Annotated in this window: 203 protein-coding genes, 1 other RNA gene and 3 pseudogenes (2 of these 207 cut by a window edge); 116 read left to right on the top strand and 91 right to left on the bottom strand. The window is 61.8% G+C overall.

The features are described from left to right. Positions 1–356: the 3' end of a pseudouridine synthase gene (locus tag BM321_RS00790; protein ID WP_092327072.1), read on the top strand. 535 nt of this gene lie to the left of the window's left edge; 356 of the gene's 891 nt are visible here — the last part of the coding sequence; its start codon lies beyond the left edge, outside the window; its stop codon occupies positions 354–356. A 77-nt stretch (positions 357–433) separates the two neighbouring features. On the opposite strand, the gene BM321_RS00795 is transcribed toward BM321_RS00790, so the two are convergent. Further along, entirely contained in the window at positions 434–655 is a 222-nt protein-coding gene (locus BM321_RS00795; RefSeq protein ID WP_003199454.1) for a YgdI/YgdR family lipoprotein, read from the bottom strand. Between the two features lie 74 nt (positions 656–729). Then, positions 730–1,332 carry a molybdenum cofactor guanylyltransferase MobA gene (mobA, locus tag BM321_RS00800; RefSeq protein ID WP_092197590.1) on the bottom strand — a complete coding sequence of 201 codons (603 nt, stop codon included), beginning with the start codon at positions 1,330–1,332 and terminating at the stop codon, positions 730–732. 78 nt (positions 1,333–1,410) lie between these two features. On the opposite strand from mobA, the gene moaB reads away from it, so the two are divergent. Then, positions 1,411–1,950 carry a molybdenum cofactor biosynthesis protein B gene (moaB, locus tag BM321_RS00805; RefSeq protein WP_092441221.1) on the top strand — a complete coding sequence of 180 codons (540 nt, stop codon included), beginning with the start codon at positions 1,411–1,413 and terminating at the stop codon, positions 1,948–1,950. Between the two features lie 22 nt (positions 1,951–1,972). After that, positions 1,973–3,160, top strand: a complete 1,188-nt coding sequence (gene glp / locus BM321_RS00810) for a molybdopterin molybdotransferase MoeA (protein WP_175534887.1) — start codon at positions 1,973–1,975, stop codon at positions 3,158–3,160. Positions 3,161–3,218: 58 nt separating this feature from the next. On the opposite strand, the gene BM321_RS30725 is transcribed toward glp, so the two are convergent. Further along, positions 3,219–3,527 (bottom strand): hypothetical protein, encoded by a 309-nt coding sequence (locus BM321_RS30725; RefSeq protein ID WP_256326538.1) that lies wholly within the window; start codon positions 3,525–3,527, stop codon positions 3,219–3,221. A 316-nt stretch (positions 3,528–3,843) separates the two neighbouring features. On the opposite strand from BM321_RS30725, the gene yegS reads away from it, so the two are divergent. Further along, the gene (gene yegS, locus BM321_RS00820) at positions 3,844–4,761 is read left to right on the top strand and encodes a lipid kinase YegS (protein ID WP_092441223.1); all 918 of its coding nucleotides are present in this window, start codon (positions 3,844–3,846) and stop codon (positions 4,759–4,761) included. On the opposite strand, the gene BM321_RS00825 is transcribed toward yegS, so the two are convergent. The 3 genes from BM321_RS00825 to BM321_RS00835 all read right to left on the bottom strand — a co-directional run bounded on the left by BM321_RS00825 (position 4,745) and on the right by BM321_RS00835 (position 6,985). Then, positions 4,745–5,404, bottom strand: a complete 660-nt coding sequence (locus BM321_RS00825; protein ID WP_092327066.1) for a response regulator — start codon at positions 5,402–5,404, stop codon at positions 4,745–4,747. The two genes, yegS and BM321_RS00825, sit on opposite strands and share 17 nt — an antisense overlap. Then, entirely contained in the window at positions 5,401–6,294 is an 894-nt protein-coding gene (locus tag BM321_RS00830) for a sensor histidine kinase (protein WP_092441224.1), read from the bottom strand. The genes BM321_RS00825 and BM321_RS00830 overlap by 4 nt, the downstream gene beginning before the upstream one ends. Positions 6,295–6,514: 220 nt before the next feature. After that, a complete protein-coding gene (locus BM321_RS00835) occupies positions 6,515–6,985 on the bottom strand; it encodes a hypothetical protein (RefSeq protein WP_092441225.1) in 471 nt (156 codons plus the stop codon). Positions 6,986–7,466: 481 nt separating this feature from the next. Here BM321_RS00835 and BM321_RS00845 point away from each other — a divergent pair, with 481 nt between their 5' ends. Next, positions 7,467–8,390, top strand: a complete 924-nt coding sequence (locus BM321_RS00845) for a chemotaxis protein CheV (RefSeq protein WP_092327061.1) — start codon at positions 7,467–7,469, stop codon at positions 8,388–8,390. 71 nt (positions 8,391–8,461) lie between these two features. Further along, the gene (locus BM321_RS00850; protein ID WP_092441226.1) at positions 8,462–9,271 is read left to right on the top strand and encodes an MOSC domain-containing protein; all 810 of its coding nucleotides are present in this window, start codon (positions 8,462–8,464) and stop codon (positions 9,269–9,271) included. A gap of 59 nt (positions 9,272–9,330) precedes the next feature. Here BM321_RS00850 and BM321_RS00855 read toward each other — a convergent pair whose 3' ends face one another. The 6 genes from BM321_RS00855 to BM321_RS00880 all read right to left on the bottom strand — a co-directional run bounded on the left by BM321_RS00855 (position 9,331) and on the right by BM321_RS00880 (position 17,040). Next, positions 9,331–9,615 (bottom strand): pyrimidine/purine nucleoside phosphorylase, encoded by a 285-nt coding sequence (locus BM321_RS00855; protein ID WP_092327058.1) that lies wholly within the window; start codon positions 9,613–9,615, stop codon positions 9,331–9,333. Between the two features lie 91 nt (positions 9,616–9,706). Next, a complete protein-coding gene (locus tag BM321_RS00860; protein WP_092441227.1) occupies positions 9,707–10,249 on the bottom strand; it encodes a 3'-5' exonuclease in 543 nt (180 codons plus the stop codon). Positions 10,250–10,311: 62 nt separating this feature from the next. Then, positions 10,312–12,282 carry an acetyl/propionyl/methylcrotonyl-CoA carboxylase subunit alpha gene (locus BM321_RS00865; protein ID WP_092441228.1) on the bottom strand — a complete coding sequence of 657 codons (1,971 nt, stop codon included), beginning with the start codon at positions 12,280–12,282 and terminating at the stop codon, positions 10,312–10,314. 124 nt (positions 12,283–12,406) lie between these two features. Beyond that, positions 12,407–13,564 (bottom strand): citronellyl-CoA dehydrogenase, encoded by a 1,158-nt coding sequence (gene atuD / locus BM321_RS00870; RefSeq protein WP_092441229.1) that lies wholly within the window; start codon positions 13,562–13,564, stop codon positions 12,407–12,409. A 32-nt stretch (positions 13,565–13,596) separates the two neighbouring features. Continuing rightward, positions 13,597–15,213, bottom strand: coding sequence for a geranyl-CoA carboxylase subunit beta (gene atuC / locus BM321_RS00875; protein WP_092441230.1), 1,617 nt, complete (start codon positions 15,211–15,213; stop codon positions 13,597–13,599). A gap of 36 nt (positions 15,214–15,249) precedes the next feature. Next, positions 15,250–17,040: an acyclic terpene utilization AtuA family protein gene (locus tag BM321_RS00880; RefSeq protein WP_092441231.1), complete on the bottom strand. Its 1,791-nt coding sequence runs from the start codon at positions 17,038–17,040 to the stop codon at positions 15,250–15,252. Between the two features lie 180 nt (positions 17,041–17,220). Between BM321_RS00880 and BM321_RS00885 the strand changes: the two genes are divergently transcribed. From BM321_RS00885 to BM321_RS00895, 3 genes are all read left to right on the top strand, one after another. After that, entirely contained in the window at positions 17,221–17,847 is a 627-nt protein-coding gene (locus BM321_RS00885) for a TetR/AcrR family transcriptional regulator (RefSeq protein WP_092441232.1), read from the top strand. Between the two features lie 115 nt (positions 17,848–17,962). After that, the gene (locus tag BM321_RS00890) at positions 17,963–18,739 is read left to right on the top strand and encodes a substrate-binding periplasmic protein (protein WP_175534885.1); all 777 of its coding nucleotides are present in this window, start codon (positions 17,963–17,965) and stop codon (positions 18,737–18,739) included. Positions 18,740–18,809: 70 nt separating this feature from the next. Beyond that, entirely contained in the window at positions 18,810–19,823 is a 1,014-nt protein-coding gene (locus BM321_RS00895; RefSeq protein WP_092441233.1) for a GNAT family N-acetyltransferase, read from the top strand. Between the two features lie 109 nt (positions 19,824–19,932). Here the strand turns inward: BM321_RS00895 and BM321_RS00900 are convergent, their stop codons facing one another. Continuing rightward, positions 19,933–20,481, bottom strand: a complete 549-nt coding sequence (locus tag BM321_RS00900; RefSeq protein WP_092327046.1) for an RNA polymerase factor sigma-70 — start codon at positions 20,479–20,481, stop codon at positions 19,933–19,935. Between the two features lie 288 nt (positions 20,482–20,769). On the opposite strand from BM321_RS00900, the gene BM321_RS00905 reads away from it, so the two are divergent. Both BM321_RS00905 and BM321_RS00910 read left to right on the top strand, forming a co-directional pair. Beyond that, a complete protein-coding gene (locus BM321_RS00905) occupies positions 20,770–33,756 on the top strand; it encodes a non-ribosomal peptide synthetase (protein ID WP_092441234.1) in 12,987 nt (4,328 codons plus the stop codon). A gap of 195 nt (positions 33,757–33,951) precedes the next feature. Beyond that, positions 33,952–34,758, top strand: coding sequence for an alpha/beta fold hydrolase (locus tag BM321_RS00910; protein WP_092441235.1), 807 nt, complete (start codon positions 33,952–33,954; stop codon positions 34,756–34,758). 53 nt (positions 34,759–34,811) lie between these two features. On the opposite strand, the gene dsbG is transcribed toward BM321_RS00910, so the two are convergent. From dsbG to dsbD, 3 genes are read right to left on the bottom strand one after another with little or no spacing between them, the layout of a single operon-like run. After that, positions 34,812–35,579: a thiol:disulfide interchange protein DsbG gene (gene dsbG, locus BM321_RS00915; protein WP_092327041.1), complete on the bottom strand. Its 768-nt coding sequence runs from the start codon at positions 35,577–35,579 to the stop codon at positions 34,812–34,814. Further along, positions 35,555–36,424 carry a TlpA family protein disulfide reductase gene (locus BM321_RS00920; protein ID WP_092327040.1) on the bottom strand — a complete coding sequence of 290 codons (870 nt, stop codon included), beginning with the start codon at positions 36,422–36,424 and terminating at the stop codon, positions 35,555–35,557. Before BM321_RS00920 ends, dsbG begins: the two co-directional genes overlap by 25 nt. Next, positions 36,424–38,151: a protein-disulfide reductase DsbD gene (dsbD, locus tag BM321_RS00925; RefSeq protein ID WP_092441236.1), complete on the bottom strand. Its 1,728-nt coding sequence runs from the start codon at positions 38,149–38,151 to the stop codon at positions 36,424–36,426. The genes BM321_RS00920 and dsbD overlap by 1 nt, the downstream gene beginning before the upstream one ends. A gap of 174 nt (positions 38,152–38,325) precedes the next feature. On the opposite strand from dsbD, the gene BM321_RS00930 reads away from it, so the two are divergent. The 5 genes from BM321_RS00930 (at position 38,326) to BM321_RS00950 (ending at position 42,966) form a co-directional block, all read left to right on the top strand. Next, on the top strand, positions 38,326–39,006 hold the full coding sequence (locus BM321_RS00930) for a response regulator (RefSeq protein WP_092197548.1): 681 nt from the start codon (positions 38,326–38,328) through the stop codon (positions 39,004–39,006). Then, entirely contained in the window at positions 39,003–40,334 is a 1,332-nt protein-coding gene (locus BM321_RS00935; protein WP_092441237.1) for an ATP-binding protein, read from the top strand. The genes BM321_RS00930 and BM321_RS00935 overlap by 4 nt, the downstream gene beginning before the upstream one ends. 289 nt (positions 40,335–40,623) lie before the next feature. Further along, on the top strand, positions 40,624–41,145 hold the full coding sequence (locus tag BM321_RS00940; protein WP_092327034.1) for a GNAT family N-acetyltransferase: 522 nt from the start codon (positions 40,624–40,626) through the stop codon (positions 41,143–41,145). A gap of 96 nt (positions 41,146–41,241) precedes the next feature. Continuing rightward, a complete protein-coding gene (locus BM321_RS00945) occupies positions 41,242–42,654 on the top strand; it encodes an aspartate aminotransferase family protein (RefSeq protein ID WP_092441238.1) in 1,413 nt (470 codons plus the stop codon). Between the two features lie 84 nt (positions 42,655–42,738). Then, a complete protein-coding gene (locus BM321_RS00950) occupies positions 42,739–42,966 on the top strand; it encodes an MbtH family protein (RefSeq protein WP_072407945.1) in 228 nt (75 codons plus the stop codon). Between the two features lie 191 nt (positions 42,967–43,157). On the opposite strand, the gene BM321_RS00955 is transcribed toward BM321_RS00950, so the two are convergent. Then, positions 43,158–44,054 (bottom strand): LysR family transcriptional regulator, encoded by an 897-nt coding sequence (locus BM321_RS00955; protein ID WP_092441239.1) that lies wholly within the window; start codon positions 44,052–44,054, stop codon positions 43,158–43,160. A 103-nt stretch (positions 44,055–44,157) separates the two neighbouring features. Here BM321_RS00955 and BM321_RS00960 point away from each other — a divergent pair, with 103 nt between their 5' ends. After that, entirely contained in the window at positions 44,158–45,003 is an 846-nt protein-coding gene (locus BM321_RS00960; RefSeq protein WP_092441240.1) for a type 1 glutamine amidotransferase domain-containing protein, read from the top strand. 132 nt (positions 45,004–45,135) lie between these two features. Here the strand turns inward: BM321_RS00960 and BM321_RS00965 are convergent, their stop codons facing one another. Then, positions 45,136–45,954 (bottom strand): posphoenolpyruvate synthetase regulatory kinase/phosphorylase PpsR, encoded by an 819-nt coding sequence (locus BM321_RS00965; RefSeq protein ID WP_072407939.1) that lies wholly within the window; start codon positions 45,952–45,954, stop codon positions 45,136–45,138. Between the two features lie 184 nt (positions 45,955–46,138). Here BM321_RS00965 and ppsA point away from each other — a divergent pair, with 184 nt between their 5' ends. The 8 genes from ppsA to BM321_RS01010 all read left to right on the top strand — a co-directional run bounded on the left by ppsA (position 46,139) and on the right by BM321_RS01010 (position 54,260). Beyond that, a complete protein-coding gene (gene ppsA / locus BM321_RS00975; RefSeq protein WP_092441338.1) occupies positions 46,139–48,514 on the top strand; it encodes a phosphoenolpyruvate synthase in 2,376 nt (791 codons plus the stop codon). A gap of 157 nt (positions 48,515–48,671) precedes the next feature. Then, positions 48,672–49,661 carry an alpha/beta fold hydrolase gene (locus BM321_RS00980; protein ID WP_092441242.1) on the top strand — a complete coding sequence of 330 codons (990 nt, stop codon included), beginning with the start codon at positions 48,672–48,674 and terminating at the stop codon, positions 49,659–49,661. Positions 49,662–49,786: 125 nt separating this feature from the next. Continuing rightward, complete coding sequence (gene rraA, locus BM321_RS00985; protein WP_047227142.1) at positions 49,787–50,278, top strand: ribonuclease E activity regulator RraA; 492 nt, start codon at positions 49,787–49,789, stop codon at positions 50,276–50,278. 25 nt (positions 50,279–50,303) lie between these two features. Next, the gene (locus tag BM321_RS00990; RefSeq protein WP_092441243.1) at positions 50,304–51,299 is read left to right on the top strand and encodes a zinc transporter ZntB; all 996 of its coding nucleotides are present in this window, start codon (positions 50,304–50,306) and stop codon (positions 51,297–51,299) included. Positions 51,300–51,363: 64 nt separating this feature from the next. Next, entirely contained in the window at positions 51,364–51,609 is a 246-nt protein-coding gene (locus BM321_RS00995; RefSeq protein ID WP_014337331.1) for a hypothetical protein, read from the top strand. Between the two features lie 2 nt (positions 51,610–51,611). Then, positions 51,612–52,436, top strand: coding sequence for a mechanosensitive ion channel family protein (locus tag BM321_RS01000; RefSeq protein WP_003199523.1), 825 nt, complete (start codon positions 51,612–51,614; stop codon positions 52,434–52,436). Positions 52,437–52,527: 91 nt separating this feature from the next. Beyond that, a complete protein-coding gene (gene sigX / locus BM321_RS01005) occupies positions 52,528–53,118 on the top strand; it encodes an RNA polymerase sigma factor SigX (protein ID WP_003183614.1) in 591 nt (196 codons plus the stop codon). 107 nt (positions 53,119–53,225) lie between these two features. Further along, entirely contained in the window at positions 53,226–54,260 is a 1,035-nt protein-coding gene (locus BM321_RS01010) for an OmpA family protein (protein ID WP_092441244.1), read from the top strand. A 215-nt stretch (positions 54,261–54,475) separates the two neighbouring features. Here the strand turns inward: BM321_RS01010 and cobA are convergent, their stop codons facing one another. From cobA to BM321_RS01050, 8 genes are all read right to left on the bottom strand, one after another. After that, positions 54,476–55,231 carry a uroporphyrinogen-III C-methyltransferase gene (gene cobA, locus BM321_RS01015; RefSeq protein WP_092327025.1) on the bottom strand — a complete coding sequence of 252 codons (756 nt, stop codon included), beginning with the start codon at positions 55,229–55,231 and terminating at the stop codon, positions 54,476–54,478. 10 nt (positions 55,232–55,241) lie between these two features. After that, entirely contained in the window at positions 55,242–57,959 is a 2,718-nt protein-coding gene (locus BM321_RS01020; RefSeq protein WP_092441245.1) for a nitrate reductase, read from the bottom strand. Continuing rightward, a complete protein-coding gene (gene nirD, locus BM321_RS01025) occupies positions 57,959–58,276 on the bottom strand; it encodes a nitrite reductase small subunit NirD (RefSeq protein WP_018605256.1) in 318 nt (105 codons plus the stop codon). The genes BM321_RS01020 and nirD overlap by 1 nt, the downstream gene beginning before the upstream one ends. Then, positions 58,273–60,726 carry a nitrite reductase large subunit NirB gene (nirB, locus tag BM321_RS01030; RefSeq protein ID WP_092441246.1) on the bottom strand — a complete coding sequence of 818 codons (2,454 nt, stop codon included), beginning with the start codon at positions 60,724–60,726 and terminating at the stop codon, positions 58,273–58,275. The genes nirD and nirB overlap by 4 nt, the downstream gene beginning before the upstream one ends. A gap of 426 nt (positions 60,727–61,152) precedes the next feature. Beyond that, positions 61,153–62,823, bottom strand: coding sequence for a bifunctional protein-serine/threonine kinase/phosphatase (locus BM321_RS01035; protein WP_092441247.1), 1,671 nt, complete (start codon positions 62,821–62,823; stop codon positions 61,153–61,155). A gap of 9 nt (positions 62,824–62,832) precedes the next feature. After that, the gene (locus BM321_RS01040; RefSeq protein ID WP_092327020.1) at positions 62,833–64,044 is read right to left on the bottom strand and encodes a nitrate/nitrite transporter; all 1,212 of its coding nucleotides are present in this window, start codon (positions 64,042–64,044) and stop codon (positions 62,833–62,835) included. Positions 64,045–64,493: 449 nt separating this feature from the next. Next, positions 64,494–65,069, bottom strand: a complete 576-nt coding sequence (locus tag BM321_RS01045; protein WP_060738484.1) for an ANTAR domain-containing response regulator — start codon at positions 65,067–65,069, stop codon at positions 64,494–64,496. A gap of 14 nt (positions 65,070–65,083) precedes the next feature. Further along, positions 65,084–66,295, bottom strand: coding sequence for a CmpA/NrtA family ABC transporter substrate-binding protein (locus tag BM321_RS01050; RefSeq protein WP_092441248.1), 1,212 nt, complete (start codon positions 66,293–66,295; stop codon positions 65,084–65,086). Positions 66,296–66,540: 245 nt separating this feature from the next. Between BM321_RS01050 and BM321_RS01055 the strand changes: the two genes are divergently transcribed. From BM321_RS01055 to BM321_RS01195, 29 genes are all read left to right on the top strand, one after another. Next, positions 66,541–67,278, top strand: a complete 738-nt coding sequence (locus tag BM321_RS01055) for a helix-turn-helix domain-containing protein (protein WP_092441249.1) — start codon at positions 66,541–66,543, stop codon at positions 67,276–67,278. A gap of 4 nt (positions 67,279–67,282) precedes the next feature. Next, the gene (sctC, locus tag BM321_RS01060) at positions 67,283–68,938 is read left to right on the top strand and encodes a type III secretion system outer membrane ring subunit SctC (protein WP_092441250.1); all 1,656 of its coding nucleotides are present in this window, start codon (positions 67,283–67,285) and stop codon (positions 68,936–68,938) included. Beyond that, on the top strand, positions 68,935–70,041 hold the full coding sequence (gene sctW / locus BM321_RS01065; RefSeq protein WP_092441251.1) for a type III secretion system gatekeeper subunit SctW: 1,107 nt from the start codon (positions 68,935–68,937) through the stop codon (positions 70,039–70,041). Before sctC ends, sctW begins: the two co-directional genes overlap by 4 nt. 23 nt (positions 70,042–70,064) lie before the next feature. Next, positions 70,065–72,116 (top strand): EscV/YscV/HrcV family type III secretion system export apparatus protein, encoded by a 2,052-nt coding sequence (locus tag BM321_RS01070; protein ID WP_092441252.1) that lies wholly within the window; start codon positions 70,065–70,067, stop codon positions 72,114–72,116. A gap of 12 nt (positions 72,117–72,128) precedes the next feature. After that, complete coding sequence (locus BM321_RS01075) at positions 72,129–72,536, top strand: InvB/SpaK family type III secretion system chaperone (RefSeq protein ID WP_092441253.1); 408 nt, start codon at positions 72,129–72,131, stop codon at positions 72,534–72,536. After that, entirely contained in the window at positions 72,533–73,819 is a 1,287-nt protein-coding gene (gene sctN, locus BM321_RS01080; RefSeq protein ID WP_092441254.1) for a type III secretion system ATPase SctN, read from the top strand. The genes BM321_RS01075 and sctN overlap by 4 nt, the downstream gene beginning before the upstream one ends. Next, the gene (locus BM321_RS01085) at positions 73,803–74,258 is read left to right on the top strand and encodes a type III secretion protein (protein ID WP_092441255.1); all 456 of its coding nucleotides are present in this window, start codon (positions 73,803–73,805) and stop codon (positions 74,256–74,258) included. The genes sctN and BM321_RS01085 overlap by 17 nt, the downstream gene beginning before the upstream one ends. After that, entirely contained in the window at positions 74,255–75,124 is an 870-nt protein-coding gene (locus tag BM321_RS01090; protein ID WP_092441256.1) for a SpaN/EivJ family type III secretion system needle length determinant, read from the top strand. The genes BM321_RS01085 and BM321_RS01090 overlap by 4 nt, the downstream gene beginning before the upstream one ends. Continuing rightward, the gene (locus BM321_RS01095; RefSeq protein ID WP_092441257.1) at positions 75,121–76,041 is read left to right on the top strand and encodes a FliM/FliN family flagellar motor switch protein; all 921 of its coding nucleotides are present in this window, start codon (positions 75,121–75,123) and stop codon (positions 76,039–76,041) included. The genes BM321_RS01090 and BM321_RS01095 overlap by 4 nt, the downstream gene beginning before the upstream one ends. Then, on the top strand, positions 76,034–76,693 hold the full coding sequence (locus BM321_RS01100) for an EscR/YscR/HrcR family type III secretion system export apparatus protein (RefSeq protein ID WP_092441258.1): 660 nt from the start codon (positions 76,034–76,036) through the stop codon (positions 76,691–76,693). The genes BM321_RS01095 and BM321_RS01100 overlap by 8 nt, the downstream gene beginning before the upstream one ends. 8 nt (positions 76,694–76,701) lie before the next feature. Continuing rightward, positions 76,702–76,956 (top strand): EscS/YscS/HrcS family type III secretion system export apparatus protein, encoded by a 255-nt coding sequence (locus BM321_RS01105; RefSeq protein ID WP_014337351.1) that lies wholly within the window; start codon positions 76,702–76,704, stop codon positions 76,954–76,956. 3 nt (positions 76,957–76,959) lie between these two features. Beyond that, the gene (sctT, locus tag BM321_RS01110; RefSeq protein WP_092441259.1) at positions 76,960–77,763 is read left to right on the top strand and encodes a type III secretion system export apparatus subunit SctT; all 804 of its coding nucleotides are present in this window, start codon (positions 76,960–76,962) and stop codon (positions 77,761–77,763) included. Continuing rightward, entirely contained in the window at positions 77,738–78,772 is a 1,035-nt protein-coding gene (locus BM321_RS01115) for an EscU/YscU/HrcU family type III secretion system export apparatus switch protein (protein WP_092441260.1), read from the top strand. Before sctT ends, BM321_RS01115 begins: the two co-directional genes overlap by 26 nt. 274 nt (positions 78,773–79,046) lie before the next feature. After that, positions 79,047–79,529, top strand: coding sequence for a type III secretion system translocator chaperone SicA (gene sicA, locus BM321_RS01120; protein WP_092441261.1), 483 nt, complete (start codon positions 79,047–79,049; stop codon positions 79,527–79,529). Positions 79,530–79,531: 2 nt separating this feature from the next. Further along, the gene (gene sctE, locus BM321_RS01125; protein ID WP_092441262.1) at positions 79,532–81,301 is read left to right on the top strand and encodes a type III secretion system translocon subunit SseC family protein; all 1,770 of its coding nucleotides are present in this window, start codon (positions 79,532–79,534) and stop codon (positions 81,299–81,301) included. Between the two features lie 25 nt (positions 81,302–81,326). After that, a complete protein-coding gene (locus BM321_RS30370; RefSeq protein ID WP_175534880.1) occupies positions 81,327–82,694 on the top strand; it encodes a cell invasion protein in 1,368 nt (455 codons plus the stop codon). 14 nt (positions 82,695–82,708) lie between these two features. Continuing rightward, positions 82,709–83,812, top strand: a complete 1,104-nt coding sequence (locus BM321_RS01135; protein ID WP_092441263.1) for an IpaD/SipD/SspD family type III secretion system needle tip protein — start codon at positions 82,709–82,711, stop codon at positions 83,810–83,812. Positions 83,813–83,891: 79 nt separating this feature from the next. Further along, complete coding sequence (locus BM321_RS01140; RefSeq protein WP_092441264.1) at positions 83,892–84,149, top strand: acyl carrier protein; 258 nt, start codon at positions 83,892–83,894, stop codon at positions 84,147–84,149. Positions 84,150–84,409: 260 nt separating this feature from the next. After that, a complete protein-coding gene (locus BM321_RS01145; protein ID WP_092441265.1) occupies positions 84,410–85,669 on the top strand; it encodes a winged helix-turn-helix domain-containing protein in 1,260 nt (419 codons plus the stop codon). Further along, positions 85,666–86,160 (top strand): transglycosylase SLT domain-containing protein, encoded by a 495-nt coding sequence (locus BM321_RS01150; protein ID WP_092441266.1) that lies wholly within the window; start codon positions 85,666–85,668, stop codon positions 86,158–86,160. Before BM321_RS01145 ends, BM321_RS01150 begins: the two co-directional genes overlap by 4 nt. A gap of 250 nt (positions 86,161–86,410) precedes the next feature. Then, the gene (locus tag BM321_RS01155) at positions 86,411–87,586 is read left to right on the top strand and encodes a PrgH/EprH family type III secretion apparatus protein (protein WP_092441267.1); all 1,176 of its coding nucleotides are present in this window, start codon (positions 86,411–86,413) and stop codon (positions 87,584–87,586) included. Positions 87,587–87,593: 7 nt separating this feature from the next. Further along, positions 87,594–87,854 (top strand): type III secretion system needle filament subunit SctF, encoded by a 261-nt coding sequence (gene sctF / locus BM321_RS01160; protein WP_092441268.1) that lies wholly within the window; start codon positions 87,594–87,596, stop codon positions 87,852–87,854. Between the two features lie 60 nt (positions 87,855–87,914). Beyond that, positions 87,915–88,220, top strand: a complete 306-nt coding sequence (sctI, locus tag BM321_RS01165) for a type III secretion system inner rod subunit SctI (RefSeq protein WP_092441269.1) — start codon at positions 87,915–87,917, stop codon at positions 88,218–88,220. Then, positions 88,217–88,939 (top strand): EscJ/YscJ/HrcJ family type III secretion inner membrane ring protein, encoded by a 723-nt coding sequence (locus BM321_RS01170; protein ID WP_092441270.1) that lies wholly within the window; start codon positions 88,217–88,219, stop codon positions 88,937–88,939. Before sctI ends, BM321_RS01170 begins: the two co-directional genes overlap by 4 nt. Next, the gene (locus BM321_RS01175) at positions 88,926–89,492 is read left to right on the top strand and encodes a secretion system protein (RefSeq protein WP_092441271.1); all 567 of its coding nucleotides are present in this window, start codon (positions 88,926–88,928) and stop codon (positions 89,490–89,492) included. Before BM321_RS01170 ends, BM321_RS01175 begins: the two co-directional genes overlap by 14 nt. After that, positions 89,464–90,174 (top strand): oxygen-regulated invasion protein OrgB, encoded by a 711-nt coding sequence (locus BM321_RS01180; RefSeq protein ID WP_092441272.1) that lies wholly within the window; start codon positions 89,464–89,466, stop codon positions 90,172–90,174. Before BM321_RS01175 ends, BM321_RS01180 begins: the two co-directional genes overlap by 29 nt. Beyond that, positions 90,164–90,592 (top strand): hypothetical protein, encoded by a 429-nt coding sequence (locus BM321_RS01185; protein ID WP_175534879.1) that lies wholly within the window; start codon positions 90,164–90,166, stop codon positions 90,590–90,592. Before BM321_RS01180 ends, BM321_RS01185 begins: the two co-directional genes overlap by 11 nt. A gap of 32 nt (positions 90,593–90,624) precedes the next feature. Continuing rightward, positions 90,625–91,941, top strand: a complete 1,317-nt coding sequence (locus BM321_RS01190; RefSeq protein WP_092490776.1) for a hypothetical protein — start codon at positions 90,625–90,627, stop codon at positions 91,939–91,941. 96 nt (positions 91,942–92,037) lie between these two features. Further along, positions 92,038–93,057 (top strand): quinone-dependent dihydroorotate dehydrogenase, encoded by a 1,020-nt coding sequence (locus BM321_RS01195; protein ID WP_092441274.1) that lies wholly within the window; start codon positions 92,038–92,040, stop codon positions 93,055–93,057. Between the two features lie 199 nt (positions 93,058–93,256). Here the strand turns inward: BM321_RS01195 and rmf are convergent, their stop codons facing one another. Continuing rightward, positions 93,257–93,472, bottom strand: a complete 216-nt coding sequence (gene rmf, locus BM321_RS01200) for a ribosome modulation factor (RefSeq protein ID WP_003223300.1) — start codon at positions 93,470–93,472, stop codon at positions 93,257–93,259. A 532-nt stretch (positions 93,473–94,004) separates the two neighbouring features. Between rmf and rlmKL the strand changes: the two genes are divergently transcribed. Both rlmKL and BM321_RS01210 read left to right on the top strand, forming a co-directional pair. Next, the gene (rlmKL, locus tag BM321_RS01205) at positions 94,005–96,275 is read left to right on the top strand and encodes a bifunctional 23S rRNA (guanine(2069)-N(7))-methyltransferase RlmK/23S rRNA (guanine(2445)-N(2))-methyltransferase RlmL (protein WP_092197456.1); all 2,271 of its coding nucleotides are present in this window, start codon (positions 94,005–94,007) and stop codon (positions 96,273–96,275) included. A gap of 143 nt (positions 96,276–96,418) precedes the next feature. Continuing rightward, on the top strand, positions 96,419–98,803 hold the full coding sequence (locus BM321_RS01210; RefSeq protein ID WP_092441275.1) for a sensor domain-containing diguanylate cyclase: 2,385 nt from the start codon (positions 96,419–96,421) through the stop codon (positions 98,801–98,803). Between the two features lie 167 nt (positions 98,804–98,970). Here BM321_RS01210 and dacB read toward each other — a convergent pair whose 3' ends face one another. Further along, complete coding sequence (gene dacB / locus BM321_RS01215) at positions 98,971–100,437, bottom strand: D-alanyl-D-alanine carboxypeptidase/D-alanyl-D-alanine endopeptidase (protein WP_092441276.1); 1,467 nt, start codon at positions 100,435–100,437, stop codon at positions 98,971–98,973. 48 nt (positions 100,438–100,485) lie between these two features. Between dacB and BM321_RS29290 the strand changes: the two genes are divergently transcribed. Together BM321_RS29290 and BM321_RS01220 are read left to right on the top strand one after the other, a co-directional pair. Beyond that, positions 100,486–100,680 (top strand): hypothetical protein, encoded by a 195-nt coding sequence (locus BM321_RS29290; RefSeq protein ID WP_139236193.1) that lies wholly within the window; start codon positions 100,486–100,488, stop codon positions 100,678–100,680. After that, the gene (locus tag BM321_RS01220) at positions 100,670–101,014 is read left to right on the top strand and encodes a YggL family protein (protein ID WP_092326977.1); all 345 of its coding nucleotides are present in this window, start codon (positions 100,670–100,672) and stop codon (positions 101,012–101,014) included. The genes BM321_RS29290 and BM321_RS01220 overlap by 11 nt, the downstream gene beginning before the upstream one ends. Before the next feature lie 169 nt (positions 101,015–101,183). On the opposite strand, the gene BM321_RS01225 is transcribed toward BM321_RS01220, so the two are convergent. Continuing rightward, positions 101,184–102,374: a benzoate/H(+) symporter BenE family transporter gene (locus BM321_RS01225; protein WP_092441277.1), complete on the bottom strand. Its 1,191-nt coding sequence runs from the start codon at positions 102,372–102,374 to the stop codon at positions 101,184–101,186. Between the two features lie 275 nt (positions 102,375–102,649). Here BM321_RS01225 and BM321_RS01230 point away from each other — a divergent pair, with 275 nt between their 5' ends. Further along, on the top strand, positions 102,650–103,414 hold the full coding sequence (locus BM321_RS01230) for a GntR family transcriptional regulator (protein ID WP_003183531.1): 765 nt from the start codon (positions 102,650–102,652) through the stop codon (positions 103,412–103,414). A gap of 140 nt (positions 103,415–103,554) precedes the next feature. Here the strand turns inward: BM321_RS01230 and guaD are convergent, their stop codons facing one another. The 4 genes from guaD to xdhA form a co-directional block, all read right to left on the bottom strand. Then, complete coding sequence (gene guaD, locus BM321_RS01235; RefSeq protein WP_092326974.1) at positions 103,555–104,859, bottom strand: guanine deaminase; 1,305 nt, start codon at positions 104,857–104,859, stop codon at positions 103,555–103,557. Between the two features lie 19 nt (positions 104,860–104,878). After that, positions 104,879–105,721, bottom strand: a complete 843-nt coding sequence (gene xdhC / locus BM321_RS01240) for a xanthine dehydrogenase accessory protein XdhC (RefSeq protein ID WP_092441278.1) — start codon at positions 105,719–105,721, stop codon at positions 104,879–104,881. A 126-nt stretch (positions 105,722–105,847) separates the two neighbouring features. Further along, entirely contained in the window at positions 105,848–108,247 is a 2,400-nt protein-coding gene (xdhB, locus tag BM321_RS01245; RefSeq protein ID WP_092441279.1) for a xanthine dehydrogenase molybdopterin binding subunit, read from the bottom strand. Continuing rightward, positions 108,240–109,694, bottom strand: coding sequence for a xanthine dehydrogenase small subunit (gene xdhA / locus BM321_RS01250; RefSeq protein WP_092441280.1), 1,455 nt, complete (start codon positions 109,692–109,694; stop codon positions 108,240–108,242). The genes xdhB and xdhA overlap by 8 nt, the downstream gene beginning before the upstream one ends. 369 nt (positions 109,695–110,063) lie before the next feature. Between xdhA and BM321_RS01255 the strand changes: the two genes are divergently transcribed. From BM321_RS01255 to ffs, 7 genes are all read left to right on the top strand, one after another. Beyond that, positions 110,064–110,723: a GntR family transcriptional regulator gene (locus tag BM321_RS01255; RefSeq protein ID WP_092252751.1), complete on the top strand. Its 660-nt coding sequence runs from the start codon at positions 110,064–110,066 to the stop codon at positions 110,721–110,723. Position 110,724: 1 nt separating this feature from the next. Beyond that, a complete protein-coding gene (gene smc / locus BM321_RS01260; protein WP_092441281.1) occupies positions 110,725–114,213 on the top strand; it encodes a chromosome segregation protein SMC in 3,489 nt (1,162 codons plus the stop codon). Positions 114,214–114,470: 257 nt separating this feature from the next. Beyond that, positions 114,471–115,316 (top strand): cell division protein ZipA, encoded by an 846-nt coding sequence (zipA, locus tag BM321_RS01265; protein WP_092197434.1) that lies wholly within the window; start codon positions 114,471–114,473, stop codon positions 115,314–115,316. A 135-nt stretch (positions 115,317–115,451) separates the two neighbouring features. After that, positions 115,452–117,815 carry an NAD-dependent DNA ligase LigA gene (gene ligA, locus BM321_RS01270; protein ID WP_092441282.1) on the top strand — a complete coding sequence of 788 codons (2,364 nt, stop codon included), beginning with the start codon at positions 115,452–115,454 and terminating at the stop codon, positions 117,813–117,815. Positions 117,816–117,938: 123 nt separating this feature from the next. Then, the gene (locus BM321_RS01275; protein ID WP_092441283.1) at positions 117,939–119,099 is read left to right on the top strand and encodes a zinc-binding metallopeptidase family protein; all 1,161 of its coding nucleotides are present in this window, start codon (positions 117,939–117,941) and stop codon (positions 119,097–119,099) included. A gap of 136 nt (positions 119,100–119,235) precedes the next feature. After that, a complete protein-coding gene (locus BM321_RS29295) occupies positions 119,236–119,616 on the top strand; it encodes a hypothetical protein (RefSeq protein WP_139236194.1) in 381 nt (126 codons plus the stop codon). Positions 119,617–119,990: 374 nt separating this feature from the next. Next, positions 119,991–120,087: signal recognition particle sRNA small type (ffs, locus tag BM321_RS01280), an RNA gene on the top strand. A gap of 220 nt (positions 120,088–120,307) precedes the next feature. Here ffs and BM321_RS01285 read toward each other — a convergent pair. After that, positions 120,308–120,622: a helix-turn-helix domain-containing protein gene (locus BM321_RS01285; protein WP_053120652.1), complete on the bottom strand. Its 315-nt coding sequence runs from the start codon at positions 120,620–120,622 to the stop codon at positions 120,308–120,310. 337 nt (positions 120,623–120,959) lie between these two features. On the opposite strand from BM321_RS01285, the gene BM321_RS01290 reads away from it, so the two are divergent. Next, positions 120,960–122,708 carry a putative bifunctional diguanylate cyclase/phosphodiesterase gene (locus tag BM321_RS01290; protein ID WP_092441284.1) on the top strand — a complete coding sequence of 583 codons (1,749 nt, stop codon included), beginning with the start codon at positions 120,960–120,962 and terminating at the stop codon, positions 122,706–122,708. On the opposite strand, the gene BM321_RS01295 is transcribed toward BM321_RS01290, so the two are convergent. Further along, complete coding sequence (locus tag BM321_RS01295; RefSeq protein WP_092441285.1) at positions 122,654–123,424, bottom strand: substrate-binding periplasmic protein; 771 nt, start codon at positions 123,422–123,424, stop codon at positions 122,654–122,656. The two genes, BM321_RS01290 and BM321_RS01295, sit on opposite strands and share 55 nt — an antisense overlap. A 143-nt stretch (positions 123,425–123,567) precedes the next feature. Between BM321_RS01295 and dnaX the strand changes: the two genes are divergently transcribed. The 4 genes from dnaX (at position 123,568) to recR (ending at position 128,008) form a co-directional block, all read left to right on the top strand. Next, complete coding sequence (gene dnaX / locus BM321_RS01300; protein WP_092441286.1) at positions 123,568–125,613, top strand: DNA polymerase III subunit gamma/tau; 2,046 nt, start codon at positions 123,568–123,570, stop codon at positions 125,611–125,613. 64 nt (positions 125,614–125,677) lie between these two features. Continuing rightward, complete coding sequence (locus BM321_RS01305) at positions 125,678–126,016, top strand: YbaB/EbfC family nucleoid-associated protein (RefSeq protein ID WP_003183512.1); 339 nt, start codon at positions 125,678–125,680, stop codon at positions 126,014–126,016. A 288-nt stretch (positions 126,017–126,304) separates the two neighbouring features. After that, positions 126,305–127,339, top strand: a complete 1,035-nt coding sequence (locus BM321_RS01310; RefSeq protein ID WP_092441287.1) for an NADP-dependent oxidoreductase — start codon at positions 126,305–126,307, stop codon at positions 127,337–127,339. Positions 127,340–127,405: 66 nt separating this feature from the next. Next, positions 127,406–128,008 carry a recombination mediator RecR gene (recR, locus tag BM321_RS01315; RefSeq protein WP_060743061.1) on the top strand — a complete coding sequence of 201 codons (603 nt, stop codon included), beginning with the start codon at positions 127,406–127,408 and terminating at the stop codon, positions 128,006–128,008. Between the two features lie 125 nt (positions 128,009–128,133). Here the strand turns inward: recR and BM321_RS01320 are convergent, their stop codons facing one another. The 18 genes from BM321_RS01320 to ccoN (BM321_RS01405) all read right to left on the bottom strand — a co-directional run bounded on the left by BM321_RS01320 (position 128,134) and on the right by ccoN (BM321_RS01405) (position 144,589). Beyond that, a complete protein-coding gene (locus BM321_RS01320) occupies positions 128,134–128,682 on the bottom strand; it encodes an adenine phosphoribosyltransferase (RefSeq protein ID WP_003183509.1) in 549 nt (182 codons plus the stop codon). A gap of 76 nt (positions 128,683–128,758) precedes the next feature. After that, a complete protein-coding gene (gene fnr, locus BM321_RS01325; protein ID WP_072407872.1) occupies positions 128,759–129,493 on the bottom strand; it encodes a fumarate/nitrate reduction transcriptional regulator Fnr in 735 nt (244 codons plus the stop codon). Between the two features lie 94 nt (positions 129,494–129,587). Continuing rightward, positions 129,588–130,970 carry an oxygen-independent coproporphyrinogen III oxidase gene (gene hemN / locus BM321_RS01330; RefSeq protein WP_092441288.1) on the bottom strand — a complete coding sequence of 461 codons (1,383 nt, stop codon included), beginning with the start codon at positions 130,968–130,970 and terminating at the stop codon, positions 129,588–129,590. Between the two features lie 182 nt (positions 130,971–131,152). Next, entirely contained in the window at positions 131,153–131,836 is a 684-nt protein-coding gene (locus BM321_RS01335; protein WP_092441289.1) for a sulfite exporter TauE/SafE family protein, read from the bottom strand. Continuing rightward, on the bottom strand, positions 131,829–132,047 hold the full coding sequence (gene ccoS, locus BM321_RS01340; protein ID WP_092326950.1) for a cbb3-type cytochrome oxidase assembly protein CcoS: 219 nt from the start codon (positions 132,045–132,047) through the stop codon (positions 131,829–131,831). Before ccoS ends, BM321_RS01335 begins: the two co-directional genes overlap by 8 nt. 24 nt (positions 132,048–132,071) lie before the next feature. Further along, entirely contained in the window at positions 132,072–134,522 is a 2,451-nt protein-coding gene (locus BM321_RS01345) for a heavy metal translocating P-type ATPase (RefSeq protein ID WP_092441290.1), read from the bottom strand. Between the two features lie 169 nt (positions 134,523–134,691). Beyond that, positions 134,692–135,231 (bottom strand): FixH family protein, encoded by a 540-nt coding sequence (locus tag BM321_RS01350; protein ID WP_092253024.1) that lies wholly within the window; start codon positions 135,229–135,231, stop codon positions 134,692–134,694. Positions 135,232–135,242: 11 nt separating this feature from the next. Further along, entirely contained in the window at positions 135,243–136,658 is a 1,416-nt protein-coding gene (gene ccoG, locus BM321_RS01355; protein ID WP_092252714.1) for a cytochrome c oxidase accessory protein CcoG, read from the bottom strand. A gap of 205 nt (positions 136,659–136,863) precedes the next feature. After that, positions 136,864–137,286: a type II toxin-antitoxin system VapC family toxin gene (locus tag BM321_RS01360; RefSeq protein WP_092441291.1), complete on the bottom strand. Its 423-nt coding sequence runs from the start codon at positions 137,284–137,286 to the stop codon at positions 136,864–136,866. Next, positions 137,286–137,540 carry a type II toxin-antitoxin system Phd/YefM family antitoxin gene (locus BM321_RS01365; protein WP_060738429.1) on the bottom strand — a complete coding sequence of 85 codons (255 nt, stop codon included), beginning with the start codon at positions 137,538–137,540 and terminating at the stop codon, positions 137,286–137,288. Before BM321_RS01365 ends, BM321_RS01360 begins: the two co-directional genes overlap by 1 nt. A 147-nt stretch (positions 137,541–137,687) precedes the next feature. Continuing rightward, positions 137,688–138,671, bottom strand: coding sequence for a cytochrome-c oxidase, cbb3-type subunit III (ccoP, locus tag BM321_RS01370; RefSeq protein WP_092197387.1), 984 nt, complete (start codon positions 138,669–138,671; stop codon positions 137,688–137,690). Further along, positions 138,668–138,853 (bottom strand): CcoQ/FixQ family Cbb3-type cytochrome c oxidase assembly chaperone, encoded by a 186-nt coding sequence (locus BM321_RS01375; protein ID WP_003183474.1) that lies wholly within the window; start codon positions 138,851–138,853, stop codon positions 138,668–138,670. Before BM321_RS01375 ends, ccoP (BM321_RS01370) begins: the two co-directional genes overlap by 4 nt. A 5-nt stretch (positions 138,854–138,858) precedes the next feature. Next, positions 138,859–139,467, bottom strand: coding sequence for a cytochrome-c oxidase, cbb3-type subunit II (gene ccoO, locus BM321_RS01380; RefSeq protein ID WP_092197385.1), 609 nt, complete (start codon positions 139,465–139,467; stop codon positions 138,859–138,861). Further along, a complete protein-coding gene (gene ccoN / locus BM321_RS01385; RefSeq protein WP_092197383.1) occupies positions 139,467–140,909 on the bottom strand; it encodes a cytochrome-c oxidase, cbb3-type subunit I in 1,443 nt (480 codons plus the stop codon). Before ccoN (BM321_RS01385) ends, ccoO (BM321_RS01380) begins: the two co-directional genes overlap by 1 nt. A gap of 480 nt (positions 140,910–141,389) precedes the next feature. Then, positions 141,390–142,343 (bottom strand): cytochrome-c oxidase, cbb3-type subunit III, encoded by a 954-nt coding sequence (gene ccoP, locus BM321_RS01390; RefSeq protein WP_092441292.1) that lies wholly within the window; start codon positions 142,341–142,343, stop codon positions 141,390–141,392. Beyond that, positions 142,340–142,540 (bottom strand): cbb3-type cytochrome oxidase subunit 3, encoded by a 201-nt coding sequence (locus BM321_RS01395; RefSeq protein WP_060743060.1) that lies wholly within the window; start codon positions 142,538–142,540, stop codon positions 142,340–142,342. The genes ccoP (BM321_RS01390) and BM321_RS01395 overlap by 4 nt, the downstream gene beginning before the upstream one ends. Before the next feature lie 5 nt (positions 142,541–142,545). Further along, positions 142,546–143,154, bottom strand: coding sequence for a cytochrome-c oxidase, cbb3-type subunit II (ccoO, locus tag BM321_RS01400; RefSeq protein WP_053120686.1), 609 nt, complete (start codon positions 143,152–143,154; stop codon positions 142,546–142,548). 10 nt (positions 143,155–143,164) lie between these two features. Beyond that, entirely contained in the window at positions 143,165–144,589 is a 1,425-nt protein-coding gene (gene ccoN / locus BM321_RS01405) for a cytochrome-c oxidase, cbb3-type subunit I (protein ID WP_092326940.1), read from the bottom strand. A 96-nt stretch (positions 144,590–144,685) separates the two neighbouring features. Between ccoN (BM321_RS01405) and BM321_RS01410 the strand changes: the two genes are divergently transcribed. After that, entirely contained in the window at positions 144,686–145,378 is a 693-nt protein-coding gene (locus tag BM321_RS01410) for an alpha/beta family hydrolase (protein WP_092441293.1), read from the top strand. A 161-nt stretch (positions 145,379–145,539) separates the two neighbouring features. Here the strand turns inward: BM321_RS01410 and BM321_RS01415 are convergent, their stop codons facing one another. The 3 genes from BM321_RS01415 to acnA all read right to left on the bottom strand — a co-directional run bounded on the left by BM321_RS01415 (position 145,540) and on the right by acnA (position 150,839). After that, positions 145,540–147,105: a methyl-accepting chemotaxis protein gene (locus tag BM321_RS01415; protein WP_092326937.1), complete on the bottom strand. Its 1,566-nt coding sequence runs from the start codon at positions 147,103–147,105 to the stop codon at positions 145,540–145,542. A 78-nt stretch (positions 147,106–147,183) separates the two neighbouring features. After that, positions 147,184–147,972, bottom strand: coding sequence for a CPBP family intramembrane glutamic endopeptidase (locus BM321_RS01420; protein ID WP_092441294.1), 789 nt, complete (start codon positions 147,970–147,972; stop codon positions 147,184–147,186). Positions 147,973–148,097: 125 nt separating this feature from the next. Further along, positions 148,098–150,839: an aconitate hydratase AcnA gene (gene acnA / locus BM321_RS01425; protein WP_092441295.1), complete on the bottom strand. Its 2,742-nt coding sequence runs from the start codon at positions 150,837–150,839 to the stop codon at positions 148,098–148,100. A gap of 173 nt (positions 150,840–151,012) precedes the next feature. On the opposite strand from acnA, the gene rlmM reads away from it, so the two are divergent. Next, entirely contained in the window at positions 151,013–152,086 is a 1,074-nt protein-coding gene (gene rlmM, locus BM321_RS01430; RefSeq protein ID WP_092441296.1) for a 23S rRNA (cytidine(2498)-2'-O)-methyltransferase RlmM, read from the top strand. A 187-nt stretch (positions 152,087–152,273) separates the two neighbouring features. Next, complete coding sequence (gene tusA, locus BM321_RS01435; protein WP_003183455.1) at positions 152,274–152,525, top strand: sulfurtransferase TusA; 252 nt, start codon at positions 152,274–152,276, stop codon at positions 152,523–152,525. On the opposite strand, the gene BM321_RS01440 is transcribed toward tusA, so the two are convergent. Beyond that, complete coding sequence (locus BM321_RS01440) at positions 152,522–153,925, bottom strand: MATE family efflux transporter (RefSeq protein ID WP_092441297.1); 1,404 nt, start codon at positions 153,923–153,925, stop codon at positions 152,522–152,524. The genes tusA and BM321_RS01440 overlap by 4 nt on opposite strands. A gap of 292 nt (positions 153,926–154,217) precedes the next feature. On the opposite strand from BM321_RS01440, the gene pdxB reads away from it, so the two are divergent. Next, positions 154,218–155,372, top strand: coding sequence for a 4-phosphoerythronate dehydrogenase PdxB (pdxB, locus tag BM321_RS01445; protein WP_092441298.1), 1,155 nt, complete (start codon positions 154,218–154,220; stop codon positions 155,370–155,372). 120 nt (positions 155,373–155,492) lie between these two features. Here pdxB and BM321_RS01450 read toward each other — a convergent pair whose 3' ends face one another. Continuing rightward, positions 155,493–155,672 carry a PA1571 family protein gene (locus BM321_RS01450; protein WP_003199629.1) on the bottom strand — a complete coding sequence of 60 codons (180 nt, stop codon included), beginning with the start codon at positions 155,670–155,672 and terminating at the stop codon, positions 155,493–155,495. 258 nt (positions 155,673–155,930) lie between these two features. Between BM321_RS01450 and BM321_RS01455 the strand changes: the two genes are divergently transcribed. Then, positions 155,931–157,703: an ABC transporter transmembrane domain-containing protein gene (locus BM321_RS01455; protein ID WP_092441299.1), complete on the top strand. Its 1,773-nt coding sequence runs from the start codon at positions 155,931–155,933 to the stop codon at positions 157,701–157,703. Positions 157,704–157,927: 224 nt separating this feature from the next. On the opposite strand, the gene BM321_RS01460 is transcribed toward BM321_RS01455, so the two are convergent. Next, on the bottom strand, positions 157,928–159,856 hold the full coding sequence (locus BM321_RS01460) for a transglycosylase SLT domain-containing protein (protein ID WP_092441300.1): 1,929 nt from the start codon (positions 159,854–159,856) through the stop codon (positions 157,928–157,930). A 212-nt stretch (positions 159,857–160,068) separates the two neighbouring features. Between BM321_RS01460 and BM321_RS01465 the strand changes: the two genes are divergently transcribed. Then, entirely contained in the window at positions 160,069–161,985 is a 1,917-nt protein-coding gene (locus BM321_RS01465; RefSeq protein ID WP_092441301.1) for an ATP-binding cassette domain-containing protein, read from the top strand. Positions 161,986–162,108: 123 nt separating this feature from the next. On the opposite strand, the gene BM321_RS01470 is transcribed toward BM321_RS01465, so the two are convergent. Next, complete coding sequence (locus tag BM321_RS01470; protein ID WP_060738415.1) at positions 162,109–162,549, bottom strand: universal stress protein; 441 nt, start codon at positions 162,547–162,549, stop codon at positions 162,109–162,111. 101 nt (positions 162,550–162,650) lie between these two features. On the opposite strand from BM321_RS01470, the gene BM321_RS01475 reads away from it, so the two are divergent. The 7 genes from BM321_RS01475 (at position 162,651) to BM321_RS01505 (ending at position 171,191) form a co-directional block, all read left to right on the top strand. Then, a complete protein-coding gene (locus tag BM321_RS01475; RefSeq protein WP_092441302.1) occupies positions 162,651–163,088 on the top strand; it encodes a hypothetical protein in 438 nt (145 codons plus the stop codon). 582 nt (positions 163,089–163,670) lie between these two features. Then, complete coding sequence (gene fadB / locus BM321_RS01480) at positions 163,671–165,818, top strand: fatty acid oxidation complex subunit alpha FadB (protein ID WP_092441303.1); 2,148 nt, start codon at positions 163,671–163,673, stop codon at positions 165,816–165,818. A gap of 30 nt (positions 165,819–165,848) precedes the next feature. After that, on the top strand, positions 165,849–167,024 hold the full coding sequence (gene fadA, locus BM321_RS01485) for an acetyl-CoA C-acyltransferase FadA (RefSeq protein ID WP_024618393.1): 1,176 nt from the start codon (positions 165,849–165,851) through the stop codon (positions 167,022–167,024). A 108-nt stretch (positions 167,025–167,132) separates the two neighbouring features. Continuing rightward, a complete protein-coding gene (locus BM321_RS01490; RefSeq protein WP_025212748.1) occupies positions 167,133–167,369 on the top strand; it encodes a DUF1653 domain-containing protein in 237 nt (78 codons plus the stop codon). Positions 167,370–167,484: 115 nt separating this feature from the next. Continuing rightward, complete coding sequence (gene topA, locus BM321_RS01495; RefSeq protein ID WP_092441304.1) at positions 167,485–170,097, top strand: type I DNA topoisomerase; 2,613 nt, start codon at positions 167,485–167,487, stop codon at positions 170,095–170,097. A gap of 229 nt (positions 170,098–170,326) precedes the next feature. Then, entirely contained in the window at positions 170,327–170,851 is a 525-nt protein-coding gene (locus BM321_RS01500; RefSeq protein ID WP_092441305.1) for a DUF6586 family protein, read from the top strand. A 106-nt stretch (positions 170,852–170,957) separates the two neighbouring features. Then, complete coding sequence (locus BM321_RS01505; RefSeq protein WP_003183419.1) at positions 170,958–171,191, top strand: hypothetical protein; 234 nt, start codon at positions 170,958–170,960, stop codon at positions 171,189–171,191. A gap of 71 nt (positions 171,192–171,262) precedes the next feature. Here the strand turns inward: BM321_RS01505 and sulA are convergent, their stop codons facing one another. Further along, positions 171,263–171,736: an SOS-induced cell division inhibitor SulA gene (gene sulA, locus BM321_RS01510; protein ID WP_060738408.1), complete on the bottom strand. Its 474-nt coding sequence runs from the start codon at positions 171,734–171,736 to the stop codon at positions 171,263–171,265. 10 nt (positions 171,737–171,746) lie between these two features. Beyond that, a complete protein-coding gene (gene lexA, locus BM321_RS01515) occupies positions 171,747–172,355 on the bottom strand; it encodes a transcriptional repressor LexA (protein WP_003199651.1) in 609 nt (202 codons plus the stop codon). Between the two features lie 241 nt (positions 172,356–172,596). Between lexA and BM321_RS01520 the strand changes: the two genes are divergently transcribed. Continuing rightward, positions 172,597–173,304 (top strand): TetR/AcrR family transcriptional regulator, encoded by a 708-nt coding sequence (locus tag BM321_RS01520; protein WP_013692622.1) that lies wholly within the window; start codon positions 172,597–172,599, stop codon positions 173,302–173,304. A 183-nt stretch (positions 173,305–173,487) separates the two neighbouring features. Further along, a complete protein-coding gene (gene nagZ, locus BM321_RS01525) occupies positions 173,488–174,486 on the top strand; it encodes a beta-N-acetylhexosaminidase (protein ID WP_175534883.1) in 999 nt (332 codons plus the stop codon). 153 nt (positions 174,487–174,639) lie between these two features. On the opposite strand, the gene BM321_RS01535 is transcribed toward nagZ, so the two are convergent. Genes BM321_RS01535 through mfd form a run of 3 tightly spaced genes read right to left on the bottom strand, consistent with a single transcriptional unit; the run spans position 174,640 to position 181,371 of the window. After that, positions 174,640–177,333: a DEAD/DEAH box helicase gene (locus BM321_RS01535; protein ID WP_072407816.1), complete on the bottom strand. Its 2,694-nt coding sequence runs from the start codon at positions 177,331–177,333 to the stop codon at positions 174,640–174,642. Between the two features lie 11 nt (positions 177,334–177,344). After that, complete coding sequence (locus BM321_RS01540) at positions 177,345–177,911, bottom strand: CsiV family protein (protein WP_092441308.1); 567 nt, start codon at positions 177,909–177,911, stop codon at positions 177,345–177,347. Positions 177,912–177,921: 10 nt separating this feature from the next. Beyond that, positions 177,922–181,371 (bottom strand): transcription-repair coupling factor, encoded by a 3,450-nt coding sequence (gene mfd / locus BM321_RS01545; RefSeq protein WP_092441309.1) that lies wholly within the window; start codon positions 181,369–181,371, stop codon positions 177,922–177,924. 168 nt (positions 181,372–181,539) lie between these two features. Between mfd and BM321_RS01550 the strand changes: the two genes are divergently transcribed. After that, positions 181,540–183,003: a glyceraldehyde-3-phosphate dehydrogenase gene (locus BM321_RS01550; protein WP_092326913.1), complete on the top strand. Its 1,464-nt coding sequence runs from the start codon at positions 181,540–181,542 to the stop codon at positions 183,001–183,003. A gap of 168 nt (positions 183,004–183,171) precedes the next feature. Here BM321_RS01550 and BM321_RS01555 read toward each other — a convergent pair whose 3' ends face one another. Further along, positions 183,172–184,470, bottom strand: coding sequence for an MFS transporter (locus tag BM321_RS01555; protein WP_092441310.1), 1,299 nt, complete (start codon positions 184,468–184,470; stop codon positions 183,172–183,174). Positions 184,471–184,731: 261 nt separating this feature from the next. Between BM321_RS01555 and BM321_RS01560 the strand changes: the two genes are divergently transcribed. Then, entirely contained in the window at positions 184,732–185,721 is a 990-nt protein-coding gene (locus BM321_RS01560) for an FAD:protein FMN transferase (RefSeq protein ID WP_092441311.1), read from the top strand. Between the two features lie 211 nt (positions 185,722–185,932). Then, positions 185,933–187,327 (top strand): Si-specific NAD(P)(+) transhydrogenase, encoded by a 1,395-nt coding sequence (sthA, locus tag BM321_RS01565; protein ID WP_092197335.1) that lies wholly within the window; start codon positions 185,933–185,935, stop codon positions 187,325–187,327. A 42-nt stretch (positions 187,328–187,369) separates the two neighbouring features. Here the strand turns inward: sthA and BM321_RS01570 are convergent, their stop codons facing one another. After that, the gene (locus tag BM321_RS01570) at positions 187,370–188,092 is read right to left on the bottom strand and encodes a glycerophosphodiester phosphodiesterase (protein ID WP_092197333.1); all 723 of its coding nucleotides are present in this window, start codon (positions 188,090–188,092) and stop codon (positions 187,370–187,372) included. Next, on the bottom strand, positions 188,089–188,685 hold the full coding sequence (locus BM321_RS01575) for a PilZ domain-containing protein (protein ID WP_092326908.1): 597 nt from the start codon (positions 188,683–188,685) through the stop codon (positions 188,089–188,091). The genes BM321_RS01570 and BM321_RS01575 overlap by 4 nt, the downstream gene beginning before the upstream one ends. Before the next feature lie 94 nt (positions 188,686–188,779). Between BM321_RS01575 and BM321_RS01580 the strand changes: the two genes are divergently transcribed. The 3 genes from BM321_RS01580 (at position 188,780) to BM321_RS01590 (ending at position 192,029) form a co-directional block, all read left to right on the top strand. Further along, positions 188,780–190,030, top strand: a complete 1,251-nt coding sequence (locus BM321_RS01580; RefSeq protein WP_092166585.1) for a lipoprotein-releasing ABC transporter permease subunit — start codon at positions 188,780–188,782, stop codon at positions 190,028–190,030. A 7-nt stretch (positions 190,031–190,037) separates the two neighbouring features. Beyond that, positions 190,038–190,721: a lipoprotein-releasing ABC transporter ATP-binding protein LolD gene (gene lolD / locus BM321_RS01585; protein WP_162843734.1), complete on the top strand. Its 684-nt coding sequence runs from the start codon at positions 190,038–190,040 to the stop codon at positions 190,719–190,721. A 63-nt stretch (positions 190,722–190,784) separates the two neighbouring features. Further along, positions 190,785–192,029, top strand: a complete 1,245-nt coding sequence (locus tag BM321_RS01590; RefSeq protein WP_092326905.1) for a lipoprotein-releasing ABC transporter permease subunit — start codon at positions 190,785–190,787, stop codon at positions 192,027–192,029. A 65-nt stretch (positions 192,030–192,094) separates the two neighbouring features. Here the strand turns inward: BM321_RS01590 and BM321_RS01595 are convergent, their stop codons facing one another. Next, positions 192,095–193,453, bottom strand: coding sequence for a heavy metal sensor histidine kinase (locus tag BM321_RS01595; RefSeq protein ID WP_092441312.1), 1,359 nt, complete (start codon positions 193,451–193,453; stop codon positions 192,095–192,097). Then, entirely contained in the window at positions 193,450–194,130 is a 681-nt protein-coding gene (locus BM321_RS01600; protein WP_092326901.1) for a heavy metal response regulator transcription factor, read from the bottom strand. The genes BM321_RS01595 and BM321_RS01600 overlap by 4 nt, the downstream gene beginning before the upstream one ends. A gap of 374 nt (positions 194,131–194,504) precedes the next feature. Here BM321_RS01600 and queF point away from each other — a divergent pair, with 374 nt between their 5' ends. Beyond that, a complete protein-coding gene (gene queF / locus BM321_RS01610) occupies positions 194,505–195,335 on the top strand; it encodes an NADPH-dependent 7-cyano-7-deazaguanine reductase QueF (RefSeq protein WP_013692631.1) in 831 nt (276 codons plus the stop codon). Between the two features lie 161 nt (positions 195,336–195,496). Here the strand turns inward: queF and BM321_RS01615 are convergent, their stop codons facing one another. Both BM321_RS01615 and BM321_RS01620 read right to left on the bottom strand, forming a co-directional pair. Beyond that, positions 195,497–195,760, bottom strand: a complete 264-nt coding sequence (locus tag BM321_RS01615) for a DUF4404 family protein (protein WP_092326898.1) — start codon at positions 195,758–195,760, stop codon at positions 195,497–195,499. Between the two features lie 109 nt (positions 195,761–195,869). After that, positions 195,870–196,490: an HAD superfamily inactivated hydrolase PcrP gene (locus BM321_RS01620; RefSeq protein WP_092441314.1), complete on the bottom strand. Its 621-nt coding sequence runs from the start codon at positions 196,488–196,490 to the stop codon at positions 195,870–195,872. A 201-nt stretch (positions 196,491–196,691) separates the two neighbouring features. On the opposite strand from BM321_RS01620, the gene BM321_RS01625 reads away from it, so the two are divergent. From BM321_RS01625 to rssC, 3 genes are all read left to right on the top strand, one after another. Further along, entirely contained in the window at positions 196,692–197,381 is a 690-nt protein-coding gene (locus tag BM321_RS01625) for an MlaA family lipoprotein (protein WP_092441315.1), read from the top strand. 345 nt (positions 197,382–197,726) lie between these two features. Further along, positions 197,727–198,908, top strand: coding sequence for a two-component system response regulator RssB (gene rssB / locus BM321_RS01630; protein ID WP_053120765.1), 1,182 nt, complete (start codon positions 197,727–197,729; stop codon positions 198,906–198,908). After that, positions 198,908–199,390, top strand: a complete 483-nt coding sequence (gene rssC, locus BM321_RS01635) for an anti-sigma factor antagonist RssC (protein ID WP_025212773.1) — start codon at positions 198,908–198,910, stop codon at positions 199,388–199,390. The genes rssB and rssC overlap by 1 nt, the downstream gene beginning before the upstream one ends. A gap of 206 nt (positions 199,391–199,596) precedes the next feature. Here the strand turns inward: rssC and tal are convergent, their stop codons facing one another. Further along, positions 199,597–200,523, bottom strand: coding sequence for a transaldolase (gene tal, locus BM321_RS01640; protein WP_072407787.1), 927 nt, complete (start codon positions 200,521–200,523; stop codon positions 199,597–199,599). A gap of 177 nt (positions 200,524–200,700) precedes the next feature. Beyond that, positions 200,701–201,720 carry a tRNA dihydrouridine(20/20a) synthase DusA gene (dusA, locus tag BM321_RS01645; protein ID WP_092441316.1) on the bottom strand — a complete coding sequence of 340 codons (1,020 nt, stop codon included), beginning with the start codon at positions 201,718–201,720 and terminating at the stop codon, positions 200,701–200,703. A gap of 157 nt (positions 201,721–201,877) precedes the next feature. Between dusA and BM321_RS01650 the strand changes: the two are divergent. From BM321_RS01650 to BM321_RS01665, 4 genes and pseudogenes are all read left to right on the top strand, one after another. After that, positions 201,878–202,126 (top strand): annotated as a pseudogene (locus BM321_RS01650) (site-specific integrase); the annotation flags it as partial. Beyond that, positions 202,111–202,363: pseudogene (locus BM321_RS01655) on the top strand (DNA adenine methylase); the annotation flags it as partial. The pseudogenes BM321_RS01650 and BM321_RS01655, both read left to right, overlap by 16 nt. 409 nt (positions 202,364–202,772) lie before the next feature. Further along, positions 202,773–203,225, top strand: coding sequence for a MarR family winged helix-turn-helix transcriptional regulator (locus BM321_RS01660; protein ID WP_092197311.1), 453 nt, complete (start codon positions 202,773–202,775; stop codon positions 203,223–203,225). Continuing rightward, entirely contained in the window at positions 203,222–204,037 is an 816-nt protein-coding gene (locus BM321_RS01665) for an NAD-dependent epimerase/dehydratase family protein (protein WP_092441317.1), read from the top strand. Before BM321_RS01660 ends, BM321_RS01665 begins: the two co-directional genes overlap by 4 nt. A 409-nt stretch (positions 204,038–204,446) precedes the next feature. Here the strand turns inward: BM321_RS01665 and BM321_RS01670 are convergent, their stop codons facing one another. The 5 genes from BM321_RS01670 to BM321_RS01690 all read right to left on the bottom strand — a co-directional run bounded on the left by BM321_RS01670 (position 204,447) and on the right by BM321_RS01690 (position 207,752). Next, the gene (locus tag BM321_RS01670; protein WP_256573349.1) at positions 204,447–205,541 is read right to left on the bottom strand and encodes a hypothetical protein; all 1,095 of its coding nucleotides are present in this window, start codon (positions 205,539–205,541) and stop codon (positions 204,447–204,449) included. A gap of 2 nt (positions 205,542–205,543) precedes the next feature. Beyond that, positions 205,544–205,906, bottom strand: a complete 363-nt coding sequence (locus BM321_RS01675) for a hypothetical protein (protein ID WP_092441318.1) — start codon at positions 205,904–205,906, stop codon at positions 205,544–205,546. Positions 205,907–206,168: 262 nt separating this feature from the next. Then, positions 206,169–206,891: a metallophosphoesterase gene (locus BM321_RS01680; protein WP_092441319.1), complete on the bottom strand. Its 723-nt coding sequence runs from the start codon at positions 206,889–206,891 to the stop codon at positions 206,169–206,171. Positions 206,892–206,982: 91 nt separating this feature from the next. Continuing rightward, a complete protein-coding gene (locus BM321_RS01685) occupies positions 206,983–207,582 on the bottom strand; it encodes a putative adenosine monophosphate-protein transferase Fic (protein WP_092441320.1) in 600 nt (199 codons plus the stop codon). Continuing rightward, entirely contained in the window at positions 207,582–207,752 is a 171-nt protein-coding gene (locus tag BM321_RS01690) for a YhfG family protein (protein ID WP_003199786.1), read from the bottom strand. Before BM321_RS01690 ends, BM321_RS01685 begins: the two co-directional genes overlap by 1 nt. A gap of 165 nt (positions 207,753–207,917) precedes the next feature. Here BM321_RS01690 and BM321_RS01695 point away from each other — a divergent pair, with 165 nt between their 5' ends. Further along, entirely contained in the window at positions 207,918–209,138 is a 1,221-nt protein-coding gene (locus BM321_RS01695) for a putative DNA modification/repair radical SAM protein (RefSeq protein WP_092441321.1), read from the top strand. Next, a complete protein-coding gene (locus BM321_RS01700) occupies positions 209,129–210,007 on the top strand; it encodes a TIGR03915 family putative DNA repair protein (RefSeq protein ID WP_092441322.1) in 879 nt (292 codons plus the stop codon). The genes BM321_RS01695 and BM321_RS01700 overlap by 10 nt, the downstream gene beginning before the upstream one ends. A 15-nt stretch (positions 210,008–210,022) precedes the next feature. Here BM321_RS01700 and BM321_RS01705 read toward each other — a convergent pair whose 3' ends face one another. Then, complete coding sequence (locus BM321_RS01705) at positions 210,023–210,385, bottom strand: DUF6364 family protein (protein WP_060743052.1); 363 nt, start codon at positions 210,383–210,385, stop codon at positions 210,023–210,025. Between the two features lie 4 nt (positions 210,386–210,389). After that, positions 210,390–210,668, bottom strand: coding sequence for a BrnT family toxin (locus tag BM321_RS01710; protein ID WP_072408027.1), 279 nt, complete (start codon positions 210,666–210,668; stop codon positions 210,390–210,392). Positions 210,669–210,916: 248 nt separating this feature from the next. Here BM321_RS01710 and BM321_RS01715 point away from each other — a divergent pair, with 248 nt between their 5' ends. Both BM321_RS01715 and BM321_RS30375 read left to right on the top strand, forming a co-directional pair. After that, positions 210,917–211,159 (top strand): hypothetical protein, encoded by a 243-nt coding sequence (locus BM321_RS01715; RefSeq protein WP_092441323.1) that lies wholly within the window; start codon positions 210,917–210,919, stop codon positions 211,157–211,159. 211 nt (positions 211,160–211,370) lie between these two features. Beyond that, positions 211,371–211,607, top strand: coding sequence for a hypothetical protein (locus BM321_RS30375; RefSeq protein WP_175534878.1), 237 nt, complete (start codon positions 211,371–211,373; stop codon positions 211,605–211,607). Positions 211,608–211,652: 45 nt separating this feature from the next. Here BM321_RS30375 and BM321_RS01725 read toward each other — a convergent pair whose 3' ends face one another. From BM321_RS01725 to BM321_RS01735, 3 genes and pseudogenes are all read right to left on the bottom strand, one after another. Continuing rightward, positions 211,653–212,141, bottom strand: a complete 489-nt coding sequence (locus BM321_RS01725; protein ID WP_092441324.1) for a hypothetical protein — start codon at positions 212,139–212,141, stop codon at positions 211,653–211,655. Between the two features lie 132 nt (positions 212,142–212,273). Next, positions 212,274–212,561 (bottom strand): NadS family protein, encoded by a 288-nt coding sequence (nadS, locus tag BM321_RS01730; protein ID WP_060738344.1) that lies wholly within the window; start codon positions 212,559–212,561, stop codon positions 212,274–212,276. A gap of 2 nt (positions 212,562–212,563) precedes the next feature. After that, a pseudogene (locus tag BM321_RS01735) lies at positions 212,564–212,877 on the bottom strand (type II toxin-antitoxin system RelE/ParE family toxin). Positions 212,878–213,004: 127 nt separating this feature from the next. On the opposite strand from BM321_RS01735, the gene arsN2 reads away from it, so the two are divergent. Further along, positions 213,005–213,436: an arsenic resistance N-acetyltransferase ArsN2 gene (arsN2, locus tag BM321_RS01740; protein ID WP_092326874.1), complete on the top strand. Its 432-nt coding sequence runs from the start codon at positions 213,005–213,007 to the stop codon at positions 213,434–213,436. Here arsN2 and chrA read toward each other — a convergent pair. Further along, complete coding sequence (chrA, locus tag BM321_RS01745) at positions 213,433–214,791, bottom strand: chromate efflux transporter (RefSeq protein WP_092441325.1); 1,359 nt, start codon at positions 214,789–214,791, stop codon at positions 213,433–213,435. The two genes, arsN2 and chrA, sit on opposite strands and share 4 nt — an antisense overlap. 323 nt (positions 214,792–215,114) lie before the next feature. Between chrA and BM321_RS01750 the strand changes: the two genes are divergently transcribed. The 4 genes from BM321_RS01750 to BM321_RS01765 all read left to right on the top strand — a co-directional run bounded on the left by BM321_RS01750 (position 215,115) and on the right by BM321_RS01765 (position 220,154). Next, positions 215,115–216,686 (top strand): sensor domain-containing diguanylate cyclase, encoded by a 1,572-nt coding sequence (locus BM321_RS01750; protein ID WP_092441326.1) that lies wholly within the window; start codon positions 215,115–215,117, stop codon positions 216,684–216,686. A 103-nt stretch (positions 216,687–216,789) separates the two neighbouring features. Beyond that, the gene (xth, locus tag BM321_RS01755; RefSeq protein WP_072405365.1) at positions 216,790–217,584 is read left to right on the top strand and encodes an exodeoxyribonuclease III; all 795 of its coding nucleotides are present in this window, start codon (positions 216,790–216,792) and stop codon (positions 217,582–217,584) included. Positions 217,585–217,686: 102 nt separating this feature from the next. After that, complete coding sequence (locus BM321_RS01760) at positions 217,687–218,511, top strand: arylamine N-acetyltransferase family protein (RefSeq protein ID WP_092441327.1); 825 nt, start codon at positions 217,687–217,689, stop codon at positions 218,509–218,511. A 125-nt stretch (positions 218,512–218,636) separates the two neighbouring features. Then, positions 218,637–220,154 carry a nucleobase:cation symporter-2 family protein gene (locus tag BM321_RS01765; protein WP_092326866.1) on the top strand — a complete coding sequence of 506 codons (1,518 nt, stop codon included), beginning with the start codon at positions 218,637–218,639 and terminating at the stop codon, positions 220,152–220,154. Between the two features lie 80 nt (positions 220,155–220,234). Here BM321_RS01765 and BM321_RS01770 read toward each other — a convergent pair whose 3' ends face one another. After that, on the bottom strand, positions 220,235–220,588 hold the full coding sequence (locus BM321_RS01770; protein WP_092197252.1) for a hypothetical protein: 354 nt from the start codon (positions 220,586–220,588) through the stop codon (positions 220,235–220,237). Between the two features lie 257 nt (positions 220,589–220,845). Between BM321_RS01770 and BM321_RS01775 the strand changes: the two genes are divergently transcribed. Next, positions 220,846–221,667 (top strand): shikimate 5-dehydrogenase, encoded by an 822-nt coding sequence (locus tag BM321_RS01775; RefSeq protein ID WP_092441328.1) that lies wholly within the window; start codon positions 220,846–220,848, stop codon positions 221,665–221,667. Between the two features lie 6 nt (positions 221,668–221,673). Here the strand turns inward: BM321_RS01775 and BM321_RS01780 are convergent, their stop codons facing one another. Then, positions 221,674–222,321 (bottom strand): YceH family protein, encoded by a 648-nt coding sequence (locus BM321_RS01780; RefSeq protein ID WP_092441329.1) that lies wholly within the window; start codon positions 222,319–222,321, stop codon positions 221,674–221,676. Positions 222,322–222,451: 130 nt separating this feature from the next. On the opposite strand from BM321_RS01780, the gene BM321_RS01785 reads away from it, so the two are divergent. After that, entirely contained in the window at positions 222,452–222,961 is a 510-nt protein-coding gene (locus BM321_RS01785; protein ID WP_060738333.1) for a DUF1993 domain-containing protein, read from the top strand. A 209-nt stretch (positions 222,962–223,170) separates the two neighbouring features. Here the strand turns inward: BM321_RS01785 and sstT are convergent, their stop codons facing one another. Beyond that, positions 223,171–224,403: a serine/threonine transporter SstT gene (gene sstT / locus BM321_RS01790; protein ID WP_072405361.1), complete on the bottom strand. Its 1,233-nt coding sequence runs from the start codon at positions 224,401–224,403 to the stop codon at positions 223,171–223,173. 281 nt (positions 224,404–224,684) lie between these two features. On the opposite strand from sstT, the gene BM321_RS01795 reads away from it, so the two are divergent. Then, positions 224,685–225,845 (top strand): MFS transporter, encoded by a 1,161-nt coding sequence (locus BM321_RS01795; RefSeq protein ID WP_092326861.1) that lies wholly within the window; start codon positions 224,685–224,687, stop codon positions 225,843–225,845. On the opposite strand, the gene nhaR is transcribed toward BM321_RS01795, so the two are convergent. After that, on the bottom strand, positions 225,842–226,738 hold the full coding sequence (gene nhaR / locus BM321_RS01800; RefSeq protein ID WP_063322135.1) for a transcriptional activator NhaR: 897 nt from the start codon (positions 226,736–226,738) through the stop codon (positions 225,842–225,844). The two genes, BM321_RS01795 and nhaR, sit on opposite strands and share 4 nt — an antisense overlap. 139 nt (positions 226,739–226,877) lie before the next feature. Between nhaR and BM321_RS01805 the strand changes: the two genes are divergently transcribed. After that, positions 226,878–227,129, top strand: coding sequence for a hypothetical protein (locus tag BM321_RS01805; protein WP_092176397.1), 252 nt, complete (start codon positions 226,878–226,880; stop codon positions 227,127–227,129). Positions 227,130–227,155: 26 nt separating this feature from the next. Beyond that, a complete protein-coding gene (locus BM321_RS01810; protein ID WP_092441330.1) occupies positions 227,156–227,905 on the top strand; it encodes a TerC family protein in 750 nt (249 codons plus the stop codon). Positions 227,906–227,985: 80 nt separating this feature from the next. Here BM321_RS01810 and BM321_RS30380 read toward each other — a convergent pair whose 3' ends face one another. After that, the gene (locus BM321_RS30380; protein ID WP_170842391.1) at positions 227,986–228,150 is read right to left on the bottom strand and encodes a hypothetical protein; all 165 of its coding nucleotides are present in this window, start codon (positions 228,148–228,150) and stop codon (positions 227,986–227,988) included. Positions 228,151–228,374: 224 nt separating this feature from the next. Between BM321_RS30380 and BM321_RS01815 the strand changes: the two genes are divergently transcribed. Both BM321_RS01815 and BM321_RS01820 read left to right on the top strand, forming a co-directional pair. Continuing rightward, positions 228,375–229,052: a hypothetical protein gene (locus BM321_RS01815; RefSeq protein WP_092441331.1), complete on the top strand. Its 678-nt coding sequence runs from the start codon at positions 228,375–228,377 to the stop codon at positions 229,050–229,052. 101 nt (positions 229,053–229,153) lie between these two features. After that, positions 229,154–229,348, top strand: a complete 195-nt coding sequence (locus tag BM321_RS01820) for a DUF6021 family protein (protein WP_092441332.1) — start codon at positions 229,154–229,156, stop codon at positions 229,346–229,348. A gap of 114 nt (positions 229,349–229,462) precedes the next feature. Here the strand turns inward: BM321_RS01820 and pbpG are convergent, their stop codons facing one another. Next, a protein-coding gene (gene pbpG, locus BM321_RS01825) for a D-alanyl-D-alanine endopeptidase (protein ID WP_092326855.1) crosses the window boundary here: on the bottom strand, positions 229,463–229,930 show its final stretch. It continues 471 nt past the right edge of the window; only the last 468 of its 939 coding nucleotides appear in the window; the start codon falls outside the window, past its right edge — the gene reads right to left on this strand; its stop codon occupies positions 229,463–229,465.

A 229,930-nucleotide genomic window follows, 5' to 3' on the forward strand; every position in this document is an offset into this window, starting at 1 on the left:
GGTTGACCTTTCCCCGGGTGCATAGAAGCCGGATGATCGACGGTGAGCCGTTCTTTCGGATGCAGGAGGGGCCGGGTGAGCCCAATACCGAAACGACCATCGAAGTGCTGGAAAGACACGGTGACCTGTGGCGCTACGGGTTGTCTCCGGTCACGGGCAAGAAACACCAGTTGCGGGTGCATATGAATGCCCTGGGAGCGAGCATCTGCAACGATCCGTTTTACCCTGACGTGCTTCGGGATACCGAGGATGACTACGCCAACCCGCTCAAGCTACTGGCACACGGGCTGCGTTTCATCGATCCGGTCACTGGCCAGGAGCGTGTATTCCAGAGCGAGATTACATTGCAGTGGTAGTGCCCATGATTTTCGACCAGGCATAAAAAAGCCCGCAAATGTTGCGGGCTTTTCGTATCTGGCGGTAGCGCTGAAGATTACAGGTCTTTAACGGTACGAACCTGATCCTTGTTCACGCGAGTCTGCTTGCCATCCAGTTGCTCGAATTCGTAGAAGCCGCTTTCTTCATCGTAATGGGGGGTATCGACGGCCTGGATTTCGCGACCGTCATTCAAGGTGATCACTGTTGGCGAAGCGCACCCGGCGAGGGTGGCGAGGCCCAGAGCGAGCATGAACGTGGCGAGGGTCCGTTGTGTCATGGTGTTTCTCCGAATGGATTCTTCAAGTTACTGACCTTCAGACGTATACATTGCGCGCAAGTTCCTGGCTAGTGTCAATCTGACACGCCTTTATGTCGGGCCAGTAACTCCGGGGTGTTCAGATTGGCCAGCCGCGGATCGTCGGCAGGGCATTGCAAGGCAACGGCGTGCAGCGCGCGCATGATTCGGCCGGGGCTGCGTTCGCCTTCGCTCCAGGCTTTTTCGAAGCTCGCTGCCAGGGCCAACGGGATGACACACAGCAGCGGTTCCCAATGCTCGCCGTGCCGCACCATCAATGGCTGATCGGGGTGCTGGCTGGCCGTCCTGCGCATGTTGTCGAGCAGGCTGGCGTCGACCTGGGGCACGTCGCACGGCAGCACCAGTAAATACGGGTGCCTCGCAGCCTTGAGACCTGCCCGGATGCCCGCCAATGGCCCGGGAAAGTCGCCTTCCTCGTCATGCACCAACTGATCGGCATACGCTGCATAACGTTGCGCATTACGGTTGCAGGAAATGATCAGGTCATCGCTCAGGGCGCGGGTCTGGCGATGGATATGGGCAATCAATGGTTCGCCTTGCCACTGCACCAGGCCTTTGTCCTGACCGCCCATGCGTTGCCCGCGGCCACCCGCCAAGAGCAGAATGGAGCAGGATGGCAGCGGCGTAATCGAGGTCATGGCGTGTCTCCGCACGGGCGAAAAAATAAGGCGCTGTGATATAACACCGGGCTGTTTCCTCCACAACTGGACGAGCCTATGAAAGCCAAGGCTGATGTACCTTTCGTGCCGCTCAATATCGCGGTGCTGACAGTCAGTGACACCCGTACCCTGGAAACCGATACGTCCGGGCAGGTCTTCGTCGATCGGCTCACGGCGGCCGGTCACAACCTGGCGGCGCGGGTCCTGCTCAAAGATGATTTGTACAAGATCCGGGCGCAAGTCGCGACCTGGATTGCCGAAGACATGGTGCAAGTGGTGCTGATCACCGGCGGCACCGGTTTCACGGGGCGTGACAGCACGCCGGAAGCCGTCACGTGTCTGCTGGACAAGCAGGTCGATGGGTTTGGCGAGTTGTTCCGCCAGATATCAGTGGCCGACATCGGCACTTCCACCGTGCAGTCCCGCGCGCTGGCGGGCCTGGCCAATGGCACGCTGGTCTGTTGCCTGCCGGGGTCGACCAACGCGGTGCGTACCGGATGGGATGGGATCCTGGCCGAACAATTGGATGTGCGGCATCGTCCGTGCAACTTCGTGGCCCATTTGAAACAGGCAGCCCCTTGTGAATCCCGTGGGTAAACCGGGCAAGGCCGGCGCCTTGATGGCCGTTGAGGTGGCGTTGGAGCGGCTGCTCGAGATGGCGGCGGCCACGCCGATCGTTCAGCGCGAACATTTGCCTTTGGCCGCGGCGTCAGGGCGAGTGCTCGCCGAGGATCTGGTATCGACCCTTGATTTGCCGCCATGGCCCAACAGCGCCATGGATGGCTATGCCTTGCGGCTGGCGGACTGGAACGGCGAGCCATTGGTGGTCAGCCAACGGATTTTCGCCGGCCAGGCTCCGGAGCCGTTGGCCGTTGGTACCTGCGCGCGGATCTTCACGGGAGCGCCAGTCCCTGCTGGAGCCGATTGCGTCGAGATGCAGGAAAACGCCGTGGTGGAAAGCGACCAGCGGGTGCGGTTTACCGAGCCCATGGTCAGTGGGCAGAACATTCGTCCCCAGGGACAGGAGACCACCGTTGGCGAGCAAGTCCTTTCTGCCGGGACTCGCCTGGGGCCGATCGAGCTGGGCTTGGCGGCGTCCTTGGGCTGTGCATCGCTGGATGTGGTGCGCAAGGCCCGCGTCGCCGTCCTGTCCACGGGCGATGAACTGGTCGAGCCCGGTCAGGCGTTGGGGCCTGGCCAGATCTATAACAGCAACCGCGTGCTGCTGTGTGGCTGGCTGCAACGCATGGGCTGCGACGTGGTTGACGCGGGTATCCTGCCCGACGATTTGTCGGCCACCCGTGAGCGCCTGGCACAGTTGTCGGATGTCGACCTGATCCTCTCCACCGGCGGGGTATCGGTGGGAGAGGCGGACTTCCTGGGCATCGCCTTGCGCGAGGACGGGGAGCTGGCGCTGTGGAAACTCGCCATCAAACCGGGTAAGCCGCTGACGTTCGGGCATTACCGTGGCGTGCCGGTCATAGGCCTGCCTGGAAACCCCGCTTCGACCCTCGTGACGTTCGCCCTGCTGGCAAGGCCTTACCTATTGCGACGCCAAGGCGTTCAGTCGGTGGCGCCACTCAAGTTCAAGGTGCCGGCCGGTTTCGCCTGGCCAAAGGCGGGCGGTCGCCGAGAGTACCTGCGAGGCCGTATGGAGAACGGTCGAGCGATCATCTACCGAAACCAGAGCTCGGGTGTCCTGCGCAGCGCGGCCTGGGCCGACGGGTTGGTCGAGGTGCTCGAGGGAAGGACGCTGGTGGAGGGCGACGAAGTGGGCTTCATTCCCTTGAGCGAAGTCCTGGGCTAGCACCTGGCAGCTGTTCTCCGGCCCGAGTTGGACGCCCGGGCCTTTGCGCGCCTCACCTCTATCGCGTGAGCAGCATCACCAACTGATCGAATCGATTGTTGGCGATCCAGCCCAGCAGACCGAGTACCACCGCCGCGGCGCCAGCCGAATAGGCCAGCCTGTGGCGGATCACCTTGACGTCGGTGCGTATTTCATCCATGTCTTTGCGGATGTATTTGAGGTGGGTTTCCAGTTCAACGACGCGCGGTTCCAAATCAATTCCTCCAACGGGATTACTGCAACTTTTGCATTCGTTTCGAGTATCGGCGCGCCCGCTTCCAAAGGACGCGAGCTGCCGGGGCGACAGCTTGTATTCACGGTTATGCATGGGACGGTCCATCCCCTTGGCCATAACTGTTCGAGCGACTGATCCGGCCCCTGCGGGCCGTGACGTATCCATCCATGGGAGAATGCTTCCTTGTGTGATGAGGGTTTAAGCGATCCAGCAAAACATGAAGCCAAGGTGTCTCAATACCGCTAGAGGGTCAATTGAGCTGATTCGCCAGATCTTGTAAGAAAACTCTTCGAATCAGGGCGTGTCGATCGGGCCATCCGTTCTGCTCGTCTAATAAATTGAGACATGCCGGGCTTTTTCGCGCCAATGAGCGGTCCCATGCCTGAACCTTCCAATGACGGAGACTACGATGAGCAAAGGCAAGGCGCTGTTGATTCTGCATGGCAAGCAAGCGCTCAACGAAGAGGTTCGCTCGGCAGTGATGCTCAAGCGCGAACAAGGCTGGGAGCTGGCGGTACGGTTGACCTGGGAAGCCGGTGATGCCCAGCGATGCGTCGATGAAGCCCTGGATGCCGGTTATACGCGACTGATCGCCGGCGGCGGTGATGGAACCTTGCGTGATATCGCCGAAGCGATCACCCAGAAGTCCAGCGATGCCAGCCTGGTATTGCTGCCGCTGGGCACGGCCAATGATTTCGCCCGGGCGGCGGGTGTTCCGTTGGAACCCGCGCAGGCCCTGGATCTATTGGACACTGCGCCGCAGGCCGTTGATGTGGGTGAAGTCGGCGGGCGGATTTTCCTGAACATGGCCACCGGCGGTTTTGGCAGCCAGGTGACGGCGAACACCTCCGAGGATCTCAAGAAGGTCTTGGGCGGCGCCGCCTACCTGTTCACGGGCCTGTCTCGATTCAGTGAACTGAGTACCGTCTATGGTGAGTTACAGGGCCCCGATTTTTACTGGCAGGGCGATTTGCTTGCGCTGGGCATCGGTAATGGCCGGCAGGCGGGGGGAGGCCATGTGCTGTGCCCGCAAGCGTTGGCTGATGATGGGTTGTTGGACATCAGCATCCTGCCGGCGCCCCAGGAAGTGGTCAGTACGTTGAAGGACTTGCTGGCGGGCGGCCTGGGCATCGACAACATGTTTGTCCGTGCGCGCTTGCCATGGGTGGAAATCAAGGTCGCGCAAGGCCTGGACATCAATCTCGATGGTGAGCCGTTGCAGGTCGACACCCTGCGCTTCACTGTCCGCCCGAAGGCGCTGCGGCTGCACCTGCCGTCCGATTCGCCGCTGTTGGGCGGCGCGACGGCGCTCAGTCGTCCAGGCTGATGATTTGCTCACGCACCGCGAACAGCACAAGACCGGCCACGTCATGGATCTGCAAGCGCTTCATGACTTGCGCCCGGTGGGTTTCCACGGTCTTGACGCTCAGGTTCAGCCCATTGGCAATTTCCCGAGTGGATTTGCCGCGCACGATCAACCGCAGAATTTCTAGCTGGCGTGCCGTCAGGTTGTGGGTCTGGGCAGGGTCCGGCTGATGTTTCTGGACGCGGGTCAGCGCCTGGTTGATCACCGTGTGGGCGATGGCCGGGCTCAGGTAGCGTTCGTCATTGCGCAGCGCTTCCAGGGCGTGTCTCAGCTCGGTGGCGGTGGTGTCCTTGAGCAGGTAGCCATGGGCGCCTGATTCCAGCGCCTGCATGATCAGCGCAGGATCCGTATGCATCGACAGGATCAGCACCTTGCTGTGTGGGCGCACCCGTTTGAGCTGTTGCAAGGCATCCAGGCCGCTGGTGTCCTTCATGGAAATGTCCAGCAGCACGATGTCGGGGTTCAGCCGTTCTACCAGCTCCAACAATTGTGTGCCGTCATTGGCTTCGCCGATCACGGCATAGTCCGGGATATCCATGACCAGGGCGCGTACGCCGGCCCTGATCAGGGAGTGGTCATCGACCAGAAGTAAATTACAAATCAAAGGAGAACCTTATTCTTGCTGGCTCGCTCCAGGGCACGCGGTGCCCAGGGAAAGCATGCTTCGATGTGCGTGCCTTTGCCGGCCTCGCTCACGACCTTGAGAGTGCCGCCCAGTTGTTCGACCCGCTCCGACATGCCGGCCATGCCCCGTTGACCTTCGCGAGCGGGGTGGCTGGCCGGGACAAATCCCTGGCCATCGTCGCTGATCATTAGGGTCAGGCCGTCGGGTTGGCGTTGCAGGCGTACCAACAGATTCGTCGCCCGGGCATGGCGCAAGATATTGGTGACCGCTTCCTGGGTGATCCGGAACACCGCGACCGACATCTCCTCCGGGATGCCCGTCATGCGCTGCTGGCAATCGAGGCTCCACTTCACCGGGACGTTGGCCAGGGTCTTGAGCAGGTGCGCCCGCAGGCTGGCCTCAAGCCCGAGGCTGGTCAGTTCCCTGGGGTTGAGGATCGCCGATACGTCGCGGACCTTGTTGAGGGTTTCGTCCAGGGTCTCGCACAGGAGCGCGCACTGACCTTGCAATTCTTCCGGTATCCGCCGCTTGAGCCATTCGCTTTGCAGTTTCGCCGCGGTCAGCAATTGGCCAATGTCGTCGTGCAATTCGCGGCTGAGCCGATGGCGCTCATTTTCCTGGACCTCGAGCAACCGGTCGGCCAACTCCTGGGGCTGGAACTTGATGGACTTGCGCGACAAGCGATGGTGGATCCAGACACAGCTCAAGGCCGCGACATTCAGGGCCAGCAGGCCCAGCGGCACCGTATGGGCGTACAGGTAGGTCAGCAGGCAGCCGAGGGTCGAGCACATGCACAATAATAATGTGAAGCGACGGGCGTTTTCTCGGGAGGGAGGCCAGGTGATGAATGACTTGAGGCTGGCGTGCATAGCGGATGGAGCCAATGAATGTTCGCTGCGGGCAGGCCGGTCAGCTCATCTGACGGGCCGGGTCGGGTAAACGTTTCAGGTCGAAGGCAGCTTCGGTTGGCGGCTATTACGGCGCTGCCTGGAAGTGGCTGACGCGGGAGATAGTACCACTTCGCCTATCGTTGGTCGCGCTCGGCATGGTGCCCGGAAAGCGCTAGGGAGCAGGCGCATTGCCATCGTATCAGGCTTGTTTCTGGGGATAGGACACCAACGCCAGCGGACGTGACGTGGCCAATGCCTGGTCGGGACTCTGGCCGACCTGGAAAGCGAATGCCTCGATCAAGGACGTTTGTTCGCTGTTGTCCAGGCTCAACTGGCCGGTGGTGTGATCGACCAGTTCCAATTGCCAGGCCATCAGGGTGAAGCAATCCTTCAAGGCATCCAGGGCCTGGTCATGCAATTCCATGTGGTTTTGCGCGTGGCTGAGCAAGCCATGGATATGCAGGGAAAACTCCGAAACGGCTTCCAGCGCCAGGGCATTGGCCTTGTTTGCCAGTTTCAGCAAGGTGCTGAGCATGCAATCGATGGCGTCCTTGTCATTGTTGATCAATTGCAGATGGCTCAGGCATTCCTCTGACTTGGCCAGCAGTGTCTCGGCCTCGATCAGAAATTCGGGAAGACGTTGATTCCAGTTCCTACGATCGTTCGGCATGCTTATCTCCACAACATCATGTCAGGCGAAAGGAAACCGCGTATGGCGAACGGCTGGATCTCAAGGTCGACCGCGGACGGACGCGCGACGACACGCCGGTGCCGTTTAGCGAAGGTGAATTCGTAAACGATTACACGGGTGAGATCGGCCGAAAGGCTGCAGGTCCGATGTCCTGTGGTCGCGTACAAAGGCCTGACTCCGTTCAGCAATGAGAATGGCGTCACATTAATGGCTATTGGATAACGGGAATATCAGGTTGGACCTGATTGTGCCTAGGGGAATCCCTTAGACAGGGGAACTTAGTGCGCAAACCGGAGTCGCGCAGCGGGGGTAAATGCCAGATGAAATCGTGAAGCCAGTAAAGCATGATGTTAATGTGATATCAATTCCCTGTGTGTGTATTTTATCCGGGGTCAAGATTCGGCTCGTGCGGCCGATATCGGTTTTATTGGATTCATCCGAACAAGCCCAGGAGTCATCGATGGCCGGCATTCTCGACACAGTAGATCAACGAACCCAACTGGTGGGTGAGAATCGCCTGGAAATTCTCATGTTTCGCCTGGCGGGTCGGCAGTTGTTTGCCATTAACGTGTTCAAGGTCCAGGAAGTCCTGCAACTGCCGAAGTTGACCCTGATGCCGCAACGCCACCGGTTCGTGTGCGGCGTGGTCAATCTGCGGGGCCAGACGCTGCCGGTGATCGACCTGTCCCAAGCCATTGGCATGCGTCCGCTGGTACCGGGCGCCAACAGCACCATTATCGTGACCGAATACAACCGTTCGGTTCAGGCGTTCCTGGTGGGCGGTGTCGACCGTATCGTCAACATGAACTGGGAAGCCATCCTGCCACCGCCGACCAGCGCCGGCCGCGAGCACTACCTGACCGCCATCAGCAAGGTGGACGATCAGTTGGTGGAAATCATCGACGTGGAAAAAGTCCTGGCCGAAATCGTGCCGTACAACGCCAAGGTCTCCCGGGACAAACTCGAAGACCCGGTGCTGGAGCGCGCCCGTGGCCGCGAAGTGCTGCTGGTGGACGACTCCAACGTCGCGCTCTCGCAATTGCGCGACACCCTGGGCCAACTGGGTGTGAAAATGCACATCGCCAGCGACGGCCTGAAGGCCCTGAACATGCTCAAGGCCTGGGCCGATACCGGCGAGGTCATGACCGACAAATTGCTGATGATCTTCACCGATGCGGAAATGCCGGAAATGGACGGCTACCGCTTGACCACCGAAATCCGCAACGACCCGCGTTTGCGTGGGCTCTATGTCGTACTGCACACCTCTTTGTCCGGCAGCTTCAACGATTCGATGGTCAAGAAGGTCGGTTGCGACAACTTCCTCTCCAAATTCCAGCCGGACAAGTTGGTCGATGTGGTGCGCCAGCGCCTGATGCTCGACTGAAACCAATGGTGGTTTGCTTCAATGACCGGCTCGTATAAGGTGGCTTTTTTTTGCCACCGGGGAAGTTGACCATGTTGCGGCTGAGCGCGCTGTATCGGTATCCGTTGAAGTCCGGCAAGGGCCAGCCCCTGCAGCAGATTGGCCTGGACAAGCTAGGGCTGGACGGTGATCGGCGCTGGATGCTGGTGGACGAGGGCACGGGGCGGTTCCTGACCCAGCGCGCCGTGGCGAAGATGAGCCAGCTTTCGGCCTTGTGGAACGAGGCGGGTGGCCTGACGCTCAGCGCGCCGGGCCATGGCGCCATCGACGTGCCGCTGCCACCCACCCAGCAAGAGCGACGGCGCGGCGTGATCATCTGGCGTGACACCTTGCGTGTGCCGGATGCCGGTGATGAGGCTGCGGCCTGGGTCAGCGAATTCATCGGCAACCCCACGCGGTTGGTGCATGTGCCGGTGGAACTGGCGCGCACCACCGCCGCCGGTTATGGCAAGGATGACGACAAGGTCGCCTTTGCCGATGGTTTCCCCCTGCTGCTGATTGGCCAGGCCTCATTGCAGGACCTGTCGAGCCGGGTCGGCCGCTCGCTGGAGATGTTGCGCTTTCGTCCCAACCTGGTGGTGGAGGGCGGCGAGGCGTTTGCCGAGGACGGTTGGAAGCGTATTCGTATCGGCGAGGTGGAGTTCCGGCTGGTCAAGCCCTGCTCGCGTTGCATCATGACCACGGTCGATCCGCACACCGGCGAACGCGATCCTGGTCGCGAACCCTTCGCCACGTTGCAGCAATACCGTTCGACGCCGGACGGTGCGATGTTCGGCCAGAACCTGGTCAACGACAGCAACGGTCGGCTTGAGGTCGGCATGCCGGTTGAAGTGCTCGAATAAACAGAACCGTGAACAAAAATCCCCTCGCCACAGATGAGCGGCGTATCTATGCCACAGAGTCAGCCGCGATATTCACACAGGTAAGCGGTGTCGACGGCCACTTTGAGCTGGAACTTGCTGTTGGCCGGTACATTGAACTGGCTGCCGGCCGCGAAGGTTTCCCAATCGATGCTGTCGGGCAGTTTCACGGTCAGGGCGCCGGAGACGACGTGCATGATTTCCCGTTGGGCCGTGCCGAACTCATATTCGCCCGGTGCCATGACGCCGATGGTCGCGGGGCCTTCGGCAGTGCCAAAAGCGATCGACTTGACGGTGCCATCGAAGTACTCGTTGACTTTAAACATGGCGATTCCTCGAAAAAGGGCTGAAAAAGGCCGGCCAGTATGCACAAGGCTGCAACATTCGTCATCTGCCGCGCCGGGAGGCGAGCGCCGCTCAACCCGGAAGCACCAGGGGCAACAACCGCGCGGTATTGCGGGCATCTTCCAGGGCGCGGTGCTGTTGCCCGCAAAATTGCAGGCCCGCCAGTTGCAGCGCGCCATTGAGCCCCAGCGGTCGTTCCAGCCGGCGGGCCTTGGCGAAGCGTTGCTTGAGGTTCATGTGCGGCACTTGGGCGAGGACACTGTGCAACTGCTGGCGCTTCCATTCCTGAAGCAGTTGCTGGCGGTCGTAGTCGCCCCAACTGACCCAGCTTTCCAGCTTCGGATGATACGGTGCCAGCCAGCGCTCGAACGCCGGCCAGACCTCGGTCAAGGGCGCGGCGCCGTCGATATTGGCCTGGGTGATGTGGGTCAGTTCGCGACAAAAAGGCGTGAGCAGCGGTCGTCTCAGGGGCCGCACGAAGCGCTGGAAATGATCCACTTCGCGGCCGTCACGACTCACCAGCGTGGCGCCGATCTCGATAATTTCCATTTCGGTTACCGGCCAGCCACCTTCATCGGTAGTGGCCTCCAGATCAATCACCAGCCAGTGAGGCATTGCAGTGTTCCCGGTATCGGCGTGCTGATGGGTTTGAGCGTAGTCAAACCCCAGGCATCCGACTAGTGGGCTGTTTCAACGCGCAACAAAACCTGGCGTTTTCTCACCTGATCTCCCCGTGTGACCTGCAATTGCCTGACCACCCCGTCGATGCCTGCCTTGAGTGGGTGCTCCATTTTCATCGCTTCGAGCACCATCAGCAGCTGGCCTTGGCGCACCGGGCTGCCTTCGCTGACCAGTACCTCGACAATGGCACCGTCCATGGGCGCCAGGAGCGTACTGGCACCGGCATTGGCCTTGCTGGCGACGGGGGCCAGGGTCCGGTCTTGCAGGTGCAGGCCGCCGGGGCGGGTGGACAGCCAGAGATCATGGCCTTTGAGGCGCCAGGCATGGCGCTGGCCAATCCCGTCGATGACCAGCGTTGCGCCCTGCGCATCAACGTCGAGCAGCCTCAGTTCGATCAAGCGCCCGGCGCCGCGGATGTTCAGTGTCCCGTCGGTTTCGGTTTCAAGGCTCAGCTCCCAGTCGCGCTCCCCGACACCGATCCGATAATGCAGCGCCGTGCCGATGCTGTTGCGCCATCCGCCCAGGCCGGGAGCATGCCGTGCCTGCGACGCCTGATAAAACGCCGCCGTGGCGATGGCCAGTTGTTCGGCCGATGGCTCAAGGGGCTGAAGCGCCGGATGATTGGCAAAATGCTGGCCGATGAAGCCAGTGTGGAAGTCACCATCGATGAACCGCGGATGCGCCAGCAAGCCGGCGAGCAAGCGCTGGTTGCTCTGGACCCCAAGCAGCACGCAATCCTCCACCGCTCGCAACAGTTTGCGGCGTGCTTCGTCGCGGGTGGCGCCGTGGACGATGAGTTTGCCCAGCATCGAATCGTAGAACGGCGTGATGGCGTGGCCCTGCAGCAGGCCATGGTCGACTCGCACACCGTCGCGGATAGGGGGCTCCCAGCCAACCAAGCGCCCGGTCTGAGGCAGGAAATCCGCCGCTGGGTCCTCGGCGTACAACCGCACTTGCAGGGCATGGCCGCTGAGCGTCACCTGCTCCTGGCGCAGGGGCAGCGGCCTGCCGGCGGCGACGTCCAATTGCCAGGCCACCAGGTCCAGGCCGGTGATCAACTCGGTGACCGGGTGTTCGACCTGCAGGCGCGTGTTCATTTCCAGGAAGTAAAACCGACCGTCGGCCGCGAGCAGGAATTCCACGGTCCCGGCACCGACGTAATTCACTGCGCGCCCGGCCTTGAGTGCCGCCTCGCCCATGGCCCGGCGCAGGTCGGCGGTCATGACCGGGCAGGGCACTTCCTCGATGATTTTCTGGTGGCGCCGCTGGATCGAACAGTCCCGTTCGCCCAGGTGGATCAACTGGCCGTGGTGGTCGCCGAAGATCTGCACTTCCACATGCCGCGGATCGATCAAGGCTTGTTCGAGGATCAACTCGTCGCTGCCGAAGCCGTGCAGGGCTTCCGAGCGTGCGCTGCGCAACTGCTCCAACAGTTCCTCGGCGCGCTGGACCAGGCGCATGCCGCGGCCGCCACCACCGGCGCTGGCCTTGATCATCAGCGGGTAGCCGATGCGCCCGGCTTCGCGCCGCAGCGTGTCGTCGTCCTGGGCGGCGCCCTGGTAACCGGCGATGCAGGGAACACCGGCTTGGATCATGGCGATTTTTGCGCGGCGCTTGCTGCCCATCAACTCGATGGCCTCGGGGCTGGGGCCGATGAAAACCAGGCCGGCCTGCGCGCAGGCATGGGCGAACCCTGCATTTTCCGAAAGGAAGCCGTAGCCGGGGTGGATCGCATCGGCGCCGCTGCGCCGGGCCGCCTCGAGAATGGCCAAGGGGTCGAGGTAAGACTGCTGCACCGGGGCCGGGCCGATCAGTACGGCTTCATCGGCCATGCGCACATGCAGCGCATCGGCGTCGGCCTCGCTGAACACCGCTACCGTGCGATAACCCAGGGCCTGGGCGGTGCGCTGGAGGCGACAGGCGATTTCGCCGCGGTTGGCGATGAGGATTTTGCTGAAGATGGGCATGGGGTATTCCTGGTTTTTTTGTGGTGTCTGTTCGGGCCTCATCGCGAGCGAGCTCGCTCCCACAGTGAACGGTGAAAATGTGGGAGCGAGCTTGCTCGCGATAGCGACCTGTCAGGCAAACCGCTCATTTGTTCTTCCCCGGCAAAATGCCCATGAGCTTGCAGATGATGCCCAGCATGATTTCGTCCGCGCCGGCGCCGATGGACACCAGCCGCACGTCGCGATAGGCCCGGGCCACCGGGTTCTCCCACATGAAGCCCATGCCGCCCCAGTATTGCAGGCAACTGTCGGTGGTTTCCCGGGCCAGGCGTCCGGCCTTGAGCTTGGCCATCGAGGCCAGTCGCGTGACATCCTGGCCGTGGATGTACTGCTCGGTGGCCTGGTAGACCAGCGCCCGCAGGCATTCGATTTCGCTGGCCAGTTCCGCCAGGCGGAAGTGGATCACCTGGTTGTCGATCAGGGCCGTGCCGAAGGTCTTGCGCTCCTTGCAGTACTCGATGGTGCTGTCGATGCAATGCTCCAGGCCCTTGAGCATGTTGGCCGCGCCGAACAGGCGTTCTTCCTGGAATTGCAGCATCTGCATCATGAACCCGGCGCCTTCCTGGCCGATGCGATTGCGTTGTGGCACCCGCACGTCGTCGAAAAACACCTGGGCGGTTTCCGAGCTGCGCATGCCGAGTTTGTCCAGGGGCTGGCCGAGGCTGATGCCGGCGCTGCGCATCGGCACCATGATCAGCGATTTGTTGACGTGGGGCTTGTCGTCCGAGGTATTCGCCAACAGGCAGATGAAGTCAGCGCTCGGCGCATTGGTGATCCACATCTTGCTGCCGTTGATGACGTAGTCGTCGCCGTCCTTGCGCGCCGTGGTCTTGAGGCCGGCGACATCGGAGCCGGCACCGACTTCCGAGACGCCAATGCAGCCCACCTGTTCGCCGCGAATGGCCGGGCGCAGGAACGCTTCACGCAACGCGTCGGAGCCGAAACGGGCCAGGGCCGGGGTGCACATGTCGGTCTGCACGCCGATGGACATCGGCACGCCGCCGCAATGAATCGTGCCGAATTCCTCGGCCGCGACGATCGAATAACTGTAGTCCAGGCCCATGCCGCCGAAGGCCTGCGGCTTGGAAATGCCCAGCAGGCCCAGCTCGCCGGCCTTGCGGAAAATCTCGTGGATGGGGAAACGCCCGGCCCGCTCCCATTCGTCGACGTAGGGATTGATGTCGTGGTCGACAAACTGGCGGACGGTGCGCCGCAGTGCTTCGTGTTCCTGGGTGAAGATCATTTTATTGTTCTCCTGTGAGCCGTGGAGCGTCCTCAGAAACGGGCCACGCCGAAGCTGTTGGCTTGCAAGGGGCGCTGTTCGGCTTCGTGACAGATGTCCAGCAGGTAACCCAGCAGTGTGCGGGTGTCGCGCGGGTCGATGAGCCCGTCGTCCCACAGGCTGGCGCTGCCGTAGAGGGCGGTGGATTGGCTGTCGAGTTTCTGCGCGGTGGTTTGCTCGAGCAGGTCCAGCATCTTCGGGTCGGGGCTCAGGCCGTTCTTGAGTTGCGTGGCCTCGGTGACCATCCGCAGGACCTTGCCGGCCTGGGCGCCGCCCATCACGGCGGTATGGCTGTTGGGCCAGGCGAAGATGAAGCGCGGGTCAAGCCCGCGGCCGCACATGGCGTAGTTGCCGGCACCATAGGAGCCGCCTACCACGACGGTCAGCTTGGGCACCCGGGCATTGGCCACGGCCTGGATCATCTTGGCGCCATGCTTGATCACCCCTTGTCGCTCCGACTCGGTGCCGACCATGAACCCGGTGGTGTTGTGCAAGAACAGCAGCGGCGTGCGGCTCTGATCGCACAACTGGATGAATTGCGCGGCCTTGGCCGCGCCCTGTGGCGTGATGGGGCCGTTGTTGCCGATCAGGCCGCAGGCATGGCCGCGAATGTGCAGGTGGCCGCAAATCGTCTGGGTGTCGAATTCGCTTTTGAAGGCCAGGAAATGCGAGCCGTCGGCGATGCGGGCGATGATTTCCACCACGCCATAGGGTTTCTTCGGGTCGTCGGGCACTAGTCCCAATAATTCCTCGGCGGGGTAGAGCGGCTCCGTCCAGGTCCGTTCGGGCTGGGGCGGCAATTGTGCGTTCCAGGGCAGCAAGTCGAGGATTTCCCGGGCCAGGCGTATGCCATCGGCGTCGTTCTCCGCCAGGTATTCGGCGGTGCCGGCCACTTGCACGTGCATCAGCGCACCGCCCAGTTCTTCCTCGCTGGCCACTTCGCCGGTCGCGGCCTTGAGCAACGGCGGCCCGGCCAGGAACAGCCGCGCTTTGTCGCGCACCACCACCACGTAATCCGACAAACCCGGCTGATAAGCGCCACCGGCCGTGGCCGAGCCATGCACTACGGTGATCTGCGGCAGGCCCATGGCCGACATGCGTGCCTGATTGGCGAAGCAGCGCGCGCCTTCGACGAAAATCTGCGCCGCATAATTGAGATTGGCGCCGCCACTTTCGGCGAGGGTGATGACCGGCAGTTTGTTTTCCATGGCGATCTGTTGCAGGCGCAGGGTCTTGTGCAAACCGCTGGGGGAAATCGTGCCGCCCTTGATCGCGCTGTTGTTGGCCACCACCAGCGCCCGCACCCCGGACACGTAGCCGATCCCGGCGATCAGGCCGCCGCCGGCCTGGCTGCCGTCCTTGTCGTCATGGAGTTTGTAGCCGGCCAGGCTCGCCAGCTCGAGGAACGGTGCGCCGGGGTCCAGCAGCAGGTTCAGGCGCTGGCGTGGCAACAGTTGGCCGCGCTGGTCGAACTTGTCCTGGGCCTGGGCGGCTTTCGCCAGCACGGCCCGTTCGAGTTGGCGCAGTTGCTCGACACTGGCCAGCATCGCCGCGTGGTTGCGTGCGAAGTCAGCGCTGTGGGGATCCAGGTGCGATTCGATGACTGGCATGCAGACTCCTCGTGTTATTTGCCATGGCGACCGCCCTTAGCCGACCTGATCGGCGATGTGTTGCGGCACCGGTATCTGAATCTCCAGCAGTTGCTGGGCGAACGCCTTGCCCTGGGGATCGATGCGCAGGCTGGCGGCACCGCCGCCAGCGAGGGCGTTTTCCAACAGGAAATTCAAACTGTGGGTGCCCGGCAGGTACCAGCGTTCGACCCGGCCCAGCAGCGGGTCGAGCACGTGGCTCATCCAGTCGACCATCACCTCCGGGGTCAGCGCCTCGGCGATCCAGGGCAGGTATTCGGGTTCCCGGGCGATCACGCCAATGTTGCTGTGGTTGCCCTTGTCGCCGGAGCGCGCCACCGCCAGTTTGATCAGCGGCACGCTGGCGTCGGCCCGGCCCTGGGGCTTGGGCGGGGCCGGGGCGACCGGCAGATCGGTGGTGTGCAGCGGTTCGAAAGCGGGCAGGGGGCAAGGGTGGCGCTGGCCGTCGAGTTCGATGGCGAGCCGGCAGGTGGTTTTATCGATCAGGAACGAGAACAGGCGAATCAACGGCGACACCGTCGGCCGGCCACCGACCAGGCCGGTCAGTCCCGGCGCCATGCCAGTGGCGGCCTGGGCGATTTCCCTGGAAAACAGCAGCAGCGGCTGTTTATCCGGGTGCCGTACCGCCAGCTTGATCACCACCTCACGGCTGTCCCGGCGCCGGCCGTGCTGGCCATAGGTGGCTTCGCTGCCCAGCAGTTCGACGTTCACCTCGCTGTAGGGCGCCCAGCCACGTTGGCCCAACAGCTGCGAGGTCTTGGCGACGATCGCCTGGCTGACCCGTTCAGCCTTGGCCACCGCATCGATGCCGGCGATCAGGCAGGTGGCGGTGCAGCGCCAGCCGTCCAGCCAGGTGGCGCAGACCTTGTACCGGTCGCCGGGCGGCAGGCCCCTGGCCCCGTGGACGCGCACGGCATGCTTGCCCTGCGGGATCAACCTGACCTGGCTGAAATCACAGATCACGTCGGGCAGCAGGTAACCTTGCGGGTCGCCGATTTCGTAAAGCAACTGCTCGCCGACCGTCAGCGGCGTGACCAGCCCGCCGCTGCCTTCGGTCTTGGTGACAATGAACTGGCCATCGGCGCTGACGTCGACGATGGGAAAGCCGATGTGCTCGTAATCCGGCACTGCCTGCCAGTCGGTAAAATTACCGCCTGTGCACTGGGCACCGCACTCGATGAGATGCCCGGCGAGCGCGGCCTGGGCCAACTTGTCGTAATCGTCCCAGGCCCAGCCGAACTCATGCACCAGGGCGGCGCTGACCACGGCACTGTCCACCACGCGGCCGGTGATCACCACATCGGCGCCCAGGCGCAGCGCCTCGACGATGCCGGGGGCGCCAAGGTAGGCGTTGATGGACACACACGCGGGAGGCAGGGGTTCGCCGCTGAACATCTCGCCGATGCCTTGGGCGGCGAGCCGTTCGTGTTGCGGTTGCAGGTCATCCCCCAGCAGCACGGCAATCTTCAACGCTACGCCGGCCTGGTCGCAGGCTGCTTGCAAAGCCCTTGCACAGGCCTGGGGATTGACCCCGCCGGCGTTGCTGATGACGCGGATCCCATCGTCGTGCAAACGCTGAAGCAGCGGCGTGAGGACCTCGATGAAGTCCGTGGCATAGCCGCTCGAAGCGTCTTTCAGGCGCGCCCCGGCCATGATCGACATCGTGACTTCGGCCAGATAGTCGAACACCAGGTAATCCAGCGCACCGCCCTCGACCAGCTGCGCCGCCGCCGTGCAGGTATCGCCCCAAAAGGCGCTGGCGCAACCGATTCGGATCGTTTTGGGCATGGCGTTCCCTCCGGCAAAGGCGATTCGAGACTACCAAGCAAGCGCTTGGTTTGTAAGCGACCGCCGGTTCTTCTGGCCGAGCGCTTGCTTGGCTGCTTCGCTCGGCTTAAATTGCCCGCGCCACCGATGGTTTGCTGTGCTGTGGCGGCGCGTTGATTGATCGACTGTAGGAGAGAATGGGTGGATGAGCAAAAAGCCCTGGGCGTGATGCGCGAGCTGGTCGACAACGGGCAACTGACCGACCCGGACAGTGCGCGCGGCAAACTGCTCCAGACCGCCGCCCACCTGTTTCGCAACAAGGGCTTCGAGCGCACCACGGTACGCGACCTGGCCAGTGCCGTGGGCATCCAGTCGGGCAGCATCTTTCACCATTTCAAGAGCAAGGACGACATCCTGCGGGCGGTAATGGAAGAAACCATCCGCTACAACACCGCGTTGATGCGCGCGGCCCTGACCGAGGCCGACAGCGTGCGCGAGCGGGTGCTGGCGCTGATTCGCTGTGAATTGCAGTCGATCATGGGCGGCACTGGCGAGGCCATGGCGGTGCTGGTCTATGAATGGCGTTCGCTCTCGCCGGACGGACAGCGGCACGTGCTGGCCCTGCGTGATACGTATGAAGACTTGTGGCTCGAGGTCCTGGGCCAGGCCAAGGAGGCCGGGTATATTCGCGGGGACGTGCCCATTACTCGGCGGTTCCTCACGGGGGCGTTGTCCTGGACCACCACCTGGTTTCGCGCCGAAGGCAGCCTGAGCCTCGATGAACTGGCCGAGCAGGCCCTGATCCTGGTGCTTGAAGAAAAACAATAATCGAACGGCGCTTTAAATGGCCGCCTGGCTGGCTAAGCGGCTGAAACCGCCTAGCTTGATTGTAGTGATGGGGACTTTTGGGGAGTGGGTTATCTTGACGTTTTCGCCGATGGGGATGACCTCCCGTGTGCTGCTGGCCACTCTGGCCGTTTTCCTGGCGTTGCCGATCGAGGCGGCGCAACTGGTGCGGATCGGCGCGGCACATTTTCCACCCTATACCGTTCGTCCCGAGAACGGTGCCGACACCGGCCTGCTGCCGCAGATGGTGGAGGCCTTGAACCAGTCGCAAAACGACTATCAGTTTGTCCTGGTGCCGACGTCGATCCCGCGCCGGTTCAATGATTTCAAGCAGGGCCGGGTCGACATGGCGATTTTCGAGAACCCCGAATGGGGTTGGCAGGATGTGCCGCACACGTCGGTGGACATGGGCCTGGAAGATGCCGAAGTCTTCGTCGCCCAGCGCCAGCCGGAGCGCCAGCAAAGTTATTTCGCCGACCTCAGGGGCAAGCGCCTGGCGCTGTTCAGCGGTTATCACTACGCCTTTGCCGAATTCAACGCCGACCCCAAGTTTCTCGCCGGTCAATACAACGCCACGCTGACGTATTCCCATGACAGCAATCTGCTGATGGTCTTGCGCGGGCGGGCGGATATCGCCCTGGTGACCCGTTCGTACCTCAACGATTACGTGCTGCGCAATCCTGAAGTCGGCCCGCAATTGCTGGTGTCTGAACGCATCGATCAGGTTTACCACCATTACGCGCTGATCCGGCCACAGGCGCCCATTTCCAGTGAAGCGTTCGCACAGTTGCTGCAAACCCTGCAGGATAATGGTCAGATGCTGAAGATTTTCCAGCCCTACCAGATCCAATTGGGCTCCACGCATTCCCATTGACGGCGACACTAAATTTCCCGTCCCGGCTCACGTCACAGGTTGACTACCGACGAATACGCGAGCCGCTCCCATGTCCAACCTCAACCACCCGACGACGCTGCCCTTGCCCGGTGGCCGTCGCCTCGGCGCCGATGAAACCGAACGCCACCTGAGCCTGATGCTCGAAGGCGCGCCGCTGATCCGGCTGCGCCTTGTGCGCGGTCCCGAGTTGCATGTGCATTTGCAGGAAATCAACGACCGCCCGGTGGGTCCGGCGCTGTGGGCGGCCTGCTATTGGCTGTTTGCCCGGGATCCCGAGTGTCAGCACCTGACCTGGCACCTCGGCGAGCGCCCCGGCGAAGCCTTGCTCAGCGGTTTATTGACGGTCACGGAGCGTGCCGGTGAATACCGCTGCGAGCGCACGATGTTCTGGCAATTGCCGCAGCCCTGGCTGGGGGAGTCGTTCAGCGGCAGTTATCCGCAACAGATGGTCATCACCGATGGCCGCCGCCATCCACGCCGGCCCATGAAGCCGCGTGGCGAGGTGTATCGACGTTTCGATGCGCGGCTGGGGGCCTGGGTCTCCTTGCGCACCCTGGAAATCGAGCAGGACCTGGAGCGTTTCAACCGCTGGCAGAACAGCCCGCGAGTGGCGAGCTTCTGGCAGGAGGAGGGCAGCCTGGAACAGCATCGCGAGTACCTGGGCAAGCTGCAGGCCGATCCCCGGGTCTTGACCCTGATCGGTTGCTTCGATGACCAGCCGTTCGCTTACTTCGAAGCCTATTGGGCCAAGGAGGATCGGATCGCGCCGTTCTATGAGGCCGACCACTATGATCGCGGTATCCACATGCTGGTGGGCGAAGAACAGCACCGCGGGCCGCACAAGGTGGCAAGCTGGTTGTCGGCGCTGGTGCATTACCTGTTCCTGGACGATCCGCGCACCCAGCGCGTGGTCGCCGAGCCCAGGGCCGACAATGCGCGGATGATCGGGCACCTGCACAACCAGTGCTTCCATTGTGAAAAGGAATTCGATTTCCCCCACAAGCGCGCGGCGCTGATGATCCTGGGGCGTGAGCGGTTTTTTGATCGGTGTGGGTTGATGTAAGGCCTTATGGCCTTATCGCGAGCAAGCTCGCTCCCACAGTTTTGTGGTCATTGAAGATCCACTGTGGGAGCGAGCTTGCTCGCGATGAGGCCGGCAAAACCACCACAAGTCACCGCCGGGCGAAAGTATCCCCCCGAACCCCCGACACCTTGCGGCAATGCACCAGTGCGTCGCGGATCATGAAGTTCACAAGGGTCGGCGAGACCCCCAGTTCCTTGGCGATGTCCTTCTGTGGCACGCCGTGCAGGCGGTACATCTCGAAGGCATAGCGGGTGCGGCTGGGCAGTTCGGTCAGCGCGTCGGCGATGTGCTCCAGCGTGGAGAAGTTGATATGGGAGGTTTCTGGCGAAGCACCCTGGATCACCACGTTCAACCCTTCCTCCTCCGGCCCCGAGTATCTCTGTTCCAGCGCCTGCTTGCGGTAGTGGTCGATCGCCAGGTTGCGCACGATCTGGAACAGATAACTGAGTTGCGCCTTGAACGAGGAGGTGATCTGTGGGGCCGATTGCAGCCGGAAAAAAGCGTCCTGCACCACATCTTCCGCGCGGGACCGGCAACCGGTAATACGCGCCGCGATCTTGACCAGGATCAGTCGGTTATCGACGAACGCCTGGAGTAACGGTGAGTCGCACCTGCTTGTGGATACTTGTTCCGTCATGGAATTCACCTTGCTGCAAAAAGTTAGCGGGACGTCCGGATGCCGGACCCGTCCTACACATCGAGCGCCAAATTAGGCTTAATGATAATGATTGTCAATTGAGAAGAAGAATTATTGATGTGACAAAGTCCAGCCTCGGCGCCGCGACCCATTGCCGCGGTGCCTGGCAGCTGGCAGCTGGCTGCTTGGCTGCATGCCTCGGTGAGTCGGCTGCCCGACTAATTATTTGCCGCGGCTATCCGTTCCATGGGGGACAACTTGCAAGCCGAATTCAGGCAGGAAACCCCCATGACCGACGCGTTCGAACTCCCCAGCACCCTGGCTCATGCCCTCCAGCGCCGCGCCGCGTTGACGCCGGACCGGGTGGCCCTGCGCTTCCTTGCCGACACCCCTGGGCAGGGTGTGGTGTTGAGTTATCGCGACCTTGACCTGCGCGCCCGGACCATCGCCGGCGCCTTGCAGGCCGAAGCGGCGCTGGGCGATCGCGCCGTGCTGTTGTTTCCCAGTGGCCCGGATTACGTCGCGGCGTTCTTTGGCTGCCTCTACGCCGGGGTGATCGCGGTGCCGGCCTATCCGCCGGAGTCCGCCCGTCGTCACCATCAGGAGCGCCTGCTGTCGATCATCGCCGACGCCGAACCGCGCCTGCTGCTCACCAGCAGCGATCTGCGCGATCCGTTGCAAGCCATCGAGTCGGCGCCGCCGGTGTTGTGCGTCGATACCCTCGACCCGGCCCACGCCGGGCAATGGCGGATGCCGACGCTGCAGGACGATGACATTGCCTTTCTGCAATACACCTCCGGTTCCACCGCGCTGCCCAAGGGTGTGCAGGTCAGCCACGGCAACCTGGTGGCCAACGAACTGCTGATCCGCCATGGCTTCGGCATCGACCTGAACCCCGACGACGTCATCGTCAGTTGGCTACCGCTGTACCACGACATGGGCCTGATCGGCGGTCTGTTGCAGCCGGTGTTCAGCGGCGTCCCTTGCGTATTGATGTCCCCGGCTTATTTCCTGGCCCGACCCCTGCGTTGGCTCGAAGCGATCAGCGAGTACGGTGGCACCATCAGCGGCGGCCCGGATTTCGCCTATCGGTTATGCAGCGAACGGGTCAGTGATTCGGCCCTGAACCGTCTCGACCTGAGCGGCTGGCGCGTGGCCTATTCCGGCTCCGAGCCGATCCGCCTCGACACCCTGGAGCGTTTTGCCGAGAAATTCGCTCCGTGCGGCTTCACGCCGGACAATTTCATGGCCTCCTATGGCCTGGCCGAAGCGACCTTGTTCGTCGCCGGCACGCCGCGCCGCCACGGCATTCCTTCGTTGCGAGTGGATGACGCGGCGTTGGCGCAGAACCGTGCCGAGCCGGGGCAGGGCAGCGCGGTGATGAGTTGCGGTGTCAGCCAGCCCGGGCACGCGGTGCTGATCGTCGAGCCCGCCACGTTGCAGCCGTTGGTCGACAATCAGGTCGGTGAAGTCTGGGCCGCCGGGCCGAGCATCGCCCTGGGTTACTGGCGCAACCCTGAAGCCAGCGCCAAAACCTTTGTCCAGCACGACGGCCGGACCTGGCTGCGCACTGGCGACTTGGGTTTCCGGCGCGGCGGCGAACTGTTCATCACCGGTCGCCTGAAAGACCTGCTGATCGTGCGTGGGCACAATCTCTATCCCCAGGACATCGAGCAAACCATCGAGCGCGAAGTGGAGGTGGTGCGCAAGGGCCGGGTGGCGGCGTTCGCGGTCAACGACAACGGCGAGGAGGGCATCGGCATCGCCGCGGAAATCAGCCGCAGCGTGCAGAAAATCCTGCCACCCGAAGCCTTGATCACCGCCATTCGCCAGGCCGTGGCCGAGGCCTGCCAGCAAGCCCCGAGCGTGGTGGTGCTGCTCAATCCCGGCGCGTTGCCCAAGACCTCCAGCGGCAAGCTGCAGCGCTCGGCCTGCCGCATCCGGTTGGCCGACGGCAGTTTGGACAGTTACGCACAGTTCCCGTCAGCCGAAGCCGACGTGGCTGACGAACCCGCCCCGGCCTCCGAGTTGCAGGCCCTCATCGGTCAGGTCTGGCGGGAGCAATTGCAGGTCGAGCAGGTCCGGGCCGACGATCATTTCTTCCTGCTGGGCGGCAACTCCATCGCCGCCACCCAGGTGATCGCACGCCTGAGCGAAACCCTCGGGCTGGCGCTCAACCTGCGCCTGCTGTTCGAAGCGCCGACCCTGGCGGCGTTCGCGGTAGCGGTGGCAAACCAGCAGCAGGACGGCGGCCAGGCCCAGGGCGCGATCAGCCCATTGCCGCGCCATGCGCCATTGCCGCAATCCCTGGCGCAGAACCGTTTGTGGATCACCTGGCAGCTCGACCCGGCGAGCCGTGCCTACAATATTCCCGGTGCCTTGCACCTGCGTGGCGAGCTGGACGAAGACGCGCTGCGGGCCAGTTTCCAGCAACTGATCGAGCGTCACGAGGCCTTGCGCACGCGGTTCCTGGAGCGGGAGGGGGTGGCCTTGCAACAGGTCGATCCGGCCGGCGAATTCAAGCTGCAGGTGATCGATCTCAGTGACGAACCTGCCAACCGGCGCGAAGCCCGGGCGCGGCAGGTTCGAGAAGACGAAGCGGCCACGCTGTTCGATCTGGAGAAGGGGCCGCTGCTGCGGGTCACCCTGTTGCGCCTCGACGAGGATGACCATCAACTGCTGGTGACGCTGCACCACATCATCGCCGACGGCTGGTCGATGAATGTATTGATCGAAGAATTCTCCCGCGTGTACGCCGCCGCCTCCCAAGGCCAGGTTGCTGAACTGGCGCCATTGCCTTTGCAATACGCCGACTACGGCAGTTGGCAACGCCAGTGGCTCGCCCAGGGCGAGGCCGAGCGCCAACTGAGCTACTGGAAACAGCAACTGGGCGCTGAACATTCGGCCCTGGTACTGGGCACGGATCATCCACGCAGCGCTCAACGCCAGCGCAGCGCCGCGCGGCACAGCCTGCGCCTGGACAAGGACCTCGGCGAGGCCCTGCGCCACGTGGCCCAGGCCCATGACGCGACGCCGTTCATGCTGTTGCTGGCGGCTTTCCAGGCGCTGTTGCAGCGTTACACCGGGCAATCCGACATCCGCGTCGGAGTGCCCAACGCCAACCGTCCGCGCCTGGACACCCAGGGGCTGATCGGCTTCTTCATCAACACCCAGGTCCTGCGCGGGCAGGTCGATTCCCGTCAACCGTTCGCCGCGCTGTTGGCCCAGGCCCGGGAAGCCACGCTCGGGGCCCAGGCCCACCAGGACCTGCCGTTCGAACAACTGCTCGAAGCATTTCCCGAGGCACGCGAGCAAGGCCTGTTCCAAGTGATGTTCAACCATCAGCAGCGTGACCTGAGTGCCTTGCGGCGTTTGCCGGGGCTGCTGGCGGAGGAGTTGCCGTGGCACAGCCGCGAAGCCAAGTTCGACCTGCAATTGCACAGCGAAGAAGATCGCAACGGCCGGTTGACCCTGTCGTTCGACTACGCCGACGAGCTGTTCGAGGCGGCGACCATCGAGCGGCTGGCCGCGCATTACTGCAACCTGTTGCGGGCGGTCTGTGCCGATCCGCAGCAAGCCATCGGCGATGTGCCGTTATTGACCGCCGATGAACACAGCCAACAGCAGCAGTGGAGCGCGGCCCCGTGCGCGCCGGCCAGCCAATGGCTGCCGGAACTGTTGAACGAGCAGGCCCGCCGCACGCCGCAACGGATCGCCCTGCGCTGGGACGGTGATCAACTCGATTATGCCGAGCTGCACGCCCAGGCCAATCGCCTGGCCCATTACCTGCGGGACAAGGGCGTTGGCCCGGACGTGTGCGTGGCGATTGCCTGCGAGCGCTCGCCGCAGTTGCTCGTTGGTGTACTGGCCATCATCAAGGCCGGCGGTGCCTATGTGCCGCTGGATGCGGACTACCCGGCCGAACGCCTGGCCTACATGCTCGACGACAGCGGCGTCGACCTGCTGCTGACCCAGACCGCGTTGCTGGAGCGTTTGCCAGCCTGCGACGGCGTCAGTGTCATCGCCATGGACGCCCTGCACCTGGAACAATGGCCGAGCAACCCGCCGGGCCTGCACCTGCACGGCGATCACCTGGCCTACGTGATCTACACCTCTGGTTCCACCGGCCAGCCCAAAGGCGTCGGCAATACCCACGCGGCCCTGGCCGAGCGCCTGCAATGGATGCAAGCGACCTACGGGCTGGATGCCAACGATGTGCTGATGCAAAAGGCCCCCATCAGCTTCGACGTGTCGGTCTGGGAATGCTTCTGGCCGCTGATCACCGGCAGTCAACTGGTCCTGGCTGGACCCGGCGAGCACCGTGACCCGCACCGCATCGCCCAGTTGGTGCAGCAGTTTGGCGTCACCACGCTGCACTTCGTACCGCCGCTGCTCAGCCTGTTTGTCGAAGAGCCGCTGAGCGCCCGCTGCACCAGCCTGCGCCGGCTGTTCTGCGGTGGCGAAGCCTTGCCGGCCGAGTTGCGCAACCGGGTGTTGGCGCAACTGCCGTCGGCGCAATTGCACAACCGCTACGGCCCGACCGAAACCGCGATCAACGTCACCCATTGGCATTGCACCGACGCTGATGGCGAGCGTTCGCCCATCGGCCGTCCCCTGGGCAACGTGCTGTGCCGGGTGCTCGACAGTGACCTCAATCCCGTGCCGGCCGGTGTGCCGGGCGAGCTGTGCATTGGCGGCCTGGGCCTGGCCCGGGGTTACCTCGGGCGTCCGGGCCTGAGCGCCGAGCGTTTCGTCGCCGACCCGATGGGACCGGCCGGTGCGCGGTTGTACCGCACCGGCGACCGGGCACGTTGGGGCGTCGACGGCGTGATCGAATACCTAGGCCGCCTCGATCAGCAGGTCAAGCTGCGGGGCTTCCGGGTCGAGCCGCAGGAAATCGAAGCGCGCCTGTTGGCCCAGGACGGCATCGCCCAAGTGGCGGTGCTGGTGCGCGACACCTCGGCCGGCCCGCAGTTGATCGGTTATTACACCGCGCCGGAGGTCGCCCACGGCCAGGACGAATTGAACACCCGGCTCAAGGCCGCCCTGGCCGCCGAACTGCCGGACTACATGGTGCCCGCCCAACTGCTGCGCCTGGACGCCATGCCCTTGAGCCCGAGCGGCAAGCTCGATCGCCGTGCCTTGCCTGAACCGCAATGGCAGGTGCGCGAGCATGTCGAGCCGGTCAGCGCCCTCCAACAGCAAATCGCCGGCATCTGGCGCGAGGTGCTGGGACTGGCGCGCATCGGCCTGCGGGACGATTTTTTTGCCCTCGGCGGTCATTCGCTGCTGGCGACCCAGATCATTTCCCGCACGCGCCAGGCCTGTGACGTGGAACTGCCGTTACGGGCGCTGTTCGAGGCGAGTGAACTGGGTGCTTTCGCCGAACAAGTGCGCTTGATCCAGGCCAGCGGCCTGACCAACCGCCAGCCGCCCATCGAGAAGGTCGATCGCAGCCAACCGGTGCCGCTGTCGTATTCCCAGCAGCGCATGTGGTTCCTCTGGCAGATGGAACCGGACAGCCCGGCCTACAACGTCGGCGGCATGGCGCGGTTGCGCGGGGTGCTGGATGTCGGGCGCTTCGAGGCGGCGTTGCAGGCGTTGATCCTGCGCCACGAAACCCTGCGCACCACGTTCCCGAGCGTCGACGGCGTGGCCTGCCAACAGGTGCACGGCGAGACGGGCCTGCGCATGGATTGGAAGGACTTCTCGATGCTGGCCGCTGACATTCGTCAGCAGCGGGTGCAGCAACTGGCCGACAGCGAGGCCCACCAGCCCTTCGACCTGGAAACCGGACCGCTGCTGCGGGCCTGCCTGGTCAAGACCGCCGAGCATGAGCATTACTTTGTACTGACGCTGCACCACATCGTCACCGAAGGCTGGGCGATGGACATTTTTGCCCGTGAACTGAGCGCGCTGTACGAAGCTTTTGTCGATGACCGTGAGTCCCCGCTGGAGCCGTTGCCGGTGCAGTACCTGGACTACAGCGTCTGGCAGCGCCAGTGGCTGGAGTCCGGCGAGCGTCAACGGCAGTTGGACTACTGGACCGCGCAACTGGGCCGCGAGCATCCGCTGCTGGAGCTGCCCGGCGACCGCCCGCGTCCGTCGGTGCAAAGCCATCGCGGTGAACTGTTCCGTTTCGATCTCAGCGATGAGCTGGCCGCGCGGGTCCGCGCCTTCAATGCACAACAGGGCCTCACCCTGTTCATGACCATGACCGCCGCCTTGGCCGTGCTGCTCTACCGCTACAGCGGCCAGACCGATCTGCGCATCGGCGCGCCGGTGGCCAACCGCATTCGCCCGGAAAGCGAAGGGCTGATCGGTGCATTCCTCAACACCCAAGTGCTGCGTTGCCAGCTCGACGGGCAGATGTCGGTGGGGGAATTGTTCGAACAGGTGCGCCACACCGTCATCGAAGGCCAGTCCCATCAGGACCTGCCGTTCGATCATCTGGTGGAAGCCCTGCAACCGCCGCGCAGTGCGGCCTACAACCCACTGTTCCAAGTGATGTGCAACGTGCAGCGCTGGGAATTCCAGCAGAGCCGCACCCTGGCCGGCATGACCGTCGAATACCTGGTCAACGACGCCCGGGCCACCAAGTTCGACCTCAACCTGGAAGTCACCGACCTGGATCAGCGCCTGGGTTGCTGCCTGACTTACAGCACCGACCTGTTCGACGAACCGCGCATCGCGCGCATGGCCGGGCACTGGCGTAACCTCCTGCAAGCGCTGCTGGACGACCCGGCCCGACGCCTGAGCGAACTGCCGTTGCTCGATGCCGGCGAGCAGCAACAACTGCTCGACAGCCTGGGCGTCGAGCCCGGTGAGCATCGCCTGGACCAATGCATTCATCCACTGTTCGACGAACAGGCTCGGGCGCGTCCCGACGCGCCGGCGCTGACGTTCGCTGGGCAGACCCTGACGTATGCGCAACTGGACAGCCGCGCCAATCGCCTGGCCTGGCGCCTGCGCGAGGCAGGCGTCGGGCCGCAGGTGCGGGTCGGCCTGGCCCTGGAGCGCTCGCTGGAAATGGTTATTGGCCTGCTGGCGATTCTCAAGGCCGGCGGTGCCTACGTGCCGCTGGATCCGGAATACCCGCTGGATCGCCTGCACTACATGATCGAAGACAGTGGCATCAGCCTGCTGCTCAGCGACCAGGCGATGCTCCGGGCTCTCGGTGCATTGCCCGACGGCGTGGGCTGCTGGTGCCTGGAAGACGATTCGCCGGCCTTGGCGCAGTACCCGGATCACTCGCTGCCGTTGATCAACCTGCCGCAACACCAGGCCTACCTGATCTACACCTCCGGTTCCACCGGCAAGCCCAAGGGCGTGGTGGTGTCCCACGGTGAAATCGCCATGCATTGCCAGGCGGTGATCCAGCGCTTTGGCATGCGCCCGGATGACTGCGAGCTGCATTTCTATTCCATCAACTTCGATGCGGCCACCGAACGCCTCTTGGTGCCGCTGCTCAGTGGTGCCCACGTGGTGTTGCGGGCCCAGGGCCAGTGGGACGCCGAGGAAATCTGCGGGCTGATTCGCCAGCATCGCATCAACATCCTGGGGTTCACCCCCAGCTACGGCAGCCAGTTGGCGCAATGGTTGGCCACACAGGGCCAGACCTTGCCGGTGCGCATGTGCATCACCGGCGGCGAAGCCCTGACGGGCGAGCATTTGCACCGCATTCGCGCGGCATTCAGCCCGAGCCTGTTCTTCAATGCCTATGGCCCGACCGAAACCGTGGTCATGCCCCTGGCGAGCCTGGCCCCCGAGCAATTGGAGGAGGGTGCGGCCAGTGTGCCGATTGGCAGCGTGATCGGGGCCCGGGTGGCCTACATCCTCGACGCCGACCTGGCGTTGGTGCCGCCAGGTGCCACGGGCGAGTTGTATGTGGGCGGCGCCGGTCTGGCCCAGGGGTATCACCAGCGTCCGGGGATGACCGCCGAGCGTTTTGTCGCCGACCCGTTCGCCACCGAGGGCGGACGCCTCTATCGCACCGGCGACCTGGTGCGCCAGCGCCCCGACGGGCTGGTGGAGTACCTGGGACGGATCGACCATCAGGTGAAGATCCGTGGTTTCCGCATCGAACTGGGGGAAATCGAAACCCGCCTGCTGGAACATGAGGCGGTGCGCGAGGCCGTGGTCCTGGCCCTCGACACGCCCGGCGGCAAGCAGCTGGCCGGCTACCTGGTGAGCGACATCGCCAGCCAGGACGACGAGCGACAAGCGGCCCTGCGCGACGCCTTGAAAAACCACCTCAAGGCCCAATTGCCGGACTACATGGTGCCCACGCACCTGATCCTGCTGGCGAGCATGCCGCTGACCGCTAACGGCAAGCTCGACCGCCGCGCCTTGCCGCTGCCCGATCCTGAGCTCAATCGCCAACACTACGTGGCGCCGAGCAATGCCTTGGAACAGACCTTGGCGGCGATCTGGTGCGACGTGCTGAACGTGGCGCAGGTGGGCCTCAACGATAATTTCTTCGAGCTGGGCGGTGATTCGATCCTGTCCATCCAGGTGGTCAGCCGTGCCCGACAGCAGGGCATTCATTTCACGCCCCGGGACTTGTTCCAGCATCAGACCGTACAGACCCTGGCCGCGGTCGCCACGCGCAGCCAGCAAGTGCATGCCGAGCAGGGCCTGTTGCAGGGCGAGTCCGGGTTGACGCCGATCCAGCACTGGTTTTTCGACCGCCCGATCCCCAACCGGCATCACTGGAACCAGGCGTTGCTGCTGGAACCGACCACGGCCCTGGATCCGCAACGGCTGGAGCAGGCGCTGCGCAGCGTCTTCCAGCACCACGATGCCTTGCGCCTGGGCTTCGACGAAAGCGCCGGACATTGGCGCGCCGAGCACCAATCGCTGGCTGACGCTGTGCTGCTGCAGCAGGTCTGCGTGGACACTGCCCAGGCGTGCGAAGCGTTGTTTGCCGAGGCGCAGAGCCGTTTCAATCTGGCCACCGGGCCGTTGCTGCGTGCCGTGCTGGCGCAGTGGCCGGATGGCCGGCAACGGTTGTTGATCGTCATTCATCACCTGGTGGTGGACGGTGTGTCGTGGCGGGTGCTGATGGACGATTTGCAAACCGTCTACCGCCAGCTCGTCGCCGGGCAGGCGGCGCAACTGCCGGCCAAGACCAGCCCGTTGCGCGACTGGACCGCGCGTTTGCAGGCCTACGCCGGCAGCGAGTCCCTGCGCGAGGAGCTGGGTTGGTGGCAAGCGCAATTGAGCGGTGCGCCAGTGCAACTGCCGTGCGCGAATCCTGACGGCGGGCTGCAGGAGCGTCACGGGCAAACCGTCAGCGTGCGCCTGGACGCCGAGCGTACCCGGCAACTGCTGCAACAGGCGCCAAGCGCCTACCGCACCCAGGTCAATGACCTGCTGCTCACGGCGTTGGCGCGGGTGCTGTGCCGTTGGAGCGGCCACGATTCGGCCTTGGTCCAGCTCGAAGGCCACGGCCGCGAAGCGATGTTCGACGACCTCGACCTGACCCGCACCGTCGGCTGGTTCACCAGCGTCTATCCCGTGCGCCTGAGTCCGACGGTCGAAGACTTCAGCGTCTCGATCAAGGCCATCAAGGAGCAACTGCGCGCGGTGCCCCACAAGGGCCTCGGTTATGGCGTGCTGCGTTACCTGGCGGATGCGCCGACACGCGAGGCGATGGCCGGCCTGCCGCACGCGGCGATCACCTTCAACTACCTGGGTCAGCTCGACCAGACCCTGGGCCAGGAGGCGCTGTTCCAGCCGCTGGATGCGCCCCTGGGGGCCATCCACGATCCCGATGCGCCGTTACCCAACGCGTTGAGCGTCGATAGCCAGGTCAGCGGCGGCGAACTGGTGCTGCGCTGGACCTTCAGTGCCCAGCGCCATGAGCGCCAGGCCATCGCCGCCCTGGCCGAGGCTTACCTCGATGAGTTGCAACGCCTCATCGAACACTGCCTGACGGACGAGGCGGGCGGGCTGACGCCATCGGACTTCCCCCTGGCGAAGCTGACCCAGGGCCAGCTCGACAGACTGCCCGTGCCGGCCACACAGATCGAAGACGTCTACCCGTTGACGCCCATGCAGGAAGGCATGCTATTGCATACCCTGCTGGAGCCGGGTACCGGCCTGTACTACATGCAGGATCGCTACCGCATCAACAGCGAACTGGACCCGCAGCGTTTTGCCCAGGCCTGGCAGGCGGTCATCGCCCGTCACGAAGCCTTGCGCGCATCGTTCTGCTGGAACGTCGGCGAAGACATGCTGCAAATCATCCACAAGCCAGGCCGCACGCCGGTGGATTACCTCGACTGGTCCGAGGTGCCTGAAGACGCCCAGGAAGCCAAGCTCCAGGCCCTGCTCAAGGATGAACGCGAGGCCGGTTTCGACCTGTTGAACCAGGCACCATTCCACCTTCGGCTGATTCGGGTCGGCGCGGCGCGCTACTGGTTCATGATGAGTAACCACCACATCCTCATCGATGCCTGGTGCCGCTCGCTGCTGATGGACGACTTCTTCGAGATCTACACCGCCCTGGGTGAGCAGCGCGAGCCGCAGTTGGCCGTGCCGCCGCGCTATCGCGACTACATCGGCTGGCTGCAACACCAAAGCCTGGATGAAGCCCGGCAGTGGTGGAAGCGCAACCTGCAAGGCTTCGAGCGGACCACGCCGATCCCTGGCGACCGGCCGTTCCTGCGCGAGCACGCCGGTGACAGCGGCGGCATGATCGTCGGCGACTGCTACACCCGTCTTGATGCCCGGGATGGCGCACGGCTGCGGGAATTGGCCCAGGCCCATCAACTGACGGTCAACACCTTCGCCCAGGCGGCGTGGGCCCTGGTCCTGCGCCGGGTCAGCGGCGACCGCGACGTGCTGTTCGGCGTCACCGTGGCCGGGCGCCCGGTGGAACTGCCGCAGATGCAACGCACCGTCGGGCTGTTCATCAACAGTATCGCTTTGCGCGTGCAGATGCCCGAGGACCATCAGCGCTGCAGCGTGCGCCAGTGGCTCAGCGATTTGCTAGACAGCAACATGCAACTGCGCGAGTACGAATACTTGCCGTTGGTGAGCATCCAGGAGGTCAGCGAACTGCCCAAGGGCCAACCGCTGTTCGACAGCCTGTTCGTGTTCGAGAACGCGCCGGTGGAAGTCTCGGTGCTGGACCGTGCCCAAAGCCTCAATGCCACCTCCGACTCGGGCCGCACCCACACCAACTTCCCGCTGACGGCGGTCTGCTACCCGGGGGATGACCTGGGGTTGCACCTTTCCTACGACCAGCGCTACTTCGATGAAGCCACCGTCCAGGGCTTGCTGAGTGAGTTCAAGCGGCTGCTGCTGGCGCTGATGGAGGGCTTGCACGGTGACATGAGCGAGTTGCCGTTGATCGGTGCCCAGGAGCAGGACTTCCTGATCGAAGGCTGCAACCAGAGCGAGCATGCCTATCCGCTGGAGCAGAGCTACGTCGAGCTGTTCGAGGCACGGGTCGCGGCCCATCCGCAACGTCTTGCGGTCAGTTGCCTGGACACGACCTACAGCTACGCCGAGTTGAATGCGCGCAGCAACCGCCTCGGCCACGCGCTGATCGCGGCCGGGGTCGGTCTGGATCAGCCGGTGGCGTTGCTGGCTGAACGGGATGCGCAACTGCTGGGCATGATCATCGGCAGCTTCAAGGCCGGTGCCGGCTACTTGCCGCTGGATCCCGGCCTGCCGAGCCAGCGCCTGAGCCGCATCATCGAATTGAGCCGCACGCCTTTGCTGGTCTGTACCCAGGCCTGCCAAGCCCAGGCCCAGGCGTTGCTGGACGAGTTCGCCTGTTCCGGACGGCCGAAGTTGCTGGTATGGGAAACCGTCCAGGCCGGCGACTTTTCGTCGCAAGACCCGGGCGTCTACAGCGGGCCGGACAATCTCGCCTACGTGATCTACACCTCCGGCTCCACCGGCCTGCCCAAAGGCGTGATGGTGGAACAGCGGGGCATGCTCAACAACCAACTGAGCAAAGTGCCGTACCTGGCGCTGAGCGAGGCGGATGTCATCGCCCAGACGGCGTCCCAAAGCTTCGACATTTCGGTCTGGCAGTTCCTGGCCGCGCCGTTGTTCGGCGCCCGGGTCGACATCGTGCCCAACGCCATCGCCCACGACTCGCAAGGGCTGCTGGAGCATGTGCAGCAGCAGGGCATCACCGTGCTGGAAAGCGTGCCGTCGCTGATCCAGGGCATGCTCGCCCAAGAGCGCATCGGCCTGGACGGCCTGCGCTGGATGCTGCCCACCGGCGAAGCGATGCCGCCGGAGCTGGCCCATCAATGGTTGCTGCGCTATCCGGACATTGGCCTGGTGAATGCCTACGGGCCGGCGGAATGCTCCGATGACGTGGCGCTCTTCCGGGTCGACATGGCTTCTACCCGTGGCACTTACTTGCCGATTGGCACGCCCACCGACAACAACCGTTTGTACCTGCTCGACGGTGCGCTGGACCTGGTGCCGCTGGGGGCGGTGGGTGAGTTGTGCGTGGCGGGTACTGGAGTCGGGCGCGGGTATGTCAGCGATCCGTTGCGCACCGCCCCGGTCTTTGTGCCGAACCCGTTCGGGGCACCGGGAGAGCGGCTGTACCGCACCGGCGACCTGGCGCGGCGGCGCAGCGACGGGGTGTTGGAGTACGTCGGGCGCATCGACCATCAGGTGAAGATTCGCGGCTACCGCATCGAACTGGGTGAAATCGAAGCGCGCTTGCATGAACAGCCGGAAGTGCGCGATGGGGCGGTGGGCGTGCAGGAGGGCGCCAATGGCAAGCATCTGGTGGGCTACCTGGTGGCCACCGACTCGGCACTCAAACCCGCCGAACGCCTGGAGCGCATCAAGCAGCGCCTGCGGGCCGAACTGCCGGAATACATGGTACCGCTGCACTGGCTGTGGCTCGATCGCCTGCCCCTCAACGCCAATGGCAAGCTCGACCGCAAGGCCTTGCCGGCCTTGGAGATTGGCCAGTTGCAAAGCCAGGATTATCAGGCACCCGGTAATGAGCTGGAGCAGACCCTGGCGGACATCTGGGCCCAGGTGCTGAAAGTCGAGCGGGTGGGGGTACGGGACAACTTCTTCGAGTTGGGCGGTCATTCCTTGCTGGCGACGCAAATCGCCTCACGGGTGCAAAAGGCCCTGCAACGCAACGTGCCGCTGCGGGCGATGTTCGAGTGCAGCACGGTGCAGGAATTGGCCGACTACATCGAAGGGTTGGCGGCTAGCGAGATCACCGAGGAGAAGGTGGATCGGTTGAATGATTTGATGGCGGAGTTGGAAGGTATGTAGTTTTGCGGCGTCTAACAAGACCATCGCGAGCAAGCTCGCTCCCACAGTGGATTTGTGTACCACGCAAATTTTCTGTGGGAGCGAGCTTGCTCGCGATGGCGGCTGCACAACCAGCGCAAGCCCAAGGTTGACGCCTCGCGCTTCGCGGCTCAGTCTTCCCAAGCTTTTTTCCAGACTCTAACAAGGAGGTCACCCATGCCCTTTGCAACGATCGACGGACAACCGCTTCACTACCTGGACCAGGGCCAGGGCCCGGTGGTGGTGTTGGGCGGCAGCTACCTGTGGGACCACGCCATGTGGGCGCCGCAGATAGAGGTGTTGTCCAGGCATTACCGGGTCATCGCTCCGGACCTTTGGGGCCATGGCCAGTCCGGGCAGATGCCGGAAGGCATGAGTTCGCTGAACGATCTGGCCCGCCAGATGATGGAGCTGCTGGATTATTTGAGCATCGACTGCTTCCACCTGGTGGGGCTTTCGGTGGGCGGGATGTGGGGGACGCGGCTGGCGCTGGCGGCGCCCACGCGGATCCAGTCGCTGGTGCTGATGGATACTTACGTGGGCGTCGAGCCGGAGCAGACCCGCCAGTACTATTTCTCGCTGTTCGACAAGATCGAAGCCAGCGGCAGCATTCCCGAGCCGTTGCTGGACATCGTCGTGCCGATCTTCTTCCGGCCGGGTATCGACCCGCAGTCGGCGCTGTACCAGCAGTTTCGCGCCACATTGGCCGCGCTGCCGACCGATCGCCTGCGCGCCAGCATCGTACCGCTGGGGCGGATCATTTTCGGTCGGGACGACATGCGGGGGCGTTTGCATGAGCTCAACGCCCAGCGCACCCTGGTGATGTGCGGCGACCAGGACAAACCAAGGCCACCGTCCGAGGCACTGGAAATGGCCGAACTGATTGGCTGCCTGCATGTGCTGGTCCCGGACGCGGGGCACATTTCCAATCTTGAGAATCCGCAGTTCGTGACCGAGGCGTTGCTGAAGGCCTTGCGCGGCTGATCCACCGCATCGCGAGCAGGCTCGCTCCCACAGGTGGCTGCAGTGGTTGTCGGTCACTTCGGCCCGAGAATCTTCACCAGCTTGTCCGGTGACGGCGCGCCTTGCTGCTGTTGCAGGTCGCCTTTTTCATCCAGATAGAAAATCGCCGGGGTGGCGGACAGTTCCAGTTCGTCCATCAACTGCTGGTTGGCGTCCAGTTTGGCCTGGATGGCGGGTGGTATGTCCTTGAGCGGCTTGAGCGGGCTGCCCTTGCCGGCCTTTTCATGCTCGGCCAGGGCTTTTTCCGGGTCCTTGGCGGCCAGCAAGGCGGCGGATTTACCCGGGCTGTCTTCGCGGATGATGCCCACCATGATGTGGCGCAACTGCACCTTGCCGGCCTTGACCCAAGGCCGGGCCTGTTCCCAGAACATGTTGCAGTACGGGCAGTTCGGGTCGCTGAACAGGTACACCGTGCGCGGCGCGTCCTTGTTGCCGTCGGCGATCCAGTTGCTCGCTTCCATCTTCGTCCAGATGGCCTTGGCCATCGGTGCATAGACCAGTTTTTGCAGCGGCTCGGCGCTCAGGTCCTTGCCCTCGGCGTCGTACAGGTTGCCCAGCAGAACGTGCTGCCCATCCGGGGTCAGGTACAGCGCCATGCCGCGGTTCTGGTATTGCGCCGCGTAACCGCGCAACCCGTCCGGGGCCTCGAAAGTGCCGACGATTTTCGCGCCCTTGGCTTCGATCTTCTTGATGGCCGCAGGCAACTCTTCGGCCTGGAGCAGCGGAGCCTGCGACAGTGCGGCGGCGACGGCCAGGGTCAGCAGGTGGCGGAGGCGGGGCATGGCGGTTTCCTTGTGGCGGAGTGGGGCGTCGTGGACGAATCCGGCGTTTCGAAGTTTTCCAGGGCGCGGGCCAGGCTCGCTTCCGACAATTCGCCCAGGTGGCTACCCAGCAGGCGGCCGTCGGCACTGTAGAACAGGGTGGTCGGCAGGGCCATGGAACCCACGGCCTGGCCGAGGCGGCCACTGCCATCGAATAACACGTTGGTCAGGCTCAAGCCCTGGGTGGCCAGGTAGGTGCTGACGCTTTGCATGCTTTCGGCCTGGTTGACGAACAGGAAGGTCAGGTCCGGACGCTGTTGCTGGGCTTCTTCGAGCACCGGCATTTCACGTCGGCAGGGTGGGCACCAGGTGGCCCAGAGGTTGATCACCAGCGGGCCGCCCTGGTAGTCGGTGAGCTTCACGGTCTGGCCGTCGGCGGTGCGCAGGGTGATGTCTGGCAGCCGAGTGCCTTGTTCATAAATCGTCAACGACAGGGTCGCCACCAGCCAGAACAGCAAGCCGCTGCCGACGCCGAAGCCCAATGGGCGGCGCAGGGCTGGACGGCGCCGGGCCCACAGCAAGGCGCCCATCAGCAGCGCCACGATCCCCGGCCAGGCGAGGAAACCGCCGTCCCGCAGGTCGACGATCTGCCACGGGTCGTCCCGGTAATGTTGCCAATAGGCGACGACGAAGCCGATCCGTGCGGCCAAAAGCCCCAGCAGAAACAGCACGAACAGCACCGACTCAGGGTTCTCGCCACCGCGCCTGGCCACCCGCCAGCCGACGAAGGTCGCCAGGGCCAGGGCGCTGATCAGCAACAGATGGTTAAGGGCGATGGCGAAGGTGCCCAGAGTGAACGTCAGCATCAGCGTGCGTCCCGGGTGAGGTTCCAGCGCTCCAGGAACGCCTTGGCGTCGACTTCCCCGGTGATCCGCTGGCCGCGGCGCTCTTCACCGTCGGCGCCGATCCACAGCAGACTCGGCGGCCCCGGTACCTGGTAACGGCTCAGCAACGCGCGGCTGGCGGGGCTGTCGGCGGTGACGTCGAGGCGCAGCAGGCGCACGCCTTGCAGGGCGTCCAGCACCTCGGCGCGGCCGAAGACCTGTTTCTCCATGATCTTGCAGGACACGCACCAGTCGGCGTAATAGTCCAGCAGCACCCACTGGCCCTGGGCCTTGGCGGCGTCCAGTTCCCGTTGCAGGGCGGCGGGCTCGCTGACGGTGGTGAATGTATCGTGGGCGCTGACGGTCGCGCTACCCTCGCTGCCGGCGTAGACCTTCAGGGGGTGGAAGAAATCATCGCCACCGCCCGCCGCGCCAATCACCAGCAGGCTACCCCACAGACCGAACAGCAGCGAGGCGCTGCCGCAGAGGTAGGCCATGCGGCCGAAGCCTTCGGTCTGGCGCCAGGCGCTGTAGGCGGCGATCAACAGCAGCACGCCCCACAGTCCGATCCACAGCGAGCCGTCGATGATCGGGCGAATCATCAGCAGCGCGGTGCCCAGGAACAGGAAGCCGAACACGCCCTTGAGCAGGTTCATCCAGGCGCCGGGCTTGGGCAGGAAGCGGTTGCCCACGGTCACCAGGAGCAACAGTGGCAGGCCCATGCCGATGCCCATGGTGAACAGGATCAACCCGCCGTGCAGCGCATTGCCGCTCTGGGCGATATACAGCAGGGCGCCGGCCAGCGGGGCGGTCATGCACGGGCCCACCAACAGGCCGGACAGGGCGCCGAGCACGCCGGCACCCACCAGGCTGCCACCGCGTCGCTGGCGCCCGGCGTTTTCCAGGCGGTCACGCAGCGCCGCCGGCAATTGCAACTCGAAGAAGCCGAACATCGGCAGCGCCAGCAACACGAATACGGCCGCGAAGCTGCCCAGCAGCCACGGTTGTTGCAGCAGTGCCTGGAGGTTGGCCCCCAGCAGGGCGGCGAGCACGCCCATGGCCGCATACACCAGGGCCATGCTGATCACGTAGCTGCCGGCCAAGGCCAGGCCGCGTCTCGGCCCGGCGCCGCTGCCCACCACCAGCCCGGCCAGGATCGGCAGCATCGGCAGCGAACAAGGGGTGAACGCCAGCAGCAGGCCCAGGCCGAAGAACACCAGCAGGCTCCAGCCCAAGGCTCGTTGCTGCAGGCCGCTGGCCAGGGCCTGGTCCGGCGCCTCGCCGGTCACCGCCGCCGGTGCGCTGCCGCCCAGGTCAATCACCTGGGTCTGGGGGGGATAGCACAGGCCGGCGTCGGCACAGCCCTGGAAGCCCACCTTGATCTTGCCCGTGGCATCGGCGGGGATCTTCAGTTCCAGCGCCTGGCGATAGACTTGCTGGTCGCCGAAAAACTCGTCGCTGTGGGCCTCGCCCTCCGGCAACCTGGGTTTCTGCGCCTCGGCCAGGCCATCGAACTTGAGCCGCTGCTTATACAGGTAGTACCCATCGGTAATCTGCCAGAACAGCTGCGTTTCACCGGAATCCAGGCGTTCGGAGGTCAACACGAATGCCTTTTCCACCGGCAGGAAATCGGGTTTGGTTTCGAAGGGATTGGCGGCCTGGGCCAGGCCCGAGATCAGCAGCAGCCACAGCAAAAACAATCGACGCATGGATAAAGCCTTAGAACGAAGCGAGTGGAAAACACAATGGCGAGTGGCGATTAACCGTCGATTAACCCGGCGGCGACCGGCAGGCCGCAATGATCGCCACGTTTGCCGTACTCGTCGCATAATGTCGGCTTAATCGGCCAGCGGCCTAATGTACCTTTTTCCACGGGGCTTACCATGCGCGTACTGGTCTGCGAAGACGACGAGTTGATTGCCAGCGGGATCGTCGCCGGCCTCACGGCGCAGGGCCTGACGGTCGAGCACGTGGCCACCGCATCGGCGGCGCGGGCGATGGTCGGCGTGGCGGAGTTCGATGTCATGGTGCTGGACCTGGGATTGCCCGATGAGGACGGTCTCAAGCTGCTCCGGCAATTGCGCCAGCAGGGGCTGGAGACGCCGGTGCTGATCCTCACCGCCCGTGACTCGGTGACCGACCGGGTCGATGGCTTGCAGGCCGGGGCTGACGACTATCTGCTCAAACCCTTCGACCTGCGCGAGCTTGCGGCGCGCCTGCACACATTGCTGCGGCGCGTGGCGGGGCGCAGCGTCAACCTGATCGAGCACGGTCGCCTGACCTACGACCCCAGCAGCCGGGAAACCACTCTGGACGGCCAGCCGGTGGATCTGTCCCGGCGCGAACAATCGCTGTTGCAGGCGCTCTTGCACAGTCGCGGCCGGGTGCTGTCCACCGAGCAACTCAAGGACAGCGTCTACGGGTTCAACGACGAGCTGGAAAGCAATGCCCTCAACGTCCATATCCACCACCTGCGGCGCAAGCTGGGTAACGGCATTGTCGAGACCGTGCGCGGCCTGGGCTATCGCCTGGGGCCGGCCGACGGCGGAGAACCCTCCAAGTGATGAGCCTGCGACTGCGCCTGAGCCTGACCCTCGGCGCGGCCTTCGCCCTGATCTGGGCCCTGGCCGCGGCGTGGATGCTCAGTGACCTGCGCAACCAGATGATGTTCTCCCTCGACCAGCGCCTGGTGGCGTCGGCGCGGATGGTTGCCGGGTTGCTGGAACAGATGCCGCCGTTGCCCAGCAAGGGCGAGGGCACGCACTTGAGCTCCGAGCAATTGAGCATTCCCGGCGGCATGGCCTGTCAGGTCAGTTCCTTGCGTGGCGAGATTCTGGCTCGCAGCCACGGCACCCCGGAACAGGCCCTGGAAGCCGAGAAAATGGGCTTCCACGACCAGATGATCGACGGTGCGCCCTGGCGCAGCTTCACCCTGGCCCGAGGGGACTTGCGCATCACCACCGCCGACCGCCAGATCGAGCGCGAAGCCCTGAACCTGTCGATACTGCTGGCCGCCTCGGTGCCGGTGGGCGTGGCGTTGCTCGGTTGCCTGTGCCTGTTGTGGCTGGGCATCGGCCAGGGCCTGGCGCCGCTCAATCGCATGCGCGATGCGCTGATGCGACGCAATGCCGATTCCCTGGAGCCCTTGCAGATCCACCCGCTGCCCAGCGAGTTGCGACCATTGCTGGAGACCCAGAACCAGCTGTTCCTGCGCATCGGCAAGACCATCGAGCGCGAGCGACGGCTGACCGGCGACGCCGCCCACGAGCTGCGCAGCCCGCTGACCGCCATCAAGACGCACCTGCAAGTGGCGCGCATGACCGAGGGCGCCGCCCGCGACCAATCCCTGGCCCGGGCCGAGGAGGGCGCCGACCGCATGCATCGCACACTCGAACAGTTGCTGCTGCTGGCCCGGGTCGAAGGCAGCCTGTCGTTCGACGACGGCGTGCACTGCAACGCCGAGCAGGTCGCGCGACTGGCGATCCAGGACGCGGCCAGCAGTGAGTCCCGGCGAATCAAATTGCACTTGGCCCCAGGGCTGTCCGACGCGCCGGTGCAGATGCCGGCGGTGCTCTCCATCGCCGCCTTGCGTAACCTGCTGGACAACGCCCTGCGCCATACCCCGGACGATACCGATGTGGAACTGAGCCTGGAGATGATCGGCCAGCGCGTGCGTTTCCAGGTCCGCGACCATGGCCCGGGCATCGCCGCCGACGACATCCAGCACTTGACCCAACGCTTCTGGCGCAACGGCCAGAGCACCGGCTGCGGGCTGGGGCTGGCGATCGTCCAGGCCATCGTCCAGCGTTGCGGTTGCGGCCTGCATTTCGACAGCCGCCCGGATGGGCTACGGGTCGAGTTGACCATGCCGGTGCAGGTAGTGTTTGGGTAAGTGGATGAACCTGTGGCGAGGGGATTTATCCCCGCTGGGCTGCGCAGCAGCCCCAAAAGTTGCGAACCCGCTGTGTCAGATTGATTGAGTTGTCTTCTTGAGGGCTGCTGCGCAGCCAGCGGGGATAAATCCCCTCGCCACACAGGTTCAGGCAAGTTCTAAGAACAGCGCTGTGCTCCCATACCGGGGATTTGCGTACATCTGCTGTAACGACCTGCCATTGGCGCCCTGGCCTTATCCGGGTCTATGTTTTTTTCAGCTCGACTCAAGGACTGAGGAAAACCGCGCCATGGACACCTTCATCGAAATCTGCACGGCCACGCCCAGCGATGCCGGCATCATCAGCCGGATCGCCGAACGCTCCATCCGGGTCGGGTGTGCCGCCGAACACCGCAACGACCCCACTGTCGTCGCCGCCTGGGTACGCAACAACACCCTCGCGCATATCCGCCCCTGGCTGGTCGATCCCCGCTTGCGCCTGACCCTGGCACGTTTGCAGGGGCGGCCGGCGGGTGTCGCCATGGCCTCGGCCAGTGGTCGGATCGCCTTCTGCTACGTACAGCCGGAGTCCTTCCGCCGCGGTGTCGGCCAGGCGCTGGTGCGGGACATCGAGGCCTGGCTGCGCGGGCGCGGGGTGGCCCGGGTGCGCCTCAACAGCACCCGTAGCAGCCAGGCGTTCTATCGACACCTGGGGTTCGAGCAAAGCGCCGACGCCTTCGCCATCGGCGGGGTCAAGGCCATTGCGATGCACAAGCCATTGATCGCGCCACAGGAGAAAGTGCTGCCCGCGAGTAAATCCCCCCGTGGCTGATGCGTTTCCACAACAGGAAACCTGCATGTGCGCCCCGACCGGATGCGCACCTGCCCGGTGTGTCGTTTGGGTCACCACGTACTGCGGGGTCGAGAGATGTCAGTCGCCAACAGCCTTATCGAAGCACAGCCGGCCCGGGTCAGCCCCGTGCCGGCCGAGACGCTCTACCAGTTCAATGAGTCGCCGCTGCTGGCTCGCCAGAGTCGGCAGGAGTCCAATGCCCGCAGCTATCCACGGCGCATCCCCCTGGCGCTCAAGCGCGCCAAGGGGTTGTATGTCGAGGACGTCGAGGGGCGCACCTTCATCGATTGCCTGGCCGGCGCCGGCACGCTGGCGCTGGGGCATAACCACCCGGTGGTGATCGAGGCGATCCAGCAGGTGTTGGCCGACGAGCTGCCGTTGCACACCCTGGACCTGACCACGCCGGTCAAGGACCGCTTCGTCCAGGACCTGTTCGGCCTGTTGCCGGTAGAGCTGGCCGCCGAGGCGAAGATCCAGTTCTGCGGGCCCACCGGTACCGATGCGGTGGAAGCCGCCCTCAAGCTGGTGCGTACCGCGACCGGACGCAGCACGGTGCTGTCGTTCCAGGGCGGTTATCACGGCATGAGTCAGGGGGCATTGAGCCTGATGGGCAGCCTGGGGCCGAAGAAACCCTTGGGCGCCTTGCTCAGCAGCGGCGTGCAGTTCATGCCATACCCCTACGATTACCGCTGCCCGTTCGGGCTGGGCGGTGTCGAGGGCGTGAAGGCCAACCTGCATTACCTGGAAAACCTGCTGAACGACCCGGAGGCCGGCGTGCAATTGCCGGCGGCGGTTATCGTCGAAGTGGTGCAGGGCGAGGGCGGAGTCATTCCCGCCGACCTGGACTGGCTGCGCGGCTTGCGGCGGATCACCGAGCAGGCAGGGGTGGCGTTGATCGTCGACGAAATCCAGAGCGGTTTCGGCCGTACCGGCAAGATGTTTGCCTTCGAACATGCCGGGATCATCCCGGACGTGGTGGTGTTGTCCAAGGCCATTGGCGGCAGCCTGCCGCTGGCGGTGGTGGTTTACCGCGACTGGCTCGACACCTGGTTGCCGGGCGCTCACGCCGGGACCTTCCGTGGCAATCAGATGGCCATGGCCGCCGGCTCCGCGGTCATGCGCTACCTGCGTGAGCACGACCTGCCGGCCCATGCGGCGGCCATGGGCGAACGCCTGAGCGAGCACCTGCACATCCTGCAGCGGGACTTCCCGCAACTGGGCGATATTCGCGGTCGCGGGCTGATGCTCGGTGTCGAGTTGGTGGACCCGGCGGGCAAGCCGGACGCCCTGGGCCATCCGCCAGTGCATGCCCAGCTGGCGCCACGGTTGCAACGCGAATGCCTCAAGCGCGGGCTGATCCTGGAGCTGGGCGGCCGCCAGGGCGGCGTGGTGCGGTTCCTGCCACCGTTGATCATCACCCGGGCCGAAATCGACCGGGTCGCCGAGATTTTCGGGCGAGCCCTGCATGCGGCGGTCAAAGACAGCTAATTTTTACCCGGCCCCGTACGTTCCTTTCATATCCTGGCTGCGCATGTGACGCAGCGAACCTCGAGCAAAGATGGAGAGACACCCATGACTTCAGTATTCGACCGCGAGGACATCGTCTTTCAGGTCGTGGTCAACCACGAAGAGCAATATTCGATCTGGCCAGACTACAAAGCCATCCCCGAGGGCTGGCGTACCGTCGGTAAAAGCGGCTTCAAGAAGGAGTGCCTGGCCTACATCGAAGAAGTCTGGACCGACATGCGCCCGCTGAGCCTGCGCAAGAAAATGGACGAGCAGGCGGCTGCGGCCCACTGAATGTAGAGCCTGTGGCAGCAAGCAAGCTTTCCACAGGAAGGCTGCGGGAGAATACAAATCCTGCAGTCACATCAGAACCCCTGTGGGAGCGAGCTTGCTCGCGATAGCGGTGGATCGGCAACATTGATGCCCGCTGACACTCCGCAATCGCGAGCAAGCTCGCTCCCACAGAGGCCGGCCGGCGTTACCAGCTATTGCTCGATCAAAAAATCAATCAACGCCCGTGCCGCCGCCGGCAATTGCCGATGGGGCGGGTAGATGATTGAAAAGGGTCGGCTGCGCCCGCCAAAGTCCTCCAGCAAAGCCACCAGTTCCCCACGCTCGATTCGCTCCCGGACAATGAATTCATAGGTCTGGCAGATCCCCATCCCGGTCTGTGCCAGGGACACGATGCCCAATACATCATCGGACACTTGCACAGTGCCCGTCGGCAGCCATTCCCGTTCTTCATGATTGTCGCGAAACAGCCAGGGTGCGATGCGTCCGCTGCTGGGCATTACGAAAGGCAGGCAGGCGTGGGCAGCCAGTTCATCGACGTGCCGGGGCGTTCCGTTGCGCTCCAGGTAATGCGGCGCGGCCACCAGGCAAAGGCGGGCGTCTTCGAGCTTGCGCCCGACCAGGCCGCTGTCCGGCAGCGGCCCAAGGCGGATCGCCAGGTCATACCCCTCGGCCACCAGATCGACATTGCGGTTGGTGATACTCAGCTCGACCCGAACTTGCGGGTAAGTCTCGGCGAAACGCGACAGCAGCGATGGCAGGCGGTAATGACCGTAGGTGGTCGGCACGCTCAAGCGCACGCGACCGGTCAAGACACCGTCCTGGCCCTGGATTCGCCGCTCGGCGTCGTCAATCAGGGCAAAGGCCGAGCGCGACTGTTCCAGGTACAACGTGCCGGCATCGGTCAGGTTCAGCCGCCGGGTCGTGCGTCGTAACAGTTGCACCCCGAGCCGGGCTTCGAGGCGGGAGATGGCGCGGCTCAGGACCGAAGGCGTGGTGCCCAGCGCCACGGCACCGGCGCTGAGCGTGCCTTTTTCCACGACCGTGACGAAGGCTTCCACGTCGGCCAGGTAATCGAATCGACGGGCCATTGTTGCCTCCAGAGGCCAAGTGATGTTCCGGTGCGCCAGTTTATCGCCGGTGAACGCATCAATACAGTGAGCGCATCTTTTATCGAAACAGCCTGGAGTCATCATGAAAAAGCTCACGACCTTGGCAACGTCTGTTGTTCTGGCGGGTATTGGCGCCGCGGCCCATGCCGATAACGTGCTGGTGGTCCTGTCGGATTCCGATCATCTGGATCTGAACAAGGGCAAGGTCTTCTCCACCGGGTTTTACCTCAACGAATTGCTGCAACCGGTGAAGCTGTTGCTGGATGCCGGTCACCACGTGACGTTCGCCACCCCACAGGGCAAGGCGCCGACGCTGGACCGGTCCTCGGTGGACAAGATGTACTTCAACAATGATCCGGCGGAGCTGGAGCGCTACCAGGCGTTGCTGGCTCAACTGAACATCACTTCGGCCAAGGACTCACCGGTGATCAGCCTGGCCCGTGTCGAGCAGATCGGTCTGGAACAGTTCGATGCCCTGTACATTCCCGGCGGGCATGCGCCCATGCAGGATTTGCTCACGAGCGCACCGCTGGGGCGGGTGTTGACGCACTTCCATGACCAGGGCAAGACCACCGCGCTGGTCTGCCACGGGCCGATCGCCTTGCTGTCGACCCTGCCTGATGCCAAGGGCTTCGTTGGCCAGTTGGCTAGCAAAGGCCAGGCCTCGGCCAAGGCCGGCTGGATCTATGCCGGGTACAGGATGACGGTGATCAGCAATCAGGAAGAAGAGTTGGCCAAGGGGCTGCTGGGCGGCGGGAGCATGAAATTCTACCCACAGACCGCGTTGCAGCAGGCTGGCGGGCAGTACAGCAGCAACACCACGCCGTGGACGTCCCATGTGGTGACGGATCGGGAACTGATTACCGGCCAGAACCCGGCCTCGGCGCTGGCGGTGGGGCAGGCGTTGGTTGAGCGGTTGAAACCCTAGGCCGGAAGACTTCCTATCCCTTGTGGGAGCGAGCTTGCTCGCGATGACGGAGTGTCAGCCAACATTGATCTTGCTGACCCGCCGCAATCGCGAGCAAGCTCGCTCCCACAGGTTTTCCGGCACACCGTCTGGTTATTTGAACCGCCGCTCCACCCCTTTCTCCACCAGGATCTTCGCCGAAATCTCTTCCACGGAAAAATGCGTGGAGTTGATATGGGGAATGTTCTCCCGCCGGAACAGGTTTTCCACCTCGCGCACTTCGAACTCGCACTGGGCGTAGCTTGAGTAACGGCTGTTGGGCTTGCGCTCGTTGCGGATCGCCGTGAGGCGGTCCGGGTCGATGGTCAGGCCGAACAGCTTGTGCTGGTGGGCGCGCAGGGCGCTGGGCAGTTGCAGGCGCTCCATGTCGTCTTCGGTCAGCGGATAGTTGGCCGCGCGGATGCCGAATTGCATCGCCATGTACAGGCACGTCGGTGTCTTACCACAACGCGACACGCCCACTAGGATCAGGTCGGCCTTGTCGTAATAATGCGTGCGGGCGCCGTCATCGTTGTCCAGCGCGAAGTTGACCGCCTCGATCCGCTCCATGTAGTTGGAGTTGTGGCCAATGGAATGGGACTTGCCGACCGAGTAGGAGGAATGCTCGCTCAGTTCCTGTTCCAGGGGCGCCAGGAAGGTGGAAAAAATGTCGATCATGAAACCATTGGACGTTGCGAGAATCTCACGGATGTCCTGATTGACGATGGTATCGAAGATGATCGGGCGAAAACCGTCGGTTTCGGCGGCTTTATTGATTTGCTGTACCATGGCCCGCGCCTTGTCGACGCTGTCTATGTACGGACGTGTCATCTTGGCGAAGGTAATGTTTTCGAACTGTGCCAACAGGCTTTGGCCTAGCGTTTCGGCCGTGATGCCGGTGCCGTCGGAGATAAAGAAAGCAGATCGTTTCATTTGCGCCTTGGGCCTTAAGCTAGTGAGCTAGTGACGATTCTTGGATATGATAGGCGCGATTTGCCGGCCGCCAGTGGCCTGCATTCTCACTTATTTTCCAGGTCCAGGCCATATCGCCGGCAGGCGCTCCCCTGGAGCCGTCGGTGCCTTGAGCTTTTCCAACACAGTCAGTGGAGAGATCACCTTGGTAGAGTACGTAGTTTCCCTCGATAAGCTCGGCGTCCATGATGTGGAGCATGTGGGGGGCAAGAACGCATCCCTGGGCGAGATGATCAGCAACCTCGCCGGTGCTGGCGTATCGGTGCCAGGTGGCTTCGCCACGACCGCCCAGGCTTATCGTGATTTCCTGGAACTGAGCGGCCTGAACAAGCAGATCCACGATGCGCTCGATGCCCTGGACGTCGATGACGTCAATGCCCTGGCCAAGACCGGTGCCCAGATCCGTCAATGGATCATGGAAGCCGAGTTCCCCGAGAAACTGAACGCCCAGATCCGCACCGCTTTCGCCAAGCTGTCCGAAGGCAATCCGGATATCGCCGTCGCCGTGCGTTCCTCGGCCACCGCCGAAGACCTGCCGGATGCCTCCTTCGCCGGCCAGCAGGAAACCTTCCTGAACATTCGTGGCGTGGAAAACGTCATTCGTGCCGCCAAGGAAGTCTTCGCCTCCCTTTTCAACGACCGTGCCATTTCCTACCGCGTGCACCAGGGCTTCGACCACAAGCTGGTCGCCCTGTCCGCCGGTGTGCAGCGCATGGTCCGCTCCGAAACCGGCACCGCCGGCGTGATGTTCACCCTCGACACCGAGTCTGGCTTCCGTGACGTGGTGTTCATCACCGGCGCCTACGGCCTGGGTGAAACCGTCGTGCAGGGCGCGGTGAACCCTGATGAGTTCTACGTTCACAAGGGCACGCTGCAAGCCGGTCGCCCGGCCATCCTGCGCCGCAACCTGGGCAGCAAGGCCATCAAGATGATCTACGGCGACGAAGCCAAGGCCGGTCGCTCGGTGAAGACCGTCGAGGTGGACAAGGCCGAGCGCGCGCGTTTCTGCCTGACCGACGCCGAAGTCAGCGAGCTGGCCAAGCAGGCGATGATCATCGAGCAGCACTACAAGTGCCCGATGGACATCGAGTGGGCCAAGGACGGTGACGACGGCAAGCTGTATATCGTGCAGGCTCGTCCGGAAACCGTGAAAAGCCGCACCCAGGCCAACGTCATGGAGCGCTACCTGCTCAAGGAAACCGGCACCGTGCTGGTGGAAGGCCGGGCCATTGGCCAGCGCATTGGCGCGGGCAAGGTGCGGATCATCAAGGACGTCTCGGAGATGGACAAGGTCCAGGCCGGCGACGTACTGGTCTCCGACATGACCGACCCGGACTGGGAACCGGTGATGAAGCGCGCCAGCGCCATCGTCACCAACCGCGGCGGGCGTACCTGCCACGCGGCGATCATCGCCCGTGAACTGGGGATCCCGGCAGTGGTCGGTTGCGGCAACGCCACCCAACTGCTCAAGGACGGCCAGGGCGTGACCGTTTCCTGCGCCGAAGGCGACACCGGCTACATCTTCGAGGGCGAACTGGGCTTCGACATCAAGAAGAACTCCGTGGACGCCATGCCGGAGCTGCCGTTCAAGATCATGATGAACGTCGGCAACCCGGACCGCGCCTTCGACTTCGCACAGTTGCCGAACGCCGGTGTGGGCCTGGCCCGCCTGGAGTTCATCATCAATCGCATGATCGGCGTGCACCCCAAGGCACTGCTGAACTACGACGGCCTGCCCCAGGACATCAAGGACAGCGTCGACAAGCGCATTGCCGGCTACGACGATCCGGTCGGTTTCTACGTCGAGAAGCTGGTGGAAGGCATCAGCACCCTGGCGGCGGCGTTCTGGCCGAAAAAGGTCATCGTGCGCCTGTCGGACTTCAAGTCCAACGAATACGCCAACCTGATCGGCGGCAAGCTCTACGAGCCGGAAGAAGAGAACCCGATGCTGGGCTTCCGCGGTGCGTCGCGCTACATCAGCGAATCGTTCCGCGACTGCTTCGAACTCGAGTGCCGCGCCCTCAAGCGCGTGCGCAACGAGATGGGCCTGACCAACGTCGAGATCATGGTGCCGTTCGTGCGGACCCTGGGCGAAGCGAGCCAGGTCGTCGACCTGCTGGCGGAAAACGGCCTGGCCCGTGGCGACAATGGCCTGCGCGTGATCATGATGTGCGAACTGCCGTCCAACGCCATCCTGGCTGAAGAGTTCCTCGAGTTCTTCGACGGTTTCTCCATCGGTTCCAACGACCTGACCCAGCTGACCCTGGGGCTGGACCGCGATTCCGGGATCATCGCCCACCTGTTCGACGAGCGGAACCCGGCGGTCAAGAAGCTGCTGGCCAATGCCATCGCCGCCTGCAACAAGGCTGGCAAGTACATCGGCATCTGCGGCCAGGGTCCTTCGGACCACCCGGACCTGGCCAAGTGGCTGATGGAGCAGGGCATCGAAAGCGTTTCGTTGAACCCCGACTCCGTGCTGGAAACCTGGTTCTTCCTGGCCGAGGGCCAGGCGGCGGTCTGATCGAGTGAAGGGGCCTCACCGGTAATGTAAGCCGGGTCACCTTTGTGGGAGCGAGCTTGCTCGCGATAGCGGCGTGTCAGCCAAGATTATTTTGCTGATCCATCGCAATCGCGAGCAAGCTCGCTCCCACAGTCGTCTTTTTTTGTGCAAGAAGATTATGCAAAGCAGCAGCAACCTTTTTCCTGTCGCCCTGATCAGCGCCGAGCGGCGCGGTGATCTGAGCGAAGATGTCTATCGCTTGAAACCCGGCAACAGCCCGGACGCCAGTGTCGAATTGGCCGTCACCCGGCTGGGTATGGCCGACGCGGGTGAAACCCGTGGTGTCCCGGTGATCCTGTTGCACGGCAGTTTCTCCAACCGGCGCTTCTGGTATTCACCCAAGGGCCTGGGCCTGGGGGCGTACCTTGCACGCCTGGGATTCGACGTGTGGATTCCCGAGATGCGCGGCCATGGCCTCTCTCAGCGCAACCAGGGCTATCGTCACAATCGGGTGGCCGACTACGCCCGCTACGACTTGCCGGCCATTGGCGCCTTCGTGCGTGAGCAGAGCGGGCAGGTGCCCCACTGGATCGGCCACTCCCTGGGGGGCATCACCCTGGCGGCAGCCTTGGGCGGCCACTACCTGGGCGAGCCTGCCGTGGCGTCGGCGGCATTTTTCGGCACCCAGGTCAGCCGCACCTACTGGCCACTGAAGATCCCTCCGGTGGAATGGAGTGGCCGCTTCATTCTCAAACGCTTTGCCCAATTGTCCGGCTCAAGGCTCAAGCGCGGCCCCGAGGACGAGCCCATCGGCCTGGCCCTGGAAAGCATGCGTTGGTACGGTTTGTTCGGACGTTTCGGCGATGCCGAGAAGAACTGGTGGGCCGGGTTGGCCGATGTCCAGTTGCCTGTGCTGGCGGTGAGTGCCGCGGGTGATCATCAGGACCCGACCTGGGCTTGCCGTAAACTTTTCGATCAGATCGGCTCGGTGCACAAGCAGTTTGTCTGCCTGGGCCGGGGACAGGGTTTCACAGACGATTTCGGTCATGTGGAGATGCTGGTCAGCAAGGCCGCTCACCTTGAGGTCTGGCCGTTGGTGGCGCGTTGGCTCGAGGATCAACAGGCCCCCCTGCTGGCAGGACAGCCCCAGTTGGCCGAGGCGGTTTGAGGCAAGGCTCTGACGAGGGCATTTCGTTCCGGTCGGCTTGCGGCTAAGATATGACGCTTCACGCAGTTCCAGTCACAAACGGTTGCTTATTCAGTCTGACGTTCCAGCCTTTCAGGAGTTGTTCGATGAACCATTACCTCACGCCCGACCTGTGCGACGCCTACCCGGAACTGGTGCAGGTGTTGGAACCGATGTTCAGCAATTTCGGTGGCCGCGATTCCTTCGGCGGCGAAATCGTGACCATCAAGTGCTTCGAGGACAACTCGCTGGTCAAGGAGCAGGTTGAACTCAAGGGCAACGGCAAGGTGCTGGTGGTCGACGGCGGCGGTTCCCTGCGCCGGGCACTGCTGGGGGACATGCTGGCGGAAAAAGCCGCGAAAAATGGCTGGGAAGGGCTGGTGATCTACGGTTGCATCCGCGACGTCGACGTCATCGCCCAGACCGACCTCGGCGTCCAGGCCTTGGCCAGCCATCCGATGAAGACCGACAAGCGCGGCATCGGCGATCTCAATGTGGCGGTGACCTTTGCCGGCGTGACGTTCCGCCCGGGCGAGTATGTCTACGCCGACAACAACGGCGTGATCGTTTCGCCAAGCCCGCTGAAAATGCCTGAATGAAGCGCCACAGCCATAAGGGATGAGGATGTTCGAGGAAGAAAACGCGCAATGGGGGCTGGTGCATGCCCTGGTGCTGGACGGTAAAGGCGGCGCGCGTTCCATAGCCCGGACCGAACTCGACGATTTGCAGTTGCAGGCCCACGAAAGCCTGTGGCTGCACTGGGATCGCAGTCATCCGCAAACCCACACCTGGTTGCGCAAGTCCAGCGGCCTGAGCGAATTCAACTGCGACCTGCTGCTCGAAGAGAACACCCGGCCGCGCTTGTTGCCATTGCCCAATGCCGAACTGCTGCTGTTCCTGCGGGGGATCAACCTCAATCCGGGTGCCGAGCCGGAAGACATGGTGTCGGTACGGATCTTCGCGTCCGCCCAGCGGGTGATCTCCCTGCGCCTGCGTCCGTTGCGCGCCACCGATGAACTGTTGGCGCAACTGGCCGAGGGCAAGGGGCCGAAAACGGCCTCTGAACTCATTCTTTATATGGCGCAATACCTCACCAACAAGGTGCAGGACCTGGTCACATGCCTGTCCGAAATCGTCGACGGGGAGGAAGAAAAGCTTGATACCGACGAACGGTATACCCCCGAGCACGACGCCATTTTGCACATCCGTCGAAGGGCTGCCGCACTCAAGCGATTCCTGGCGCCACAGCGGGACATCTTCGGCCAGATGACGCGGCTCAAGCTGCCCTGGTTTTTCGATGACGACGGCGACTATTGGAACGAATTGAACAACAGCCTGACCCGTTACCTCGAGGAGCTGGAATTGACTCGGGAGCGCGTGGGGCTTGTGCTGGAGGCCGAAGACCGGCGCCTTTCGGTGCGCATGAACCGCACCATGTACCGCTTCGGCATCATCACCGGGATTTTCCTGCCGATGAGTTTTCTCACCGGCCTGTTGGGTATCAACGTCGGCGGCATTCCGTTTTCCGAAAGCCCCTACGGTTTCATGTTTGCGTGCCTGCTGATGATCTGCGTGGCACTGGGACAGTGGTGGTTGTTCCGTCGTTTGCGCTGGGTATGACAAAGGTTTCATGTGACCCGACGAAATTTGATCGCGTCTTCCACAGACATCACGAGAGGTGCGTATGCACGATCCGTTTGAACAGTCTTTGCGCGACATGCTCAAGGCTTCGCCTTCCAGCCGGGACGACGATGCATGCCTGGGACGTGTACTGAAAACCGCCAACCGCCAGGTCGGCGCGGGCGATCTGTTCAGCCTGCTGGGCCGCTGGTTGCCCGCGCTGATGATTGCCCTGAATAACGGATCGGCCCATGTCTCGCCGGTTTCCCGCCGTAAACCTGTTACTCGCACCGCTGATAAGGCTGATTGAATATGGAACTTGATCTCTGGACTCAGAGCCTCGTCACGGCAATGACTGCATTGTGGACCAAGGTGGCCAACTTCATCCCGAACCTCTTCGGGGCGCTGGTGGTGTTGTTGCTGGGTTTTGTCGTGGCCAAGCTGCTGGATACGCTGCTGTCCAAATTGCTCGCCAAGCTGGGCCTCGATCGCCTGATGGGCGGCACCGGCCTGACCAAATTGCTGTCCCGTGGCGGCATCCAGGTGCCGATCTCGACCCTGGTCGGCAAGATCGTCTATTGGTTCGTATTGCTGATTTTTTTGGTTTCCGCAGCAGAATCCCTTGGCCTTGAGCGAGTTTCAGCTACGCTCGATATGCTTGCATTGTATTTGCCGAAGGTTTTTGGTGCCGCGTTGGTGTTGCTGGTGGGTGTCCTGCTGGCACAACTGGCCAATGGGCTGGTACGCGGTGCGGCCGAAGGCGTCGGGCTGGACTATGCCGCTGGCGTGGGGCGTATCGCCCAGGGCCTGGTGATTATCATCAGTATTTCGGTAGCGATCAGCCAGTTGGAGGTCAAGACCGACCTGCTCAACCACGTGATCGTGATCGTATTGATTACCGTTGGTCTGGCGGTTGCGCTGGCAATGGGATTGGGAAGCCGGGAAATCGCCGGTCAGATTCTTGCGGGAATCTATGTGCGTGAATTGTATGAGGTTGGGCAACAAGTGCGTGTTGGCGAGGTCGAAGGCCAGATCGAGGAGATCGGCACGGTGAAAACCACATTGCTGACCGAGGAGGGCGAGTTGGTGTCGCTTTCCAATCGGATCCTGCTGGAACAGCATGTGAGTAGCCGCTAACCCGGCAAACCCTGCTAATGTATGCCGCCGCGAAATGCCTGCTAGCACAGGCTGCGGCGCACATTGACCTAGACTGTCGGCCCGACTTGTTTTGAACAAACCCCAATCGCTATCCACGCGCTACGACCCCCGTGATCTCTCCGATGAGGAGTTGGTCGCGCGCGCGCATACGGAGCTGTTCCACGTAACACGCGCCTATGAAGAGTTGATGCGTCGCTACCAGAGAACTTTATTTAACGTTTGTGCGCGGTATCTCGGGAACGATCGTGATGCTGACGATGTCTGTCAGGAGGTGATGTTGAAGGTGCTGTATGGCCTGAAGAACTTCGAGGGGAAATCGAAGTTCAAGACCTGGCTCTACAGCATCACGTACAACGAATGCATCACGCAGTATCGCAAGGAACGGCGAAAGCGTCGCTTGATGGACGCGTTGAGCCTGGATCCTCTCGAGGAAGCGTCGGAAGATAAGGCGCCCAAGCCCGAGGAAAAGGGTGGGCTCGATCGCTGGCTGGTCTATGTAAACCCGATCGATCGGGAAATTCTGGTGCTACGATTTGTCGCAGAGCTGGAATTCCAGGAGATCGCAGACATAATGCACATGGGTTTGAGCGCGACAAAAATGCGTTACAAGCGCGCTCTTGACAAATTGCGTGAGAAATTTGCGGGCATTGCTGAAACTTAGTTCGACGCAAATATCTCTTACGCGTAGGCAAGTTCTGATAGACTTGCCGCCGAGTTGTCCCCCGGTTTGCGGGACTGCTTCACAATCACCAGATGGGGATTTAACGGATGAAACTGAAAAACACCTTGGGCTTTGCCATTGGTTCTTTGATTGCTGCCACTTCGTTCGGCGCTCTGGCACAAGGCCAAGGCGCAGTTGAAATCGAAGGCTTCGCCAAGAAAGAACAATTCGACAGCGCTCGTAACTTCAAGAACAACGGCAACCTGTTCGGCGGTTCGATCGGTTACTTTCTGACCGACGACGTTGAACTGCGTCTGGCCTACGACGAAGTGCACAACGCACGTACCGACGACGGCACTAACGTCAAGGGCGCCAACACCGCTCTGGACGCTCTGTACCACTTCAACAACCCAGGCGACATGCTGCGTCCTTATGTTTCGGCCGGTTTCTCCGACCAGAGCATCGACCAGAATGGCAGCAACGGTCGTAACCGTTCTACCTTCGCCAACGTTGGTGGCGGCGCCAAGCTGTATTTCACCGAGAATTTCTACGCCCGTGCCGGCGTTGAAGCTCAGTACAACATCGACCAGGGCGACACCGAGTGGGCGCCAAGCGTCGGTATCGGTGTGAACTTCGGTGGCGGCTCCAAGCCTGCTGCTGCTCCAGTTCCAGCTCCGGCTGAAGTCTGCTCCGACAGCGACAACGACGGCGTGTGCGACAACGTCGACAAGTGCCCTGACACCCCAGCCAACGTAACCGTTGACGCTGATGGCTGCCCAGCAGTTGCCGAAGTCGTTCGTGTTGAGCTGGACGTCAAGTTCGACTTCGACAAGTCGGTCGTCAAGCCTAACAGCTACGGCGACATCAAGAACCTGGCTGACTTCATGAAGCAGTACCCATCCACCACCACTACTGTTGAAGGTCACACTGACTCCGTCGGTCCTGACGCTTACAACCAGAAACTGTCTGAGCGTCGTGCAAACGCCGTCAAGCAAGTTCTGACCAACCAGTACGGTGTTGAATCGTCCCGCGTTCAGTCTGTTGGCTACGGCGAAACCCGCCCAGTTGCTGACAACGCCACTGAAGCTGGTCGTGCAGTTAACCGTCGCGTAGAAGCGCAGGTTGAAGCTCAAGCTAAGTAATTAGCCCACAGCTTTGGAAAAGCCCGGCCTAGGCCGGGCTTTTCTTTGCCTGCGATTTATGGAAATGAGAGGGACGTTGCCGCAAAACAGTTGGTTAACCACAAAACCTGTGGGAGCGAGCTTGCTCGCGATAGCGGTGTGTCAGCCAGTATTGATGCTGCTGACCCGACGCTATCGCGAGCAAGCTCGTTCCACATTAGGTTGGGTGTTGTTGGTTACAGCGCCGAAGCCTGAACCCACGCAGGCTGTGACGCGGCCAGTTCGGCAGCACCGGCCACCGCGCCAATCACCAGGATCGCCGGGCTCTTGAGCTGGAACGCACTGGCATCGGCTTCCATCGAGGCCAGATCGCTGCGGCAATCACGCTGGTGGGGCAGGGAGGCGTTTTCGATCATGGCCACGGGCGTGTTCGCCGCCAGGCCACCGGCCAGCAACTGCTCGCGGATCTCGCTCAGTTTCGCCACGCCCATATACACCACCAGCGTCGTGCCGCTTTGGGCCAGGGCTTGCCAGTTCAGGCGGCTGCCGTCCTGGGTGTGGGCCGTGACGAGGGTCACGCCCCGGGCAATCCCGCGCAAGGTCAGTGGAATATCGCACTGGGTCGCCCCCGCGAGGCCGGCGGTGATGCCGTTGACCAGCTCCACCTCGACGCCATGCTCGCGCAACCACTGCGCCTCTTCGCCGCCGCGGCCGAAGATGCACGGGTCGCCGCCCTTGAGGCGCACCACGCATTTGCCCTGGCGGGCATAACGCAGCATCAGCCGATGAATGAAGGCCTGAGGGGTGGAACGGCAGCCGCCGCGCTTGCCCACGGCAATGATGCGCGCAGCGGGGCAGTGTTCCAGCACCGCGGCATTGACCAGGTCGTCGATCAACACCACGTCGGCCTCGCCCAAGGCGCGCACGGCTTTGAGGGTCAGCAATTCAGGGTCACCGGGACCTGCACCCACCAGCCAGACTTTTGCGTTCATAGTGTTTTCCTCACGAGATAGCCGCCAGCGGTTGCGCGGTGGCAACCAGCAGGCGTTTGATTTCCGGCACGCAAGAACCGCATTGCGTGCCACAGCCCAATTCCTGTTTAAGCCCCTGCAAGTCCAGGCCACGTTCAATGCCTGCGCAGATCGCACGCTGGCTGACGTTCATGCAGTTGCACAGCGTTTTGCTGCCACCCATTGCGGTGCCAACATTGCCCGGCGGCGCGCTCAAAGGCGCCAGCAGCCAGCGCCGCAGTTGTTCATCGGCACGGCCTTCCAGCCACAGGTTCTGCAGCCAGTGCCGAGCCAGGGTTTCGCCGGCCAGGCGAATGGCGGTGATACGGCCGTTTTCGATGCGCACCCGTTTGCCGATGGCGCGACGCGGGTCGTCATAGGCCAGCACCGGCCCGTCGATCAGGCCCAATTGCTCGTCGATGGCCTGGAGCAGTTGCGGTTCGGGCGCGACGGCGCTGGCAGCGCGAATCAGCAAGGCGGGACGCTCACGGCCGGTCAAGCTCAGGCTGACGTAGGAAAACGCCTCGCACAGGGGGCGCAACGCCTCCAGATGCTGTTGAACATCGCCTTCGATCAAGGCGAAAAGCTGCCAAGGCAGGTTCACCGGCTCCAGGCGCACGCCGCTGTGCTTGAGTTCCGGTTGTTTCGACAAGGGGTCGAAAGCCGGTTGAGTCAGGGTATTCACGCCGCCCTTGAGGAATCGATCGCCCCAGTGCATGGGCAGGAACGCTTGGCCGGGGCGCACGCTGTCGTCGCTGTCCACCGCCACGATCACGCTGCCGCGACGGCTCTTGAGGCTGACCAGGTCGCCCGCTTGCAGGCGATGCCGCTGCAGTTCATCGGGATGCAGGCTGAGTACGGCTTCGTTCACATGCCCAAACAGCTGCGCGGCGGTACCGGTACGGCTCATGCCGTGCCACTGGTCACGCAATCGGCCCGTGTTGAGGGTCAATGGGTAGCGGGCGTCACGCAGTTCCTGGGCGGCGCGATAGGGATCGGCCACGAAACGCGCTCGGCCACTGTCGGTGGGGAAAATCCCGTCCACGTACAGGCGCGTCGTCCCGACCGTGGCGCCATCCGGGAAGGGCCATTGCTGAGGGCCGAGCCGGTCGATCAGAGCATGGCTGATGCCGGACAAGTCCAGGTCGCGGCCACGGGTCAGCTGCTTGTATTCATCGAACAGTTGGGCCGGGGTATCGAAGGCGAACAGGCTGGGCTGGCCTGGGCGCAGACGTTTCTCCAGGCGTTGTGCGAAATCCACTGTGATTGCCCAGTCCGGCCGCGCTTCACCCGGTGCGCCGATGGCCCGACGGACGTGGGAAATACGCCGTTCGGAGTTGGTCACCGAGCCTTCTTTCTCGCCCCAACTGGCTGCCGGCAGCAGCAGGTCGGCAAAGGCGGCGGTTTCGGTGGTCCGGAAGGCTTCCTGCAACACCACGAACGGACAGGCTTGCAGGGCCTCGCGTACCGCTGTCTGGTCCGGCATCGACTGGGCCGGGTTGGTGCAGGCGATCCACAAGGCCTTGATCTTGCCGCTGCGCACCTGCTCGAACAGCTCGATGGCGCTCAAGCCGGTGGTGGCGGGCAATTGCTCGACCCCCCAGTAACGGGCGACGTCGGCGCGATGCTCCGGGTTGGCCGCTTCGCGGTGGCCCGGCAACAGGTTCGACAGGCTGCCGGTTTCCCGTCCGCCCATGGCATTGGGTTGGCCGGTCAGCGAGAAGGGGCCCGCCCCCGGCCGGCCGATTTGCCCGGTGGCCAGGTGCAGGTTGATCAGTGCGCTGTTTTTCGCGCTGCCGGCGGTGGACTGGTTCAGGCCCATGCACCACAACGACAGGAAGCTTGGCGAGGTGCCGACCCATTCGGCGCACTGGTTCAGTTGTTCGACGCTGATGCCGCACAGTTGGGCGACCATCGCCGGGGTGTAGTCGCGTACCAGGTTCTTCAGGTCCGCCAAACCTTCGGTGTGGGCCTTGATGAAGTCGCGGTCGACCCAGTCTTCCCACAGCAGCAGGTGCAAAATCCCATGGAACAAGGCGACATCGGTGCCCGGCAGGATCGCCAGATGCAGGTCCGCCAGATCGCAGGTGTCGGTGCGCCGGGGATCGATGACGATGATTTTCATCTGCGGCCGGCGGGATTTGGCCTCCTCGAGGCGGCGAAAGAGGATGGGATGGGCGTAGGCCATGTTACTGCCGACGATCATCACACAGTCGCTCAGCTCCAGGTCTTCATAGCTGCAGGGCGGGGCATCGGCGCCGAGGCTGCGCTTGTAGCCCACCACGGCGGAGGACATGCACAGCCGGGAATTGCTGTCGATGTTGTTGGTGCCCACCAATGCCCGGGCGAGTTTGTTGAAGGCGTAGTAATCCTCGGTCAGCAACTGGCCGGAGATGTAGAACGCCACGCTGTCGGGGCCGTGCTCGGCGACGGTCTCGGCGAAGACACTGGCGGCGTGATCCAGGGCGCTGTCCCAATCGGTGCGGGCCCGGGCCAGGCCTTTGCCCAGGCGCAGTTCCGGGTACAGGGCGCGGGCGGCGAGGTCGCCGGTCAGGTGCAGGGTGGAACCCTTGCTGCACAGTTTGCCGAAGTTGGCCGGGTGGGCGGGATCGCCGCTGACGCCGAGGATGCGCTCGTCGTCATGCTCGATCAGCACGCCGCAACCGACCCCGCAATAACAGCAGGTCGAGGCCGTGATCTGGCGGTTCATCAGCTTGCGTCCCGCAGGGCCAACTGCACCCGGCCGTTTTCGACCCGGGCCGAATGATGATGGGCACAGCCCACGTCGGGGGCTTGGGCCTGGCCGCTTTCCAGGTCGATCTGCCAGTTGTGCAGCGGGCAGGCCACGCGCTTGCCGTAGACCAAGCCTTGTGACAACGGCCCGCCCTTGTGCGGGCACCGGTCATCGAGGGCGAACACTTCATCGTCGCTGGTGCGGAAAATCGCGATATCGCCTTTGGGGCCGTTGATGATGCGCGAACCGAGGATATTGATCTCTTCCAGTGCGCAGATATCCAACCAGTTCATGCCGGCACCTCCAGGTTTTTCACGGTGATGACTTCGAACTCTTTCTTCAACTGAGGCTGTTCCAGGCGTTGCTTCCAAGGGTCCTGCTCCAGCGACAGGGAAAACTTCAGGCGTTCGTGGAGGGCCTTGCGCCGCTCGGGGTCTTCCAGCACGGCCTTCTTGATGTGCTCCATGCCAACCCGCTGCATGTAATGCACAGTGCGTTCGAGGTAGAAGGCTTCCTCGCGGTACAGCTGCAGGAAGGCGCCGTTGTATTCGCGCACTTCTTCGGCGGTCTTGAGCTTGACGAAAAACTCGGCGACTTCGGTCTTGATCCCGCCGTTGCCACCGATGTACATCTCCCAGCCGGAATCGACGCCGATAATGCCGACGTCCTTGATGCCGGCTTCCGAACAGTTGCGTGGGCAGCCGGAAACGGCCAGCTTCACTTTGTGGGGCGACCACATGTTGAACAGGTCGTGCTCCAACTCGATGCCCAGTTGGGTCGAGTTCTGCGTGCCGAAGCGGCAGAACTCGCTGCCCACGCAAGTCTTCACGGTGCGGATGGATTTGCCGTAGGCGTGGCCGGACGGCATGTCGAGGTCTTTCCAGACGCCGGGCAGGTCCTGCTTCTTGATCCCCAGCAAATCGATGCGCTGCCCACCGGTGACCTTGACCATGGGCACGTTGTACTTGTCGGCCACGTCGGCGATGCGCCGCAGCTCGGAGGGGTTGGTCACGCCGCCCCACATCCGCGGAACCACGGAGTAAGTGCCGTCTTTCTGGATGTTGGCGTGGGCGCGTTCGTTGATCAGGCGCGACTGCGGGTCGTCCTGGGCTTCGCCGGGCCAGGTGGAGATCAGGTAGTAGTTCAGCGCCGGGCGGCAGGTGGCGCAGCCGTTCGGGGTGCGCCAGTTCAGGTAGCTCATGGCCCCGGCGATGGTCAGCAGGTGCTGGTCGCGGATCGCCTGGCGGATCTGGCCGTGGTTGAGGTCGCTGCACCCGCAGATGGCTTTTTCGCTTTTCGGCTTGACGTCCGCCGCGCCGCCGACGGTGTTGATCAGGATCTGTTCCACCAGGCCGGCGCAGGAGCCGCAGGAGCTGGCGGCCTTGGTGTGTTTTTTCACGTCATCGACGCTGAACAGCCCGTGTTCCTGGATCGCCTTGACGATGGTGCCCTTGCACACGCCGTTGCAGCCGCAGACTTCAGCGCTGTCGGCCATGCTCATGGCCTTGTCCTGGCCTTGGTGGCCGACGTCGCCCAAAGCGTTCTCGCCAAACATCAGGTGATCGCGGATTTCGCCGATGGCGTGGTTTTCACGGATCTGCCGGAAGTACCAGCCGCCATCCGCCGTATCGCCGTACAGGCAGGCACCGACCAGCACGTCGTCCTTGATCACCAGCTTTTTGTAGACGCCGCCGATGGGGTCGGAAAGGGTGATGGTCTCGGTGCCTTCGCCGCCCATGAAGTCCCCGGCGGAGAACAGGTCGATGCCGGTGACTTTCAACTTGGTCGACGTGACCGAGCCCTTGTAAGTGGCGAAGCCCAGTTGGGCGAGGTGGTTGGCGCAGACCTTGGCCTGTTCGAACAACGGTGCGACCAGACCGTAGGCGGTGCCGCGATGGTTGGCGCATTCACCGATGGCGTAGATGCGCGGGTCGTAGGTCTGCATCGTGTCGTTGACCAGGATCCCACGGTTGCACGGGATGCCGGATTTTTCCGCCAGTCCGGTGTTGGGGCGGATGCCGGCGGCCATTACCACCAGGTCGGCGGGGATGATGTCGCCGTTCTTGAACTGCACCGAGCCGACCCGGCCGTTGCCGGCGTCGTGCAGGGCTTGGGTCTGCTCGCTGAGGCGGAACTTCAGGCCACGGTTTTCCAGGGCGGTCTGCAGCAATTGGCCGCTGGTCTTGTCCAGTTGCCGTTCCAGCAGCCATTCGCCCAGGTGCACCACGGTCACGTCCATGCCCCGCAACTTCAAGCCATTGGCGGCTTCCAGGCCGAGCAGGCCGCCGCCGATGACCACGGCGTGCTTGTGGGTCTTGGCGGTGTCGATCATCGCCTGGGTGTCGGCGATGTCGCGGTAGCCGATCACGCCGTCCAAGGTGTTGCCGGGGATTGGCAGGATGAAGGGCGTGGAGCCGGTGGCGATGAGCAGGCGATCGTATTCGGCTTCGCTGCCGTCTTCGGCGATGACCCGGCGCTTGACCCGGTCGATCTCCACCACTTTGCGGTTGAGCAGCAGCTTGATGTCGTTGTCCAGGTACCAGCTCAGGTCGTTGAGCACGATCTCTTCGAACGTCTGCTCACCGGCCAGCACCGGCGAGAGCAGGATGCGGTTGTAGTTGGTGTGGGGCTCGGCGCCGAACACCGTGATGTCGTACAGCTCGTTGCTCAGCTTGAGCAGTTCCTCGAGGGTTCGAACCCCGGCCATGCCGTTGCCGATCATCACCAGTTTGAGTTTTTTCATCAGGGTTCTCCGCAAGCCAGGCCCGTTTCGTCACGGCGATCGGACTGGCTCGGCAATTTTTACGAAAACAAAAAAAGGCGTCCCGCTAGCAAGCTAGCGAGGACGCCTTTGTCCTGGTCCCGTTCTCTCGGGAAGCACCGCCTCCATCGTTGGAGGCGTTGCTTTATGTATGGTGAGAGAGGTTATGCAGTGGTTGTGCCAAGTGGCTGGAAGGTGCGGATTTGTTGAAGGGCGGGCGGGAGAGTCGAGTTGAAGAGGGATTTATTGCACCGAATCAAAGCGTGTTGCCCGGTAATGGAGCGTGGAGGCGGTGGATATGTAGTGGCAGGCAAGCCGCTATCGCGAGCAAGCTCGCTCCCACATTGGATCTGCGGTGGACACACAACCTGTGGGAGCGAGCTTGCTCGCGATAGGCGCGACCGGGTCTCAGCTGTGAAACACCAAAAACAGCAGCACAACATTCACCCCCAACGACACCAGCGCCAACGTCCGCCAGACCTTCAGCGGCTCGCGCTCCAGCAACGGCCTGGGCCTTACGCTCAAGCTGCGGCGCTCGCCCTGTTCCAGCAGCAACAGCCACTCCTCGGCGGTTTCAAAGCGTTGTTCCGGGTCTGCGGCGACGGCGCGTTCCAGGCTTTGCCCGAGCCATTCGGGCAGGTCCGGCCGATAGCGGCTGGCACTGACCGGTACACCGAAGCGCGGGCGCTGGAAGGCTTCGATTTCGCCGTAGGGATAATGCCCGGTCAGCAGGAAATACAAGGTCACGCCAACGGCATACAAATCCTGTTGGGCCGTGGGCGCGGTGCCGCCGAAGGCTTCCGGGGCGATGTAGCTGGGGGTGCCGGGCAGCACGTTGGCCTGGTCTTCGGACAGGCCCGGGCAATATGCCAGTCCAAAATCCAGCAAGCGCAATTCCCCGTCGTCGCCCAGGTGCAGGTTTTCCGGCTTGATGTCGCGGTGGTAGATCTGCCTTCGATGCAACAGGCCCACGGCCCGCACCAGCCGTTGCGCCAGGTCCAGCCATTGGGCCAGGGGCAGCGCCCCGGCCTGGTTGAACAGTTCGGCCAGGGTCGCCCCCGGATACTCTCGCATCACGTAGTACAAGTGCTGCCGCTGGGGAGCGCCATGGACCTCGGGAAACTGCCGCCCGGCGACCCGCTTGAGAAACCATTCTTCCGAGAGCAAGGCCTGTCCGGCCCGGCTGTCGTCCTGTAGCTGCACGGGCAGGGTTTTCAGCAGCCAGGGTTGGCCTTGGCCGTCGTGTACCCGGTAGAGCAACGATTGCTGGCTGTGGCCGAGCAGGCTTTCGATCTGCCAGCCCTCGAAGACCTGGCCCGGTTTCAGCGCCGGCGGCAGGGGCCATTGCTGCAACTGGATCAGGGCATCGCCGATGCTGGCTTCACCCACCGCATCGACCCGCACCAACAAGGCGCTGGCGTTGTCCTGGCTGCCGGCCAGGTGCGCGGCGTTGACCAGCGTCTGCGCGGCCAGGTCCAGGTCCGGCTGGTCGCGCAGGATGCCGGCGATGGCCGTGTCCCCCAGGACCGCCCAGACACCATCGCTGAGCAATACGAAGGTTTCGTCGGTGCGCAGTTCACCGTCGAGAAAGTCGAGGATCAGGTGTTGATCCAGGCCCAAGGCGCGCTTGAGCACATGTTGCATGCCCGGCTGTTCCCAGACGTGGTCTTCGCTGACCCGTTGCAGGTGATCGGCATGCCAGCGGTAGACCCGGCAATCGCCGACGTGAGCGAGGGTAAAGCGCCGGCCCCGCAGGACCAGGGCACTGACGGTGGTGAGCAGCGGTTGCCCGCCACCGTTGGCCTGCAGCCAGCGATTCTGTGCCAGCAGCAGCCGGTCCAGGGCCTGGGCCACGCCCCAGGTTTGCGGCGTGGAATAGTAGTCCAGGGCCAGGGCCTGCAAAGTCGAACGGGCGGCCAGCCCGCCATCGGCGCATTGGCTCACGCCGTCGGCGATGGCGAACAGGTAACCCTTGCTGGCGGCCAGGGCCGGCGCCGGGGTGACCAGGCGCAGGGCGTCCTGGTTTTCTTCCCGCGGGCCGATGGCGCTGGCTTCGGCGAAGCTCAATTGCAAGCTCATGGTTGCAGGTTATACCCGAGCCGCAGTGACGGCGGCCGAACCCCAAGTGGTTCTCCAGCGGCGCTTGACGCCGTGCAGGCCGAACCAGGCCAGGACACCGAGGCTGGCGAACATCCACAGGGCCAGTTGATAGCTGCCGGTGCTTTGCTTGATCGCGCCCATGCCGGCCGCCAGGACGAAGCCGCCGATGCCGCCGGCCATGCCGATCAGCCCGGTCATCACGCCGATTTCGCGACGGAAGCGTTGTGGCACCAGTTGGAACACTGCGCCGTTGCCCGCACCCAAACCGAGCATGGTGCAAACGAACAGGGCCAGGGCCGCATAGGAGCTTGGCAGGTTGAAGCCCACCGCCGCGATGCAGACCGCCGCTACGGTGTACATGCCCAACAAGGTGCGGATGCCGCCGAAACGGTCCGCCAGGGCACCGCCCAAGGGACGCATCAGGCTGCCACCGAAGACGCAGGCGGCGGTGTAATAGCCGGCGGTGACCGGGCTCAGGCCGTACTGGTCGTTGAAATAGCCGGGCAGGGCGCTGGCCAGGCCGATGAAACCACCGAAGGTCACGCTGTAGAAGAACATGAACCACCAGCTGTCACGATCACCCAGGGCCTTGAGGTAGTCGGCCATGGATTTGGCTTTCGGCCGCTCGGGGGCGTTCTTGGCCAGCCAGGCGAAGAGGACCAGGGTCAGTACCAGGGGGATCAGCGCGAAGCCGAACACGTTGGTCCAGCCGAAGGCCACCGCCATCACCGGAGCGATCAACGCCGCGAGCACGGTGCCCGAGTTACCGGCGCCAGCGATGCCCATGGCCTTGCCCTGGTGCTGTGGCGGATACCATTGGGAGGCCAGCGGCAGGGCCACGGCGAACGACGCGCCGGCCACGCCCAGGAACAAGCCCAGCAACAACGCTTGCTCGTAGCTGTGGATGCCCAGTTTCCAGGCGCAGAACAGCGCACCGATCACAATCACCTGGCCGACCATGCCGGCGGTCTTCGGTGAAATCCGGTCGGCCAGCAGGCCCATGAACAGGCGCAGCACGGCGCCGGCCAGGATCGGTGTCGCCACCATCAGGCCGCGTTGTTGGGTGGTCAGGTGCAGGTCGGCGGAGATCTGCACCGCCAGTGGACCGAGCAGGTACCAGACCATGAAACTCAGGTCGAAATAAAGGAAGGCCGCGAACAGTGTCGGGGTGTGGCCGGATTTCCAGAAGCTTGAATTCATCGCGCACCTCAGCTGTAAAAGTCTCGAGAAATGAGTCAGTGCTTAGGGCAGTGCGCCGTCTGTGGTCGCACCACCGGCTCCGAAGAGCCAAAACAAAAAAACGCCGCAACCCGGATCGCCAGAGAGGCAAGGAGGGTGTGCGACGTCTTTGTCGTAGGTGGGGCAACCGCCGTTGGTTACCTGTGGGATTGCTTAAGCGAGATCTGTGCCAACAGTAGGGATTGGCGTGAGGGCTATCGCGAGCAGGCTCGCTCCCACAATGGTTTTTCAGAGGCCCTGAACCTGTGGGAGCGGGCTTGCTCGCGAAGACGGTGGGTCAGTTGACATTAATGCTGGAAGTTAGATTGCTATCGCGAGCAAGCTCGCTCCCACATTGGATTTTCAAGGGCCATGAAACCTGTGGGAGCGAGCTTGCTCGCGATGGCGCCAGGCCAGGCGCTACAAGGCTTTCAGCCGAGCAACTCGTTCATGGCTATGATCTGCTCCGCCACCTGGATCAGCTTCTGCTGGCGGCTCATGGCCTGGCGGCGCATCAAGGTGTAGGCCTGTTCTTCGTTGCAGTCCTTCATCTTCATCAACATGCCCTTGGCCAGTTCGATGCGCTTGCGTTCGGCCAGTTGCTGGTCCCGGGCCAGGAGCTGGGCGCGCAGGGCCTGGTCGCTTTCGAAGCGGGCCATGGCCACGTCGAGGATCGGTTGCAGGCGCGCGGCGTGGATGCCTTCGACGATGTAGGCACTGACGCCCGACTTGATCGCCTGGCGCATCACATTGGGGTCGTGCTCGTCGGTAAACATGACGATCGGTCGTGGTTGGTCGCGACTGACCAGCACCACTTGCTCCATCACATCGCGTCCGGGTGACTCGGTATCGATCAGGATCACATCCGGGCGCACCGTTTCGACGCGTGCCGGCAGGTCGATGGTCAGGCCGGATTCGTCGATCACTTCAAAGCCGGCTTCAATCAGGGCGGCCTTGAGGCGGCCGACTTTTTTCGCGGTGTCGTTGATCAGCAGGATACGCAGCATGGTCGTGGCTCCTGTCAGCGGCTGGCGAGAAGGGGAGCCGCATCGCTCAAGGCGTGCAGTTTGAAGCTGCGGGCGTACCCGGCCGGGTCCGAGCCATCCCAGATGATGCCGTCGATCAGTTGGCTGCTGCGCATGTCCTGGCCCGGGAGCGCGATGTCCAGCGCTGCACAGGCTTCACGGTACAACTTGAGCTGCTGGACGTCCCGGGCCACGGCCAGGTAATCCGGGTCTTCGCGCAGCAGGCCCCAGCGACGGAACTGGGTCATGAACCACATGCCGTCGGACAGGTATGGCAGGTTCACCTCGCCATCGCCGTGGAAGCGCATGGCGTGGGGATCCTGCCAGCTGTTGCCCAAACCGTCGGCATAGATCCCCAGCAGGCGCGGCTCGATGCAGTCCAGCGGGGCATCGAGGTATTCGGGTGCACTCAACAGTTGCGCGGTGCTGCGACGGTTTTCGCTGCTTTGTTCGATGAAGCGGCTGGCTTCGAGGATCGCCATCACCAAGGCCCGGGCGGTATTGGGGTATTGCTCGACGAACGCCCGGGTGCAGCCCAGGACTTTTTCCGGGTGGTCGGGCCAGATGGTCTGGGTGGTCGCCAGGGTAAAGCCGAGGTTCTGCTTCACCGCGCTGGCACACCACGGTTCGCCGACACAAAAGCCGTCGATGCGCCCGGCTTGCAGGTGCGCAATCATTTGCGGCGGCGGCACTACCACGCTGTCGACGTCCGACAAGGGGTGGATGCCCTGGGCGGCGAGCCAGTAATAGAGCCACATGGCGTGGGTGCCGGTGGGGAAGGTCTGGGCGAAGGTCAGTTTCGGGCGAGTTTGGTGCACGTGCCGTTCCAGTGCCTCAGGACTGGTCACGCCCTGGGCCTGCAAGCCGTGGGACAAGTTGATGCTCTGGCCGTTCTGGTTCAGCCCCATCAGCACCGCCATGTCGGTCGGTGCGACCCCGCCGATGCCCAGGTGCACAGCGTAGACCAGGCCATACAGGCTGTGGGCGGCATCGATTTCACCGCTGACCAGTTTGTCCCGCAGGTTGGCCCAGGATGCCTGGCGCTTGAGGTTCAGGGTCAGGCCGTAGGGTTGGGCGAAGCCTTGGGTGGCGGCGACCACCACCGGGGCGCAGTCGCTCAACGCCATGAAACCGAGATTGACCGCGCTCTTTTCCGGGGCATCGCTGCCATTGACCCAGGCCAGGGGGGTGGCTGGAACTTCATTCATCGCGCTTCACCTTTACACATAAAAAAAGCGCCGTCTCCGAGCCAAATGCCAGAGCCGGGCCGCAGATGCCGCCGTTGTCCCTTTACTCAGTCTGGCACTCATTTGGCCACCGGCATGGGCGCCGATGAACAGTAATGGTGCAAGGCATATGCCAGCCCGGCCCTCATCACCTTTCCATCAAGATTTCAGGCGTCGGGTCTTTCATCCTGTCGTTCCTTCCAACGCCACGTCGCAAAGGAGACGGTATGCAGGACAAATCAATTCGCGCCACGGCCTTGCCAGATCTGGGCGAACGCGTGCTGCACCTGCGCGTGGCCCAGGCCCCGGTTCAGTTGAACGCTGCGCGGTTGGGCCGCAGCCACTGCCTGCCCGTCGGTTGGGAGGGGTTGGTGGTGCAGAGCGATTCGCTGCGGTTCAGTGGCGGCACGCTGCAGGTCACGCCGGTGTGCGAAGCGACGCTGGTCAAGCTGCAGGCGTTCCTGGATATGAGCGATGCCCTGATGGATGTCGGGCAACGGCTGGACGCGTTGCCATGGGCCTTGTTGCCGGTAACCGGCGAAATCGTCCGCTCGCCCCAACGGCTCGAACGCTGGTACATCGGGCAAGCGATGGACGGCACCGAGGCCTATCACGCTGTCGCTCGCCTGTTGCGTCATCACGAGAGCTACGGGCTCGTGCGGTTTTTGCTGGAGCAAGGCACCCGCAGTGAAAAACTGACCACCCTGGCGCAGCGTTATGGCGTGTCGGTCTCGCATTTTCGCCGGCTCTGCCACCAGGCCCTGGGCAGCGCGGCCAAGCCGGCCTTGCGCGGTTGGCGCACGGCCCAGGCGTTGTTGAACATGAGCCTCGGGGACGGTTCGCTGACCGATGTCGCGCTGGAGTTCGGCTTCGCCTCTTCGTCACATTTCTCCAAGGAGATTCGCGAGCTGGTGGGTTTTACCCCCAGCAGCCTGGCCGATATCACCTACCTGCCAGGCAAGTGAGTCGATGATCCCTCGTTCGTTATCCCGGGTCCTGTTATTCCTCTGCTTGAACGGCGCGTGGCTGCTGGCACCCGTTGCCGCGGCGGCCAATGTCTATACCTTCGAGGCCCGGGAACAGAGCGCGCGCACGTTTTTCAGCGAGTTATCCGGGTCCTTGGGCAAGCCGGTCATCGTCAGCAAGGCCGCAGCGGCCAAGCGCATTGGCGGGACGTTCGATCTGCGCACGCCGCAACGGACGTTCGAGCGCGTCAGCGCGCAGATGGGGTTGATCTGGTACAGCGATGGCCAGGCGATCTACCTGTATGACGCCTCGGAAATCAAGAGCGCGATGATGTCGTTGCAGACCTTGACCGTCGCCAAGCTCCAGGCGTTCCTCGGGCGTTCGGGCTTGCACGATGGGCGTTATCCGTTGCGCCACGACGGGCTGCGGACGTTCCATGTGTCGGGTCCGCCGATGTATGTCGACCTGGTGGTGCAAGCGGCCGGGTTGATGGATAACCAGCGCTCGGAACTGTTGCTGGGCAAGCAGCAGATCGGCGTCATCCATGTGCGCAACACCTTCGTCAGCGACCGCCAATATGAGCTGCGCGACGACAAGGTGACCATCCCCGGGCTGGCCACCGTGATCGAAGCGTTGTTGCGTGGCGAGCAGCAACAGGTCGAGCCGTCGGTGGCGCAAACCCCCGAACCGCGACCGCGGGGGATGATGCCGGTGTTTCCTCTCGAAGGCCTGGCGAACACCTCTTCGGACCAGGACCCGACGGCCCCACGCATCATTGCCCGCGAGGTGGCCGCCGGCAACATTCGGGTGGTGGCCTACCCGGATACCAATAGCCTGCTGGTCAAGGGGCTGCCGGAGCAGGTGCGTTTCATCGAGAACCTGGTCAATGCCCTCGACACGCCGAAACGCCACGTCGAGTTGTCGCTGTGGATCATCGACCTGCACAAGGATGAGCTCAACCAGTTGGGCATCAACTGGCAGGGCGCGGTGAAGTCCGGCGGGCAGTTCAGCGCCTCGCTCAACGCCGGCTCGGCCACCACACTCGACGGCGCCTCGTTCGTGACCCAGGTCATGGCGCTGGAACGCACCCACCGGGCGAACGTGGTCTCGCGACCGGTGATCCTGACGCAGGAAAACGTGCCGGCGATCTTCGACAACAACCGCACGTTCTACGCCCCGCTGGTGGGGGAGCGCAGCGTCGATCTGCAGCACATCACCTACGGCACCCTGGTCAACGTGCTGCCGCGTTTCGCCCAGGCCGACGAGATCGAGATGTCGCTCAATATCGAGGACGGCAACGAAGTCGAGAACCCCGGCCGGGGTGAGCAGCCCAGTGCGTTGCCGACGGTCGGGCGCACCCGCATCAGTACCGTGGCGCGGGTGCCCCAGGGCAAGAGCCTGCTGGTGGGCGGCTTCACCCGTGACGATCACGGCGAGCAGATCGGCCGCGTGCCGGTGCTGGGGTCGATTCCGTGGATCGGCCGTTTGTTCAGCTATCGCCAGGGCCGCTCGGCCAACACGGTGCGGGTGTTTCTGATCCAGCCCAAGGAGATCCGCGACGTCCTTGAATCCGCCACGGTGGAGTTGGGCATGCCATTGCTGACGCCAGAGCAGCACGAGCGCGTGCGGCGAATGTACTTCCGGATGTCCGAACAATGATCCTGCCGCCGGTTTCCATGGGCGGCCGGGCCGCCCAGGCCCGGTTGAATGCCGAGAAGGCCGCCGAGCACCCACAACCCCAAGTCGACGCCGAGGCGACGCTGGACGACAGCGCAACGGCGGCCGTGGCGCAGCGCATCGTGCAGATCAGCGACGAGTTGTCGGCGGCGCTGACGCAGTTCCGTGCCCGACGGTTGTTCGAACTCAAGTCCGAGGCCCTGACCGATACTTTCGAGCGCGTGCTGGAGGACGACACCGTGCCCAAGGCCCGGCAGGTGCTGAGCCTGGCGCGGCTGGCGGATAAGCCCGTGGCCTGGTTGCTGCAGATGGCGCGCCGCCTGTTCCCCGATGACAGCGACCTGGCGCTGGTGCTGCGGGCGCTGTTGCGCCGCCGCAACCTGGAAACCCACACCCGCCAGCGCCTCGAAACGCTCTTGCAGACGGTGGTTGCCCAAGGCTCCCCCAAGCGCATGAACGCCGGGATCAACGCCGCGCTCAAGGCCAGGATGTTCGGCAAGAGCATGGCGGTCAGGGCCGGCCTGTTGCGCGAGACCTACCGGGATTTCCTCGAGTCCGACGAAGGCCCGCTCGGTTGCTACCAGGACTGGATCGTCCTGTATGGCCCGGCACAGCGCATGAATGTACTGGCCTTCATCGAAGCCGCGTTGCTCACCGACATCAGTGCCCAGGACCCCAGTTGCTCGCGCCTCGAGTTCGGCCAACTGTTGACCCGGGTGACCGACCTGAAGCGCTTGCGTTCGGCCGATGGGCTGTTTATCGGCGCCGTGCTCGGCGATGCACTGATCTGTCGGCACAACCCCGATGAGGCCGAATGGCTGGTGTTCCTGCTCGGCGTGTTGACCTACCCCGACGACCTCGACCAACTGCTGCTCGGGGCGTTGGGCGAGCAGGTGCTGCTCAGTGCCCACCACGAGCGTTCGACGTTGCTGCAAACCCTGCGGCGGCTCAGCCTGCAATTGCCGCCGCCACTGTTTGCCGATGAAGAGGCGCCACAACGCCTGGCCATTCAGTTCACCCGCCTGGCCGACGTTGCCTATGCCCACGAATGCATCGAGCAGCGCCAGTGCGGCGGTCAGCCATGATCTTGTCGCGGAGCCAGGCCTAAATGCTCAATGTGTTCCTGCGAAGTGTCGGCGCGCGTCCGGAGCTGCTGATCCTGACCTTGATGGTGATGATCATCGCCATGCTGATCATCCCCCTGCCGACGGTGCTGGTGGATTTTCTCATCGGCCTGAACATCGTCATCTCGTTGTTGGTGTTCATGGGCTCGTTCTACATCGAACGCATCCTCAGTTATTCGACGTTCCCGGCGCTGCTGCTGTTGACGACCTTGTTTCGCCTGGCCCTGTCGATCAGCACCAGCCGGCTGATTCTCAGCCAGGCCGACGCCGGCGAGATCATCGCCTCCTTCGGTGACTTCGTGATCGGCGAAAGCCTGGTGGTGGGCTTCGTGATTTTTTCCATCGTCACCATTGTCCAATTCATCGTGATTACCAAAGGCTCGGAGCGGGTGGCCGAAGTGGCGGCGCGCTTCTCCCTGGACGGTATGCCCGGCAAGCAAATGAGCATCGACGGCGACCTCAAGGCCGGCGCCATCGATGCGGCCCAGGCCCGCGAAAAACGCAGCGTGCTGGAACGTGAAAGCCAGCTGTACGGTTCTTTCGACGGGGCGATGAAATTCATCAAGGGCGATGCCATCGCCGGCATCATCATTATTTTCGTCAACTTCATCGGCGGCATGGCCATCGGCGTCGGGCAACTGGGCATGGACCTGTCCACGGCCCTGTCGACCTACACCCTGTTGACCATCGGCGATGGCCTGGTCGCCCAGATTCCCGCGCTGCTGATCGCCATCGGCGCCGGTTTCATCGTCACCCGCGTCAACGGCGATGACAGCAACCTGGGGCGCAACATGCTCACCCAGATGCTCGGCAATCCATTCGTCCTCGGCGTCACCGCATTGCTGGCGGTGGGTGTGGGCCTGTTGCCGGGCTTTCCGCTGCTGACCTTCCTGTCGATTGCCGGCGTGTTGGGGCTGGTGGTGTTTGTGCGCCAGCGCAAATCCGCGCGCCCGGCAGGCCCGGGCGAAAGCCGCGCCGAAGCCGCCGAGCAAGGCGCGCTGCCGAGCGAGTCGGGGCTGCTCGATGATGTCGACAACATCGCCACAGAAACCATCGCCCTGATGCTGCTGGTGCCCCCGGCGCGCCTGCAGGCGTTGGAGAAGGAGCGCTGGGCGGCGCGCTTTCGCAGCCAGTTTTTCGTCGATTACGGCTTGCGTATTCCCGAGCCACGGCTGCGGGCCAGCGAGGCGTTGCCGGTCCATCAAGTGGCGGTGCTGATCAATGAAGTACGGGCCGAGCAATTCGACATTCATTTCGATCACTGGCGCCTGCTGGATTATTCCCCCGAGTTGGAACCGTTGGGCTTTGCCCTGGTGCGTGGCACCGATAGCAATCGCCTGGGCGGCGTCTGGGTTACGGCCGCCGACCGGGAGCGGGTGCAGCAGTTGGGTTATCACCTGCGGCCTGCCGACGAAGAATGTTATCGCTGCCTGGTCACGCTGCTGGCGCGCAACATCCAGGAGTTTTTCGGCGTGCAGGAAACCAAGCAGTTGCTCGACGAAATGGAAGCGCGTTACCCCGACCTGCTCAAGGAAGTCTATCGCCACGTCACGGTGCAGAAGATCGCCGAGGTGCTGCAACGCTTGATCGGCGAGCGCATCTCCGTGCGCAACATGAAGCTCATCCTCGAATCCCTCGCCCATTGGGCCTCCCGGGAAAAGGACGTGCTGGCGCTGGTGGAGCACGTTCGCGGCGCGATGGCTCGTTACATCAGCAACAAGTTCGCCCAGGGCAACGACCTGCGGGTCTTGCTGTTGTCGGCGGAGTTCGAAGACGTGGTCCGCCGGGGCATCCGGCAAACCTCGGGCGGCAATTTCCTCAACCTGGAGCCGGCCGACTCGGAAGAGCTGATGGACCGTCTCAGTGTCGGCCTGGACAGCGTGCACATCGCCCACAAGGACATGGTGCTGCTGTGTTCGGTCGACGTGCGGCGCTACATCAAGAAACTGATCGAGGGACGTTTCCGGGAGCTGGACGTCATGTCGTTCGGCGAGGTTTCCGAGAATGTCTCGGTCAATGTCATCAAAACGCTGTGAGGAAACCCTGAGATGGTACCGATGGATATCGCCGATCTACTGCGCCAAGCGCTGCGATACAGCGGCTGCGCGGACAGCCAGATAGGCCACTTCGACAGCCACAGCACGATAGAAATGCAGATGAGAAGTCTGCCCGATATCAGTGTTGCGGTCGTGGAAGGCGATGTGTGGGTTTGGGCGGCGGTCGCCGAGTCCACCCCACAGACATTCAATTATTGCGCCTTTGACCTGATGCAATTCTTGTTTGAAGGCAGTGCTTTTTCCCGCACCGGGCAATTGCACTTGTGCGAAGTCGAGGGGCGACTGGAGTTGCGCTTGATGGCCAATGCGCTTGCCTTGAGCGATGCCGAGCATTTCGCCCAGGCGCTGGATTCCTTTGTACAAGCGATGGAAACACTGCTGGAAATCCTGCGTCGATGAGCCTCAGGCTGGAAAGGCGTGCGGCCCATCCCACGCGATTGAGCGGGCCCTTGATCGAAGCGGCATTGGGCGAGGTGGTGGTCGGCGAAGTCTGTGAAGTGCGTCGCCATTGGCGCTCGCCCGAGATCGCTGCGAGGGCGCAGGTCATCGGCTTCAAGCCCGGCGCGGTGCTGCTCAGTTTGCTGGGCGAGGCGAAAGGCTTGTCCCGGGAATCGATGATCGTGCCCACCGGCTCGACTTTGCAGTTGACGTGCAGTGACGCCTTGCTCGGCAGCGTGGTCGATCCCCAGGGCGTTATCGTCGAGCGCCTGGCGCCGTCGACAGCGGTTGCCCAGCGCGATTGTGCGGTGGATGCCGACCCACCGTCGTACCAGCAGCGGCGCCCGGTGGTGGAGCCGCTGCGCACCGGTATTCGCGTCATCGACGGCTTGCTGACCTGCGGCGTCGGCCAGCGTATCGGCATTTTCGCCGCCGCCGGTTCCGGCAAGACCACCTTGATCAACATGCTGATCGAACACACGGACGCGGAGGTTTTTGTCATTGGCCTGATTGGCGAACGTGGGCGCGAAGTCACCGAGTTCATCGAGCATCTGCGCCAGTCGCCCAAGCATGCCCGTTGCGTGGTGGTGTACGCCACGTCGGATTTTTCCTCGGTGGATCGCTGCAACTCGGCGCTGCAGGCCACCACCATCGCCGAGTATTTTCGCGACCAGGGCCGGCGCGTGGTGCTGTTGCTGGACTCGTTGACCCGCTACGCCCGTGCGCGCCGCGACCTGGCCTTGGCCGCCGGTGAAGCACCGGCGCGGCGAGGTTATCCGGCCTCGGTGTTCGATGCCTTGCCGCGCCTGCTGGAACGTCCGGGCGTGACCGCGTCGGGTAGCATCACGGCCTGGTACACGGTGCTGCTGGAAAGCGATGACGAGCCGGATCCGATCGCCGAGGAGATTCGTTCCATTCTCGACGGCCACGTCTACCTGAGCCGGGCCTTGGCCGCCAAGGGGCATTACCCGGCCATCGATGTCTTGCGCAGCGTCAGTCGGGTGGCGACGCAGGTCACCACGCCAGAGGTCCGGCAATTGGCGGCCGCGACTCGCGACACCCTGGCACGCCTTGAACAGCTGCAGGTGTTTCTCGACATGGGCGAATACAGCCCGGGCGCGGACGCGGCCAATGACCGCGCGCTGCAACGTCGCGAAGCCCTCGGCCAATGGTTGCGCCAGCCGACGGATCAATCCAGTGAGCCAGATGAAACCCTGCGGAGCCTGCATGAAATCATTGCTTGATCAACGACGCCTGCTGGCCTTCAGTCAGTTCCGTCGACAACGCGGCGAGCAGGCCGTGTTGCGTGTCCAGCGTCAATTGCCGCCGCTGCGCCAGGAACAGTCCGCTTTCGAGGAACAAGAGGCGGCGCTGCAACGCTTGTTGAGCAGCCATCAAGCCAATGATTGTGTGCTGGATCACGCCCAGTTGTTGGCGCTGTTGCGCACCCAGGCGGTCATCCGGCGGCGCATCGATCTGCTGCGTGTCGAGCGTGATCGCGTGGACCAGCAGTACCGGCAGATCGAGCAGCAGTTGCAGGCGCAGCGCGAGCAACTGCGTGGGCTGCAACGCAAACAGGACAAGTATGCGCGCGGCGTCCAACAGCTGTTGCGTGGGCAGCGGCTCGAGGCGGTGCGCCGCGAAGAACGGGAGCTGGAAGAGCTGATCGGAGTGCGGCGATGAACGAAGTCTTTGCAGTGCCCAGGGGGCCGGTCCAGGCCCTGGAACCCGTCGACGAAGGTCCGCTGGATGAGCTGCTGGACCAACTCGTCCCGGTGCAAGAGGATCAACTGCCACAAGGTGCGCTGGACCTGATGGCGGCGCTGATCTTGCCTCGGCGCCCCCTGACGGAAGCTGCCCTGACGCTGGCTGGGCAGGCGATGAAAGTGGGACAGGAGATGCTGGCGGTTGAGCGCGATCAAGCCCGGCCGTTTGGCCGGGATACGGAGGGGGCCGAGCCCGCTGGCAGGCGATGGGTTGCCCGGGAAAACCTGGCCTTTCCACCGACAGGCGCGCCGCCCGGCAAGTTGACCCAACAAGGGTTGACGCAGCACCTGGAGCGGGTGGCCTCTGGCGTCGATAAAACTGCGGTGCCGGCATCACTTGAGCCGCTGGCGGTGGAGCCGTTCACGGCACCCCGTCTCGACGAACAGCCGTTGCCCCAGGCGCCGATGAGCGCTCAAGGCCCGCGCCAGACGCCGGCCGTTGCCCCACCGGCCCTCCCTTCACCGGCGCTACCGCCGGCGCCACCAATGCTTGAGGTCATGGTCGAGGCGCTGCCGGACACGGGCCGGGGCGTGCTGCAAGTACCGTTCAATAAAGGCGCTGCCAGCGGACAGATAACGATTACCCGGGTGCCCGAAGAGCCCACTCGGAACCTGACGCTCAACCCCAGCAATACCCTGGTGTTCGAGCAACTCAAGGCGCCTTTCGAGCTGGCCCGGGAACCGGCCTGGCGGCTGGCCGACAGTGGCGGCGAGCAGTCGCGCCAGGGCTCGCATCAGGCGCCGGATGAGGAGCAGGACGAGCAGGCCGGGGGGCCGGCATGAGCGCGTTGCCGCTACGACGGGTCGAGCCGTTGGCCCATGCCCAGGCCCAGGCGATTCAACGTTGGCGACGCGCCGGCCGGGACACGGGATTGGGCCAGGTGCCAGGGCATGACGGCTATTTGCGTTTTTGCGCCCAGGGTGACGGCGGCCACTGGCAAGGGCTGATTGCGGCCCACGACTGGCTGTATCGCGCGCTTCCACAGTTGCAGTCGTTACTGAAGGTGGAAACGTCGTTGATGGATATCGTCGAGTTGTTTCGGGTGCTGCCACGTCCCTTGTTGCTGGAGGGAGACGAGTTGCAATACCGGGCGCTGTCCGACATTGAAGGCGTCGCCCCGGCGCGATTGCCCAGCCGCGAGCTGCCCTGGCTCGAAACCCCGCGGGGGCGCCTGTGGTTGTTGCAACTGCCGCCGACAGCCGTTGCCAGCGAGGGCTTGGGTGTCGATTCATGGCTGGACGATTTGCCGCTGCGCCTGGAGTTGATGCTCGGCATCAGCCACCTGAGCCGTGCCAGCCGGATACGCCTGGAAGAGGGCGATATCGTGCGCATCGTCCAGCGTTCCCAGCGCTGTTGTCTGGCCGACTACAGCCTTGGCACTTTCACCTTTACCCAGGAGGGTCTACACATGCAACCGAGCGTGACCGATGCCAACGCGGATAACCCGTCAGAAACCGCGACGATCGACCTGGCAGCGCTCCCGGTGCGCCTGGAGTTCCTGCTCCCCAGTCATGAAACCGACCTGGCTACCTTGTCGCGCATCATCGACGGGCAACTGATCCCGTTGACCGAGGACGCGGCGCGGCACATCGAGGTGCGGGCCAACGGCAAGCCGGTGGCCCGCGGGGAGCTGGTGCAGTTGGACGGTCAGTTGGGTGTCGAATTGCTCCAGGTCTATCGGGCCAGCGCCGATGAATGATGTCTCGCTGATCGCGCTGTTGGCGTTCGCGTCGCTGCTGCCGTTTCTGGTGGCGGCGGGTACTTGCTATCTCAAGTTCTCCATCGTGTTCGTCATCGTGCGCAACGCGTTGGGCCTGCAGCAGGTGCCGTCGAACATGGCGCTCAACGCGATTGCCCTGATGCTGGCGATTTTCGTCATGACACCGGTCATGAAGCAGGGCTATGACTATTACAAGCGCGAGGCGGTGGCCTTTACCGATATCGAGTCGGTGGTGAACTTCGCCGAGAACGGCCTGGGCAGTTACAAGGATTACCTGCGCAGGTACACCGACCCGGAGCTGGCGCAGTTTTTCGAGCGGGCCCAGGCGCTCCAGGATGAAACCGACACGGGCCTGCCTGCCGATGAAGAACTTGTGCCCTCGCTGTTTGCGCTGCTGCCGGCCTATGCCCTGAGTGAAATCAAGAGTGCCTTCAAGATTGGCTTCTACCTGTATTTGCCCTTCGTGATCGTCGATCTGGTGATCTCCAGCATCCTGCTAGCGCTGGGCATGATGATGATGAGCCCGGTGATCATTTCCGTGCCGATCAAACTGGTGCTGTTTGTCGCGCTGGACGGTTGGGCGCTGCTGTCGACCGGGCTGGTCAAGCAGTACCTGACCTTGCTGGCCTAGGTGCACCGATGAACGATCTGGTCTATGCCGGCAACAAAACCCTGTACCTGATCCTGCTGATGGTGGCCTGGCCGATCATCGTCGCCACCGTGGTCGGCCTGGTGGTCGGGTTGATCCAGACCGTGACCCAGTTGCAGGAGCAGACATTGCCGTTCGGTTTCAAGTTGTTGGCGGTGGCGGCATGCCTGTTCCTGCTGTCGGGCTGGTACGGCGAAACCCTGCTGGATTTCAGCCGCGAAGTTATCCGCCTGGCGTTGAGCTAGCCGATGTCGGTGGCATTGTTTTTCGACCTGTATGCCTGGTTCGCCGTAGCGGTCCTGGGTGTGGCGCGCCTGGCACCGATTTTTTTCATGTTGCCGTTTCTCAACAGCGGCGTGCTCACCGGTGCCCCGCGTCAGGCGGTGATTGTGCTGGTGGCGCTGGGGTTTTGGCGCTACATCGGTGTGCCCGCACCTACCCTCGACAGCCTGGCGTTCCTCGGCCTGGTGCTGCGCGAGGCGAGTATAGGCGTGCTGTTGGGGATGCTGTTGGGCTGGCCGTTCTGGGTGTTGCACGCCATGGGCAACCTGATCGACAACCAGCGCGGGGCCATGCTCAGCAGCACCATGGATCCGGCCAACGGTGTCGACACCTCGGAGCTGGCGAATTTTCTCCAGTTGTTTGCGGCGGCGGTGTATCTCGCCGGTGGCGGGATGCTGTTGATGCTCGAAACCGTTGGCCACAGTTATCGCCTGTGTGCGCCGGCGAGTGGCTGCCAACTGCATTTGCCGGCGGTGTTGGGGTTGCTGGATGCGCTGGTGAGCAAGACGCTGGTCATCAGTGCGCCGGTGGTGGCGACCTTGCTGGTCAGCGAGGCGCTGCTGGGTTTGCTGTCGCGCTATGCGCCGCAGATGAATGCCTTCTCCGTGTCGCTGACGGTCAAGAGCCTGGTGGCGTTGGTGGTGCTGATGCTGTACTTCGGCGTGCATCTGCCGGACGAAGTCTTGCGCATGGGCACGATGGCCGATGGGCTGGCGCAGTCTCTGGGCGGTGGGGAGGAGGGGGATGTCATCCAGCGCCTCGAAGACTGAAAAACCCACCGCCAAGCGCTTGCGTGATGCCGCGCGCAAAGGGCAGACGTTCAAGGCCAAGGACCTGGTCATCACCTGCCTGACCCTGTGTGGCATCACCTACATGGTGTTCAACAGCTCGTTAGTCGAGGTCATGGAGGTCTACCGGCGGATCATCGCCAGCGATTTTGACGCCGACCTGCAAGCCTACTCGGTGATGCTGGTGCTGGTAGGGCTCAAGGCGTTGTTGCCGTTGCTGCTGGTGTGCGTGCTGACCAGTGCGCTGCCGGCGCTGTTGCAAAGCGGTTTTGCGTTGGCCAGCGAAGCGTTGAAACTGAATTTCGGTGCATTGAACCCGATCAATGGCTTCAAAAAACTGTTCAGCCTGCGCACGGTCAAGGACACGTTCAAGGCGCTGTTGTACCTGGGCTGCTTCGTCATGGCGCTGTGGATCGTCTGGGCCACGCAACGGCAATTGCTGTTCGCCCAGCTCTTCGCCCTGGCACCGGATCTGCTCGCGATCTGGGGGCATCTGTTGCTGGTGCTGGTGCTGGCGTTCCTGGCCTGCATCCTGCTGGTCGTGGTACTCGATGCCCTCAGCGAATACTGGTTGTTCATGAAAGACCAGATGATGGACAAGGACTCGGTCAAGCGTGAACACAAGGAGCAGGACGGCAACCCGCAGATCAAGGGGCGCCGTCGCGACCTGCACATGGAGCTGCTATCGGAGCAGGTCAAATCCGACGTGCGCAGCTCGCGCATGATCATCGCCAACCCCACGCACATTGCCATCGGCGTGTATTTCCGTCCGGAAATCACCCTGTTGCCGTTCATTTCCCTGATGGAAACCAACCAACGTGCCCTGGCCGTCCGGGCGTACGCCAAGGAGGTCGGTGTGCCGGTGATCAACGACGTCGCCTTGGCCCGACGGATCTTCAAGACCCACCAGCGCTACAGCTTTCTGCAGGTGCAGGAAGTCGAGGAGGTGCTGCGCCTGTTGATCTGGCTGGAGCAGGTCGAACAGGCCTGAGGCCGACGTTTCTTCGAGACAACGCCCTATCAACTATGCCGTACACCTGTGGCGAGGGGATTTATCCCCCGTTCGAGTGCGCAGCGCTCGCCGCTTTTTTTGGGGCTGCTTCGCAGCCCAGCGGGGATAAATCCCCTCGCCACATGCCGCAGGACAGCCTTGCCAGTCCAGGGCCGACACCCACGCGGATGAGCGCAATTTGGCAGCGGCCTTGCCGGTGTTTTGGCCCAATGCACCGGTCAGCGACGCTGACGTTTTTTCAGGAGTGTGGCCGATGAGTCGCAACAACAAACAAGACGAGCAGGTGGCCCTGGACGTCGTCGACGCGGTGCTCGGTGGCGCGCCGTTGAAAGACGTGCAAGGCCTCAGTGACGAGCACATGGACAGTCTCTATGCCTTCGCCTTCCAGTTCTACGAACAGGGGCGGCTGGACGATGCCGAGAAGTTCTTTCACTTCCTGTGCATCTACGACTTCTACAACAGCCATTACTGGATGGGGCTGGCGGCCGTGCACCAGCTCAAGCAAAACCACCAGAAGGCAATCGACCTGTATGCCATCGCGTTCGCCCAAGGCAAGGAGGACTACCGGCCAATGCTGTACGCCGGCCAGTGTCACCTGGCCCTGGGCAAGATCGGCAAGGCCCGGCTGTGTTTCGAATACGTGCTCGAGCAGGCCGCGCAAGACGATCTGCGCGAGCAGGCCAAGGTCTATCTCGACACCCTGGCCAACATGGAACTGCATGGTTCGGAGGACTGAACATGACTGATATTGGAAGCACCCGTAGCGCTCTATTCCCAGGGGGGATGAGCCGCACCGAAGCCTTTGAAAAATATGGCCCGGCTGCCAGCAAGGCCGCCAGGACCACGGATTATCAGGAAGCCGGTCGCAAAGCATTGGCGGACCTGATGTCAGTGAAGTACGAGGGGCACGATGGCCCGTTCGCCGCCGGCACTGGCCGCCCCGTGTTGCACGCGCCGCCGCCGCGAGCCGATGGCAACAAACAGGAAACCAACGGTGACCTGTTCACGCTGTTGATGGCGATGATCAGCGAACTGATCGGTGAGGTCGACGTAAACAAACTGAAAAACCGTCTGGCGATGCTGCAGAGCATGGCCAGTGCCAGGCAGCAGGGCCAGGCCAACCTCTCGGCGGAATACGCCGCCGCTGTCCAGGCGCTGGCCGATGCCGAGGGCCAGGTCGGGAGCAGTCAGGAACAGCTCGATCAATTGCACGAGCGCGTCCTGCATTTCCAGGGGCTGCTCGCCGACAGCGAGGCGCGACTGGCGCAGCTTGATCCCGAGTCGCCTGAGTACGCCCAGGAGCTGGCCCGCCGCGAGCAACTCAAGGGCGAGGTGGCGAGCCACACCCAGGCTTTCGACACGGCCGTGGATGCGCACTTGAAGCTGATCGAGGTCGCCAATGCTTTCGCCAGGACGCTGAGCGGGGTGGTTGCGAAAGTACAGCTGTCCGTCGTCGGCAGTGCCGCCACCAAGGACAGCGACGAAAAGGCCCTCAGCAGCAGTGCATTGGCATTGCTCAATCGCTTGAAGATCATCGAATTGCTCGGTGAGGCCGCGCAGAACAAGGAGGAGCTCAGCCAGGAGCTGTTCCAAGAGCTGCAAGCCAGGCTTCAGGAGCATATGAAGCGTGAGTCGGATAAATACCTGGAAGAAGTCCGCAAGGCCGAGGCCCTACAGAAAACCATGGGCTGCATCGGCAAGATCGTAGGCGCGATATTGACGGTCGCCACTATCGCCGCCGGCGTCTTGACCGCCAACCCGGTGCTGATCGCCGTGGGCGTGATCGGTGCGGGGGTCATGATCGCCGATGCGGTGATCCAGGAAAAAACCGGTGTGTCGTTCATGGCCGAAGCCATGAAGCCGTTGACGATCGTCATGCAGGAAGCCATCAAGCGGTTCTCCGAGATCTATACCCAGCTGCTGATAGACCTGGGTGTCGACGAGGAGAAGGCCAAGGAAATCGGGCAGATCGGCGGCATGATCCAGGGCGTTATCTCGACACTGGCGGCGGTCGCCCTGGTGGCCGTCGTTGGCGCGCAGGTCGCCGGCCCGATGCTCAGCACCGTCGCCTCGAAACTGGCTTCGGTGGCCTCCCAGGCCGCCCCCGCCGCGATGCAAGCCATGAAGCAGGTGGCGACGTCGGTCGGCAACACCCTGACGCAAATGCTCACGCAACTGCGCGGGTTCATCACCAACGGCGCCGATGCAGTCAAGCTGGCGGGTTACGCCGCGAAGCTGGAAATCGCCCAGGCCCTCACCGAATTCGGTCATGTCGCCGCGCAAGGCGCAATGCAAATCAAAAGCGGCCACCACCAGGCCCAGGCGGCCGTGCACCTGGCGGATGTGCGCGTGCGCATGGCGATCAGCGAGGAAATCAGCGCCTACCTCACTCAGGTGGTGGAGAACTACGGCCAGGCGATGCAGGAACGAACCCGCCAGATCGAGCAGGTATTCGCCGACCTGCAACGCAGCCATTCCGTCAGCCTGCAAATGGCTCGGCGCATTTGAAACCTACTGGTAACAGGTATCTACGATGACCACTATTCATGCACCAACCCCCAGCGTTTTGCTTAAATCTGATTCAGTCAGTGACGCGGGGCTGAGCGAGCTGATTACTCAGGAACAGTTTGCCAAGGGGCTTAAAAGCAAGTCCCATTTGAGCCCGGCGGTCCTCGACCAAATCACCAAAAAACAAATCCTGCGCAACGAGAGTTTCATCGTGCCCTCAGCGCTGGAGCTGGAAAATGCGATCGATGCCTACCAGCCCACTCAATCGGACTGGGAAGACATGACTTCTGCCCTGGCGCTGCTCAGCGATGAAGTACGCAACGACCTGATATTCGACCCCGGAGCCTGGGAAAAACACGCCAATGTATTGGTGACCGCGATCATTGCGCTGAACGTTGCTCGCGTGATCAACGCGCAACTGCGCGGCCATTTCACCGTCATGGCTTCCGAGGCGGCCAAGGCCCAGGGCGCGGCGATTATCGAGTCCGGCGAGGCAGCGCTGCGCAGTGCCATCGCCGGGGCAATCGTATCCGGTGCCGTATCCGGGTTCGCCTTGGTCAAGACTTTGCACGGTCAGACCTTGAAGCATGCGGATATCAACCTGCACAAGCGCAACGCGATGGATGCTCGCAACATCGAGCGTGACCTCAAGCTTGAGCGCAGTCGGGACGCGTGGAATCCACAAACCACCTATAAGATTAATACCCTTGATGAGTTCGGCCGCCCGAAGACGGTCGACTTCAAACTCGACGGTCCGTCCCGACCACCCGAAGATCTGGAATGGTTCGACAAGGAAATCCTCAAGGCACAGGAGGTTGGTCGCAATGCCAATTGGCTGAGCCAGACAGACCGCCAGAATAGGTTGAACCTGCATAAGCCTAACGCCTTGAACGCCAGAAACATCGAACGCGACCTCAAGCTTGAGCGCGACCGAACGGACTGGAATTCGGAGACCACCTACAAGATCAGGACGTTCGATAAATTCGGCCGTCCGACGTCAGTCGATTTCAAACCCAAGGGCGCGTCCCTGTCATCTAAGGACCGAGCTTGGTTCGACAAGGAAATAGCCAACGCGCAAAAAGTCAGCGAGACCTCCGACTGGCTGAGCCAGATGGGCAGCAAAGGCATCGAAAAGAAACTGGAAATAGGCCGCGCCCTCAGCGCCATGTCGATGAACCTGGGCCAAGTGCTGTCCAAGCTCGTTGGCTTGAGCGAGCACACCGCCCGTGAGAAGGACGCTCTGCAACAAAGCGCACAGAGCAGCCAGAAAGCCCTGAGCGACGAAGTCAGCCAGAAGGACGCAGCCGAAGCGGCGTTGCTGCAAAAACTGATGGACATTGTGATGCAGTTGTTCCAGTCCCGTGCCGACGTCATTCGTAGCCTGACGGCTTGAGAGGACCTGACCTGATGATCATTCACGGTTCCACATCCACCCACCCGCAGCCCATCGACTTGGACACTACGAGCCCTGCACCGACACCGCCTGAAATGCCGGCTGCCAATCCAGTCGTCGCAAACCCTGCGGCGTCTTTGGAGCGCTCGCTCAAGACCCTCGATCGTCATCTGGAGCGTGCGCTGATTTGCTCGCAGGAAATCACCCGGGCCGCCGAGCGCCTGGCAACCGAGGGGCCGGTGAAAGGCGCCCTGGCGAGTTTCGTCGAACAGACCCACGCCAAGCGTATTCGCGCCGAAATGTGGACCCTGCAATTGCGCCAATGCTGCGCGGTGATAGCCCACACCCTGGAAACGGCGCCGCTGAATGAAACACAGCGCCAGCAACTCGATGACCGACAAAGCGAAATATTGCGCAGCCTCAAGCAGTCCATTGAGCAGAGCGCCCCGCCGGAAATCGCCGAGGCCCTGGATGCCACGATTAATTCCTCGAACGACTTCTTTGAAAAGCTCCTGGAACTGATCGACCTGATCAAGAACGGCTACCTGGCCGGCTATGAACACATCATCTCGGCCTATTCGGACTTCTTCTCCGATTTCAACACCGAAATCACCGCGATGATGAAGGATTGGGTCGAAGGGGTTAACGACGGCAAAGAGGTCGAGTTAAGTGCAGGCCCGTTGCGCGAGGCACTGGAAAAACTGATTGCAAAATATTCCCTGCCCAACCCTGCCGCCATGCTCTTTCCGGCCCCCCCCGATACTGGAGCGAGCAAGGAAGAGGCGGAAAAATGGCTCAAGGCGCTGGGTCTGCCTGACAGTTGCCTTCAGCAGAATCCCAAGCCGAACGGTCCCTGGTGCGTGGTCATCGATCTCGGGCCGTTGAATGTGATGCACAACGGGCTGAAGGATTATGGCGACAAGGTAAAGCTCGATACGGCCGCATTCAATGCCTGGCAAACCGGCTTCAACGCCCAGGAGGAACTTCTGAAAAACAGATTGCAGTCCTTCACTCAGAAGTATTCGAACGCCAACGCTTACCACGATAACTTCAATAAGACTTTGTCGGCGCATTTGAATCAGTTTGGGGATATGTTGCGGGCGATGTTGAACTTCTAAGATCGAGCAACGGCTGCAATATTCAATCTGGCATGGCGTGTACTGTTCCACGCCTGTCAGATTCTTTTCAGGAAAGAAAATGTCAGAAAATCTAAGCGAAAGTATCCAGGCCGTCATCAAATCATTGGCGCTTGGTATTCCCCCCAGTGATCGGGTCATTGGCGATGCTTCGCGGTTGGTCGAGGATCTGTTTATCGATTCCATGAGTCTGGTGGAGCTTGTCCTGGAGCTTAATAACGCTTTCGGTATCGAGCTGCCCGAAGGTGAGGTGGAGGCGTGGAGGACAGTGCAGGATGTAGTCGACTCGGTGCAGAGATATAAAGAGAATAGCCCTTGATGGGTACCTATTCAGGGGGACAGGACATTTTCAACATTCATTGCTGTGTTTGTTCGCCCTTCCCGGTGGTTAAATTTTATAACTTGATTTATTGAATGCTTCCTACGGTGCTCGTCGCAGTTTCCTACGTAAATAACGTTCAGCGACCTACGGAATCATCCTATGCATCTTCCTATAGTCACGCAGCTCGTCATCCCGAGCCTGTCTACCCGACAGGCTCGATCGCGCTTCAGTAACTTTCTATAGAGAAGTTTCAAAGTATGGACAGTGCAACTGATCAACCGCTGGTCGAGTCATTCGTTTTTGACCACTGGCTATTGCAAAGCGATGGAACGCTGATGCGAGATGGACAAGGAGTTCATGTTCCCCCCAAAGAGCTGCACGTACTGCGCCTGTTGTTGAAGTCGGCGGGTACGGTCGTCAGCAAGGATTATCTGCTGGACCATGTCTGGCCTCGGATGGATGCCGCTGAGGAGTCGCTGACGCGCTGTATCTACGCCTTGCGCAAGTTGCTCAAGGATAACAAGAACTACATTGCGACGGTTTACGGCCAGGGTTATCGGTTCACCGGTTCCGTGGTCGAGCTCTATGTACCGAGCGAGGCGAGGGCGGTGGTGCCTTCGCTGGCGGTTCTGCCGTTTCGCAATCTGGATGAGATCGCGGCGCTGGATCTGCAGGATCTGATGATCCGCCAACTGACCACGGCGTTCGGTGAGGCATTGCATGTCATTCCCTCGGGGCTGATCGCGGCCTGCGGGGCTTTGGACAACGTGCGGTCGGTGGCCGGGCAGTTGTCGGCAGATTATTGCTTGAACGGTCGTTTTATCGGTGCGGGCGGCTTGCAGCACTGGTCGATCGAGTTGATTCGTGGACGCGACCAGGCCTTGCTGCATGGTCAGACGCTGGATGCCTGGGATCCGGGGGAGGCGCTGGGTGCATTGACATGCCTGGTTGCCCAGCACGTACCGGGGCTGCGCCCTGTCGGTGATCGCTGCGGGTCCTATCCGGTGGCGGTGGCGTATCTCAATGGCTTGTGCAGTGTGCAACAGCACACAGTGCAAAGCCTGCGCGATGCCCAGGTGCTGTTCAGGCAGTGTTTGAAACTCGATGCTGGCTACGCGCCGCCCTGGTGCGGCCTGGCGGATGTGTGGTTGGGGCAGTTGCTGATGGGCCAAGGGGATCAGGGGCACGTCATCGAAGAGGCTCACTCGGCGGTTTCCAATGCCTTGGCGCTGGACCCGGGCAGCATCCCGGCATTGATGCGCCTGGCATTGCTCACCAGTTTGCGCGGCTGCGAGCAAGCGGCCGAGGTGCTGTTCCGTCGCTGCCTGTGGTCGGCCGATCAGGTTGACGTGCTGTATTTTCAGGCCTGGCATCACTGGTTCTGGCAACGAAACGAGCAGGCGGCGCGGATGATCATGCAGTGTCTGCAACTTGATCCGGGTTGTGTCCGGGCGCAGATCCTGCGGGTGCGCATTCATGAACAGCTGACGTGGATCAGCGAGCGGCGCCTGGCATGAAGCGGCGCAGGAACAAATGGCTATGCCTGCCGATGTGCCTTGGTCTGGGGCTGGGCATGACCCAGGCGCACGCCTGGTGCTGGAGCGAGGCGGGGCGGTTGCACGCCATCGAACCCGAGTTGCTGCAAGCGATTGCCACGGTCGAGTCGGGCATGCTGCCGGATGCCGTCCACCACAACAGCAATGGCACCCGCGATATCGGCCTGATGCAGATCAACAGTATCCACCTGCCTCGATTGAAGGCCCAGGGCATTACCGAGCAGCGCCTGTTGCAGGAGCCTTGCCTGTCGGTGGAAGTCGGTGCGCAGGTACTGGCCGGGTTCATCGCGCGCTACGGTTACAACTGGACGGCGGTCGGCGCCTACAACGCGGGCAACTCACCTCATCGCCAGGTCGCGCGATTGCGCTACGCGCGCAAGGTCTGGCGACGCTATCGAGTGCTGACCCAGGGCCAGCCAGAGCGATCGTTGGTCGATGTGTCAGGTGGATGAGCTAACCAGCCCTCCCAAAATCACTTAACAGGTGGCCCTATTGTGTCGCCAGGTTCTGGGGCCGCTTCGCGCCCCAGCGGGAGCAAGCTCCCTCGCCACAATGAGCATGCCGTAGCGGCGTGATACTTCCTGAAAAGGTCGACACGGGAATCTGATCCCCTGCAAGGCGCAACCGGCAGATTTCGATCAGGAAGCCTGTTTTCGGGGTGCCTACCATGGCGGCTCATTCCATTGCCCTGGAGCTTGGACGGTGACAGTCCCGACGGCCACCACGCTACAGCCTTGCGTTCTGCGGATACTCAATGGTCCGTTGCAAGGCTGCGAATTCCCGCTTGGCGAAGGCCCGACCCTGTTCGTGGTCGGGCCTGTGGATTTGCTCGGGAACGGCGCGCCTGCGGCCAGCGTTCCTGAGGAAGCCATCTTCGTTCCTCTGGAGGCGGGCGGCTGCAATTTCGAGGTGCTGGCCGACCAGGCCACGGCAGACGGCTTGCCGGTGCGGTTGCTCGGCGATTCAGTCGCGGTACGCCACTGCGGGTTTCAGACCCGGGTGCAGATCGGTGCCTTGCACATTGCCTTGCGTCCCGAGGATCAAGCTTGGCGTGCCGAGTGTCTCGACCCATCCCCCTCGCCAGCAACCGCTGCCACCGTGTTCATTGATGGCCGTGGCCACTGGCTGCGCTGGGCCGGCTGCGGGCTGGCGTTGGTGGCGTCGGTCGTGGTGATCGGCCTCTGGGCCATGCCGGGGCCGGCGCCTGAAACCGATGTCCGTGCGCTGATCAGTGGCGCCAGTGCGCAGGTCCAGGTGCTGCCGGGGCGCGATCGTTCGGTCTACGTTTTCGTGGCTTCCGAGCGTGATGCCGGTTGGAGCCGACAGGTGCTGGCGCGCCACGGCACTCTGGACGGCAGGGTGTTGGTGACGGACCAGGAGCGCCGCCGACTGGAGCAGGTGTTGATCGACCACGATCCGCAATTGGCCTGGCATTTCCTCGACCTCAGGGATCCAGCGTTGCCGCGCCTGCTACTCAGCGGGCAGCGCAACCTGCTGACGCCCGACCGGCAGGCAAGCCTGATTGATACGTTGCTCGCGGCGGCGCCTTATGCCCGCGACGTCCTGCTGCAAGAACAGGATGACCAACTGCTGGCCGGTCTTGCACAGGCCGGTTTGCAGCGTCTTGCACTGGCCTTCAGTCGGGTCGAGCACGAGGACGGCGTCACGTTCGCCGTCGAGGGCAACCTGCAGGATTCCGAACTGGCCGCCGCTCGCCAGTATGTCGACAGTTTTTACCGGCAATGGGGTGATCGCTACGTGCATTTCACTGTCGCGCTCAAGGACGACTCGCTCAAGGGCAAGTCGTTTCAAACCGGCCCCCAGGGCTACGTCAAGACGGGGTCCTCGTCCTGGCATTTTCTAAATCAGACAGAGTAGGTGACGCATGGCTGGTATCGGACTCCCCATCACATTTCCCGATGATTTTCTCGGCGAGCAGGCGCAGGCATTTGAAGGCGGCGCGCAGAAGCTCAAGGAGGCCCTGGACATTGCACTGGAAAAGCTCAAAACCGATGCTTCGGACCCGGGGTTACTGGCGGCTTATCAGACGGCGTTTTCGTCGTACACGGTTTTCCGCAACGCCCAGACCAACACGATCAAGGGTTTCAAGGATATCGACATGGCGATTATCCAGGCGGCTCGTTGACGCGGGTTCCTTTCGACCGGCCATTGCCCGAGGTAATGGCCCTTTTCATGAGTGCATTGTATGCCTGCCGATTTTTCTCCTGTCCTTGTCCATGGTGCGAGCCTCGTTGAACTGGACGGTCCCCAGGAAGGCCCAGTCGTTTCCCTTGAAGCGCGGTTGATCGGGGCGTTTGCCGCTTCGGCCGTGGACAGCGGGCGCGAGGTCGCGGCCATCAACCAGTTGCTGCAGCGTCCGGACATCGGCAACCCCGAGGTATTGGCGCAACTGCAGGAACTGACGGGGCAATACAACGTGGATATCAATTTGCTCAACGTGCTGGTGCGCAAGGCGGTCGGCACTGCAGAAACCCTGTTGCGTGCGTCATGAGGCCGGTTGTCTTGCTGCTGTTGTCGTGCCTGCTGCTGTCGGGCTGTCGCCAGCCGACCCTGCTGGAAGGGCTGGACCAGCACCAGGCCAATGAAGTGCTGTCGGTCCTGCAACGCAACAACATCACGGCGGTGAAAATCGACACCGGCAAAGCCGGCTATGCGGTGAAGATCGACCCGTTGGATTTTTCCGCCGCCGTCGACCTGCTCAATCTCTATTCGCTGCCTTCCCGGCCACGCCTGCAGGTAGCCGAAATGTTCCCCAGCGACGCCCTGGTGGCTTCGCCCCGTGCGGAAAAAGCCCGGTTGTACTCGGCGTTGGAGCAGCGTATCGAACAGTCGCTGGCGATGCTCGAAGGTGTGGTTTCAGCCCGGGTCCATGTCAGTTACGACTTGGATGCGGGCGAGGGCGGGCGCAAGTCGCCGCCTGTTCATCTCGCGGCGGTGGTGGTGCATGAGCGGGATGTCGAACCGCAATTGCTCATCACCGATATCAAGCGCTTCCTCAAGAACAGCTTTGCCGCCGTGGAGTACGAGAACGTTTCGGTGGTGCTGTCCAGGCGCTCCGAGACCCAGCATGTGGCACCGACCGCGATCGTCTCCCGGCGGGCGTCGAGTTGGCCGTGGCTGCTGGCCGCGACGGGGGGATTGCTGTTAGTTGGCGGCGGCGCCTGGGCTTATCGACAGGCCAGGGCAGGGCGGTGTGATGTCGGACATTGACCGCTTGCAAGGGATTCTCGCCGAGCCCCTGGGGTATCTGCACCCTCAGCGCCTGGTGCTGCCGGCGGGATTCGACGGGCCCCAGGCGCGCAGCGTGCTCAACCGGATCGTGCTCGAGGGTCTGCAACTGCAAGGGCCGTGGCCGTCGATTAGGTTAAGTGGCGTGGCGAAACAATGGGTTCGTCATTGGTGGCAATTGCCCTATATCGCCTTGCTGCTGGGCGCCTATCGCTTGCGGCACGGTTTGGCTCGGGGGGCGGCGTTGGCGTGCCTGCCGATGCCGGTCCGGCGATTCGCCAGTTACAGCCTGGGCCTTCGAGGCGACCTCGCACTCCAGTGCCCCGCCGTTTCGGTGGAGCAGGTCGAAGCGGCCGGCCTCAATGCCCTGTGGAGCTGGCACGAACAGGTCCCCGCGCCGTTGCTCGAACGCCTGGCCTTGCAATTCTCCGCGCCTGTCGTGCAATTGCAGCGGCACTGGCCGCTCATGCAACCCGATCCAACCCTTTTCTTTCTGGCGGTGCAGCATGCTCGACTCCATCCGCTCCCTGGCTGACCTGCCTGTGGGCGAAGACGTGCGCCTGGCTCGCGAAGATATCGTCGCCGCCCGTCGTCGTCTGCGCCTGCAGCGCGAGGCCCAGCGCCGCGCCCGCGAGTGTGTCGAGCAGGCCCGGCGCGATGCCGAAGCGGTGCATGCCAACGCCTTTCAACAGGGTTATGCCGAGGGCATTCTGCGGGCGACCGGGCATCTGGCGGACGGCTTGCTGAAGTCGCAGACGCTGGCGCTGCAATTGCGCGACGCATTGGCTCGGGCCGCTCGTGAACTGCTCGCGCAAGCCTTGAACCGCCCCGAATGGTTGGAGCAAATGCTGGAATGCTGGCTGGCCGTGCAACCCGACGGGCGCGGCGCGGTGTTGCAAGTGTTGTTGCCAGCGCATTGTCGTCCGTGGGGTCCTCAACTGCGCGAAAGCTTGCGGGTGTCATGGGCTGGCGAGTTGATCATCGAATATCACGCGCAGGAGCGTTATGTGTTGCGGCTGGCGGATCAACTGCTGGAGTTCGACGCTGAAATGATCCGGGAGCGGTTGGCGCCGCGACTATTGGCGAGCATCGCCAATTTGCCGGAGGCGGTTCGTTCGTTGGACCAGGCTGCGTTACAGGCCCTGACGGAGCTGTGCTCAAGCTTCGTCGAGCATCCCGTCGATTCCACGCCAACCGAGGTTAACCATGAAGATTGAAAACCTGGGCGGTTCCAGCGTGCTGGATCGCACTGCAAGTCCGTCAGTCGAGATGCTGGAGTCGCGCCTGCTGGCTGCGGGTGAGCAAAGCAAACGCCCGGATCCTGAGTTTGAGCATTTATATCAATTGCTGCTGGCCATGGAAGGGCAGGGTGAAAAAGCGATTCATGAGTTTCTTCGCACACTGCGCGGGGAGGACGGAGCAACCGCTGCGTACCCCACCGCCATGGCATTGAAAACGATCACGCAACAAGTACTGGTTCGATTGAAAGAGGAGGGCCTGGAAAAGTCGCAGCTTTACAAGGAGGTTCGCGGGGCCAATGGTCTGGCGTTTGCCATGGAGGTCTATGTCCAGGGCGTAATGCGTGATGTGTTTCAGCCCATGGGGGATGAGGCTTGGGAAAAGAGCGAGTGGTGAGAGTACTCGTATAAACAATAAGGAGAATAAGTGTGCGTATTACTGACATGACCTTCAATGTGACGCCTGGGATTCAAGGTGACTTGGGGCCAAAAACACCAATGACGGAAATGCCGGACAGGTCGGTAAATATTGACATTGGAGATGTTAAATTAAGTGGGTTGGGGAAGGCTGAGGAAATTGTTCTAGCTCTTAATGAGCTAGGTGCGAACGTGAAAGCCGAACTTGATGATTGCCGAAAAGGTTACGGGAAGTTAGATGCAGATACAGAGGGGCAACTTCAAAGGTATGTAGATTCTGGAGAAATTCCGTCTGAAAAAGAAAGGTGTCCATACTTGAAAGAAGTACTCAAAAGTGGTGTGGGTGCCGAGGGCCAACAAAGTCGCTGGCAGCAGGTGGTGGAAACGATTAGGGAAACAGTCGAGGGGCCGTTGCTCAATCTGGCCAATGTCGCTGGGCGCACTGGTGCGATAGTTTTTCTGGCCGCTACTGCAAGCAAGTACGTTGCGCATCACGTCGAACAGGCTATTAGTGAAGGTGATTCGCCTGAGGCCGCCAAGGCATGGGCGGCCGCTGCGCTGGCATTGACGGGACCTGGGCTGATGGCGATCGCGGCGACTCGAAGTGAGCGCTTAGGAGACGCAACATCGTGGTCCCGCCTTAGCCGTATCGGCCTCGCCAGCCTTACCGTGGGAATAGCTCTCACGGCATATCTGACGGGAAAATTAAGCGAGATCGGTTCTAAGATGGTCGAAGGAATCCTTTACCAGGTGATTAGAGCTGCAATCGAAGCCTGTTTTCCATTGACGGATAATTCGGGAGTTCCCAGCGTAGCTTCAACGTCCGTTTCAGCCGCGCTTTATTCTCTCTATAACCTTGGAGCGGCAGAATTGACCAAGGTGCTACCGCTGGACAGTATAAACGCTTTGGTTAAGTTCATGACTGAAGGAGGGATAACTGCCTTCGGCGTTGTGTTTGATGGCTTTGCGTCCATTATTGCAAAAAACTGTCTATCTGCGAGGCCTGTTCCTGATTCGGTTTTCGAGGTTAAAAAAGACGCATTAGAGGTGCGTGCCAAGTTTCAGTTGCCGACCTTGGAAAAGTTGGCGGAGGTATCTACGAGCGTTCTGGGTGCACGCATTTCCTTAAATCATTTCAGTGCCATGCTTGGAGCGGTACTGGCATCCGTGGTGCTTCAATCGGATTCTGATGGCGATAACAATAACTTTCATATGGTCGCGTTAATTACTGCGGTCGTTGTGGGAATTGCTTATTTTCCATACATTTTTTCGACTGTGAAAGACACTAAAAATAGCTATACAGTGTCGAGTGAGACTAACCCCGCTTAATCTCACACGGAGCTGGCAGCCATCGGCTGCTCGCTCCCATCCCTTCACCCCGGCTATAATCCCCGCCTCATTTCGTCGATTGAGTCAAACCCACCCATGTACACCCTGGCCCGTCAGCTGTTGTTCAAACTTTCCCCGGAAACCTCCCACGATCTGTCCCTGGACCTGATCGGCGCGGGCGGACGTTTGGGCCTCAACGGTTTGCTGTGCAAGGCGCCAGCGAAATTGCCGGTGACGGTCATGGGGCTGCAATTCCCGAACCCCGTGGGGTTGGCGGCGGGCCTGGACAAGAATGGCGCGGCCATCGACGGCTTCGCCCAGTTGGGGTTCGGTTTCGTCGAAATCGGCACCGTTACCCCACGACCACAGCCGGGCAACCCCAAGCCACGGATCTTCCGCCTGCCGCAAGCCGAGGCGATCATCAATCGCATGGGGTTCAACAACTTGGGTGTAGACCATCTGCTGGCTCGCGTCGCAGCGGCCAAGTACCAAGGCGTGCTGGGCATCAACATCGGCAAGAACTTCGACACGCCAGTGGAGCGCGCCGTCGACGATTACCTGATCTGCCTGGAAAAGGTCTACGCCCACGCCAGCTATGTCACCGTCAACGTCAGCTCGCCGAACACCCCTGGGCTGCGCAGCCTGCAATTCGGCGATTCCCTCAAGCAACTGCTGGCCGACCTGGCCCGGCGTCGCGCGGAACTGGCATTGACACACGGCCGGCATGTGCCACTGGCGATCAAGATCGCCCCGGACATGACCGACGAGGAGACCACCCAGGTGGCCCAGGCCCTGATCGAGACGGGCATGGACGCGGTGATCGCCACCAACACGACCCTGGGGCGCGATGGTGTCGAAGGGCTGGAGCACGGTGACGAGGCGGGTGGTTTGTCTGGTGCGCCGGTGCGTGACAAGAGCACCCACACCGTGAAGGTGCTGGCCGCTGAATTGGCGGGGCGCTTGCCGATCATCGCGGCGGGCGGGATTACCGAAGGCAAGCATGCCGCCGAGAAGATCAGCGCCGGGGCGAGCCTGGTGCAGATCTATTCGGGGTTCATCTATAAAGGGCCGGCGCTGATCCGTGAGTCGGTGGATGCCATTGCGGCGTTGGGGTGATTCAGGAACGGTCGGCTCTATCGAGGCGAGCAAGTTGTGGGAGCAAGCCTTGCTCCCACTAGGCCTTGCCGAAACCCAGGCATTAAAAAGGGCTCCTCGAAGGAGCCCCCTGGGCCGTAGCCCGCCGTCCGGATGGGACGCGCGTGGTTAAATCGATATGGGTGTCAAATTGTCGAGTTCTTGAGTATTAAGCCCTGTGTCAGCCGACGGCGTGAAGTTCGTTGAGTCTGTGGATACCCGCAGTGCCGGTCATACCGTCCCAGTTGTCGCCGCGTCCTTCTCGCCAGCCATTGATCCAGGCTTGACGTACCGACGGTAGAGTAAAGGGGCAAAGCTCACGGGATTTACCACCAACGCCATATTGGTAACCACGTAAAAATGCTCTTTCCAACGGATCACGCTTAAGTCTTCTCATAGGGTGTTTCCCTCACTTGTTGACTGTTACTTAGCGTCGACCTCTATCGAGGCCGGGGCAGAATCATTCTGCCGTTGGTGGCTCGTTGCCGGCGTGACGAGCCGAGGTTGTTGACGCCGTTGCGACGTCAACCTGTGTTGAGTTCTAACCAAAGCGTCACAGGGATGGAATGATCGTTTTGTCATAAGCACGTAACAATAAAGATGTTAGGGCGATAAGTAACTTCATGTTCGTTGACCGCTTTTGAGCAAGACCCCTGTATGATCGGCCCTGCGCCAAAGGGGACTGGTTTTCCTTGAATGAGAATGTCCTCCCGTTGCACTCGGGTACTATTCGACGAAAGGGGCGAGTTTTCACAATTTGTTGCACAGAATTTTTTACCTGCCTTCGCATCAAAGCTCTTTTAACCTGAGCGGCGAGGGCGGCACGGCACACATTCGTGCCACGCGGGTGCTCTTGAGAAAAGCACCTGACTGAACCCGGCCCGGCAATGCGTTGCCCGGCCCACTTAGCCAAAGGCTCTGGAAATCCCATGTCCGATCGTTTCGAACTCTTCCTCACCTGCCCCAAGGGCCTCGAAGGCCTGTTGATCGAGGAAGCCGTCGGGCTTGGCCTTGAAGAGGCGCGCGAGCATACCTCGGCCGTGCGCGGCATGGCCGACATGGAAACGGCCTATCGCCTGTGCCTGTGGTCGCGCCTGGCCAACCGCGTGTTGCTGGTGCTCAAGCGTTTCCCGATGAAGGACGCCGAAGACCTGTACCACGGTGTGCTGGATGTCGACTGGCAAGACCATATGCTGGCCGACGGCACCCTGGCGGTGGAGTTCAGCGGCCATGGTTCGGGCATCGACAACACTCACTTCGGCGCCTTGAAGGTCAAGGATGCCATCGTCGACAAGCTGCGCACCCCGACGGGCGAGCGGCCGTCCATCGACAAGCTCAACCCGGACCTGCGCATCCACCTGCGCCTGGACCGCGGCGAAGCGATCCTCTCCCTCGACCTTTCTGGCCACAGCCTGCACCAGCGCGGTTATCGCCTGCAGCAAGGCGCCGCGCCGCTGAAGGAAAACCTCGCCGCCGCGATCCTGATCCGCGCCGGTTGGCCGCGCATTGCCGCTGAAGGCGGCGCGTTGGCCGACCCGATGTGCGGGGTCGGCACGTTCCTGGTGGAAGCAGGCATGATCGCCGCCGACATGGCGCCGAACCTGCGTCGTCAGCAGTGGGGCTTCACCGCCTGGCTCGGCCATGTGCCGGCGTTGTGGAAGAAACTTCACGAAGAGGCCACCGCCCGCGCCGCCGCCGGGCTGGCCAAGCCGCCGCTGTGGATTCGCGGCTACGAAGCCGACCCACGGCTGATCCAGCCGGGCCGCAACAACGTCGAGCGTGCGGGCCTGAGCGAGTGGATCAAGATCTACCAGGGCGAAGTCGCCACCTTCGAACCGCGTCCAGACCAGAACCAGAAAGGCCTGGTGATTTGCAACCCGCCGTACGGCGAACGCCTGGGCGATGAAGCCAGCCTGCTCTACCTCTACCAGAACCTCGGCGAGCGTCTGCGCCAGGCCTGCCTGAACTGGGAGGCGGCGGTGTTCACCGGTGCGCCGGACCTGGGCAAGCGCATGGGCATTCGCAGCCACAAGCAGTATTCGTTCTGGAACGGCGCCTTGCCGTGCAAGCTGCTGCTGATCAAGGTCCTGCCGGATCAGTTCGTCACCGGCGAGCGTCGCACCCCGGAGCAACGCCAGGCCGAGCGCGAACAGGCCGCCTACGATCAGGCCCCTGAAGTACCGCAAGAGCGCCAGTACAACAAGAACGGCAACCCGATCAAACCGGCTCCGGCACCGGCCCCTGTGGTCGAGCAGGCGCGGTTGAGCGAAGGCGGGCAGATGTTCGCCAATCGCCTGCAAAAGAACCTCAAGTTGCTGAGTAAATGGGCCAAGCGTGAAGGTGTGGACTGCTACCGGGTCTACGATGCCGACATGCCGGAATATTCCATGGCTATCGACCTGTACCACGACTGGGTTCACGTCCAGGAGTACGTCGCGCCCAAGTCCATCGACCCGGAAAAGGCCTCGGCCCGCTTGTTCGACGCCCTGGCGGCCATTCCCCAGGCACTGAACGTCGACAAGAACCGTGTGGTGATCAAGCGCCGCGAGCGTCAGAGCGGTACCAAGCAGTACGAGCGCCAGAGCGCCCAGGGCAAGTTCACCGAGGTCAACGAAGGCGGCGTGAAGCTGCTGGTCAACCTCACCGACTACCTGGACACCGGGCTGTTTCTGGATCATCGGCCGATGCGCCTGCGGATCCAGAAAGAAGCAGCCGGCAAGCGCTTCCTCAACCTGTTCTGCTACACCGCGACCGCCAGCGTCCACGCTGCCAAGGGCGGTGCTCGGAGCACCACCAGTGTCGACCTGTCGAAAACCTACCTGGACTGGGCGCGGCGCAACCTGTCGCTCAATGGTTTTTCCGACAAGAACCGTCTGGAGCAGGGCGATGTGATGGCCTGGCTGGAAGCCAGTCGTGACGAGTACGACCTGATTTTCATCGACCCGCCGACCTTCTCCAACTCCAAGCGCATGGAAGGCGTGTTCGATGTGCAGCGCGACCACGTCCAGTTGCTGGACCTGGCCATGGCGCGCCTGGCCCCGGGCGGTGTGCTGTATTTCTCCAACAACTTCCGCAAGTTCCAACTCGAGGACAATCTCGGCGAGCGCTACGCGGTGGAAGAGATCACCGCCAAGACCATTGATCCGGATTTTGCCCGCAACGGCAAGATCCACCGTGCCTGGAAGATCATGGCCCGTTGACCGAAGTCTGATTGGATCTATGAAGCCTTGTACTTCAAGGCTTCCGGCCGCATTTTTGGGCTGGCCAAAGTAATGGCTAATAGCTATAACTTAGGCAGTGTCCAGGGCTGTGCCTATGCCTGGCTCCATTCTGAGTTGCGTTTATGGCATTGCATCAGGTGCGCCCCAGGATCCTGGGCTTTATCAGCGAAGATGTGTCGGCCTGGCTGGTGGCTTTGCTGGTGCTGCTGGCCGGCACTTTCCTGACCGGCTTGCTGAGCTGGGCGATGATGAACCTGTTCAGTCAGCAACTGCGCCAGCGCTTCGAGTTGCAAGCCGAGGAACGCTTCAGCCGCATCGAAGAACGCTTCCAGGACGAGGAACAACGTCTCGATGGTTTGCGGCGGTTCTTTGCCAATTCGGTAGAGGTTTCCAACGCGGAATTTCACGGCTACGTCGAACCGCTGTTGCGGCGCACCCTGGCCTTCGCCTGGGCGCCCCGGGTCTCTCGGGACCTGCGACAATCCTTCGAACAAGAGACGCGAGGCCAGGGAGACGACACCTTTGCCATCCGCGAGGCCGACGAGAGCGGCGGCCTGCGGCGTGCCGCCGAGCGGGACGAGTACGTGCCGGTGCTGTACCTCCAGAGCCAGCTGCTCTCGATGTCCCCCCTGGGGTTCGATCTGCTTTCCCATCCATTGCGTCGGGCCGCGCTTGAGCGAGCGCGTTTGCTTGGCACGGTGGTGGTCTCGCAGCCGTTGGACCTGATGGGGGGCGGACCGGACTTCGCCCGTGGCGTGTTGCTGGTGGCGCCGGTCACCCGAGCGTCGGCCAAGGAACCGTTCGGTTACGTGGTGGCGGGTATCAACATGCGTCAGCTGGTGGGCGATGGCTTGCCGACCGCAGGTCATGACAACCTTTCGATGCGTGTTCTGGATCAGTCCACGGACGACCGGGGGGAAGTGCTGTTCGATTCCCTCGACGCGCTGGGTGACAGTGGTTTGTCGGCGACCCGCCTGTTACGCCTGGCCGATCGCGACTACCGGGTGGAGTTGCGGCCCAGCCGGGTGTTCCTGTCGAGCAATCACTCTTCGGTCACCGGCACGGTGGTACTCGGCGGCTTGCTCAGCCTGCTGCTCAGCGCCTTGCTCTATGTGCTGGTCAGCCAGCGGCAGCGGGCCTTGAAACTGGTCGAGCAACGTACCCGTGAACTGCGCGCCCGGGAGCAGGAGCTGCGGGGGACTCATGGCCAATTGCGCGGTGTGCTGGATGCCGCGACCCAGGTCGCGATCATCGCCACTGACCTGCGCGGAGTCATCACCACCTTCAACGTCGGCGCCGAACAGATGCTCGGCTACCCGAGTTGCGAGGTGCTGCAAAGCATGACCCTGGAGAGCTTGCATGTGCCACGGGAACTCCAGGCCCGGGCCGCCCAGCTCGGCGCGCGTTTTGGCAAACCGATTCCCACCTGCCATGCGATGCTGCTCGAGGGCGGTGAGCAGGGGGGGCAGCAGGCGCGGGAATGGACCCTGGTACGCCGCGATGGCAGCCACCTGACCGTGAACATGCTCGCCACACCCATGCTCGATGAGCAGGGGCTGTGGGTCGGGCACCTGGCAATCTGCATCGACGTCACCGAACGCAAGCGCGTCCACGAAGCGCTGGCGGCCCGTGACCTGTTGTTGAAAAAGCTCAGCGCTCATGTGCCCGGGGGAATCTACCAGTTCAAGATGGACTTCAATGGTCGCTTCAGCGTGATCTATGCCAGCGACGGCATCCGCGACATCTATGAGTTGGAACCCGATGTACTGGTGCAGAACGCCGAGGCGATTTTCTCGCGTATTCACCCTTTGGACAGTACGCGCGTCCGCGCTTCGATCGGTGCTTCGGCCCACACCTTGAGCCCGTGGCGTGAAGAGTACCGGGTGCAATTGCCTATGCGCGGCCTGCGTTGGGTGCGTGGCGAGGCCACGCCCGAGGAATTGCCTGGCGGGGGCGTGTTGTGGCACGGCTATATCTCGGATATTTCCGACCTCAAGCGCGTGGAAGAAGAATTGCGGGCGTTGTCCGTGACCGACGCCCTGACCGGCATTCGCAATCGCCGCTATTTCCAGGAGCGCCTGACCTCGGAGATGGCCCGGGTCGAGCGCGGTTCTGGTGGGTTGGCGGTCATCATGCTCGACATCGATCACTTCAAGCGCATCAATGACCAACACGGCCATGCGGTGGGCGACCGGGTATTGCAGGCGGTCTGCCAGCGCATCGCCCAACGGTTGCGCCGCACCGATGTGTTCTGCCGGTTGGGTGGGGAAGAGTTCGTGGTGCTGTGCCCGGACACTGACAGCGATAGCGCCTATACCTTGGCCCTGGAACTGTGGGAAGGCTTGCGGGCTGCGCCCATCGAGGATGTTGGGGTGGTCACCGCCAGTTTCGGCATCGCCACCTGGCGCGCCGGGGAGGGCGCCGATGCGTTGCTGCTCAGGGCCGACTCGGGTGTGTACGCGGCCAAGCAGGCCGGGCGGGATCGGGTCGAGACGCAGCTAGGTTAGCTATTTTGGCTGGGGCCATGGGGCCAAAGTGGGCACAAGATTTCTGTACGACACAATTCCCCGTGGGAGCGAGCTTGCTCGCGATAGCGCCAGGTCAGTCACATTTCTATCAACTGGCCGACCGAATCGCGAGCAAGCTCGCTCCCACATTGGGTTGTGCGCTGGATTCAGAGCACCGAAGCCGTCTGCGGCAGTTTCGGCTGGCGGTACAGGTCCAGCAGCACCTGGTCCAGCACCGACGAAGCGCCCCATGGCTTCGGATCGTTGAGGATCGCTACCACCGCCCACGTGTTGCCATTGATGTCGCGGCTGAAGCCGGCGATGGCGCGGACGGTGTTCAGGGTTCCGGTCTTGACGTGGGCCTCGCCCGCCATGGCAGTGGTCTTCAGGCGTTTGCGCATGGTGCCATCGGTGCCGGCAATCGGCATCGAACTGATGAACTCCGCCGAATACGGGCTGCGCCAGGCGGCTTGCAGCATCGCCGCCATTTCCCGGGCGCTGACCCGTTCGGCGCGGGACAGGCCGGAGCCGTTCTCCATCACCAGGTGTGGCGCGGTGATGCCTTTCTTGGCCAGCCACTGGCGCACCACCCGTTGCGCCGCCTTGGCGTCATCACCATCGGCTTCGTTACGGAACTGCGCGCCGAGGCTCAGGAACAGTTGCTGGGCCATGGTGTTGTTACTGTATTTGTTGATGTCGCGGATGATCTCCGCCAGGTCCGGGGAGAACGCCCGGGCCAGCAACTTGGCGTTGCTCGGGGTCGCGGCCAGGCGGTCCTTGCCCTGGATGCTGCCGCCCAGTTCCTTCCAGATCGCCCGCACCGCGCCAGCGGTGTAGGTGGCATGGTCCAGCAGCGACAGGTAGGTCTGGGAGCTGCAACCGTCACCGAGCTGGCCGCCGACGGTCACCGTCACGCTGCCGTCCGCCTGTGGCACCGGGTTGTAGCGCACGCCGCCGGCGCATTGCTTGGAATTGACCGCCTTGACCTGGTTTTCGATGCGAATGCTGGCAATCGGCGGTTCCACCGACACCAGCACCCGGCCGCCGTCATTGCGGGCGACGAAGCGCAGGGCCTTGAGGTTGACCAGCAGCGAGTCGGGCTTGACCAGGAACGGCTTGTTTTCGTCGTTGCCGTCGTCGTTGAACTCGGGCAGTTGCGGCTGGATGAAGAAACTGCGGTCCAGGACCAGGTCGCCAGTGATCTGCTGCACGCCGTTGGCCCGCAGGTCGCGCATCAACAGCCAGAGTTTTTCCATGTTCAGCTTGGGATCGCCGCCGCCCTTGAGGTAAAGGTTGCCGTTGAGAATCCCGCCGCTGAGGGTGCCGTCGGTGTAGAACTCGGTTTTCCATTGGTGATTGGGGCCGAGCATTTCCAGGGCCGCGTAGGTGGTCACCAGTTTCATGGTGGACGCGGGGTTGACCGAAACGTCGGCGTTGTACAGGGTCGGCGTGCCGGGGCCATTGAGCGGCACCATCACCAGGGACAGGGCGTTATCCTGCAGTTTGCTGGCCTTGAGGGCCTTTTGCACATTGGGCGACAGGGCAGTGTTGATCGTGGCGGCGTGGGCGGTGACAGGGAGGGCCAGGGGAAGAAGAAGGCTGGCCAGAAGCAGTGGACGCAAAGATTTGATCATTTGAAATAGAACCCTGCGGGCGAGGGGGGAAAAAACGAGGACATGAAAATGAACGTCCTCAACGGTCATGAAAGTGTCGGCATTATGCCCCAAGCCGCGACGGCTTGGGCCGTGCCCGAGCCCTTCGGCTGCTATTTTTTACCGACGGTAGGCCGATACGCCCGATCAGTCGGGCAATCGACGCATCAAACTGGTAAAGTGCCGGCCGTTATTACTTATGAGGATTGTTCCAATGGCGACTAACCGTTCCCAGCGTCTGCGCAAAAAACTGTGCGTGGATGAATTTCAAGAGCTGGGTTTCGAACTGAACCTGGATTTCAAAGAAGATCTGGCCGATAAGGCTATTGACGCTTTCCTCGACGCGTTCCTGAAAGAAGCCATGGAAGCCAACGGCCTGGGCTACGTCGGCGGCGACGACTACGGTCTGGTTTGCCTGCAGAAGCGTGGCTCGGTCACCGAAGCGCAGCGCGCTGCCGTTGAAGCCTGGCTCAAGGCCCGTCCTGAGCTGACCAGCGTGGAAGTCAGCCCGCTGATGGACGTCTGGTACCCGGAAAAGCCGATCAACCCGGTCGCTTGATGGTTCGATGATGTTCCGAAACCGGCTGCCCGTCTGGGGGCCGGTTTTTTTGTGCCTGTCTGTTGGATATTGAGTGACCTTCAGGACGCCTTCGCGAGCAAGCTCGCTCCCACAAGGGGCGCATGAACACCCCAAATCCCCTGTGGGAGCGAGCTTGCTCGCGATGCTTTCAGGCGCTACGCCAGTTCAGAATCACCAGGGTCAACACCCCCGCCACAATCCCCCAGAACGCCGAACCGATGGAGAACAGCGTCAGCCCCGACGCCGTGACCATGAAGGTGATCAGCGCCGCTTCCCGTTCCTTCACTTCGCTCATGGCGATGCTCAAGCCATTGATGATCGAGCCGAACAGCGCCAAGGCCGCGATGGACAGCACCAGTTCCTTGGGCAGTGCCGCGAACAACGCCGCCAGCGTCGCGCCGAACACTCCGGCAATCCCGTAGAAAATCCCGCACCACACCGCCGCCGTGTAGCGCTTGTTGCGATCTTCGTGGGCCTGGGGCCCGGTGCAGATGGCTGCGCTGATGGCGGCCAGGTTGATGCCATGAGAGCCGAACGGCGCCAGCAACAGAGAGGCAATGCCGGTGCTGGTGATCAGTGGCGAGGCCGGTACGTTGTAGCCGTCGGCCCGCAGTACGGCGATGCCGGGCATGTTCTGCGAGGTCATCGCCACCACGAACAACGGAATGCCGATGCTGATGGTGGCCGCCAGGGAAAAGTGCGGTGTGGTCCACACTGGCGTCGCGACTTCCAGGGCGAAGCCGCTGAAGTCCAGCAGCCCCAGCAGCCCGGACAGTACCGTGCCGATCAGCAGCGCCGCCAACACCGCGTAGCGAGGGGACAGGCGCTTGACGATCAGGTAAGTGAAAAACATCCCTAGCACCAGGCCGGTGCGATGCTGGGTGGCGACGAAGATCTCGCTGCCGATCTTGAACAGGATGCCCGCCAGCAACGCCGCCGCCAGCGAGGCCGGAATGCGCTTGACCAGGCGCTCGAAACTGCCGGTCAGGCCGCAGATCGTCACCAGGACCGCGCAGGTTATATAGGCACCGATGGCCTCGCCATAACTCACGCCGCCCAGGCTGGTGATCAGCAGCGCCGCTCCGGGTGTCGACCAGGCGATGGTGATCGGCGTGCGATAACGCAGCGACAGCCCGATGGAGCACACGGCCATGCCAATGGAAATCGCCCAGATCCACGAGGAAATCTGCCCGCTGGTCAGGCCGGCCGCCTGCCCGGCCTGGAACATCAGCACCAGGGAACTGGTGTAGCCGGTCATCATCGCGATGAACCCGGCGACGATGGCCGAAGGCGAGGTATCGGCTAATGGGCGAAGTGGCGTGGTCGTGACTTCGGTCATGGTGGGTGATGTTCCTTGTTATAGATTATGCGTGTGGGAGCAAGCCTTGCTCCACAAGCCTTGCTCCCACAGGTGTCACAGAATGGTGGGTTTAAGCCTAAACTCAACCCTGTGAGCGATTGCAATACAGCCATGCCTGCAAACAGCCGTACAGTCGTGTTGCCATCAGAGGTTGTGTACAATCGAGCTGTTTTTTACGCGATACTTGCCAGCGACCCGCTGTGCCGTATTACAGTCACGGTCAATTCGCCGCAGTTCTCCCGACTCGAGTGCCCATGAACGAACAGTTGCAGCCCCTCAAGAAACAACCGCGAGCTGGTAAAGCCGGCCGCAGCGGAACCCAGGACGATATTGTCTATGCGCATATCTTCGAGGCCATCCTCGAACAACGCCTGGCGCCCGGTACCAAATTGAGCGAAGAGGCGCTGGGGGAAATTTTCGGGGTCAGCCGCACGATCATCCGCCGGGCATTGTCACGCCTGGCCCACGAAGGCGTGGTGTTGCTGCGGCCCAATCGCGGTGCCGTGGTGGCGAGCCCCAGTGTCGAAGAGGCCCGCCAGGTGTTCATGGCCCGGCGGCTGGTGGAGCGGGCGATCACCGAGCTGGCGGTGCAGCATGCCACGGCCGAACAACTGGCTGAGCTGCGGCAGATGGTCAGCGATGAGCGCGACAGTTTTTCCCGTGGCGACCGCGGCGCCGGCATCCGCTTATCGGGCGAGTTCCACCTCAAGCTGGCCGAAGCGGCGAAGAACGCCCCGCTGATCAGCTTCCAGCGCAGCCTCGTGTCCCAGACGTCGCTGATCATCGCCCAGTATGAAAGCGGCAACCGCTCCCACTGCTCCTACGACGAACACACCCAGTTGATCGACGCTATCGAGGCGCGCGATGCGACGTTGGCGGTGGACCTGATGATGCATCACATGGACCACATCGACAGCAAACTCAACCTCGACGAAGAAAGTGCGTCGGATGACTTGCACGCGGTGTTCTCGCATTTGCTGCAGAGCAAGAAACCGGGGCGGTCGACGGCCAAGCTTTGATGGGTTGAATCAGCCTGATCGTTCCCACGCGTTGCGTGGGAACGCAGCCCGGGACGCTCCGCGTCCCAAAAGCCGAACGCAGAGCGTCCGTTGAGGCATTCCCACGCAAAGCGTGGGAACGATCAACAGCCAATAAAAATCTACCGCTGATGCACCAGTTTACCGGCCGCATAAGTCTGCGCCACCGTCCGGTCATCCCCCAGCGTCATCAACACGAACAACCGCTCGGCAATGTCCTTGGCCTGCTTGAGGCGATAGCTCAGCAGCGGCGTGGCGTTGTAGTCCAAAACCAGGAAATCCGCGTCCGTCCCCGGCTGCAACGTGCCGATCTTGTCCTCCAGGCGCAGGGCCCGGGCGCCGCCGAGGGTGGCCAGGTACAGCGACTTGAACGGACTCAGCCGCGCGCCCTGCAACTGCATCACCTTGTAGGCTTCGTTCAGGGTGTGCAGCAGCGAAAAACTGGTGCCGCCACCGACGTCCGTGCCCAGCCCTACGTTCACCTTGTGCTTCTCGGCCATCGGCAGGTTGAACAGGCCGCTGCCGAGGAAAAAGTTCGAGGTCGGGCAGAAGGCGATGGCCGAACCGGTCTCGGCCAGGCGCGCGCATTCGTCGTCGCACAGGTGCACGCCGTGGGCGAACACCGAGCGCTCGCCGAGCAATTGGTAGTGATCGTAGACGTCCAGGTAACCCTTGCGCTCCGGGAACAGTTCCTTGACCCACTGCACTTCCTGCAGGTTCTCGCTGATGTGGGTCTGCATGTACAAGTCGGGGTATTCCCCCAGCAACTGCCCGGCCAGGGCCAGTTGTTCCGGGGTGCTGGTGGGGGCGAAGCGTGGGGTCACGGCGTAGTGCAGCCGGCCCTTGCCGTGCCAGCGCTCGATCAGCGCCTTGCTCTCGGTGTAACTGGATTCGGCGGTGTCGGTCAGGTAGTCCGGGGCGTTGCGGTCCATCATCACCTTGCCGGCGATCATCCGCAGGTCGAGCTTCTGGGCCACTTCGAAAAACGCATTCACCGACTGCGGATGCACGCTGCCGAACACCAGCGCGGTGGTGGTGCCGTTGCGCAGCAATTCCTTGACGAAAATATCCGCCACCGCGTCGGCGTGGGCCTTGTCGGCGAACTGGCTTTCGCAGGGGAAGGTGTAGGTGTTGAGCCAGTCCAACAGTTGCTCGCCATAGGCGCCGACCATGCCGGTTTGCGGCAGATGGATGTGGGTGTCGATCAAACCTGGCGTGATCAGCGCGTCCGGGTAATGGGCGATTTCGATATCCGCCGCCAGGGTCGGCAGCAGGTCATGGGCGTGGCCGACGGCACTGATCTGGCCGTTCTCCACCACCAGCAAACCGTCTTCGAAATATTCATAGGACGCTTCGATACCCACTTCGGCCGGGTCGGCGAGGCTGTGGAGCAGGGCGGCGCGGTAGGCTTTGCGTGTCAGAGGCATGGGGATTCTCAACGAGTGTTCAACGGTTCGCCTGGCTGCGGCGCGAGGCCGGCAGCAGCTTGGCAATCGGTTCGGCGCGCACGGTGTGCTGGCCGAAATCGGCGTTATAGGTGGCGATGATTTCGCCGGCGATGGAGATGGCGATTTCCACAGGCAACTTGCCTTTGACTTCGCCGATGCCCATCGGGCAACGCATGCGTTGCAAGGTGGCGCTGTCGAAACCACGATCGCGCAGGCGATGTTCGAACTTGACCCGTTTGGTCTTCGAGCCGATCAGGCCGAAGTAGGCGAAGTCGTTGCGCTTGAGGATCGCGGCGCTCAGTTCCAGGTCGAGTTGATGGTTGTGAGTCATGACGATGCAGTAGCTGCCGGCGGGCAATGCGTCGACTTCATCCAGTGGTTCTTCGCTGACGATCTTGTGCACGCCGTGGGGCAAGTGTTCGGGGAATTCCGCCTCCCGCGAATCGATCCAGCGCACCTTGCAGGGCAGGCTCGCCAGCAGTGGCACCAGGGCGCGGCCGACATGGCCGGCGCCGAATACGGCGATCTGCGCCTGGACCTGGCCCATGGGTTCGAACAGCAACACGGTGACGCCGCCGCAGCACTGACCGAGGCTCGCACCGAGGCTGAAGCGCTCCAGATGGGTATTCTGCTGGCCGCTGGCGAGCATGTTCCGGGCGATTTCCATGGCCTTGTATTCCAGGTGCCCGCCACCGATGGTGTCGAACGTCTGGCTGGCGCTGATGACCATCTTCGAACCGGCGTTGCGCGGGGTGGAGCCGAGTTCTTCGATGATCGTCACCAGCACACAGGGTTCGCCGCGGGTTTGCAGGTCGGCGAGGGCGCTGATCCAGTTGTACATATTCACCTCGACATCTTTGTTGTCTGTTCGGGCCTCATCGCGAGCAAGCTCGGCTCCCACAGGGGACTTCAGGGTTAACAAAATTCCTGTGGGAGCGAGCTTGCTCGCGATCGGCCGCGCCGCGGTCTAGAGCGAAGCCACTTCGACTTCAGCTTCCTCAGCCTTGACCGCCTTCAACCCTCGCATCTGCTCACACCCCCACAACACCCGCTCCGGCGTGGCCGGGGCGTCGATGTTCGGTTGATGCCGGTAATCCCCCAGGCTCGCCACGGCGTCCTTGATGGCGCACCACGCGGCGATGCCAAGCATGAACGGCGGTTCGCCCACGGCCTTGGAGTGAAACACCGTGTCTTCAGGGTTCTTGCGGTTTTCCACCAGCTTGACCCGCAGGTCCAGCGGCATGTCGGCCACGGCGGGGATCTTGTAGCTGGCCGGGCCATTGGTCATCAGCTTGCCCTTGTCGTTCCACACCAGCTCTTCCATGGTCAGCCAGCCCATGCCCTGGATGAAACCACCCTCGACCTGGCCGATGTCGATGGCCGGGTTCAGCGAGGCGCCGACGTCGTGGAGGATGTCGGTGCGCAACATCTTGTACTCGCCGGTGAGGGTGTCGACGATCACCTCGGCACAGGCTGCGCCATAGGCGTAGTAGTAGAAGGGGCGACCACGGGCCTGGCTGCGGTCGTAGTAGATTTTCGGGGTCTTGTAGAAGCCGGTGCTCGACAGCGAGACCTGGGCGAAATACGCCTGCTGCACCAGCGCCTCGAAGCTCAGGATGTGATCGCGCACCCGCACATGGCCGTTGTGGAATGCCACGTCCTCTTCGCTGACCTTGTACTGCCGCGCGGCGAACTCCACCAGGCGCCGCTTGATGGTTTCGGCGGCGTTCTGCGCCGCCTTGCCGTTCAGGTCGGCGCCGCTGGAGGCCGCGGTGGGCGAGGTGTTCGGCACTTTGTCGGTGTTGGTCGCGGTGATCTGCACGCGGTCCATTTCCACCTGGAACACCTCGGCCACCACCTGGGCGACCTTGGTATTCAGGCCCTGGCCCATTTCGGTGCCGCCATGGTTGAGGTGGATGCTGCCGTCGGTATAGACGTGGATCAAGGCGCCGGCCTGGTTGAGGAAGCTGGCGGTGAACGAAATGCCGAATTTCACCGGGGTCAGCGCCAGGCCTTTTTTCAGGATCGGGCTGTTGGCGTTGTAGCGGCGGATCGCTTCACGGCGCTCGGCGTACTGGCTGCTTTCTTCAAGCTCGGCGGTCATTTCCTCGAGCATGTTGTGCTCGACGGTCTGGTAGTAGTGGGTGACGTTGCGTTCGGTCTTGCCGTAATAGTTGGCCTTGCGCACGGCCAGCGGATCCAGACCCAGGTGCCGGGCGATGGCATCCATCACCTCTTCGATGGCGACCATGCCTTGGGGCCCGCCGAAACCCCGGTAGGCGGTGTTCGATGCAGTGTTGGTCTTGCAGCGGTGGCCGTTGATGGTGGCATCGCCCAGGTAGTAGGCGTTATCGGCATGGAACATGGCCCGGTCGACGATGGAGGCCGACAGGTCCGGCGAGCAACCGCAGTTGCCGGCCAGTTCCAGGGCGATGCCGTGCAAGCGCCCGCGGCTGTCGAAGCCCACGTCGTATTCGATGTAGAAGGGGTGGCGCTTGCCGGTCATCAGCATGTCTTCGACACGGGGCAGGCGCATCTTGGTTGGCTGGCCCGTAAGGTGGGCGATGACCGCGCACAGGCACGCCGGGCTGGCGGCCTGGGTTTCCTTGCCGCCAAAGCCACCGCCCATGCGGCGCATGTCCACCACGACCTTGTTCATCGACACGCCCAGCACTTCGGCCACCAGTTTCTGCACTTCGGTGGGGTTCTGGGTCGAGCAGTAGACGATCATGCCGCCGTCCTCGGTGGGCATCACCGAGGAAATCTGGGTCTCCAGGTAAAAATGCTCCTGGCCACCGATGTGCAGCGAGCCCTGGATGCGATGTTCGGCGCTCGCCAGCGCCGTGGCCGAATCGCCACGTTGGTGGGTGTGGCTGTCGAGCACGAAATGTCGCTTGCGCAGGGCTTCGACCACATCCAGCACCGGTTCCAGGTCTTCGTATTCGACGATGGCCGCCATCGCCGCCTTGCGGGCGGTTTCCAGATCTCTGGCGGCGACGGCCAGTACCGGTTGGCCGACGAACTGCACGTCGTCGATGGCCAGCAGCGGGTCGCCGGGCAGCAGCGGGCCGATGTCCTTCAGCCCCGGAATGTCGGCATGGGTGATGGCGATGCGTACGCCTTCGAAGGCGTAGCAGGGCGCCGTATCGATGCGGATGATTCGGGCATGGGCGCGATCCGACAGTCGGGCGTAGACGTGCAACTGGTTCGGGAATTCCAGGCGGTCATCGATGTACTGCGCTTCGCCGGACACATGCTTGGCGGCACTGTCATGCTTGACGCTGCGGCCCACGCCAGTGGTCAGGTCACGGGCGAACAGCTCGGCCAATTCGGCCTGGGTCTTTTCTACGGCGTGATGGTTAGACATAAGCGGTCACCCGAGTCTCGATGTGCGGCGTTTGCAGTTCGATAAAGTATTTGCGCAACAGGTTGCGGGCGCTGAGCAGGCGGTATTCCTTGCTGGCGCGGAAGTCCGACAATGGCGTGAAGTCCTCGGCCAGGGCCGCGCAGGCGCGTTCGACGGTGCTGTCGGTCCACGGCGCGCCGATCAATGCCGCTTCACAATGCTTGGCGCGCTTGGGTGTGGCGGCCATGCCACCGAAGGCGACGCGGGCGTCGCGGACCACGCCGTTGTCGATGCGCAGGTTGAACGCCGCGCACACCGCGGAAATATCATCGTCCAGGCGTTTGGACACCTTGTAGGCGCGGAACGCCTGTTCGGCGCTGGCCCGGGGCACGATGATCTTCTCGATGAATTCGCTTTCCTGGCGCGCAGTGACCCGGTAATCGATGAAATAGTCTTCCAGGGCCAGGGTGCGCCGGGTCTGGCCCTTGCACAGCACGATTTGCGCGCCGAGGGCGATCAGCAGGGGCGGCGAGTCGCCAATCGGCGAGGCGTTGCCGATGTTGCCGCCGAGGGTGCCCTGGTTGCGGATCTGCAGCGAGGCGAAGCGTTGCAGCAGTTCGCCAAAGTCCGGGTATTCAGCTTTCAGGGCTTCGTAGCAATCGGAGAGGGCGGTGGCGGCGCCGATCTCCAGGCGATCGTCGAAACGCTCGATGCGCTTGAGTTCGGCGACGTTGCCCACGTAGATCATCACCGGCAGGGTGCGGTGAAATTGCGTGACTTCCAGGGCCAGGTCCGTGCCGCCGGCCAGCAGGCGCGCCTGGGGATAGGCGTCGTAGAGATCGGCCAGGTCGGCCACGGTCAGCGGCACCAGGCAGCGTTTGTCGCCGCTGTTGAGCTCGCCGGTCCCGGTCGGTGCGATGGCTTTGAGGCGGGCGATGGTCTCGGCCTCGCGGGCGTCGAACTGGTCCGATTGCTGGCCGCAACAGGCTTGCTCGGCGGCGGCCAGGATCGGCCGGTAGCCGGTGCAACGGCAGAGGTTGCCGGCCAGGGCTTCGTGGGCTTTGTGGGCGTCGGGCTGCTCGCTGTTTTTTTGCAGGGCGAACAGCGACATGACGAAGCCCGGTGTGCAGAAACCGCACTGCGAACCGTGGCAATCGACCATCGCCTGCTGGACGCTGTGCAGCTGGCCCTGGTGCTTGAGGTCTTCGACGCTGATCAACTGCTTGCCGTGCAGGGACGAGACGAAGGTCAGGCACGAATTGAGGCTGCGGTAGCGAATGCGTTCGCGGCCATTCGTGTCCGTTTCCAATTCGCCCACCACCACAGTGCACGCACCACAGTCGCCGCTGGCGCAGCCTTCTTTGGTGCCTGGTTTGCCAACGTGTTCGCGCAAATAGTTGAGCACGGTCAGGTTCGGGTCCAGGGCGTGCTCGCTACGGAGTTCCTGGTTGAGTAAAAACTGGATCACGGAAGGCCTCGCAGACTCATTATTGTTGTATCGACATGGGCCTGAATTTATCAGGTCTGACTTTTCGGTCAATGATTTTCTGACTTAAAGGTCAGGAAAATTCATTTAGTCGATCAACTGCCGTGTTTGGTCAGTATGGACCCATTGTGGGAGCGAGCTTGCTCGCGATAGCGCCGGGTCTGTCGATGCGTTCATTGGCTGGTGCACCGCCATCGCGAGCAAGCTCGCTCCCACAGGTTGGTTCAGGATGAAAGGCTCAAACTTTTTTGCTTATATCGTGCCAAAAACCCACTGCAGGCCCTGCGCCATGACGTATCGAGTGCGCTACACTGCGCCGCTTGTGCAAATCGAAGAGTTTGAAGGACAACCATGACGTTCAAGGCCCCGGACAGCCTCGCCGAGCAAATCGCCCACCATCTCGCCGAACGCATCATTCGCGGCGAAATGAAGCCGGGAGAGCGCATCCAGGAACAGAAGGTCACGCTGGCGCTCAACGTCAGCCGCGGCTCGGTCCGCGAGGCCTTGCTGATCCTGGAACGACGCCATTTGATCGCGATCCTGCCGCGCCGCGGCGCCCACGTTACCGAACTCACCGAGCACAAGGTGCGCAGCCTCTGCGCGCTGATGAGCGAGCTGTACATCCTGCTGGGCAACGCCGTGGCCCATGGCTGGAAAGAACAGGCTGACATGGCGCCGTTCGTGGCGATCCAGCAGCGCCTCCAGGACGCCTACGCGCGCCAGGACATCCGCACCTTCGTCGATGAAAGCTTCAGTGTGATGCGCGCGGCCTATCCCTTTGCCAACAACCCGTACTTGCAGGAAACCGTCGAGAACCTGCAGCCGGCCATGAGCCGTGCCTATTTCCTGGCCCTGGAACAGCGCAAGGCGGAAATGAGCGAATTCCTCGACCTGTTCCAGCGCTTGCTCGCCGCCGTGCTGGCCCGTGATCTGCCACAGATCCGCATCGTGCTCACGGCCTACGCCCAGCGCAGTTGCGATCTGGTGGTTTCTGCCCTGACGGCGGCCTGACGTGCGGCTCAAGTGCATCAAGTTGGCGGGGTTCAAGTCCTTCGTCGACCCGACCACGGTGAACTTCCCCAGTAACATGGCGGCGGTGGTCGGACCCAACGGTTGCGGCAAGTCGAACATCATCGACGCCGTGCGCTGGGTGATGGGCGAGAGCTCAGCCAAGAACCTGCGCGGCGAGTCGATGACCGATGTCATCTTCAACGGCTCCACCAGCCGCAAACCGGTCAGCCAGGCGAGTATCGAGCTGGTGTTCGACAACTCCGATGGCACCCTGGTTGGCGAGTATGCGGCTTATGCGGAGATTTCCATTCGTCGCAAAGTGACCCGCGACAGCCAGAACAGTTATTTCCTCAACGGCACCAAGTGCCGGCGTCGCGACATCACCGATATTTTCCTCGGCACCGGCCTGGGCCCGCGCAGCTACTCGATCATCGAACAGGGCATGATCTCCAAGCTGATCGAAGCCAAGCCCGAGGACCTGCGCAACTTCATCGAAGAGGCTGCGGGGATCTCCAAATACAAGGAGCGGCGGCGCGAGACCGAAAACCGCATTCGTCGTACCCACGAAAACCTGGCGCGCCTGACCGACCTGCGCGAAGAGCTCGAACGTCAGCTCGAACGTCTGCACCGCCAGGCCGAGGCCGCGAAGAAGTACCAGGAATACAAGGGCGAGGAGCGCCAGCTCAAGGCCCAGCTTTCGGCCCTGCGCTGGCAGGCGTTGAACGAGCAGGTCGGCCAGCGTGAAGCGATCATCGGCAATCAGGAAGTCAGCTTCGAAGCCCTGGTGGCCGAGCAGCGTAATGCGGACGCCGCCATCGAGCGCCTGCGCGACGGCCATCATGACCTGTCCGAGCGCTTCAATCTGGTGCAAGGACGCTTCTATTCCGTGGGGGGCGACATCGCCCGGGTCGAGCAGAGCATCCAGCATGGGCAGCAACGGCTGCGGCAGTTGCAGGATGATTTGAAGGAAGCCGAGCGGGCGCGCCTGGAAACCGAATCGCACCTGGGTCACGACCGTACGCTGCTGTTGACCCTCGGCGAAGAGCTGGACAGGCTCACGCCGGAGCAGGAAATCACCAGTGCCGCCGCCGAAGAGGCCGCTGCGGCCCTGGAAGAAGCCGAACTGACCATGCATGGCTGGCAAGAGCAGTGGGACAGTTTCAACCTGGCCTCGGCCGAGCCGCGGCGCCAGGCTGAAGTCCAGCAGTCGCGCATCCAGCAGTTGGAAACCAGCATGGAGCGCCTGGCCGAACGTCAGCGCCGCCTGTCCGAAGAGCGCGCCTTGCTCGCGGCGGACCCGGAAGATGCAGCGATTCTGGAGTTGAGCGAACAACTGGCGACCAGCGAAGCCACCCTCGAAGACCTGCAGGCCAGCGAAGACGCCCAGGTCGAACGCCTTGAGCAACTGCGCCAGGCCTTGCAATTGGCCTTGCAGAACCAGCAGCAGGGCCAGGGTGAGTTGCAGCGGCTCAATGGGCGCCTGGCTTCGCTGGAGGCCTTGCAGCAAGCGGCGCTGGACCCGGGCACCGGCACCGCCGAATGGCTGCGCGACCAGCACCTGGCCGAGCGTCCGCGGCTGGCCGAGGGGCTGAAGGTCGATGCCGGTTGGGAGCTGGCGGTGGAAACCGTGCTGGGGGCCGACCTGCAAGCGGTACTGGTGGATGACTTCGGCGGCTTCGACCTGTCGGGCTTCACCCAGGGCGACCTGCGCCTGCTCAGTCCGGCTGGCGACGGTGTGCGAATGCCCGGCAGCTTGCTGGACAAGGTCGAGGCCCAGGTGGACCTGTCGCCCTGGCTGGGACAGGTCAAGCCGGTGGACAGCCTTGAGCAGGCCTTGGCCCTGCGGGGGCAATTGGCGGCCGGAGAAAGCCTGATCAGCCGTGACGGGTATTGGGTTGGCCGGCATTTCCTGCGGGTGCGCCGGGCCAGCGAAGCCGAGAGCGGCATGCTCGCCCGTGGCCAGGAAATCCAGCGCCTGGGCGCCGAACGGGAAGAGCGCGAGGCCAGCGTCGAAGCCCTGGAAACCGAATTGCAAAACCTGCGGGCGCAACAGCGTCAACAGGAAAACGGCCGCGAACACCTGCGGCGGCTGTTGCAGGATGAGGCGCGCCAGCAAGGCGAGCTCAAGGCGCAGTTGTCGGCCGGCAAGGCCAAGGTCGAGCAACTGGCGCTGCGTCGCACCCGCCTGGAAGAAGAAATCGCCGAGCTGGGCGAGCAGCGGGCGCTGGAGCACGAACAGATCGGCGAGGCGCGCTTGCAACTGCAAGAAGCCCTCGATGCCATGGCACTGGACACCGAGCAGCGTGAGCTGCTGCTGGCCCAGCGTGACAGCTTGCGTGAGCGCCTGGATCGGGTGCGCCAGGAAGCACGCCAGCACAAGGACCACGCCCATCAGTTGGCGGTGCGCCTGGGCTCGCTCAAGGCGCAATACGATTCCACGCGCCAGGCCTTGGAACGGCTGGAAATGCAGTCCGAACGCCTGACCGAAAAACGCGAGCAGTTGAGCCTCAATCTGGAGGAGGGCGAGGCGCCTTTGGAAGAGCTGCGCCTCAAGCTCGAAGAGTTGCTCGACAAGCGCATGAGTGTCGACGAGGAGCTCAAGACGGCGCAGATCGCCTTGGAGGACGCCGACCGCGAACTGCGCGACGCCGAGAAGCGCCGCAGCCAGGCCGAGCAGCAATCCCAACTGATCCGCGGCCAGATGGAACAGCAGCGCATGGAGTGGCAGGCCCTGACGGTGCGGCGCAAAGCCTTGCAGGAGCAATTGCTGGAAGACGGCTACGACCTCGACGGCGTGCTCGCCACCCTGGTGGCCGGGGCGAACGAGAAAGACGCCGAGGACGAACTGGAGCGCATTGCCCAGCGTATCCAGCGCCTGGGGGCAATCAACCTGGCGGCCATCGACGAGTACCAGCAGCAGTCCGAGCGCAAGCGCTACCTGGACGCCCAGAACGATGACCTGGTGGAAGCGCTGGAGACCCTGGAAAACGTCATCCGCAAGATCGACAAGGAAACCCGCAACCGCTTCAAGGATACCTTTGATCAGATCAACGGCGGCTTGCAGGCCCTTTTCCCAAAAGTTTTCGGTGGCGGCAGCGCCTATTTGGAACTGACGGGCGAAGATTTACTCGATACAGGGGTGACAATCATGGCGCGTCCTCCTGGCAAGAAGAACAGCACCATCCATTTGCTCTCCGGTGGCGAAAAGGCGCTGACCGCGCTGGCCCTGGTCTTTGCCATCTTCAAATTGAACCCGGCGCCGTTCTGCATGCTCGACGAGGTCGACGCGCCATTGGACGACGCCAACGTAGGCCGTTACGCACGGCTGGTGAAGGAGATGTCTGAAACGGTGCAGTTCATCTACATCACCCACAACAAGATCGCCATGGAAATGGCCGATCAGTTGATGGGGGTGACCATGCATGAGCCCGGCTGTTCGCGACTGGTGGCGGTGGATGTGGAGGAGGCCATGGCCATGGTGGATGCCTGAACAACCGGTTGTAGGGCTTCTACTTCGAACGCTGTAGGTATTTTTTACCAGGGGGTTGATGTTCAATTCACAGATTGGGCACAAGCCTGTGCGACAGACGGTGTAAAGTTATCTTTGGTCGTGCTAGTTTAATGTCAATTTTTCGTATGCGTGGGCAAAACGCCATTCAGAACATAGAGTTGGCGCCACGTTTTAAAGCGGTTTACAAATAGCTAAGCCCCTTATTTTTCAGCATTTTTATAGAGGCACGGGATTACATGGAAATCGGTCTGCGCGAGTGGCTGATCGTCATCGGCATCATTGTCATTGCCGGTATTCTTTTCGACGGCTGGCGTCGCATGCGCGGCGGCAAGGGGAAACTGAAGTTTCGCCTGGATCGCAGCCTGTCGAACCTGCCCGATGAGGATGACAGCGCCGAACTGCTGGGTCCGCCGCGGGTGCTGGACACCCACAAGGAGCCGCAACTGGACGAGCACGACTTGCCGTCGATGAGCGCCCCTGTCCGCGAGCCACGGGAGTCGGGCTCCAAGCGCGGCAAGCGCAACAGCGAGCCGTCCCAGGGGGATTTGAACCTGAACCTCGACCTGGATGGTGGGCCGAGCTTCAGCAGTCGCGACGGCGACTTCCCGGACGAGACCAAGACCCCGAGTGTCGACAAGGACCAGGCCCAGGCTGAAGAAGTGCTGGTGATCAGCGTGATCTGCCGCGACCCGGCCGGCTTCAAGGGCCCGGCGTTGCTGCAGAACATCCTCGAAAGCGGCCTGCGTTTCGGCGAGATGGACATTTTCCATCGCCACGAAAGCATGGCCGGCAACGGCGAGGTGCTGTTCTCCATGGCCAACGCGGTCAAGCCCGGTGTGTTCGACCTCGACGACATCGATCATTTCAGCACGCCGGCGGTGAGCTTCTTCCTCGGCCTGCCGGGCCCGCGTCATCCCAAGCAGGCCTTCGACGTGATGGTGGCCGCGGCTCGCAAGCTGTCCCAGGAACTCAATGGCGAGCTCAAGGATGACCAGCGCAGTGTGCTGACCGCCCAGACCATCGAGCACTATCGCCAGCGCATCGTTGAATTCGAGCGCCGGGCGCTGACCCAGAAGCGCTGAGCGATGGATGGCTCTCCTGTCCAGAGAGCTTTATATGGCGAGGGAGCTGGCTCCCGCTGGGGTGCGAAGAGCACCCCCACGTATCAAGAAAATCGAGCAGCCTAGGCTGCTCTTTTGCTTTATGAGAGAACACCCATGAACGCCGTCGAAACCCGCATCCAACAGCTGCGCACAGAGTTGGACCAGCACAACTACCGCTACCACGTCCTTGATGAGCCAAGCATCCCCGATGCCGAGTACGACCGCCTGTTCCACGAGCTCAAGGCCCTGGAAGAGCAGCATCCGGAACTGGTCACCAGCGACTCCCCGACCCAACGGGTCGGCAGCGTGGCGCTGTCGGCATTCAGCCAGGTGCGCCACGAGATCCCGATGCTCAGCCTGGGCAACGCCTTCGACGAAACCACAATGCGTGAATTCGACCGGCGGGTGACCGAAGGTCTCGACCTGCCCATGGGCGACTTGCTGGGCGGTGGCGCGGCGGTGGAGTACAGCTGCGAGCCGAAGCTCGATGGGCTGGCGGTCAGCCTGTTGTATCAGGACGGCATGCTGGTGCGCGGCGCCACACGCGGTGACGGCGCCACGGGCGAGGACATCAGCGTCAATGTGCGCACCGTGCGCAACATTCCCCTCAAGTTGCAGGGCACTGGCTGGCCACCGCTGCTGGAAGTGCGCGGCGAGGTGTACATGTCCAAGGCCGGCTTCGAGCGTCTCAACGCCACGCAGCTGGAGGTGGGCGGCAAGACGTTTGCCAACCCGCGCAACGCGGCGGCCGGCAGCCTGCGTCAGCTCGATTCCAGGATCACGGCCAACCGTCCCCTGGAGTTCTGTTGCTACGGCATCGGCCAGGTGACGTCGGACATCGCCGACACCCACATCGGTAACCTCAAGCAACTCAAGGCCTGGGGCCTGCCCATCAGCCGTGAGTTGAAGCTGGCCCACGGTATCGATGAATGCCTGGATTACTACCGTGACATCGGCGAGCGGCGCAACGCGTTGCCCTACGAGATCGACGGCGTGGTGTTCAAGGTCAACAGCATCGCTTCCCAGCGCGAACTCGGTTTCCGCGCCCGGGAACCGCGTTGGGCCATTGCCCATAAGTTTCCCGCCACTGAAGAACTCACCGAGCTGCTGGACGTCGAGTTCCAGGTCGGCCGCACGGGCGCGGTGACTCCGGTGGCCCGTCTCAAGCCGGTGAAAGTCGCCGGCGTGACCGTGGCCAACGCCACCCTGCACAACATGGACGAAGTGGCGCGCCTGGGCGTGATGATCGGCGACACCGTGATCATCCGGCGTGCCGGGGATGTGATCCCGCAGGTGGTGCAGGTCGTCACCGAGCGCCGTCCGGAAAACGCCCGCCCGGTGGAGGTGCCCCAGCAATGTCCCGTCTGCGGCTCCCACGTCGAGCGCACGCAATTGATCAAGCGCAGCAAGGGCCGCGAAACCGTCAGCGAAGGCGCGGTGTACCGCTGTGTCGGTCGCCTGGCCTGTGGCGCCCAACTCAAGCAGGCGATCATTCACTTCGTCTCGCGTCGGGCCATGGACATCGAGGGCCTGGGCGAGAAGAGCGTCGAGCAACTGGTGGATGAAGGGCTGGTGGGTTCGCCTGCCGATCTGTATGCCTTGACCTTCGAACAGGTGGTCGACCTGGAAGGCTTCGCCGAGCTGTCGAGCAAGAACCTGCTGGCCGCCATCGTCGACAGCAAAAAGCCGAGCCTGGCGCGTTTCATCTATGCCCTTGGCATCCCGGATGTGGGCGAGGAGACCGCCAAGGTCCTGGCCCGCTCCCTCGGTTCGCTGGAGCGCGTGCAGGCGGCCTTGCCCCAGGTACTCACGTATTTGCCGGACGTCGGTCTGGAAGTCGCCCACGAGATCCACAGCTTCTTTGAAGACCCGCACAACCGCCAGGTGATCAAGGACCTGCTGCGCCATGGCCTCGAGATCCAGGACCAGGGCGAGTTGGGCGCCGAATTCTCCGCCAGTACCACCCTGGGTGGCTTTCTCGACAAGCTGCACATTCCTTCGGTGGGGCCGGGTGGGGCGCAGAAACTGGCGGACAAGTTCGGCTCGCTTGAAGGGGTGATGAACGCCGATTGGCTGGACATGCGCCAGGCGCTGCCGGAAAAGCAGGCCAACGCCGTACGCGAGTTCTTCGCCATCGCCGCCAACCGTCAGCAGGCCGAATCGGCGGAACAACAATTGCGCGATTTCGGTATGCACTGGCAGAGCGAGAAGAAAGTCGTCGAAGGCTTGCCCGAGGCCGGGCACACCTGGGTGCTGACCGGTTCGCTGGAACTGATGAGTCGTGACGTTGCCAAGGACAAGCTGGAGAGTCTGGGGGCCAAGGTGGCCGGTTCCGTGTCGGCGAAAACCCATTGCGTGGTGGCCGGGCCGGGGGCGGGTTCGAAATTGACCAAGGCAAACGAGCTGGGGCTCAAGGTGCTCGACGAAGCGGCGTTCGTGGCTTTTTTGAGTCAGCATGGCATCACGGTTCAATCGTGAGGCACCTCTGTGGCGAGGGAACAAGCTCCCTCGCCACGGTTTATTCGGTGTTGTGACGCAGTGCGGGGGAACGATCCGACACGGAGCATGATCTAGTCTTGCAGGCTCCAGGGAGAGATCGCCATGTACCGCTTCTTCGAACAATTGAGTTCACGCATCGCCGCACCGTTCATGGGCGACCGGTCGCGCAATAGCAAGGTGTGGCCGTGTCGTTGCGGCCAGTCCCTGTTTTTTCGCAACAGCCAATGCCTGGCCTGCCTGGCGGCCCTGGGGTATCAGCCCGAGCAGAGTCGCCTGTCGTCCTTGCAACCCGCTGAGCAGCCCGGCACCTGGACGCTGGATGCCGACCCGCAAGCCGGGCTGTTCCGGCGCTGCGCCAATCTCGACACTCCGGCGGCCTGCAATTGGCTGCTGCCGGACAATGGGCGCGATACCCTGTGCATCGCCTGCAGCCTTAACCGCACCATCCCCGACCTGTCGATTCCGGAAAACCCTGAGCGCTGGCGCAAGGTCGAGACCGCCAAGCGTCGGCTGGTCGCGCAACTGATTACCTTTGGCTTGCCGGTCATCCCGAAAACCGTCGACGAAAATATCGGCCTGGCCTTCGACTTCATCGGCATCGACCCCGACGGCAAATCGCCGATGACCGGCCATGCCAGCGGGTTGATCACCCTCGATATCAAAGAGGCGGACGATGCCCATCGTGAGTACGTGCGCCAGCAGATGCGCGAGCCGTATCGCACTTTGCTCGGGCATTTTCGTCATGAGGTGGGGCATTACTACTGGGATCGGCTGATTGCCAACAGCCACTGGCTCGAGGCGTTTCGCGAGTTGTTCGGCGATGAGCGCGCCAGCTATGCCGAAGCCCTGGAACGGCACTACCAGCAAGGCGCGCCACAGGATTGGCAAACCCATTACGTCAGTGCCTACGCCACCATGCACCCATGGGAAGACTGGGCGGAAACCTGGGCCCATTACCTGCACATGATGGACGCGGTAGACACCGCCCTGGGCTTCGGCATGAGTGCCCGGGAGATGGATTTCGACTACCAGCCGTTCCTGCCCGAGACCTTGTACGACGCCGAACACGCAGGCGGTGCGGCTTTCCTCTCGTTCGTCAACGCCTGGATCGAACTGGCCGGTATGCTCAACGAATTGTCCCGCAGCATGGGCCAGCCGGATTTCTACCCGTTCGTCGTACCGGCGGCGGTGATCACCAAACTGCATTTCATCCATCTGGTGATCCAGGAAGAGGGCGGTCGGGCGGATGAGGTGCTGGCATAACATCGCTCTTGCAATCAATGTTGCTCGCCAAAGATAGAGTCGATTATCGATAAGAAGTCGAGGCGGTTAAAGTAATGCCATTTGTTTTGAAAATGGTTTTGTATTCACGCTTTGTTTTACCCTGAAGCCGCCATGGATGATGGCTGATTTTATTAGGGAGGATATTATGCAATACAATGAGATGGATAAAGGGACGACAATTCCCAATGCGCCCCGCAGGCTTTCCCAGGCAGGGCAAAGTCGATACAGCATTATATTGGCTTGGCAAATCTCGGATAACGTCCGGCCCGACCAGGTTGCAGCTCATGCGTTCAAAGTGACTGCAGCGGCAAATGGGCAGGCGCAGTTTGTTCCTGCAACCTCAGTAAAACCAGACGGGCGCGGCTGGTACCGGCATGAAATAAGGGTCAGTGGCGGCGCCCAGCCAGTATTTTTCAATGTTCAAGTTCGGGCTCAAGCCCTGAGCGGCGAGTATGGGCCATTCTGTCCAGTGCTAGTCTGTAATACTTCGTCGTGATTGGAAGATCAAGCAAGAACGCCTGCTGTTTTTAAGAGTCGTCATTGCTTTTGTCGCTATATGCTGAAACTGCAAGTGATCAATGGTTACCAGCGTATGTACTTGGCTATTGCCGGTGATTTAATCTCGACGATGTTTTGAGGGGCACCCTGCGGTGTTCCTCACGGACCTGCTTGGGGAGCGAGCATGCTCGCCAAGCGGTGGCTAAGCTCGTCCCCCTGTCCAAATGGCTCGACATTCTCGCGAGCGGGCGTTGCTCCTACAGCAAGTGCTTGAGCGCCTTCAGTTTTTATCCGTCGTGAACGGTTGTAACTTCTTGCCAGATAGGTACAATGGCGCGGCTCGCCGTCAGGCGGGCGTCGTTATGGTGACCCCATCGGTCCCCCCGCAACGATTACCCGTGAACCTGGTCAGATCCGGAAGGAAGCAGCCACAGCGGGAACATTGTGTGCCGGGGTGTGGCTGGTGGGGTTGCCTCCATAACGCCCAGGCCTTCGTTCGCAAGGCTTGTCGGAATTCAAAATTTCTTTTTATCGCCGATCAGTATCGATCGTTGCGTCGTGCCGCCCGGTTTTTGGCCGGGCAGGGTGTGAGCTTTCGGTTGGCTGGTTGTCAAGGCGGGTAAATAAATGCCAAAGAGAACCCAGGCCCGTCCTGCGGTGGCAGGTCTGGCTTTTTTTGCATGATTTCATCAAGGCTTGGACAAGGCCTGGTCGACCGCAGCGATCAGCTTTCCCAGGTCCTTCGGGGTGGCTTTGTGTATGACACCGAACAGGTATGCCCGCTGTTCGTCCTCATCGGCCATGTCGGCAAAAAAGGCCTTCAGTTGCACATCCAGCACATTGGCAAGCAGGAACAAGGCTTCGACGCTGGGGGTGTAGGTGCCGGTTTCGAAGCGGCTGATGGTTTTAGGATCAAAACCGGTTTTTTCGCCAAGTTCAGCCTGAGTAAGCCCCGCTACTTTGCGGTAGCGTCTGATGGCCGGACCCAAACTTGAAATTTGCATCGCTTAATTCCCATTTAGAATCAAGAACTTAACGATAGATTTTCGCATTAGGCAACCGCGTGATCCATCACCTTGCTTTGCAAAATGTGATGTGTTTCGTAGAATCGGCCTTTGGCACGGGTATTTGGTGACCTGCTTTTCGAAGCCGAGGTGTGTGCAGGAGCCGGGCCTTGTGTTCTTGTCACGATACAAGGCAAGGGCTGAAGCTCTCCCTCGGTATCACCAGGGCTCGCGCTCCAGCTTCTCTCAGAGTGTTTGAGCCTAGTTGATTTCGCCTGTCTTGAAGGCGGTGCAACCGCGCGCGACAAATGAGCCTGACTCATGGATGACTGCTTCGATGGATAAGAAGTACCGCAGGGCCGTTGACGCCGCCGCGATTTTTTCCGAGACCGATCTGAGCGGGTGCATCACCTACGTCAACGATCAATTTTGCAGCCTTTTCGGTTACCGGCGCAATGAACTGCTGGGCGCGAACCATCGTCTGCTCAATTCCGGCCAGCACCCTGGCGAGTTCTTCAGCGCCATGTGGCGCACCATTGCCCTGGGCCAGGTCTGGAAAGGGGAAATCTGCAATCGGGCCAAGGACGGTACGCTGCACTGGGTCGACACCACCCTGGTGCCGGTGATCGACGACCAGACAGGCCAGATCGAGCGCTACCTGGCGATTCGCTTCGACGTCAGCGAAAAGCGCCGCCTGCTGCATTCGTTGCAATGGCGGGTCGGTCACGATGTGCTGACCGGTCTGCCCAATCGTACTTATCTGTCGGATCTGCTGGACCAGGCCCTGGAGTTTTCCCGAGCGGAAAACCTGCCCCTGGCGGTGTGCATGCTCGACCTTGATGGCTTCAAGGCGGTCAATGATGGCTATGGTCACGCCAGCGGCGATCGACTGTTGGTGGAGGTCGCCAGGCGCCTGCGCAGCATTGTGCGTGGCGAGGACGTGGTGGCGCGGCTGGGCGGGGACGAATTCGTGCTGGTGTTGCGCCATGTACGTGGGATGGAAGAGCTGCATGCCGCGTTGAACCGGGTGTTGATCGCCGTCTCGATGCCGTATGCCATTGACGGCAAGGACATCAAGGTTTTCGCCAGTATCGGCGTCACGTTGTTCCCGTGGGACAACGAAGACGCCGAGACCTTGTTGCGTCACGCCGACCAGGCGATGTACGTGGTCAAGCAAAGCGGTCGCAATCGTTTCCACTTGTTCGATGTGTCCCGGGACAAGGAGGTGCGGGCCACTTACCAGACGGTCGAGCGGGTCCGCCAGGCACTGGCCGATAATGAACTGCGGCTGCATTTCCAGCCCAAGGTCAATATGCGTCATGGCACCGTGGTCGGCCTGGAGGCGCTGCTGCGCTGGAAACATCCGCAACGTGGCCTGGTGCCGCCTCGGGAATTCTTGCCCCTGGCGGAGGAGACTGACCTGATCGTCGAGATCGGCGAATGGGTCATGGAACAGGTCTTGACCCAGTTGCAACAATGGCAGCAAGCGGGGCAGGGCTGGCCGGTGAGTATCAATATCTCGGCGCGGCATTTCCAGCGGGCGGATTTTGTCGAGCGGCTGCGACAGGTGTTGGAGCGGCATTCGACGGTGCCGCCACGGCTGTTGGATCTGCAGATTGTCGAGTCCGTCGCCGTGGAGAACCTGGCCCACGTCAGCGCCTGCCTCCAGGCATGCCAGGCGCTGGGCGTGGGCTTTTCCCTGGGCGGTTTCGGCACCGGCTACTGCTCGCTCAACGACCTCAAGCACCTGCGCACGCAAACCATCAAGATCGACAAGACCTTCGTGCGCGACATTCTCGATGATCGCGACGACCTGGCGCTGACCGAAGCGGTGATCGGCCTGGCTCGGGCGTTTGGCCGCGAGGTGGTCGCCGAAGGGCTGGACAGCCTGGAGCATGGCCAACTGCTGCTGAGCCTGGGCTGCGAGGTGGCACAAGGTTATTTCATCGCCCGGCCCATGCCGCCCGAACAGATACCCGGCTGGGTGCAGGGGTTCGTCCCGCCGTCGCAATGGCGGCAGCGGCCAGGCGATCAGGGCGAGGACGCCTCGCTCTCGGCCCGCGGTGCTTCACTGCGGCCGGTGTAGAGCTGGATGATCGCGTCAATTTCCCCGGACGTCTTCATGTTCAGCAATGTCCTCAGAATGCGTTGTGCGGGAATGTTCGGATCGTTGCGCACATAACAGCTCAACAGCTGTTCCTGCAGGACAGCCACCTCAAAGAGTTGACGATCAGCGGTATGACGTTGATTGAACCAATCCAGCGCCCATTGGTTACTGATCCCATAGCGATAACGCCCGGCCAGCAGTTTCGCCAGCACTTGTTCCTGGCTGCGGGCATCATCGCGACGCAGTTGACCGGCGTCGAACAAGGGTTGCAAGGTCGGGTAGCTATAGCCGAGCACCGTGCCGATGGGTTGGGGCGACAGCGTTATTGGCGTTACCGTCGCTGATGCGCTTGCCGTGGCGACGAGCAGGTCACGTTGGAAAAACAACGGGATGCTCCACAGATAATCACTGTTGTCCTTCACCCAGTCAGGGCTGACATAGCAACGCATGTCGATCTCACCGTGTTGCATGGCACCGTCGAGCCGGGCGCGGGAGAGGACGTGGAATTGCGCCGGCTTTCCTATCTGGGTCGCCAGGCTGGTCATGATGTCGGGAATGATGCCCTGGGTCGGGCGGCCTCGTTCGATCTGCGCCATGGGCATCGACCAGCCGTCGGTAATGGCGAAACGCAAGGGGCCTTCCTCGGCAAGACAACCGGTACTCAACAACAGCAAAGCCCCCATGGCTGAGCGCATAAACTCTCCTGACTGTGTAAAAAACCGTGTCGACAACGAGCCCCTGGCCTAGCTTAGTCACATTAGACGAGCGCACCGGATGCAATTTCGCCCCTGCTCCGCTAGCATTAGCCGCTTATGTTCCTTCGTTGCGACGGTTTTCGATGAGTTATCAGGTTCTTGCACGTAAATGGCGTCCGCGCTCGTTCCGCGAAATGGTCGGCCAGACCCATGTGCTCAAGGCTCTGATCAATGCCTTGGACAGCCAGCGGCTGCACCACGCCTACCTGTTCACCGGTACCCGGGGCGTGGGCAAGACCACCATCGCGCGGATTATTGCCAAGTGCCTGAACTGTGAAACCGGTATCACTTCGGCGCCTTGTGGCGAGTGTTCGGTCTGCCGGGAAATCGACGAGGGGCGCTTCGTCGACCTGATCGAGATCGACGCCGCCAGCCGCACCAAGGTCGAAGACACCCGCGAACTGCTCGACAACGTGCAGTACGCCCCGAGCCGTGGGCGCTTCAAGGTCTACCTGATCGACGAAGTGCACATGCTCTCCAGCCATTCCTTCAATGCGCTGCTCAAGACCCTCGAAGAACCGCCGCCCTACGTCAAGTTCATCCTGGCGACCACCGATCCGCAGAAACTTCCTGCAACGATTTTGTCGCGGTGCCTGCAGTTCTCCCTGAAAAACATGACGCCGGAGCGGGTGGTCGAGCACCTGACCCACGTATTGAGCGTCGAGAACGTGCCATTTGAAGACGACGCGTTGTGGCTGCTGGGTCGCGCCGCCGATGGTTCGATGCGCGATGCCATGAGCCTGACCGACCAGGCCATCGCTTTCGGTGAAGGCAAGGTGATGGCCGCCGATGTCCGGGCCATGCTCGGCACCCTCGATCACGGCCAGGTCTATGACGTCCTGCATGCACTGATCGAAGGCGATGCCAAGGCGTTGCTCGAGGCGGTGCGTCACCTGGCCGAGCAGGGGCCCGACTGGAATGGCGTACTTTCGGAAATCCTCAACGTGCTGCACCGCGTCGCCATTGCCCAGGCCCTGCCCGAAGGCGTCGACAACGGCCATGGCGACCGTGATCGCGTACTGGCCCTGGCCCAGGCGCTGCCGGCCGAAGACGTGCAGTTCTATTACCAGATGGGCCTGATCGGCCGTCGTGACCTGCCCCTGGCACCGGATCCGCGAGGCGGCTTCGAAATGGTCCTGCTGCGAATGCTGGCTTTCCGGCCAGCCGACACGGCGGACGCCCCGAGGCAAACGCTAAAGCCAGTGGGGATCAGCCAGGCCACAGCTGATTCCGCCAAGCCAGTGGCTTCGGCTCCGGCAGCGGTGGCACCTGTAGCCCAGCCGGTGCCGGCGCCTGTTGTCGCGACGCCCGAGCCGGAACCCGAGCCGGTCGTCGAGGCGCTGCCCGAGCCTGTCGCCGAAGAAGTCGTCGACCTGCCTTGGAACGACCCGGTCGAGCCGCAAGTGGTCCAGCAGCCGGTCGTCGAGCCCGTGTTGGAAACCGTCGCCGAGCAGCCCGAGTTGCCGCCGATGCCCCTGCCAACGCCCGACAGCGTGGTGCCCGATGCGCCGGAATGGGTCGCAGCGCCCGTGCCCGAGCCGACGGTGGCCGACGTCGATATCGCCACGCCGGGCATCGACCTGGACGACGAGCCGCCGCTGGATGAGGATTACATCGAGCCGGACATGGATTCGGCGTACAGCTACCTGGACGACCTGGCCAGCGAGCACGCCGCTGAGCCGACCCCGGAGCCCGAGCCGGAACCGGCGGCGATGCCGGCCACCGGGCTGGCCCTGCAATGGCTGGAACTGGTCCCTAAACTGCCGATCAGCGGCATGACCGGCAGCATCGCCGCCAACTGCACGCTGATGGCCGTGGAAGGCGACCACTGGCTGCTGCACCTGGACCCGGCCCACAGCGCACTGTTCAATGCGACCCAGCAACGACGCCTCAACGATGCACTGAACCAGTACCACCAGCGCACTCTGACGCTGACCATCGAGCTGATCAAGCCCGAGCAGGAGACGCCGGCCCAGGCCGCGTCCCGCCGCCGTGCCGACCGTCAGCGCGAAGCCGAGGAGTCGATCCACGGTGATCCATTCATCCAGCAGATGATGCAACAGTTCGGCGCCGTGGTCCGTCACGATACTATCGAACCTGTCGAGGCCCCGGTCACCCAGGGCTCATAACTGAAGGCGCCGGGCCGAACGGGCCGGGCGTGTTGTTTATCCAAGTACTTTCGAGGTGATTCCCATGATGAAAGGTGGCATGGCCGGCCTGATGAAGCAGGCGCAGCAGATGCAGGAAAAAATGGCCAAGATGCAGGAAGAACTGGCCAACGCCGAAGTCACCGGCAAATCCGGTGGCGACATGGTGACCGTGGTCATGACCGGTCGTCACGACATCAAGCGTGTCAGCATCGACCCAAGCGTGGTCGAAGGCCTGAGTGAAGATGACAAGGAAATGCTCGAAGCCCTGTTCGCCGCCGCCGTCAATGACGCGGTGCGCAAGATCGAAGCCAACAGCCAGGACAAGATGTCCGGCATGACCGCTGGCATGCAACTGCCACCGGGCATGAAACTGCCGTTCTGATTCGCCATCCCGGTCGGGATGGGCTACACACAATGCCAGGCATCGCGCCTGGCATTTTTATTTCTGGCCCAGATACAGCGTTGGATGTCCGGCCGCTATCGCGAGCAAGCTCGCTCCCACACTGGATTGAAGTGTTCCTCAATTGTGAGGTTCGTCGCAGGTCCTATGTGGGAGCGAGCTTGCTCGCGATGCGACCCCTGCGGTCCAACCGAACAAACATCGAACGCCGCCCCCTCGGCCATGGTCTGCTCCCTATACGTGCCACTCAACGATCAAGGAGACGCTTCCATGTCACAAGCATCGACCACCAGCCAGCGCATCGTCCTGGCCTCTCGCCCCCACGGCGCCCCGACCCCGGAGAATTTCCGCCTGGAGCAGGTGACCCTGCCGGACCTGGCGCAAGGGCAGATCCTGCTCAAGACGCTGTTTCTGTCCCTGGACCCTTACATGCGTGGGCGAATGAGCGATGCACCTTCCTACGCCGCGCCGGTGGAAATCGATGAGGTGATGACCGGCGGCGCTGTCAGCCGCGTGGAGCGTTCGATGCACCCGAAATTCCAGGAGGGTGATCTGGTGGTGGGCGCCACGGGTTGGCAGAGCCACAGCATCAGCGACGGACGCAACGTGATGCCCATTCCCTCCGGGCTGCCCAGCCCCTCGATGGCCTTGGGGGTACTGGGCATGCCGGGCATGACCGCTTACATGGGGCTGATGGACATTGGCCAGCCCAAGGCCGGGGAAACCCTGGTGGTCGCGGCCGCCTCGGGTGCCGTGGGCTCGGTGGTCGGCCAGGTGGCGAAGATCAAGGGCCTGCGTGTCGTCGGGGTCGCGGGCGGCAGCGAGAAATGCAAGTACGTGGTCGATGAGCTGGGCTTCGATGCCTGTGTCGATCACAAGAGCGCCAATTTTGCCGAGGAACTGGCGCGAGCCTGTGACAAGGGCATCGATATCTATTACGAAAACGTCGGCGGCAAGGTCTTCGATGCCGTCGTGCCGTTGCTCAACGCCAAGGCGAGGATCCCGCTCTGTGGCCTGATCGCCTCCTACAACGATCATCAAGCACCGAGCGGCCCGGATCGCTTGCCGCAGCTGCAGCGCACCTTGCTGACCAAGCGCGTGCGGATCCAGGGGTTTATCGTGTTTGACGACTACGGTGACCGTCAGCCGGAGTTCATCAGTGCCATGGCCCCTTGGGTGCGCGATGGCAAGGTCAAGTTCCGCGAGGACGTGGTCGATGGGTTGGAGAATGCGCCACAGGCGTTTATCGGCCTGTTGGAAGGGCGCAACTTCGGCAAGTTGGTGGTGCGGGTCGCGCAGGATTGAGTATTTGACGCTAACCGGAGGCGCGGGTATAAACCGCGTCTCGTTGTTATGTCGGACATTTCCTCCATGAGCTTCAGCCCTTTGATTCGCCAACTGATCGATGCCCTGCGAACGTTGCCGGGTGTGGGTCAGAAAACTGCCCAGCGCATGGCGTTGCAATTGCTCGAGCGTGATCGCAGCGGCGGTTCACGCCTGGCCCAGGCCCTGAGCCAGGCCATGGAAGGCGTAGGACATTGCCGCTTATGCCGCACCCTCACCGAAGACGACCTCTGCCCGCAATGTGCCGACCCGCGTCGGGACGACACCTTGCTCTGCGTAGTGGAGGGGCCGATGGATGTGTATGCGGTGGAGCAGACCGGTTTTCGTGGCCGTTATTTCGTGCTCAAGGGCCATTTGTCCCCGCTCGACGGCTTGGGGCCGGAAGCCATCGGCATTCCACAGTTGATCGCGCGGATCGAAGAGGCGGGCACGTTCACCGAAGTCATCCTCGCCACCAACCCGACGGTCGAAGGCGAAGCCACCGCCCATTACATCGCCCAACTGTTGAACAACAAAGGCCTGGTCGCCTCCCGCATCGCCCACGGCGTGCCTTTGGGCGGCGAGCTGGAACTGGTTGATGGCGGGACGCTGGCGCATTCGTTTGCGGGGCGTAAGCCGATCGCGTTGTAGCCGCTACCCCATACCCTGTGGGAGCGAGCTTGCTCGCGAAAGCGGGGTGTCAGTCAACCTAAGGGCTAACTGATACGCCGCTTTCGCGAGCAAGCCCGCTCCCACATTAGGTTTCGTAGTGAGCGTTATTTTTCGCTGAGGGAGAACTGCGTCAGGCAGAACGTCGGGATCCCCATGTCTTCCAGGCGCTGGGAGCCGAGCAGTTCCGGCAAGTCAATGATCGCTGCGGCCTCGTGCACCTTGGCGCCCATGCGGCGAATCAGGTTGGCGGCGGCGATCAGCGTGCCACCGGTGGCGATCAGGTCATCGAACATCACCACCGAATCCCCCTCGCACAGGCTGTCGGCATGCACTTCAAGGAAGGCTTCGCCGTATTCGGTCTGGTATCCCTCGGCCAGTACGTCGGCCGGCAGCTTGCCTTGCTTGCGGAACAAGACCAGCGGTTTGTTCAACTGATAGGCCAGGATCGAACCGATCAGGAAACCGCGGGCATCCATCGCGCCAATGTGCGTGAACTCGGCCTCGACATAGCGGTGGGCGAAACTGTCCATGACCAGGCGCAGGGCGGTCGGGGATTGGAACAGTGGGGTAATGTCGCGAAAGATCACGCCGGGCTTGGGGAAGTCGATCACGGGGCGGATCAGGGATTTGATGTCGAAGGAGTCAAAGACCATCGTGGAGGTGTCCTGGCAGGGCTGCAAACGCGGCAGTATAGCGCGGCGGGGCAAATCCCTCAGCCGCGCTCGTCCATCAGCCGTCGATCGAGCCGCCGGCCAGGGCGCAGAGCTGGATCGGGTCGAGGATGTGAATTTCCTTGCCTTCGGCGGCAATCAATTCGTTCTGCTGGAAACGGGTGAACACCCGGGACACGGTTTCCACCGCCAGGCCCAGGTAATTGCCGATTTCATTGCGCGACATGCTCAGGCGGAACTGGTTGGCCGAGAACCCGCGGGCGCGGAAGCGTGCCGAGAGGTTGACCAGGAACGTGGCGATGCGCTCGTCGGCGGTTTTTTTCGAGAGCAGCAGCATCATCTGCTGATCGTCACGGATTTCCCGGCTCATGACCCGCATCAACTGGCGACGCAGTTGCGGCAACTGTATGGCCAGCTCGTCCAGGCGGTCGAAGGGGATTTCGCACACCGAGGTGGTTTCCAGCGCCTGGGCCGAGACGGGATGGCTCTCGGTGTCCATGCCGGACAGGCCCACCAGTTCGCTGGGCAGGTGGAAGCCGGTGAGCTGCTCTTCGCCGCCATCGCTCAGGTTAAAGGTTTTCAAGGCGCCCGAGCGCACCGCGTAGACGGAATCGAAGGTGTCACCCTGGCGGAACAGGAATTCACCTTTTTTCAACGGACGGCCCCGTTTAACGATTTCGTCCAGCGCCTCCATGTCCTCCAGATTCAATGAAAGTGGCAGGCACAGGGGAGCCAGGCTGCAATCCTTGCAGTGGGCCTGGTTGTGGGCGCGCAGTTTGACTGGCTCGGACATTTCTTCAATCCTTGTGGGAAAACACACATAAGCCGTAAGGGTACCCCAGCGTAGACACTCCGGCCAGTGCGGTTTCATCGTCAAATTGTCGCGCTCAGATAACCCGAGAGAAGCGCTGCCGGTTGTGCTGCTCCAGATAGGCATCGAAGACCATGCACACGGATCGCACCAGCAGGCGCCCGGCGGGCAGGACTTTGATGTGCGTGTTGTCGAGCTCGATCAGACCGTCCTTGGCCATGGCCTGCAATTGCGGCCACAGCGGCGCAAAATATCCGCCAAAATCGATATTGAAGGTTTGCTCGATCTCGGCGAAGACCAGGTTGAAATGACAAATCAATTGCTGGATCACCGCACGCCGCAGCCGGTCGTCGGCGTTGCATACCCAGCCGCGACTGGTCGCCAGTTGCCCGTCGGCGAGGGTGTTCTGGTAATGGTTCAGGTCGCTGCTGTTCTGGCAGTACAGGTCGCCGATCTGGCTGATGGCCGATACGCCGAGGCCGATCAGGTCGCAATGGCCATGGGTGGTATAGCCCTGGAAATTGCGCTGCAACGTGGCCTCTTCCTGGGCAATGGCCAACTCGTCGTCGGGCAGGGCGAAGTGGTCCATGCCCACGTAGCGGTAGCCGGCGGCGGTCAGTTGTTCGATGGTGCCCTGCAGCATCGCCAGTTTCTGCTCCGGGTTCGGCAAGTCCTGGCTGTTGATGCGCCGCTGGGGCATGAAGCGTTCCGGCAAGTGGGCGTAATTGAACACCGAGAGCCGGTCCGGTTGCAGGCGGATGACCTCCTCGACGGTGCGGGCGAAGTTGTCCGGAGTCTGCTTGGGCAGTCCGTAGATCAGGTCAATGTTGATTGACCGGAATTGCAAGGTTCGGGCAGCTTCGACCACTGCGCGGGTTTCTTCCAGGCTTTGCGGGCGATTGACGGCACGCTGCACCGCCGGGTCAAGGTCTTGCAGGCCGATGCTGACCCGATTGAACCCCAGTTCACGCAAAAGCCCCATGGTCGACCAGTCGGCCTCCCGGGGATCGATCTCGATGCCGTAGTCGCCGGAATCGTCGTCCAGCAGGTTGAGGTGCTTGCGCAGCGTGGCCATCAGTTGGCGCAGCTCGTCGTGGCTGAGGAATGTCGGGGTGCCGCCACCAAAGTGCAACTGTTCCATGGGCTGGGCAGGGTCCAGGTGGCAGCCGATCAGCTGGATTTCCTGTTCCAGGCGTTGCAGATAGGCGTGGGCGCGGCCACGGTCCTTGGTGATGACTTTGTTGCAGGCGCAGTAGTAGCAGATGTTCGCGCAGAACGGCACGTGCACATACACCGACAGTGGCCGTCGCGCCTTGCGGCTGTCACGCAGGGCATGGAGCAGGTCGAAGGTGCCCACCTGGCCGCCGAACTGCGCCGCAGTCGGGTACGAGGTGTAGCGTGGTCCCGCCAGGTCGTAGTGGCGGATCAGGTCTGAGTCCCAACGGATGGCGTCGAGCATGCGGGTGTTCCCCGGGTAGGCTGGCATGGGGCGAGTCTAGGGGGGTAGGCGCGGGGTGGTCTTGATTTGTGTCAACAGGGCATGGATGTTGTCGATGATGGCCTCATCGCGAGCAAGCTCGCTCTCACATTTGCTCGGCGGTGCCTGTGGGAGCGAGCTTGCTCGCGATGGGGGCGACTCGGTCAATGGCCCATGAGCCAATGCTGATGCGGCCCCGGCAATGTCCAGATTCCGAAAACAATCACCAACAGCCCACCGGCCATGCGCACGCTGCGTTTGCGCAGCAGGGCGGTGATGCGCTCGGCGGCCAGGCCAGTGGCGAGCAGCACCGGCCAGGTGCCCAGGCCGAAGGCGAGCATCAGCAGGGCGCTGTCCAGGGCATTGCCCTGGCTGGCGGACCATAGCAGGGTGCTGTAGACCAACCCGCACGGCAGCCAGCCCCATAGGGCACCGAGCAGCAAGGCCCGGGGCAGGCTCGACACCGGCAGCAAGCGGTTGGCGACAGGTTGGATGTGCCGCCACAAGCCACGCCCCACGCTTTCGATGCGGGTTAGGCCGCTCCACCAACCCGCCAGGTACAGGCCCATGGCAATCAACAGCAAGCCGGCCAGCACCCGCATGATCATCGCTGCAGGACTGTTGGACACGGCCCAACCGGCCAGGCCGATCAGCAGGCCGGCGGTGGCATAGCTCAGGATTCGCCCCAGGTTGTACGCCAGCAACAACCGAAAGCGGCGGCTGCGCTGGTCCTTGGGAATCGCCAGGGTCAGGGCGCCCATCAGGCCGCCGCACATGCCCAGGCAATGACCGCCGCCCAGCAGACCAAGGATAACGGCCGAAACCAGCAGTGGCGCCAGCTCAAGCATGGGGTGGGGCCTTGTCGTCCGGCTTGCGGACCTCGCCACTGGCTTCGTCCACCGCCGCCTTGTGGTTCGGGTCCTGATCGTCGAACAGGATGCTATGGGCTGGACCGTCGAGGTCGTCGTACTGTCCGCTGTCCACGGCCCAGAAGAAAATGTACACGGCGATGGCCACGATCAGCAGCGCGGCCGGGATCATCACGTAAAGAGCTGGCATGTTGGAACTCCATGCCCGCGCGGCTCAGGCCGGCAGCGGGCGGGTATCGGGCGTGGCGGTGAAAACCTGCGCCTTGGGCTGACGCGTCAGCCTCAGGGCATTCAACACCACGGTCAACGAACTGATGGACATGCCGACCGCGGCCCACACCGGTGTAATCCAGCCGAGGGCGGCGAACGGCAACATGAGGCCATTGTACAGCCCTGCCCACACCAGGTTCTCGACGATCACCCGGCGAGTGCGCCGAGCCAGGTCGAAGGCGTGGATCAGGGCGTCGAGGCGGTTGGACAGCAGCACGGCGTCGGCGCTGGTCTTGGCCAGATCGGTGGCCGAGCCCATGGCGACACTGATGTCCGCCGCCGCCAGCACGGGCACGTCGTTCACGCCATCGCCGAGCATCAGCACCTTGCGGCCCTGTTGGTGCAACTGCTGCAACACCGCCAGTTTGTCGTCCGGGCGCAGGCCGCCCCGGGCCTCATCGATACCCAGTTCGGCGGCGACGCTGGCAACCATCGGCGAACTGTCGCCCGACAGTAGCAGCGTTCGCCAGCCCCGCGCCCTGCAGGCCGCCAGCAGCGCCGGGGCGTCGGCGCGCAAGCGGTCATCGAGGACGAACCAGGCCAGCGGCCCAAGCTCATCGCCCAGCAACAGCCATTGCCCGGCTTCGTCCGGCATCTGCGGTATGGCGGCGCCGCTCAGTTCGCAGACAAAGCCGGGCTGGCCGATGCGCAGGCGTTGTTCGGCCACGAGGCCTTCCAGCCCCAGCCCCGGGGTGCTGTGCACCTGCTCGGCGGCCATTGGCGCGCGGCCAAAAGCACGGGCGATGGGGTGTTCCGAGCGGTTTTCCAGGGCCGCCGCCAAGCCCAGGCAGTGATCGCTGTCGAGGGCCGCCAGTGGCCGAATGGCGCGCAACGCCAGGCGGCCTTCGGTGAGGGTGCCGGTCTTGTCGAAAATGACCGTGTCGATCTGGTTCAGGCCCTCCAGTACATGGCCGCGCGTGAGCAGCAGGCCCAGTTTGTGCAGGGTGCCGGTGGCTGCGGTGAGGGCGGTCGGCGTGGCGAGGGACAATGCACAGGGGCAAGTGGCGACCAGCATCGCCAGGACGATCCAGAAGGCCCGCGAGGCATCCAGTTGCCACCACAACAGGCCGATGGCCGCCGCCGCGACCAGAGAGAACAGCAGGAACCACTGGGCGGCGTGATCGGCGATCTCCGCCAATCGCGGTTTCTCGGCCTGGGCCCGTTCCAGCAGGCGAACGATGGCCGACAACCGGGTGTCTTGCCCGAGGGCCAGCACCTCGACGGTCAAGGCGCCTTCGACGTTCAGTGTGCCCGCGGTGACCGCATCGCCCGCCTGCCGAGGTTGGGGCAGGTATTCACCGGTCAGCAGGGATTCGTCGATGCTGGACTGCCCCTCGAGGATTCTGCCGTCAGCCGGCAGGACCGCCCCGGGATGCACCAGCACCCGGTCACCGGTGCGCAATTCGCTGAGCAGGATGCGTTCGCTCTGGCCATCGTCCGCCAGGCGCAGGCACGAGGCCGGTAACAGATTGACCAGTTGGGCGGTGGCGGCGGCGGTGCGCTCCCGGGCCCGGCGCTCCAGGTAACGGCCGGCCAGCAGGAAAAGGGCGAACATGCCCACGGCATCGAAGTACAACTCGCCAACGCCGGTGATCGACGTCCAGATCCCGGCAATGTAGGCGCTGCCAATAGCCAGGGACACCGAAACGTCCATGGTCAGGTGGCGGGTGCGCAGGTCGCGCATGGCGCCTTTGAAGAACGGCGCGCAGCTGTAGAACACGATGGGCGTGGTGAGAAACAAGGCGACCCAGCGCAGGATGGTGTGCATCTCCGGGCTCAGGTCGATGTTGAATTCCGGCCAGGTGGCCATCGTCGCCATCATCGCCTGGAACCACAACAGACCGGCCACGCCCAACTGGCGCAGGGCCAGGCGGTTTTGTGCGGCGAGCTGTTCGCACGCCTGGTCGGCCTGGTACGGGTGGGCGACGTAGCCGATCTGGCGCAACTCGGCGAGCAGCGTGCTCAGCGGCAACTGGGCGTCGGCCCAGCGCACATGCAGGCGATGATTGGACAGGTTCAACCGCGCCTCGGCCACGGCTGGCAGGCTGCGCAGCTGTTTTTCGATCAACCAGCCGCAGGCGGCGCAACTGATGCCTTCCATCAACAGGGTGGTTTCGGCCAATTCGCCCTCATGACGCACGAACGACTGCTGCACGTCCGGGCGATCGTACAGCGCCAGTTCATCGATCAGCTGGACGGGCAGGGTCTCGGGATTGGCCGACGCTTCACTGCGATGCAGGTAATAGCTTTCCAGGCCACCGGCGACAATGGCCTCGGCCACCGCCTGGCAGCCCGGGCAGCACAGCTCGCGGGTTTCACCGAGGACAACGGCGGTGAAGCGACTGCCAGGGGGGACGGGCAGGGCGCAGTGGTAGCAGGGCTGTGGAGTGGTCATGGTTGTCGCATGAAGGCCTTTTTGTTGCTGGTTTATGGTCGCTGTTGTGGCGAGGGAGCTTGCTCCCGTTCGGCTGCGTAGCAGTCGTAATCGGGTGAGCCGGCCACACGAAGAACGGGGCCGCTTCGCGACCCAGCGGGAGCAAGCTCCCTCGCCACAGAGAAGCGATTTACTTCTTCAGGTCTTCAGCGCCTTGCAGCGGTTCATCACCGAGCAGGATGGCCTGGTCATGGTTGATCTGTTCTTCTTCGAACAGGCGCCAGGTCTTGTCGTTCTCCACCCCCAGCAATTCGACAAAGCGCCGGCCTTCGACCTTGTCCGTCAACTGGCCGATGTAGCGCCCCGGTTCGCTGTCGTTGCGGGTCAGGACGATCTTGCGGTCCTTCTCCGGCTGGGTCGGCGAGATCAGGCTCAGTTCCAGGGTCTGGGGGCGGCTGTTGCCGTTCAGGCGCAGGTTCACTTCGCCGGTCACGTCATCCAGTTGCACGTTGGCATGCAGTTGCAGGGTCTGAGCCAGCAGTTCGCGCTCCAGCGAGCGGTTGATGCCCTTGCCGGCTTCGTAATAGTTGTCGTTGACCAGGTTGTCCGGGTTCTTCACCGCAATGGTCACCATCGTCAGGCTCAGTGTCACCGAACAGCTCAGGATCGCGATGATGATCCACGGCCAGAGGTGCTTGTACCAAGGGCTGGTGGCGGTTGCTGCAGGCATGTTCATTTCTCTCAACGAGTTTGTGGGCCGATGAACCGGCTCTTGGCTTCGACATGTACGCTTTCGTCATCGGCGTCCTTGAGGATGAACGTCACCTCGTTGGTGCTCGATGGCAGTTGCTCCGGCGCGCTGGACAGTTCGAACGGCTGGCTGTAGATCTCGCCGGCCGCGACCTTGATTTCCCGACGGCCTTGCAGCTTGAGGTCGGGCAGGCCGGCGGCGTCCAGGACGTACGTATGGTCGCGCTGGTCCTTGTTCATGATCTTCAGGCTGTAGACGTTCTCGATCCGGCCCTCGGCGTTTTCGCGATACAGCACGCGGTCCTTGCTGACATCGAAACCCACCAGCGAGCGCATGAAGAACGCCGTCACCAACAGGCTGATCATGGCCAGCAGCACCAGGGCATAGCCAATCAGGCGCGGACGCAGTTTATGGGTTTTCTGCCCCGAGAGGTTGTGTTCGGTGGTGTAGCTGATCAGGCCGCGCGGGTAGTCCATCTTGTCCATGATGCTGTCGCAGGCGTCGATGCAGGCTGCACAGCCGATGCATTCGATCTGCAGGCCGTCGCGAATGTCGATGCCGGTCGGGCAGACCTGGACGCACATGGTGCAATCGATGCAGTCCCCCAGGCCCAGGGCCTTGTAGTCCACACCTTTCTTGCGCGGGCCACGGCTTTCGCCGCGACGCGGGTCGTAGGACACGATCAAGGTGTCCTTGTCGAACATCACGCTTTGGAAGCGCGCGTAAGGGCACATGTAGATGCACACCTGCTCACGCAGCCAGCCGGCATTGCCGTAGGTGGCCAGGGTGAAGAAACCGACCCAGAAATACGACCAGCCATCGGCCTGGCCGGTAAAGAACTCGAACACCAGTTCGCGGATCGGCGTGAAGTAACCGACGAAGGTCATGCCGGTGACGAAGCCGATCAGCAACCACAGGCTGTGCTTGGCGAACTTGCGCAGGAATTTGTTGGCGCCCATGGGGGCCTTGTCGAGCTTGATGCGCTGGTTGCGGTCGCCTTCGGTGACTTTTTCGCACCACATGAAGATCCAGGTCCATACGCTTTGTGGGCAGGTGTAGCCGCACCACACCCGTCCGGCATAGACCGTGATGAAGAACAGGCCAAATGCCGCAATGATCAGCATCCCCGACAGCAGGATGAAATCCTGGGGCCAGAACGTCGCACCGAAAATGAAGAACTTGCGTTCCGGCAGGTTCCACCAGACGGCCTGGTGGCCGCCCCAGTTCAACCAGACCGTACCGAAATACAGCAGGAACAGGAACGCTCCGCCCAGCATCCGCAGGTTACGGAACAGGCCGGTGAAGGCGCGGGTGTAGATTTTTTCCCGAGAGGCATACAGGTCGACGCTTTTGTTCGCGTCCTTGGCAGGCGGGGTAACGTCATGTACCGGAATCTGGTTGCTCATCAATTGCATCCCACGGCAGTGGAAAAGTGCCGGGGCCAGTGCGTGCCAACCTCGGTCAGAAAGGGTATTGCAGTGGCGCAATGATACGCCTGTCGCTCTGGCTCAAGGGTGCGACCTTTGGTCGCGTTGGGCGTCTGCACAGAATGGTGTAGCGGATGTAACAAGTCATGACCCAGATCAATTGACTATTGTAGGAGCTGCCGTCTCAAGCGGGTGGATTGGATGACCAGGGGTTGAGCACCACCACACCGCTGCTCTGGAAATCATTCACGTTGCGGGTGACTACGGTCAGTCCGTGAACCAACGCAGTGGCGGCAATCAGTGCATCGCATTCATTGCTGCGATCCGGAACGTGCAGGCGAGCGCAGCGCAGCGCGACGGCGCGGTCGACCGCCAGGATTCTTCCGGCGAAGGAGGGCATGACATGGTTGTCCAGCCATGCGCGCAGGCGGCTGCCTTGCACCGGGTCCTTGCGTTCGAAGCGCAACACGCCGGTTTCCAATTCCAATACGGTAATCGCCGAGAGGTAAAGGCTGGGGGCGGGCACGCCACGCGCCCAGGCCTGTACGTTCTTATCGGCTTGAGGCTTGCGCAGTTCCGAGATGACGTTAGTGTCGAGCAGGTACATCAGGACAGGTCCACCGGTCGAGGAGAGATGACAGCACGTTCGGTATCGAAATCAATATCCGGCGTGTCGGGCATGACCAGCAACTCGACAATGCTGGTGCCGATGCCGGTCAGTTTCTGGTACTCCTCAATGCTTAGCAGCACATGGGCCGGCTTGCCACGGTCGGTAATGATGACCGGCCCCTGGCGGGTGGCTTTTTTGGCACCACTTGTGTCGTGGTTGAATTCGCGGCTGGAAATAGTGGTGATGGACATGGCGGCGTCCTCGATAGAGCTGAATGTAGGCACGTTACTACCACTGCTGTTTGCGGGCAAGATAAAACAATGTCGTCCTCGCACCGGCAAACAAAAAGGCCCCGTCAACGCTGGTTGACGGGGCCTTGGGTACATCAGGCGTTGGCTTTACTGGGCGTCAGCCGCAGGTGCCTTTTCGCCGTGAGACAGGCTGTAGACATAGGCGGCCAACAGGTGGACCTTGTCGTTGCCTTGCAGGTCGGCCTGAGCAGGCATCTGGCCCTGGCGACCGTAGCGGATGGTCTGCTGCAGTTGGGCGAAACTCGAACCGTAGATGAACGCCCCTGGATGCGTCAGGTCAGGTGCGCCCATGGCGGGCGTGCCCTTGCCGGCAGGACCGTGGCAGGCCACGCAGTTGGCCGCGAACAGTTTCTGGCCGTTGGCCGGGTCGGCCTTGGCGCCTTCCGGCAGCTTGCGACCGTGCAGGCTGGTCACCAGGTAGGAAGCCACGTCGGCCACGCCTTGTTCGCCCACCACGGCAGCCCAGCCCGGCATCACGGCGTGACGGCCGCCCATGATGGTGGTCTTGATGGTTTCCGGCTCACCGCCCCAGCGCCAGTCGGCGTCGGTCAGGTTGGGGAAGCCATAGGCACCCTTGGCGTCGGAACCGTGGCAGACCGAGCAGTTGGAGGCGAACAGGCGGCCACCCATCTTCAGGGCTTGCGGGTCCTTGGCGACTTCTTCGATCGGCATGGAGGCGAACTTGGCGAAGATCGGACCGAACTTGGCGTCCGAGCGAGCCATTTCCTTTTCCCACTCGTGAACGCCTGTCCAGCCGGTCTGGCCGTTGGCGAAGGCGGTCTGCTTTTCGTTGTCCAGGTAGTTATAGCCTGGCAGCAGGCCTTTCCAGTTGCCCAGGCCAGGGTAGAGCGCGAGGTAACCGAGGGCGAACACGATGGTGCCCACGAACAACATGAACCACCATTTCGGCAGCGGGTTGTCGTACTCCTCGATCCCGTCGAAGGAGTGGCCAACCGTCTCTTCGGTGGCTTCGCTGCGCTGGCCCTTGCGGGTCGACAGCAGCAGCCAGGTCAGGGCGAAGATCGTACCCAGACTGAGGACTGTGACGTACAGACTCCAGAACGTAGTCATTCTTTGTTACTCCTAGAAGCTTGCTCGACGTGCTTGATGGCCTCGGGATCATCCGCGAATGGCAGCAAGGTCGCGTCGTCAAACTCCGACTTGCGCTTGGGGCTGAACACCCACAAGGCCAGGCCGATAAAGGCCACCATCACGACGACGGTGCCCAGGCCACGAATCATCCCGATATCCATCCAGATCACCGTTTGCTTTTGATGATGGTGCCCAGGCCTTGCAGATAGGCCACCAGCGCGTCCATTTCAGTCTTGCCCTTGACGGCATCCCTGGCACCGGCGATGTCTTCGTCGGTGTAAGGCACGCCCAAGGCCCGCAGGACTTCCATTTTCTTGGCGGTGTCTTTGCCGTCGAGCTTGTTTTCTACGAGAAACGGGTAGGCCGGCATTTTCGACTCAGGCACAACGTTGCGCGGGTTGTACAAGTGCGCACGGTGCCAGTCGTCGGAGTAGCGGCCGCCAACGCGGGCCAGGTCCGGACCGGTACGCTTGGAACCCCACAGGAACGGGTGGTCCCAGACGCTTTCACCGGCGACCGAATAGTGGCCGTAGCGTTCGGTCTCGGCACGGAACGGGCGGATCATCTGCGAGTGGCAGCCCACACAGCCGTTGGCGATGTAGATGTCGCGGCCTTCCAGTTCAAGGGCGGTACGCGGCTTCATGCCTTCGACCGGCTTGTTGGTCACGTCCTGGAAGAACAGTGGAACGATCTGGGTCAGGCCGCCGATGCTCACGGCGATGACCATGAAGAAGGCCAGCAGGCCGATATTCTTCTCTACTGCTTCGTGCTTCATCAGTGAGCTCCAACTACGGCGATCTTGGCGGCGGCTTCAGCTTCAGCCGGGTCAGAGGCACGAACGGTGCGGTACACGTTGTAGGCCATGAGCAGCATGCCGCTGGCGAAGAACGCACCGCCCAGGGCTCGGACGATATAGCCCGGATGGCTGGCTTGCAGCGCTTCGACGAACGAGTAGGTCAGGGTGCCGTCGTCGTTGATCGCACGCCACATCAGGCCTTGGGTAATGCCGTTGACCCACATCGAGGCGATGTAGAGCACGGTGCCGATGGTCGCGAGCCAGAAGTGCGCGTTGATCAGGCCGGTGCTGTGCATCTGCGCACGCCCGAACAGTTTCGGGATCATGTGGTAGATGGCGCCGATGGAAATCATCGCCACCCAGCCGAGTGCACCGGCGTGTACGTGGCCGATGGTCCAGTCGGTGTAGTGGCTCAGGGAGTTGACGGTCTTGATGGCCATCATCGGGCCTTCGAAGGTCGACATGCCGTAGAACGCCAGCGACACCACCAGAAAGCGCAGGATCGGGTCGGTGCGCAGCTTATGCCAGGCACCCGAGAGGGTCATCATGCCGTTGATCATGCCGCCCCAGCTTGGCGCCAGCAGGATGATCGACATCGCCATGCCCAGGGACTGTGCCCAGTCCGGCAGTGCGGTGTAGTGCAAGTGGTGCGGACCGGCCCAGATGTACAGGGTGATCAGCGCCCAGAAGTGCACGATGGACAGGCGATAGGAATAGATCGGACGCTCGGCCTGTTTCGGCACGAAGTAGTACATCATCCCCAGAAAACCGGTGGTCAGGAAGAAACCCACGGCGTTGTGGCCGTACCACCACTGGATCATCGCGTCGGTCGCGCCCGAGTAGGCCGAGTACGACTTGAAGAAGCTGACCGGCAGGGAGGCGTGGTTGACGATGTGCAGCATGGCGGTCACGACGATGAAGGCACCGTAGAACCAGTTACCGACGTAGATGTGCTTGGTCTTGCGCTTGACGATGGTGCCGAAGAACACCAAACCGTAGGTCACCCAGACGATGGCCAGCAGGATAGCCAGGGGCCATTCCAGTTCCGCGTATTCCTTGGTGGTGGTGAAACCCATCGGCAAGGTCACGATCGCACCGACGATGACCGCTTGCCAGCCCCAGAAGGTGAAGGCGGCGAGGCTGTCGGAGATCAGTCGCGTTTGGCAGGTTCGCTGCACGACGTAGTAAGAAGTGGCAAACAACGCACAACCACCGAAGGCGAAGATCACCAGGTTGGTGTGCAGCGGGCGCAGGCGTCCAAATGTCGTCCATGGCAGATCGAAGTTCAACTCCGGCCAGACCAGTTGCGAGGCGATGAAGACACCGAGCCCCATGCCAAGGATCCCCCAGACCACCGTCATGATGGCGAACTGGCGGACTACCTTATAGTTATAAGCAGTCGGACTGATTGCTGTGCTCATTCTAAGGTTCCACGGTTTGGGTGTTTTATTAGGATAAAAATCGGTCGCAAGTATGGAGAAAGCGGGGGGTCATTGCAACGCGCCATGACCTGGGTCAATGCTTTCAAAAGCTGATTCTGCGGCCTTTCCATATGCTGAGTAGGGACAAAATTGGCCCTCGGCAAAATGTCGCAACGAAGGAAAGAGGCGAGGGGTCAGGTCGGTTGTAACGGGGTGTGTTCGAACACGGCGTTCGGATGATGCCAGGCAACTGTCGCAACAGCCGGTATTCACCTGCCTTTGCGGCCTTTTTGTCGAACGATTGTCGAACGCATCGGGTCGGGTCGACCTGAAACCGGCAGTCGCCAGCGCACGCAGAGGCAAGCTTAGACCCGATTCCGGGGAACCGAAAGGAAGACGATGGGAGGGTGCGACAATGCGTCGCGCAGGGGCACGAAACAGCCGCATCCAGACGAATGCGACTGTTCGTGCGGTCAGGATTTATTCGCTTTTGTGTTCCGCTTGCAGGCGCTCGGTGCGGGCCTCTTGGGACAGGTTGTAGACGTAAGCCGCGAGCAGTTGCACCTTGTCATTGCCCAGCAACTCATTCTGCGCCGGCATGTGGCCCTGGCGACCATGGCGGATGGTCTGCTGCAACTGGGCCAGGCTGGTGCCGTAGATGAAACCGGCCGGTTGCGTCAGGTTCGGCGCGCCCATGGCTTCGGTCCCTTGGCCATTGGCGCCGTGGCAGGCGACGCAGGTGGTGTTGAAGGCTTGCTGGCCGGCTTGCAGATCGGCACCGCTGTCTGCCGGCAAAGGCAGGCCGGCCAGGTCGTGGCGTACGTACGCGGCCACGTTCTTGACCCCGGCGTCCCCCAGCACTTCGCCCCAGGCCGGCATCGCCGCCATGCGGCCGCCCATGATGGTCGCCTTGATGGTGTCGGCGGCGCCACCCCAGCGCCAGTTGCTGTCAGTCAGGTTCGGGAAGCCGAAGGCACCCTTGGCGTCCGAGCCGTGGCAGACCGAGCAGTTGGAGGCGAACAGGCGTCCACCCATCTTCAAGGCCTGCGGGTCCTTGGCCACTTCTTCCACGGGCATGGCGGCGAACTTGGCGAAGATCGGCCCGAACCTGGCGTCGGCCTTGGCCATTTCCTTTTCCCATTCATGGGCGCCGGTCCAGCCGTTCTCGTAGCCGGGCAGGATGCCTTTCCAGTTGCCCAGGCCCGGATACAGGACCAGGTAACCGACGGAAAACACCAGGGTGCCGGCGAACAACAGGAACCACCACTGCGGCAGCGGGTTGTCGTACTCCTCGATGCCGTCGAAGCTGTGGCCCATGGTCTGGTCGACGCTGCCCTTGGTCTCGCCCTTGCGGGTGCCGATCAGCAGCCAGGTCAGGCCGATCAGGCTGCCGATGGTCAGTACGCAGATCCACGTACTCCAGAAGGTGGTCATGGCCGGGTGCTCCTTGTCGCAGGGTCTTGGGGGGTGATGTCGGCGGGCGGTTCGTCGGCGAACGGCAGCAGGCGCGCCTGGGCGAATTCCGGGCCGCGCTTGCTGCTGAATACCCACAGGGTCAGGCCGATGAAGGCGATGAACACCACGACGGTGCCCAGGCCACGGATCATTCCAGTGCTCATTTCAAAGAACATCAGGCTCACCTCTTGCTCTTGATGGCAGTGCCGAGCACTTGCAGGTAGGCCACCAGCGCGTCCATTTCGGTCTTGCCCTTGAGCGAGGCCACGCTGCCGGCGATGTCGTCGTCGGTGTACGGCACGCCGAGGGTGCGCATGGCGCGCAGCTTGCCTTCGGTGTGGCTGCTGTCCACCGCCTGGGCTACCAGCCATGGGTAGGCCGGCATTTTCGACTCGGGCACGACGTTGCGGGGGTTGTACAGGTGGGCGCGGTGCCAGTCATCGGAGTAGCGCGCGCCGACCCGTGCCAGGTCCGGCCCGGTACGCTTGGAGCCCCACAGGAATGGGTGGTCCCAGACGCTTTCGCCGGCGACGGAGTAGTGGCCGTAGCGCTCGGTCTCGGCACGGAACGGACGGATCATCTGCGAGTGGCAGCCGACGCAGCCTTCACGGATGTAGATGTCGCGGCCTTCCAGTTGCAGGGCGGTGTAGGGCTTCATGCCGTCCACCGGCTTGTTGGTCACGTCCTGGAAGAACAGCGGCACGATCTGGGTCAGGCCACCAATGCTCACGGCCAGGACCATCAGCAGCATCAGCAGGCCGACGTTTTTTTCGATTGTTTCGTGTTTCATGGTGGACTCCTCAGGCCATCTGCGCGGCAACGGCGGCTTCGGCAGGCTGGTAGGCCCGCACGGTGCGCCAGGTGTTGTAGGCCATCAGCAGCATGCCGAGCAGGAAGATCGACCCGCCCGCCAGCCGCACGACGAAGCCTGGGTGGCTGGCCACCAGGGTTTCGACGAAGGAGTAGGTGAGCGTGCCGTCCTCGTTCACAGCGCGCCACATCAGGCCCTGGGCGATGCCGTTGACCCACATCGAGGCGATGTACAGCACCGTGCCGATGGTCGCGAGCCAGAAGTGCGCGTTGATCAGGCCGATGCTGTGCATCTGTGGCCGGCCGAAGACTTTCGGGATCATGTGGTACAGCGCACCGATGGAAATCATCGCCACCCAGCCGAGCGCACCGGCATGCACGTGGCCGATGGTCCAGTCGGTGTAGTGGGAAAGGGCGTTGACGGTCTTGATCGCCATCATCGGCCCTTCGAAGGTCGACATGCCGTAGAACGCCAGCGATACCACCAAAAAGCGCAGGATCGGGTCGCTGCGCAACTTATGCCAGGCACCCGAGAGGGTCATCATGCCGTTGATCATGCCGCCCCAGCTGGGTGCCAGCAGGATCAACGACATCACCATGCCCAGGGACTGTGCCCAGTCCGGCAGCGCGGTGTAGTGCAGGTGGTGCGGACCGGCCCAGATGTACAGGGTGATCAACGCCCAGAAGTGCACGATGGACAGGCGATAGGAATACACCGGGCGCTCGGCCTGCTTGGGCACGAAGTAGTACATCATCCCCAGGAAGCCCGCAGTGAGGAAAAAACCTACGGCGTTGTGGCCATACCACCATTGCACCATCGCATCCGTGGCCCCGGCGTACACCGAGTAGGATTTGGTGAAGCTCACCGGCAGTTCCAGGTTGTTGACGATGTGCAGGATCGCCACGGTGAGGATGAACGCGCCGAAGAACCAGTTACCGACGTAGATGTGCTTGGTGTTGCGCTTGGCCACGGTGCCGAAGAACACGATGGCGTAGGCCACCCAGACGATGGTGATCAGGATGTCGATCGGCCATTCCAGTTCGGCGTATTCCTTGGAACTGGTGTAGCCCAGTGGCAGGCTGATGGCCGCCAAAAGAATCACCAGTTGCCAGCCCCAGAAGCAGAACGCGGCGATTTTTGGCGCGAACAGCTGGGTCTGGCAGGTGCGTTGCACCGAATAAAACGAGCTGGCGAACAGGGCACAGCCCCCAAAAGCGAAGATCACCGCGTTGGTGTGCAGCGGGCGCAGGCGGCCGAAGCTGGTCCAGGGCAAGTCGAAATTGAGCTGAGGCCAGACCAATTGGGCGGCGAGAAAAACCCCGAGCCCCATGCCGACGATGCCCCACACCACCGTCATAATGGCGAATTGGCGGACCACCTTGTAGTTGTAGGCGGTACTGATAGAAGTGTTCATGGTTCCCCATCCACGGTTCAGCCGAAGTGAGCGCCTGCGCAAGGCAGTGCGGCGTTCTTCGCCTGGAGTTATAGGCAGACTAAAAGCGAGGCAAGCATGGACAAACAGCACAAGGCCAGTATTGACGGGGATCAATGGGCGCGGTGCGTGGCCGAACACGGTTGGCTATGGACGGCCGCGCAAACGGACGTGGGCGTCGTCTCGCCCACCCTGATCCTGGCCCATGGTGCGGGTGCGCCGATGGACAGTGGCTTCATGGAGGAAATGGCCGCGCGCCTTGCCGCACATGGGGTCAACGTGTTGCGCTTCGAGTTTCCCTACATGGCGCAACGGCGCCTGGACGGTGGAAAACGCCCACCCAATCCAGCTCCCAGGTTGCTGGAATGCTGGCGTGAGGTGTACGCCACGGTGCGGCCTTATGTCGCTGGGCGGTTGGCTATCGGCGGTAAATCCATGGGTGGGCGAATGGCGAGTCTGCTGGCTGATGAACTGGGCGCGGATGCGCTGGTGTGTCTGGGCTATCCCTTCTATGCGGTGGGCAAGCCGGAGAAACCGCGGGTCGAGCACTTGGCGACATTGAAGACCCGGACCTTGATCGTCCAGGGCGAGCGCGATGCGTTAGGCAATCGGGAGGCGGTGCGGCACTACGCCTTGTCACCGAGCATTGAGGTGTCGTGGTTGGTGGCGGGGGATCATGACCTCAAGCCGCTGAAGGCGTCGGGGTTCAGTCATGAGCAGCATCTGGAGGCGGCGGCGGGCAAGGTGGCGGCGTTTCTTCTTCAGGATTGATAGCGCTTGTCCCGGCCTCTTCGCGAGCAAGCTCGCTCCCACAAGGGGTTGTGAACGCCACAAATCCACTGTGGGAGCGAGCTTGCTCGCGATAGCGGCTGCCCAGGTAACAAAAAACCCGGAAGCGTTCACTGTCCGGGTTTTTACATTGCCAATTGCAGTCAGCGGTTGAACCGCTCCACCAACGAATACTGCGAATTCGCCGTGCGGGTCAGTTCTTCGCTCAGCAGCGCCGAGCTGTGGGCCTGGCCGGAGGTCTGGTCGGCCAGGTCCGAGATGTTGCTGATGTTGCGGCTGATCTCCTCGGCCACCGAGCTTTGTTCCTCGGTGGCGGCGGCGATCTGGGTGGTCATGTCGGTGATGTTGGCCACCGCTTCGCTGATGCCCACCAATGCCTGGTCCGCTTCCATCACCCGCGCCACGCCTTCTTCGGCCTGGCGGTGGCCAGCCTCCATGGTTTGCACGGCATTGTTGGCGGTTTGCTGGAGCTTGGCGATCAGGGCATGGATCTGCCCGGTGGATTCGCTGGTGCGTTGCGCCAGTTGCCGGACTTCGTCGGCCACCACGGCGAAGCCGCGGCCCATCTCACCGGCACGGGCCGCTTCAATAGCGGCGTTAAGGGCCAGCAGATTGGTCTGGTCGGCGATGCCTTTGATCACGTCGACCACGCCACCGATCTCGTCGCTGTCCTTGGCCAGCTGAGTCACGGTGTTGCCGGTCTCGCCGACCACCACCGACAGCCGCTCGATGGCTTCGCGGGTTTCCCCGGCGATGTCACGGCCGCGGCTGGTCAGGCGATTGGCTTCCTGGGTAGCATCGGCGGTGCGCTGCACGTGACTGGCGACTTCCTGGGTCGTTGCCGCCATCTGGTTGACGGCCGTGGCGACCTGTTCGGTTTCCACCCGCTGGCGCTCAAGACCGCTGGAGCTGTCATGGGCCAGCGTGTTGGACTGGCGGGCCTGGTCGTTAAGGTGCTCGGCGGTGTCCTGCAGGCGCGTCAGGCAGGTTTTCAGGCGCGCTTGCTGGCTGAGGATCGACATTTCCAGGCGAGCCTGAACGCCGCGGCTGTCGGTGTACATCCGGGCGATCAGCGGGTCGGAGGTGGTTTGCTCGGCCAGGCGCAGCAGGCGCTTGATCCCGCGTTGTTGCCATTGCAGGCCCATCAGCCCCAAGGGCACCGACAGCAGGGCGGCCAGGGCAAAGCCCCAGTGGGAGTTCAGGAAGGCGCCGACGACGAAACTGAGTTGGCTGACCAGGATAAACGGCAGCCAGTCCTGCAGCATCGGCAACCATTTGTCGCTGGCCGGAACCGCGGATTTACCCTGGTTGATGCGCTGATACAGGGCTTCGGCCCGGGCGATCTGCTCGGCGGAGGGTTTGACCCGCACCGACTCGTAGCCGACCACCTGATTGCCCTCGAACACGGGCGTGACATAGGCGTTGACCCAGTAATGGTCACCGCTCTTGCAGCGATTCTTGACGATGCCCATCCATGGCAAGCCTTGTTTCAGCGTACCCCACATGTGCGCGAACACGGCGGATGGCACATCGGGATGGCGCACGAGATTGTGCGGCGAACGGATCAGTTCTTCCTTTGAAAACCCACTGATTTCAACGAACGCGTCGTTGCAATAGGTGATGACGCCCTTGGCGTCGGTGGTAGAAATCAATCGTTGCTGGGCCGGAAAGGTCCTTTCGCGTTGTGTGACGGGTTGGTTGTTACGCATGGTGGTGTAGATCCGCAAGGCTTTGAAAGGTTGTCGGCGCCGTCAGGTTTTAGTTGAAGTTATTTTTGCCTGTCGCTATCACGCCAGCATCGGGTAGGTAAAGAGGGCGAAATGAAGCAGGTTGAGCAGGAAGTGCGTGGCAATCGCCGCGCCCAGGCCGCCAAATCGATAAGCGAGACCGTAGCCAACCCCCGCCAGGCCGGACAGCAACACCCATTGCCAGCCCGCGCCCGCATGCACAAGGCCGAACAGCAACGAAGCCAGGAGCAACGCCAGATTGTCGCCCTGGCGCAGGTGTTTGAAGCGTCGGCTCAAGCCACCCTGAATGTAGCCACGAAACAGCGCTTCCTCCACCAGCGTTACCAATAAAAGATTATTCAGCACCCACAGCCAGGCGTGATCCGGCCATTTCGGCGCCCACTGGACCATGCCCAGTAGCAGCGCCCCGCCGAGGGCCAGTACCGTACTCAGCGCCAAGCCCAGTGCCGTGGCCTGGACCGACAGACGCAACGAGCGTCGGCCGACGATCCAGGGGCAGGCCAGCAGCAACCAGAAGCCGATCAAGGGCTTGTCCTGGTTCAGGTACATGGCGAAACGCGCCGCATCATCGGTCAAGCGTTGCGCCGGGATGGCCCGGCCATTGAAGAAGCCTGGCATCCAGTGCATCGCCAGGGCCAAGGCCATCACCAGAAACAGGACGTGCCCGAGAAACCGGCCCACCGGCATCTGCTGTTGACGAACCGTATACCCGGCGAATAGCAGGAGTGCGAAGGAAATGGCCGCAGTCCAGGTCAGTTGACCGTAGGCCAGGGCCAGGCCATAACCGATGGAGAGAAGGGCCAGGTAGGGCCAGGGTAGGGCAGGCATGTCACATCCTTTTGAGTCTGGTGAGCGGTTGCAGCGGGTAGGGCGGGTGAAGCCGGCGGGATTATAGGCAGGCCCAAACGAAAACACCGCCCTTAAGCGGCGGTGTTTTTGTAGGACGGCTCCTTTTAAGCTGCAATCAATTGCCGTAGGACATAGTGAAGAATCCCGCCTGCCTTGAAATACTCCACTTCATTCAAGGTATCGATCCGACACAACACTTCAATCCGCTCCTGGCGACCGTCCTCTCGAGTGATCACCAGCGGCAGGTTCATGCGCGGCGTCAGTTCGACGTCATTAAGCCCGAGGATGTCCAAGGTTTCCCTGCCCGTGAGGTTCAGGCTCTTGCGGTTCTGGTCGAGCTTGAACTGCAACGGCAGCACGCCCATCCCTACCAGGTTGGAGCGATGGATGCGCTCGAAACTTTCCGCGATCACCGCCTTGACCCCCAGCAGGTTGGTGCCCTTGGCCGCCCAGTCCCGGCTCGAGCCCGTGCCATATTCCTGGCCCGCGATCACCACCAGCGGCGTGCCCGTGGCCTGGTAGAGCATGGCAGCATCGTAGATCGGCATTCGTTCGCCACTGGGGATGTAGATCGTGTTGCCGCCTTCTTCGCCGTCGAGCATTTCGTTGCGGATGCGGATATTGGCGAAGGTGCCGCGCATCATGACTTGATGGTTGCCGCGCCGGGAGCCGTAGGAGTTGAAATCCCGTGGTTCCACGCCCTGTTCGCGCAGGTAGCGACCGGCCGGGCTGTCGGCCTTGATGTTGCCGGCCGGGGAGATGTGGTCGGTGGTCACCGAGTCTCCCAGCAGGGCCAGGACCCGGGCGCCCTCGACGTTCCTGACGGCCGGTGGCGGCCCGCCGATGTCGTCGAAGAACGGTGGGTGCTGGATGTAGGTCGAGTCATCCTGCCAGACGTAAGTCGCCGCTTGCGGCACTTCGATGGCTTGCCATTGCTCGTCACCGGCAAACACGGCGGCGTATTCCTTGTGGAACATGCTGGTGTTGACCTGGGCCACGGCGGCGGCCACTTCCTGGCTGCTGGGCCAGATGTCCCGCAGGTACACCGGCTTGCCGTCCCGGTCGTTGCCCAGCGGCTCGCTGCTGATGTCGATGCGCACGGTGCCGGCCAGGGCATAGGCGACCACCAGCGGCGGCGAGGCCAGCCAGTTGGTTTTCACCAGCGGATGCACCCGGCCTTCGAAGTTGCGATTGCCCGACAACACCGAGGCCACGGTCAGGTCGGCTTTCTGGATGGCTTTTTCGATGGGGTCCGGCAACGGCCCGGAGTTGCCGATACAGGTCGTGCAACCATAGCCCACCAAGTCGAAACCGAGTTTATCCAGGTACTCGGTCAGGCCGGCCGCGTTGTAGTAATCGGTGACCACCTTGGACCCCGGCGCCAGGGAGCTCTTGACCCAAGGCTTGCGGACCAGGCCTTTTTCCACGGCTTTTTTCGCCAGCAGCCCGGCGGCCATCATGACGCTGGGGTTGGAGGTGTTGGTGCATGAGGTGATGGCGGCGATCACCACCGCGCCGTTTTTCAGGCGATGGGTGTGCCCTTCGAATTCGTACTCGGCTTCGCCCACCTGGTCGGCATTGCCCACCGCGACGCCACCGCCGCCTTCACTTTCCAGGCGACCTTCTTCTTTGCTGGTGGGTTTGACCTGCAACCCCAGGAAGTCGCTGAAAGCCTGGCCGACATTCGGCAGCGAAACCCGGTCCTGAGGGCGTTTGGGCCCAGCGAGACTGGCCTCGACGCTGCCCATGTCCAGCTCCAGGGTGTCGGTGAACACCGGCTCCTGGCCGGGCAGGCGCCACAGGCCCTGGGCCTTGCAATAGGCCTCCACCAGTTTCACGGTTTCGGCCGGGCGCCCGGACAGGCGCAGGTAGTCCAGGGTCACCTCGTCCACCGGGAAGAAACCGCAGGTGGCGCCGTATTCCGGGGCCATGTTGGCGATGGTGGCGCGGTCGGCCAGGGGCAGGTCAGCCAGACCGTCGCCATAGAACTCGACGAATTTGCCTACCACACCTTTCTTGCGCAGCATCTGCGTGACGGTCAGCACCAGGTCGGTGGCGGTGATGCCTTCGCGCAGCTTGCCGATGAGTTTGAAACCGATGACCTCGGGAATCAGCATCGACACTGGCTGGCCGAGCATGGCCGCTTCCGCCTCGATCCCGCCGACGCCCCAGCCCAGTACGCCGAGGCCGTTGATCATGGTGGTGTGGGAGTCGGTGCCCACCAGGGTATCGGGGAAGGCGTAGGTGCGGCCGTCTTCTTCTTTGGTCCACACGGTGCGGCCCAGGTATTCCAGGTTGACCTGGTGGCAGATGCCGGTGCCTGGCGGTACCACGCTGAAGTTATCGAAGGCGCTCTGGCCCCAGCGCAGGAAGGCGTAGCGTTCGCCGTTGCGCTGCATTTCAATGTCGACGTTCTGCTCGAACGCCTGGCTGCTGGCGAACTTGTCCACCATCACCGAATGGTCAATCACCAGGTCCACCGGTGATAACGGGTTGATCCGCTGGGGATCGCCGCCGGCCTTTTCCACGGCGGCGCGCATGGCGGCCAGATCGACCACGGCGGGGACGCCGGTGAAATCCTGCATCAGCACCCGTGCCGGGCGGTATTGAATCTCGCGGTCGGAGCGGCGCTCCTTGAGCCACCCGGCCAGGGCCTTGAGGTCGGCGCCGGTGACGGTTTTTTCATCTTCCCAGCGCAACAGGTTTTCCAGCAGCACCTTCAAGGACATGGGCAGCTTGTCCAGGTCACCCAGGCTTCGGGCGGCATCCGGCAGGCTGAAGTAGTGGTAGGTCCTGGCGTCGACTTGCAGTGTTTTAAGGGTTTTCAGGCTATCGAGGGACGGCATTGAAATCACTCCTTTGAGTCCGCACGGCTACGGACGGAGGGGGACGGACAGAGCCTTTAACCTAGCCCTGTTTTGAGCGTATGACTAATAACTGGACTCTATAGCAAGGTTCGCGGTTCCGAACTCCGCTATCATGCGGCGGTTTTCGTGACAGGCTTTGCTACGGAGTTTCAATGAACACGCTTTTTATGCACTGCCGGCCAGGCTTCGAAGGCGAGGTCTGTTCCGAGATCGCCGAACACGCGGCCCGGCTCAACGTGGCCGGCTACGCCAAGGCCAAACCGGCCAGTGCCTGTGCCGAATTTGTCTGTACTGAAGAGGACGGTGCCGAGCGGCTGATGCGCGGGCAGCGTTTTGCCGAGCTGATTTTTCCGCGCCAGTGGGCGCGGGGCACGTTCATTGAATTGCCGGAAACCGACCGTATCAGCGTGATCCTGGCCCACATGTCGGCGTTTCCGGCCTGCGGCAGCCTGTGGCTGGAGGTGGTCGACACCAATGACGGCAAGGAGCTGTCGAACTTCTGCAAGAAATTCGAAGGCCCGTTGCGCAAAGCGCTGAGCGGGGCCGGCAAGCTGGTGGACGACCCGCACAAGCCGCGCTTGCTGCTGACGTTCAAGAGTGGCCGCGAAGTGTTCCTGGGCCTGGCGGACGCGGATAATTCGGCGATGTGGCCCATGGGCATCCCGCGCCTGAAGTTCCCCCGGGAAGCGCCGAGTCGCTCCACACTCAAGCTCGAAGAGGCCTGGCACCATTTCATCCCTCGGGACCAGTGGGACGAGCGCCTGCACAGTGACATGACCGGCGTGGACCTCGGTGCCGCACCAGGCGGCTGGACCTGGCAACTGGTCAACCGTGGGATGCTGGTGACGGCCATCGACAACGGTCCGATGGCCGAAAGCCTGATGGACACCGGCCTGGTGCAGCACCTGATGGCGGACGGTTTCACGTTCAAGCCCAAGCAGCCGGTGGACTGGATGGTCTGCGACATCGTCGAAAAGCCCGCGCGCAACGCGGCGATGCTGGAAGAGTGGATTGGCGAAGGCCATTGCCGCGAGGCCGTGGTCAATCTCAAACTGCCGATGAAACAGCGTTATGCCGAGGTGAAGCGCTTGCTCGAGCGTATCGCTGATGGCTTCAAGGCCCGGGGCATCAAGGTCGAGATCGGTTGCAAGCAGCTGTACCACGACCGCGAGGAAGTGACGTGCCATCTGCGGCGGCTGGACACGAAAAAGCCGAAGTCCCGCTAGCCCTCGGAACTGATGGAGTTCCCTGTGGGAGCGAGCTCGCTCGCGATGACGTCGCTACATTCAACATGGATGCAAGCTGACCCACCGCTATCGCGAGCAAGCTCGCTCCCACAGGAGGCAGTGTGAAGCCGGGGGTGACCGAGCGCCGACATTGCGCGACAATGCCGGCCAGTTTCAGGAGTAGAACATGAGTGAAATGAACGACACGCCGGTCGACGGCACGCTGGATGCCACCGGCCTCAATTGCCCGGAACCGGTGATGATGCTGCACCAGCACATCCGCGACCTGGCCCCCGGTGGCCTGCTGAAAGTCATCGCCACAGACCCCTCGACCCGCCGCGACATCCCCAAGTTTTGCGTGTTCCTGGACCACGAACTGGTGGCCCAGCAGGAAGAGGCGGGCACCTACCTCTACTGGATCCGCAAGAAACTCGCTTAACCCGTCGAGCGGCTGATGCGAATCTGTTTGCGCGCGCTACGTGCCAGACGGATCGACAGCATCAATGCCGCGCAGCTCAAGCCCACGATCAGGCCTTGCCACAATCCGCTCGGGCCGCTGGCCGCGCCGAGCCAGTCGGTCAGGCCCAGGGCGTAACCCACCGGCAGGCCGATGCCCCAATAGGCGAACAGGGTCAGGATCATCGTCACCCGGGTGTCCTGGTAGCCGCGCAATGCACCTGCCGCCGTGACCTGGATCGCATCGGAAAACTGGAACAGCGCTGCATACACGATCAGCATCGATGCCACCTCGATCACCACCGGGTCGGCGGTATAGATCGCCGCGATAGGCCCGCGCAGCGCGAACATCAGGCTCGCCGACAGGCAAGCGTAGGCCAGGGCCGTGCCCATGCCCACCCCGGCGGCGAAGCGCGCTTCGCGAGGCTGCTGCCGCCCCAGGGCCTGGCCGACCCGCACCGTGACGGCCATGCCCAGGGAGTAGGGGATCATGAACACCAGGGAGCTGAAGTTCAGTGCGATCTGGTGCCCGGCCACCACGGTAGCGCCGAGGCTGCCGATCAGCAGGGCGATCACCGCGAAAATACTCGACTCGGCGAACACCGCAATGCCGATCGGCAAGCCGATGCCCAGCAGGCGCTTGATGACCGCCCATTGCGGCCAGTCGAAACGGCTGAACAACCGGCTCGACTGATAGGCCGGTGCCCACCGTGCCCAAGCGGCCATGCCCAGGGCCATGACCCACATCACGATGGCCGTGGCCCAGCCGCAACCGACGCCGCCCATGGCGGGCACGCCCAGGTGCCCATAGATGAAGATGTAATTGAGCGGAATGTTCAGCGCCAGCCCGCACAGCCCCAGCACCATCGCCGGTCGCGTGCGTCCCAAGCCGTCGCTGAAGCAGCGCAGTACGTGATACAGCGCCACGGCCGGCAGGCCCGTGCCGATGCCCCGCAGGTATTCCATGCACGGGCCGATCAATTCGGGATCGACTTTCATGATGTGCAGGATCGGCTCGGCGCTGAACAGTGCCAGCGTCGCGATCAACCCCACCACCAGGGCCAGCCACAGCGCCTGGCGTACCAGCGGCCCGATCTCGTCGAACGTACCGGCCCCGAAGCGCTGGGCAACTTTCGGGGTGGTCGCCAGCAGGGTGCCAGTCATCAACAGGAACACCGGCACCCAGATCGAGTTGCCCAGGGCCACGGCCGCCAGGTCCCGTGGACCGACCCGACCGGCCATCACCGCATCGACGAAGCCCATGGCGGTGGTCGCCAGTTGCGCCACCATGATCGGCAAGGCCAGGGCCAGCAACGTCTTGAATTCAAGGCGTACCCGGGCCGGGCGGGAGAGGGGAGTGGGGGTGTCGATGACAGGATTCACAAGGCAAGCGTCCGAAAGGGTTAAGCGCGAGGCGGCGAATTCTACGCCTTGACGCGGTGGTCAGGAAAAAACCTGTGTTGTGGATTTGTAAGCGCTTTTTCAGTTTCCGAGCACCTGTGGGAGCAAGGCTTGCCCGCGATGAAGATTACGCGGTCTGCCGAGGAACCGAGGCGACGGCATCGCGAGCAAGCTTTGCTCCCACAAAAAACTCGCCACAACATCATTCGCTCCTGGTAATGCGTAGGCCTGCTGGAACGCCTACACTGCCCATCCCCGCCAAAGGAGCTCTGCCATGCTGATCGTCGCCGACGAAAACATCCCCCTGCTTGATGCGTTTTTCCAAGGATTCGGCGAAATCCGCCGGGTACCGGGCCGGGGGATCGACCGGACGATGGTCGAGCACGCCGATGTATTGCTGGTGCGTTCGGTCAGCCAGGTCAATCGGGCCCTGCTGGAAGGCAGCAAGGTACGCTTCGTCGGCACTTGCACCATCGGCACCGACCACCTGGACCTGGATTATCTTGCCGAGGCGGGGATCCGCTGGGCCAGCGCACCCGGCTGCAATGCCCGTGGCGTGGTGGACTACGTGCTGGGCAGCCTGATGACCCTGGCAGAAATCGAAGGTGCGGCGCTGGACCAGCGGACCTTCGGCGTGGTCGGCGCGGGCCAGGTGGGCGGGCGGTTGATCGAGGTGCTCAAGGGGCTGGGCTGGGCCGTGAAAGTCTGCGATCCACCGCGTCAGGCCGCAGAGGGCGGCGACTATGTGAGCCTGGAGCAGATCATCGAGCAGTGCGATGTGATCAGCCTGCACACCCCGTTGACCCGCGACGGCGAGCACCCGACCTGGCACCTGTTCGACGAAGCGCGCCTGAACCAGCTCAAGCCCGGAACCTGGCTGATCAACGCGGCTCGAGGGCCGGTGATCGATAACGCCGCGCTGCGCGAGGTGTTGCTGGAGCGCGAAGACCTGCAAGCGGTGCTGGATGTCTGGGAGCAGGAGCCCACCGTGGATGTGGACCTGGCCGATTTGTGCGTGATCGCCACCCCGCATATTGCCGGTTACAGCCTCGATGGTCGCCAGCGTGGCACGGCTCAGATCTACCAGGCCTTGTGCGCGTTCCTGGAGCGACCGGTTGAAGTCAGCCTCAGCGACCTGTTGCCCCGGCCCTGGCTGGGTGGCATCACCCTGGATGCCGAAACCGACCCGGCCTGGGCCTTGGCGGCGCTGTGCCGGAGCGTGTACGACCCCCGTCGCGACGACGCGGATTTTCGCCGCAGCCTGGTGGACCCCGTCGATGAGCAACGCCGCGCGTTCGATGCCTTGCGCAAGCATTATCCGCCACGCCGGGAAATCGACAGCTTGAAGGTTCGCATCGAAGGGCAATCGGCGGCTTTGCAACAGATCGTGACGGCGCTGGGTTGTGGGAGCAAAGCTTGCTCGCGATGAACGATGACGCGGTCAGGGGACCGAGGTGCCTGCATCGCGGGCAAGCCTTGCTCCCACAATCTTTCTGACAGGCATAAAAAACCCGACATCAACGTCGGGTCCAATTGAAGACGGGCTGTATCACTTTTGTTCGGCAGGCTTGACCAGTCGTTTTTCCAGCTCGCTGCAGGCTTTCTGGATCATGTCTTCGGTGATCGGTACTTCGCGCCCTTGGGCATCGATGAACGAGCAGCCCAGAGACTGGTCCGGTTGCGTGCGGATTACTTGAATCTTGTCGTCGCTGCTGTGTTGCAAGGACATGGCCTGTCTCCTCATCAGGTTGTGTGCCTATTTTAATGTCGCCAGGTGACCGAGCCATGACACTCCGTGTAGGTTCATGGCGACGCTTCCACTCAATCAGAAACACAGTTTCGTTTCCACCCAGACTTTAGACCGATAACATCTAGCCGCTAGCCGTAGTGGTCATATTTAACCTGACTCATTGCGATTCAACTTGGTTCCGCTGCGTTTCGGCGTCGCGAGCTGGCCTTTTTCCTGCTGCATTATCGGACACCTTTGATGCTTTCTTCCCGACATCGCCGTGCCATACGCCTGGCCAGCGGCTTCATCGCCCCTTATCGCAAACAGGTCGTCGGCGCTTTGCTGGCTTTGATTGTCACCGCCGGCATTACCTTGTCCATGGGCCAAGGCATCCGCTTGCTGGTGGACCAGGGCTTCATGACCCGCTCGCCGCACCTGCTCAACCAATCCATCGGCTTGTTCATGGTGCTGGTGGTGGGGTTGGCGATCGGTACGTTTTCACGTTTTTACCTGGTGTCCTGGATCGGTGAGCGGGTGGTGGCGGATATCCGACGGCAGGTGTTCAACCATCTGGTGTACTTGCACCCGGGTTTCTACGAAAACAATCGCAGTTCGGAAATCCAGTCACGGCTGACCACTGATACGACCTTGCTGCAATCGGTGATCGGTTCGTCGCTGTCGTTGTTTTTGCGCAATGTCTTGATGGTGGTGGGCGGTATCGTGCTGCTGTTCATCACCAATCCCAAGCTGACCAGTATCGTGGTGATTGCCCTGCCGCTGGTATTGGTGCCGATCCTGCTCTTCGGGCGTCGAGTGCGCAGCTTGTCGCGCCAGAGCCAGGACCGCGTTGCCGACGTCGGCAGCTATGTCTCCGAAACCCTCGGCCAGATCAAGACCGTGCAGGCCTACAACCATCAGGTCCAGGACGAACAGCGTTTTTCCGTGACGGTGGAGCAGGCCTTCGACACCGCTCGCAAGCGCATTGTCCAGCGGGCCTGGTTGATCACCCTGGTGATCGTGCTGGTGCTGGGGGCGGTGGGGGTGATGCTCTGGGTCGGTGGCATGGATGTGATCGCCGGGCGGATTTCCGGTGGCGAGCTGGCGGCGTTCGTGTTCTACAGCCTGATCGTCGGCAGTGCCTTCGGGACCCTGAGCGAAGTGATTGGCGAGCTGCAGCGGGCGGCCGGTGCGGCAGAGCGTATTGCCGAGCTGCTGCGTTCGGAAAACATCATCCAGCCGCCGGCTTCGGGCCTCGTGACCTTGCCGGCGCGAGTTCGCGGTGATTTGCGTCTCGAAGGCGTGCGTTTTTCCTATCCGTCCCGGCCGGACAGTTATGCGGTCGATGGCCTCGACCTGAGTATCAAGGCCGGTGAGACCCTGGCCCTGGTCGGGCCTTCCGGCGCGGGCAAGTCGACGGTCTACGATTTGCTGCTGCGTTTCTATGATCCCGTGCAAGGGCGGATCCTGATCGACGATGTACCGTTGACTCAACTCGATCCGCTGGACCTGCGGCGGCATTTCGCCCTGGTTTCACAAAGCCCGGCGCTGTTTTTCGGCACGGTCGAAGAGAACATCCGCTATGGCAACCCGCAGGCGTCGTCGGAGCAGGTGCGCGAGGCCGCGCAGATCGCCCACGCCCACGACTTCATCGAAAAAATGCCTGACGGCTACCAGACTCACCTGGGCGATGGCGGCCTCGGGTTATCCGGCGGCCAGCGCCAACGCCTGGCCATCGCCCGAGCGTTGCTCGTGGATGCCCCGATCCTGCTGCTGGACGAAGCCACCAGCGCCCTCGATGCGCAAAGCGAACACCTGATCCAGCAAGCCCTGCCCAGCTTGATGAAAAACCGCACGACATTGGTCATCGCCCATCGCCTGGCCACGGTGAAAAACGCCGATCGGATCGCGGTGATGGACCAGGGCAAGGTGGTTGCCGTGGGCACTCACCAGGAGCTTGTCGCCAGCAATGCGCTGTATGCGCGATTGGCGGCGTTGCAGTTCAATGTGGGGTCGGAGGTGGCAACCGACTAAGAACAGCGGGCTCTCAAGCGTTCGCAGATTCAGTGTTCACCATGGGGCTTCTGTGGGAGCGGGCTTGCTCGCGAAAGCGGTGTGCCAGTCAGCATCACCGTCACTGATAACACCGCTTTCGCGAGCAAGCCCGCTCCCACAAGGTCCAGCAAGCGAGCAAAAAGAAATGCCCGGATCTTTCGATGCGGGCATTTTTTCTTCTCGGGAACAGCTTCCACTAATAATCACTGATCATCGAAATACCGCTCATGCCAGTCCACCAGCGGTTGCGGTGAGTTGAGCTTCTGGCCGTAGATCACCGAATAAGACAACACGTTCTGCACGTATTGTCGGGTTTCGTCGAACGGGATGCTCTCGACCCAGACGTCGAAGCTCAAGTGGTTGGCCCCGCGCAGCCATTGGCGCACACGACCGGGGCCGGCGTTGTAGGCCGCCGAAGCCAGCACGCGGTTGCCGTTGAACTGGCTATGAACCTGGCTCAGGTAGGCCGCACCCAACTGGATGTTCTTGTCCGGGTTCAACACTTGTTGGGGCGAGGCCAGGGGAATGCTGAACTTGCGCGCGGTTTCCTTGGCGGTACCAGGCATCAGTTGCATCAGGCCGGCGGCGCCGACGCTGGAGCGGGCATCATCCATGAACGCACTTTCCTGGCGGGTAATGGCGAACGCCCAACTTGGATGCAAGCCGCGGATCTTGGCTTCGCGCACCAGGGTCTCGCGGTGGGCCATCGGGAAACGGATGTCCAGGTCGTCCCAGTACTTGGCCTGGCTGATGGTGCGGATGGCCGGGAAATACCATTTCAGGTCGTAAGCCAGCTTCGCCTGGGCGACCATTTCGTCCCGGTTGAAATGACGGCTGACGTGATACCACTCGCGGCGTCCGTCGACGATGTCCCCGCGGGCATGAAATTCCAGCGCCCGGCGCACGCCAGGCGTATTGCGCACCTTGTTGATCAGCGCCTGGCTCATCACCAGTGGCTTGTTGACGAGCGAATAGGGGGACTGGGATCGGTCAGCGGCCAGGAAGCCATAGAAGTCCCGCTCACGGGCCAGGTGCTTGTAGAGCGTCAGGGCTTCCGGGTTCTGCGGCTGCGCCAGTTCCAGCGTGCGGGCTTGCCAGTACCGCCAGCGGTTGGTGCTGGCCAGCGACTCGGGCAGGCGGCGGGTCAACTGATAGGCATCGTCCCAACGAGCGAGGCGCAACAGCAGGCGCAAGCGCCATTCCGAAACGGTGTCGTCGCGCAACTCCGGGTCGTATTTCGTCATCACGTCCAGGGCGCGGCTGTCGAAGCGCTTGGCCAGGGTCAGGCCGATCTCTCGGGCGATCGCGACTTTTTCATCCCGGGAAAAATGCATGGTGCTGGCGTAGCCATCCAGCAGCGCCATGGCTTTTTCCGGGTCCTGGCGGGCCAGGCGACGCAGGCCGAGGCTGACGATATCGGACATCGGTTCATCGGCTGGAACGAAGCGCGAGGGCTGGTTGAGCAACTCGGGCTTTTGCGCCACGTCCACCAGCAAGCTGCCACGGGGAGCGAGGGTGGTCAGGCCGCTGACCAGGCTGTTGGCCAGCGGATAGTTGCGCGCCTGGGCGGCCAGCTTGGCGCGTTCCCAGCGCTTCTGCTCGGTCAACTGGCCCTGGGAGGCCCACAGGCCGAACAACGCATCGCACGCCTGGGGCTGGGACTTGCCGGTGAGCCACAGCTTTTCGGTGTTGGCATAGCCCTCGGCCTTCAGGCCATGGCTGAGTTGGTACTGAGCGTTGAGGCAATCCAGCTCGGTGAAATTGAGCTTGGGGTCGTAATACTTGACGAAGGTCTCCCAGTCGCCGCGCTCGGTCAGCCAACGCAGCCAGCGCAGCTTCATCCAGTTGGCCTGGGGCAGGTCACCGTGCTCGGCGAGGAATTTCTCGATTTCGGCGTTGCTGGCGCTCTTGAGGCGAGCGGTCAATTCGTCGTAGGCCAGGTACGGCTCCAGCGGGTAATCGCGCAGGGCCTGGCTGTAGCGAAAGTAGGGGCCGGAATCGCCCTTGGCCAAGGCACGCTTGGCCTCGTCGTAGTATTGGCGCTGAGTGGAGATATCCACCGCCTGAGCGGATTGAACGGCAGTGGCACATACAAAAAGACACGATAAAACACTGAAAAGGCGACTGCGCATGAGACGTCCGGGCAGAAAAACATGACAAGCCCAAGGGTTAACCCAGGGTAACTGTCTGTAGCTTAGCCTTTTGCCAGCAGCCGGCGAAAGCTTTGCGGAGCCGTCGGTGCAAGTTCGCAACATTTGTTATGCAGAGTGCTTCAGTGGCGAAATTGGCGGACCCTTGAGGCCTCATCTCAGGTAGAATGCGCGCCCGGTTTTTGGAGAAGCTCATGACCCTGCTCAAATTCAGCGATGTGTCCCTTGCGTTCGGCGCTATGCCGTTGTTGGACAAGGTGTCCTGGCAGATCGCCCGTGGTGAGCGGGTGTGCATCATCGGCCGAAACGGCACTGGCAAGTCCAGCATGATGAAGCTGGTCAAGGGTGATCAAAAGCCCGACGACGGCTCGGTCTGGCGTGCGCCAGGCCTGAAAATCGGCGAATTGCCCCAGGAACTGCCGGTGGCCGACGAGCGGACTGTGTTCGATGTGGTCGCCGAAGGCCTGGACGGTGTCGGCGCACTGTTGGCCGAGTATCACCACCTGAGCCAGAACATCGTCACCGATGCCGACCTGGACAAGTTGATGCATGTGCAGCACGACCTCGAAGCCCGAGACGGCTGGCGCCTGCAGCAATTGGTCGACAGCACCCTGAGCCGCCTGCAATTGCCGGCCGACAAGACCCTCGCCGAGTTGTCCGGCGGTTGGCGTCGCCGCGTCCTGCTGGCCCAGGCCCTGGTCTCCGAACCGGACCTGCTGCTGCTCGACGAACCGACCAACCACCTGGACATCGGCGCCATCGCCTGGCTTGAAGAAGCCCTGAAAGACTTCCAGGGGGCGGTGCTGTTCATCACCCACGACCGTTCCTTCCTGCAGAACCTGGCGACGCGCATCCTTGAACTGGACCGCGGCGGCCTGATCGACTGGAACGGCGACTACGCCAGCTTCCTGGTGCACAAGGAAGCGGCGTTGGCAGCGGAAGAAACCGCTAACGCGCTGTTCGATAAGAAGCTGGCCCAGGAGGAAGTCTGGATTCGCCAGGGTATCAAGGCGCGTCGCACCCGCAACGAAGGCCGTGTGCGCGCGCTCAAGGCTTTGCGCATGGAGCGCAGTGAGCGTCGCGAGCGCACCGGCAAGGCCAACATTCAGTTGGACACCGCTGACAAGTCCGGCAAGCAGGTGATGGTGCTTGAGAACGTGAGTTTCGCCCACCCTGGCGGCCCGTTCCTGATCAAGGACTTTTCCATGGTGCTGCAGCGTGGCGATCGCATCGGCCTGCTGGGCGCCAACGGCACTGGCAAGACTACCTTGCTCAAGCTGATGCTCGGAGGCCTGGTGCCGACCAATGGCAAGGTGGAGGAGGGCACGAAGATCGACGTCGCCTACTTCGACCAGTTGCGTCATCAGCTGGACCTGGAAAAAACCGTGATCGACAACGTGGCCGAAGGCCGCGACTTCATTGACATCGACGGCCAGAGCCGCCATGTGCTGAGCTACCTCGGCGATTTCCTGTTCAGCCCCCAGCGTGCCCGTACGCCGGTCAAGGCGTTGTCGGGTGGTGAGCGTGCCCGTCTGTTGCTGGCCAAGTTGTTCAGCAAGCCGGCGAACCTGCTGGTGCTCGACGAGCCAACCAACGACCTTGACGTGGAAACCCTGGAATTGCTGGAAGAGGTGTTGCTGACCTTCAACGGCACCGTTCTGATGGTCAGTCACGACCGGGCATTCCTCGATAACGTGGTCACCAGCACCCTGGTGTTCGAAGGCGAAGGCCTGGTTCGCGAATACGTCGGTGGCTATCAGGACTGGCTGCGCCAGGGCGGCTCGCCGCGTCTGCTGGGGGTCACCGAGAGCAAGTCTGGCAAGGCCGACCTGAACTCGGCCGTGGTCAAGGCCGAGCCTGCGCCGGTTGCCGCGGCAGCCCCGGCTCCAGCGAAGAAAAAGCTCAGCTACAAGCTGCAGCGCGAGCTGGAAGCCTTGCCGGGTGATATCGACGCGAAGGAGCAGCAGATCGCAGCGGTAGAAGCTGAAATGGCCGAGGCTGGGTTTTACCAGCGTCCTGCTGCCGAAACCGCCAAGGTGATTGCGCACCTGGAGCAACTGCAGGCCGAGCTGGATGCATTGGTCGAGCGCTGGGCCGAGCTGGACGCTTGAGCCATTGAGATGGAAATCCCACCCTGTGGGAGCGAGCTTGCTCGCGATAGCGGTAGATCGGCAGCATTGATGCTGACTGTCACACCGCTATCGCGAGCAAGCTCGCTCCCACAGGTTTAGGATTTATGTGCGCTTGACCAGGTGCACCGCCAGCACATCGCAAGGCGCGCCATGCAGCACATCGTTGGCGGTCGAGCCCAGCAGCAGCGCCAAGCCGTGGCGACCATGGCTGCCGACGACAATCAGGTCGCAACCCTGTTCCTTGGCCAGGTGATGGATCTCCTGGCGCGGCTGGCCGTAGGTCAGGTGGCTGAATTCCTTCTTCAGGGCCGGGTATTTCACGATCAGTCGGTCAAGGCGTTCCTTGGCCTGGTCGAATTGCTGCTGCTGCAACTGGGAAAGGTCCATCGGCACGTCGCCGCCGAAGGCCATGGCCATCGGTTCGACGATATGCACCAGTGACAGCTGGGTGTCTCGGCCTTCGCAGAGGGCGAGGGCGCGCTTGACGACCGGATCGCATTCTTCAGTGAGGTCAACGGCGACCAGAACGTGGTTGTAGTACATGGAAGGCACTCCAGAGAATTGCGATACGGTAAGTATGGCTGGTTTCAAGCGCATTGACGCCACCTGGGTCAATGGGCTCATCAGAATCGGGGAGTACGAATATGACGGTCTGGATAGTGCTGTCAATCCTGTTGGTGGTGTTAAGTCCGCTGGCATGGTTGCGTCCGTCCCGTGTACAGAGCGGTCGCATGGCCCTGCGCATGGAAGCGCGACGCCTGGGCCTGGCCATGCAACTGGCGCCACAGGAGTGGCCGCACTGGCTCGGCCAACAGCCGCCAAACCCCTGTGCCCAGTATTATCGGTCTCGCCGCGGCAGCCAGCCGGCCTGCTGGAGCTACTGGCAAACTGCGCCGGGCGTCTGGGCCAATCAGTGGCGGGAAGTCTGCCTGGATGAGTCCCTGCTCAATCATTTCGAAAAATTGCCAGCCAACGTCTACAAAATTGAAGCCGACCGGCAAATGATCGCTTTGTATTGGGGCGAGAAAGGCGAGGCGAGTGTTTTGCAGGAGATTTCCTCGGTGCTGAAGGCGCTGGCCTGAAACGCTGCAGGAGCTGTCGAGCGCAGCGAGGCTGCGATCTTCCAGACCCAATTGAATCTTGAGTGACAGATCAAAAGATCGCAGCCCCTGCATCGGGCATAAAAAAGCCCGACAGTCTCATCGGGCGGGTTGGCCAGGCAGGCCGGTAATCCATTTCGTGTCAGGGCGTGCGTTCGCAGCGCCCTTCATTCCGCAAAATTCAATCGCACCCCGACAGCGTAGTCGGCTGGATCCGATCTGTCTGGAATTAGGGCGATTTTTCTAATTATTGATTCTATGAATGGCTGCTCATGCGGCGCCGTGTTGCGGATCCGTAGGGTACGGAAATGACCGTAAAGTCGCGTTCACGCCTGTGTTTAGGGCGATTGACAATTGTCGGAAATTCCGTGAAGGTGACGTACCCAAATCAAACGGGCGTATGAATTGAGCGTTTGTATTTTCAGACGGCTCCTACAGACCCCGACTATCGCGTTGACGGGTGTGCCTGGCGGATTGGCGTAGCATCGACGGTAACGTCAGTGTCGAACCAGTGGTCAGCGTCCAACGTGTACTGTTCAGCTTCCATATCGTGGAGATCAGTTGATGATTTACGAAGGTAAAGCCATCACGGTTAAGGCTCTTGAAAGTGGCATCGTCGAACTGAAATTCGACCTCAAGGGTGAGTCCGTCAACAAGTTCAACCGTCTAACCCTGAATGAATTGCGTCAGGCCGTAGACACTATCAAGGCAGATGCTTCGATCAAGGGTGTGATCGTCAGCAGCGGCAAGGACGTGTTCATCGTTGGTGCCGACATCACCGAATTCGTCGACAACTTCAAGCTGCCCGATGCCGAACTGATCGCTGGCAACCTCGAAGCCAACCGTATTTTCAGCGATTTCGAAGACCTCAACGTACCAACCGTCGTGGCGATCAACGGCATCGCCCTGGGTGGCGGCCTGGAGATGTGCCTGGCGGCGGATTACCGCGTCATGGCCACCACGGCCAAGATCGGCCTGCCGGAAGTCAAGCTGGGCATCTACCCGGGCTTTGGCGGCACCGTGCGCCTGCCGCGCCTGATCGGTGCCGACAACGCTATCGAGTGGATTGCCGCCGGCAAGGAAAACCGTGCCGAAGACGCGCTGAAAGTCGGTGCCGTGGATGCCGTGGTCGAACCTGGCAAGCTCCAGGAAGCGGCCCTTGAAACCATCAAGCGTGCCATCAGCGGCGAATTCGACTACAAGGCCAAGCGCCAGCCGAAGCTGGAGAAGCTCAAGCTCAACGCCATCGAACAAATGATGGCCTTCGAAACCGCCAAGGGTTTCGTGGCCGGTCAGGCAGGCCCGAATTACCCGGCGCCGGTCGAAGCGATCAAGACCATCCAGAAAGCCGCGAACTTCGGTCGCGACAAGGCCTTGGAAGTCGAGGCCGCCGGCTTCGTCAAGCTGGCCAAGACCTCGGCCGCGCAAAGCCTGATCGGTCTGTTCCTCAACGACCAGGAACTGAAGAAAAAGGCCAAGGCCTACGACGAAATCGCCCGTGACGTGAAGCAGGCCGCCGTGCTCGGCGCCGGTATCATGGGCGGCGGCATCGCCTATCAGTCGGCGTCCAAAGGCACGCCGATCCTGATGAAGGACATCAACGAACACGGGATCGAGCAGGGCCTGGCCGAAGCCGCCAAGCTGCTGGTCGGCCGCGTCGACAAAGGCCGCATGACCGCCGCGAAGATGGCCGAAGTGCTCAACGGCATTCGTCCGACCCTGTCCTATGGCGATTTCGGCCATGTCGACCTGGTGGTCGAAGCGGTTGTCGAGAACCCGAAGGTCAAGCAGGCGGTACTGGCTGAAGTCGAAGACAAAGTCAAAGAGGACACCATCCTCGCCTCGAACACCTCGACCATCTCCATTTCGCTGCTGGCCAAGGCTCTCAAGCGTCCGGAAAACTTCGTCGGCATGCACTTCTTCAACCCGGTGCACATGATGCCGCTGGTGGAAGTGATCCGTGGCGAGAAGTCCAGCGAACTGGCCGTAGCCACCACCGTGGCCTACGCCAAGAAAATGGGCAAGAACCCGATCGTCGTCAACGACTGCCCGGGCTTTTTGGTCAACCGCGTGCTGTTTCCGTACTTCGGCGGTTTCGCCAAGCTGGTCAGCGCCGGTGTGGACTTCGTGCGCATCGACAAGATCATGGAAAAATTCGGCTGGCCGATGGGCCCGGCGTACCTGATGGACGTGGTCGGCATCGACACCGGCCACCACGGTCGCGATGTCATGGCTGAAGGCTTCCCGGACCGTATGAAGGACGACCGTCGTTCGGCCGTCGACGTGCTCTACGAAGCCAAGCGCCTGGGCCAGAAGAACGGCAAGGGCTTCTACGCCTACGAGACCGACAAGCGCGGCAAGCAGAAGAAAGTCGCCGACTCGTCGGTGCTGGAAGTGCTCAAGCCGATCGTCTACGAGCAGCGCGAAGTCACCGACGAGGACATCATCAACTGGATGATGATCCCGCTGTGCCTCGAAACCGTGCGCTGCCTGGAAGACGGCATTGTCGAAACCGCCGCCGAAGCCGACATGGGTCTGGTCTACGGTATCGGTTTCCCTCCATTCCGTGGCGGTGCGCTGCGTTACATCGATTCGATCGGTGTGGCCGAGTTCGTTGCCCTGGCTGACCAGTACGCTGATCTGGGCGCGCTGTACCACCCGACCGCGAAGCTGCGTGAGATGGCCAAGAACGGCCAGCGTTTCTTCGGTTAAGCGCCCAACGACTAGAGCGAGAGAACATTTATGAGCTTGAATCCTAGAGACGTCGTGATTGTCGACTTCGGTCGTACGCCGATGGGCCGCTCCAAGGGCGGCATGCACCGCAACACCCGCGCCGAAGACATGTCGGCGCACCTGATCAGCAAGCTGCTGGAGCGCAACGTCAAGGTCGACCCCAACGAAGTCGAAGACGTGATCTGGGGCTGTGTGAACCAGACCCTGGAGCAGGGCTGGAACATCGCCCGCATGGCCTCGCTGATGACCCAGATTCCTCACACCGCGGCGGGCCAGACTGTCAGTCGTCTGTGCGGTTCGTCCATGAGCGCACTGCACACCGCCGCCCAGGCGATCATGACCGGCAACGGTGATGTGTTCGTCGTCGGTGGTGTCGAGCACATGGGCCACGTGAGCATGATGCACGGCGTCGATCCGAACCCGCACATGTCGCTGTACGCGGCAAAAGCCTCGGGCATGATGGGCCTGACTGCGGAAATGCTGGGCAAAATGCACGGCATCACCCGCGAACAGCAGGACGCCTTCGGCGTGCGCTCCCACCAGCTCGCCCACAAGGCGACCGTTGAGGGCAAGTTCAAGGATGAGATCATCCCGATGCAGGGCTACGACGAGAACGGTTTCCTGAAACTGTTCGACTACGACGAAACCATTCGTCCGGAAACCACCCTGGAAAGCCTGGCGGCCCTCAAGCCGGCCTTCAATCCGAAGGGCGGCACCGTGACAGCCGGGACTTCGTCGCAGATCACCGACGGTGCCTCGTGCATGATCGTGATGTCGGCCCAGCGTGCCCAGGACCTGGGTATCCAGCCGATGGCGGTGATTCGTTCGATGGCCGTGGCGGGTGTGGACCCGGCGATCATGGGCTATGGTCCAGTACCGGCCACGCAGAAAGCCTTGAAGCGCGCAGGCCTGGGGATTGCCGATATCGACTTCTTCGAGCTCAACGAAGCTTTCGCCGCACAGGCCCTGCCCGTGCTGAAAGATTTGAAAGTGCTCGACAAGATGAACGAGAAGGTTAACCTGCACGGCGGCGCGATCGCCCTGGGTCACCCGTTCGGTTGCTCCGGTGCGCGTATCTCCGGCACGCTGCTCAACGTCATGAAGCAGAATGGCGGCACCTTCGGTGTGTCCACAATGTGCATTGGCCTCGGCCAGGGCATCGCCACTGTCTTCGAACGCGTCTAAGCGTTGCGTCGATGGAAGCCGGGGCCAAGTGCCCCGGTTTTTGTTTTTTCCGGGTTTAGTAGAAAAATTTTGTTTTTATTTTGAAAAGATTTGAGTGAGGGCCAAGACATGCCGATACAACCTGGGCTCTACCAGCATTACAAAGGTCCGCAGTACCGCGTATTCAGCATCGCGCGGCATTCCGAGACCGAAGAAGAAGTGGTGTTCTATCAAGCCCTGTATGGCGATTACGGCTTTTGGGTGCGTCCCTTGAGCATGTTCCAGGAGTCCGTCGAGGTTGACGGCGAACAGGTGCCACGCTTTGCTTTGGTGCAGGCCGAGGAGAGCATTTTTTCCAAGCCTTGAGGCCAACCTGCGGGTCACCCTGCGCTTGACCTCACCTTGCAGCCACTATATATAGCGGTGCCGCGTCAGGCGCCAACCGCCTTTCACTTTTTAGAATTCAGGAATTTTCTGATCCATGGGCAAATCGCTGGTCATTGTGGAATCCCCGGCTAAGGCCAAGACCATCAACAAGTATCTGGGCAACCAATACGTGGTGAAGTCGAGTATCGGCCATATCCGAGACCTGCCCACCAGCGGTTCGGCTAGCGCCAGCAAGGAGCCAGCCGCCAAGCGCGGCAAGGCTGCTGCCGGTGAAGCGCCGGCGCTGTCGCCCAAGGACAAGGCGCGCAAGCAGCTGGTCTCACGCATGGGGGTCGATCCGGAACACGGCTGGAAAGCCAAGTACGAGATCCTCCCGGGCAAGGAAAAGGTCATCGAAGAGCTGCGCCGGCTCGCCAAGGATGCCGACACCATCTATCTCGCGACGGACTTGGACCGCGAAGGGGAAGCCATTGCCTGGCACCTGCGCGAAGCCATCGGTGGGGATGACAGCCGCTACAAGCGCGTGGTGTTCAACGAAATTACCAAGAAGGCCATCCAGGAAGCCTTCTCCCAGCCAGGCGAGCTGGATATCGATCGGGTCAACGCCCAGCAGGCGCGTCGCTTCCTCGACCGCGTGGTGGGCTACATGGTCTCGCCACTGCTGTGGGCCAAGATCGCCCGTGGCCTGTCGGCTGGTCGCGTACAGTCGGTCGCCGTGAAGCTGGTGGTGGAGCGCGAGCGCGAGATCCGCGCGTTCATCCCTGAAGAGTACTGGGAAGTCCACGCCGACCTCGGCACCACCAAGGGCGCGACCGTGCGCTTCGATGTGGCTCGCGAGAAGGGCGAGGCCTTCAAGCCGCTCAACGAAGCCCAGGCCATGGCGGCGCTGGAGAAGCTCAAGGCTTCCAGCTACAGCATCGTCAAGCGCGAAGACAAGCCGACCAGCAGCAAGCCGTCGGCGCCGTTCATCACCTCCACGCTGCAACAGGCCGCGAGCAACCGCCTGGGCTTTGGTGTGAAGAAAACCATGATGATGGCCCAGCGTCTGTACGAAGCCGGCTACATCACCTATATGCGTACCGACTCGACCAACCTGTCGGCCGATGCCGTGGCGATGGCGCGCACTTATATAGAAAGCGAGTTTGGCAAGAAGTACCTGCCGGACACGCCGAACGTCTATAGCAGCAAGGAAGGCGCGCAGGAGGCTCACGAAGCGATTCGTCCGTCCGATGCCAACACCGAGCCAAGCAAGCTGTCGGGCATGGAGCGCGATGCCGAGCGTCTCTACGAGCTGATCTGGCGCCAGTTCCTGGCTTGCCAGATGCTGCCGGCGCAATACCTGTCGACCACGGTCAGCGTCGGTGCCGGTGACTTCGAGTTGCGTGCCAAGGGCCGCATCCTGAAGTTCGACGGCTACACCCGCGTCATGCCGCAAATCACCAAGCCTGGGGATGACGACGTCCTGCCGGACATGGCCCAGGGCGACGTGATGAAGCTGATCAAGCTCGATCCGACCCAGCACTTCACCAAGCCGCCGGCCCGTTACTCCGAAGCCAGCCTGGTCAAGGAAATGGAAAAGCGTGGCATCGGTCGTCCTTCGACCTACGCCGCCATCATTTCCACCATCCAGGACCGCGGTTATGTGGCGCTGCATAACCGTCGTTTCTATTCGGAAAAGATGGGTGACATCGTCACCGAGCGTTTGTCCGAGAGCTTCTCGAACCTGATGGACTACGGCTTCACCGCCGGCATGGAAGAGAACCTCGACGATGTGGCCCAGGGCGAGCGTGACTGGAAAAACGTTCTCGACGAGTTCTACGGCGACTTCAAGAAAAAACTTGAAGTGGCGGAGAGCCCGGACAACGGCATGCGGGCCAACCAGCCGGTCATGACCGACATCCCGTGCCTCACCTGCGGCCGTCCGATGCAAATCCGTACCGCCTCGACCGGTGTCTTCCTCGGCTGCTCGGGCTACAGCCTGCCGCCCAAGGAACGCTGCAAGGCGACGGTCAACCTGGTGCCGGGCGACGAAATCGCCGCGGACGACGAGGGCGAATCGGAATCCCTGGTGCTTCGTGGCAAGCATCGCTGCCCGATCTGCAGCACGGCGATGGATGCCTACCTGCTGGATGAGAAGCGCAAGCTGCACATCTGCGGTAACAATCCGGACTGTGCAGGCTACGAGATCGAAGAGGGCACTTATCGCATCAAGGGTTACGAAGGCCCGAGCCTGGAATGCGACAAGTGTGGCAGCGAGATGCAGCTCAAGACCGGCCGTTTCGGCAAGTTCTTCGGCTGCACCAACCCGACCTGCAAAAACACGCGCAAACTGCTCAAGAGCGGTGATGCGGCGCCACCGAAGATGGACCCGGTGAAAATGCCGGAGCTCAAGTGCGAGAAGGTCAACGACACCTATATCTTGCGTGACGGCGCTTCCGGCCTGTTCCTGGCAGCCAGCCAGTTCCCGAAAAACCGCGAGACCCGTGCACCGTTGGTGATGGAAATCCTCCCGCACAAGGATGAGATCGATCCGAAGTACCATTTCCTCTGTGAGGCACCGCAGAAGGATCCGGACGGGCGCCCTGCGGTCATTCGCTACAGCCGCAAGACCAAGGAGCAGTACGTGCAGACCGAAGTCGACGGCAAACCGACCGGTTGGAAGGCGTACTACGATGGCGGTAGATGGACCGTTGAAGACAAGCGCTGATCGCCAGGGCTTGTCTGGAGGGGAGCTTGTGGCGAGGGAGCTTGCTCCCGCTGGCGGCGCAGCAGTCGTCCTCTACAATCGCTAAATCCGCATGGACCTAACAAAAAGGCCGCATGACAACCCATAGGTTTTCATGCGGCCTTTTTGTTTTTGGCTTGCAGTGGCCTCGGTTGATCCACGACACTGTCGCACTTGCGTGAAGCTTTCATTTCGTTGGGGAGATGCCGCCATGGCCCACGAACTCTATACCCGCACCAATCAGAAAATCTATTTCGCCGGCCTGTCGCTCGAAGCACTCACCAGGGCCGAGGACGGGCGTACGATGAATTCCCCGGCACTGCTCCAGGCAGGACGTGAGTCCGCGCTGTTTCACCTGTACGGTGCGTTGTTGGGGCTGTGCCATGAAATCGCCGGTTTCTATCGCCTGCCACAAGCGAATGCCCCGCGGGCCGAGCTGCTGTTGACCCGCGAAGTGCTGGAAACCATCGCGATTCCGGAACTGGCCGAAATGGTCGAACTGGCGCATAACCCGGAAACCTGGCTTGCGAAGCTATTGGCGGCCCATGCGGCGCTGTTCGAGCCGCCCCGGGCCCCGCGCAAGCCCAAGGGGGACGTGACCCAACCGTTGATCGTGGCGGTCAATCTGGATGAGCAAGACCCGGAGCAGGAGCTGAGCCGGGAGGAACTGGAGAGCTGGCGCCAGAACCTCAAGAGCCTGGCGATACGCTTTCGTGAAGGGTTGAACGAGTGCTGAGTTTCCCCTCGGCCCGTTACGTTCGTTGATAACGCTTGGTCAAGATCCCGAGCGGAGCCTGGCCGATGACTATATAATCCTCGCCTTTCGTGGAGAACAGACTTTTATGCCTACGTCCTTTCTAGAAATTGTCGAACTTCCTGATGGCCGCATCGAGCTGCGCAGGGCCGAGGACGAGGGTTCTCTGGTTACCTTGAACTTCTCCGAAGATGCCAAGGTTTTCCTCCAGGGCCAACACGTCGAAGTCGCCAAGGCGATGCTGAGCGTGGGCGTCCAGATGGCAGGTCGCCTGGTTGAAGGCGAATTCAACAAGGAAGAGGGGCCGCGGGTTCTTCACTGATCCCGTCTGTCGGCTTTTTTGAATAGTGTGGCTGGTCGGCTTCTCTACTTTGGAGAAGCCCCGCGTTTGTCTTAGCCCAATCGAATATTCAGGCTTTGTGCGTCCCCGGTGCGGGCGGCGCTGATCAACTGTTGCCGTGCGGCCGTGGTCAATGGGTTGAGCCAGCTGACCACGGTGTGGCTACGGCCCAGGCGCAAGGCCTCGCAAGTCAACTGTTGGGCGCTTTGGGTGCCGCGTGGTTGCAGCAACAGGATGCGCTCACGGTTCAGGCCGGCGTCCCGCAGCCAGGCCTGGGTAACGCTGGCCGGTGGGGCGATCAGCGTCAACCAGCGAGCATCCTGGTCCTGGCTGAGTTCTCGCAGAATCGGCGCCAGCAGGTTCAGGCAGTTTCCGGCCGCACCACGTAACGACAGTTCGCTGAAGGCCTCGGGTTCGACGCCCCAGGGCGATTCGATGACCTCTTTCAGGACTGGAACCAGCGGTTGGGCCATGAATGCCTCGAACAGCGGAAGTTGTGTGTGTTGTGGTGTGTGAGGGAACTGCATAAAGCCTCCTTTAGCGGCGAATGACGCCGACGCTCAAGCCTTCGATGACCAGGTCCTGATCTTTCAGGTTCACTTCGATGGGGGCGAACTCCGGGTTCTCGGCAATGAGCCAGACCTTGCTGCCGTCGCGCTTGAAGCGCTTGACAGTCACCTCGTCGCCGATTCGCGCCACCACGATCTGGCCATTGCGGGCTTCGCGGGTGGTGTGGACGGCCAGGAGGTCTCCGTCGAAGATGCCGATGTCCTTCATGCTCATGCCGTGTACACGGAGCAGGTAGTCGGCCCGGGGATGAAAGAACGAAGGGTTGATGTTGCAGGATTCCTCGACGTGCTGCTGGGCAAGGATCGGTGCGCCCGCCGCGACCCGGCCGATGATCGGCAGGGTGGTTTCGTCGGCCTTGGCTTCGAAGCCGGGGATACGAATGCCACGGGATGCGCCCGGGGTCATTTCGATTGCGCCCTTGCGCGCCAGCGCCTTGAGGTGTTCTTCAGCGGCGTTGGGCGACTTGAAACCCAGTTCCTGGGCGATTTCCGCACGGGTCGGCGGGTAGCCGTTGTCTTCGAGGCAGCGTTTGATGAAGGCCAGAATCTCTGCTTGGCGTGGCGTCAGCTTTAGCATATTGATCGCTCTGTCTTTTTATACAGTGACTGGGATTATATACAGTGAACGCCACTTGGCAATCCTCCTTTTTCCACAGGCCGCTGGACGGTCGGTCGGGTTGTTGGATAGGGCGGGGCTACCCCCTGTGAAAAGGTGTGGTTAAATACGTGACCGGGCGTTCGCAAAACGCCCCGGCAGGCTTGACAACCCCTAGGCTGAAACGTATGTTTCAAACAAGTGTTTGTCAGGCGGAGTAACCATGGCCCAGTCGGAAACCGTTGAACGCATTCTCGATGCTGCCGAGCAGTTGTTCGCGGAAAAAGGTTTCGCCGAAACCTCATTGCGTCTGATCACCAGCAAGGCCGGGGTCAACCTGGCGGCGGTGAACTATCACTTCGGCTCGAAAAAGGCTTTGATCCAAGCGGTCTTCTCGCGCTTCCTCGGGCCTTTCTGCCTCAGCCTCGATCGTGAGCTGGAGCGGCGCCAGGCCAAGCCTGACGTCAAGCCTACCCTGGAAGAGCTGCTGGAAATCCTGGTCGAGCAAGCCCTTGTCGTGCAACCGCGCAGCGGTAACGACCTGTCCATTTTCATGCGCCTGCTGGGCCTGGCCTTCAGCCAGAGCCAGGGCCACCTGCGGCGTTACCTGGAAGACATGTACGGCAAGGTGTTCCGTCGCTACATGCTGTTGGTCAACGAAGCCGCACCGCGCATCCCTCCCATCGAGTTGTTCTGGCGGGTGCACTTCATGCTCGGCGCCGCCGCGTTCAGCATGTCCGGGATCAAGGCGCTGCGGGCCATCGCTGAAACCGATTTTGGCGTGAACACCTCGATCGAGCAGGTGATGCGCCTGATGGTGCCGTTCCTGGCGGCCGGCATGCGTGCCGAAAGCGGCGTCACCGATGAGGCCATGGCGGCCGCGCAACTGCGTCCACGCAGCAAATCGACGCCGGCGCTGGCCAAGGCTTGAGTGCACGGGTGGGCGCGGCTGCCCACATCCGCTAAGCTAGCCGCCCATGTCGACTCTCGTTTCGAGCCCGCTCTATCCTTTAGTGCATGACCGTGACCTGCCGGGCCCTGGGCCTGGCAGTTTGCTCATGCCTGTGTCGCCGCGCGGGTTCATCGTTATTAAGGAAATGCTATGACTGCTGGCCTGCAAGGCTCGTTGATGGTGGACGTCGCCGGTACCTGGCTGACGGCCGAAGATCGCCACCTGTTGCGCCAGCCAGAAGTAGGCGGCCTGATCATTTTTGCCCGCAATATCGAGCATCCGCGGCAAGTGCGTGAACTGAGCGCGTCGATCCGCGCCATCCGTCCCGACCTTTTACTGGCGGTGGACCAGGAGGGTGGCCGCGTTCAGCGGCTGCGCCAGGGCTTTGTGCGGTTGCCGGCGATGCGGGCGATAGCCGACAACCCGAACGCTGAATACCTGGCCGAGCAGTGCGGCTGGATCATGGCCACCGAAGTGCTGGCGGTCGGTCTCGACTTGAGTTTTGCCCCGGTGCTGGATCTCGATTATCAGCGCAGCGCCGTCGTCGGCAGTCGTTCCTTCGAAGGCGACCCCGAGCGTGCGGCGTTGCTGGCCGGTGCCTTCATCCGTGGCATGCGCGCCGCCGGCATGGCAGCCACCGGCAAGCATTTCCCCGGGCATGGCTGGGCCGAGGCCGATTCCCATGTGGCGATTCCGACCGATGAGCGCAGCCTCGAACAGATTCGGGCCAACGACCTGGTACCGTTTGCCAGGCTGAGCAAGCAACTGGCCGCCGTGATGCCGGCCCATGTCATCTATCCGCAGGTTGACGCCAATCCAGCGGGTTTTTCCCGCCGCTGGTTGCAGGACATCCTGCGCGGCGAGTTGCAATTCGAGGGTGTGATCTTCAGTGATGACCTGTCGATGGCCGGCGCGCATGTGGTCGGTGATGCCGCCAGTCGTATCGAGGCGGCGTTGACGGCGGGTTGCGACATGGGGCTGGTGTGTAATGATCGCGCCGCCGCGGAGTTGGCCTTGGGCGCCGCTCAACGCCTGAAGGTCAAGCCTTCGGCGCGGATCGCCCGTATGCGCGGCCAGGCCTATGCTTCCACGGAGTACCGCCAGGACCCTCGCTGGTTGGCGGCGCTCGGCGCGCTGAGGGCTGCCCAGCTGATTGATTAGGGCTGAGCAATGTAGTGGACCCGGGTTATGTGAACACCGCAACTCCCCCTGTGGGAGCGAGCTTGCTCGCGATGACGGCAGCACAGTCGACATCTGCGCCCATTGAACCACCGCTATCGCGAGCAAGCTCGCTCCCACAAGAATTGAAGGGGGTCAGCGCTTTTCCAGTTTGTCCGGCAGCGGCGCGAACAACGCCTCGATATCGTCGCTCTGCAATTTCCAATCTCCGGCCACGCGTCCGTCCAGCACGCCGGCCGCGAGGTCGGACTTTTCCTTTTGCAGCAGTTGGATCTTCTCTTCCACCGTGCCTCGGGCTATCAGCTTGTAGACGAACACCGGCTTTTCCTGGCCGATGCGGTAGGCACGGTCGGTAGCCTGGTTTTCGGTGGCCGGGTTCCACCACGGGTCGTAGTGAATCACCGTGTCGGCCTCGGTCAGGTTCAGGCCTACGCCACCGGCCTTCAGGCTGATCAGAAAGATCTGACGCTTGCCACTCTGGAATTCCTTGACGGGCGTGCGACGGTCCCGGGTCTGGCCGGTCAGGATGGCGTAATCGACGCCGCGTTTCTTCAGCTCATCTTCAATCAGCGCCAACATGGACGTGAACTGGGAAAACAGCAGCACCCGACGGCCTTCTTCAAACAGCTCGTCGAGCATTTCCATCAGGCTGTCGAGCTTGCCCGAGGTACTGCCTCGGGCGGGCAGGGTGGCGTCGTTGATCAGGCGCAGGTCGCAACACACCTGGCGCAGCTTGAGCAGCGCCTCGAGAATGATGATCTGGCTGCGGGCCACGCCTTTGCGAGTGATCTCGTCGCGGACCTTCTTGTCCATCGCCAGGCGCATGGTTTCGTAGACGTCCCGCTGGGCGTCGCTGAGTTCGACCCAATGGATGATCTCGGTCTTGGGCGGCAGTTCTGTCGCCACTTGTTCCTTGGTCCGGCGCAGCAGGAAGGGTTTTATCCGACCGTTAAGGTGCTGCAGTCGTACATCGCTGCCGCGCTTTTCGATCGGTACGCGGTAATCGCGGTTGAAACTCTTGACGTCCCCGAGCCAGCCCGGCAGCAGGAAGTGAAACAACGACCACAGTTCGCCCAGGTGGTTTTCCAGGGGTGTACCGGACAGGCACAGCCGCTGGCGGGCGTTCAGCTCGCGGGCGGCCTGGGCGGCTTTGCTGGTGGGGTTCTTGATGTACTGGGCTTCATCGAGGATCAGCACGTGCAATGGCTGCGCGGCCAGGCGCTCGACATCCTTGGGTAACAGGGCATAGGTGGTGAGGACCAGGTCGTAATCGGCCAGTCGTTCGAAATGCTTCTTGCGCCCGGCGCCATACAGGGCCAGTACCTTGAGTTGCGGCGTGAAGTGAGCGGCCTCGTCGAGCCAGTTGGGGATCAGGCTGGTGGGCATCACCACCATGCACGGGCGATCGAGGCGCCCGGCGTTTTTTTCGCTGAGAATGTGCGCCAGGGTCTGTAGGGTTTTACCCAGGCCCATGTCGTCCGCGAGGATGCCGCCGACTTCCAGCTGCCGCAGTGACTGCATCCAGCTCAAGCCTTCGAGTTGATAAGGCCGTAGCGTCGCGTTCAGCCCTTCCGGCGCGGTGGTGGTGTAATCCTTGATGTCCCGCAGGCGCTGGGCCAGGCCGCGAATGTGTTCGCCACCTTCCCAGGTCAGTGGCATGTCCTGCAGCGGGTTCAGGCGCAAGGCGTCCGCGCTGTTGAGGCGCAGTTTGGTGGTGCCGGGTTCTTGCAGGTAGAACTCGCCCAGGGTCGCCAGCACCGGTTTCAGCCGGCCATAGGGCAGGGCCACTTGCTGGGGACCGAATTCGGAGTTTGGACGGTTGGGCAGGTTGACCAGAATCAGTTCATCGTCCCGGCGCCTGGCCAGGCGTTCCGGGTTGAACAACTCGATGTGCGAGCGCATCAGGTTCAACAGGATCGGCAGCAGGCTCAGGCGCTCGCCGTTGACGATGATCCCCAGTTCCAGGTCGAACCAATCCCGTTCCGGTGTTTCCTCGACCGTGGCGTACCACTCGTCCACGGCCGTCAGGTCGAAGCCGAAGTCCTCGTCGATCTGCAATTCCCAGCCCTGGGTGCGCAGTTTCGGCAGGTCGTTGAGGGTGAACGTCAGCCAGGCACTGTCGTTGACCATTTCGTACAGTTCGCCAGCGCTTTCCGGCAGGGCCTTGCTTTGTCGGGTCGCGACCTTGAAGCCGAGGATTCGCAGCTGTTCGCGGTAGGACTGTTCCACGTCGGTGTGGCGTTTTATCCGCAACGTCTGGGTTTCCTGGCGAATCAGCACGTCGGTGTTGCGCTGGCCGCTGACGTACTCGTCCAGATAGCTGAAGGACAAGGCGGCGCGGTGCTGGATGTAGCGTTGCATCTTGCCGTTGCGTGGCTCGAAGGCGCTGAACTCGATACTGGCCAGCCACAGGCGTGGCACCGGTTGTACGTTGTCCACCAGCACTTGCGGTGGGGCCTTGGGGCTGCGGTTGTCCAGCACGGCCTGGAGTTTTTCCAGCAATTGCGCGTCTTTTTCGGCGGCCGGGTAGGCCAGGGTTTCCTGGACTTGCAGCAACACCGCCGCGCAGTGCTTGCAGTTGATGCGCACCGGGCAGGAGCACGCGGCTTCGAGCAGAATCAACGCGCCCTTGGCTGACTCTTTAAGGCGAATGGTCTGACGGTAGACGTTGCCGCCAGAGCCTTCGCAACTGGCGGTGATGGTGCTGTCGCCGGCCTCGACGATCCTGACGCGGTTTTCCAGCGCATAACGGCGCCCGCGCTCCAAGCTCTGTTCCTTGAATCGATTGACCCAGGAAGGTGCCAGGGGTTTGCTCAGGGGCGAGGGCATAGGCGCGCCAATCAGTCCGGAATGACTTCAGGTGCCTGCCGTGGCGCGGGCGCGGTCAGCGAGGTGATCTTGATCAGCAGGCCGAGGTGACCGTTATCGAGGAAATTCAGTTGGCCATTTTTGGTATGGCTCTGCTGTTTGAGGCGCTCGCTGGCGGTGACCAGGCCATTGGCGTCGATCTGGTTGATCCAGAAATCGGCATCCACGTCGGTGAAACGGCCCAGTTTCAGTTCCAGGGTGCCCTCGATGGGGAATTGTCCGAACTGTTCGACACCGTCGCTGATGGCGACTTTACGGCCCTGTTCACCGAGTGTCTGCTGCCAGGCCTTATGCATCAATACCGTGTATTGGCCGCTGGCGCTGAGTTTCTCGACGATGTTGCCCAGGGCTGGCGTGCGCTGGCTGTCCGCGCCGAGGCGTTGTGCACCGGCGTCCCAGTCTTCCGGCGCGGCGCGGCTGATAATCGCCGGCTCCGCGTTCTGGCGGACCAGAATCATTTCAACCTGATACAGGTCGTCGGCAAACGCCAGGGGAGCGACCAGGGTCAACAACAAGGTCAGTGAGCGAAACAGGCGCATGGGGCGTCCTTCAAGCAGTGGTCGGAGTGAGGCGCTCGAACAGCGCCTCTACGGTGTTGAAACGCTCTTCCGCGCGTTCCATGGGCACCATGAATTTGAACATCGTGGCCCCTTCGAATTTGTAGCGTTTGGGCTGGCCTTGGATCAACTTGATCAGCACCAGCGGGTCGACCGGGGTCTGGGCTTCGAACTCGATCCGGCCACCGTTGGGGCCGCCATCGACTTTCTTGATGCCCAGTTGCTCGGCCTTGAGCTTGAGCAGCGTAGTGCGCACCAGGTTCTTGGTCGGCTCCGGCAGCAGGCCGAAGCGGTCGATCATCTCCACCTGCAGGTCCTTGAGGCCTTCCTCGTCGCTGGCCGAGGCGATGCGTTTGTAGAGAATCAGTCGTGCGTGGACGTCCGGCAGGTAGTCTTCCGGGATCAACGCCGGCACTCGCAGATTGATTTCCGGCCCGCCGCCCAGGGGTTGATCGAGGTTCGGCTGTTCGCCCTTGCGGATCGACTTGACCGCGCGTTCGAGCATTTCCATGTACAGGGTGAAGCCGACGGCCTGGATCTGGCCACTCTGGCCGTCGCCGAGCAATTCGCCGGCGCCACGGATTTCCAAGTCGTTGGTGGCCAGCACGAAGCCGGCGCCGAGGTCCTGGGTGTTAGCGATGGCTTCCAGGCGCTTTTCCGCATCCGGGGTGATCTGCTGGCGCGGTGGCGTCAACAGGTAGGCATAGGCCTGGTGGTGGCTACGACCGACCCGGCCGCGCAACTGGTGCAGCTGGGCCAGGCCGAATTTGTCGGCGCGCTCGATGATGATGGTGTTGGCGCTCGGCACGTCGATGCCGGTCTCGATGATGGTCGAGGCGATCAGCACGTTGAAGCGCTTGTGGTAGAAGTCGCTCATCACCTGTTCGAGTTCACGTTCGCGCATCTGCCCGTGGCCGATGCCGATGCGCGCTTCCGGCACCAGTTCGGCCAGGTCGGCGGCGCATTTCTCGATGGTCTTCACGTCGTTGTGCAGGTAATAGACCTGGCCACCACGCAGCAGCTCACGCAGCAGGGCTTCCTTGACGGTGCTTTTGTTCTGCTCCATGACAAAGGTGCGCACCGACAGGCGCCGGGCTGGCGGCGTGGCGATGATCGACAGGTCGCGCATGCCCGACACCGCCATGTTCAGCGTGCGGGGGATCGGCGTGGCGGTCAGGGTCAGGATGTCGACTTCGCTGCGCAGGGCCTTGAGCTGTTCTTTCTGGCGCACGCCAAAACGGTGTTCCTCGTCGATGATCACCAGCCCCAGGTTCTTGATCTTCACGTCGTCCTGCAGCAGCTTGTGCGTGCCGATGACGATGTCGATCTTGCCCTCGGCCAGTTCGGCCACGGCGGCGTTCACTTCCTTGGTGGATTTGAAGCGGCTCATCACTTCCACGGTCACCGGCCAGTCGGCGAAGCGGTCGCGGAAACTGTTGTAGTGCTGCTGGGCGAGCAGGGTGGTCGGGACCAGGATCGCCACCTGCTTGCCACCGTGCACGGCAATGAACGCGGCGCGCATTGCCACTTCGGTCTTGCCGAAGCCCACGTCGCCGCATACCAGCCGGTCCATGGGCTTGGGCGCGAGCATGTCGGCGCGCACGGCTTCGATGGTGGTCTGCTGGTCGACGGTTTCTTCGAACGGGAAACCGGCGCTGAAGGTTTCGTAGTCGGCTTTCGGATCGGCGAAGGCGTAGCCCTCGCGGGCGGCGCGACGGGCGTAAATGTCCAGCAGTTCGGCAGCCACGTCGCGCACCTGTTCGGCCGCCTTGCGCTTGGCTTTCTGCCAGGTTTCCGAGCCCAGGCGATGCAGCGGGGCGAGGGCGTCGTCGCTGCCGGTGTAGCGGGCGATCAGGTGCAGGTTCGCTACCGGCACGTAGAGCTTGGCGCCCTCGGCGTATTCCAGGGTCAGGAACTCGGCGGCCTGGTTGTCGATTTCCAGGGTCGCCAGGCCCAGGTAGCGGCCCACGCCGTGGTCGATATGCACCACCGGCGCGCCTTCGCGCAGTTCGGTGAGATTCTTGATGACGGCGTCGTTGGCGGCGTCGGCGCGTTTCTCGCGACGGCGGCGCTGCATGACGCGCTGGCCGAACAAAGGACTTTCCGCCACCAGTGCCAGGGCTGGGTCATCCAGGACCAGGCCGTCGTTCAACGGCGCGATGGTGATCGCCAGGCGATCCTTGCCGGCGACGAAGTCCGGCCAGCTGTCCACCGTCTTCGGCCGCAGCTTCAAGCGTTCGAGCAGTTCCAACAGCACTTCGCGACGCCCCGCAGACTCAGCGGTGAACAGGACGCGACCGGGGAATGCGTCGAGAAAGCCCGCCAGTGCCGCCAGTGGTTGCGTGGCCTTGGCTTCGATGGCCAGGTCCGGCAATGCTCTGGCCGGGAAGCGCTCACGGCCAACGCCGGTTTCCACGTCCTGCTGGCTTGCCACCACCCGTGGCCAGCTCTTGAGGCGGGCAAAGCAGTCTTCCACCGGCAGGAACAGCTCGGCCGGCGGTAACAAAGGCCGGGAAGGATCGACGCGACGCTCTTCGTAGCGGTTGCGCACGTCATTCCAGAAGTTTTCCGCCGCCTGCTCGATGCCCGGCAGGGAAAACACCTGGGTGTCCTGGGGCAGGTAATCGAACAGGGTGGAGGTTTCTTCGAAAAACAGCGGCAGGTAGTACTCGATGCCGGCGGGGGTGATTCCGCTGCTCAGGTCCTGGAAGATCGGGCAGCGGCGGAAATCCACATCGAAGCGCTCGCGAAAGCGCGCCTTGAAACGGGTCACGGCGTCTTTCTGCAGCGGGAATTCCTTGGCCGGCAACAGGCGGATCGACTGCACTTTGTCGATGGAGCGCTGGTTTTCCGGGTCGAAGGTGCGCAGGGTCTCGATTTCGTCATCGAACAGGTCGATGCGATACGGCAGTTTGCTGCCCATCGGGAACAGGTCGATCAAGGCGCCACGCACCGCGAACTCGCCGTGCTCGTACACCGTGTCGACACAACGATAGCCGCTGGCCTCGAGGCGGGTGCGCATTTGCTCGACATCGAGCTTCTGGCCGATGTCCAGCACCAGGCTGCTACCGAGCAGGAATTGGGTCGGGGCCAGGCGATGTAGGGCCGTGGTGATCGGCACTACCAAAACGCCATGACTGAGCTCCGGCAGCCGATAAAGGCTGGCGATTCGCTGGGAAATGATGTCCTGGTGCGGTGAAAACAGATCGTAGGGCAGGGTTTCCCAGTCCGGGAAATGCAAGACCGGCAAATCCGGAGCGAAAAAACTCAGCTCCTGTTCCAACCGTTCGGCGCTTTGGCTGTCGGCGGTCAGCAGCAGGGTAAAACGCTTTGCAGCGCTGGCAGCCTCGGCGATGGCCAGGCTCAGGGCGGCACCGGGCAGGTTGCCCCAGTGCTGTTTACCTGCCGCGGCAGGGAGAAGCGGAAGACGCAGAACGGGCACGGAAGATTGAGCTCCAGCATTGCGACAAAGTCGGCAATTGTAGCGGGGGAAGGGGGCTGCTGTCAGTCGCAGACTACCCAGGTCGGCAGGAAAACCACGGCGCGACGGGTGCGCATTGCTCCGCCGAGGACTCGGCGGCATAATGTAGCCCCTTTTTTCAGCCCCTACATGTGGAAGGTTACCGTGACTCAGAAGCCCGACCAGTGTCTTGGTGAATGGATTGATCGTGAAGCGCTCGCCGAAGCGATGATCCCCCTCATCGGTCAGCTCTACCGCAATAACAACGTGGTGAGCTCGATCTATGGCCGCAGCCTGATCAACCAGTCTGTCATCGCGATCCTCAAAGCCCACCGCTTTGCTCGCCACCGTTCTTCCGACGACAGCGAACTCTCCGTCCACGAAACATTCCCTCTGCTCAAGGCCATGAGTGAGCTCAAGCTCGGCGCGGCGTCGGTGGACTTGGGCAAACTGGCGTTCAAATTCCGCAACGAAGGCAATGGCCGTAGCGCCGAGCAGTTCGTGCGTGAAGAGATGGCTGATGTGGTTGGCCAGCAGAACGTTTCGGCTCGCAAAGGCACTGACGTGGTCCTGTACGGCTTCGGCCGTATCGGCCGCCTGCTGGCGCGCATCCTGATCGAAAAAACCGGTGGTGGCGACGGCCTGCGCCTGCGGGCCATCGTGGTGCGCAAGGGCGCCGAGAATGACCTGACCAAGCGTGCCAGCCTGCTGCGCCGTGACTCGGTCCATGGTTCGTTCAACGGCACCATCACCATCGACGAAGAAAACAACACCATCACCGCCAACGGCAACCTGATCCAGGTGATCTACGCGAAGAACCCGACCGAGGTGGACTACACCCAGTACGGTATCAAGGATGCGCTGCTGGTGGATAACACCGGTGTATGGCGCGACGCCGACGGCCTGGGCCAGCACCTGGCCTGCCCGGGTGTCGATCGCGTTGTCCTGACCGCGCCAGGCAAGGGCAAGCTGAAGAACATCGTTCACGGCATCAACCACGGCGACATCACCGCTGACGACAAGATCGTCTCCGCCGCCTCTTGCACCACCAACGCCATCGTGCCGGTGCTCAAGGCCGTGAACGACAAGTTCGGCATCGTCAACGGTCACGTCGAAACGGTTCACTCGTACACCAACGACCAGAACCTGATCGACAACTTCCACAAGGGCGATCGCCGTGGCCGCAGCGCCGCGCTGAACATGGTCATCACCGAGACCGGTGCCGCCACCGCCGCCGCCAAGGCCCTGCCTGAACTGGCCGGCAAGCTGACCGGCAACGCGATCCGCGTGCCGACGCCGAACGTGTCGATGGCCATTCTCAACCTGAACCTCGAGAAAGCCGCCACCCGTGAAGAGATGAACGAGTACCTGCGCTACATGGCGCTGCACTCCGAACTGCATAAGCAGATCGATTTCGTCAATTCCCAGGAAGTGGTGTCCACCGACTTCGTGGGCTCGCGCCACGCCGGTGTCGTGGATGCCGAGGCCACCATCAGCCAAGACAACCGCGTTGTCCTGTACGTCTGGTACGACAACGAATTCGGTTACAGCTGCCAGGTGGTTCGCGTGATGGAAGACATGGCCGGGGTAAACCCGCCAGCGTTCCCGCGCTAAGCCTTAGCCGCTTGTGAAAACGCCCCGACTTGTCGGGGCGTTTTTTTGTCCGGGTTTTGGGGTGCCTGGGCTGGCCTCATCGCGAGCAAGCTCGCTCCCACAGTTGACCGAGTTGTTGCTGATGTATGCGTTCCAATGTGGGAGCGGGCTTGCTCGTGAAGGAATCTATCAGGCGCCGCTCGCCATCGAAGCCTGCGCAGTCCGCAGTTCATGCCGATTGCCCTTGAACAACACCAAGGTCGCAATCAACCCCAGCACCGCCGCCCCACTGAGCCAGATCCCCGGTGCAGCCTTGTTGTCGAGCACGTGGATCAGGTAGGTACAGGCCGCCGGAGTAAATCCGCCGAACGTCGCTGTCGCCAGGCTGTAGGCCAGGGAGAAACCGGTGGTGCGCACTTCAACCGGCATGATTTCCGTCAAGGCCACCACCATGGCACCGTTGTAGGATCCGTACAGGAACGACAGCCATAGTTCGACGATCAGCAAGTGGCTGAAACTAGGATTCGCCACCAGCCAGGCCAGCGCCGGATAGGCGGTCAGGATCGCCAGGATCGTCGCACCGAGGAGCAGGGGTTTGCGTCCGATCTTGTCGGAAAACGCCCCCATCGCAGGCAGCCAGAAGAAATTCGACAAGCCGATGCACACCGTGACCAGCAGCGCATCCAGATCCGACAGGTTCAACTCGGCCTTGCCGAAGGTCGGTGTGTAGGCGGTGATCAGGTAGAACGACACGGTGGTCATCACCACCAGCGCCATGCCGGCCAAGACAATGCCGAAGTTCTGACCGATGGAGCGGACAATTTCCGACAGGGTGGGGCGGTGTTTTCTTGCTTGGAATTCAGGTGTTTCTTCCAGCGAACGACGAATCATGAAGATGGCCGGGACAATCATGCACCCCACCAGGAACGGTACGCGCCAGCCCCAATCGCCCATCTCCTGGGGGCTCAGCCAGTGATTGAGGCCAACCCCCAGCAAGCCGGCAAACACCACTGCCGCCTGTTGGCTGGCGGATTGCCAACTGACAAAGAAGCCTTTGCGCCCCGGCGTGGAGATTTCCGCCAGGTAGACCGACACGCCACCCAGCTCCACGCCTGCGGAGAAGCCTTGCAGCAATCGGCCCAGCAGCACCAGCAAGGGGGCCGTCACGCCGAGGGTCGCGTAGCCTGGCACGCAGGCGATCAGTAGGGTGCCCATGGCCATCAGCGCCAGGGTGATGATCAAGCCTTTGCGACGGCCATGGCGGTCGATGTAGGCACCAAGAAAAATCGCCCCCAGGGGACGCATCAGGAATCCGGCACCGAACGTGGCCAGGGACAGCATCAGCGAGGCGAACGCACTGTCGGCGGGGAAGAACGTCTTGGCGATGGCCGTGGCGTAGAAGCCGTAGACCATGAAGTCGAACATCTCCAGGAAGTTGCCGCTGACAACGCGAAAAATCGCCTTGCCGTTGCTCGTGGTGGAAGACATTTTGGGTACTCACTCTGGCAAATCTTGTATGAAGGCGCTGCACGCTGCTGCACGCTGTGGGGGCGGCCTGTGGGAGCAAAGCTTGCTCGCGATGAACGATAGGCAGCCTTGTAGCTGGACCGTGTCGCATGCATCGCGAGCAAGCTTTGCTCCTACAGGTCTGATCCCACAGGTTCGCGCACGCACGCGCTGAGGCCCATAATGGCGGGCGCGGTTTTGAGGGGAGATGAAGATTTGTTAACTGGACGATGGTGGACATTTGTGATCTTGGCCGGTGTTTTGTCCGGCTGCGGTAATGGCGACACCCTCGAGCGCTTCGCCGGTCCGACCATGGGCAGCCATTATTCCATTCAGTACGTCAGGCATTCCGCCGGGCCCGCTCCGAAAACGGTGCAGGCCGAGGTAGAAAACATCCTTGCCGAAGTGGATCGGCAATTCTCGACCTATCGCGGCGATTCGGACGTTGAGCGCTTCAACGCATTGCCGGCCAACAGTTGCCAGGTCATGCCTGGGCCGGTCCTGGCGTTGATCCGCGTGGGCGAGCAGTTGTCGATTCAAAGCGATGGCGCCTTCGATCTGACCGTGGAGCCGCTGCTGAACCTGTGGGGCTTCGGGCCCCAGTCCCGGGAAGAGAAAGTGCCGACTGCAGAAACCTTGACCTTGGTGCGCCAGCGCGTCGGTCATGGTCATTTGCGTATTGAGGGCGACCGGTTGTGCAAGGACGCCGCGGTGGAAGTCGATTTCAACAGTATCGCCGCCGGTTATGCCGTCGACCGCACCGCCGCGAGGCTCCAGGCCCTGGGCATTGACAGTTACCTGGCCGAAGCCACCGGGGAACTCAAGGCCGTCGGGCGCAAACCCGATGGTTCGGCCTGGCGCATCGCCCTGGAAGAGCCCCGGGATGACCGGCAAGTGGCGGAGCGTGTCATCGAGGTCAACGGCTACGGGGTTTCCACCTCGGGTGACTACCGTCATTACTTCGAACAGGGCGGTCAGCGTTATTCCCACGCCTTCGATGCACGCACTGGTGCGCCGGTCCTACATAACCTGGCGTCAGTCACGGTGATTCATCCTTCGGCGCTGATGGCCGATGGACTATCGACTCTGTTGCTGATTCTTGGCCCTGAACGGGGTTGGGACTATGCCGAAAAACATGGCATCGGGGTATTTTTCGTGCTCCGGGACGGCAATGGCTTTGTCGCCCGTACCAACGATGCGTTTGAACGGATCAGCGGCGGGAAAACCCAATGATGACAGCGCAATGAAAGCTTGCCTGTGGCGAAATAGCGCAGGCAAAACTAGCCTACGACGCGACCAAGGGGTAATGTGCGCGGCGTTGACGCTTCTATAGACTGTGGCCGGGCTCGTGAACCGGCCCCAAATTGTTCCTTCATGCCGCAGGCCGGCATGATTTAGCCGTCGATGCCTAGTGAGGCGTCGCGGCCTGTTCTGAGGAGTACGCATGGCTGTCTACAACTACGACGTGGTGGTACTGGGCTCCGGCCCGGCGGGGGAAGGCGCGGCGATGAACGCGGCCAAGGCAGGGCGCAAGGTGGCGATGGTCGACAGCCGTCGGCAGGTCGGCGGCAACTGCACCCACTTGGGTACCATCCCGTCCAAGGCCTTGCGTCACTCGGTCCGGCAGATCATGCAGTTCAACACCAACCCGATGTTCCGGGCCATCGGCGAGCCGCGCTGGTTCTCCTTCCCGGACGTGCTCAAGAGCGCCGAGAAGGTGATCTCCAAGCAAGTGGCCTCGCGCACCGGCTACTACGCCCGCAACCGCGTGGATGTGTTCTTCGGCACGGGCAGCTTTGCCGACGAGCAGACGGTCGAAGTGGTGTGCGGCAATGGCGTGGTCGAGAAGCTGGTGGCCAAGCACATCATCATCGCCACCGGTTCGCGCCCGTACCGCCCGGCCGACATCGATTTCAACCATGCGCGGATCTACGATAGCGACACCATCCTGAGCCTGGGCCACACCCCGCGTAAGCTCATCGTCTACGGTGCCGGCGTGATCGGTTGCGAATACGCCTCGATCTTCAGTGGCCTGGGCGTGCTGGTGGAACTGGTGGATAACCGCGGCCAGTTGTTGAGCTTCCTCGACTCGGAAATTTCCCAGGCCCTGAGCTATCACTTCAGCAACAACAACATCACCGTGCGCCACAACGAAGAATACGAGCGCGTCGAAGGCGTCGACAACGGCGTGATCCTGCACCTCAAGTCCGGCAAAAAGATCAAGGCCGATGCCTTGCTCTGGTGCAACGGTCGTACCGGCAACACCGACACCCTGGGCCTGGAAAACATCGGCGTGAAGGTCAACAGCCGCGGCCAGATCGAAGTCGACGAGAACTACCGCACCTGCGTGCCGAACATCTATGGTGCCGGTGACGTGATCGGTTGGCCGAGCCTGGCCAGTGCCGCCCACGACCAGGGCCGTTCGGCCGCCGGCAGCATTGTCGACAACGGCAGCTGGCGCTTCGTCAACGACGTGCCGACCGGCATCTACACCATTCCGGAGATCAGCTCGATCGGCAAGAACGAGCAGGAGTTGACCCAGGCCAAGGTGCCGTACGAAGTGGGCAAGGCGTTCTTCAAGAGCATGGCGCGCGCACAGATCGCCGGCGAGCCGCAAGGCATGCTGAAGATCCTGTTCCATCGCGAGACCCTGGAAGTGCTGGGCGTGCACTGCTTCGGCTACCAGGCGTCGGAGATCGTGCACATCGGCCAGGCGATCATGAACCAGCCGGGCGAGCTGAACACGCTGAAGTACTTCGTCAACACCACGTTCAACTACCCGACCATGGCCGAAGCCTATCGGGTAGCGGCCTATGACGGGCTCAACCGGCTTTTTTGAGCGGCTCCGGCCGGTGGCCTGAGCCGGCCGGGGAGACCGATTTCAGCCCTTCCCGAGGGTGGCGGTGGCCAAACCGGGAAAGTCTGTAATCAGGCTGTCAGCGCCAAAGTCGGCGAGCCTGCGCATCAGCGCGGGCTCGTTGACGGTCCACACCGACACATGCAGGCCCTGGCGTTGGGCCTTGATCAGGCGCTCCGGCGTGCACAGGGTCCAGTTCAACGCCAGAATCTCGCAGCCGTAGCTCTGGGCGACCTTCAACGGGTCGAGCCAGGCGTATTCGGCCACCAGCCCTCGGGAGATGTCCGGGGTCAGGTCCAGGGCCGCCTTGAGCACTTCCCGGGAACTGGACGTGATGGTGATCTTGTCCAGCAGCCCGAAACGCTGGGCCATTTCGCGGATTCCCAATACCGTGGCCGCGGCGCGGGTGCGCGAGGCACTCTTGACCTCCAGTTGCCAGTGCTCGAAATCACACTTCTCGAACAGCTCCTCCAAGCGTGGGATCGGGCACGGCTTGATCCAGCCCGGGCCGCCCTTGCGCGCATCGTAGGTCACCAGCTCGGCGGCGGAATGTTCCACCACCTTGCCGCGGCGGTCCGTGGTGCGCTTGAGGGTCGGGTCGTGGATGACCATCAACTCGCCGTCCATCGAAAGATGCAGGTCCAGCTCGCAACGGCGTACGCCGTGCTTGAGACACTCCTGAAAACCGGTCAGGGTATTTTCCGGCGCTTCGCCCTTGGCGCCGCGGTGGCCATAAATGAGGGTCACGGTTCTTCCTTATTGATACCTGATTCGTTCAGTTCCCGGGCCAGGCGCCGTTCTTGCGCCTGTTTCTGCAGGATGTAGCGGGCCAGCAACTGGCGCTGGGCGTCGGTCGGGCGTTCGAACTCGGTGCCCACGTCGTAGCCGTCGCCCTTGGGATCACAGTGGGTGACCCGCGCCCGCAGCAGCAAGCCGAGGGCCTGGGGCATCAGCACCAGCTTGATTGACAAGTGGGCGCCGACGGCGATTGGCGTGGGGTATTGGAAGTCCACGCCGCCTTCGGAAATGATCACCGGCTGCGGCTCGCCGATTTCGCCGAGCACCGTCAGGGCAATGACCTGGCTGAGCAGGTCGATGCGTTTGTTCATTGCCTTGAGATACGCCGTGATGCTGCGTTCGCGCTCGCTGATCTGGCGCAGCAGGTGCTGTGACTCGAATTCGCTCAGGTGCAGTTCACTGAGCAGGTTGAACAATGGAGAAGCATCCTGCAACACTTCCTGGCCAGCAGCTTCAGGAATGGAGAGGGGCCGAATTTCCAGTGCGATCGTGTCCTCGATACGGTAGTATTCGCGGCGATCTTCTTCATCTAATGTCGACATGGCGAACCCATGGTAGCGGCGGTGGTCTGAGTGTAAAGCTGGTTTGTGACCCCCGCCACAAGGACGTTCCTTTTCCCTCCGAACAAGCCCCGACATGTTCAGACCTCTCTTCGTATTTATCGGCACGCGTTATACCCGTGCAAAGCGTCGCAATCATTTCGTATCGTTCATTTCCCTGACATCCATCATCGGACTGGCCCTTGGCGTGGTCGTGATGATCGTCGTGCTCTCGGTGATGAATGGTTTCGACCATGAGATGCGCACCCGCGTGCTGGGCATGGTGCCCCACGCGACCCTCGAAACCGGCGAAGCCATCAGCGATTGGCCGAGCCTGGCCGCCAAGGTCAAGCAGAACCCGCAGGTGCTGGCCGTGGCGCCATTCATCCAGATGCAGGGGTTGCTGACCAACGATGGCAAGGTGTCCAAGGTGTTGCTCAATGGCATCGACCCCGGGCTCGAGCGGCAGGTGTCGATCATCGATAACTTCATGCAGCAGGGCAAACTCGACGACCTGGCGCCCGGCAGCTTCGGTATCGTCATCGGCGACAAGGCCGCGGCCAAGCTCGGCGTTGCCATCGGCGACAAGCTGACCTTCGTCGCCCCGGAGGTCACCGTGACCCCGGGCGGCATGTTCCCGCGCATGAAACGCTTTACCGTGGTCGGCATCTTCCATGTCGGCGCCGGTGAGCTGGACGGTTACCTGGGGGTCACCAACCTCCAGGACCTGGCCCGCCTGCATCGCTGGAAACCGGATCAGGTTCAGGGCCTGCGGTTGAAGTTCGATGACCTGTTCCAGGCCCCGCGTGTGGCCTGGACCATCGCCCAGCAGCTTGGCGAAGACCGTTATTACGCCCGGGACTGGACCCGGACCCACGGCAACCTGTACCAGGCGATCCGTATGGAAAAAGCCATGATCGGCCTGCTGCTGTTGCTGATTGTCGCCGTGGCGGCGTTCAACATCATTTCCACGCTGGTGATGGTGGTGAACGACAAGAAGGGCGACATCGCGATCTTGCGCACCCTCGGTGCCACGCCAGGGCAGATCATGCGGATCTTCATGGTCCAGGGCACGGTCATCGGCGTGATCGGTACGTTCGTGGGGGCCCTGGTCGGGATGTTCGCCGCACTGAATGTCAGTGCCGCGATCGCCGCCCTCGAGGGCCTGATCGGGCACAAGTTTCTCAACGCCGACGTGTACTTCATCGACTACCTGCCATCGCAGTTGCAGTCCGATGACGTGTTGATGGTCTGCGGCGCCGCGTTGGTCCTGAGTTTCCTCGCCACCCTGTATCCTGCCTGGCGTGCCGCGCGCACCCAGCCTGCGGAGGCGTTACGTTATGAGTGAGTCGGGCATGAGTGAAAAAGCGATCTTGAGCTGCCGCAATCTGGGCAAATCCTACGAGGAAGGCCCGGAGTCGGTGGTGGTGTTGTCGGGCCTGCAACTGGAACTGCACCCGGGTGAGCGCGTGGCGATTGTCGGCACCTCCGGGTCCGGCAAAAGTACCTTGCTCAACCTGCTGGGCGGCCTGGATACGCCGACCGCCGGCAGCGTCTGGCTGGCCGGCGAAGAACTGTCGGCATTGAACGAGAAGGCCCGTGGCCTGCTGCGCAACCGTTCCCTGGGTTTCGTCTACCAGTTCCACCATCTGCTGCCCGAGTTCACCGCGCTGGAAAACGTCTGCATGCCGCTGTTGATCGGCCGCACGGCGATTCCCGAGGCCCGTCAGCGCGCCACGGCGTTGCTGGAGCGGGTAGGGCTGGGGCATCGCCTGGAACACAAGCCGGCCGAACTGTCCGGTGGCGAGCGCCAGCGCGTGGCGATTGCCCGGGCCCTGGTCAACAAGCCGGGTCTGGTGATGCTCGATGAGCCGACCGGCAACCTCGACTCCCACACCGCCCAAGGCATCCAGGACTTGATGCTGGAGCTCAGCACCTCGATGCGCACGGCGTTCCTGGTGGTGACCCACGACATGAACCTGGCCCGGCAGATGGACCGCGTCCTGCACTTGCAGGAAGGTTGCCTGACGCCCATCTGACCGACCGAAACCCGACACTTGGAAACAGTGCCGGGTCTTTTATTTTCATACGGTGCCCCGCGAATGTTCAGACCGTTATCGATCTTTATCGGCACGCGCTATACCCGCGCCAAGCGCCGCAATCGCTTTGTTTCGTTCATCTCCATGACCTCGATGATCGGCCTCGCCCTGGGTGTGCTGGCGATGATCGTGGTGCTGTCGGTGATGAACGGCTTCCAGCGCGAGATGAGCTCGCGCATCCTCGGCATGGTGCCCCACGCCACGATCGTCGGGGTGAATCCGATCGACGACTGGCAGCCGGTGGCCGCCGCGGCGCTGAAGAATCCTGAAGTGACCGCCGCCGTGCCGTTTACCGAGATGGAGGGCATGCTGAGCCATAAAGGTTCGATGCAGCCGATCCAGATCAGCGGCATCGATCCGGCCCAGGAAGGCAAGGTGTCCATCGTTGCCCAGCATATCGTCCAAGGGCGTCTCGATGACTTGAAGCCGGGCGAATACGGTGTGGTCATCGGCGAGATCACGGCCCGGCGTTTCCGTTTGAATGTCGGCGACAAACTGACGTTGATCGTGCCGGAAGTCAGCACCGCGCCGGGGGGCATCACGCCGCGGATGCAGCGCTTGAACGTCGTGGGTGTGTTCAAGGTCGGCGCCGAGCTGGACGGCTCCATGGCCCTGATCCACCTGGCCGACGCCGCGCAGATGCAGCATTGGCAGCCGAACCAGGTGCAAAGCGTGCGCCTGGCGGTGAAAGACTTGTACGCAGCGCCGAAGGTCTCCGGTGACATCGCCACCGGCCTTGGTGCGGATTACAAGGCTGACGACTGGACTCACACCCAGGGCAGCCTGTTCAGCGCCATGAAAATGGAAAAAACCATGATTGGCTTGCTGTTGCTGATGATCGTCGCGGTGGCGGCGTTCAACATCATCGCCACGCTGATCATGGTGGTGAACGACAAGGGCGCGGACATTGCGATCCTGCGTACTATCGGCGCCACGCCGCGGCAGATCATGGCGATCTTCATGGTCCAGGGCACGGTGATTGGTGTCGTCGGCACGCTCATCGGTGGTGTGCTGGGGGTGATCGCGGCGTTGAACGTCAGTGCGCTGGTGGGCTGGCTGGAGCGGGTCAGTGGTCAGCACATCTTCAGTTCCGATGTGTATTTCGTCAGCAACCTGCCGTCGGAGCTGCAGCGTGGCGACGTAGTGCTAATCTGCTCGGCCGGGTTCATCCTGAGCTTCCTCGCCACCGTCTACCCGGCATGGCGCGCGGCGAAGATCGAACCGGCGCAGGCGTTGCGGTATTCCTGATAACTCAGGATGGCCGCGAGACCCTTGTGGCGAGGGGATAAATCCCCTCTCCACAGGGTTTTGTGTCAGGGCTGGCTTGTCTTCGGCAACTCGATCAGGAACCGCGTCCAGCCATCGGCCGATTCGCAACGGATCTGCCCGCCATGGGCACGGATGATCGAGCGGGTGATGGCCAGTCCAAGCCCCGCGTGTTCGCTGCTGCCTTCCTGGCGGGCCGGGTCGGCGCGGTAGAAACGGTCGAACAGGCGCGGCAGCAAGTCCGCCGGGATCCCCTCGCCACTGTTCTCCACGCTGACCCTCACGCCTTGAGTTCCATCGACCATTCGCACCCGCACTTCACCGTCGACAGGGGTGAAGCGCAGGGCGTTGTCCAGCAGGTTGGAGAGCGCCCGGCGCAACATGTTGCGGTCACCCTCGATGCGACCGTCGCCCTCGCGTCTCAAACGGACCTTGGCGTCTTCAGCCAGGGGGGCGAAAAACTCGAGTAGCACGTCCACTTCCTCGCCCAATTGCAGCGGTTCGCGATTGAGCGCCAGCAGGCCATGGTCGGCCTTGGCCAGGTACAGCATGTCGTTGACCAGTTGCGCCATCCATTGCAGTTCTTCGAGATTGCTGTGCAACGCCTCGCGGTAGTCCTCCAGGGAGCGTTCGCGGGTGAGGGTGACCTGGGTGTGGGTCAGCAGGTTCGACAGCGGCGTGCGCAATTCATGGGCGATGTCGGCAGAGAACGCCGAGAGCCGCTGAAACGCATCGTCGAGGCGTCCGAGCATGGCGTTGATGCTGTGGGCCAATTCCGCCAGTTCGGCGGGCATTTGCTCTTCGGGCAGGCGGGCGTTGAGGGAACGGGCCGAGACGTTGCCGGCGATGGCGCCCATGCGTCGCAACGGCCGCAAGGCCCGCCGGGCGGCCCAGGCACCGAGCAGGGCGGTGGCCAGGGCCGAAAGGCCGACGGTCAGCCAGATCAGCCTTTGCATGCGTTGCAGGAAGTGCTGGTGATGGGTGATGTCCAGCAACAGGGTCAGTTGCGGTGAATCGGCTCGGTCGGGATACAGCGGCGCATTCAATACCCGGTAATCATTGTCGGCATCGCTGAGGGTCGACAGGCCGGGCCGCTCCGGCAACTGAGCCGGAATCCGGATTGAACTGTCGTACCAACGCACGCCATCGCTGCCTTTGATGCGCAGCGCCAGATCGGCCTGACGGCTCAGCTCATCTTCCAGTCGGCGCTGGGTCTGCTCGGCGTCAAGGTCTTGCAGGGCTCGGCGCAGGCCGATCAGCTTGCCTTCGAGCAGTTGCTGGTCCAGCTCGATGAAGTGTGCCTCGCTGCCATGGCTGAACAGCACGCCGGCAAACAACGACACCACGGCCGTGCAGGCAGCGAATAGCAGCGCCAGGCGGCTGCTCAGCGACCACCGGCCCCTCACAGGCTGCGCTCTTCAAGTACATAGCCCATGCCCCGCACGGTGTGGATGAGCTTATTGGGGAACTCATCGTCGATCTTGATGCGCAGGCGCCGGATGGCGACTTCGATGACGTTGGTGTCGCTGTCGAAGTTCATGTCCCAGACCTGGGACGCGATCAGCGATTTGGGCAGCACTTCACCCTGGCGGCGCAGGAGCATTTCCAGCAAGGCGAACTCCTTGGCGGTGAGGTCGATGCGCCGACCGCTGCGTTCGACGCGACGGCGGATCAGGTCCAGGCGCAAGTCGGCCAGTTGCAGGCTGGTTTCCTGTTGCGTCGAACTGCCCCGGCGCAACAGGCTGCGCACCCGCGCCAGCAACTCGGAAAAAGCAAAGGGCTTGACTAGGTAATCATCGGCGCCCAGCTCCAGCCCGTGGACTCGATCCTGTACCGCGTCCCGCGCGGTGAGGAACAGCACCGGGGTATCCAGGCCGGCCCCGCGGACGGCTTGCAGGATCTGCCAGCCATCGCGGCCGGGCAACATCACGTCGAGGATCAGCAAGGCGTATTCACCGCTCAAGGCCAGTTGCTGGCCGGTGACGCCGTCGGCCACCAAGTCGGCGTTGAACCCGGCTTCGCCCAGGCCTTGGCGCAGGTATTGGCCGGTTTTGGTTTGGTCTTCGACGATCAGCAGTTTCATGGGGCGGCTCAAGGCTGGGGTGGGACGAGGGCGTTATACCGTGGCAGGCGGGCTCGTGGCGCAACCTGACAAAGTTGTAATCGAACTGTCAGCCAACTGGCAGGCCTGCAGCGATAGAGTTTCCCACACGCTGATCCGATTGGAGTGTGGACATGTTGATGGGAACCCGCTTGATTGCAGGGGGTTGGTGAAGCCGGGCCAGACCGCCGAGCCGACCTGGACCTTAAGCAAGGCCGCGCGCCTGGAGTTTGCCTGCAATATTCTCGGCCACTAGCAGACCGGGATGAAGGGCGACCTGACAGTCAGTCAGTAAGCACTCAAAGGCCGCGGCAAAGGCTGATAGAATCCGCTGATTCTTCAGTCAGGTTTCCGTCATGCATCCCGCAGCCGAACACTCGCCGCTGGGCAAGTCCAGCGAATACATCGCCACGTACACGCCGTCACTGCTGTTCCCGATCCCGCGCACCGCGAAATGGGCGGAACTGGGCCTGACGGCCGAGACCCTGCCATACAAGGGCGTGGATTTCTGGAACTGTTTCGAGCTGTCGTGGCTGTTGCCGTCCGGCAAGCCGGTGGTGGCCATCGGTGAGTTCGCGATCCCGGCGGACTCGCCAAATATCATCGAATCCAAATCCTTCAAGCTGTACCTCAACTCCTTGAACCAGACTCCGTTCGCCGACACCGCGAGCCTGGAAGCCACCCTGCGCCAGGACCTGTCGGCCGCGGCCGGCAAGGCGGTGGGTGTGCGCATCCGCAGCCTCAAGGACGTGGAGCGTGAAGGCATCGTAGCGCTGCCCGGTACCTGCATCGACGATCTGGACATCAGCGTCGACTCCTACGCGCACCCGCGCCCGGAGCTGCTGCGCTGCGATGCTTCACGCATCGTCGAGCAAAGCCTGCACAGCCACCTGCTCAAATCCAACTGCCCGGTGACCAGCCAGCCAGACTGGGGCAGCGTGGCGGTGGAATATCGCGGCGCTGCCCTGGACCCGGCCAGCCTGCTGGCCTACATCGTCAGCTTCCGCCAGCATTCGGATTTCCATGAGCAATGTGTGGAACGAATCTTTCTCGACCTGCAGCGCTTGCTCAAACCGGAGAAATTGACGGTGTATGCGCGGTATGTACGGCGTGGTGGGCTGGATATCAACCCGTATCGCAGTACCGAAGACGTCCAACTGCCGAACCACCGCCTGGTCCGTCAATAAATGTGGGAGCGAGCTTGCTCGCGATGAGGGCAGCACCTCCAACATTGAGGTTGGCTGACACACCGCTATCGCGAGCAAGCTCGCTCCCACCGGGGGATTGCATTGCAGACGTGAAACTAAAAAGCCCTGCTAGATAGCAGGGCTTTTTGCATGCGAAGGGTTCAGATCCCCATGCTGCCCAAGGCTTGCACGATGTTGCGCAAGGTCCCGGCCAGCGTGGGGTGCTCCAGCTCGAAGCGTTCGACGGCCAGGTTCACATTGTCCGCGAGGTTGGTGTCCGGTGTTTGGGTTTCCAACTCAAGCTCAAGTTCGATCTGTTGCATCAGCGCGTGCAGGTCATCGCGCTCGACTTCGGTAAGCGGTGGATTCTGTTCCAATTGCTCGCGCAGTGTATTGAGCTGTTCTTGCAATTCGCGGGCAGGCATTGGCGTACTCCCTTTATTGATAGGCACAGCCATGGACCGCGACGCTGCGTCAAAAGTCCATGGCCTGCCTTAAGAGTAATCCACACTCACGCGCCCTGCATGATCCCGGTCAGGGCTTCTCGCCTTTGATGCGGCGCAGGCAGATATCGGCCAGGCAAGTGTCGAGTTCGCCCAAGTGATCGATCACTGAATGCACCCCGAGGCTGAACAATTGCACGGTGGCCTTGGCGCGTTTGGTTTCCCGCGCCTGTTGGCTCAATGCCTGCCACTCGGCGGGCGCCAGGCCACACAAAGAGCCGCAGGATGCCAGTCCGATCGTCCATAAACCTGCATTGAGTCCCGACTGCAACAACCGTGGTTCGCCGCTGACCAACACACAGCCGTCCAACTGCTGGACGTTCAGCGCCATCAACGCTTGCCAGCAGGCATGCGGCGCTGGCCATGGATAATTTGTTGCAGGAAGTTGCGGCGCTTTGATGGACGTGGGCAATGAAGCCGCCAGGCTATGGCTGATGGCGGGAGGCAATTCGTCAAGCCAGGCGCAGGGAATATTCAGATGTTGCAAGCGTTGCAGGCTTTCCAATGCGCCGGGTGTCGGCTGGGCGTGATCCGCTGGCGCTGCCCCTGGCTGACGAATGCGCGCCCCGAAATCCACCAGGCATCCGCTGAGGCCAAACAGTACGGCGGTCAGGCTGGGGGCGGGGAGAGGCAGGGCTTCGGCGCGGGGCATGGGAACGTCCTTGAAATAACCAGCAGCCTAATGGGCTCCGATGACAGTCCGGTGACAGTGAGGTGAAGGGGGCCAGTCGCGGAAAAGTCCTACGGCCTGGGTGTTTTTCGGTGCTGCCTATCCACGCGTTCCGTCTTATACTAGCCAGCTTACCGCCTGGGCTCGGCGCCCTTGCCTGAATAATCCAAGGAGTTCTTCCCTATGCGCTGGAGCCATCGTCTAGCTCAGCTGTGTCTTTCCGCTTGTGTCCTGCTGGTTCCGTTCGCCACTCAGGCCGCGACGGAAGAGGATCCTTGGGAAAGCGTCAACCGTCCAATCTTCACCTTCAACGACACCCTCGATACCTATGCGCTCAAGCCACTGGCCCAGGGTTATCAATACGTGACGCCGCAGTTCCTCGAAGACGGCATCCACAACATGTTCCGCAACATCGGCGACGTCGGCAACCTGGCCAACAACGTGCTGCAGGCCAAGCCGGCCGCCGCCGGGGTCGATACAGCCCGGTTGATCTTCAACACCACCTTCGGCCTGCTGGGCTTCTTTGACGTGGGCACCCAGATGGGCCTGCAGCGCAGTGATGAAGATTTCGGCCAGACCCTTGGCTACTGGGGCCTGGGCAGTGGTCCGTATGTGATGCTGCCGCTGCTGGGGCCAAGCACCCTGCGTGACGCGCCGGCCAAGCTGGTCGATGACTACACCGCGCCTTATCGTTATATCGATAACGTCTCGGTGCGTAACTCCATTCACGGCCTGAACATCGTCGATACCCGCGCCAGCCTGTTGTCAGCCGAGAAGATGGTGAGTGGCGACAAATACGTCTTCATCCGCAATGCCTACCTGCAGAACCGCGAATTCAAAGTCAAGGACGGCCAGGTCGAAGACGATTTTTGATTTCGACCCGTAAAATCACGAAGGCGGCCCAAAAGGCCGCCTTCTGTGCTTTGGCGTCGCGTTTGAGCGGGTTTGATCCTTCCATTGAGTTACGCTTCGCTCGGTTCTTATAACTCTCTGTGCTTTGACAAATAAAGACGGCAAGCGGCTATCTGCATGAGCTTGAAACGCCCCGCAGATGGGAGTACCGTCTGCGCCTTAGAAGGGCACCTCTGATGTAAGGGCGTGTAGGGCAAAGGCCTGAAACCGGTACGACAGAGAGGCTAGAAAGCGAATCCAGTAGTGCGTGCCAGGCCAGACCGCCCAGCCCGCTACGCCAACCTAATTCTGGCGCCGTTTGCCCACATGCCAAAAACCAGTGCCACGCTGCTGATAATCGATGATGACGAAGTGGTGCGAGCCAGTCTCGCAGCCTACTTGGAAGACAGTGGTTTCAGCGTCCTGCAGGCCAGCAATGGTCAACAGGGTCTTCAGGTATTCGAGCAAGACAAGCCCGACCTGGTCATCTGCGACCTGCGCATGCCGCAGATGGGCGGACTCGAACTCATTCGCCAGGTGACCGAGATTTCCTCGCAGACCCCGGTGATCGTGGTGTCGGGCGCGGGCGTGATGAACGATGCGGTCGAGGCATTGCGCCTGGGCGCGGCGGATTACCTGATCAAGCCCCTTGAAGACCTCGCGGTGCTCGAGCACTCGGTGCGCCGGGCCTTGGACCGTTCGCGCCTGTTGGTGGAAAACCAGCGCTACCGCGAGAAGCTGGAAACTGCCAACCGCGAGCTGGAAGCCAGCCTGAACCTGTTGCAGGAAGACCAGAACGCCGGGCGCCAGGTGCAGATGAACATGCTGCCGGTCAGCCCCTGGACCGTCGACGATTTCCGTTTTGCCCACCAGATCATCCCGTCGTTGTACCTGTCGGGCGATTTCGTGGACTATTTCCGCGTCGATGAGCGGCGAGTGGCGTTCTACCTGGCGGACGTTTCCGGCCATGGCGCGTCATCGGCCTTCGTGACGGTGCTGTTGAAGTTCATGACCACGCGGCTGCTGTTCGAATCCAAGCGCAATGGCACGTTGCCAGAGTTCAAGCCGTCGGAAGTCCTTGGGCATATCAACCGAGGCCTGATCAGTTGTAAGCTGGGCAAACACGTCACGATGGTCGGTGGAGTCATCGACGAGGAGACGGGTTTGTTGACCTATAGTATCGGCGGTCACCTGCCGTTGCCTGTGTTGTATACGCCAGACAGTGTTCGTTACCTGGAAGGACGTGGTTTGCCGGTGGGCCTGTTCAACGAGGCCACCTACGAAGACCACGTGCTGGAATTGCCACCGACATTCAGCCTGACGCTGATGTCTGATGGCATTTTGGACCTTTTGACGGAACCTACACTCAAAGAGAAAGAAGCGGCCTTGCCTGAACGGGTAAGCGCAGCGGGCGGTAGCCTGGAAGGCTTGCGTCAAGTGTTTGGATTAGCCACGCTCGGGGAGATGCCGGATGATATCGCCCTGTTAGTGTTGAGCAGGAACCTTTGATGAGTACCGGTAGAATCCAGTTCGCCGAGCAGGACGGCACCTTCGTCCTGAAGTTTGTCGGTGAAGTGCGCCTGACCCTGTGTTCGGCGCTGGATGCGACTATTGAGCGGATCTTCACCGCGCTGAACTTCAGCGCCATCGTGATCGACCTGACCGAAACCCGCAGCATCGACAGCACCACATTGGGCCTGCTGGCCAAGCTGTCGATCCTGTCGCGGCAAAAGGTCGGCCTGCTGCCGACCGTCGTCACCACCCACAACGACATCACCCGTCTGCTGCAATCAATGGGCTTTGACCAGGTGTTCAACATCGTGGGCGACCCCGTGCCGTGTCCGGAATGCCTGGACGACCTGCCTGATCAGGATCAGTCCGAAGAGGAAGTGCGGATCAAGGTGCTTGAAGCCCACAAGATCCTCATGGGGCTCAACGATTCCAATCGTGAAGCGTTCCATGATCTGGTGAATGCGCTGGAGCGACCTTGACCTTGAGCCTTGGGCTTTGTGTAGGCTGTACCGGCTTCATCGCGAGCAAGCTCGCCCCCACAGGTTTTGTGGCGTTCTGAGATCCCCCGTGAGAGCGAGCTTGCTCGCGATGGCGTTTGCCGACCCGCCACGTCCCTTAAGCCAAGCCGCATAAAAAAGGGCGAACCCAACCAGGTTCGCCCTTTTTACATGCCGGCTGGATCAGCTCAAAGCTTGGCTTGCAGCAATGCCTCCAGCTTCTCCTGGTCCCGGGCGAACTGACGGATACCTTCGGCCAGTTTCTCGGTCGCCATGGCGTCCTCGTTGGACAACCAGCGGAACTGCGCTTCGTTGAGGATCAAGCGTGCTTCCCCGGCTTGCCCTGGCGCCAGCTTGCGCTCCAGCTTGCCTTCGTCGGCGGCGAGTTTTTCCAGCAGGTCCGGGCTGACGGTCAAACGGTCGCACCCGGCCAGTTGCTCGATCTGGTTGAGATTGCGGAAGCTCGCGCCCATGACCACGGTCTTGTAGTCATTGGCCTTGTAGTAGTTGTAGATGCGCGTCACCGACTGCACGCCCGGATCATCCGCGCCGGTGTAGTCGTTGCCATTGGCTTTCTTGTACCAGTCGTAGATACGGCCCACGAACGGCGAAATCAGGAACACCCCGGCATCGGCACAGGCCGCGGCCTGGGCGAAGGAAAACAGCAGCGTCAGGTTGCACTGGATGCCTTCACGCTCCAACTGCTCGGCAGCACGGATGCCTTCCCAGGTGGAGGCAATCTTGATCAACACCCGATCCCGGCCAATACCGGCCTTCTCGTACAGGTCGATCAGACGGTGCGCACGCTTCAACATGGCCTCGGTATCGAACGACAGGCGCGCGTCCACTTCAGTGGAAATACGCCCCGGGATCACTTTCAGGATTTCTTGCCCGACCGCTACGGCAAAGCGGTCGCTGGCCAGGCCCACATCGCCCTTGCAGTCCGCCACGCAGGCGTTCAGTTGCTCGGCATAGCCCTGAATGGCCGACGCCTTGAGCAGCAGGGAAGGGTTGGTGGTGGCGTCCACGGGTTTGACGCGGGCGATGGCCTCGAAGTCGCCGGTATCGGCCACGACGGTGGTGAATTGTTTGAGTTGTTCCAGCTTGGAAGTCATGAGCGTGCTCTGTCCTATGGGTCCGTTGACATTACCCGAGGGCCGGCAGCCACTCAAGGGCGTGAAGAGGTATCGATGGCCCCAGCGGCAACAACCTGAAAACGGCTGTTTGAAAGGCCGGGGCGGTATCGGTAGATACGATGCCAAAACAGCGCGCAGGTTCAAAGCAAGTGACGGTTAACGCCCTTCCAGCAATTGCCTCGCCTGATCCAGCAACGCCAGCGGATCCTTGGTTTTGTGGATGTCCACCGACAACAACTGCCGAAACCGTCGCGCCCCCGGGAACCCGGTGCCCAGCCCCAACACGTGACGGGTGATGTGATGCATCGCCCCGCCAGCGGCCAGGTGATCGGCGATATAAGGCCGCAATTGCGCCAGCGCCTCGGCCCGGGTGATGGTCGGCGCGGTGCTGCCAAACAACTGCTGATCCACTTCGGCCAGCAGATACGGGTTGTGATAGGCCTCGCGCCCCAGCATCACACCGTCGAACGTCTGCAGATGCTCGTGGCAGGCCTCCAGCGTCTTGATTCCACCGTTGAGCACAATCTCCAACTCCGGAAAATCCGCCTTCAACCGCGCGGCTACGTCATAACGCAGCGGCGGAATGTCGCGATTCTCCTTCGGCGACAGCCCCTCCAGAATCGCAATCCGCGCATGCACGGTAAAACTCGTGCAACCGGCCTCGCGCACCGTCCCGACAAACTCACACAACTGCTCGTAACTGTCTCGCCCGTTAATCCCGATGCGATGCTTGACCGTCACCGGAATCGACACCGCATCACGCATCGCCTTCACACAATCGGCCACCAAACCCGGATGCCCCATCAGGCACGCGCCGATCATATTGTTCTGCACCCGGTCGCTGGGGCAGCCGACGTTGAGGTTCACCTCGTCGTAACCGTGCTCCTGGGCCATACGGGCGCAGGCGGCCAGGTCGGCAGGCACGCTGCCACCCAGTTGCAGGGCCAGGGGATGTTCGGATGGGTGATGGCGCAGGAAGCGTTCGTGGTCACCGTTGAGCAGCGCGCCGGTGGTGACCATTTCGGTGTAGAGCAGGGCGTGTTTGGAGAGGATGCGTAGGAAGAAGCGGCAGTGGGCGTCGGTCCAATCCATCATGGGGGCAACGCTGAAGCGGCGGGACGGCTCTGAACAGGGTGGACCAGTATTTACGGGCGATTCAGGTTTTTCTAAATTCATTGATACGGATCTTTTATACAGCGGTTTTTACCCATTTTCCCTGTTTTGAAAGGCGGTTGCTACGTTGTAGCATCCGGTTTCAGCAATTTAGCAACTGGATATGGGTACGATCACATCACGCTAGCGCAGGGACAGTTCGACGGCCTACACGGCGCAGATACGGATCAATCGGGACGGGAAGACAGTTTATCAGGAAAGCCAAACCTTCGACCGGAAGCAGGTGGCTCAGGCATGGATCAAGCGTCGGGAGACGGAGCTGGCTGCGCCAGGTGCTATCGAACGTGCGAACCGGAAGGGTGTGACGATCAAGAAGATGATCGATCAGTACCTGGACGAGTACGAGAAGATCCGACCGCTGGGAAAGACTAAGCGAGCAACCCTGATGGCGATCAAGGAGACGTGGCTGAAGTCCTGAACGACATCAACGGCGACTGGGTGACGCTCTATCGCGTCGTGCAGAACCACCTGGAAGAATTTGTGCGCCAGTTCAAATGGGCGCTCAGCTCCCGCCAGGTATTCGAGTGGCAGAAAATGACCCGTCCTGAAACCCTCACCGACATCAGCGCGCCGCCCGGTTCTTCTACCTGCAGCACCATGCCTTCGCCGGCAAGGTCACCGGCAGACGTTCGGCACCGCGACCACTCAAACTAGGAGTGCGGACTCTCAGCTCCCCCGGTTTGGGCTTGAAATCAGAAAAAGAAACCCGGACACCTGATAAGCGTGGTGTTTGTGGGTGGTGGGTATGGCTGTTAATAAATTAAATGTTTATCGGCGCGGTCGTCACGGATGTTTGAAGAAAATAAGTGGGCGCGGCGACACAGGCCTCGCTCGTCGAGCTGGCGCCTATTTAGCAGTCCAATGGCCAGTAGCCTATAGGGCACGCCGAAAAACAAGTTTTGATTACGCACAGAAAGGCTACGCATGGCTTTCTACGCCAACGGCGAGTTGCCGCAGTTCGTCAGTTCAATGCCCCGAATGCCGTGAGGAGGGCTTGCAATCCGTTCGGGCCCGAACTATTGTGGTTCGGCACCGAACTATATGGGCAATGTCGAATGGACCATCTCAAACAACACGCCGCCGCAACGTGGATCAAGCGCTACTACGTCGCCAGCCGCGCCATCATGGAAGCAACGCTGCGCCCCTACGATCTAGGGTCGACACAGTGGTACATCCTTTGGCAGTTGGCAAATAACGGGCCGACCGTACAGCGCGAGTTTCTAAAAATATTGCAGGTCGAGAAGCCGTCGCTCAGTGAAATGGTAGGTGCCCTGGTGCGCAAAGGGTTCATTGAGCAGACGCCGACCGAACAGGATCAACGTCAACGGCTGCTCACCATCACGCCCAGCGGGCTCGCGTTGTGGCAACAATTGCCTGATCCCATCGACCTCGTCCTGAAGGTCTCCTTTGACAAAGTAGAAGCAACCGAGCTGGCAACGCTTGTTCGAGTGCTTGAAGGCGCAACGGCAAGACTGACACATCTTCTGACTGAAGGAGGCAAACCATGACGATTCTAGTGACCGGGGGTACGGGCCTGGTAGGAGAGCGCCTCCTCAAGAGGCTTGTGCAAGCAGGCATCGAGTGCCGTGGATTGGTTCGAGCGGGCAAGCAACTTCCCGACGGTGTGGAGCCCATCGAGGGCGACATACTTGACCCCGACTCGTTGACCGAGGCGGTACAAGGCGTATCGGCCATCGTTCATCTTGCGGCGGTTTTTCGCACCCAAGACATTGACCTCATCTGGAAGAGCAACCTTGAAGGCACACGTTGCCTCATCGCGGCGGCCAGAGCCAATGCGCCCGGCGCCCGCTTCATCATGTCGAGCACCACCAACATTTATAACCCCGACAGCCCGCGTCCTGGCCGTGAAGACGATGCTGCCGATCCACAGCACGCTTACCCGGCCAGCAAACTCGCGGCTGAACAGCTGTTACGTGAGAGCGGGCTGAACTGGTCAATCCAGCGGTTTGGGTTTGTCTACGGAGACCAGGACGGGCATCTGGAAATGCTGCCCAAATATGTTGTTCAGGGCAAATGGCACCCGGCTCAGAAAATGAGCTTGATCCATCATCGTGATATTGCCACGGCCATGCTGCTCGGATTGACTGGGGCAATGGACGGCCATGTGGTCAACATCGTCGATGAGGCACCGACGTCCTACTACGAACTCATTGAGTTGTTGGGCGAAACTATGGAGCCGTCAGCGGAGCCAGTCATCAACCCATGGCACTTGCATGTCGATGGGGCGTTGGCCCGTCGCCTTGGCTTTGTGCCGACGTTCGCCACGATCTACCAAGCTCAGCGGGAGGGGGCGCTTTAGAGCATTACTTGCACGAGTTTGAGGCGTGGTGGTCAGGATGAATGGCTGCTGCTAGCCGATTCTGTTGAATAAAGTCGATCTTGGTTTCCACGATAGAAAATTACGCGCTTCAGATTGAAATCTTTACATTAAGCAGGGGCTTCCTTGCTCAGATTTCGCGTAACCTCCGAACACCAAGCTGAACCCAGTCTACATAGCGGTGTGGATTCTGGCCCAGCGGCGCACCGATTAAGTAAGGAACCCAGTTGGAGGGCGCTAAATATTTGCTACAGGGAAGACTCAAAAAGCGCCTATAAGCAAGCATAACGGGAGGTAAAGCGGTTAAGGCACTTTTGCGAACTCTATCTGGATATCGGCGAACACGTCCCATGATTGTCATCAAAGCTTCTCGCAGAAAACCCCAGGTTGATCAATCGGCGTTAAGTACGTAGGTGGGGCCCCAAGTCGATTGCCCAGACGTTTGCCGCGCCTGCACGTTTATAGGACGATATTTCAACTGCTTGAGCACTTGGGCCAATTTCGGAAACCCGTAGTCTGCAGGGTTGTCAGCATGCAGCACTTGGTCGACTTCACCGAGCAGCTTAACCATCTTGACTTGTTCCAACTCGCACCGCATTTGGCTCTGCTGAGTTTGCCTACAACTTCCTGGCTTATAATCGATGCTTGGCGGGTCAGCAAAGAAACCATCTACCAGCACCACTTCGCCTGCTGCCACATCGAATGTTGCGAACTCCTTGGCTAAATGAGCAGAAACGGTCCTGCCTTCTACGTCCCGCTGCTTTATAGTTTCTCGCCAACCTGCGGCAGCAGTCTGTTGTTTCACATCATAAGAGTATTTGGCAGTACTTACACACTCGCCGTTTACCACGCGAACTGCCGTGCACCGTTGTTCCTCAACGGTCTCCGTTCTATAACTGGCATCCTCCCACTTCTGGCCACGATCGTATTCACGGAAGCTCTTAGGCTCGAGAGTGACGTAACCTAAGGTCGAAGGGCGAATTCCACGCTCGCCGGGCGTCTCGTAGCCAGGCGTTCTTGGCAAGTCATAGCTCACGCCGGTAATAGAGTAGTGGCCGGGTTCGACTAAATATATTTTGTATAAAGTACGACCGAAAACCACTTGAAAATAAGACCCCTGAGGCGCACCAATATCGGTGGTTTTCGTGTCATAACCCACTTTGAATGCAACAGACGGGTTACGTGTGTTTGTCCACTCGGTGACTGCCGAGCGCAACTTCAAGAACTCCATCGTTGAGTCGTTATTATTGAAGTCTATTTTCAAACTGTCTAGGCTGGCGCTGGGTATTACCAGAATCACCTTACCTGCTGTCTGCGCGGTGGCGAAGAGTTGATCTTCGATTTTACGGCGTTCGGCAGTTTCTGAGAACAGGCTCGAGTCTTGAGCCGCGCCACCTCGCTGAATAGGTTGGATTGGGACGCACCCAGACAACAAGGAAATTCCCACTGCTATAGCAGGAATTAATAGACGAGATGTTGAAGTCATATTCAGCAGCGACCAGCCGCTTTGGTCAAAGCATTACACTGTGCGGATGTCGTCTTTATATCCTCACCTTTAGCGCCATCAACCGGACCTGAGCATAGAGTGTCAGAATCGATCGCACCATAAACTGAGGTATAGTAGCAATTGTAGACACCTTTACCGCTTTGCACCCTGAATTTAACTGAATCAAGTGATGTACTACGATCCAGGATCTTCAACCCGTCCGGTGAAGTATTTAGGGCTACACCTGCTTTTTGCTGCAAGTCGCTATCATTCGCCATTGAGGATGCGATACTACCGCATCCTGCTAGGAGAGAGACCAAAGAACCAGTGAGTGCTATCTGAATGAGCTTATTGTTAATCGTCATTATGTAGGTCTCGTTATAAATTAATAAATACAGCTATATCAGCACCCACTACAATAAGCGCTGTTTCAGCACTGCCTCAAAACTAACTTTTAAACAAGGTTACCGCGGCCGGGAGCTAGCGCTAGCGAAATCTAGTCAGCGATGAAGCTACCGTCAATAGCTTATATGTACTATAGCTTCTAAGGGGCTGGGCATGGTGGGTCGGATGCAAATTGCGAAAGGGGCAAGATTTATCAGGTCCAGGGTGGCATGAATGAGAACCTCACCCGCTCATGCTGATGCTCACGACAGTTTCGAATGGGATTTCTATCAGGCTTAACGCGCCATCAGCAAATCCACAGCCCGTATCGATATAGACGACATTGCCCAGCCTCATGACCCCGGATACGGTTGAGTGCCCTACATAGAGCTGGCTTATTCCGTTGATGGAAGAGTGGTCTTGCCGCTCGATTTTTTTCCTGGCATACAGCGCTGTTTTCAGGGCTTGGCGTTGATTCGACTTTCCAGATTTTCCGCTAATAGCGTCCTTCGCTTCCTGCCAGCCATCGTTACTTTTAATGATTGGCGCTTCGGCATGTACTACTCCAACTGTTTGATCGCTTGATAGATTGATTTCAATGATCAGCGGAAGTGCTTGCAAGGCTTGCCGGAGTTCATGTTGAAGAGTCGGTTGTAACTCGTAGAGCCAGGCCCCACCATTTCGGATATGCCTAGGTATATTCCCGTGGCCGGAGACGCAATCAATGAGCATCTGCTCATGATTGCCGCGCACGGCATGGAACCACGGTTTCCCAAGCCAATTCAGTACATCCAAGGAGTCAGGGCCTCGGTCGATGAGGTCGCCCACAGAAAAGATGCGGTCTGCTTCGGTATTGAAATTTACTTTGCCCAAGGCTTTTTTCAGAAGCTTGAAATGTCCGTGAATGTCGCCCACTACAAAGTCACGACCTTTTTCGTTGGGTGGGAAGGATTTTGTCGTGAGCATTTTTAGTGCTTTAGCAGATGTTAGTTGCTGACAACTGTAGCACTTTGACGGAATGCAGCGTAAGGCGCTGAGCAGGGTGATGTCGAGGCGATCAAAGTTGAATCGTTTGCCCGATACATTTCTCGAAGACCTGCTCCATAGGCTCCATAACGCCGTTATAGGCCGCAATATTGGCGTAGATCCACTCGTCCTTCTCAATCCCCCACCAACTGATTTCAAACCCGGCGTTCATGATCAGGTGTTCAAACAGAATGCGCTGGGCACGGCCATTGCCTTCGCGGAAGGGGTGTACGACGTTGATGTCGGAATAGGTTTCTGCAACGGCGACGATCAGGTCTGCTCTGTCGAGCCCTTCGAGCCAGTTGGCCGCCGCCATGTTCATGAAGATTTTGTTGGCTTCCGCCTCCATGTACTGGGGTTGGCAAAAGCGGGTCGCTTGCTTGGACATGCCGACGGTGCGCAACTCGCCGGCCCATTCGAACAGGTCTGAAAAGAGGATTCGATGAATGTTTTGAAGGTAGGCCAGGCTGTAGGGAGGAGGGCTGAATTCGACGTTGTCCGCTGCGATGGCCGAGAGCTGTTGTTCGGCTTCGCTTAGGGTCGGTTCGTCACGGATATCGAGTTTGTTGCGAAGGACCGTGGAGCCGGGATAGCAATAAGCGTCCTCGCCGACTCCATATTTGTCAGCCATCAGGTTCTGGTCTGGGTGAAGGCCTTCAAGACCTCTTCGCGCGTTGGCATTTTGCGTTCGCCGTCCGCGAAGGTCGTTTTGAAGCCCTCCAGGCGCAGGCTAGCCGCGTAGTTGGATCTACGCGTTCTGGCGGCATAGGCCTTTTTGGTTTCAAGGCTGACATTGCCCATGGGCTGGACCTCAATCGCGTTGGTTGGCCGATTATAGCCCATCCCACTGGCATGGCCTACGTCACGGCCAGGGCGGCTCATGGCAGGTATTGAATTGACCAATGGCGCTTGCATTGCAGTGCATGTCAAAATACTGTGTTTATATCCAGTATACGAGTTCACTTCATGCAGCTTATCGCCAAGCTCGGCATTCTTGCCGATGCTGCCAAGTACGATGCTTCCTGCGCCAGCAGCGGTGCCCCCAAGCGTAGCTCCCGTGGTCGTGAGGGGCTGGGGGCCACCGATGGCATGGGCATTTGCCATAGCTATACGCCGGATGGACGCTGCGTTTCGTTGCTGAAGGTGTTGCTGACCAATTTTTGCCTGTACGACTGCCAGTATTGCGTCAACCGTCGTTCCAGCAACGTGCCGAGGGCGCGCTTCACGCCGGAGGAGGTGGTGCGGTTGACCCTGGATTTTTATCGCCGCAACTGCATCAGTGGGTTGTTTTTGAGTTCGGGCATCATTCGCTCGGCCGATTACACCATGGAGCAGTTGATTCGAGTGGCGCGGTTGTTGCGGGAGGAGCACCAGTTTCGTGGCTATATTCACCTCAAGACCATTCCCGATGCCGATCCGCTGTTGATCGAGGAAGCGGGGCGGTTGGCTGATCGCTTGAGTGTGAATATCGAGCTGTCCTCGGATATCAGCCTCAAGCGTCTGGCACCGGAAAAGCAGTTGACGACCATCCGCCAAGCCATGGACACCATCCACCAGGGGCAACAGGCGGTGGCCGGCGAGCCGCGGGCGCCTCGCTTCGCCCCGGCCGGGCAGAGCACGCAGGTGATTGTGGGGGCGGATGCCACTGATGATCACGCCATCCTGAGCAACGCCGAGTCGCTCTATCAGGGGTATGGTTTGCGACGGGTTTACTATTCAGCGTTCAGCCCGATTCCCGACAGCCCCGCCAGCGTGCCTCTGGCGGCGCCGCCGTTGCTGCGCGAGCACCGGCTGTATCAGGCCGATTTTCTCATGCGCGGTTATGGCTACAAGGCAGGCGAGCTTTTGAGCGAAACCCACAACCTGGACTTGGACATCGACCCCAAGCTGGCGTGGGCGCTGGCCAATCGCGAGGTGTTCCCGCTGGATATCAATCGCGCCGAACCCGCATTGTTGGCGCGTATTCCGGGGATTGGCCTGCGTAGCGTGCAACGCCTGGTTGCACTGCGCCGGGAGCGGCGGGTGCGTTATGACCACCTGGTGCAGTTGCGGTGCGTGTTGGAGAAGGCGCGACCGTTCATTGTCACCAGCGACTACCGGCCTGCTGACGCCCAGGTGCGCAGCGGTCTGCTGCGGGCGCGGTTGCGTGACCCCCAGCGGCCGGTGCAGATGGGGCTTTGGTCGTGATTGCCCTGGATTGCGAGGATGATTTCTCTACGTGGCGGGACCAGGCTCGAACGCTGCTCGGCCATGGTATCGACCCGAGCGATGTCACATGGGCTCAAGGCCCGATGGCCGATCTTTTGGCCATGCCGGCGCCGCTGCCCCAAGGGCCGGGCCCGTTCCGCACACGGGTTCCCGCAGCCTTGCTGACCCAACTCGAACAGGCTGGTCGCTACCAGGGCGAACAACGTTGGAATCTGCTGTATGAGGTGCTTTGGCGGGTTGCCCACGGCGACCGCACGGCCATGCTCGCGGGTGACCGCCTGGGCAGTGAGTTGCAGCGGCGGATCAAGCAGGTCCAGCGCGAGGCTCATCATCTGCATGCCTTCGTCCGCTTCATCCCCCTACCGCAGCCGTTGGCCGAGCAACTGCAGCTGGATCTGGTCGCCTTTCACCAGCCGGCCCATGACATCCTCGAAAGCGCCAGTGGCCATTTTGCCGAGCGGTTAGGGCAACAGCGCTGGCTGATCGCAACGCCTCGCGACGGTATCCGTTTCGATGGGCAGTCGTTGGATTACCAGCGACGGTGCCCCGAGCAGTGGCAGCATTGGGCGCGGCACGCTGAAGATCCCGGGGCTGAGCTGTGGCGGACCTATTACAGGCACATCTTCAACCCGGCACGGCTCAATCCCCAGGCGTTGCGTCAGCATATGCCGGGGCGATTCTGGCAGCACTTGCCGGAAGGCGAGTTGATTCCGCGCCTGGTGGGTTTGGCGCGGCGAGGGAAGCAGCGGGATGGGCAGGCGTTGGAGGTGGGGGAGAAAATGGGCAAGCGGATTATTGTGGGTGTGGGTGAAGGCACTGGGTTAAGACAGTGCCTTGCTCCTGAGTAAATCGATCCTCTCAGTTCATACCGATGCTTTGGCTTTACCGGGCCTGGATGCGTCCACCATCTTGTGCAGCTCCTCAGTCATGGCGGCTAGGCGCTTTTCCAGATCCTTCACGTCGGACCGGGTAATACCGTTTGCATAGGGTTTAACTGTTCGGGTTCGCTTTTGGGCTGCCGGTGACAGATTGTGGGCAGTTTCAGATATCAAAGCCTGACGCAGTAGATTGTTGATGAGTGTCTGATATCCAGTACCAGCACTTTCGGCGCGTTCGCGAGCGGCCTCGATCACGTCCTCATCAAGCATGATGGTTATGCGGGTTTTGCCTTTGCTGCTTGCAACCGCCCCACGCTTGGCTGTGCTGAAATCGTATTCTTCTTTCATGGGTTCAACCTCCCAGGTACTGACGTAGTTCTTTTTTGGAGGCTAGTCGTGCGCTGATAAGACGAACGAAATCTGGCTCACGGTAGGTGTATGCAACGACGAGTACACGACCGCAGGCGTCTTGCCCCATGATAATCCACCGCTTTTCATCATGATCATTATCCTCACGCTCAAGAGCCATTTCGTCATAAAACACAGCTTCGGCATCGGCCAGGCTCACCTTGTGTTTCTTCTTGTTAGCGACGTTTTTTGCTGGATCATACTGAGTTCTGAATGTTGTCATTATGCATATTCTATATGTATAAAAAAGACCCTGTGTCAGCCCTTTCGTTTGACTTGCAGCCAGGACGGGTGCGCTCAACCATACGATGAAACCTCAGCCCTTGCTTATGGCCAATCCAAGGTGGCTTTCGTCTAGCGTCACCACGAATATCTCCTGCCAAGTATCCGAATCTCGATCCCGGATTCGCTCCCTTTGCCAGCGGCATCCCAATCCGCCACTGACCTCCCATTCCCGCAGGAGTAACCGCCATGTCCCGCTACATGCCCATCACCGGTATCGAAAACAATTTCCACGCGCTCCTGATCGACGCCGCTTACCGCATCGCCGCTGTCACCCAGTTGCTGGAAAACCTCGCCATGCGTTCCGACATCAGTACGGACGCGGTGGTACTCCAGGATTTTGCCCAAGTGCTGGCGATCCCCCTGCGCGATGGGTGTGATTTGCTGGATGTGATCGGGCGGCGATTGCAGGCGCAGGTGTTGGCGTCGTAATGGAAGTGGGCGACCTCATGAGGTCGCCTGCACTGCCTGGCTCACGGTCCTGTACGGTCCGAGTTGAGGCGAATCATGCACGCCAGGAAGGGCGACCGTTGGGCGCCTGGAGTTGGTGGCATATTAATGGCTTGTTATGCTCTGGGTTTGTTATCCATCACGTTGGTTCATTGTGACGACCGAGCGAATTTCCCAATTAGAGCAAGCCCTTATGGCCGTGATCGCCGCAGCCGGGAAGATGGGCATCAGCAACGATGAATTGTGCGCACAGGCGGTGGGCGGGCTGATATCCGATCCGTACTGGAGCTGGGCGGATGTTCGATATGCGCAAGGCGCGGCTGACGAAATCGACAATGCCTTGAATAGACTTGTGGGAAGGCCGGCCCAAGAACTGACGCTGCCAGTGCCCGGAAGCGATCCAGCACTCGAATCAGCGCCGCAGATCTAGCGTGTTCTCCAATGGAAATGGGCGATCAAGGGTCGCCCATTTACGTTACAGGCCAAGGCCTTCTTCTACCAGCGAGAGCAAGGCGTCCTCGTCCAGAATGGCAGGTTCAGGGCGCTGTTGCCCTGTCGAGCGCAGGGCCTGGATATGCCAGAGCGATTCACCATGCTCACCGAGTGTGCGCACGATGCAGTGTTCCTGGCCCTTCATATGGACCTCAATGCAGCCCTCTCCCTTGGCCGAGAAGCGCGCGATCGGGTCGAATAAAAGGCGGCGATGATTGCCTTCGATCATCAGTTGGTCGATGGCGTAGTTGTACGTCGAACCGCTGGAATGACTTTCAAAGACGTGGGTGGGGTTGCGCCGGATGTCCAGGCCCGCCTCGCACACGGGCGCCAGCCAGGTTCCGATCTGGCGATACAGCTCGTAGACCTGGGCCGGCCAGTGCTCGATCGCCAGGTCGGCGCAGTTGTCGGTATCGGCGCGGGTCTGCTGGGTTTTCCTCAGTTTGGCCGCTAGCTCGTCTGCCTTGCTCATGTCGATTCCCTGTCGTGATGATAGGTTGAGCTTAGCTGATGGGCAGGGGTGTCCATTTGCGCTGGGTCATGGGAGCAAGCGCCTTCGCCACATGGAAGCATTGCCTGAGCGTTCTGTTCATTTCGGCAATGCTTAAACGGCTAAGGCGCTGATCACGTGTTTCGGATCATTATGAATCGCCCGCAGCAGCGCTTTGGCGGGGCCGGTAGGCTCGCGTCGTCCTTGCTCCCAGTTGCGAAGCGTGCCCAGTTGGACATCGATCAGTGCTGCGAATTTGGCTTGGGTCAGGCCGGTAGCCTTGCGTATCGCCTTAACTTGCAACGCATCGACGATGAATTCCCGTGACGGCTGGCGTTCGCCTCGGACGATTTCATCCATCTGTTGTACGCTTTCCATCAGCTCATCGAAAAATTTGCTCATGGTTATCTCCAGTGCTCGACAATCAATTTCAACGCTTTTCGTTGATCGACAGTCAAGTCTTGCTGTTCATTTTTCGGATATATCATCAGTAACGCGATCCGCGAAGCATGGACGAAGTGGTAGTAGATCACCCTGGCTCCCCCCCGTTTGCCATGGCCTTTGGCTGCGATACGAATCTTTCGGATCCCCCGGTGGCTTCCATAACCTCACCAGCGGAAGGGTTGCAGACCAGTATTTTCTGTAGGACAGCGAAATCATCGTCATCCATCAGTTCTTTGACCTGACGGGTAAAAATTGGAGTTTCAATAAAAATCATTGCTAATGTACGCCAGTGGCTTACTTTCGAGCAATCCTATTGAACCCCGCTCTCCGATGCACCCCGTGGGTTGTAACCAAATTCGGGGTGCCCGATGATCAAGGCAAGACATAGACGAGCACCCACCATGCACATGACAGCTCTAAGCAATAACGACCTGGGACCCTTGCGCGATGCGCTCACCCAGGCCGGGCTACCCGTGGACGACCTGTCATATTCCGGTCGACAGTTCTTCAGCTTCAACCACCAGGGTGTCGACGTGGGATTTGTGGGCATCGAGGGGGAGGGGGCCGAGCGGTTGCTGCGCTCGTTGGTTGTCCTTGAGGGACAGCGGGGACGGGGGGCTGGGGTGGCGGTACTGGCCGCTGTCGAAGCGTTTGCGAGACGCGAGGGGGTGGAGCGGCTCCACCTGTTGACCGACAGCGCCACCGCGTTTTTTACCGGCCAGGGCTATCTGCCGGAGGATCGCTCGCTGGCGCCCGCTTCGATCAGCGCGACGGCCCAGTTCAAGACCTTGTGCCCGGCCTCGGCGACGTACCTGATCAAGCGCCTCGTCTAGCGCAGCAAATGCACCGCCAGCCCGGCCAGCCCGCACGCCAGTAACACCTGGATCACCCCGCGCTTGTAGCGAAACAGCGCAACCGCCGCCGCAATCGCGATGATCGCTGACGGCCAGTCCAGGGCACCTGCAAAACCGTTGGGCCAGAGCACGTGGTAACCGAAGAAGCAGGCCAGGTTGAGGATTACCCCGACCACCGCCGCGGTAATCGCCGTCAGCGGTGCGGTGAATTTCAATGCGTTGTGGGTCGATTCCACCAGCGGGCCGCCGGCCAGGATGAACAGGAACGAGGGTAGGAACGTGAACCAGGTCACCAGCGTGGCCGCGACGGCGCCAGCGAGGAAGGCCTGTTCAGGGCCGAACACCTGCATCACGTAACCTCCGACGAAACCGACGAAGGCCACGACCATGATCAGCGGCCCGGGGGTGGTTTCGCCCAGGGCCAGGCCGTCGATCATTTGGGTCGGCGTCAGCCAGCCGAAGTGCCCGACGGCGCCCTGGTACACGTAGGGCAAGACCGCATAGGCACCGCCGAAGGTCAGCAGCGCGGCCTTGGTGAAGAACCAGGCCATTTGCGTCAATGTGCCGCCCCAGCCGAATACGGCGGTCAGCAGGCCCATGGGCACCATCCACAACAGGGCACCGACGACCACGAGGCGGGTCAACCTGGCGGCGCTGAACCGGGCGTGGTCCGGGGTCGGCGTGTCGTCGTCGATCAAGGCGGGGCCGAAGGATTTGTGTTGGGCATCGTGACCACCCAGGCTGAATTTTTCCGGTGCCCAGCGACCGCCGAAATAACCGATGGCAGCCGCTCCCAGCACGATCAAAGGGAAGGGGAGATCAAGGGCAAAGATCGCGGTGAACGATGCGGCCGCGATTGCCCACAGCCAATTGTTCTTGAGTGCGCGGGAGCCGATCCGGTGGGCGGCATGCACCACGATGGCCGTCACGGCCGGTTTGATGCCATAGAAAATACCCGCCACCACCGGCACTTCGCCAAAGGCGATGTACAGCCACGACAACGCGATGAGAATGAACAGCGAAGGCAATACGAATAATGCGCCGGCGATCACTCCACCCCAGCTTCGGTGCATCAACCAGCCCAGGTACGTCGCCAATTGTTGGGCCTCAGGTCCCGGCAACAACATGCAGTAATTGAGGGCGTGCAGGAAGCGCCGCTCGGAAATCCAGCGCCGCCGCTCCACCAATTCCTGATGCATGATCGAGATCTGCCCCGCTGGGCCGCCGAAACTGATGAAACCCAGTTTGAGCCAGAACCAGAACGCCTCGCGCAGACTGACGGCGCCGGGGCGGGTCAGGGCCTGTTCATCATCGCTTCGGGTCGGTTGGCTCATGGTCGACGGGGCACCTGGAAGTCAAAGGCGACCATACGTTATGGGGCGTCACGCAATTTAGATAGCCCCAGGAAGGTTTGCTTGTAAAAAAACAGTCTTTCAACGCTGTCGAACGTGCGGGTGTGCATGCCCTCGCCACGGAGATTTATTCGTTCTGAAGCGGACATTCTTACTGGCTCAGGGGCGGGGTTTTGGATCCACTCCAGCCACCCATCGGCTCCGCTGCACGGGCAAATTGCCGCCTCACAAGCGGTAAGCTAAGCTCACGAATATTGGGGGTTATGCGCGAATTCGCACATGCTTTGCCCTCTTCAGGAATTCGCTTGCCAATCTCCATCTACGATCCTTTTCATATCCCTGCCGGTGCCCTGAAACGCCTGCCGCTGCTCAAGGCTGCGGTTATGTTTATCGCTGCGGTGTGCCTGTGCCTGTGTGGTTTGCTTTACCTGCAGTTGGAGCAATCGCGCAGCCACGACGTGGCGTCGGCCCGCATCGCCTCGGCCACCCTTACCCGGGCCATGGCCCAGCAGGCCCAAGACACCTTCATCCAGGCCGATCTGGTCCTGGCCAGTCTGGCGGATTGGATCCAGGTCGACGGTTTGGGTCCTGCGGTTCAGCCACGCTTGCAGCAAACCTTTGCCCGCCGCGTGCAATCGCTTGAACAGCTGCATGGCCTGTTCCTGTTCGACAAGCACGGCCACTGGATCACTACCTCCTTCGACGACCTGCACAGGGGCGCAGGAGTGGCGGATCGAGACTATTTCGTTTTCCACCAGCAGAACGCCTCCCTGATCGCCCATATCGGTCCGGCGATCCGCAGTCGGCAAAACGGTGAGTGGATCATCCCGGTTTCCCGGCGTTTGAATGACCGAGACGGCAACTTCCAGGGCGTGTTGCTGGCCGGCATCAAAATGTCCTACTTCGATCGGTTCTTCAAAAGCTTCAGCCTGGATGAGCAAGGCGAGATGGCCCTGGCTTTGTCTGACGGGACGCTGTTGGCCCGGCGCCCTTTCGATGAGGCGCGGATCGGCCGCCCGTTGGCCGAGGAAGAGATCTACAACCATACCGCGACCGACGGAATGTCTGGCGATGCGATCATCCGTTCGGCCATCGATGGTGTCGTCAGGCTGTATGGGCATCAACATTTACAGGCTTATCCGTTGGTGGTCACCGCCGCGGTGTCCGAAGAATCGATCCTGGCGGGCTGGCATGAGCGGGCGTTCCAATCCAGCCTTATCGTGGGCCTGGTGGTCCTGGGCATTTGCTTGTTCGGCTGGGTCTTCGTGCGCCAGGTACGTAACAGCGAAAAGATCGAAGCGGACTTGCGCAAGGCGCAGGAGGCGTTGGAACTGATTGCCACCCATGACAGCCTCACCGGGCTGGCGAACCGGCGTCTGTTCGAACGGGCCCTGGACATCGAGTTCGGCCGGGGCGCTCGTCAGCGCAGCCCCTTGAGCCTGATCATGCTCGACATCGATTTTTTCAAACGCTACAACGACGCCTATGGGCATGTGGCCGGGGATCACTGCCTGGCGGAAGTGGCCAAGGTGCTCAAGAGTTGCTGCCATCGCAAGGCCGATCTGGCGGTACGGTATGGCGGCGAAGAATTTGCGGTACTGCTGCCCGACACCAACCTTTCGGGGGCCATGGCGTTGGCCGAGCAGATCCGCCGCAACGTCATCGACAAGCACATCACCCATTCCGGCTCCCCGACCGGCTTCCTCACGGTGAGCCTGGGCTGCCATGCCTTTGTGCCCAGCAGCCTGGACAGCATCGAAGTCTTCATCCAGCGCGCCGATGCGGCGCTTTACCAGGCCAAGCACAGTGGCCGCAACCGGGTGGCGGTGTTATCGACAGAAAGCGGGCTCGATACGCTGGCGCGCTCGGATCGTTGAGATCGATTGGAACATCGGCCATGGGGCTGACGAAGCCTCGTTGCAACCACCGCGCCGGGTTGACGGTCACAGCCAGTAACGTGACATTTTGAGTGCTGGGTCTATGAAAAACCTGCGGATCGCGACGTTCAATATCAATGGCATCCGGGCACGGCTGCCCAACCTGCTGGAATGGCTGGAGCGGGAAAAACCCGACATTGTCTGCTTGCAGGAGCTCAAGGCAGTGGACAAGGATTTCCCGGCGGCGGAGTTGGAATCGGTGGGGTACGGGGCAATCTGGCACGGGCAGGCGTCCTGGAACGGTGTCGCGATCCTGGCCCGTGACGCGCAGCCGTTGGAGAGCCGCCGAGGCCTGCCCGGCGGGGATGACGACAGCCACAGTCGCTATCTGGAGGCGGCGGTGCACGGCGTGCTGGTGGGGTGCCTCTACCTGCCCAACGGCAATCCGCAACCAGGTCCCAAGTTCGACTACAAGTTGGCCTGGTTCGAACGGCTGATCGAATACGCCCAGGGGCTGCAGGCCAGTGACCATCCCGTGGTGCTCGCCGGTGACTACAATGTGGTGCCCACCGACATGGACATCTACAACCCGCGTTCCTGGCTCAAGGATGCGCTGTTGCAGCCCGAAAGCCGCGAGTGTTACCAGCGATTGCTGGACCAGGGCTGGACCGATTCGCTGCGTCACCTGTATCCGGACGAACGCCTCTACACCTTCTGGGATTATTTCCGTCAGCACTGGCAAAAGAACTCCGGGCTGCGCATCGATCATCTGCTGCTCAATCCGGTCGCCAGCGCTTACCTGAGCGAGGGCGGCGTGGACGCCTGGGTCCGGAACCAGCCCCACCCCAGCGACCATGCGCCTACCTGGATCCGGCTGGCTTCGCGTAAACGGCGCTGACAGGGCCGATTGTTGTCTCTATGAGAGGAATGCCTTATACCTGCGCCCATGAGCCGTGCGCTTGTTGTGAGCGCTGGCCGACCCCGGGAAAAGGACACCCTCATGAGCCATCCCCAACTGAGCGATACGACCCGTTATTTGCGGCGCCTGGGTTTCGACGCACCACCGGCGCCGACGCTCGATACCTTGCGCCAGCTGCAATGGCGCCATACCGCTGAATTCCCCTTTGAAACCCTGTCGACGTTGCTGCGTCAGCCCGTGCCCATCGACCTTGAATCGGTCGAGCGCAAGGTTTTTGAAGATGGGCGTGGTGGCTATTGCTATGAACTCAACCAGCTATTCCTGGCGCTGTTGCAGACATTGGGTTTCGATGCCCGTGGCATCACTGGGCGCGTGGTGATGAATGCGCCGGAGGACGCCTGGCCTGCCCGGACCCATCGGCTGAGCCTGGTGACGATCGACGGTGTGCGCTATATCACCGACGTCGGTTTTGGCGGCATGGTGCCCACCGCGCCGCTGCTGCTGGACAGCCGCGAGACCCAGCTCACGCCCCATGAACCGTACCGCATCGAGACCCCTGCGGACGGCTATCTGTTGCGCGCCAACGTTGCCGGCGAATGGCGGTCGATGTACCTGTTCGACCTGCAACGCCAGGAAGACATCGACTACACCGTCGGCAATTGGTACGTCTGCAGCCATCCGGAGTCGCCGTTCATGGGCCGGTTGATGGTGGCCCGCACCGGTGACAGATTGCGCAAGACCCTGAACGGCAACAGCTACGCCGTGCACCGCATAGGGCAGGAGAGCGAGCGGCGGGTGATCATCGATGCCGATGAGTTGATCGATCTGCTGGAACAAGAGTTCAGCCTGCGCGTGCCGCCACGGGAGCTGTTGCGGCCCGCGCTTGTGGGGTTGCTTCAAGGATAAAAAAAGCGGTTGGCCGCAGGTCTGTTCCAGATGTGCATGCTGTAAGTTGTATACAACTCTATGGACATTTGTCCTGAGTTTTGAATACAGTGTGCCCATAACAAAAAACAGGGAATCCCCGAACCATGAAAACGCCCCATGTTTCACTCCCACGGCCCGAGGACGAAAATCTCGGCGTCGGCGCGAATATGGCTTACGGCCTGCAACATGTGTTGACCATGTACGGTGGCATTGTCGCCGTACCGTTGATCATCGGCCAGGCGGCCGGGCTTTCGCCGGCGGACATCGGCCTGTTGATTGCTGCATCATTGTTCGCAGGGGGCTTGGCCACGTTGCTGCAAACCCTCGGCCTGCCGTTTTTCGGCTGCCAGTTGCCTTTGGTGCAGGGCGTATCGTTTTCGGGTGTCGCGACCATGGTGGCGATTGTCGGCAGCGCAGGGGAAGGGGGCTTTCAAGCCATCCTCGGCGCGGTGATCGCAGCGTCGCTGATCGGTCTGCTGATCACCCCGGTGTTTTCACGCATCACCCGGTTCTTTCCGCCACTGGTCACTGGCATTGTGATCACCACCATCGGCCTGACCCTGATGCCGGTGGCGGCGCGTTGGGCGATGGGCGGCAACAGCCACGCCGCCGATTTTGGCAGCATGGCGAACATTGGCCTGGCCGCGGTGACCTTGGTACTGGTGCTGCTGTTGAGCAAAATGGGCAGCGCGACCATCTCCCGGTTGTCGATTCTGTTGGCGATGGTCATGGGGACGGTCATCGCGGTGTTCCTCGGCATGGCGGACTTTTCATCGGTCAGCCAAGGCCCGATGTTCGGCTTCCCGACACCGTTCCATTTCGGCATGCCGACGTTTCATATCGCCGCGATCCTGTCGATGTGCATTGTGATCATGGTGACCCTGGTGGAAACCTCCGCCGACATCCTGGCGGTGGGCGAGATCATCGACACCAAAGTCGACTCCAGGCGCCTGGGTAACGGTTTGCGGGCTGACATGCTGTCGAGCATGATCGCGCCGATCTTCGGTTCCTTCACCCAGAGTGCCTTTGCCCAGAACGTCGGGCTGGTGGCCGTGACGGGAATCAAGAGTCGTTTCGTGGTGGCGACCGGTGGGGTGTTCCTGGTGGTGCTCGGCCTGTTGCCGTTCATGGGCCGGGTGATCGCCGCAGTGCCGACCTCGGTGCTGGGCGGTGCCGGTATCGTGCTGTTCGGCACGGTGGCTGCCAGCGGCATCCGCACGCTGTCGAAAGTCGATTACCGCAACAACGTCAACCTGATCATCGTCGCCACCTCCATCGGCTTCGGCATGATTCCTATTGCCGCGCCGAATTTCTACGACCATTTCCCGAGCTGGTTCGCGACCATCTTTCATTCGGGCATCAGTTCTTCGGCAATCATGGCGATCGTGCTGAACCTGGCGTTCAATCACTTCACCACGGGCAATTCCGACCAGCAGTCAGTCTTCGCCGCCGGCACCGAGCGGGTGCTGCGCTACCAGGATCTGGCGGCGCTGCGCGAAGGCGACTATTTCAGTGACGGCAAGCTGCATGATTGTGATGGCAACGAGATTCCGGTGGTGGAACCTGTCCACGAGCCAGCGGAGCATGGGCCGATCCGGTTGAAAAGCAGCGAGCACGTCTGACCAATACCGGTTTATCCAGCAGACATGAAAAAGCCTGTGATCAATGATCACAGGCTTTTTTTGTGCCGCCCGGGAGCCGCTTACCAGCGGCCGTAATGACCCCGGGGTGGACCATAGTAGTAGCCCCGTGGTGGCCCGTAATACACCGGCGCCGGGCGATAGTAGATAGGCTGTTCTACATACACCGGCTGCGGCTGGTAGTAGACCGGTGGTGGTGGCTGCACATAGACCGGCTGCGGTTGGTAGTAGACCGGTTGTTGCTGCACATACACCGGCCGATCACGGTTGATGATGGCTGAGCCAACGATGGCCGAACCGACGATGGCACCAAAAACGGCGGGCCCCTCCCAACCACCACGACCGTGGGCGGATGCCTGGCCGGTGACCGCGAGTGCCCCCATGAGCAGGGCGATGATGGGAAGTCTACGATTCATGGCTGTTCCTCGTTTCGGCCCCGGCGCCTGTGGTCTGCAACAGACCCGATGAGTGTCGCGGGGATACTTGCTATGACAGCGATTTTCTCAGGATTTGCGACGCGGTTGGGTAAATATTGTGTAAGGTCTGCAGCGCTTTTCTTTACCGCGCCGCGTCATCCAGCGGCCTGAGATCGGGCCGGGCCTGGCGGTATCATCGAATAAACCTTTGGCGACGGTGTTTCCGTCTGTCCGAAAGTGAATGCAAGGAGACACGCATGCAGATCAATCCCAACAAAGACACCCAGCTGTGCATGTCGCTCTCGGGGCGTCCCGGAAACTTCGGCCTGCGCTTTCATAATCATTTGTATGAACAATTGGGGCTGAATTTCTACTACAAGGCATTCAGCAGCCAGGACCTGCCTGGGGCGGTGGGCGGTATCCGCGCGCTGGGCATCCGCGGCTGCGGCGTGTCGATGCCGTTCAAGGAAGCCTGCATCGCCCTGGTGGACGAGTTGGATCCTTCCGCCGCCGCGATCCAGTCGATCAACACGATCGTCAACACCAACGGCCATCTGAAGGCTTACAACACGGACTACATTGCCATCGCCCAATTGCTGCAAAGCCATGCGGTGCCCCAGGATTCGACCTTTGCCCTGCGCGGCAGCGGTGGTATGGCCAAGGCTGTGGCCAGTGCCTTGCGCGATGGGGGCTACAGGAACGGGCTGATCGTTGCCCGCAATGAAGCCTCCGGGCGAGCCCTGGCCGAGTCCCTGGGGTATGAATGGCAAGCGGAACTGGGCGCCCGGCAGCCGCAGATGCTGATCAATGTCACGCCGATCGGCATGACCGGCGGCCCGGAAGCCGATCAGCTGGCGTTTGAACCCGAGACCATCGCCGCGGCCGAGACCGTGTTCGATGTGGTGGCGATCCCGTCGGAAACGCCGCTGATCGTACGCGCCCGGGCCGAGGGCAAACGGGTCATCACCGGGTTGGAAGTCATTGCGATCCAGGCCCTGGAGCAGTTCGTGCTGTACACCGGTGTGCGGCCCAATCTGGAGCAATTCGAAAAAGCCGTGGCCTTCGCCCGGTCGGCGTAAGCGCTGCTATTCCAGCCGCGCCAGGCGTTCTTCCAGTGCCGCGATCCGCGCTTCGAGCTCCTCGATGCGTTCCAGCGAGACACCGCCGCCGACGCCACGCTCCACCGGGTGCTGGCGGGCGGCGAGAATCGCTTCGATGTCCGCCGGATCGCCCATGGCGTGCACATAGCGATCTTCGCGCTGGCCGGCCTGGCGTGGCACCAGCAACGCCACGCCGCGGGCGATCAGACGTTCGAGCTGATGCACCACTTGTTCGGCGTCTTCGAAGTCGTGCATCCGTCCGCTGCGGGTCAACAGCTCATTGACCGTTTGCGGGCCACGCAGGAACAGCAGGCCCATCAGGACCACTTGCGCCGGTACCAGCTCCAGGGCTTTGTCTACCCGATGCTCCCAGCGGTCGGCGCGGCTGCCCATCACCAGCTTGGTGAAACCGCGGCCTTCTAGCGCCCGCAGGCTCTGGCCGACCTGGCCCGGGTTGAGGTTCATCACCGGTTCGCGGCTGGTTTTCTGGTTGCAGGCCAATACCAGGGCGTTGAGGGTCAGCGGGTAGGTCTCGGGGTTGGTGGCCTGTTTCTCGACCAGCGCGCCGAGGATGCGGATTTCCGTGCTATTGAGCCGTGGTTCTTCAGCCTGCTGTTGTTCTTCAATGCTCATCGCGCGTTCCCTATGCTGTGGAAGCCGCCTAGCCTAATCCTTGCGCAATAAAAGACAAGCCGTGCAACAAGGCGTGGCTATAATCGCAGCCGTTTGATTCATTCTTCCCTGTCACCTGCATGAGATTGCCATGACTATTTCCCTGTACGCCGCTTCCGTCCCGGTTTTCAAGCAGATGCTCAACGCGTTGAGCGATGTTCTGAACAAGGCCGAAGCCCACGCCACCGCGAAGAACATCGACCCGAACGCTTTCCTGCAAGCCCGCCTGTACCCGGACATGTTCCCGCTGGTGCGCCAAGTGCAGATCGCGGTGGATTTCGCCAAGGGTGTGTCCGCCCGCCTGGCCGAGGTCGAGGTGCCGAAGTATGAGGACAGCGAGACCACTTTCGCCGAGCTGCAAGCCCTGATCGCCAAGGTCTTGGCCTTTATCGACGGCATCAGCCCTGCACAGATCGATGGCAAGGAAGGCATCGAAATCGTTACCCGCCCGGGGACGCCGAAAGAGAAGCGCTTCAGCGGCCAGAATTATCTGCTGACCTACGGCCTGCCGCAGTTCTTCTTCCACGTCACCACCACTTATGCCTTGCTGCGCCACAATGGCGTGGAAGTGGGCAAGCGCGACTACATGGGCGCGTTCTAACCCCGCAGGCATGAAAAAGCCCGGGACGGTGTGGGCCGTTCCCGGGCTTTTTTGTGGCTGTCTGTTACATCCTCGGCGGGTTTGCCGCCGCTATCGCGAGCAAGCTCGCTCCTACAAAGGATTGGTGGCGTGGCGGCTATTGTGTGAGCGCCGCTGCCCCTGTCGGAGCGAGCCTGCTCGCGATGACGAGCCCATAGCCACGGCAATTGTCACGCCGTACGCGCGAGCTTCTCTTCCTCGCCCAGGCACGCCGCTGCCGTGAACAGCACATCCGTCGACGAGTTCAACGCCGTCTCCGCCGAGTCCTGCAGGACACCGATGATGAAGCCCACCGCGACCACTTGCATGGCGATTTCACTGGGAATGCCAAACAGGCTGCACGCCAGGGGAATCAGCAACAGCGAACCGCCGGCCACCCCGGATGCACCGCACGCGCAAATGGCGGCGACAACGCTCAGCAGCACGGCCGTTGGCAGATCCACCGCAATACCCAGGGTGTGAACGGCCGCCAGGGTCAGCACGGTGATGGTGATGGCGGCGCCGGCCATGTTGATGGTCGCGCCCAGGGGGATCGATACCGAATAGGTGTCTTCGTGCAGGCCCAGGCGTTTGCTCAGTTCCAGGTTCACCGGAATATTCGCCGCCGAGCTGCGCGTGAAAAACGCCGTGATGCCACTTTCGCGCAGGCATGTGAACACCAGTGGGTAAGGGTTGCGACGCAGTTTCCAGAACACGATGAGTGGGTTGACCACCAACGCCACGAACAGCATGCAACCGATCAGCACGGTGAGCAGTTGCAAGTAGCCGAGCAGGGCGCCGAAGCCGGACGTGGCCAGGGTCGAGGCCACCAGCCCGAAGATCCCCAGCGGGGCGAAGCGGATGACCAGACGCACGATCACGGTCACGCCGTTGGACAGGTCTTCGAGCACGGTCCGCGTGGTCTGGCCCGCATGGCGAATGGCAATGCCCATGCCGATGGCCCAGGCCAGGATGCCGATGAAGTTACCGTCCATCAGCGCCCGAACCGGGTTATCCACCACGCTCAGCAACAGGCTTTGCAGCACCTCGCTGATGCCACCGGGCGCTGTGACCGCGACGTCTTGGGTCGACAGCACCAGGCTGGACGGAAACAGCGTACTGGCAACCACCGCGACCACCGCTGCGGCGAAGGTGCCCAGCAGGTAGAGGAACAGGATGGGACGGATATGGGTTTCCTGGCCGTGTTTGTGGTTGGCGATCGACGCCATGACCAGCACGAATACCAGGATCGGCGCCACGGCCTTGAGCGCGGACACGAAGACCTTGCCGATGAATGCGGTGGATTTCGCCAGGTCGGGCGCCAGCCATGCCAGGACAATACCGGCGATCAGGCCAATGATGATTTGCGCCACCAGACTGGTGCGTTTGAGGCGTTGCAAAGGGGTAACGGACGAAGCTGTCATAGCGGCATCTCTGATTTTATTGTGTTCAACGGTCGACGAATCAGGGCAACAAGCGGGCAGGCCACATGAGCGGACCGAGAGAAAGTACGGCATTTGCAGGCCGCGGACTTTATCACAGCCGATGAAAAATCTGACGGACCTGTGACAGTCCGTCACCCTTATCCGGGCCATGCCGAGCGTTTGTATGAGGCGCGCATTCTGTTAGGCTTTGCCGCTCTCACTTTCTTTCCGCCAGCGGGCCTCCGGCTAACGCTGGTGTCGTCGTTTTGCTGGAGTTCTGCATGTTGTTACCCATTTTCCTGTTGTCGGCCGCCGGTTTTACCGTGCTGACCACGGAATTCGTCATCGTTGGCCTGTTACCGTCCATTGCCCGCGACCTGCACGTCACCATTCCCCAGGCGGGGCTGCTGGTGACGTTGTTCGCGTTTACGGTAGCGGCCTTCGGGCCATTCCTGACGGCCTGGTTCGCTCGCTTCGAGCGGCGCAAGCTGTTTATCAGCGTGCTGGTGATGTTCGGCCTGGCCAACCTGCTGGCCACCTTCGCCCCCAACATCTGGGTGATGGCCATTGCCCGGTTGATCCCGGCCCTGGGCCTGCCGGTGTTCTGGGCGCTGGCCAGTGAAACGGCGGTGGACATTGTCGGGCCGCAGCTGGCCGGGCGGGCCATCGCCCGGATCGGCTTCGGCATCGTCTGCGCCACGGTGTTCGGCATTCCTGTGGGCACGTTGATTGCCGATGCGTTTGGCTGGCGCAGCGCGTTTGCGATCCTGGCGGTCATTGCCTTCGCCAAGGCCTTGTTGCTGTTTATCTATTTGCCGAAAACCAATTTGCACCAGCATCAGGTGAGCTTCCGTTCCCAATTGAAGATCCTGCGCAGCCCACTGATGCAGGGGCACGTGCTGTTGTCGATCCTGGTGTTCAGCGGCATGTTCACCGCCTACACCTATCTGGCGGATATCCTCGAGCGCCTCGCCGGATTCGATGGCACCCTGGTGGGCTGGTGCCTGATGGGCTTTGGCGCAGTCGGGTTGTTGGGCAATTCCCTGGGCGGTCGTGCGGTGGACCGGCATCCGTTGATTGCGTCGATGGTGTTCTGCCTGTTCCTGATCGGCGGCATGGTGGCGTTGGTGCCGAGCATTCATTCGCCCCTCGCGCTGGCGGCGGCGATGGGCATCTGGGGCGTGACCCAGGCCGCGTTGTTCCTGGTCAGCCATGTGCGGCTGATGAAGGCGGCCCCGCAGGCCCCGGCGTTTGCCGCCTCGTTGAACATTGCCGGGGCCAACCTGGGGATTGGCCTGGGGGCGATGGTCGGTGGCCGAGTCATCGATAACCTGGGCCTGGGCAGTGTCGGCTTCGCAGCAGCCGGGTTCATCTTTGTATCGATTCTGCTGGCGTTGCTGCTGATGACCGTCAAGCCCCGCGGGACTTGCATGGATGGCTAGGCACTGAACAACTCGCGACGCGCACCTTCGGCAATCGCGACGATGCCGGGGTGGCTGACCTTGCGTTCCACGGAAATGGCGTAGAAGGATTCACTCACCGCATCGGTCTGGCCGATCACTTCTACGCCGTATTGGCGCTTGACCTCTTCGGCGATCACGCTCGGGCCGATGAAAATCCCGCTGCCGGATTGACCGAAGGCCTGCATCAGTGCGCTGTCGTCGAATTCGCCGACGATGCGCGGCTGGATCTGCTGTTCGGCGAACCAGCGTTGCAAGCGGCTGCGCACCACGGTTTCCGGCCCGGGAATCAGCAGCGGAGCGTCATGCAGGCCATGGGGGAAATCCTGCCCGTAGCGTTCGGCCAGCGCGGCGGTGGCGAAAAAACTGATCCCGCATTCCCCCAGTTTCTGGCTGTAGCCCTTGATGTCCAGGTGGGTCGGCATCGGGCTGTCGGAAATCACCAGATCCAGACGCTGGATCGCCAGGTCCGCCAGTAGCCGTTCGAGCTTGTCCTCGCGGCAGGTGATGCGCAGCGGCTCGCTCAACTCCATGGTCGGCGCCAGCAGTCGATAGACGATGGATTTGGGCACCACATCCGCCACCCCGACCCGGAACAGGGTTTGCTGTTCGTTGGGCTGGGCCCGCAGCATCAGTTCCAGCTCGCCGCCCAACTGGAACATGTGTTCGGCGTAGGGGAGCGTCTGGCGGCCGGCTTCGGTCAGTTCCAACTGCCGCCCGACACGACGAAACAGTTTGATGTTGTACGTCTGCTCGAACAGGGAAATCTGGCCGCTGATGGTCTGTGGCGTCAGGTTCAACTGCTCGCACGCGCGCACGATGCTGCCGGTTTTCGCCACCACCCAGAAGTAATGCAGTTGTCGATAATTGAGCATGGGATCACATGGATTCGTAAAAACCGAAGTATAACCGCTGAAAATACGAATTTTCCTGAAGTATTCGCGTCTCTAGAATGCCTCGCCATGGGTGGGCCACTTTCCTGCTCCTTTCATTCTCCCAAGAGGCATTCATTCCATGACATACAAATCCCTGGGGCTGGCAGCCCTGTTGGTGATGTCCGTAACGACACTGGCGGGTTGTGAACAGGCTGAAAAAAGTGCCCAGCAACTGATGGGGCAGGCAGCGGAAACCGCCAAGCAGGCCATCGACGACACCCACAAGGCCGCCGAACAGGCGATCAGCGAAGCCACCGGCGGCTTGATCAGCCCGAAGAAAGAGCCGGCGGACGAAGCTGACGAAACACAAACCCCTACCAAAACCATCTAACGCGTCACATCAGTCAGGACTGACCCATGGATTATCTTTTACAGCTCGCCGCCAGCCCCACCGCGTGGATCGCCCTGGCGACTCTGGTCGTGATGGAAATCGTGCTTGGCATCGATAACCTGATCTTCATTTCGATTCTGACCAACAAGCTGCCCGAACAGCATCGTGCCAAGGCGCGGCGGATCGGTATCGGCATGGCACTGATCCTGCGCCTGGGCTTGTTGAGCACCATTGCCTTCATTGTGCAGTTGACCGAACCGGTCATCGAAATCCTGGGCCAGGCGTTTTCCTGGAAAGACATGATCCTGATCGCCGGTGGCCTGTTCCTGCTGTGGAAAGCGACCACTGAAATCCACCACAGCATGGACCCAGCGCCAAATGATCCCAAATCGGAGACGTCCGGCGTGACCCTGGGCTTTGCCGCGGCCATCGGTCAGATCCTGATGTTGGACCTGGTGTTCTCCATCGACAGCATCATCACCGCCGTGGGCATGACCGAGCATCTGCCGATCATGATCATCGCCGTCGTCGTATCGGTGCTGGTGATGCTGTTGGCAGCTGAGCCGCTCGCCAAGTTCATCAATGACAACCCGACCGTGGTCATGCTGGCCCTGGGCTTCCTGATCATGATCGGCATGACGCTGATCGCCGAAGGCTTCGGTGCCCATGTGCCGAAAGGCTATATCTATGCGGCTATGGCGTTCTCGGCGGCGATCGAGGTGTTGAACATGTTGTCCCGTCGGGCCAGAGAAAAGGCGCTGGCCAACAACGCCTGATTCCAGGCAGACAGAAGCCACCCGGGGCCAGGCCCGGGTGGCTTTTTTTATTTGAACGCTATGGGTTTGAACGTGAAAGGTCAGTGTGCGGCGGCGTGGCGCCGGGCAGGTTTGGCGGCTTTTTCCGATGGCGCAGGTGGCGCATGATGATGGCGCCGAGCGATTCGAAGCACTCCCCACAGCATGGCCGTGGCTACGCTCAGCCAGCCGAATATCAGCATCAGGATTGTCGTCGTCAGGCTCATTTGTGCCTCCTTCTATCCCCGGTTCGGGATATCGCACCCAGTACAATGGACAGTCTAGTCGCTCAAGTGTTGCAGCTAATCGATGCACGGCGCTGGGGCTCGGATCGGTTCGTTCTATTGCCGCCGTAAAACGATGCTTATGGCTATACCCAGGGCTGTGCGCACCTTATGATCGTCGACCCAAGCCCGGCCCGGATGCCGGGTGCCTGAACAAGAGAGTCGTCATGTTGCCGGTCATTCCATCGTTTCGATCACTGGTACTGGCGGTGTCCTGCCTCGTCGCCCTGGCGGGTTGCGCGGGCAGTGTATCGCCGCAGATCCAGCGCCTGCCCGAGCGGGTGGAGCTCAACAGCGTGCCGTTCTACCGTGGTGAAATGTACCAGGGGGCTCCGCAGTCCCTGGCCGCCTTGCTGACGTTGCAAGGCACTGTCATCACCCCGGGGCTGCTGGAAAAGCCATTGCACCTGCCCGGTGGCGAAGCCGATTTGCAGCAGAACATGCCCACCCTGGCGCGGGAGTACGGGTTGCTGGTGTATCCCCTGGACGCCAAGCTGCCTGCGCTGTTGGAGCAGGTCGCGGCGGGCTATCCGGTGCTGGTGCGCTATATCGACGGTTCGGCGTTCTGGGCCGCGCCTCGGTATGGGATTCTCGCCGGCTACAACCGCCAGAAGCAGACGGTGTTGCTGCGTGCAGGCATGAACCGGCGGCAGTTGATGAGCTTCAGTGCCTTCGAGTCGGCCTTCCAGAGCGCGGGCGGCTGGGCGATGCTGGTCCAGCGACCCACGCAGCTTCCCGCCAATGTCGACGCGCAGCGTTGGCTGAAAGCGGCGGCTGATCTGGGTGGGGCAGGGCAGGAGCAAGCCGCGGCGCGGGCCACCAAGGCCCTGGGCGCTGCGCATTGATCGATCGCCCCGTTCGTCACTTGTCGGGCACGACCCCGCGGGCTTTAGGCTCTTATCGTCAGGGTTGGGGATTTTTCCGACCGTGATTGGAGGAGGCACGAATGGCACAGTCGAAAACACCTACGGGGCCACATTCATCAGAGCATTCCAGCGGTGATGACCTGGGATTCGATCCGGACTCGCCGGACCTTGAGGATCCTCAGGTCGACCCGGTAGGGCCGGCCAAGGCGCCCCTGGACAAGGAGGATGAGCGCAAGCCCAAGCCCTATGATCCGCTGGGTGACTTGAAGCCATAAATAACCTGTGGGAGCAAAGCTTGCTCGCGATGGTGGCAGACCAGTCAGCGGCATTGTCGACTGGCTTATCCCTATCGCGAGCAGGCTTTGCTCCCACAGTTTTGTGCCGTTGGGTTATTTGGAGGCTTCTACCACGCCACTCTGGCGGCTCTTGAGATTCTTGGCGGCCTTGTATTGCAGGGCCACCGCGGGCACGGCGGCGCTTTTTCCGGTTTCCACCCAGCTACGAATCCGGCTGGCGTCGGCGAAGTGCGTGTACTTGCCAAAGGCGTCGAGGATCACCAGCGCCATCGGGCGATTGCCCATTTTCGTCACCAGCACCAGGCAGTGGCCGGCCTGGTTGGTGAAGCCGGTCTTGGTCAACTGGATATCCCAGTTGGCCTTGTGGATCAGGTGGTCGGTGTTGCGGAATCCCAGGCTGTACACAGGCTTGCGGAAGGTAACGGTCTTTTCCTTGGTCGTGCTCAGTTCGCTCAGCAACGGGTACTTGCGGGCGGCGATCAACAGCTTGGTCAGGTCCCGGGCGGTGGAGACGTTGTTGATCGACAGGCCCGTGGGTTCGACGTAATGAGTACTGGTCAT

The organism is Pseudomonas sp. NFIX10 (genome assembly GCF_900111955.1).
Taxonomy (GTDB): domain Bacteria; phylum Pseudomonadota; class Gammaproteobacteria; order Pseudomonadales; family Pseudomonadaceae; genus Aquipseudomonas; species Aquipseudomonas fluorescens_AA.

Bases quoted from the DNA above. Each gene is read 5' to 3' on its own strand.
- nadS (WP_060738344.1), bottom strand. From the start codon at position 212,561: ATGAGCAAATTTTTCGATGAGCTGATGGAAAGCGTACAACAGATGGAT.
- BM321_RS01780 (WP_092441329.1), bottom strand. From the start codon at position 222,321: ATGAGCATTGAAGAACAACAGCAGGCTGAAGAACCACGGCTCAATAGC.
- BM321_RS01115 (WP_092441260.1), top strand. From the start codon at position 77,738: ATGTCATCCAGCGCCTCGAAGACTGAAAAACCCACCGCCAAGCGCTTG.
- BM321_RS01520 (WP_013692622.1), top strand. From the start codon at position 172,597: ATGGCCCAGTCGGAAACCGTTGAACGCATTCTCGATGCTGCCGAGCAG.
- BM321_RS00980 (WP_092441242.1), top strand. From the start codon at position 48,672: ATGCAAAGCAGCAGCAACCTTTTTCCTGTCGCCCTGATCAGCGCCGAG.
- BM321_RS01805 (WP_092176397.1), top strand. From the start codon at position 226,878: ATGACATACAAATCCCTGGGGCTGGCAGCCCTGTTGGTGATGTCCGTA.
- rssC (WP_025212773.1), top strand. From the start codon at position 198,908: ATGAGTACCGGTAGAATCCAGTTCGCCGAGCAGGACGGCACCTTCGTC.
- BM321_RS00895 (WP_092441233.1), top strand. From the start codon at position 18,810: ATGTCCAACCTCAACCACCCGACGACGCTGCCCTTGCCCGGTGGCCGT.
- BM321_RS01210 (WP_092441275.1), top strand. From the start codon at position 96,419: ATGGCATTGCATCAGGTGCGCCCCAGGATCCTGGGCTTTATCAGCGAA.
- BM321_RS00950 (WP_072407945.1), top strand. From the start codon at position 42,739: ATGACTTCAGTATTCGACCGCGAGGACATCGTCTTTCAGGTCGTGGTC.
- BM321_RS01475 (WP_092441302.1), top strand. From the start codon at position 162,651: ATGACGGTCTGGATAGTGCTGTCAATCCTGTTGGTGGTGTTAAGTCCG.
- xdhB (WP_092441279.1), bottom strand. From the start codon at position 108,247: ATGTCTAACCATCACGCCGTAGAAAAGACCCAGGCCGAATTGGCCGAG.
- BM321_RS01580 (WP_092166585.1), top strand. From the start codon at position 188,780: ATGTTCAGACCTCTCTTCGTATTTATCGGCACGCGTTATACCCGTGCA.
- fnr (WP_072407872.1), bottom strand. From the start codon at position 129,493: ATGTCCGAGCCAGTCAAACTGCGCGCCCACAACCAGGCCCACTGCAAG.
- BM321_RS01665 (WP_092441317.1), top strand. From the start codon at position 203,222: ATGACGATTCTAGTGACCGGGGGTACGGGCCTGGTAGGAGAGCGCCTC.
- sthA (WP_092197335.1), top strand. From the start codon at position 185,933: ATGGCTGTCTACAACTACGACGTGGTGGTACTGGGCTCCGGCCCGGCG.
- BM321_RS01185 (WP_175534879.1), top strand. From the start codon at position 90,164: ATGAAGATTGAAAACCTGGGCGGTTCCAGCGTGCTGGATCGCACTGCA.
- BM321_RS29290 (WP_139236193.1), top strand. From the start codon at position 100,486: ATGAACGTCCTCAACGGTCATGAAAGTGTCGGCATTATGCCCCAAGCC.
- BM321_RS00865 (WP_092441228.1), bottom strand. From the start codon at position 12,282: ATGCCCATCTTCAGCAAAATCCTCATCGCCAACCGCGGCGAAATCGCC.
- BM321_RS01090 (WP_092441256.1), top strand. From the start codon at position 74,255: ATGAACGAAGTCTTTGCAGTGCCCAGGGGGCCGGTCCAGGCCCTGGAA.
- BM321_RS00930 (WP_092197548.1), top strand. From the start codon at position 38,326: ATGCGCGTACTGGTCTGCGAAGACGACGAGTTGATTGCCAGCGGGATC.
- BM321_RS01620 (WP_092441314.1), bottom strand. From the start codon at position 196,490: ATGCCCCGCGCCGAAGCCCTGCCTCTCCCCGCCCCCAGCCTGACCGCC.
- BM321_RS01075 (WP_092441253.1), top strand. From the start codon at position 72,129: ATGGTACCGATGGATATCGCCGATCTACTGCGCCAAGCGCTGCGATAC.
- BM321_RS00795 (WP_003199454.1), bottom strand. From the start codon at position 655: ATGACACAACGGACCCTCGCCACGTTCATGCTCGCTCTGGGCCTCGCC.
- BM321_RS00900 (WP_092327046.1), bottom strand. From the start codon at position 20,481: ATGACGGAACAAGTATCCACAAGCAGGTGCGACTCACCGTTACTCCAG.
- BM321_RS01230 (WP_003183531.1), top strand. From the start codon at position 102,650: ATGAACGAACAGTTGCAGCCCCTCAAGAAACAACCGCGAGCTGGTAAA.
- BM321_RS01180 (WP_092441272.1), top strand. From the start codon at position 89,464: ATGCTCGACTCCATCCGCTCCCTGGCTGACCTGCCTGTGGGCGAAGAC.
- sctC (WP_092441250.1), top strand. From the start codon at position 67,283: ATGATCCCTCGTTCGTTATCCCGGGTCCTGTTATTCCTCTGCTTGAAC.
- BM321_RS01660 (WP_092197311.1), top strand. From the start codon at position 202,773: ATGGACCATCTCAAACAACACGCCGCCGCAACGTGGATCAAGCGCTAC.
- BM321_RS01410 (WP_092441293.1), top strand. From the start codon at position 144,686: ATGGACAAACAGCACAAGGCCAGTATTGACGGGGATCAATGGGCGCGG.
- BM321_RS01335 (WP_092441289.1), bottom strand. From the start codon at position 131,836: ATGCTTGAGCTGGCGCCACTGCTGGTTTCGGCCGTTATCCTTGGTCTG.
- BM321_RS30370 (WP_175534880.1), top strand. From the start codon at position 81,327: ATGACCACTATTCATGCACCAACCCCCAGCGTTTTGCTTAAATCTGAT.
- BM321_RS01615 (WP_092326898.1), bottom strand. From the start codon at position 195,760: ATGCCTGCCCGCGAATTGCAAGAACAGCTCAATACACTGCGCGAGCAA.
- BM321_RS30380 (WP_170842391.1), bottom strand. From the start codon at position 228,150: ATGAGCCTGACGACGACAATCCTGATGCTGATATTCGGCTGGCTGAGC.
- BM321_RS01275 (WP_092441283.1), top strand. From the start codon at position 117,939: ATGTACCGCTTCTTCGAACAATTGAGTTCACGCATCGCCGCACCGTTC.
- moaB (WP_092441221.1), top strand. From the start codon at position 1,411: ATGAAAGCCAAGGCTGATGTACCTTTCGTGCCGCTCAATATCGCGGTG.
- BM321_RS30725 (WP_256326538.1), bottom strand. From the start codon at position 3,527: ATGCATAACCGTGAATACAAGCTGTCGCCCCGGCAGCTCGCGTCCTTT.
- ccoN (WP_092326940.1), bottom strand. From the start codon at position 144,589: ATGAACACTTCTATCAGTACCGCCTACAACTACAAGGTGGTCCGCCAA.
- nirD (WP_018605256.1), bottom strand. From the start codon at position 58,276: ATGAACTGGTTGGATATCTGCGCACTGGAAGAGATCAATATCCTCGGT.
- BM321_RS01305 (WP_003183512.1), top strand. From the start codon at position 125,678: ATGATGAAAGGTGGCATGGCCGGCCTGATGAAGCAGGCGCAGCAGATG.
- BM321_RS00835 (WP_092441225.1), bottom strand. From the start codon at position 6,985: ATGCCGAACGATCGTAGGAACTGGAATCAACGTCTTCCCGAATTTCTG.
- BM321_RS01310 (WP_092441287.1), top strand. From the start codon at position 126,305: ATGTCACAAGCATCGACCACCAGCCAGCGCATCGTCCTGGCCTCTCGC.
- BM321_RS01505 (WP_003183419.1), top strand. From the start codon at position 170,958: ATGCCTACGTCCTTTCTAGAAATTGTCGAACTTCCTGATGGCCGCATC.
- BM321_RS01255 (WP_092252751.1), top strand. From the start codon at position 110,064: ATGACGTTCAAGGCCCCGGACAGCCTCGCCGAGCAAATCGCCCACCAT.
- dsbG (WP_092327041.1), bottom strand. From the start codon at position 35,579: ATGCCCCGCCTCCGCCACCTGCTGACCCTGGCCGTCGCCGCCGCACTG.
- BM321_RS01555 (WP_092441310.1), bottom strand. From the start codon at position 184,470: ATGTCTTCCACCACGAGCAACGGCAAGGCGATTTTTCGCGTTGTCAGC.
- dnaX (WP_092441286.1), top strand. From the start codon at position 123,568: ATGAGTTATCAGGTTCTTGCACGTAAATGGCGTCCGCGCTCGTTCCGC.
- lolD (WP_162843734.1), top strand. From the start codon at position 190,038: ATGAGTGAAAAAGCGATCTTGAGCTGCCGCAATCTGGGCAAATCCTAC.
- fadA (WP_024618393.1), top strand. From the start codon at position 165,849: ATGAGCTTGAATCCTAGAGACGTCGTGATTGTCGACTTCGGTCGTACG.
- sctF (WP_092441268.1), top strand. From the start codon at position 87,594: ATGGCTGGTATCGGACTCCCCATCACATTTCCCGATGATTTTCTCGGC.
- BM321_RS01765 (WP_092326866.1), top strand. From the start codon at position 218,637: ATGAAAACGCCCCATGTTTCACTCCCACGGCCCGAGGACGAAAATCTC.
- sctI (WP_092441269.1), top strand. From the start codon at position 87,915: ATGCCTGCCGATTTTTCTCCTGTCCTTGTCCATGGTGCGAGCCTCGTT.
- BM321_RS00850 (WP_092441226.1), top strand. From the start codon at position 8,462: ATGTTGCGGCTGAGCGCGCTGTATCGGTATCCGTTGAAGTCCGGCAAG.
- ccoG (WP_092252714.1), bottom strand. From the start codon at position 136,658: ATGAGCAACCAGATTCCGGTACATGACGTTACCCCGCCTGCCAAGGAC.
- BM321_RS01695 (WP_092441321.1), top strand. From the start codon at position 207,918: ATGCAGCTTATCGCCAAGCTCGGCATTCTTGCCGATGCTGCCAAGTAC.
- BM321_RS00910 (WP_092441235.1), top strand. From the start codon at position 33,952: ATGCCCTTTGCAACGATCGACGGACAACCGCTTCACTACCTGGACCAG.
- BM321_RS01670 (WP_256573349.1), bottom strand. From the start codon at position 205,541: ATGACTTCAACATCTCGTCTATTAATTCCTGCTATAGCAGTGGGAATT.
- BM321_RS01220 (WP_092326977.1), top strand. From the start codon at position 100,670: ATGGCGACTAACCGTTCCCAGCGTCTGCGCAAAAAACTGTGCGTGGAT.
- BM321_RS01195 (WP_092441274.1), top strand. From the start codon at position 92,038: ATGTACACCCTGGCCCGTCAGCTGTTGTTCAAACTTTCCCCGGAAACC.
- BM321_RS00965 (WP_072407939.1), bottom strand. From the start codon at position 45,954: ATGAAACGATCTGCTTTCTTTATCTCCGACGGCACCGGCATCACGGCC.
- BM321_RS01040 (WP_092327020.1), bottom strand. From the start codon at position 64,044: ATGAATTCAAGCTTCTGGAAATCCGGCCACACCCCGACACTGTTCGCG.
- chrA (WP_092441325.1), bottom strand. From the start codon at position 214,791: ATGAGCCAACCGACCCGAAGCGATGATGAACAGGCCCTGACCCGCCCC.
- BM321_RS01095 (WP_092441257.1), top strand. From the start codon at position 75,121: ATGAGCGCGTTGCCGCTACGACGGGTCGAGCCGTTGGCCCATGCCCAG.
- BM321_RS01600 (WP_092326901.1), bottom strand. From the start codon at position 194,130: ATGAAACTGCTGATCGTCGAAGACCAAACCAAAACCGGCCAATACCTG.
- sctE (WP_092441262.1), top strand. From the start codon at position 79,532: ATGACTGATATTGGAAGCACCCGTAGCGCTCTATTCCCAGGGGGGATG.
- BM321_RS01045 (WP_060738484.1), bottom strand. From the start codon at position 65,069: ATGCTGCGTATCCTGCTGATCAACGACACCGCGAAAAAAGTCGGCCGC.
- mobA (WP_092197590.1), bottom strand. From the start codon at position 1,332: ATGACCTCGATTACGCCGCTGCCATCCTGCTCCATTCTGCTCTTGGCG.
- BM321_RS01770 (WP_092197252.1), bottom strand. From the start codon at position 220,588: ATGAATCGTAGACTTCCCATCATCGCCCTGCTCATGGGGGCACTCGCG.
- BM321_RS01820 (WP_092441332.1), top strand. From the start codon at position 229,154: ATGGCACAGTCGAAAACACCTACGGGGCCACATTCATCAGAGCATTCC.
- queF (WP_013692631.1), top strand. From the start codon at position 194,505: ATGCATCCCGCAGCCGAACACTCGCCGCTGGGCAAGTCCAGCGAATAC.
- BM321_RS01135 (WP_092441263.1), top strand. From the start codon at position 82,709: ATGATCATTCACGGTTCCACATCCACCCACCCGCAGCCCATCGACTTG.
- BM321_RS01150 (WP_092441266.1), top strand. From the start codon at position 85,666: ATGAAGCGGCGCAGGAACAAATGGCTATGCCTGCCGATGTGCCTTGGT.
- BM321_RS01785 (WP_060738333.1), top strand. From the start codon at position 222,452: ATGACTATTTCCCTGTACGCCGCTTCCGTCCCGGTTTTCAAGCAGATG.
- atuC (WP_092441230.1), bottom strand. From the start codon at position 15,213: ATGCCAGTCATCGAATCGCACCTGGATCCCCACAGCGCTGACTTCGCA.
- BM321_RS01350 (WP_092253024.1), bottom strand. From the start codon at position 135,231: ATGCCTGCAGCAACCGCCACCAGCCCTTGGTACAAGCACCTCTGGCCG.
- BM321_RS01360 (WP_092441291.1), bottom strand. From the start codon at position 137,286: ATGTACCTGCTCGACACTAACGTCATCTCGGAACTGCGCAAGCCTCAA.
- rlmKL (WP_092197456.1), top strand. From the start codon at position 94,005: ATGTCCGATCGTTTCGAACTCTTCCTCACCTGCCCCAAGGGCCTCGAA.
- BM321_RS01070 (WP_092441252.1), top strand. From the start codon at position 70,065: ATGCTCAATGTGTTCCTGCGAAGTGTCGGCGCGCGTCCGGAGCTGCTG.
- ccoP (WP_092441292.1), bottom strand. From the start codon at position 142,343: ATGACCACCTTCTGGAGTACGTGGATCTGCGTACTGACCATCGGCAGC.
- BM321_RS00960 (WP_092441240.1), top strand. From the start codon at position 44,158: ATGAAAAAGCTCACGACCTTGGCAACGTCTGTTGTTCTGGCGGGTATT.
- nhaR (WP_063322135.1), bottom strand. From the start codon at position 226,738: ATGCTCAATTATCGACAACTGCATTACTTCTGGGTGGTGGCGAAAACC.
- ccoO (WP_092197385.1), bottom strand. From the start codon at position 139,467: ATGAAGCACGAAGCAGTAGAGAAGAATATCGGCCTGCTGGCCTTCTTC.
- BM321_RS01320 (WP_003183509.1), bottom strand. From the start codon at position 128,682: ATGGTCTTTGACTCCTTCGACATCAAATCCCTGATCCGCCCCGTGATC.
- BM321_RS01415 (WP_092326937.1), bottom strand. From the start codon at position 147,105: ATGCGTAACAACCAACCCGTCACACAACGCGAAAGGACCTTTCCGGCC.
- BM321_RS00860 (WP_092441227.1), bottom strand. From the start codon at position 10,249: ATGCCTCACTGGCTGGTGATTGATCTGGAGGCCACTACCGATGAAGGT.
- sstT (WP_072405361.1), bottom strand. From the start codon at position 224,403: ATGACAGCTTCGTCCGTTACCCCTTTGCAACGCCTCAAACGCACCAGT.
- BM321_RS01675 (WP_092441318.1), bottom strand. From the start codon at position 205,906: ATGACGATTAACAATAAGCTCATTCAGATAGCACTCACTGGTTCTTTG.
- xth (WP_072405365.1), top strand. From the start codon at position 216,790: ATGAAAAACCTGCGGATCGCGACGTTCAATATCAATGGCATCCGGGCA.
- dsbD (WP_092441236.1), bottom strand. From the start codon at position 38,151: ATGCGTCGATTGTTTTTGCTGTGGCTGCTGCTGATCTCGGGCCTGGCC.
- hemN (WP_092441288.1), bottom strand. From the start codon at position 130,970: ATGCTCGACGCCATCCGTTGGGACTCAGACCTGATCCGCCACTACGAC.
- BM321_RS01815 (WP_092441331.1), top strand. From the start codon at position 228,375: ATGTTGCCGGTCATTCCATCGTTTCGATCACTGGTACTGGCGGTGTCC.
- BM321_RS00945 (WP_092441238.1), top strand. From the start codon at position 41,242: ATGTCAGTCGCCAACAGCCTTATCGAAGCACAGCCGGCCCGGGTCAGC.
- BM321_RS01690 (WP_003199786.1), bottom strand. From the start codon at position 207,752: ATGGGCAATGTCAGCCTTGAAACCAAAAAGGCCTATGCCGCCAGAACG.
- BM321_RS00990 (WP_092441243.1), top strand. From the start codon at position 50,304: ATGTTCGAGGAAGAAAACGCGCAATGGGGGCTGGTGCATGCCCTGGTG.
- cobA (WP_092327025.1), bottom strand. From the start codon at position 55,231: ATGAACGCAAAAGTCTGGCTGGTGGGTGCAGGTCCCGGTGACCCTGAA.
- BM321_RS00905 (WP_092441234.1), top strand. From the start codon at position 20,770: ATGACCGACGCGTTCGAACTCCCCAGCACCCTGGCTCATGCCCTCCAG.
- BM321_RS01535 (WP_072407816.1), bottom strand. From the start codon at position 177,333: ATGCCCTCGCCCCTGAGCAAACCCCTGGCACCTTCCTGGGTCAATCGA.
- ligA (WP_092441282.1), top strand. From the start codon at position 115,452: ATGAACGCCGTCGAAACCCGCATCCAACAGCTGCGCACAGAGTTGGAC.
- zipA (WP_092197434.1), top strand. From the start codon at position 114,471: ATGGAAATCGGTCTGCGCGAGTGGCTGATCGTCATCGGCATCATTGTC.
- ccoN (WP_092197383.1), bottom strand. From the start codon at position 140,909: ATGAGCACAGCAATCAGTCCGACTGCTTATAACTATAAGGTAGTCCGC.
- dacB (WP_092441276.1), bottom strand. From the start codon at position 100,437: ATGATCAAATCTTTGCGTCCACTGCTTCTGGCCAGCCTTCTTCTTCCC.
- BM321_RS01285 (WP_053120652.1), bottom strand. From the start codon at position 120,622: ATGCAAATTTCAAGTTTGGGTCCGGCCATCAGACGCTACCGCAAAGTA.
- BM321_RS01175 (WP_092441271.1), top strand. From the start codon at position 88,926: ATGTCGGACATTGACCGCTTGCAAGGGATTCTCGCCGAGCCCCTGGGG.
- BM321_RS01345 (WP_092441290.1), bottom strand. From the start codon at position 134,522: ATGACCACTCCACAGCCCTGCTACCACTGCGCCCTGCCCGTCCCCCCT.
- ccoS (WP_092326950.1), bottom strand. From the start codon at position 132,047: ATGCCAGCTCTTTACGTGATGATCCCGGCCGCGCTGCTGATCGTGGCC.
- sctN (WP_092441254.1), top strand. From the start codon at position 72,533: ATGAGCCTCAGGCTGGAAAGGCGTGCGGCCCATCCCACGCGATTGAGC.
- BM321_RS01810 (WP_092441330.1), top strand. From the start codon at position 227,156: ATGGATTATCTTTTACAGCTCGCCGCCAGCCCCACCGCGTGGATCGCC.
- BM321_RS00855 (WP_092327058.1), bottom strand. From the start codon at position 9,615: ATGTTTAAAGTCAACGAGTACTTCGATGGCACCGTCAAGTCGATCGCT.
- xdhC (WP_092441278.1), bottom strand. From the start codon at position 105,721: ATGTACAACTGGATCAGCGCCCTCGCCGACCTGCAAACCCGCGGCGAA.
- ccoP (WP_092197387.1), bottom strand. From the start codon at position 138,671: ATGACTACGTTCTGGAGTCTGTACGTCACAGTCCTCAGTCTGGGTACG.
- BM321_RS00920 (WP_092327040.1), bottom strand. From the start codon at position 36,424: ATGCTGACGTTCACTCTGGGCACCTTCGCCATCGCCCTTAACCATCTG.
- BM321_RS00890 (WP_175534885.1), top strand. From the start codon at position 17,963: ATGACCTCCCGTGTGCTGCTGGCCACTCTGGCCGTTTTCCTGGCGTTG.
- BM321_RS30375 (WP_175534878.1), top strand. From the start codon at position 211,371: ATGGCCGTGATCGCCGCAGCCGGGAAGATGGGCATCAGCAACGATGAA.
- guaD (WP_092326974.1), bottom strand. From the start codon at position 104,859: ATGCCTCTGACACGCAAAGCCTACCGCGCCGCCCTGCTCCACAGCCTC.
- sulA (WP_060738408.1), bottom strand. From the start codon at position 171,736: ATGCAGTTCCCTCACACACCACAACACACACAACTTCCGCTGTTCGAG.
- BM321_RS01290 (WP_092441284.1), top strand. From the start codon at position 120,960: ATGGATAAGAAGTACCGCAGGGCCGTTGACGCCGCCGCGATTTTTTCC.
- BM321_RS01575 (WP_092326908.1), bottom strand. From the start codon at position 188,685: ATGTCGACATTAGATGAAGAAGATCGCCGCGAATACTACCGTATCGAG.
- BM321_RS01140 (WP_092441264.1), top strand. From the start codon at position 83,892: ATGTCAGAAAATCTAAGCGAAAGTATCCAGGCCGTCATCAAATCATTG.
- BM321_RS01170 (WP_092441270.1), top strand. From the start codon at position 88,217: ATGAGGCCGGTTGTCTTGCTGCTGTTGTCGTGCCTGCTGCTGTCGGGC.
- topA (WP_092441304.1), top strand. From the start codon at position 167,485: ATGGGCAAATCGCTGGTCATTGTGGAATCCCCGGCTAAGGCCAAGACC.
- acnA (WP_092441295.1), bottom strand. From the start codon at position 150,839: ATGCCGTCCCTCGATAGCCTGAAAACCCTTAAAACACTGCAAGTCGAC.
- nirB (WP_092441246.1), bottom strand. From the start codon at position 60,726: ATGAAAAAACTCAAACTGGTGATGATCGGCAACGGCATGGCCGGGGTT.
- recR (WP_060743061.1), top strand. From the start codon at position 127,406: ATGAGCTTCAGCCCTTTGATTCGCCAACTGATCGATGCCCTGCGAACG.
- BM321_RS01795 (WP_092326861.1), top strand. From the start codon at position 224,685: ATGTTGTTACCCATTTTCCTGTTGTCGGCCGCCGGTTTTACCGTGCTG.
- atuD (WP_092441229.1), bottom strand. From the start codon at position 13,564: ATGATCTTCACCCAGGAACACGAAGCACTGCGGCGCACCGTCCGCCAG.
- BM321_RS01465 (WP_092441301.1), top strand. From the start codon at position 160,069: ATGACCCTGCTCAAATTCAGCGATGTGTCCCTTGCGTTCGGCGCTATG.
- BM321_RS01490 (WP_025212748.1), top strand. From the start codon at position 167,133: ATGCCGATACAACCTGGGCTCTACCAGCATTACAAAGGTCCGCAGTAC.
- sctT (WP_092441259.1), top strand. From the start codon at position 76,960: ATGTCGGTGGCATTGTTTTTCGACCTGTATGCCTGGTTCGCCGTAGCG.
- dusA (WP_092441316.1), bottom strand. From the start codon at position 201,720: ATGAATTTAGAAAAACCTGAATCGCCCGTAAATACTGGTCCACCCTGT.
- rlmM (WP_092441296.1), top strand. From the start codon at position 151,013: ATGAACACGCTTTTTATGCACTGCCGGCCAGGCTTCGAAGGCGAGGTC.
- BM321_RS00845 (WP_092327061.1), top strand. From the start codon at position 7,467: ATGGCCGGCATTCTCGACACAGTAGATCAACGAACCCAACTGGTGGGT.
- BM321_RS00955 (WP_092441239.1), bottom strand. From the start codon at position 44,054: ATGGCCCGTCGATTCGATTACCTGGCCGACGTGGAAGCCTTCGTCACG.
- BM321_RS01085 (WP_092441255.1), top strand. From the start codon at position 73,803: ATGAAATCATTGCTTGATCAACGACGCCTGCTGGCCTTCAGTCAGTTC.
- BM321_RS01775 (WP_092441328.1), top strand. From the start codon at position 220,846: ATGCAGATCAATCCCAACAAAGACACCCAGCTGTGCATGTCGCTCTCG.
- BM321_RS01225 (WP_092441277.1), bottom strand. From the start codon at position 102,374: ATGACCGAAGTCACGACCACGCCACTTCGCCCATTAGCCGATACCTCG.
- yegS (WP_092441223.1), top strand. From the start codon at position 3,844: ATGAGCAAAGGCAAGGCGCTGTTGATTCTGCATGGCAAGCAAGCGCTC.
- BM321_RS01450 (WP_003199629.1), bottom strand. From the start codon at position 155,672: ATGTCCTTGCAACACAGCAGCGACGACAAGATTCAAGTAATCCGCACG.
- rmf (WP_003223300.1), bottom strand. From the start codon at position 93,472: ATGAGAAGACTTAAGCGTGATCCGTTGGAAAGAGCATTTTTACGTGGT.
- BM321_RS01710 (WP_072408027.1), bottom strand. From the start codon at position 210,668: ATGACAACATTCAGAACTCAGTATGATCCAGCAAAAAACGTCGCTAAC.
- BM321_RS01685 (WP_092441320.1), bottom strand. From the start codon at position 207,582: ATGGCTGACAAATATGGAGTCGGCGAGGACGCTTATTGCTATCCCGGC.
- BM321_RS01055 (WP_092441249.1), top strand. From the start codon at position 66,541: ATGCAGGACAAATCAATTCGCGCCACGGCCTTGCCAGATCTGGGCGAA.
- rssB (WP_053120765.1), top strand. From the start codon at position 197,727: ATGCCAAAAACCAGTGCCACGCTGCTGATAATCGATGATGACGAAGTG.
- BM321_RS01420 (WP_092441294.1), bottom strand. From the start codon at position 147,972: ATGCCTGCCCTACCCTGGCCCTACCTGGCCCTTCTCTCCATCGGTTAT.
- BM321_RS00830 (WP_092441224.1), bottom strand. From the start codon at position 6,294: ATGCACGCCAGCCTCAAGTCATTCATCACCTGGCCTCCCTCCCGAGAA.
- BM321_RS01625 (WP_092441315.1), top strand. From the start codon at position 196,692: ATGCGCTGGAGCCATCGTCTAGCTCAGCTGTGTCTTTCCGCTTGTGTC.
- BM321_RS01020 (WP_092441245.1), bottom strand. From the start codon at position 57,959: ATGAACCGCCAGATCACGGCCTCGACCTGCTGTTATTGCGGGGTCGGT.
- BM321_RS01500 (WP_092441305.1), top strand. From the start codon at position 170,327: ATGGCCCACGAACTCTATACCCGCACCAATCAGAAAATCTATTTCGCC.
- BM321_RS01725 (WP_092441324.1), bottom strand. From the start codon at position 212,141: ATGAGCAAGGCAGACGAGCTAGCGGCCAAACTGAGGAAAACCCAGCAG.
- BM321_RS01590 (WP_092326905.1), top strand. From the start codon at position 190,785: ATGTTCAGACCGTTATCGATCTTTATCGGCACGCGCTATACCCGCGCC.
- BM321_RS01035 (WP_092441247.1), bottom strand. From the start codon at position 62,823: ATGAGCTTGCAATTGAGCTTCGCCGAAGCCAGCGCCATCGGCCCGCGG.
- BM321_RS01470 (WP_060738415.1), bottom strand. From the start codon at position 162,549: ATGTACTACAACCACGTTCTGGTCGCCGTTGACCTCACTGAAGAATGC.
- tusA (WP_003183455.1), top strand. From the start codon at position 152,274: ATGAGTGAAATGAACGACACGCCGGTCGACGGCACGCTGGATGCCACC.
- BM321_RS01455 (WP_092441299.1), top strand. From the start codon at position 155,931: ATGCTTTCTTCCCGACATCGCCGTGCCATACGCCTGGCCAGCGGCTTC.
- BM321_RS01010 (WP_092441244.1), top strand. From the start codon at position 53,226: ATGAAACTGAAAAACACCTTGGGCTTTGCCATTGGTTCTTTGATTGCT.
- BM321_RS01460 (WP_092441300.1), bottom strand. From the start codon at position 159,856: ATGCGCAGTCGCCTTTTCAGTGTTTTATCGTGTCTTTTTGTATGTGCC.
- BM321_RS01105 (WP_014337351.1), top strand. From the start codon at position 76,702: ATGAACGATCTGGTCTATGCCGGCAACAAAACCCTGTACCTGATCCTG.
- BM321_RS01375 (WP_003183474.1), bottom strand. From the start codon at position 138,853: ATGGATATCGGGATGATTCGTGGCCTGGGCACCGTCGTCGTGATGGTG.
- sicA (WP_092441261.1), top strand. From the start codon at position 79,047: ATGAGTCGCAACAACAAACAAGACGAGCAGGTGGCCCTGGACGTCGTC.
- BM321_RS00880 (WP_092441231.1), bottom strand. From the start codon at position 17,040: ATGCCCAAAACGATCCGAATCGGTTGCGCCAGCGCCTTTTGGGGCGAT.
- BM321_RS01295 (WP_092441285.1), bottom strand. From the start codon at position 123,424: ATGCGCTCAGCCATGGGGGCTTTGCTGTTGTTGAGTACCGGTTGTCTT.
- BM321_RS01100 (WP_092441258.1), top strand. From the start codon at position 76,034: ATGAATGATGTCTCGCTGATCGCGCTGTTGGCGTTCGCGTCGCTGCTG.
- ccoO (WP_053120686.1), bottom strand. From the start codon at position 143,154: ATGAAACACGAAACAATCGAAAAAAACGTCGGCCTGCTGATGCTGCTG.
- sctW (WP_092441251.1), top strand. From the start codon at position 68,935: ATGATCCTGCCGCCGGTTTCCATGGGCGGCCGGGCCGCCCAGGCCCGG.
- BM321_RS01050 (WP_092441248.1), bottom strand. From the start codon at position 66,295: ATGAATGAAGTTCCAGCCACCCCCCTGGCCTGGGTCAATGGCAGCGAT.
- rraA (WP_047227142.1), top strand. From the start codon at position 49,787: ATGAACCATTACCTCACGCCCGACCTGTGCGACGCCTACCCGGAACTG.
- lexA (WP_003199651.1), bottom strand. From the start codon at position 172,355: ATGCTAAAGCTGACGCCACGCCAAGCAGAGATTCTGGCCTTCATCAAA.
- BM321_RS01680 (WP_092441319.1), bottom strand. From the start codon at position 206,891: ATGCTCACGACAAAATCCTTCCCACCCAACGAAAAAGGTCGTGACTTT.
- BM321_RS00940 (WP_092327034.1), top strand. From the start codon at position 40,624: ATGGACACCTTCATCGAAATCTGCACGGCCACGCCCAGCGATGCCGGC.
- BM321_RS29295 (WP_139236194.1), top strand. From the start codon at position 119,236: ATGATGGCTGATTTTATTAGGGAGGATATTATGCAATACAATGAGATG.
- tal (WP_072407787.1), bottom strand. From the start codon at position 200,523: ATGACTTCCAAGCTGGAACAACTCAAACAATTCACCACCGTCGTGGCC.
- fadB (WP_092441303.1), top strand. From the start codon at position 163,671: ATGATTTACGAAGGTAAAGCCATCACGGTTAAGGCTCTTGAAAGTGGC.
- BM321_RS01540 (WP_092441308.1), bottom strand. From the start codon at position 177,911: ATGCGCCTGTTTCGCTCACTGACCTTGTTGTTGACCCTGGTCGCTCCC.
- BM321_RS01715 (WP_092441323.1), top strand. From the start codon at position 210,917: ATGTCCCGCTACATGCCCATCACCGGTATCGAAAACAATTTCCACGCG.
- pdxB (WP_092441298.1), top strand. From the start codon at position 154,218: ATGCTGATCGTCGCCGACGAAAACATCCCCCTGCTTGATGCGTTTTTC.
- glp (WP_175534887.1), top strand. From the start codon at position 1,973: ATGGCCGTTGAGGTGGCGTTGGAGCGGCTGCTCGAGATGGCGGCGGCC.
- BM321_RS01705 (WP_060743052.1), bottom strand. From the start codon at position 210,385: ATGAAAGAAGAATACGATTTCAGCACAGCCAAGCGTGGGGCGGTTGCA.
- BM321_RS01550 (WP_092326913.1), top strand. From the start codon at position 181,540: ATGTGGAAGGTTACCGTGACTCAGAAGCCCGACCAGTGTCTTGGTGAA.
- BM321_RS01395 (WP_060743060.1), bottom strand. From the start codon at position 142,540: ATGTTCTTTGAAATGAGCACTGGAATGATCCGTGGCCTGGGCACCGTC.
- arsN2 (WP_092326874.1), top strand. From the start codon at position 213,005: ATGCACATGACAGCTCTAAGCAATAACGACCTGGGACCCTTGCGCGAT.
- BM321_RS00995 (WP_014337331.1), top strand. From the start codon at position 51,364: ATGCACGATCCGTTTGAACAGTCTTTGCGCGACATGCTCAAGGCTTCG.
- BM321_RS01000 (WP_003199523.1), top strand. From the start codon at position 51,612: ATGGAACTTGATCTCTGGACTCAGAGCCTCGTCACGGCAATGACTGCA.
- BM321_RS01760 (WP_092441327.1), top strand. From the start codon at position 217,687: ATGAGCCATCCCCAACTGAGCGATACGACCCGTTATTTGCGGCGCCTG.
- BM321_RS01145 (WP_092441265.1), top strand. From the start codon at position 84,410: ATGGACAGTGCAACTGATCAACCGCTGGTCGAGTCATTCGTTTTTGAC.
- BM321_RS01365 (WP_060738429.1), bottom strand. From the start codon at position 137,540: ATGTCCATCACCACTATTTCCAGCCGCGAATTCAACCACGACACAAGT.